This is a genomic window from Saccharopolyspora aridisoli (assembly GCF_004348445.1).
Lineage (GTDB): Bacteria > Actinomycetota > Actinomycetes > Mycobacteriales > Pseudonocardiaceae > Saccharopolyspora > Saccharopolyspora aridisoli.
This window is the reverse complement of record NZ_SMKV01000005.1, coordinates 56,492-235,955: the sequence shown is the minus strand read 5'-3', so window position 1 is coordinate 235,955 and position 179,464 is coordinate 56,492. Positions and strand designations below refer to the sequence as shown.

Annotated in this window: 174 protein-coding genes and 2 pseudogenes (1 of these 176 only partly in view); 92 read left to right on the top strand and 84 right to left on the bottom strand. The window is 69.8% G+C overall.

Going from position 1 to position 179,464, the window contains the following annotated elements:
- The coding region (locus tag E1161_RS06185; RefSeq protein ID WP_328591218.1) for a biotin/lipoyl-containing protein at positions 1-303 on the bottom strand (303 nt) is incomplete at its 3' end.
- A gap of 66 nt (positions 304-369) precedes the next feature.
- On the bottom strand, positions 370-1,740 hold the full coding sequence (gene lpdA / locus E1161_RS06180) for a dihydrolipoyl dehydrogenase (RefSeq protein WP_132620467.1): 1,371 nt from the start codon (positions 1,738-1,740) through the stop codon (positions 370-372).
- A 236-nt stretch (positions 1,741-1,976) separates the two neighbouring features.
- Here lpdA and E1161_RS06175 point away from each other — a divergent pair, with 236 nt between their 5' ends.
- Complete coding sequence (locus E1161_RS06175) at positions 1,977-2,327, top strand: oxidoreductase (RefSeq protein ID WP_132620465.1); 351 nt, start codon at positions 1,977-1,979, stop codon at positions 2,325-2,327.
- A gap of 73 nt (positions 2,328-2,400) precedes the next feature.
- Here E1161_RS06175 and E1161_RS06170 read toward each other — a convergent pair whose 3' ends face one another.
- Both E1161_RS06170 and E1161_RS06165 read right to left on the bottom strand, forming a co-directional pair.
- Positions 2,401-2,901 carry an OsmC family protein gene (locus E1161_RS06170; protein WP_132620463.1) on the bottom strand — a complete coding sequence of 167 codons (501 nt, stop codon included), beginning with the start codon at positions 2,899-2,901 and terminating at the stop codon, positions 2,401-2,403.
- A gap of 182 nt (positions 2,902-3,083) precedes the next feature.
- Positions 3,084-4,571 (bottom strand): leucyl aminopeptidase, encoded by a 1,488-nt coding sequence (locus E1161_RS06165; RefSeq protein WP_132620461.1) that lies wholly within the window; start codon positions 4,569-4,571, stop codon positions 3,084-3,086.
- A 191-nt stretch (positions 4,572-4,762) separates the two neighbouring features.
- Here E1161_RS06165 and E1161_RS06160 point away from each other — a divergent pair, with 191 nt between their 5' ends.
- On the top strand, positions 4,763-6,013 hold the full coding sequence (locus E1161_RS06160; protein ID WP_132620459.1) for an APC family permease: 1,251 nt from the start codon (positions 4,763-4,765) through the stop codon (positions 6,011-6,013).
- A gap of 7 nt (positions 6,014-6,020) precedes the next feature.
- Positions 6,021-6,686, top strand: coding sequence for a DUF402 domain-containing protein (locus E1161_RS06155; RefSeq protein ID WP_132620457.1), 666 nt, complete (start codon positions 6,021-6,023; stop codon positions 6,684-6,686).
- 144 nt (positions 6,687-6,830) lie between these two features.
- Here the strand turns inward: E1161_RS06155 and E1161_RS06150 are convergent, their stop codons facing one another.
- Entirely contained in the window at positions 6,831-7,127 is a 297-nt protein-coding gene (locus E1161_RS06150; protein ID WP_132620455.1) for a hypothetical protein, read from the bottom strand.
- Positions 7,128-7,262: 135 nt separating this feature from the next.
- Between E1161_RS06150 and E1161_RS06145 the strand changes: the two genes are divergently transcribed.
- On the top strand, positions 7,263-8,366 hold the full coding sequence (locus E1161_RS06145; protein WP_132620453.1) for a branched-chain amino acid aminotransferase: 1,104 nt from the start codon (positions 7,263-7,265) through the stop codon (positions 8,364-8,366).
- Positions 8,367-8,638: 272 nt separating this feature from the next.
- A pseudogene (locus tag E1161_RS06135) lies at positions 8,639-8,872 on the top strand (helix-turn-helix transcriptional regulator); the annotation flags it as partial.
- A gap of 81 nt (positions 8,873-8,953) precedes the next feature.
- Here E1161_RS06135 and cobS read toward each other — a convergent pair.
- From cobS to E1161_RS06110, 5 genes are all read right to left on the bottom strand, one after another.
- Positions 8,954-9,688 (bottom strand): adenosylcobinamide-GDP ribazoletransferase, encoded by a 735-nt coding sequence (gene cobS, locus E1161_RS06130; RefSeq protein WP_235874817.1) that lies wholly within the window; start codon positions 9,686-9,688, stop codon positions 8,954-8,956.
- Positions 9,685-10,758, bottom strand: a complete 1,074-nt coding sequence (gene cobT / locus E1161_RS06125; RefSeq protein ID WP_132620449.1) for a nicotinate-nucleotide--dimethylbenzimidazole phosphoribosyltransferase — start codon at positions 10,756-10,758, stop codon at positions 9,685-9,687. The genes cobS and cobT overlap by 4 nt, the downstream gene beginning before the upstream one ends.
- Positions 10,759-10,807: 49 nt before the next feature.
- A complete protein-coding gene (gene cobU, locus E1161_RS06120; protein WP_132620447.1) occupies positions 10,808-11,347 on the bottom strand; it encodes a bifunctional adenosylcobinamide kinase/adenosylcobinamide-phosphate guanylyltransferase in 540 nt (179 codons plus the stop codon).
- Between the two features lie 339 nt (positions 11,348-11,686).
- Positions 11,687-12,832, bottom strand: coding sequence for a glycerol dehydrogenase (locus E1161_RS06115; protein WP_132620445.1), 1,146 nt, complete (start codon positions 12,830-12,832; stop codon positions 11,687-11,689).
- A 116-nt stretch (positions 12,833-12,948) separates the two neighbouring features.
- On the bottom strand, positions 12,949-13,587 hold the full coding sequence (locus E1161_RS06110; RefSeq protein WP_132620443.1) for a DUF3043 domain-containing protein: 639 nt from the start codon (positions 13,585-13,587) through the stop codon (positions 12,949-12,951).
- 211 nt (positions 13,588-13,798) lie between these two features.
- Between E1161_RS06110 and E1161_RS06105 the strand changes: the two genes are divergently transcribed.
- A complete protein-coding gene (locus tag E1161_RS06105) occupies positions 13,799-14,164 on the top strand; it encodes a HesB/IscA family protein (RefSeq protein ID WP_132620441.1) in 366 nt (121 codons plus the stop codon).
- Between the two features lie 60 nt (positions 14,165-14,224).
- Here the strand turns inward: E1161_RS06105 and E1161_RS06100 are convergent, their stop codons facing one another.
- A complete protein-coding gene (locus E1161_RS06100) occupies positions 14,225-14,440 on the bottom strand; it encodes an RNA-binding S4 domain-containing protein (RefSeq protein WP_132620439.1) in 216 nt (71 codons plus the stop codon).
- 156 nt (positions 14,441-14,596) lie between these two features.
- Here E1161_RS06100 and E1161_RS06095 point away from each other — a divergent pair, with 156 nt between their 5' ends.
- The 3 genes from E1161_RS06095 (at position 14,597) to E1161_RS06085 (ending at position 18,432) form a co-directional block, all read left to right on the top strand.
- Entirely contained in the window at positions 14,597-15,532 is a 936-nt protein-coding gene (locus E1161_RS06095) for a carbohydrate kinase family protein (protein ID WP_132620523.1), read from the top strand.
- 153 nt (positions 15,533-15,685) lie between these two features.
- Entirely contained in the window at positions 15,686-17,134 is a 1,449-nt protein-coding gene (locus E1161_RS06090; protein ID WP_132620437.1) for an alpha-amylase, read from the top strand.
- Between the two features lie 122 nt (positions 17,135-17,256).
- Positions 17,257-18,432, top strand: a complete 1,176-nt coding sequence (locus E1161_RS06085; RefSeq protein WP_132620435.1) for a YncE family protein — start codon at positions 17,257-17,259, stop codon at positions 18,430-18,432.
- A 57-nt stretch (positions 18,433-18,489) separates the two neighbouring features.
- Here E1161_RS06085 and E1161_RS06080 read toward each other — a convergent pair whose 3' ends face one another.
- The 5 genes from E1161_RS06080 to E1161_RS06060 form a co-directional block, all read right to left on the bottom strand.
- Positions 18,490-19,251: a class I SAM-dependent methyltransferase gene (locus E1161_RS06080; RefSeq protein ID WP_132620433.1), complete on the bottom strand. Its 762-nt coding sequence runs from the start codon at positions 19,249-19,251 to the stop codon at positions 18,490-18,492.
- A 172-nt stretch (positions 19,252-19,423) separates the two neighbouring features.
- On the bottom strand, positions 19,424-20,317 hold the full coding sequence (mmuM, locus tag E1161_RS06075) for a homocysteine S-methyltransferase (RefSeq protein WP_132620431.1): 894 nt from the start codon (positions 20,315-20,317) through the stop codon (positions 19,424-19,426).
- Positions 20,318-20,428: 111 nt separating this feature from the next.
- Positions 20,429-21,325, bottom strand: a complete 897-nt coding sequence (locus E1161_RS06070; protein WP_132620429.1) for a sugar ABC transporter permease — start codon at positions 21,323-21,325, stop codon at positions 20,429-20,431.
- Complete coding sequence (locus tag E1161_RS06065) at positions 21,325-22,242, bottom strand: carbohydrate ABC transporter permease (RefSeq protein WP_132620427.1); 918 nt, start codon at positions 22,240-22,242, stop codon at positions 21,325-21,327. Before E1161_RS06065 ends, E1161_RS06070 begins: the two co-directional genes overlap by 1 nt.
- Positions 22,243-22,244: 2 nt before the next feature.
- Positions 22,245-23,480: an extracellular solute-binding protein gene (locus E1161_RS06060; RefSeq protein WP_132620425.1), complete on the bottom strand. Its 1,236-nt coding sequence runs from the start codon at positions 23,478-23,480 to the stop codon at positions 22,245-22,247.
- Between the two features lie 190 nt (positions 23,481-23,670).
- Here E1161_RS06060 and E1161_RS06055 point away from each other — a divergent pair, with 190 nt between their 5' ends.
- The 3 genes and pseudogenes from E1161_RS06055 to E1161_RS06045 form a co-directional block, all read left to right on the top strand.
- A complete protein-coding gene (locus E1161_RS06055) occupies positions 23,671-24,693 on the top strand; it encodes a LacI family DNA-binding transcriptional regulator (protein WP_132620423.1) in 1,023 nt (340 codons plus the stop codon).
- Positions 24,694-24,781: 88 nt separating this feature from the next.
- Positions 24,782-26,338, top strand: a complete 1,557-nt coding sequence (locus tag E1161_RS06050) for a glycoside hydrolase family 13 protein (RefSeq protein ID WP_132620421.1) — start codon at positions 24,782-24,784, stop codon at positions 26,336-26,338.
- Between the two features lie 82 nt (positions 26,339-26,420).
- Positions 26,421-26,933 (top strand): annotated as a pseudogene (locus tag E1161_RS06045) (M23 family metallopeptidase); the annotation flags it as partial.
- Between the two features lie 276 nt (positions 26,934-27,209).
- Here E1161_RS06045 and asnB read toward each other — a convergent pair.
- Positions 27,210-29,138, bottom strand: a complete 1,929-nt coding sequence (gene asnB / locus E1161_RS06040; RefSeq protein WP_132620417.1) for an asparagine synthase (glutamine-hydrolyzing) — start codon at positions 29,136-29,138, stop codon at positions 27,210-27,212.
- A 441-nt stretch (positions 29,139-29,579) separates the two neighbouring features.
- Here asnB and ctaC point away from each other — a divergent pair, with 441 nt between their 5' ends.
- From ctaC to E1161_RS06025, 3 genes are all read left to right on the top strand, one after another.
- A complete protein-coding gene (ctaC, locus tag E1161_RS06035; RefSeq protein WP_132620415.1) occupies positions 29,580-30,518 on the top strand; it encodes an aa3-type cytochrome oxidase subunit II in 939 nt (312 codons plus the stop codon).
- Between the two features lie 42 nt (positions 30,519-30,560).
- Positions 30,561-30,959 (top strand): cytochrome c oxidase subunit 4, encoded by a 399-nt coding sequence (locus tag E1161_RS06030; RefSeq protein WP_132620413.1) that lies wholly within the window; start codon positions 30,561-30,563, stop codon positions 30,957-30,959.
- 96 nt (positions 30,960-31,055) lie between these two features.
- Positions 31,056-31,340, top strand: a complete 285-nt coding sequence (locus E1161_RS06025) for an Lrp/AsnC family transcriptional regulator (RefSeq protein WP_132620411.1) — start codon at positions 31,056-31,058, stop codon at positions 31,338-31,340.
- Positions 31,341-31,579: 239 nt separating this feature from the next.
- Here the strand turns inward: E1161_RS06025 and trpD are convergent, their stop codons facing one another.
- The 3 genes from trpD to E1161_RS06010 form a co-directional block, all read right to left on the bottom strand.
- Positions 31,580-32,614, bottom strand: coding sequence for an anthranilate phosphoribosyltransferase (trpD, locus tag E1161_RS06020; protein WP_207920123.1), 1,035 nt, complete (start codon positions 32,612-32,614; stop codon positions 31,580-31,582).
- Positions 32,615-32,745: 131 nt separating this feature from the next.
- Positions 32,746-33,153 (bottom strand): hypothetical protein, encoded by a 408-nt coding sequence (locus tag E1161_RS06015; RefSeq protein ID WP_132620407.1) that lies wholly within the window; start codon positions 33,151-33,153, stop codon positions 32,746-32,748.
- A gap of 120 nt (positions 33,154-33,273) precedes the next feature.
- Positions 33,274-33,711, bottom strand: a complete 438-nt coding sequence (locus tag E1161_RS06010; protein ID WP_408011949.1) for a hypothetical protein — start codon at positions 33,709-33,711, stop codon at positions 33,274-33,276.
- Between the two features lie 86 nt (positions 33,712-33,797).
- Between E1161_RS06010 and ctaE the strand changes: the two genes are divergently transcribed.
- The 5 genes from ctaE to E1161_RS05985 all read left to right on the top strand — a co-directional run bounded on the left by ctaE (position 33,798) and on the right by E1161_RS05985 (position 38,601).
- The gene (gene ctaE, locus E1161_RS06005; RefSeq protein WP_132620405.1) at positions 33,798-34,409 is read left to right on the top strand and encodes an aa3-type cytochrome oxidase subunit III; all 612 of its coding nucleotides are present in this window, start codon (positions 33,798-33,800) and stop codon (positions 34,407-34,409) included.
- Between the two features lie 88 nt (positions 34,410-34,497).
- A complete protein-coding gene (gene qcrC, locus E1161_RS06000; RefSeq protein ID WP_132620403.1) occupies positions 34,498-35,304 on the top strand; it encodes a cytochrome bc1 complex diheme cytochrome c subunit in 807 nt (268 codons plus the stop codon).
- On the top strand, positions 35,301-36,431 hold the full coding sequence (gene qcrA / locus E1161_RS05995; RefSeq protein ID WP_132620401.1) for a cytochrome bc1 complex Rieske iron-sulfur subunit: 1,131 nt from the start codon (positions 35,301-35,303) through the stop codon (positions 36,429-36,431). Before qcrC ends, qcrA begins: the two co-directional genes overlap by 4 nt.
- Positions 36,428-38,083: a cytochrome bc1 complex cytochrome b subunit gene (gene qcrB, locus E1161_RS05990; protein ID WP_132620399.1), complete on the top strand. Its 1,656-nt coding sequence runs from the start codon at positions 36,428-36,430 to the stop codon at positions 38,081-38,083. Before qcrA ends, qcrB begins: the two co-directional genes overlap by 4 nt.
- Positions 38,084-38,175: 92 nt before the next feature.
- Positions 38,176-38,601 (top strand): PPOX class F420-dependent oxidoreductase, encoded by a 426-nt coding sequence (locus E1161_RS05985; protein ID WP_132620397.1) that lies wholly within the window; start codon positions 38,176-38,178, stop codon positions 38,599-38,601.
- Positions 38,602-38,726: 125 nt separating this feature from the next.
- On the opposite strand, the gene E1161_RS05980 is transcribed toward E1161_RS05985, so the two are convergent.
- A complete protein-coding gene (locus tag E1161_RS05980) occupies positions 38,727-40,442 on the bottom strand; it encodes a DEDD exonuclease domain-containing protein (protein ID WP_132620395.1) in 1,716 nt (571 codons plus the stop codon).
- Between the two features lie 76 nt (positions 40,443-40,518).
- Between E1161_RS05980 and E1161_RS05975 the strand changes: the two genes are divergently transcribed.
- From E1161_RS05975 to E1161_RS05965, 3 genes are all read left to right on the top strand, one after another.
- The gene (locus E1161_RS05975; RefSeq protein WP_132620393.1) at positions 40,519-41,880 is read left to right on the top strand and encodes an NYN domain-containing protein; all 1,362 of its coding nucleotides are present in this window, start codon (positions 40,519-40,521) and stop codon (positions 41,878-41,880) included.
- Between the two features lie 382 nt (positions 41,881-42,262).
- Entirely contained in the window at positions 42,263-43,309 is a 1,047-nt protein-coding gene (locus E1161_RS05970) for a C40 family peptidase (protein WP_235874816.1), read from the top strand.
- Positions 43,310-43,416: 107 nt separating this feature from the next.
- Complete coding sequence (locus tag E1161_RS05965) at positions 43,417-44,712, top strand: hypothetical protein (RefSeq protein ID WP_235874815.1); 1,296 nt, start codon at positions 43,417-43,419, stop codon at positions 44,710-44,712.
- Positions 44,713-44,830: 118 nt separating this feature from the next.
- On the opposite strand, the gene E1161_RS05960 is transcribed toward E1161_RS05965, so the two are convergent.
- The gene (locus E1161_RS05960) at positions 44,831-46,639 is read right to left on the bottom strand and encodes an AMP-dependent synthetase/ligase (RefSeq protein WP_132620389.1); all 1,809 of its coding nucleotides are present in this window, start codon (positions 46,637-46,639) and stop codon (positions 44,831-44,833) included.
- A 256-nt stretch (positions 46,640-46,895) separates the two neighbouring features.
- Here E1161_RS05960 and E1161_RS05955 point away from each other — a divergent pair, with 256 nt between their 5' ends.
- From E1161_RS05955 to E1161_RS05935, 5 genes are all read left to right on the top strand, one after another.
- On the top strand, positions 46,896-47,684 hold the full coding sequence (locus tag E1161_RS05955) for a metallophosphoesterase family protein (protein ID WP_132620387.1): 789 nt from the start codon (positions 46,896-46,898) through the stop codon (positions 47,682-47,684).
- 89 nt (positions 47,685-47,773) lie between these two features.
- Positions 47,774-48,214, top strand: a complete 441-nt coding sequence (locus E1161_RS05950; RefSeq protein WP_132620385.1) for an SRPBCC family protein — start codon at positions 47,774-47,776, stop codon at positions 48,212-48,214.
- 8 nt (positions 48,215-48,222) lie between these two features.
- Complete coding sequence (locus E1161_RS05945; protein WP_132620382.1) at positions 48,223-49,440, top strand: ArsA family ATPase; 1,218 nt, start codon at positions 48,223-48,225, stop codon at positions 49,438-49,440.
- 5 nt (positions 49,441-49,445) lie between these two features.
- On the top strand, positions 49,446-49,799 hold the full coding sequence (locus E1161_RS05940) for a hypothetical protein (RefSeq protein WP_132620380.1): 354 nt from the start codon (positions 49,446-49,448) through the stop codon (positions 49,797-49,799).
- Positions 49,793-50,725: an ROK family protein gene (locus E1161_RS05935; protein ID WP_132620378.1), complete on the top strand. Its 933-nt coding sequence runs from the start codon at positions 49,793-49,795 to the stop codon at positions 50,723-50,725. The genes E1161_RS05940 and E1161_RS05935 overlap by 7 nt, the downstream gene beginning before the upstream one ends.
- Here the strand turns inward: E1161_RS05935 and E1161_RS05930 are convergent, their stop codons facing one another.
- Together E1161_RS05930 and E1161_RS05925 are read right to left on the bottom strand one after the other, a co-directional pair.
- Positions 50,726-51,202: a DUF308 domain-containing protein gene (locus E1161_RS05930; protein WP_132620376.1), complete on the bottom strand. Its 477-nt coding sequence runs from the start codon at positions 51,200-51,202 to the stop codon at positions 50,726-50,728.
- Positions 51,199-51,960: an alpha/beta hydrolase gene (locus E1161_RS05925; RefSeq protein WP_132620374.1), complete on the bottom strand. Its 762-nt coding sequence runs from the start codon at positions 51,958-51,960 to the stop codon at positions 51,199-51,201. Before E1161_RS05925 ends, E1161_RS05930 begins: the two co-directional genes overlap by 4 nt.
- A 276-nt stretch (positions 51,961-52,236) precedes the next feature.
- On the opposite strand from E1161_RS05925, the gene E1161_RS05920 reads away from it, so the two are divergent.
- From E1161_RS05920 to E1161_RS05905, 4 genes are all read left to right on the top strand, one after another.
- A complete protein-coding gene (locus E1161_RS05920) occupies positions 52,237-52,983 on the top strand; it encodes a lysophospholipid acyltransferase family protein (protein WP_132620372.1) in 747 nt (248 codons plus the stop codon).
- A gap of 45 nt (positions 52,984-53,028) precedes the next feature.
- Positions 53,029-53,529: a polyadenylate-specific 3'-exoribonuclease AS gene (locus E1161_RS05915; protein WP_132620370.1), complete on the top strand. Its 501-nt coding sequence runs from the start codon at positions 53,029-53,031 to the stop codon at positions 53,527-53,529.
- 144 nt (positions 53,530-53,673) lie between these two features.
- Complete coding sequence (locus tag E1161_RS05910) at positions 53,674-54,699, top strand: 6-phosphofructokinase (protein ID WP_132620517.1); 1,026 nt, start codon at positions 53,674-53,676, stop codon at positions 54,697-54,699.
- 311 nt (positions 54,700-55,010) lie between these two features.
- Positions 55,011-56,396 (top strand): class II 3-deoxy-7-phosphoheptulonate synthase, encoded by a 1,386-nt coding sequence (locus E1161_RS05905; protein WP_132620368.1) that lies wholly within the window; start codon positions 55,011-55,013, stop codon positions 56,394-56,396.
- A 66-nt stretch (positions 56,397-56,462) separates the two neighbouring features.
- On the opposite strand, the gene mptB is transcribed toward E1161_RS05905, so the two are convergent.
- Together mptB and pknB are read right to left on the bottom strand one after the other, a co-directional pair.
- Positions 56,463-58,034 (bottom strand): polyprenol phosphomannose-dependent alpha 1,6 mannosyltransferase MptB, encoded by a 1,572-nt coding sequence (mptB, locus tag E1161_RS05900; RefSeq protein ID WP_132620366.1) that lies wholly within the window; start codon positions 58,032-58,034, stop codon positions 56,463-56,465.
- Positions 58,035-58,249: 215 nt separating this feature from the next.
- Positions 58,250-60,247: a Stk1 family PASTA domain-containing Ser/Thr kinase gene (pknB, locus tag E1161_RS05895; protein ID WP_132620364.1), complete on the bottom strand. Its 1,998-nt coding sequence runs from the start codon at positions 60,245-60,247 to the stop codon at positions 58,250-58,252.
- Between the two features lie 147 nt (positions 60,248-60,394).
- On the opposite strand from pknB, the gene E1161_RS05890 reads away from it, so the two are divergent.
- Complete coding sequence (locus E1161_RS05890; RefSeq protein WP_207920121.1) at positions 60,395-60,760, top strand: Rv2175c family DNA-binding protein; 366 nt, start codon at positions 60,395-60,397, stop codon at positions 60,758-60,760.
- A gap of 42 nt (positions 60,761-60,802) precedes the next feature.
- Here the strand turns inward: E1161_RS05890 and E1161_RS05885 are convergent, their stop codons facing one another.
- The 4 genes from E1161_RS05885 to E1161_RS05870 form a co-directional block, all read right to left on the bottom strand.
- A complete protein-coding gene (locus E1161_RS05885; RefSeq protein WP_132620362.1) occupies positions 60,803-61,225 on the bottom strand; it encodes a PPOX class F420-dependent oxidoreductase in 423 nt (140 codons plus the stop codon).
- Between the two features lie 136 nt (positions 61,226-61,361).
- Positions 61,362-62,837: a phytoene desaturase family protein gene (crtI, locus tag E1161_RS05880; protein WP_132620360.1), complete on the bottom strand. Its 1,476-nt coding sequence runs from the start codon at positions 62,835-62,837 to the stop codon at positions 61,362-61,364.
- 4 nt (positions 62,838-62,841) lie between these two features.
- Positions 62,842-63,960 (bottom strand): polyprenyl synthetase family protein, encoded by a 1,119-nt coding sequence (locus tag E1161_RS05875; protein WP_235874814.1) that lies wholly within the window; start codon positions 63,958-63,960, stop codon positions 62,842-62,844.
- A 122-nt stretch (positions 63,961-64,082) separates the two neighbouring features.
- The gene (locus E1161_RS05870) at positions 64,083-64,745 is read right to left on the bottom strand and encodes a DUF3153 domain-containing protein (protein WP_235874813.1); all 663 of its coding nucleotides are present in this window, start codon (positions 64,743-64,745) and stop codon (positions 64,083-64,085) included.
- A gap of 110 nt (positions 64,746-64,855) precedes the next feature.
- Between E1161_RS05870 and E1161_RS05865 the strand changes: the two genes are divergently transcribed.
- A complete protein-coding gene (locus tag E1161_RS05865; protein WP_132620358.1) occupies positions 64,856-66,538 on the top strand; it encodes a DUF885 domain-containing protein in 1,683 nt (560 codons plus the stop codon).
- Between the two features lie 66 nt (positions 66,539-66,604).
- On the opposite strand, the gene E1161_RS05860 is transcribed toward E1161_RS05865, so the two are convergent.
- Positions 66,605-67,171: a GNAT family N-acetyltransferase gene (locus E1161_RS05860; protein WP_132620356.1), complete on the bottom strand. Its 567-nt coding sequence runs from the start codon at positions 67,169-67,171 to the stop codon at positions 66,605-66,607.
- 245 nt (positions 67,172-67,416) lie between these two features.
- On the opposite strand from E1161_RS05860, the gene E1161_RS05855 reads away from it, so the two are divergent.
- From E1161_RS05855 to E1161_RS05845, 3 genes are all read left to right on the top strand, one after another.
- Positions 67,417-67,872, top strand: coding sequence for an SAV_6107 family HEPN domain-containing protein (locus E1161_RS05855; RefSeq protein ID WP_132620354.1), 456 nt, complete (start codon positions 67,417-67,419; stop codon positions 67,870-67,872).
- 22 nt (positions 67,873-67,894) lie between these two features.
- Positions 67,895-68,629, top strand: coding sequence for a maleylpyruvate isomerase N-terminal domain-containing protein (locus tag E1161_RS05850; RefSeq protein WP_165939700.1), 735 nt, complete (start codon positions 67,895-67,897; stop codon positions 68,627-68,629).
- 72 nt (positions 68,630-68,701) lie between these two features.
- Positions 68,702-69,220 (top strand): GNAT family N-acetyltransferase, encoded by a 519-nt coding sequence (locus tag E1161_RS05845; protein ID WP_132620350.1) that lies wholly within the window; start codon positions 68,702-68,704, stop codon positions 69,218-69,220.
- Between the two features lie 7 nt (positions 69,221-69,227).
- Here E1161_RS05845 and E1161_RS05840 read toward each other — a convergent pair whose 3' ends face one another.
- Positions 69,228-73,793 (bottom strand): ATP-dependent helicase, encoded by a 4,566-nt coding sequence (locus E1161_RS05840; protein WP_132620348.1) that lies wholly within the window; start codon positions 73,791-73,793, stop codon positions 69,228-69,230.
- 467 nt (positions 73,794-74,260) lie between these two features.
- The gene (locus E1161_RS28305) at positions 74,261-74,383 is read right to left on the bottom strand and encodes a hypothetical protein (protein ID WP_268951371.1); all 123 of its coding nucleotides are present in this window, start codon (positions 74,381-74,383) and stop codon (positions 74,261-74,263) included.
- A 37-nt stretch (positions 74,384-74,420) separates the two neighbouring features.
- Here E1161_RS28305 and E1161_RS05835 point away from each other — a divergent pair, with 37 nt between their 5' ends.
- Entirely contained in the window at positions 74,421-74,615 is a 195-nt protein-coding gene (locus tag E1161_RS05835) for a DUF3046 domain-containing protein (RefSeq protein ID WP_132620346.1), read from the top strand.
- 181 nt (positions 74,616-74,796) lie between these two features.
- Here the strand turns inward: E1161_RS05835 and E1161_RS05830 are convergent, their stop codons facing one another.
- A complete protein-coding gene (locus E1161_RS05830; protein ID WP_235874812.1) occupies positions 74,797-75,528 on the bottom strand; it encodes a DUF4383 domain-containing protein in 732 nt (243 codons plus the stop codon).
- 270 nt (positions 75,529-75,798) lie between these two features.
- On the opposite strand from E1161_RS05830, the gene recA reads away from it, so the two are divergent.
- From recA to E1161_RS05815, 4 genes are read left to right on the top strand one after another with little or no spacing between them, the layout of a single operon-like run.
- The gene (recA, locus tag E1161_RS05825) at positions 75,799-76,854 is read left to right on the top strand and encodes a recombinase RecA (RefSeq protein WP_132620344.1); all 1,056 of its coding nucleotides are present in this window, start codon (positions 75,799-75,801) and stop codon (positions 76,852-76,854) included.
- Positions 76,855-76,871: 17 nt separating this feature from the next.
- Complete coding sequence (locus E1161_RS05820; RefSeq protein WP_132620342.1) at positions 76,872-77,462, top strand: regulatory protein RecX; 591 nt, start codon at positions 76,872-76,874, stop codon at positions 77,460-77,462.
- 44 nt (positions 77,463-77,506) lie between these two features.
- Positions 77,507-77,647 carry a hypothetical protein gene (locus E1161_RS27040; protein WP_165939699.1) on the top strand — a complete coding sequence of 47 codons (141 nt, stop codon included), beginning with the start codon at positions 77,507-77,509 and terminating at the stop codon, positions 77,645-77,647.
- A 51-nt stretch (positions 77,648-77,698) separates the two neighbouring features.
- Complete coding sequence (locus E1161_RS05815) at positions 77,699-78,358, top strand: HAD family hydrolase (RefSeq protein WP_132620340.1); 660 nt, start codon at positions 77,699-77,701, stop codon at positions 78,356-78,358.
- Between the two features lie 36 nt (positions 78,359-78,394).
- Here E1161_RS05815 and eda read toward each other — a convergent pair whose 3' ends face one another.
- Both eda and edd read right to left on the bottom strand, forming a co-directional pair.
- Positions 78,395-79,018 carry a bifunctional 4-hydroxy-2-oxoglutarate aldolase/2-dehydro-3-deoxy-phosphogluconate aldolase gene (gene eda / locus E1161_RS05810; RefSeq protein ID WP_132620507.1) on the bottom strand — a complete coding sequence of 208 codons (624 nt, stop codon included), beginning with the start codon at positions 79,016-79,018 and terminating at the stop codon, positions 78,395-78,397.
- A 41-nt stretch (positions 79,019-79,059) separates the two neighbouring features.
- Positions 79,060-80,895, bottom strand: a complete 1,836-nt coding sequence (gene edd, locus E1161_RS05805; protein WP_132620338.1) for a phosphogluconate dehydratase — start codon at positions 80,893-80,895, stop codon at positions 79,060-79,062.
- Between the two features lie 178 nt (positions 80,896-81,073).
- Here edd and E1161_RS05800 point away from each other — a divergent pair, with 178 nt between their 5' ends.
- Positions 81,074-81,670, top strand: a complete 597-nt coding sequence (locus E1161_RS05800) for a substrate-binding periplasmic protein (RefSeq protein ID WP_132620336.1) — start codon at positions 81,074-81,076, stop codon at positions 81,668-81,670.
- 51 nt (positions 81,671-81,721) lie between these two features.
- Here the strand turns inward: E1161_RS05800 and E1161_RS05795 are convergent, their stop codons facing one another.
- Genes E1161_RS05795 through E1161_RS05780 form a run of 4 tightly spaced genes read right to left on the bottom strand, consistent with a single transcriptional unit; the run spans position 81,722 to position 84,960 of the window.
- Positions 81,722-82,582, bottom strand: coding sequence for an amino acid ABC transporter permease (locus E1161_RS05795; RefSeq protein WP_132620334.1), 861 nt, complete (start codon positions 82,580-82,582; stop codon positions 81,722-81,724).
- Positions 82,579-83,238, bottom strand: coding sequence for an amino acid ABC transporter permease (locus E1161_RS05790; protein WP_235874811.1), 660 nt, complete (start codon positions 83,236-83,238; stop codon positions 82,579-82,581). Before E1161_RS05790 ends, E1161_RS05795 begins: the two co-directional genes overlap by 4 nt.
- 59 nt (positions 83,239-83,297) lie before the next feature.
- A complete protein-coding gene (locus tag E1161_RS05785; RefSeq protein WP_132620332.1) occupies positions 83,298-84,197 on the bottom strand; it encodes a glutamate ABC transporter substrate-binding protein in 900 nt (299 codons plus the stop codon).
- Positions 84,198-84,231: 34 nt separating this feature from the next.
- Entirely contained in the window at positions 84,232-84,960 is a 729-nt protein-coding gene (locus E1161_RS05780; RefSeq protein WP_165939702.1) for an amino acid ABC transporter ATP-binding protein, read from the bottom strand.
- A 287-nt stretch (positions 84,961-85,247) separates the two neighbouring features.
- Between E1161_RS05780 and miaB the strand changes: the two genes are divergently transcribed.
- Together miaB and E1161_RS05770 are read left to right on the top strand one after the other, a co-directional pair.
- Positions 85,248-86,732 carry a tRNA (N6-isopentenyl adenosine(37)-C2)-methylthiotransferase MiaB gene (miaB, locus tag E1161_RS05775; RefSeq protein ID WP_132620328.1) on the top strand — a complete coding sequence of 495 codons (1,485 nt, stop codon included), beginning with the start codon at positions 85,248-85,250 and terminating at the stop codon, positions 86,730-86,732.
- On the top strand, positions 86,720-87,172 hold the full coding sequence (locus E1161_RS05770) for an Rv2732c family membrane protein (RefSeq protein ID WP_132620326.1): 453 nt from the start codon (positions 86,720-86,722) through the stop codon (positions 87,170-87,172). The genes miaB and E1161_RS05770 overlap by 13 nt, the downstream gene beginning before the upstream one ends.
- Positions 87,173-87,320: 148 nt before the next feature.
- Here the strand turns inward: E1161_RS05770 and E1161_RS05765 are convergent, their stop codons facing one another.
- On the bottom strand, positions 87,321-88,646 hold the full coding sequence (locus E1161_RS05765; RefSeq protein ID WP_132620324.1) for a DUF349 domain-containing protein: 1,326 nt from the start codon (positions 88,644-88,646) through the stop codon (positions 87,321-87,323).
- Positions 88,647-89,234: 588 nt separating this feature from the next.
- On the opposite strand from E1161_RS05765, the gene miaA reads away from it, so the two are divergent.
- The 4 genes from miaA to E1161_RS05745 all read left to right on the top strand — a co-directional run bounded on the left by miaA (position 89,235) and on the right by E1161_RS05745 (position 93,606).
- Entirely contained in the window at positions 89,235-90,146 is a 912-nt protein-coding gene (gene miaA / locus E1161_RS05760) for a tRNA (adenosine(37)-N6)-dimethylallyltransferase MiaA (protein WP_132620322.1), read from the top strand.
- Positions 90,147-90,155: 9 nt separating this feature from the next.
- Entirely contained in the window at positions 90,156-90,998 is an 843-nt protein-coding gene (gene dapF / locus E1161_RS05755; protein ID WP_132620320.1) for a diaminopimelate epimerase, read from the top strand.
- A gap of 153 nt (positions 90,999-91,151) precedes the next feature.
- Entirely contained in the window at positions 91,152-92,585 is a 1,434-nt protein-coding gene (gene hflX / locus E1161_RS05750) for a GTPase HflX (protein WP_207920129.1), read from the top strand.
- The gene (locus E1161_RS05745; protein ID WP_235874809.1) at positions 92,575-93,606 is read left to right on the top strand and encodes an esterase-like activity of phytase family protein; all 1,032 of its coding nucleotides are present in this window, start codon (positions 92,575-92,577) and stop codon (positions 93,604-93,606) included. Before hflX ends, E1161_RS05745 begins: the two co-directional genes overlap by 11 nt.
- A gap of 15 nt (positions 93,607-93,621) precedes the next feature.
- Here E1161_RS05745 and lexA read toward each other — a convergent pair whose 3' ends face one another.
- A complete protein-coding gene (gene lexA, locus E1161_RS05740) occupies positions 93,622-94,332 on the bottom strand; it encodes a transcriptional repressor LexA (protein WP_165939698.1) in 711 nt (236 codons plus the stop codon).
- Positions 94,333-94,581: 249 nt separating this feature from the next.
- Here lexA and E1161_RS05735 point away from each other — a divergent pair, with 249 nt between their 5' ends.
- From E1161_RS05735 to E1161_RS05725, 3 genes are all read left to right on the top strand, one after another.
- Entirely contained in the window at positions 94,582-95,052 is a 471-nt protein-coding gene (locus E1161_RS05735) for a LysM peptidoglycan-binding domain-containing protein (RefSeq protein WP_132620316.1), read from the top strand.
- Between the two features lie 259 nt (positions 95,053-95,311).
- Complete coding sequence (gene nrdR, locus E1161_RS05730; protein WP_132620499.1) at positions 95,312-95,803, top strand: transcriptional regulator NrdR; 492 nt, start codon at positions 95,312-95,314, stop codon at positions 95,801-95,803.
- A 179-nt stretch (positions 95,804-95,982) separates the two neighbouring features.
- The gene (locus E1161_RS05725; RefSeq protein WP_132620314.1) at positions 95,983-98,808 is read left to right on the top strand and encodes a vitamin B12-dependent ribonucleotide reductase; all 2,826 of its coding nucleotides are present in this window, start codon (positions 95,983-95,985) and stop codon (positions 98,806-98,808) included.
- Between the two features lie 98 nt (positions 98,809-98,906).
- On the opposite strand, the gene E1161_RS27540 is transcribed toward E1161_RS05725, so the two are convergent.
- The 3 genes from E1161_RS27540 to E1161_RS05715 form a co-directional block, all read right to left on the bottom strand.
- The gene (locus E1161_RS27540; protein ID WP_207920120.1) at positions 98,907-99,077 is read right to left on the bottom strand and encodes a hypothetical protein; all 171 of its coding nucleotides are present in this window, start codon (positions 99,075-99,077) and stop codon (positions 98,907-98,909) included.
- A gap of 214 nt (positions 99,078-99,291) precedes the next feature.
- The gene (locus tag E1161_RS05720) at positions 99,292-100,569 is read right to left on the bottom strand and encodes an aminotransferase class I/II-fold pyridoxal phosphate-dependent enzyme (protein WP_132620312.1); all 1,278 of its coding nucleotides are present in this window, start codon (positions 100,567-100,569) and stop codon (positions 99,292-99,294) included.
- A gap of 594 nt (positions 100,570-101,163) precedes the next feature.
- On the bottom strand, positions 101,164-101,457 hold the full coding sequence (locus tag E1161_RS05715; protein ID WP_132620310.1) for a hypothetical protein: 294 nt from the start codon (positions 101,455-101,457) through the stop codon (positions 101,164-101,166).
- A gap of 147 nt (positions 101,458-101,604) precedes the next feature.
- Here E1161_RS05715 and E1161_RS05710 point away from each other — a divergent pair, with 147 nt between their 5' ends.
- Both E1161_RS05710 and E1161_RS05705 read left to right on the top strand, forming a co-directional pair.
- Positions 101,605-103,386, top strand: coding sequence for a Xaa-Pro dipeptidyl-peptidase (locus tag E1161_RS05710; protein WP_132620308.1), 1,782 nt, complete (start codon positions 101,605-101,607; stop codon positions 103,384-103,386).
- Positions 103,387-103,576: 190 nt separating this feature from the next.
- Positions 103,577-104,677, top strand: a complete 1,101-nt coding sequence (locus E1161_RS05705) for a DUF4192 domain-containing protein (RefSeq protein WP_132620306.1) — start codon at positions 103,577-103,579, stop codon at positions 104,675-104,677.
- A gap of 26 nt (positions 104,678-104,703) precedes the next feature.
- Here the strand turns inward: E1161_RS05705 and galE are convergent, their stop codons facing one another.
- The 3 genes from galE to E1161_RS05690 form a co-directional block, all read right to left on the bottom strand.
- On the bottom strand, positions 104,704-105,666 hold the full coding sequence (gene galE / locus E1161_RS05700; protein ID WP_132620304.1) for a UDP-glucose 4-epimerase GalE: 963 nt from the start codon (positions 105,664-105,666) through the stop codon (positions 104,704-104,706).
- 63 nt (positions 105,667-105,729) lie between these two features.
- The gene (gene galK / locus E1161_RS05695; RefSeq protein WP_132620302.1) at positions 105,730-106,908 is read right to left on the bottom strand and encodes a galactokinase; all 1,179 of its coding nucleotides are present in this window, start codon (positions 106,906-106,908) and stop codon (positions 105,730-105,732) included.
- Positions 106,905-107,600: a metal-dependent transcriptional regulator gene (locus E1161_RS05690; RefSeq protein ID WP_132620300.1), complete on the bottom strand. Its 696-nt coding sequence runs from the start codon at positions 107,598-107,600 to the stop codon at positions 106,905-106,907. The genes galK and E1161_RS05690 overlap by 4 nt, the downstream gene beginning before the upstream one ends.
- A 122-nt stretch (positions 107,601-107,722) precedes the next feature.
- Between E1161_RS05690 and E1161_RS05685 the strand changes: the two genes are divergently transcribed.
- The 5 genes from E1161_RS05685 to E1161_RS05665 all read left to right on the top strand — a co-directional run bounded on the left by E1161_RS05685 (position 107,723) and on the right by E1161_RS05665 (position 114,001).
- On the top strand, positions 107,723-108,574 hold the full coding sequence (locus E1161_RS05685; protein ID WP_132620498.1) for a sulfurtransferase: 852 nt from the start codon (positions 107,723-107,725) through the stop codon (positions 108,572-108,574).
- Positions 108,575-108,657: 83 nt separating this feature from the next.
- Positions 108,658-109,833, top strand: a complete 1,176-nt coding sequence (locus E1161_RS05680; protein WP_132620298.1) for an acetoin utilization protein AcuC — start codon at positions 108,658-108,660, stop codon at positions 109,831-109,833.
- A gap of 12 nt (positions 109,834-109,845) precedes the next feature.
- Complete coding sequence (locus E1161_RS05675) at positions 109,846-112,521, top strand: bifunctional acetate--CoA ligase family protein/GNAT family N-acetyltransferase (RefSeq protein WP_235874808.1); 2,676 nt, start codon at positions 109,846-109,848, stop codon at positions 112,519-112,521.
- A 41-nt stretch (positions 112,522-112,562) separates the two neighbouring features.
- Entirely contained in the window at positions 112,563-113,444 is an 882-nt protein-coding gene (locus E1161_RS05670) for an alpha/beta hydrolase family protein (protein ID WP_235874807.1), read from the top strand.
- Positions 113,445-113,698: 254 nt separating this feature from the next.
- Positions 113,699-114,001, top strand: a complete 303-nt coding sequence (locus E1161_RS05665; protein ID WP_235874806.1) for a hypothetical protein — start codon at positions 113,699-113,701, stop codon at positions 113,999-114,001.
- Positions 114,002-114,208: 207 nt separating this feature from the next.
- Here E1161_RS05665 and E1161_RS05660 read toward each other — a convergent pair whose 3' ends face one another.
- Positions 114,209-115,864, bottom strand: coding sequence for a fumarate hydratase (locus tag E1161_RS05660; protein ID WP_132620287.1), 1,656 nt, complete (start codon positions 115,862-115,864; stop codon positions 114,209-114,211).
- 186 nt (positions 115,865-116,050) lie between these two features.
- Between E1161_RS05660 and E1161_RS05655 the strand changes: the two genes are divergently transcribed.
- On the top strand, positions 116,051-116,764 hold the full coding sequence (locus tag E1161_RS05655; protein ID WP_132620285.1) for a tyrosine-protein phosphatase: 714 nt from the start codon (positions 116,051-116,053) through the stop codon (positions 116,762-116,764).
- 248 nt (positions 116,765-117,012) lie between these two features.
- Here E1161_RS05655 and E1161_RS05650 read toward each other — a convergent pair whose 3' ends face one another.
- The 3 genes from E1161_RS05650 to E1161_RS05640 form a co-directional block, all read right to left on the bottom strand.
- Positions 117,013-117,984: a sigma-70 family RNA polymerase sigma factor gene (locus tag E1161_RS05650; protein ID WP_132620283.1), complete on the bottom strand. Its 972-nt coding sequence runs from the start codon at positions 117,982-117,984 to the stop codon at positions 117,013-117,015.
- Between the two features lie 338 nt (positions 117,985-118,322).
- Positions 118,323-118,748 carry a D-aminoacyl-tRNA deacylase gene (gene dtd, locus E1161_RS05645; protein WP_132620281.1) on the bottom strand — a complete coding sequence of 142 codons (426 nt, stop codon included), beginning with the start codon at positions 118,746-118,748 and terminating at the stop codon, positions 118,323-118,325.
- On the bottom strand, positions 118,745-120,259 hold the full coding sequence (locus E1161_RS05640; protein ID WP_132620279.1) for a N5-glutamine methyltransferase family protein: 1,515 nt from the start codon (positions 120,257-120,259) through the stop codon (positions 118,745-118,747). Before E1161_RS05640 ends, dtd begins: the two co-directional genes overlap by 4 nt.
- Positions 120,260-120,382: 123 nt before the next feature.
- Between E1161_RS05640 and E1161_RS05635 the strand changes: the two genes are divergently transcribed.
- From E1161_RS05635 to E1161_RS05625, 3 genes are read left to right on the top strand one after another with little or no spacing between them, the layout of a single operon-like run.
- Positions 120,383-120,940: an isochorismatase family protein gene (locus tag E1161_RS05635; protein ID WP_132620277.1), complete on the top strand. Its 558-nt coding sequence runs from the start codon at positions 120,383-120,385 to the stop codon at positions 120,938-120,940.
- A gap of 47 nt (positions 120,941-120,987) precedes the next feature.
- Positions 120,988-121,704, top strand: coding sequence for a class I SAM-dependent methyltransferase (locus tag E1161_RS05630; protein WP_132620275.1), 717 nt, complete (start codon positions 120,988-120,990; stop codon positions 121,702-121,704).
- A 43-nt stretch (positions 121,705-121,747) separates the two neighbouring features.
- On the top strand, positions 121,748-122,326 hold the full coding sequence (locus E1161_RS05625) for an HhH-GPD-type base excision DNA repair protein (RefSeq protein ID WP_132620273.1): 579 nt from the start codon (positions 121,748-121,750) through the stop codon (positions 122,324-122,326).
- Between the two features lie 96 nt (positions 122,327-122,422).
- Here the strand turns inward: E1161_RS05625 and E1161_RS05620 are convergent, their stop codons facing one another.
- Positions 122,423-123,097, bottom strand: a complete 675-nt coding sequence (locus E1161_RS05620; RefSeq protein ID WP_132620271.1) for a lysophospholipid acyltransferase family protein — start codon at positions 123,095-123,097, stop codon at positions 122,423-122,425.
- A 143-nt stretch (positions 123,098-123,240) separates the two neighbouring features.
- Here E1161_RS05620 and E1161_RS05615 point away from each other — a divergent pair, with 143 nt between their 5' ends.
- Together E1161_RS05615 and E1161_RS05610 are read left to right on the top strand one after the other, a co-directional pair.
- Positions 123,241-123,588 carry a DUF3099 domain-containing protein gene (locus E1161_RS05615; RefSeq protein ID WP_132620269.1) on the top strand — a complete coding sequence of 116 codons (348 nt, stop codon included), beginning with the start codon at positions 123,241-123,243 and terminating at the stop codon, positions 123,586-123,588.
- Positions 123,589-123,660: 72 nt separating this feature from the next.
- Positions 123,661-123,909: a DUF3039 domain-containing protein gene (locus tag E1161_RS05610; RefSeq protein ID WP_132620267.1), complete on the top strand. Its 249-nt coding sequence runs from the start codon at positions 123,661-123,663 to the stop codon at positions 123,907-123,909.
- A 26-nt stretch (positions 123,910-123,935) separates the two neighbouring features.
- Here the strand turns inward: E1161_RS05610 and E1161_RS05605 are convergent, their stop codons facing one another.
- On the bottom strand, positions 123,936-125,069 hold the full coding sequence (locus E1161_RS05605; RefSeq protein WP_132620265.1) for a YihY/virulence factor BrkB family protein: 1,134 nt from the start codon (positions 125,067-125,069) through the stop codon (positions 123,936-123,938).
- A 265-nt stretch (positions 125,070-125,334) separates the two neighbouring features.
- Between E1161_RS05605 and E1161_RS05600 the strand changes: the two genes are divergently transcribed.
- The 3 genes from E1161_RS05600 (at position 125,335) to E1161_RS05590 (ending at position 128,940) form a co-directional block, all read left to right on the top strand.
- Positions 125,335-127,104, top strand: a complete 1,770-nt coding sequence (locus tag E1161_RS05600) for a DEAD/DEAH box helicase (protein ID WP_132620263.1) — start codon at positions 125,335-125,337, stop codon at positions 127,102-127,104.
- Between the two features lie 165 nt (positions 127,105-127,269).
- Positions 127,270-127,686, top strand: coding sequence for a hypothetical protein (locus tag E1161_RS05595; RefSeq protein WP_132620261.1), 417 nt, complete (start codon positions 127,270-127,272; stop codon positions 127,684-127,686).
- 42 nt (positions 127,687-127,728) lie between these two features.
- Complete coding sequence (locus E1161_RS05590) at positions 127,729-128,940, top strand: cysteine desulfurase-like protein (protein ID WP_132620259.1); 1,212 nt, start codon at positions 127,729-127,731, stop codon at positions 128,938-128,940.
- 62 nt (positions 128,941-129,002) lie between these two features.
- Here the strand turns inward: E1161_RS05590 and E1161_RS05585 are convergent, their stop codons facing one another.
- The 3 genes from E1161_RS05585 to ppgK all read right to left on the bottom strand — a co-directional run bounded on the left by E1161_RS05585 (position 129,003) and on the right by ppgK (position 132,240).
- Positions 129,003-129,188, bottom strand: coding sequence for a DUF7455 domain-containing protein (locus E1161_RS05585; RefSeq protein WP_132620257.1), 186 nt, complete (start codon positions 129,186-129,188; stop codon positions 129,003-129,005).
- 481 nt (positions 129,189-129,669) lie between these two features.
- Positions 129,670-131,052: an RNA polymerase sigma factor gene (locus tag E1161_RS05580; protein ID WP_132620255.1), complete on the bottom strand. Its 1,383-nt coding sequence runs from the start codon at positions 131,050-131,052 to the stop codon at positions 129,670-129,672.
- Between the two features lie 426 nt (positions 131,053-131,478).
- Positions 131,479-132,240, bottom strand: a complete 762-nt coding sequence (gene ppgK / locus E1161_RS05575) for a polyphosphate--glucose phosphotransferase (RefSeq protein ID WP_132620253.1) — start codon at positions 132,238-132,240, stop codon at positions 131,479-131,481.
- 102 nt (positions 132,241-132,342) lie between these two features.
- On the opposite strand from ppgK, the gene E1161_RS05570 reads away from it, so the two are divergent.
- A complete protein-coding gene (locus E1161_RS05570) occupies positions 132,343-133,131 on the top strand; it encodes an inositol monophosphatase family protein (protein WP_207920119.1) in 789 nt (262 codons plus the stop codon).
- 104 nt (positions 133,132-133,235) lie between these two features.
- Here E1161_RS05570 and cei read toward each other — a convergent pair whose 3' ends face one another.
- Positions 133,236-133,904, bottom strand: coding sequence for an envelope integrity protein Cei (gene cei / locus E1161_RS05565; RefSeq protein WP_207920118.1), 669 nt, complete (start codon positions 133,902-133,904; stop codon positions 133,236-133,238).
- Positions 133,905-134,419: 515 nt separating this feature from the next.
- Between cei and E1161_RS05560 the strand changes: the two genes are divergently transcribed.
- Positions 134,420-134,719 carry a DUF4193 domain-containing protein gene (locus E1161_RS05560; protein ID WP_093416518.1) on the top strand — a complete coding sequence of 100 codons (300 nt, stop codon included), beginning with the start codon at positions 134,420-134,422 and terminating at the stop codon, positions 134,717-134,719.
- 231 nt (positions 134,720-134,950) lie between these two features.
- Here the strand turns inward: E1161_RS05560 and E1161_RS05555 are convergent, their stop codons facing one another.
- Positions 134,951-135,460 carry a DUF3093 domain-containing protein gene (locus E1161_RS05555; RefSeq protein ID WP_132620251.1) on the bottom strand — a complete coding sequence of 170 codons (510 nt, stop codon included), beginning with the start codon at positions 135,458-135,460 and terminating at the stop codon, positions 134,951-134,953.
- A 24-nt stretch (positions 135,461-135,484) separates the two neighbouring features.
- Between E1161_RS05555 and dut the strand changes: the two genes are divergently transcribed.
- The 4 genes from dut (at position 135,485) to E1161_RS05535 (ending at position 137,870) form a co-directional block, all read left to right on the top strand.
- Positions 135,485-135,979 (top strand): dUTP diphosphatase, encoded by a 495-nt coding sequence (gene dut, locus E1161_RS05550; protein WP_132620249.1) that lies wholly within the window; start codon positions 135,485-135,487, stop codon positions 135,977-135,979.
- A 4-nt stretch (positions 135,980-135,983) separates the two neighbouring features.
- A complete protein-coding gene (locus E1161_RS05545) occupies positions 135,984-136,622 on the top strand; it encodes a DUF3710 domain-containing protein (protein ID WP_132620247.1) in 639 nt (212 codons plus the stop codon).
- A 178-nt stretch (positions 136,623-136,800) separates the two neighbouring features.
- Positions 136,801-137,178: an OB-fold nucleic acid binding domain-containing protein gene (locus tag E1161_RS05540; RefSeq protein WP_132620245.1), complete on the top strand. Its 378-nt coding sequence runs from the start codon at positions 136,801-136,803 to the stop codon at positions 137,176-137,178.
- Positions 137,175-137,870, top strand: coding sequence for a DUF3159 domain-containing protein (locus E1161_RS05535; RefSeq protein ID WP_132620243.1), 696 nt, complete (start codon positions 137,175-137,177; stop codon positions 137,868-137,870). The genes E1161_RS05540 and E1161_RS05535 overlap by 4 nt, the downstream gene beginning before the upstream one ends.
- A gap of 48 nt (positions 137,871-137,918) precedes the next feature.
- Here the strand turns inward: E1161_RS05535 and E1161_RS05530 are convergent, their stop codons facing one another.
- Together E1161_RS05530 and E1161_RS05525 are read right to left on the bottom strand one after the other, a co-directional pair.
- Positions 137,919-138,584, bottom strand: coding sequence for a potassium channel family protein (locus E1161_RS05530; RefSeq protein WP_132620241.1), 666 nt, complete (start codon positions 138,582-138,584; stop codon positions 137,919-137,921).
- Entirely contained in the window at positions 138,584-139,249 is a 666-nt protein-coding gene (locus E1161_RS05525) for a potassium channel family protein (protein ID WP_132620239.1), read from the bottom strand. The genes E1161_RS05530 and E1161_RS05525 overlap by 1 nt, the downstream gene beginning before the upstream one ends.
- A 245-nt stretch (positions 139,250-139,494) precedes the next feature.
- Between E1161_RS05525 and E1161_RS05520 the strand changes: the two genes are divergently transcribed.
- The 7 genes from E1161_RS05520 to E1161_RS05490 all read left to right on the top strand — a co-directional run bounded on the left by E1161_RS05520 (position 139,495) and on the right by E1161_RS05490 (position 148,400).
- Positions 139,495-141,522 carry an APC family permease gene (locus E1161_RS05520; RefSeq protein ID WP_132620237.1) on the top strand — a complete coding sequence of 676 codons (2,028 nt, stop codon included), beginning with the start codon at positions 139,495-139,497 and terminating at the stop codon, positions 141,520-141,522.
- Positions 141,494-142,732, top strand: coding sequence for a class I SAM-dependent RNA methyltransferase (locus E1161_RS05515; protein ID WP_132620235.1), 1,239 nt, complete (start codon positions 141,494-141,496; stop codon positions 142,730-142,732). Before E1161_RS05520 ends, E1161_RS05515 begins: the two co-directional genes overlap by 29 nt.
- A gap of 12 nt (positions 142,733-142,744) precedes the next feature.
- A complete protein-coding gene (locus tag E1161_RS05510) occupies positions 142,745-142,975 on the top strand; it encodes a hypothetical protein (protein WP_132620233.1) in 231 nt (76 codons plus the stop codon).
- Between the two features lie 94 nt (positions 142,976-143,069).
- Entirely contained in the window at positions 143,070-144,203 is a 1,134-nt protein-coding gene (locus E1161_RS05505) for a hypothetical protein (RefSeq protein WP_165939696.1), read from the top strand.
- Positions 144,204-144,529: 326 nt separating this feature from the next.
- Positions 144,530-146,446, top strand: a complete 1,917-nt coding sequence (dxs, locus tag E1161_RS05500) for a 1-deoxy-D-xylulose-5-phosphate synthase (protein WP_132620229.1) — start codon at positions 144,530-144,532, stop codon at positions 146,444-146,446.
- Between the two features lie 131 nt (positions 146,447-146,577).
- The gene (locus E1161_RS05495) at positions 146,578-147,264 is read left to right on the top strand and encodes a response regulator transcription factor (protein WP_132620227.1); all 687 of its coding nucleotides are present in this window, start codon (positions 146,578-146,580) and stop codon (positions 147,262-147,264) included.
- A 2-nt stretch (positions 147,265-147,266) separates the two neighbouring features.
- The gene (locus tag E1161_RS05490; protein ID WP_132620225.1) at positions 147,267-148,400 is read left to right on the top strand and encodes a sensor histidine kinase; all 1,134 of its coding nucleotides are present in this window, start codon (positions 147,267-147,269) and stop codon (positions 148,398-148,400) included.
- A gap of 121 nt (positions 148,401-148,521) precedes the next feature.
- On the opposite strand, the gene E1161_RS05485 is transcribed toward E1161_RS05490, so the two are convergent.
- The 7 genes from E1161_RS05485 to E1161_RS05460 all read right to left on the bottom strand — a co-directional run bounded on the left by E1161_RS05485 (position 148,522) and on the right by E1161_RS05460 (position 155,960).
- Positions 148,522-149,112 (bottom strand): Uma2 family endonuclease, encoded by a 591-nt coding sequence (locus E1161_RS05485; RefSeq protein WP_132620223.1) that lies wholly within the window; start codon positions 149,110-149,112, stop codon positions 148,522-148,524.
- 129 nt (positions 149,113-149,241) lie between these two features.
- Positions 149,242-151,338, bottom strand: a complete 2,097-nt coding sequence (locus tag E1161_RS05480) for a 3-hydroxyacyl-CoA dehydrogenase NAD-binding domain-containing protein (protein WP_132620221.1) — start codon at positions 151,336-151,338, stop codon at positions 149,242-149,244.
- A complete protein-coding gene (locus E1161_RS05475) occupies positions 151,335-152,576 on the bottom strand; it encodes a thiolase family protein (protein ID WP_207920117.1) in 1,242 nt (413 codons plus the stop codon). The genes E1161_RS05480 and E1161_RS05475 overlap by 4 nt, the downstream gene beginning before the upstream one ends.
- Positions 152,577-152,855: 279 nt before the next feature.
- Entirely contained in the window at positions 152,856-154,109 is a 1,254-nt protein-coding gene (locus E1161_RS05470; RefSeq protein ID WP_207920116.1) for a ribonuclease D, read from the bottom strand.
- Positions 154,110-154,209: 100 nt separating this feature from the next.
- Entirely contained in the window at positions 154,210-154,713 is a 504-nt protein-coding gene (locus E1161_RS05465; RefSeq protein WP_235874820.1) for a LuxR C-terminal-related transcriptional regulator, read from the bottom strand.
- 15 nt (positions 154,714-154,728) lie between these two features.
- Positions 154,729-154,926: a response regulator gene (locus E1161_RS27935; RefSeq protein ID WP_235874805.1), complete on the bottom strand. Its 198-nt coding sequence runs from the start codon at positions 154,924-154,926 to the stop codon at positions 154,729-154,731.
- A 434-nt stretch (positions 154,927-155,360) separates the two neighbouring features.
- Positions 155,361-155,960: a DUF3000 domain-containing protein gene (locus tag E1161_RS05460; protein WP_132620217.1), complete on the bottom strand. Its 600-nt coding sequence runs from the start codon at positions 155,958-155,960 to the stop codon at positions 155,361-155,363.
- A gap of 192 nt (positions 155,961-156,152) precedes the next feature.
- Between E1161_RS05460 and hemE the strand changes: the two genes are divergently transcribed.
- Genes hemE through hemQ form a run of 3 tightly spaced genes read left to right on the top strand, consistent with a single transcriptional unit; the run spans position 156,153 to position 159,380 of the window.
- The gene (gene hemE, locus E1161_RS05455) at positions 156,153-157,238 is read left to right on the top strand and encodes a uroporphyrinogen decarboxylase (RefSeq protein WP_132620215.1); all 1,086 of its coding nucleotides are present in this window, start codon (positions 156,153-156,155) and stop codon (positions 157,236-157,238) included.
- Positions 157,238-158,665 carry a protoporphyrinogen oxidase gene (gene hemG / locus E1161_RS05450; protein WP_132620213.1) on the top strand — a complete coding sequence of 476 codons (1,428 nt, stop codon included), beginning with the start codon at positions 157,238-157,240 and terminating at the stop codon, positions 158,663-158,665. Before hemE ends, hemG begins: the two co-directional genes overlap by 1 nt.
- 19 nt (positions 158,666-158,684) lie before the next feature.
- A complete protein-coding gene (hemQ, locus tag E1161_RS05445; RefSeq protein WP_132620211.1) occupies positions 158,685-159,380 on the top strand; it encodes a hydrogen peroxide-dependent heme synthase in 696 nt (231 codons plus the stop codon).
- Positions 159,381-159,437: 57 nt separating this feature from the next.
- Here hemQ and msrB read toward each other — a convergent pair whose 3' ends face one another.
- A complete protein-coding gene (msrB, locus tag E1161_RS05440; RefSeq protein WP_132620210.1) occupies positions 159,438-159,854 on the bottom strand; it encodes a peptide-methionine (R)-S-oxide reductase MsrB in 417 nt (138 codons plus the stop codon).
- Positions 159,855-159,922: 68 nt separating this feature from the next.
- A complete protein-coding gene (locus E1161_RS05435) occupies positions 159,923-160,216 on the bottom strand; it encodes a hypothetical protein (RefSeq protein WP_132620209.1) in 294 nt (97 codons plus the stop codon).
- Between the two features lie 145 nt (positions 160,217-160,361).
- Here E1161_RS05435 and E1161_RS05430 point away from each other — a divergent pair, with 145 nt between their 5' ends.
- Positions 160,362-161,132, top strand: coding sequence for a DUF4389 domain-containing protein (locus tag E1161_RS05430; protein WP_235874804.1), 771 nt, complete (start codon positions 160,362-160,364; stop codon positions 161,130-161,132).
- A gap of 276 nt (positions 161,133-161,408) precedes the next feature.
- Here E1161_RS05430 and E1161_RS05425 read toward each other — a convergent pair whose 3' ends face one another.
- Positions 161,409-162,968, bottom strand: coding sequence for an alpha/beta hydrolase (locus E1161_RS05425; RefSeq protein WP_132620207.1), 1,560 nt, complete (start codon positions 162,966-162,968; stop codon positions 161,409-161,411).
- Positions 162,969-163,237: 269 nt separating this feature from the next.
- On the opposite strand from E1161_RS05425, the gene E1161_RS05420 reads away from it, so the two are divergent.
- Positions 163,238-164,161: an EamA family transporter gene (locus E1161_RS05420; RefSeq protein WP_235874803.1), complete on the top strand. Its 924-nt coding sequence runs from the start codon at positions 163,238-163,240 to the stop codon at positions 164,159-164,161.
- 9 nt (positions 164,162-164,170) lie between these two features.
- On the opposite strand, the gene E1161_RS05415 is transcribed toward E1161_RS05420, so the two are convergent.
- From E1161_RS05415 to E1161_RS05370, 10 genes are all read right to left on the bottom strand, one after another.
- A complete protein-coding gene (locus E1161_RS05415; RefSeq protein WP_235874802.1) occupies positions 164,171-165,067 on the bottom strand; it encodes a 2-dehydropantoate 2-reductase in 897 nt (298 codons plus the stop codon).
- An 11-nt stretch (positions 165,068-165,078) separates the two neighbouring features.
- Positions 165,079-166,182 (bottom strand): ATP-dependent DNA ligase, encoded by a 1,104-nt coding sequence (locus E1161_RS05410; protein WP_268951370.1) that lies wholly within the window; start codon positions 166,180-166,182, stop codon positions 165,079-165,081.
- 10 nt (positions 166,183-166,192) lie between these two features.
- Positions 166,193-166,795: an alkaline shock response membrane anchor protein AmaP gene (gene amaP / locus E1161_RS05405; RefSeq protein ID WP_132620205.1), complete on the bottom strand. Its 603-nt coding sequence runs from the start codon at positions 166,793-166,795 to the stop codon at positions 166,193-166,195.
- On the bottom strand, positions 166,792-167,328 hold the full coding sequence (locus E1161_RS05400; protein WP_132620204.1) for a DUF6286 domain-containing protein: 537 nt from the start codon (positions 167,326-167,328) through the stop codon (positions 166,792-166,794). Before E1161_RS05400 ends, amaP begins: the two co-directional genes overlap by 4 nt.
- A 3-nt stretch (positions 167,329-167,331) precedes the next feature.
- On the bottom strand, positions 167,332-167,697 hold the full coding sequence (locus E1161_RS05395) for an Asp23/Gls24 family envelope stress response protein (RefSeq protein WP_132620203.1): 366 nt from the start codon (positions 167,695-167,697) through the stop codon (positions 167,332-167,334).
- Positions 167,694-167,876: a hypothetical protein gene (locus tag E1161_RS05390; protein ID WP_132620202.1), complete on the bottom strand. Its 183-nt coding sequence runs from the start codon at positions 167,874-167,876 to the stop codon at positions 167,694-167,696. The genes E1161_RS05395 and E1161_RS05390 overlap by 4 nt, the downstream gene beginning before the upstream one ends.
- A 43-nt stretch (positions 167,877-167,919) precedes the next feature.
- Entirely contained in the window at positions 167,920-168,168 is a 249-nt protein-coding gene (locus tag E1161_RS05385) for a hypothetical protein (RefSeq protein WP_132620201.1), read from the bottom strand.
- Between the two features lie 27 nt (positions 168,169-168,195).
- A complete protein-coding gene (locus E1161_RS05380) occupies positions 168,196-168,498 on the bottom strand; it encodes a hypothetical protein (RefSeq protein WP_132620200.1) in 303 nt (100 codons plus the stop codon).
- A gap of 33 nt (positions 168,499-168,531) precedes the next feature.
- Positions 168,532-169,050 carry an Asp23/Gls24 family envelope stress response protein gene (locus E1161_RS05375; RefSeq protein WP_132620198.1) on the bottom strand — a complete coding sequence of 173 codons (519 nt, stop codon included), beginning with the start codon at positions 169,048-169,050 and terminating at the stop codon, positions 168,532-168,534.
- A 149-nt stretch (positions 169,051-169,199) separates the two neighbouring features.
- A complete protein-coding gene (locus tag E1161_RS05370; RefSeq protein ID WP_132620196.1) occupies positions 169,200-169,952 on the bottom strand; it encodes a pyrimidine reductase family protein in 753 nt (250 codons plus the stop codon).
- 80 nt (positions 169,953-170,032) lie between these two features.
- Here E1161_RS05370 and zapE point away from each other — a divergent pair, with 80 nt between their 5' ends.
- Entirely contained in the window at positions 170,033-171,064 is a 1,032-nt protein-coding gene (gene zapE / locus E1161_RS05365) for a cell division protein ZapE (RefSeq protein ID WP_132620194.1), read from the top strand.
- A 67-nt stretch (positions 171,065-171,131) separates the two neighbouring features.
- On the opposite strand, the gene rocD is transcribed toward zapE, so the two are convergent.
- Both rocD and E1161_RS05355 read right to left on the bottom strand, forming a co-directional pair.
- Entirely contained in the window at positions 171,132-172,361 is a 1,230-nt protein-coding gene (rocD, locus tag E1161_RS05360) for an ornithine--oxo-acid transaminase (RefSeq protein WP_132620192.1), read from the bottom strand.
- Between the two features lie 114 nt (positions 172,362-172,475).
- Positions 172,476-174,113: a serine/threonine protein kinase gene (locus tag E1161_RS05355; RefSeq protein ID WP_132620190.1), complete on the bottom strand. Its 1,638-nt coding sequence runs from the start codon at positions 174,111-174,113 to the stop codon at positions 172,476-172,478.
- A gap of 229 nt (positions 174,114-174,342) precedes the next feature.
- Between E1161_RS05355 and E1161_RS05350 the strand changes: the two genes are divergently transcribed.
- The 3 genes from E1161_RS05350 to E1161_RS05340 are packed head-to-tail and all read left to right on the top strand — an operon-like array spanning position 174,343 to position 177,890.
- Positions 174,343-175,851 carry a sugar ABC transporter ATP-binding protein gene (locus E1161_RS05350; RefSeq protein ID WP_235874801.1) on the top strand — a complete coding sequence of 503 codons (1,509 nt, stop codon included), beginning with the start codon at positions 174,343-174,345 and terminating at the stop codon, positions 175,849-175,851.
- A complete protein-coding gene (locus E1161_RS05345) occupies positions 175,844-176,854 on the top strand; it encodes an ABC transporter permease (RefSeq protein WP_132620186.1) in 1,011 nt (336 codons plus the stop codon). The genes E1161_RS05350 and E1161_RS05345 overlap by 8 nt, the downstream gene beginning before the upstream one ends.
- A gap of 31 nt (positions 176,855-176,885) precedes the next feature.
- Positions 176,886-177,890, top strand: coding sequence for a sugar ABC transporter substrate-binding protein (locus E1161_RS05340; RefSeq protein WP_132620184.1), 1,005 nt, complete (start codon positions 176,886-176,888; stop codon positions 177,888-177,890).
- Between the two features lie 93 nt (positions 177,891-177,983).
- On the opposite strand, the gene E1161_RS05335 is transcribed toward E1161_RS05340, so the two are convergent.
- Positions 177,984-178,379 (bottom strand): ArsI/CadI family heavy metal resistance metalloenzyme, encoded by a 396-nt coding sequence (locus E1161_RS05335; protein ID WP_132620182.1) that lies wholly within the window; start codon positions 178,377-178,379, stop codon positions 177,984-177,986.
- A gap of 79 nt (positions 178,380-178,458) precedes the next feature.
- On the opposite strand from E1161_RS05335, the gene E1161_RS05330 reads away from it, so the two are divergent.
- On the top strand, positions 178,459-178,800 hold the full coding sequence (locus E1161_RS05330) for an ArsR/SmtB family transcription factor (RefSeq protein ID WP_408011947.1): 342 nt from the start codon (positions 178,459-178,461) through the stop codon (positions 178,798-178,800).
- A protein-coding gene (arsB, locus tag E1161_RS05325; RefSeq protein ID WP_132620180.1) for an ACR3 family arsenite efflux transporter crosses the window boundary here: on the top strand, positions 178,797-179,464 show its 5' portion. It continues 394 nt past the right edge of the window; 668 of the gene's 1,062 nt are visible here — the first part of the coding sequence; it begins with the start codon at positions 178,797-178,799; its stop codon lies off the right edge, out of view. The genes E1161_RS05330 and arsB overlap by 4 nt, the downstream gene beginning before the upstream one ends.

The following is a 179,464-nucleotide window of genomic DNA, read 5'->3' as shown; positions in this document are numbered from 1 at the left end:
GGCGGGAGCGGGCTCGGGCTCGGGCTCGGTGGCCGGAGCCGCGGCCGGGGCGGCGGACGCCTCGCCGCCGTCGCCGATGACGGCGAGCTCGCCGCCGACCTCAACGGTGTCGTCCTCCTGGGCGACGATGCGCTGCAGCACACCGGCGGCCGGGGACGGAATTTCGGTGTCGACCTTGTCGGTGGAGACCTCGAGCAGGGGTTCGTCGACTTCGACGGTCTCGCCCTCCTGCTTGAGCCACCGGGTGATCGTGCCCTCGGCGACGCTCTCGCCGAGCGCCGGCATCTGGACGGAGAAGGCCATCGGTTGCTGACTCCTCGTGGGTGTGGCGGGGTGCGGCTGTCTCTTCGCTGCTGCTGCGTGCGGCTGTCAGCCGTGCACGTGCAGCGGCTTGCCGGCCAGGGCGAGGTGCGCCTCGCCCAGAGCTTCGGTCTGGGTGGGGTGGGCGTGGACCAGCGGAGCGACGTCCTCCGGCAGCGCCTCCCAGTTGTAGATCAGCTGCGCCTCGCCGATGAGCTCACCGACGCGGTCGCCGACCATGTGCAGGCCGACGACGGGGCCGTCGGTCGCGCGGATCAGCTTGACCGCGCCCTGGGTCTTGAGGATCTGGCTCTTGCCGTTGCCGGCCAGGTCGTAGGTGAAGGTCTCCACGGAGCCGTACTGCTCCTTGGCGGCGGCTTCGGTCAGGCCCACCGAGGCGACCTCGGGGTGGCAGTAGGTCACGCGCGGGATGCCGGCCTCGTCGATCGGCTGCGGGTTCAGGCCTGCGATCTCCTCGGCGATGAAGATGCCCTGCTGGAAGCCGCGGTGCGCCAGCTGCAGGCCCGGCACGATGTCGCCGACGGCGAACACGCCCGGGACGTTGGTGCGCAGCCGCTCGTCGGTGCGCACGAAGCCGCGCTCCATGGTGACGCCGACCTGCTCGAAGCCGTGCCCGGCGGTGTTCGGACCGCGGCCGACGGCGACCAGCAGCAAGTCGGCGTCGTAGGTCTCGCCGTTCTCCAGGCTGACCGACACGCCGTCGTCGCTCTGGGTGGCGCCGGTGAACTTCACGCCGGTCTTGGACTTGATGCCGCGCTTGCGGAAGGCGCGCTCCAGGCGCTTCGAGGCGAACTCGTCCTCGTTGGGCACCAGGTGCGGCAGCGCTTCCACGACGGTGACCTCGGCACCGAACGATGCCCAGACGCTGGCGAACTCGACGCCGATCACGCCGCCGCCGAGCACGACGACCTTGTTCGGGATGAAGTCCAGGTTCAGCGCCTGCTCGCTGGTGATGACGCGCCCGCCGAGCTCCAGGCCGGGCAGCGTCTTGGAGTAGGAACCGGTGGCCAGGACCACGTTCTTGCCGGTGTAGCGGGTGCCGTCGACCTCGACGGTGTTGGCGTCGACGAGGGTGCCCGCACCCTCGACCATCGTCACCTTGTGGGCCTTGGCCAGGCCCTGCAGGCCCTTGTGCAGGCCCGAGATGATGTTGTCCTTGTACTTGTTGACACCGTCGATGTCGATGCCTTCGAGGGCGGCGCGCACCCCGAACTGGTCGGCGTCTCGGGTGGAATCGGCGACCTCGGCCGCGTGCAGCAAGGCCTTGGTCGGGATGCAACCTCGGTGAAGGCAGGTCCCACCGAGCTTGTCCTTTTCAATGAGGACGACGGACAGGCCGAGCTCCGCCGCGCGGAAAGCGCAGGCGTAGCCGCCCGAACCGCCGCCGAGAATGACCAGATCGGCGGACGTGTCGGTCACTTCGCACTCCTCGACAGGGCGTCATTGACTTGCGGTTGGTCGCGTGACCTGGTGGTCATGCACACCACCAGCCATCTTGTCACCACCCGAGCGGCCGATGCGCGGTGGGCCGGGTGATCTGTGCTGCATTCATCACCTGGGCACCGCGCATTCTCAGCTCGTTTTCACACTCCGCACATGTTCGCGGTGGCAAAATCGAATGTGGTCGGCCTGAATCGGATTGGGAGGCGAGTTCGGTGGGCTTATTCGACCGGTTCCGCAACCGCCGTCCCGGTACCGCGCGACGCGCCTCGTCCGCGGACGCGGAGCACCTCCGGAACTGGGCGGCGCAGCGCCGCGGTGTCGAGGGGTACCTCGAACCGCGCACGTTGGTCACCGAGACGACGCTGCTGCTCATCGCGCACGACGGGGAATGGACGCGTCGACGGGTCGAGTCGCCCTCGGCGGCCGGGCGCTTCACCAGTCGGCTCGGCATTCCGCTCTACGAAGTCGCCAAGGTCGGATATCCGCAGCGAATGCGTGATTACCAGGCGCGGCAGCGCATTCTCCGCAAGCGCGCGCAGCGCGCCGCCGACGAACGGCCGTGAACGCGCGAGTCGCGATTTCGCGGATTCGCGGCGTGCACGGCCGCGCTGATGGCTGAATCGATTCGTCGGTGGATCAGTTCGCGACGCGCGTCGTCGGCGTGCACCGCACCGGGAACGTCACGGACTTGGCGATGTAGCAGAGCTCGTGGGCGCGCTCGTGCAGCGCCTCGGCGACGTCGACGGTCGCCAGGTCGCAGACGGTGACCTCCGGTGCCAGCTCGACGGCCTCGAACTGGCCCGTGCCGTCGGAGTTCTCGGCCAGGATGCCGCGCGCGTGGTCGTGGTAGCCGGTGACCACGACGCCGGAGTCGGCCGCCAGGTGCAGGAACCAGAGCATGTGGCACTGCGACAGCGATGCGACGAGTAGTTCTTCGGGGTTGTAGCGGTCCGCGTCACCCAGGAACACCGGGTCGGCGGACGCGTCGATGGAGTCCTTGCCGACGGCTCGCACCTCGTGGGTGCGCTCGTAGCTGTGGTAGGAGGTGGTGCCCTGGCCGGTGTTGCCGGTCCACACCACATCGACCTGATAGCCGTGCCTGGTCGCGGTCAGCGTGGCCGGTTGCGATTCGGTCATGAACCCATCGTGACATCGGCGCGCCCCGCGGTGGTGACCTTTTCGTGACTCGTATCACAAAAGCGGGGTCGAGGTGGCCCCGTGTTGAAACTTCCGTTCCGCATCGTGGCCGGTTCGCCGGTTCCGCCCGGGGCCGACCGTGGTAGGTCGGTCGGCCCCGGGTGGACCCGCTATGCGCGCACTCAGCCGTTCTCGGCGATGTCGGCGAGAACCGCCGCGAGGGTGCGGACCGGAACGCCGGTGCCGCCCTTGGGCGTGTAGCCCCACGGCGAGTTGGTGTTGTAGGCCGGGCCCGCGATGTCGATGTGCGCCCACTGCACGCCCTCGGCCACGAACTCCCGGAGGAAGATGCCCGCGGCGAGCATGCCGCCCCAGCGGTGGTTGGTGACGTTGGCCAGGTCGGCGAGCTTGGAGTCCAGGTCCGCGCGCAGCTCGTCCGGCAGCGGCATCGGCCAGCCGCCCTCGCCCACGGCCTGCGACAGCCTGGCGACCCGGTCGCGGAAGCCGTCCTCGCCCATCACGCCCGGGGTGCGGTTGCCCAGCGCGACGACCTGCGCACCGGTCAGCGTCGAGGTCTCGATCAGGTAGTCGGGCTCGTCCTCGCAGGCGCGGGCCATCGCGTCGACCAGGACCAGCCGGCCCTCGGCATCGGTGTTGAGCACCTCGACGGTCTTGCCGCCGTACATCTTCAGCACGTCACCGGGGCGGTAGGCGGTGCCCGAGGGCATGTTCTCGGCCATCGGCACGGTCGCTGTGATCTCCAGCGGGTAGTTCAGCTTCGCCGCGAGCACCATCGTCGCGATCACCGAAGCGGCACCGGACATGTCCGAGGTCATGTTCTCCATGCCCCCGCCCGGCTTCAGCGAGATGCCACCGGTGTCGAAGGTGATGCCCTTGCCGACCAGCGCGACCTTCTTCGCGGCCTTCGGGCCCTTGTGCCGCAGCCGCACCATGCGCGGCGGGCGCGACGAGCCCGCGCCGACACCGAGGATGCCGCCGAAGCCCTGCTTGCGCAGCGCCGCCTCGTCGAGGACCTCGACCTCCAGGCCGGCGGCCTTGGCCAGTTCGGTGGCGCGCTCGGCGAAGGAGGCGGGGAACAGGTCGTTCGGCGGGGTGTTGATCAGGTCGCGAGCGGTGTTGACCGCCTCGCCGATCGCGGCGCCGCCCTTGAGCGCGTGGGTGGCGGTGTCGGCCTTGGCGTCGCGGACCACGAAGTCCACCGCGGCCACCGGACCGTCACCGCTGCTCGACTTGTACTCGGTGAAGCCGTAGGCGCCCATGACCGTGCCCTGCACCGCGGCGGAGAGGTCGACGGCGGGCAGCGTGGTCGCGGCGTGCTCCACACCGGGCATCGCGCGGGCGGCGGCACCGGAGGCGCGGCGGACGGCCTCGGCGCTCGGGTCGTCCTCGCCGGTCTTGCCCAGACCGACGGCCAGCAGCACGGTCGCTGCCAACCCGTGGGCGGGCAGCTTGACGACCTCATCCGCCTTCCCGCTCGCGCCCAGCGACGTCAGCACCTTGACCAGGTCGCCGTCGAAGGCGGTGGCGACCGGCTCGGCACCGGGTGCGAGCTGCAGGCCGTCGGCGCCGGAGGCGGTGCCGATGACGAGCGCGTCCACGCTCAGCTTGGCCACCGCGGTGTCGGTGAGGGTGAGTTTCGGGGTCGTCACGTGGTCATCCTCCGGATCGGTGCCTTTCCCGCACTCTAGAACGCCGGGTCCGCCGGTGATCGGCGTGTTCACCGTGAGCGTGGCGGGAGGGCAGTGGTCAACACGTCCGTCATACGCTCACCGGCCCTCTTCCGCCATGAGTCGGCCGACAGGAGGCTGAAGTGCCCGCGCTCGTCTGCAAGGGTGGTCCGGTGACCCTGGAAACGGACAGCCGGTTGACGACCGGCCGCGACGCGTTGCCGCTCGCGCTCAGCGGCATGGTCGGCATCGGTGTGCTGCTCGGGCCCGCGCCCGCAGCCGCGGCGGCCGGGCCGTGGGCGCCGCTGGGTCTGCCGTTCGCGCTGCTGGCAGCCGTCTGCGCGTCCTCCGCTGTCGCCCACCAGTCCCGAGCCCACCACGGGCCCGGTGCGACCTACGCGTGCGTGCGCGAGCGGATGGGGCTGCTGCCCGCCCGCATCGGCGCCTCGGCCCACCTGGCCGCGCAGGTCGCCGCGATCGCCGCGATCGCCCGCGTGATCGGCCAGTTCTTCCTGCCTTCGGCCAGCGCCCTGGTGGCGGGGGCGGCGATCCTGCTGGTGGTGCTCTCGGCGACCACCGGGCTGCGGATCCGCGGTGCCGCCGCCTGGTCGTGGGTCGCGCTCAGCTTGGCGGTGATCGTGCTGGTGGTGGTGATCTGCTTCACCATCGACCCGGTTCGAGGCAGTCCCGCGCACATCGATCCCGGCGCCTCCAACGACAGCGCCGTCGGCATCATCGGCGCAGGTGGGGTGCTGTTCCTCGCCTTCACCGGTTTCGAACGACTCGCCGCGCCCGCCGAGGACGGCGACCGCGCGCCCTGGGCGGCCACCTGCCGCGCGGTAACGATCTCGCTGGTGGCGGTGACGGTGCTGCTGGGGTTGGTGATCGCGGCCCTGACCTACCAGCTCGGTTGGGAGCGGCTGGCGCTGTCGCCGATGCCGATCCGGGACGTGCTCACCGCCGCCGCTGCCGCCGACCTGGTGCCGCTGGTGTGCGTCGGGGCGGCTGTCGCGCTGCTGCCGGTGCTGCTGGGCGCGCTGGAATCGCTGCGCTCGACGGGGCTGGCGATGGTGCGCGACGGTGAGCTCCCGCGCGTCCTGGGACGCGCCGGTCCATACGGGACGCCGTACCTGCTGGACCTGATCGCCGGGGTCGCGGCGGTGATCGTCTCCCAGCTCATCGACCCGATCGCGTTGATGTCCTTCGCGGCCTGCGCGCTGCTCCTGCACTACGCTCTTGCCAACGCAGGAGCCCGTTCGCTGCTCTCCGATGGACCCACTTGGCCCATCCGGGGTGCATGCCTTGGGATGGGTTTGTCGGTTGTGCTGGCGATGAGCATGCCGGTTTCTGCGATGCTGACAACGCTCGGAGTGGTTGTTGTCGGTCCTTTGCTGGCGGGAGTCGTTTCGCGCCGGTGGAAATGAGGCGGTCATGCCCAATTCGATTGTGGACGAGATCACTTGGAATTCTCAGCGCTACCAGTGGTCCTCGGGTGACGAGGTGCTCTACAGCTTCTGGCGCCTGGACGGCTCGCTCGGGAACGTGCACCCGGCTCGCGTCGTCTCCGACGACGGCGAGGAGCTGCTGTGCTGGGTGCTGCCGGACACCCCGGTCCGGACCACGACTTCGCCGGACGGGCGGCACCCGCGTGAATTGCCGCTCGCGGAGCGGTTCTCGGGGCCGCGCGTGCCGGCCCTGTCGACCTGGCGCGGCACCTCGACGTTGCGCTTGGTCTTCGAGAACCGGTGGTCGTCGGTGTGGTGGTTCTTCGAGCCGAGCGGGCAATTCCGGAACTGGTACGTCAATCTCGAAATCCCGCGCGGCCGGGATGAACACGGCGTGCGGCGGGTCGACGGCGTCTTGGACGTCGAGGTCAAGGCGGACGGCAGTTGGTCCTGGAAGGACGAGGACGAGCTCGACGACGCGCTGGCCGCAGGCCGTTTCAGCCACTTCGAACTGGCCAAGCTGCGCGCTGAAGGAGAGGAGATGATCTCGCTGGCCAAGGACGGCGCGTTCCCCTTCGACGGCACCTACTGCGACGCCCGTCCGGACCCGTCGTGGTCCGTGCCGAAGCTCCCCGTGCACCTGCTGCAGTAGTCAACCGGCGAAGCCGGTTCCTCTTCGTGGCGAGCACGCCGCGAAGCCACGTATCGACATGCTCGATGAGCGGCGCACGGAGTTCACGGAGCCGCTCAGGTCCCCACCCGCAACCCTCATCGAGATGAGTGGGACCGAGGGAAGTCAGCTGATCGAGACGAACAGCAGAAGGGTGATCACCGCGACCAGGACGGTCGTGCCGACCACCGAACCGGTGGTCACCTGCTGCGGGAACCACTGCTGGTACTTGTTGCGCCACCAGAAGGCCCAGCCCGCGGCCCCGATCGCTGCGAGGACGACCCCGAACACGCCGATCCAGGCGTAGCCGAGGGTGAGCAGCATGCCCGCGCCGAACGGCATCAGGCCGGCCAGCACACCTGCGCGGACGTCCTGCGGGACCGAGGTGGGCTGCGGCGCGGGGGTGTTCTGGGCCTGCGTCATGACCCCATCATATGTCGCGCGCAGCGGAGGAATCAGCAGAATCTCCGCGTCCGCTTAGCAGCGGTCGGATACTTGGATGACCAACTGACGTCAAGCCGGTTTTCACTGCTCCAGCGCACGCGATACCGTACGCGCATGAACGGAGAACTGTCTTTCACCCGGACCCCCAACCCGCAACCGGCCTCAGCCGAGCGCCGCGCGGAGGTACTGGAGAATCCCGGGTTCGGAAAGTTCTTCACCGACCACATGGTGACGATCAAGTGGTCTGAGGACCAGGGCTGGCACGACGCCCGCCTGGAGCCGTACCACACGCTGGAGTTCGACCCGGCGACGTCGGTCCTGCACTACGCGCAGGCGATCTTCGAGGGGCTCAAGGCCTACCGCCAGCCCGATGGCTCGATCGCGGCGTTCCGCCCGGACGCCAACGCCCGCCGTTTCCGCAGCTCCGCGAACCGGATCGCGATGGCGGAGTTGCCCGAGGAGCTGTTCCTCGAATCGCTGCGCGAGCTGGTCGCGGTGGATCGCGACTGGGTGCCCAGCGCTGGTGAGAGCTCGCTGTACCTGCGGCCCTTCATGGTCTCCACCGAGATCGGCCTGGGCGTGAACCACCCGTCGAAGACCTACCTGTACTCGCTGATCGCCTCGCCGGCCGGCTCCTACTTCGCCGGTGGCGTGAAGCCGGTGACGGTGTGGCTGAGCCACGAGTACGTGCGCGCCGCTCCCGGCGGCACCGGCGCGGCCAAGTTCGCGGGCAACTACGCGGCGTCGTTCCTGGCGCAGGCGCAGGCCGTGGAGCAGGGCTGCGACCAGGTGGTCTGGCTGGACGCCTGCGACCGGCACACGGTCGAGGAGATGGGCGGCATGAACCTGTTCTTCGTGTTCGGCTCCGGTGCCGACGCGAAGCTGGTGACTCCGGCGCTGAGCGGCAGCCTGCTGCCCGGCGTGACCCGATCCTCGCTGCTGGAGCTGGGCAAGGAGCTCGGCATGCAGGTCGAGGAGCGCAAGATCACCGTCGAGGAGTGGGAGAAGGCGGCCACCACCGGCGAGCTCACCGAGGTCTTCGCCTGCGGCACCGCTGCGGTGATCACCCCGGTCGGCCACGTCAAGCACCGCGACGGCGAGTTCGGCGTCGCCGACGGCCGACCCGGCGAGGTCACGATGAAGCTCCGGGAACGCCTGACCGCGATCCAGTACGGCACGGCCGAGGACACCCACGGCTGGATGATCGAGCTCGGCTGAGCACCTGGCCCACCGACGCCCGTCGCCGTTGATCGCAGGGGGCGTCGTCGTGCCCAGAAGTCGAGGCGGGTGACCTCGTCCGGGTGCAGGACGATCCGGACCCAGGTCCCGGAGCGGAGTCCGGCGAGGTCGTGCGCGCGCGGGTCGGGTCGTCGAGGTCCCAGTAGCGGGCGGCGAGGCGTTCGACCAGCTCCGCCGGTTCGCACCGCCGCGCGGTCGGGGACCGAGACCCACCGTTCCGCGGTCGGGGTGCGGCGACGACGAGCGAGGAATCGGGGATGTCGCGCTCGACGCTGGCCAAGCGGTTCACCGATCTCGTCGGTGAACCGCCGCCGACCTACCTCACCCGCTGGCGCATGACCCTCGCGGCCGACCTCCTGGCCGAACGCGACTCGGCGACCAGCGGAGGGATCGCTCGAACCGTCGGTTGCGCCGATCCCTTCACCTTCAGCGCGGCCTTCAAGAGCATCCGCGGCACACCGAGCGCCCACCGCCGCGCGACCTGAGGAGGTCCAGGTCCGAACCGTCCATGATCGATGTTCGTTCTGGCCGGACAGTTCGGACTGGACCTGACCGGACAGTTCGGACTAGAACTGACCGAGCGTCGCGCCCACCAGGACGATGGTCGTCGCGAGCTCCGAGGCCGCACCGAGGACGTCACCGGTGATCCCGCCGAAGCGGTGGCGGACGTGCCGGGTGAACAACAGCAGCACCCCCGCGGCGACGAGGACGGACACCGCCGCCGCCGGGCTGATCAGCGCGGCGGCCAGCGTCGCCGCGAGCCACCAGGCGATCACCAGCCACAGCGGCTGGCTCCCCGCGACCAGGGCGCCCATGCCCTCCGGGCGTGCCGACGGCAGGCCGCTCCGGCAGCAGAGCACGAACGCCGCGCGCCCGGTGACGCAGGCCAGCACCAGCACCCACGGGGTCTGCGCGACCGCACCGATGCTGGCGGCCTGCACTCCGATCACCAGGATCAGCGCGACCACCGCGAACGGCCCGGCGCCGCCGTCGCGCATCACCTGCAGCGCGCGTTCCGGAGGCCCGTAGCAGCCGAGCCCGTCGACCGTGTCGGCCAGGCCGTCCACGTGCATGCCCCGGGTGACCAGCACCAGCAGCGCCACCACGAGCAAGCCCGCGAGCATCGGCGGGGCGCCCAGCGAGCTCAACCCCCACAGCACCAGCGCCCCGGCGCCGCCGACCAGCACCCCGACCAGCGGTGCGAAGGAGATCGCCTGCCGGCACGAGCGGTCGTCGACCTGCCTCGCGGGCACCGGAAGCACCGTCAGCCAGGACACCGCCAGCCGCAGACCGCCGGTCAAGCCCCGGCCTCTCCGGCGACGCCGGCTTCGTCGAACGTCGCCATCTCGCCGAGCACCTTCACCGCGGCGGTCAGCACCGGCAGCGCCGTGAGCGCGCCGGAACCTTCGCCGAGCCGCAGCCGCATGTCCAGCACCGGCTCCAAGTCGAGGTGCTGGAGCACCAGCGGGCCGCCCGGTTCGGCGGACCGGTGCCCGGCCAGCCACCACTGCCGGGCCCCGGGCGCGAGCTCTTCGGCGACCAGTGCCGCGGCTCCGACGACGACTCCGTCCAGCATCACCGGGGTCTTGCGCACGGCGGCCTGCGCGAGGAAGCCCGCGAGGGCGGCGATGTCGGCGCCGGTGGAGGTGCGCAGCAGCGCGATCGGGTCGTTGTGCACCTTGCGGGCCCGGCGCAACGCGTCGCGGATCGCCGCGGTCTTGCGCATCCACGCGTTGTCGTCGATGCCGGTGCCGCGCCCGACGACGGCGATCGGTTCGGTGCCGGTGAGCAGCGAGATCAGCACGGCGGCGGGAGTGGTGTTGCCGATGCCCATGTCCCCGGCGATGAGCAGGTCGGCCCCTGAGTCGACCTCCTCGTCGGCGATCGTCCGCCCGGCTTGGACGGCGGCTCGGACCTCCTCGTCGGTCAGCGCGTCCTCGCGGTCAATAGCCCCGGAACCGCGCCGCACCTTGTGCGCGCTGACCACCGGCGGGGTGTCGACGGTGACCGACATGTCCACGACGCGCACGGTCGCTCCGGCGTGCGAGGCCAGCACGTTGACCGCCGCGCCACCGGAGAGGAAGTTGCTGACCATCTGGCCGGTCACCTCGGGCGGGTAGGCCGACACGCCGTGCTGGGCGATGCCGTGGTCACCTGCGAAGACGACCACGCGGGCGCGTGCGGGCGGGTGCGGAGGGCACACGCCCTGCCGCGCGGCGAACCACACGCCGAGCTCTTCCAGCCGTCCCAGCGAACCCGCCGGCTTGGTCAACTGCGCCTGCCGCGCCACGGCCTCCCGGGATGCCTGCTCGTCGGGTGCCGGAACGGGCGGGAACTCGATCGTGCCGGGGTCGTTCTGTTCGGTGGGCAAGCGAAACCTCCGTGTTCAAAAAACTGCAGCTCAGCGGGGTACTGGCGGCTCACCGGATCCGCAGAGGACATCCGGCGACCAGCAGCAGCACCTCGTCGCACACCGCCGCCAACCGGGCGTTGAGCGAGCCGAGCTCGTCCCGGAACAGCCTTCCAGACCGGGTCCCGGGCACGACGCCGAGGCCGACCTCCGCCGACACCAGCACGACACGCGCGGCGCTCGCCGACACGGCCTCGACCAGCGCGTCGCAGTGCGATGCGACGACGTCCAGCGCGGCCGGGTCGCGCTCCCAGGCCCCGGCGTCGTCGAGCACCCCGGTCAGCCAGGTGGCCAGATCATCCACCAGCACGGGGTCACCTCCGGCGGCCTCGGCGAGGACCCGCCGCAGCGACTCCGAATCCGGCGCTTCCACGGTCCGCCAGCTGTCCGGCCGCCGCGCCACGTGCTTGGCGATCCGCTCGTTCCACTCGGCGTCCGAAGGATTCCGCCGCGAAGTGGCCACGTAGGTCACCGCAGCGTCCTCGGGCACCAACCCCTCGGCATGCGCCGACTTCCCGGACCGAGCCCCACCCAACACCAACGACCGCACGAAAGACCTCCCGCTCAACAACCGCCGAGACCGTACCCGGGGGCGGACCGGCCTCAACCGGCCCAGTGGTGCCCGCGCTCAGCGGAGGCGGTTCGGAGGTCCGAACTGACCGGGCACATCGGACATCGATCATGGACGGTTCGGACCACGACCGCCCCGGGGCGAACGACGTCGGCAAGAACCCCGGCGCATGGTCGCGAACGAGGCGGTTCCCGAATGTGGCCGTCCCGGAGTCGTCGGACCCGACCACCATCCGATGGGTGAGGCTGCGCAAGGCAGTACCGCACTGCTGGGTAGCGAGTGCCTTCCCGGAGGACGTGCCTGACTGGGGCCTACCCGTTAGTGCTTGGCGGTGTACGGCTTGGGGGCGGGGAGCTTGGCGTTCTCGCGGATCTTGGTGGCGTGGCGGTCGATGGAGGTGAGGGCTGCTGCGACGTCGTCCGCGGTCACCTCGAAGGGCATCGAGTGGATCGTTTCGCCTTCGGCGGTTGCTGCGGTGGCGACCGCTCGCACCGACTCGGTGTCGTCTGGCTTGATGCCGACCTCGGTGAGCGTGGTGGGCAGCCCGACCGTCGTGGTGAACTCGATGAATGCGCGCAGGTCACCGGGTGTGGCGCCCTCCAGGACGAGTTGCGCGACCGAGCCCAGGTTGACCTTCTGGCCGTGAGCGAGGCCGTGCGTGGCGGCCACTGCGGTCAGGCCGTTGTGGATCGCGTGCGCTGCGGCGAGCCCGCCCGATTCGAACCCCAGGCCGGACAGCAGCGTGTTCGCCTCGATCACCTTCTCGACCGCTGGGGTGACCTGGTGGTCGCGCACGGCGTCGATGGCCGGCAGCGCGTTCTCCCAGAGCACGTCCCAGCTGAGCTTCGCCAGCGCGGTGCCGGTGAGCGTGGGCAGGCCCCCGGCCATCGTCTTCGAGCCCGACTGGGCTGTGGCGCGGGCCTCCAGCCAGGTGGCCAGCGCGTCGCCGACACCGGCGATCAGGAACTCCGCGGGGGCGTTGGCGACGACCTGCGAATCGACCAGGACCAGGTCGGGGTTGCGCGGGAAGAACCGGTAAGCCTCGAACTCGCCGTCCTCGGTGTAGATGACCGACAGCGCGCTGCACGGTGCATCGGTCGAGGCCACCGTGGGCGCGTTCGCCCAGCGGACCCCGGCGAGGTGACCGGCGGCCTTGACGGCGTCGATGGTGCTACCGCCGCCAATCGCGACCGCGACGTCGGCACCGGACGAGGTGATCTCGGCGACGAGCCGGTCCACCTCCCTCGCGCTCGGGATCCCGCCGAAGTCCCGGCGGTCGACGGGAAGCCCGGCCTCGGTCAGCGACGCCTCCACGTCGTGACCGACGAATCCCCACACCGCCCCGTCGGCGACCAGGAGCGGTGTCGAGCCGAGGTGGGCGAGGTGCTGACCGAGCTGGTGGATGGCGCCCCTGCCTTGGACGTAGCGACCGGGACTGATCATCGTGCGAATCGGCTGGACCATGGTCCGCTCCCTCGGGGCTCATTGCGGTGGCTGGTCGGCCGAGCGTAAGAACCCCGGTACCACAGGTGCCACGTGAGCGTGTCTCATCTTGAGACGGGCACGACGCGAAGCGAGGATCAGCCGATCTTGGCGATGTCCTTGGGGGTGTAGCGGGGGCGCGGGACGCGGAGCTTGCGGATCTGCATGGCTCGGGTGAAGGCGTACCAGCCCAGCGAGAACGGCCGGTCCTTGTGGTCCGGGAACTTGGCGCGGACCCGCTTGTTGACGTAGCGGCCCAGCAGCGAACCCTCGACGACCATCATGATCAGCAGGGCCAGGCAGAACAGCGTCGCGTACTGCTGGATGACCATGTTCTGCGCCAGCGTGGTCGCGAAGACGATCAGCACCAGCGGCATGAACAGGCCCATCAGGTGCCTGCGGGTGTCGACCAGGTCGCGGACGTGGGCGCGGACTGGGCCCTTGTCGCGCGGCATCAGGTAGCGGTCGTCGCCCTGCATCATGCGCTCGCGGCGCTCGGTGGCGGCCTTGCGGCGCTCGTCCTTGTTGCCCCGTGCTCGCTTGACGGCTTCGCGCTGCGTCATCGGCGGCGGCGGGACCGGGCCGCGCCGCCTGCCCTCCGCATCGCGTCGCGAGGGCGTCGGCTTCCCCTTCTTGGGGGTGTGATTCTGCGCGCGCTCCTCCGCGGACTGCTCTGCGTCGTTCTCGGAGTCCGTGCTTGCGGTCTGCTCAGCGCTGCTGCGGCGAAGGAACCTCACACCTCCAGGTTATTCGACGCGTCGAACGGGCTTGCAGGAGACCGCCCGGTTCGCCCTGCACCATCCACGTCACACCTGATCCGGCCGTGCTTGTGCCACCATGTAGGGAGGAGACAACAACGTCCCCGGGTTCGCCCGCGGGAATACCCCGGGTCCGGTCGTGGTTGAACGTCACGCCGGAATCGGAGAGCGAGACCACGAGGGAGTGTCCATGACCGCCCCGAACACTGTTACCGAGACCGAGGCGCCTGCCCACGGTGTCACGCTGACCGACTCTGCTGCCCAGAAGGCCAAGGCGCTGCTGGACCAGGAGGGTCGCGACGACATGCACCTGCGCATCGCCGTCCAGCCGGGTGGCTGCGCCGGTCTGCGCTACCAGCTCTTCTTCGACGAGCGCAGCCTCGACGGCGACGCGCGCCGCGACTTCGAGGGCCTCGGCGTGGTCGTCGACCGGATGAGCGCCCCGTACGTGGAGGGCGCGGTCATCGACTTCGTCGACTCCATCGAGAAGCAGGGCTTCACGATCGACAACCCCAACGCCGGCGGATCGTGCGCCTGCGGCGACTCGTTCCACTGACGACGAGCAACCCGTTCTGGCAGGAGGCCGGCACCCCTCGGGTGCCGGCCTCGTTGCTGTTCAGGCCGTGCTGACGACGCGGACGACCTCGTCCTCCAGCACGATCTCGTCGCCGTCGACGAGCTGGCGGCCGCGGCGGTTCTCCACCGCGCCGTTGACCATGACCAGGCCCTCCTCCAGCACGTCTTTGGCTTCGGCGCCGTGCTCTACCAGCCCGGACAGCTTGAGCAGCTGACCCAGCCGGATCATGTCGTCGGAGATCTCCACTTCGCGCATGCCCTCCATTGTCTGCCGTCGCCGTCGATCGCGGCGTGGGGGCACGACCGGTGGTCGTCGAGAGCGCTACTCTCCAATTTTCCGTCACCTTCCGTAGTGAATTGGAGGCGCTCTGTGTCAATCGCAGTGACCGGAAGCATCGCCAGCGACCACCTGATGCACTTCCCCGGCAAGTTCACCGACCAGCTCGTCGCCGGCAACCTGCAGCAGATCTCGCTGAGCTTCCTCGTCGACGACCTGGTGGTGCGGCGCGGTGGCGCGGCGGCCAACATCGCTTACGCGCTCGGGGTGCTCGGCAGGCGTCCGGTGCTGGTGGGTGCCGTGGGCGAGGACTTCGCCGACTACCGGTCGTGGCTCGAGCGCAACGGGGTCGACTGCACGGGCGTGCACGTCTCCGAGTACGCCCACACCGCACGTTTCGTGTGCACCACCGACCAGTCCTTCAACCAGATAGCCTCCTTCTACGCGGGGGCGATGGCCGAGGCGCGCAACATCGAACTGGCCCCGGTGCTCGCCGCGCGCGACGTGGGCCTGGTGCTGATCAGCCCGAACGACCCGAAGGCCATGCTGCGGCACGCCGACGAGTGCAGGCAGCGCGGCTACCGCTTCGCCAGCGACCCGTCCCAGCAGCTCGCGCGGCTGAGCGGCGACGAGGTCCGGCGGATGGTCGAGGGCGCCGACTACCTGTTCACCAACCACTACGAGTGGGGTCTGCTGCTGCAGAAGACCGGCTGGAGCGAAGACGACGTGCGGTCGGCGGTCGGCGTCCGCGTCACCACGCTCGGTGCCGACGGGGCCGAGATCATCGAACGCGACGGTCAGCGGCTGGAGGTGCCCGCTGTCCCTGAGGTCGCCAGGGCCGACCCGACGGGTGTCGGTGACGGTTTCCGCGCCGGTTTCCTCGCCGCCGTCGAGAGCGGGTTGTCGCTGGAGCGGGCCGCGCAGCTCGGCTCGCTGATCGCGGTGCACGTGCTCGAAGTGACCGGGACCCAGGAGTGGACCCTCGACCAGGCACGCGCCCGCAAGCGCTTCGCCGAGACCTACGGAGTGGACGCCGCGGCCGAGGTCGCTGCCGCGCTGCCGCTCGGATAGACCCCAAGCAACCGTTGCTCGCACTTCGTTGCAAGGATTTGCGAAGTGTTATTGCTGGCAAATTGCTGGTTCCGTTGGCTTATTGACTTTACCTGCGCAAGAACATGTGATCGAGGAGATGGCTCATCGCAGGCGATGCGAAGGAGAATGTCAATGCGATCAACGGTGCTAGCGCTGGCCGTGACCGTGGTCGGCACCGCCCTGGTGCCCGCCGCGTTCGGCCAGGAACGCGCTCCGGCGCCGGCCACCGCCCCCGTGGCCGGGCCGATCATCCAGATGTTCCAGTGGCCGTGGGATTCGGTCGCGAGTGAGTGCACCAACTTCCTGGGGCCGAAGGGATTCGGCGCGGTCCAGGTGTCTCCGCCGCAGGAGCACATCGTGCTCCCCGAGGCCGGGCACCCCTGGTACCAGGACTACCAACCGGTCAGCTACCAGCTCGAAACCCGCCGCGGGAACCGCGAGCAGTTCGCCAACATGGTCAAGACCTGCAACGACGCCGGCGTGCAGATCTACGCCGACGCCGTGGTCAACCACATGGCCGGTTCCGACGGCGACCACCCGGGCAGCGCGGGTTCGGAGTTCACCAAGTACGACTACCCCGGAACCTATTCGGACGCGGATTTCCACGAATGCCGCAGGGACATCTCCAACTACAACGACAAGTGGGAGGTCCGGAACTGCGAGCTCGTGGGGCTCGCCGACCTCAAGACCGAGAGCGACTGGGTCCGCCAGTCCGAGATCAAGTACCTCAACGACCTGATCAGCCTGGGCGTGTCCGGGTTCAGGGTCGACGGGGTCAAGCACATGCCGCCGGAGGACGTCGGCGCGATCTTCGGCGGTCTGAACACCGTTCCCGGTACGGACCAGAAGCCCTACGTGTTCCAGGAGGTCATCGCCGACTCCACCACCACGGCGGGCGAGTACGCCGGCAACGGTGACGTCACCGAGTTCGCCTACCAGGGCAAGGTCAGCGACGCGTTCAAGAACGGCTCGTTGGAGCAGCTCGACGGCTTCACCAACGAGATGCCGCTGCCTGCTGACCAGGCCGTGGTGTTCATCGACAACCACGACACCCAGCGGAGTTCGCCGACGCTGACCTACAAGGACGGCACGGCCTACGACCTGGCGGTGGCCTTCGAGCTCGCCTACCCCTACGGCACGCCGCAGCTGATCTCGAGCTTCGCCTTCGACAACTCCGAGCAGGGTCCGCCCGCGGAGGCCGACGGCACGACCAAGCCCGCGAGCTGCGACGACCCCGCGTGGGTGTGCGAGCACCGGCGGCCGATCATCGCCGGGATGGCCGGGTTCCACAACGCTGTCCAGGGGGCTCCGCTCACCGACTGGTGGGACAACGGCGGCGGTCAGATCGCGTTCGGCCGCCAGGACAAGGGCTTCGTGGCGATCAACCGCGAAGGCGGTGAGCTCTCGCAGGCCTTCCAGACCTCGTTGCCCGCGGGCAGCTACTGCGACGTGATGTCCGGTGAGCTCTCGAACGGTTCCTGCACCGGGCAGACCGTCGAAGTTGGTGACGACGGGAAGTTCACCGCGACGGTGGCCGCGAACTCCGGTGTCGCACTGCACGCCGGAGCAAAGCTCGGCTGATCGACGCCCGGCGCGTGGGCTGTTCGGATGCTTTTGCCGAACTCCTGCGCGCCGGGCATATCCGAATTGATCTCATGTTCGTTGGGGTGTTGATCCCACATGGGCAGGAAGGGGCGATTCGGATGCGACACAGGATTTGGGCGGTGGGCGCGGCCGCGCTCATCGCGCTCGCGGCGGTACCGGCCTCCGCGACCGCTGACGAGCGGCGCGACGTGATGTTCGTCGGCAACAACTGGGACGGCACCGTCGACCTGCTCGACGCCGCCGACTTCGACAAGTACCAGCGCGTCAACGTGGTCCCGGACCTCGACCAGCGGCTGCGCGAGATGACCCCGGACCAGCACGCGGCGATGCTGATCATCCGCGAAACCGCGGGCGAGGGCCACGACCAGCTGGTCGACGACATCGCGGTATCCCCGGACGGCAAGACGATGTACGTCTCGCGACCCAGCCTCGGCGACGTGGCTGCCTACGAGATCGCCACGGGTGAGCAGATCTGGCGCACCCCCGTCGAGGGCTACCGGTCCGACCACATGGCGCTGTCCCCGGACGGCACCGAACTGGCGGTCTCGGCGACCACCGCCAACATCGTGCAACTGCTCGACCCCGCCGACGGCTCGGTCACCGGCAGCTTCCCAACCGGCGACTTCCCGCACGAGAACCGCTACTCCGCCGATGGGAAGACGCTGTACAACGCCACCATCGGCCGCGTGGTCATGCCCGACGACCCGGCGCTGGACGGCCTCAAGGGCAAGCGGCAGCTGACCATCGTGGACGCCGAGACCCAGCAGGTCCGCGACACCATCGACTTCGGCGTCGGCATCCGGCCGTTCCTGGTGACCCCCGACGGCAAGACGATGTACGCGCAGCTGTCGTTCCACAACGGCTTCGTCGAGTACAGCCTCGAGGAGAAGCGGGTCACCCGAACCGTGCACCTGCCGCTGTCCGAGGACGCGCAGCAGATGAAGCGCGAGGACTACCCGCTGGACTCCGCGCACCACGGCCTCAGCGCCAACGCCGACGGCACCAAGCTCTGCGACGCGGGCACGATCTCGGACTACGCGGCCATCGTGTCGGTCCCGTCGCTGACCACCGACGCCATCGTGCCGGTCGGCAAGAAGCCGTACTGGGCCGCGACCAGCCCGAACGGCCAGTACTGCTTCCTGTCCAACAGCGACAGCGACGACATCTCGGTGGTCGACTTCAACGCCACCGAGGAGGCGGCTCGCATTCCCGTCGGAGACCACCCGCAACGGGTCCGCGGCTACGCGATCCCCACCTCGGTCCTGCACGGCTGAGCGCGGTGGGGGTCGAAGCGCCGGCTCGGACTTCCACCCCCACCGACCTGGCCGCCCTCATGCCCGGGTGGCGAGCGCGATCATGCGGCGGTGCGCGGTGCTGAGGGCTCCACCGTCCTCGCCGCGGAACGAGACGTCGGTGAAACCCGCCTGGTGCAGCCAGTCGCGCAGCTCCGGCGCGGTGAACATGCGGACCGCGTGGGGGACGCGGCGGACCTGGCCACCCCGGAGCACCACCCGCTCGACGATCGAGCGCATGGTCAGCGGGTCCAAGCGGTGGTGGTCGATCATCATGTCGTCGCCGACCTCGTGCACCACCTGAGCCCGGTAGCGGGGGAGCAGTTCGACGATGTTGTTCAGCTCCACCGCGAACCGCCCGCCTGGCCGCAGCGCGCGATGGACCTCCGAGAGCACCTGGCGGTTGCCCGCGTCGGAGAAGTAGCCGAAGGCGGTGAACCAGTTCAGCGCCGCGTCGAAGCGCTCCTGCCAGGGAAGTTCTCGCATGTCCCCGTCGACGTAGGTGACCTCCACGCCGAGTTCGGCGGCATCCGCGCGGGCGCGTCGCAGGAACGTGGCGGAGCTGTCCAGGCCGGTGACCCGACAGCCCATCGCGGCCAGCCGGTTGGCCAGCCTGCCGTGCCCGCAGGCCAGGTCCAGGACCTCATCGCCTGGTGAGACGCCGAGCAGCTGGGACACGAACTCCGACTCGGCCTGAGCGCGTTCGTCGATCAGCGGGCCGTAGAAGTGCAGGTAGTCGTCGTCGAAAAGGCCCTCGGCGTCGAACGTCGGTTCTTCGTTGGTGATTTCGCCATCACTCATGACGACCACGGTGGCGAACGCCGCGGTGGCGCACCACCGGTTTTCCGCCCGTTCGGCTGGGACTCGGTGGGTGGGGCGTTGTAGGTGACGTTCGAGTCACGGTGAGGAGCGCGATCTTGTGGCGTGGTGAGCCCCAGCAGCTGAGCTTCGGAGCACCACCGGTTTCCGCCGGTCAGCTCTCCGGGTCGAGGAGGGCCTCCGCCACTGCGGTGATGTCTTCGGGTCGGACTCGGCAGCAGCCGCCGACGAGCATGGCGCCGGCTGCGCGCCACTGGCGGGCCTGGCGCGGGGACAGGCGAGGATCGCCGGTCCAGGCGTGCTGCTCGGCGTCCCACCCCTCGCCGCTGTTGGGATAGGCGACGAGCGGCTTTTCCGTTGCGGCTCGGGCGGTTTCGAGCGCGGGTAGGACGTCCTCGGGATTCGAGCAGTTGATCCCGATCGCGTGGATCGCGTCGGATCCGGCCATGGCGAAGGCGTCGGCGAGCGGTTGGCCGGCGCGGGTCCGGTCGCCGTCGACGGTGAACGACAGCCACGCCGGCACTCCCAGGCCAGCGACGGCTTCGACCAGGACCTCGGCTTCCTCGACGTCCGGGATGGTCTCCAGCGCGAGGATGTCCGGGGCCGCGTCGGCCAGCGTCTCCAAGCGCGGCATGTGGAACTCCCGCAGCTCGTGCTTGGTGAGCCCGTAGTCGCCCCGGTATTCGGAGCCGTCGGCGAGGGTCGCGCCGTACGGACCGATGGAGGCGGCGACCCACCGGTTCTCGCCTGGCTCGACCTCACCCGCCAGCCGCGCCAGCTCGACGCTGCGGCGCAGCAGCCGCTCGGCACCGGCGCGGTCGAGACCGCGCTCGGCGAAGCCCTCGTACGACGCCTGGTAGCTGGCGGTGGTGGCGATGTCGGCGCCCGCCCGGTAGAACGCGGCGTGCGCGGCGACGATCTCCTCCGGGGCGTCGGCCAGCAGGCGTGCTGACCACAGCGCGTCGGCGAGCTCGTGCCCCATCGCCTCCAGCTCCGTGGCCAACCCGCCGTCGAGCACCAGCGGCCGATCGACCCTGAATTCCTGCATGCCGTCCAGCCTAGTGGTGTTCCGGAGGGCGGACCCCCTCGAAACCCGGCGTGGGCAGATCCGAATCTCGCGAGATCCGACGCCGGGGCACCGGAGTCGGAAGCCGGGTGGTCAGCCCTTCACGCTGCCCGCCGCCAACCCGGAGACAAGGAAGCGCTGCACGGCGTAGAACACGATCACCGCCGGGACCGCCACCAGCACCGACGCCGCCGCGAGGTGACCCCACTCCGCCCGGTTCTGCTGGACGAAGACCTGCAGGCCGACCGCGAGAGTCTTGGACTCGTCGGCCGCCGACAGGAACGCCGAGGCGAAGGCGACCTCGCTCCAGGCGACGATGAACGAGTAGAAGCCGGTCACCGCCAGACCCGGGCGGGCCAGCGGCAGCACCAGCCGCCAGAACACGCCGAGCGGCGAGAGCCCGTCGACCCGCCCGGCCTCGTCGATGTCGGCCGGGATCCCGTCGAAGTAGCTCTTGAGCATGAACGTGCAGAACGGGATGGCGGTGCTGCAGTAGACCAGCACCAGTCCGAGCGCGCTGCCCTGCAAACCCAGCTTGAGCAGGATGTTGTACAGCGGCACGATCAGCACCGCGAACGGGAACATCTGCACGACGAGGAACGACAGGAGCAACCAGGGCCTGCCGGGGAACCGGAACCGGCTCAGCGCGTAGGCGGTGGTCGCCGCCAGCAGCACGCCGAGCACGGTGGTCAGCGCCGCGATCAGCACCGAGTTGCCGAACCACGCCAGGAACGAGCCCTTCGCGCCGGTGAGCACGTCGGTGTAGTTGTCCAGGCTGGAGTCGTTGAACAGCGACGGCGTCGCCTCGATCGCCTTCGCGTCCGGCTTGAACGACACCACCACGACCCAGAACACCGGGAACACCGCGATCAGCGACGCCACGCTCAGCGCGCCGTGCAACCCGATGCTCGCCAGCGTCGAACGCCTGCCCCGGCCACGCGGTTGCGCGGCGGCCGAGGACGCCCGCAGGGACGCTGCGTCGATGCTCATCACAGCTCCTCTCCCTGCCGCGCCATCGCGCGGCGGTAGATCGCGGCGAAGACCAGCAGCACCGACAGGATCAGCACGCCGTAGGTGGAGGCGATCGCGTAATCCCTGGTGGCGCCGGAGAAGAACCGCTCGAAGGCGTAGGTCACCAAAATCCGGGTGTGCGGGTTGTTACCGGTGATCAGGTAGATGACCGGGAACATGTTGAACGTCCAGATCACCCCGAGCAGCACCACGCTGCTCGACACCGGGCGCAGCCCCGGCAGCGTCACGTTGATGAACCGCTGCCAGGGCGTGGCCCCGTCCACCTCGGCGGCCTCGTAGAGGTCCGACGGGATGGCCTGCAACCCACCGAGCAGGGCGACCATCATGAACGGCACGCCCAGCCACACGTTGACCACGATCACCGACACCAGCGCCAGGTCCGACTGGCCGAGCCACACCTGACCGGGCAGACCCAGTGCTCCCAGCACCCAGTTGAGCAGGCCGTAGTCGGCGTTGAGCAGGTACCGCCAGGCGAAGGCGCTGATGAAGACCGGCACCGCCCACGGCAGGATCAGCAGCACCCGGTACAGCCCGCGCCCGCGCATCCGCCGGTTGAGCAGCATCGCCAGACCCAGGCCGATGCCGTAGTGGCAGACCACGCACGCGAAGGTCCAGATCACGGTGCGCACCAGCGTCGCCCAGAACGAACCGAACGCCGCCGAGCCGGACAGCACGTTGAGGTAGTTGTCCCACCCGACGAAGGAGTAGCGCGCCTCGCGGTCCAAGACCGGGTTGGCGATGTTGGTGTCGTTGATGTCGGTGAACCCGAAGTACACGCCCTGCAGCAGCGGCAGCACTACCAGCAGCGCGAGGACCGCGACCACCGGCAGCACCATCGCGTAGCCGAACCAGTACCGGGCCAGGAAGTTCCGCATGATCAGCGCTTCGCGTAGTCGGTGAGGATCGTGGTCTGGTAGGTCTGCGCCAGCTCGTCCAGCGCGGCCTGGGTCTGCTTGCGGCCGGACAGGACGTCGCCGTAGGCGGTTTGCAGCGGCTCCAGCAGCTCGCTGTTCTGCGGGATCCACGCGCGGCTGTGCGTGGTCGCCGCCAGCGGGCGGAACGCGGTGACGATCGGGTTGGCGACGACCGCCGGGTGGTCGTAGGCGGACTTGCGGGTGGGCAGCAGGCCCAGCTCCGCGGCGATCTTCGCCTGGCCGGCTGTGCTGCTCATGCAGGCGACGAACTTCTGCGAGGCCTCGGTGGCGTCGCTGCCCTGCCTGATCACGTAGTCGTGGCCGCCCACCGGCGACGGGGTCGCCGAGCCGGGGACCGGCGCGATGCCCAGGTTGGCGGGGTCGGCGAACTCCTGGGAGGCGGTGAACTCCGAAACCGCCCACGGGCCGTCGATGATCATGGCCGTCTCGCCGGTGGTGAACGCGGTCTTCATGCTGGTGTAGGAGTTGGGCTGGTCGAGCGACGTGCGGGCGGCCTTGGCGTCGAGCAGGTCCTTGGCGACCTGCACGCCGCGCACGGTCTCCGGGGAGTTGACGGTGATCATCCGCGCGTCGGAGTTCACCAGGTCACCGCCGTGGGTGTAGATGAACGGCAGCGCGTAGTACTCGTCGTTGTTGAGGAACAGCGCGTTCTCGCCACCCAGCTTCGGGGCGATGGCCTTGAGCTCGTCCCAAGTTCGCGGCGGTTCCACGCCGGCGGCGTCGAGCTTGCGCTTGTTGTAGAACAGCGCGAGCGCGTCGGTGACCTGCGGGACGGCGTAGGTCTTGCCCTCGAACCTGGTCGATTCCAGCGTGTTCGGCAGGAAGTCGTCGGTGCCGGCGACCAGCGGCGTGCCGGAGAGGTCCTGGATGAGGCCTGCCTGCGCGAGCTGCGAGACCCAGCCGACGTCGGCGCGCAGCACGTCCGGTCCTTGTCCGCCTTGCGCCGCGGTCTTGTAGTTGTTGAGCGCCTGGTCGAAGGCCACCGTTTCCACGCGCACCTGGTAGCCACCGGTGCGGCCGCACTCCTGGGCGAGCTCGCTGAACACAGCGCTTTCCGCTGATCCGCTGGTGTCCCAGTACACGACCTCGTTCGCGTTGCCTGCCGAACCGCCGCACCCGGTGAGGGTGAGGGCTCCGACCAGGCCCAGGGCAGCGGTGACCGTGGCCTTGGGTCTCATTTCCAGACCTCCGTTGTGCAAGTTTTTGCAACCGACTGGCATTAGATTGCATACCGAAGATGTGATGCGCGTCAAGCTCTTTGGAAGAAAATGGACAGACTTTGGCGACCCATGAGGGAAGACCATTGCAAATTGTTGCTAGGGCGTGCAGTATCGGGTCGGGAACCATCGGAGTGGGAGGAGTCCGGCGTTGGCGGGTCTGGCCGAGATCGCGGAAGCGGCCGGGGTGAGCGTGTCCACGGTGAGCCGCGTGCTCAACCGCAAGTCCGGCATCGCCGAGGAGACCCGGCAACGCGTGCTCGACGTGCTCAACCAGCTGCCGCACACCGCCCGGGGCGTCGGAGCCCTGCGGCGCACGGGAGTGATCGGCCTGCTGGTGCCGGAGCTGTCCAACCCGGTGTTCCCCGCTTTCGCCGAAGCGCTGGAAAGTCGTGCCTCGCAAGCGGGTTACGCCTCGCTGCTGTGCAACACGCGCGCGGCGATGAGCGAGAGGGAGTACGTCCAAATGCTCCAGGCGCGCGGCGTCGAGGGCATGATCTTCGTGTCACCGGAGATCGCCAACCCGGACAACGACGAGCGTCGCACCCGCGGCTACTACGAGAAGCTGGCGCGCGAGGGTGTCCGGATGGTGTTCGTCAACGGCGGCGCACCGAGCCTGGACGTCCCGGACATCACCGTCGACGAGCACCTCGCCGGTCACCTCGCGGCGCGACACCTGTTGGAACAGGGGCATCGCCGCGTCGGCTTCGTCAGCGGCCCCTCGCGAGCGCTGCCGTCCCGGCTCAAGCGCGCGGGGTGGGCCGCGGCTTTGGAGGAAGCCGGCGTCGAACCTGCCGCCGAACTCGTCGCGCACGGCGCGTTCTCCGCCGAAGGCGGTGCCGAGGCGATGTCGCGGCTGCTCGACGGTCCGCAGCCCACGGCGGTGCTGTGCTCGTCGGACGTGATGGCGCTGGGCGCGATGGGGGAGGCCAAGAGGCGCGGGCTGAGCACGCCGGAGGAGATCTCGGTGGTCGGCTTCGATGACATCCCGCTGGCCGCCTACTGCCAACCGGCGCTGACGACCCTGGCCCAGCCCATTCGCGACATGGCCGCCGCGGCCGTCGACGAGCTCCTGCGCCAGCTCGACCCCGACGGCGACGAGCGCGGCTCGACCAGCTTCAGCCGCATGTTCCGGCCCAGCTTGATCGTCCGCGAGTCCACTCGGGAGCGTTGACGCAGACGGTGCTCCAGAGCTGCCCGCGATCGAAGTTCTGCCCGGTCGATCCAGACCGGAACTGCCCGCACTCCGGAAAGGGAGCAGCATGTCTTGGTGGCGTGATGCCGTGGTGTACCAGATCTACGTGCGCAGCTTCGCCGACGGCGACGGCGACGGGATCGGTGACCTCGCTGGGGTGCGGGAGCGGCTGCCGCACCTCGTGGAGCTGGGCGTCGACGCGATCTGGCTGACCCCGTTCTACCCCTCGCCGATGGCCGACGGCGGCTACGACGTCGCCGACTACTGCGGCGTCGACCCGCTCTTCGGCGACCTCGACGAGTTCGACGCGCTGCTGGCCCAGGCCCACGACGCCGGTCTGCGAGTGCTGGTCGACGTCGTCCCGAACCACACCTCCGACCAGCACGCGTGGTTCGCCGAGGCCCTGGCCGCCGAGCCGGGTTCGATCGAACGCGACCGCTACCTGTTCCGCGAGGGGCGCGGCGACGGGCCGCCGAACGACTGGGAATCGATCTTCGGCGGCCCGGCCTGGACCAGGCTGCCCGACGGGCAGTGGTACCTGCACCTGTTCGCGCCCGAACAGCCGGACCTGAACTGGCGGAACCCGCAGGTGCGCGCGGACTTCCGCAAGGTGCTCAAGTTCTGGCTGGACCGCGGCGTCGACGGGTTCCGCATCGACGTCGCGCACGGGATGATCAAGCACCCGGACCTGGCCGACACCGGTCGCAGCGAGCAGATCTCCCTGCTGGGGAAGGGCGAACTGCCTTACTTCGACCAGGACGAGGTGCACGAGATCTACCGCGACTGGCGCGCGCTGCTCGACTCCTACTCGGGCGGGCGGATCGGCGTCGCCGAAGCCTGGGCGTCCACCCAGGAGCGCCTGGCCCGCTACGTCCGGCCCGACGAGCTGCACCAGGCGTTCAACTTCGCGCTGCTGGAGGCGCCCTGGTCGGCGGAGGAGTTCGGGAAGGTCGTCACCGAATCCCTGGCCACCACCGCTCAGGTCGGTGCGACCACCACGTGGGTGCTGGGCAACCACGACGTCCGGCGCCCGGTGACCCGCTTCGGCGACGGCGAGCTCGGCCTGTCGCGCGCTCGCGCGGCGGCGCTGTTCAGCTTCGCCCTGCCTGGCTCGGTCTACGTCTACCAGGGCGAAGAACTGGGATTGAGCGAAGTGCTGGAGCTGCCCGACGAGGTTCGCCAGGACCCGATCTGGGCCCGGTCCGGCGGCACCGACGTCGGCCGCGACGGCTGCCGCGTGCCGCTGCCGTGGTCTGGTGACGAGCCGCCGTTCGGCTTCGGTCCCGGCGGGAGCTGGCTTCCCGCGCCGGGGGAGTGGGCGTCGTCCACGGTGGAGGCTCAGCGCGCCGCCCCTGGTTCGGTGCTGCGGCTCTACCGCTCGGCGCTGGCGCTGCGCCGCGAGCTGACCGTTCTGGGCGATGGGGAGCTGACCTGGCTGGGCGCTCAGGGGCAGGTGCTCGCGTTCGCTCGCGAGCCGGGCTTCGCGTGCGCCACCAACTTCGGCGAAGTGCCGGTCAGCCTCGACCTTCCTGGTGACCTGCTGCTCCGCAGCGACGGCGCCGAGGTCTGGACGGGGGAGCTGCCGCCGAACACCACCGTCTGGCTCGGAGACGGCAAGAAGTAACCAAGAATCGTCTCAGTGGGTCTATTTCTGCCGTACCGACCGTGGTCGCATGTGAGTCACCAATGACACGGAGGTGACTCGCATGGTGCGACGATCAGCAACGACCATGGCGGCGGCGGCGCTGTCCGCCGTCGCCGTGGTCGGTTCCCAGGCGCCGGCGTCCGCCGCGCCGAACTTCCAGGTGCCCTTCACGTGCGGTGTCGAGGTCACGGCTGCCACCTTCAGCGGGCACAGCCCGGCCAACTCGGTCGACTTCCAGCGCGAGGGCATCACCGGCATGGCCGTCCTCGCTTCCGCCGGAGGCGCCGTGACCAGGTCGGAGAACGAAGGCGACACCAGCTACGGCCGGTGGATCGAACTCGACCACGGCAATGGCTGGCGCACCCGCTACGCCCACCTGTCCAGCCAGGCCGTCTCGGTCGGCGAGAAGGTGTCGGCAGGCGACAAGATCGGCGAGGCCGGCGCCACCGGCGGAGTCACCGGCCCCCACCTGCACTTCGAGCAGATCCTCGACGGCGCCGACCGCAAGGTCGTCCTCAACGGCAAAGCCGTCCCGTACTACGGACACACCCCGTTCACCAGCAAGAACAACTGCTGAAATGACTCGGTTCGCACTCGCTCCGCGTGGCGGTGCGGGTAGCGGAACCTGACACGTCGTCTGGCTGCGGGATCCGTCGCTGATGCATGTCCGATGCACGGCGCAACGGCTGTCCTCGCCAGACGTCGTGTCAGGACCTGCGGCGGTGCGAGCTGAGTCCCGCACCTGGTGCAGTGCCAGGACCCCAAGTCGCTCTCCAAACCCCTGGGGCGGGAACGCCGAAGGCCTGCTCCCTCATCGTGGGAGCAGGCCTTCCGCGTGTGCGTTCGAGCGTCAGAGGCGCACGGGGTAGTGGGGTTCCGGGACCTCGGGGGAGAGGCGGCCTTCGATGAAGATGGCGTGCCAGAGCATGAAGACCAGCAGGGCCCAGAGGCGCCGGCTGTGGTCGAGGACGCCGGAGCGGTGCTCCTCCAGCAGCTGCAGGATCGCGCGGCGATCCAGCAGGTGATCGGTCTGGGACTGCTGGATGATGTTGCGAGCCCAGTCGTGCATCTCGTCCTTGAGCCAGAGCCGGATCGGCACCGGGAAGCCGAGCTTGCGACGGTTGAGCACGTGCGCCGGGACGACCTGGTACAGCGCTTGGCGCAGCGCGTACTTGGTGGTCTCGCTGGTGATCTTCTGCTCCAACGGCACCGTGCTGGCCACCCGGAAGACCTCGTTGTCGAGGAACGGGACTCGCAGCTCCAGCGAGTTGGCCATCGTCACCTTGTCGGCCTTGACCAAGATGTCACCGCGCAGCCACGTGAACAGGTCGACGTGCTGCATCCGGGTCACCGGGTCCCAGTCCTTCGACAGGCTGTACGGGGCGCCGGTCACGTCCTTGTGCGACACGCCCGGGTCGAAGGCGCGCATGATGTTGCGCAGCTGGTCGTCCCGGAAGATGCGCGCGTTGCCGTAGTAGCGCTCCTCCAGGTCCAGCGAACCGCGGCGCAGCAGGTCCTTGCCGCGCACGCCCTCCGGGATGCGGCTGGAGATGCTGCCCATCGCCTTGCGCAGAGCGCCCGGCACCTTCTCGAACGGCGCCAGGGACAGCGGCTCGCGGTAGATCGTGTAACCGCCGAACAGCTCGTCGGCGCCCTCGCCGGAGAGCACCACCTTCACGTGCTGGCGGGCTTCGCGGGCGATGAACCACAGCGGGACCAGCGCCGGGTCGGCCACCGGGTCGTCGAGGTACCAGATGATCAGCGGCAGCGCCTCCATCATCTCCTCGGCGGAGACGGTGCGGACCACGTGCTTGACGCCGATCGCCGCGGCCGACTCGGCGGCCACGTCCACCTCCGAGTAGCCCTGCCGCTCGAAACCGGTGGTGAAGGTGATCAGGTTCGGGTTGTGCTCCTTGGCCAGCGCCGCGATGGCGGTGGAGTCGATGCCGCCCGACAGGAACGAGCCGACCGTCACATCCGCGCGCATGTGCTTGGCGACCGAGTCGCGCATCACATCGACGATCTCGTTCTGCAGCCGCCGCACGTCGGCGTCGGTGTTGGCCGGGCGCGGACGGAAGTTCGGCTGGAAGTACCGCTCGGTCACCAGCTGCCCGCCCGGCGAGACGGTGAACGAGGTCCCGGACTCGATCCGGCGGATCTGCCGGTGCAGCGACTCGGGCTCCGGCACGTACTGGAGCACGAAGTAGTGCTGCAGCGCCTTGTGGTCGAGCTCCTCGCCGATCTTGAGCGTGTTGGCCAGGCTGAGCAGGCTCTTCTTCTCGCTGGCGAAGGCCGTGCCGCCGGGTCCGGTGGCGTAGAACAGCGGCTTGATGCCGAACGGGTCGCGCGCGCCGTAGACCACCTTGCGCTCGCTGTCCCAGATCATGAACGCGAACATGCCGCGCAGCCGGCCGACCGACCGCGGGCCCATGTAGTGGTAGGCGGCGACGATGACCTCGGTGTCGCCGTCGGTGCCGAACCGGGCGCCGTACTGCTCGATGAGCTCGGCGCGCAGCTCCAGGTAGTTGTAGATCTCACCGTTGAACGTGATGGTGTAGCGCCGCGGGTTCTCCGGCGGACCCCAGGTCAACGGCTGGTGGGAGTGCTCAAGGTCGATGATGGACAGCCGGTTGAAGCCGAGGACGACCTCACCGCCCTGCCACGTGTCGCTCTCGTCCGGTCCCCGGTGTCGTTGACAGGGCAGCGCGTTGGCCACGGCGTTCACGCTGTAACCGGCAAATTCTTGAGTGGGACAGATGAGTCCAAGCAGGCCGCACACGCGTCTCGTGCACCTCTCCGAGTCGGGGGGAAAAGGCTGGCTCCAGTATGCAGAACCTAGGCCCGCGCGCTGCACGCGCGTGGGGGCGAGCGCTTCGTGGTCGTTCTGCGCGATCGTGCGGGTGGAGGTACCGGACCGGCTCCGCGGACCCGCGCGCCACTCCTCGTGCACGCCGCCCACATCGTCGCGGCGCGCTCGCCACGTACCCGCTCAGGACCCCCGGCGGGCGCAGGCTGCTCAGGTGGTCGCCAGGAGGGGAGAGCCGCTCCGCCATTGCGAGATCGGCCCTGAGCGAGCGATCGGCGCCCCCGGAGCAGTATCGCGGCTACACCTGGGCTAGGCTCTGCCCAGGATTCCGGCGGCGGATCTGCGGTTGCCTGCGGGCGGACCGGGGATCGACCAAGCCGCTTCGGTGAGTTTTGCACGAGGAGGCGTCGCGCAGTGGGCCTGAAGGAGGGGACCCGAGTGCCACGGCTGGTCAAGGTCGCTGGTCTGATCGGCCTGGTTGGTGTCGCGGCCACTGGCTGCACGACCGACGAGGTCCTGCGGTTCGGATGGCCAGAGGGTGTCACCCCGCAGGCCGAGGCGATGCGGAACCTGTGGACCTGGTCGGTGATCGCAGCACTCGCGGTCGGTGTGTTGGTGTGGGGGCTGATCTTCTGGTCGGTCGCTTTCCACCGCAAGAAGAAGAACGACGAGGAACTGCCGCGTCAGTTCCAGTACAACCTGCCGCTCGAGCTCATCTACACGGCGATTCCGTTCGTGCTGGTGGTCGTGCTGTTCTACTTCACGGCGGTCACGCAGAACACGGTTCTGGCCAAGCCGGCGAAGCCGGACCAGACCGTGAACGTGGTCTCGTTCCAGTGGAACTGGGAGTTCAACTACCCCGGTTACAAGACGCCGGACGGGCAGCCGGTGCGCACCATCGGCAGCAGCAGCGAGATCCCGCTGCTGGTCGTGCCGGTCGGGCAGCGCGTCGAGTACCGCATCCGGTCCACCGATGTGATCCACTCGTTCTTCGTCCCGGAGTGGCACTTCAAGCGGGACACCTTCCCGTACCCGGAGAAGAACAACCAGGACAACGTCTTCCAGAACACCGTTGAGCGGGAAGGCTCGTTCGTGGGCCGGTGCGCCGAGCTGTGCGGCACCTACCACGCGATGATGAACTTCGAGGTCCGGGCGCTTTCGCCGGACAAGTTCGACCGGTACATGCAGCTGCGCACCCAGGTGAACCCGCAGACGGGGCAGACCTACACCGCTGCCGAGGCCCTCGGTGCGATGAACTGCGGTGAGCTGTGCACGCCGCACGCGGTGACCGGTGTTCCGTTCAACACCGACCGCACCGGCGGCGTGCCCTCCGGCATCGGGACGAACAGCTAGGGGTGCCCTCGACAGGGCGTACGGCGTGAGAGCGAGGACTCCATGAAGGTCGAATCGAGGATCTTCAACATCATCACCGTTTTCTTCTTCCTGTCCGCAGTCGTCTACGGCGTCTGGGCCAAGGAGCCGGTGGGCACCGTGGCGCTGGTCCTGGTCGGCGGTCTGTCCCTGATCATCGGCAGCTACTTCTCCTTCGTGGCTCGCCGGATCGAGGAGCGTCCCGAGGACAACCCGGACGCGGAGATCAGCGACGGTGCTGGTGAGCTGGGCTTCTTCAGCCCGGGTAGCTACTGGCCGGTCGGCCTGGCCGCCGGTGCGGCGTTCGCGGGCATCGCCCTGGCGTTCTTCCACGTCTGGATGATGGTGCTCGCGGTAGGCTTCCTGCTGATCATGGTCGCAGGACTGGTGTTCGAGTACCACACCGGTCAGAGCAGCCACTGAAGCACAACGTGGAAGGCCCCTCGGTCGCGACCGAGGGGCCTTCTCGCATCTAGGATCTCGTTCGACGAACAACCACGCAGCAGGAGGTCCTCCCTCGTGATCACCGCCATCGTGCTGATCCAGACCGCCGCGGACCGCCTCACCGAGGCGGCCCAGGAGATCGCTGACATCGACGGCGTCGACGAGGTCTACTCCTGCGCGGGTGATGTCGACCTGATCGCGATGCTCCGCGTCGCCAAGCACGAGCACCTCGCGGACATCGTCCCCGGCAAGATTAACAAAGTGGCGGGCGTCGAGGACACCGACACCCACATCGCCTTCCGCTCCTACTCCCGGAGGGACACGGAAGCCGCCTTCTCCATCGGCCTCGAAGAGGAATGACGGCCGAAGTTCGTGGTCGTTCCCCTCGCGTGGGGGACTTGAGCGGCGCCGTGGACTCCGCGCGCCACCCCTGGTGCCACGCACGGCGTCGCGGCGTGCTCGCCACAGCACCGCTCAGAGCCCGCGGCGGTGCCGGTTGTTGCTCAGGTGAGGTACCGAGGAAGCGACTTCGTCGTGCCTGGCGTGCTTCGGCCGAGGTCCCACGACCTGCACCGCCACGCAGGACGAGTGGTGTCCCTTCAGCGGAGTTCGGTGCAGAGGGTCGTCCAGCGGTCCAGGAGGGCTGCTGCGGCGCCTGAGTCGATGGCCTCGGCCACCCGGGTCAGGCCGGCTTCGAACTGCGTACGCAGGTCCGTTCCGGGGCCGTCGTAGGCGACGCAGGCTCCGGCCGCGTTGAGCAGGACCGCGTCGCGGACCGGTCCGGTGGCGCCCGCCAGGAGGTCTCGGACGGCCTTGGCGTTGTCCTTCGCGTCGCCGCCCTGCAGATCCTCCGGACGGCTGCGGGCGATGCCGAAGTCCCGCGGGTCCAGCGCGTCCTCGCGGACCATCCCGTCGTTGACCACCCAGAGCGTGCTGGCGGCCGTGGTGGTGATCTCGTCCATGCCGTCGTCGCCGCGCACCACCAGCGCCGCGTTGCCGCGCGAGGCGAACACCTCGGCGACCACCGGCGCCATCCGGCGGTCCGCGCAGCCGATCAGGCCTGCCGCGGGCCGTGCCGGGTTGGTCAGCGGGCCCAGCACGTTGAACGCGGTCGGGATGCCGATCTCGCGTCGCGGGGCACCGGCGTGCTTGAACGCGGGGTGGAACACCGGCGCGAAGCAGAAGCCGATGCCGACCTCCTCCACGCAGCGCGCCACGGCGGCCGGCGGCAGGTCGATCGCCACGCCGAGCTCTTCGAGCACGTCGGCCGTTCCGCACTTCGACGAGGCCGCGCGGTTGCCGTGCTTGACCACGGTCACCCCGGACGCGGCCAGCACGATCGAGGCCATGGTGGAGATGTTCACGCTGCCGCTGCGGTCGCCGCCGGTGCCGACGATGTCCACCGCTCGCTGGGTGATGTCCAGCGTGCGGGCGTGCTGGAGCATCGCGTCGGCCATGCCGAGGACCTCGGCGGACGTCTCGCCCTTGGCCCGCAGGGCCACCACGAAGCCCGCCACCTGGGCCGGTGTCGCCTCGCCCGACATGATCAGGTCCATGGCCCAGGCGGTGTCCTCCGCGGACAGGTCCGCACCCGCGACCAGGCTGCTCAGCAGCCCTGCCCAACTTCCCGCCATGGTTCCCACGATCTGCTCCGTCGGTTCGACTGTCCAAGGAAAACTACCGTGCCGCCGCGCACGCCTCCTGAACTGCCCGATATGGCATGGATCGCCGAGCCGCCTCGCCGCCCTCGCGGGCCCGGCGAGGGTCAGGCCGGGACTGGCTTGCCCTGGGTGCGCAGGACCTCTGCGACGGTCTCGGCGGAGGCCAACGGGTCCAGCGGGTGCACCAGGACCGCGTCGGCCTGCGACCAGGTGGCGAGCCATCGGTCGTCCTTGCGGCGGACCGCCACGACCACCGGCGGGCACTGGTCGATCTCGTTCTTGAGCTGCCTGGACACGCCCATGCCGCCCGTCGGCTGCGCTTCGCCGTCCAGGATCAGCAGGTCGACCTTGCCCGCGTCGACCTCGCTGAGGACGTCGGCGACGGTGCCCGCCTCGATGTAGCGCAGCCGGTCCAGATCGGGTGCCGGGCGCCGCCCGACGGCGTTGATGATCGCCTCCCGGACCTCGGCGCGGTGGCTGAACACGAGAACGTTCGTTGTTGCGGTGCTCATCACTGGCTCCTCGGCGAGCTTGCGGGACACCCGCACCGGACCTGCGCAGCACGGGGCACTAACAGGTCCGAATGCTAGCCGCCCGAGCGGGTGTGACAGTAGCCACCCGGACGGATCCGATCATTCCGCCGCGGGCTGCAGGGCGTCCCAGCCGAAGGTCTCGCCGCCGTGCCGTTGTGCCAGGCCGGCCATCCGGGAGGTCTCCTGTGAGCAATGCAACGCATCCAATCGCTGCACACGGAGCGCGACCAACGGGGTCGAACCGGGCACGCAGAGGTCATCTCCGCGACCTCCGGGGCGCAGGGTCCACTCGTCCGAGGTCAGCAAGGCCCTCGCGGTGTCGACCACGTCACTGGGAAGTGCCAGGTGGTGGCGCAGCACCGCCGGCTCGTCGGGCTTCCAGGCGGTGGCCCTGGCCAGTGCCGCCGACGCGGCCTCGGTGTCGTCGTAGGACCACACCACAACGTGCAATCCGGGGTCATCGATGCTGAGCACGGGCTTGTCGCGGTCGGTCCGGCGGAGGCCCAGCGCAGCCAGAACGGACCGAAGAGTTCTCACGTTGAGTTACCTCCACATCGCAATCCGATCACCTCGCGGTCGTAGGGGAGGACCCGAGGGCGCGAGGGGAAAAGCTGCAAGACATAATGCGTCGCGTGACAACGGCAGCGCCCTCAATCAGTCAACGCGTGCACTCGCTGAACCGGCCCAACATGGTCAGCGTCGGCACCATCGTTTGGTTGGCCAGCGAGCTGATGTTCTTCGCTGGACTCTTCGCCATGTTCTTCACGGTGAAGGCGCAGAACGAGGGCGCGTGGCCACCACCGCCCACTCACTTGAACCTCCCGTACGCCCTCCCGTTCACGATCATCCTGGTGGCGTCGTCGTTCACCTGCCAGTGGGGCGTGTTCGCGGCTGAGCGGGGTGACGTCTTCGGTCTCCGCCGGTGGTACGTGATCACGCTGATCATGGGCACGGTCTTCGTGCTCGGGCAGGCCGGTGAGTACTTCCAGTTGGTCACCGAGCACGCGACCACGATCGCGTCGTCGGCCTACGGGACGGTCTTCTACATGACGACCGGCTTCCACGGGCTGCACGTCATCGGTGGGCTGGTCGCGTTCGTCTTTCTGATCATCCGGACGAAGCTCAGCAAGTTCACGCCGGCTCAAGCCATCGCAGCGATCGTCGTGTCGTACTACTGGCACTTCGTGGACATCGTGTGGATCGGCCTCTTCGCCGTGATCTACCTCGTCCCGTGATCGCTCCACCAGCGAGGAACCTCGATCGCCTGGCTCGAACGAGGCCGAAACGAACACCCCGAACCGGACAGCAAGGGTTGCCGCACTCATGACCACCACTAAGAAACGGAACCGCGCGGGCTCGAAGCTCAAGCGGCGGATCTCCGGTGTACTGGCGCTGGGCATTGCGTTGGTGGGTGCCGGTGGGCTGTACACCGTCCTGACTCCCGAGCCGCAGACCGCGCACGCCGCAGCGAACCCGGCATTGGTGAGGCAGGGCGAGCAGCTCTACAACAACGCCTGCATCAGCTGCCACGGATCCAACCTGCAGGGCGTGCAGGACCGTGGACCCAGCCTGACGGGCGTCGGCGAAGCCGCAGTGCACTTCCAGGTCTCCACCGGCCGCATGCCGATGGTCCGCCAGGAAGCCCAGGCGTTGCGCAAGCCGCCGAAGTTCACCCCGGAGGAGATCGACGCGCTGGGCGCGTACGTGCAGACCTACGGCGGTGGGCCGGAGGCGCAGAAGCAGTCCGGTGAAGCGCTGCAGGGCGGCAACCCCGCGCGCGGTGGCGAGCTCTACCGCCTCAACTGCTCCTCCTGCCACAACTTCACCGGCCGAGGCATCGCGATGTCCTCCGGCAAGTTCGCGCCGAACCTGGACAAGGCGACCGAGCAGGACATCTACCACGCGATGGTCACCGGGCCGCAGAACATGCCCAAGTTCTCGGACCGGCAGCTCACGCCGGAAGAGAAGAAAGACATCATCGCCTACGTCAAGTCCGTGACCAACGGCAACAACAACCCGGGCGGCAACTCCCTCGGCGGCTACGGCCCCGGACCGGAAACGGTGGTCGCCTGGGTCGTCGGACTCGGAGCGCTGATCGGCCTCACCCTGTGGATCGGAGCCAGGGCATGAGTGAGCACGAGAACAAGGATTACACCGAGGCCGAGCTGGCCGAGATGAGCCGCGACGAGAAGATGCGGCTCGGTCTGGCCCTCGACGACGTCGAGCTGGCCGAGTACCGGGACAACTTCCCGGTCAGCGGAACCCGCGCGGAGCGACGTGCCGAGCGCAACGTCGCCGCCTGGTTCGTGCTGGCCGGCTTGTCCGCGCTGGCCTTCATCGCGGTGTTCATCTTCTGGCCGTGGGGCTACCAGCCCTCGACCGATCCGACCGCGCACTTCATCTACTCGCTGTACAACCCGCTGATCGGTTTCTTCCTCGGCCTGTCGATCCTGGCCGTGGGCATCGGCGTCGTGCAGTACCAGAAGAAGTTCATCCCGCACGAGGTCGCGGTGCAGCAGCGCCACGATGGCCACGGGTCCAGCGAGGTCGACCGGCAGACGACCGCCGCGATCCTGGCCGACGCGGGTAACCGCAGCGGCATCGCCCGCCGCAAGATGATCACGCGCACAGCGGGCTTCGGCCTGGGCGCCTTCGGTCTCGGCGCCGGCGTGTTCGCCCTCGGCGGCATGGTGCGCAACCCCTGGGCCGAAGAGGGCCAGGAGTCGCTGCTGCACACCGGCTGGATGCCGGAGCACCCCGGCGAGAAGATCTACCTGCGTCGCGACACGGGCAACCCGCACGACGTCTCGTTGGTGCGGCCCGAGGACATCGACGCCGGTGGTTTCGAGACGGTCTTCCCGTTCCGGGAAGCTTGGCGGCACGACGAGCACGAGCTGATCACCTCGATGCGCAAGGGCGACGCGCCGGTCATGCTGATCCGGCTCCGCCCCGGCAGCAAGCCGGTCAAGCGCAAGGGGCAGGAAGACTTCAACTACGGCGACTACTACGCCTACTCGAAGATCTGCACCCACCTGGGCTGCCCGACGTCGCTGTTCGAGCAGCAGACCGGCCGCCTGCTCTGCCCGTGCCACCAGTCGCAGTTCGACGTGGTCAACACCTATGCGAAGCCGGTGTTCGGCCCGGCCACGCGTGCCCTGCCCCAGCTGCCGATCACGGTGGACGAGGACGGCTACTTCGTGGCGAAAGGCGACTTCATCGAGCCCGTCGGTCCTGCGTACTGGGAGCGTAAGTCATGAGTTCGATCACCACGCCCACGAAGGGAGAGAGCAAGCTGTACGGCAAAGTCGCACACGCGGCCGACGAGCTGGACACGCGCTACCGCTTCGCTCCCGGCATGCGGCGGCAGCTGAACAAGGTCTTTCCGACGCACTGGTCGTTCCTGCTCGGCGAGATCGCGCTCTACACGTTCGTACTGCTGCTGATCACCGGTACCTACCTGGCGTTCTTCTTCGACCCCTCCATGCAGGAGGTCGAGTACCAGGGCCTGTACACCAACCTGCGCGGCGTGGAGATGTCGCGGGCGTTCGAGAGCACGCTGGACATCTCCTTCGAGGTCCGCGGCGGTCTGTTCGCCCGTCAGCTGCACCACTGGGCGGCGCTGCTGTTCATGGCGTCGATGGTGGCGCACATGCTGCGCATCTTCTTCACCGGTGCGTTCCGGCGCCCGCGTGAGACGAACTGGATGATCGGCGTCACGCTGTTCATCCTCGGCATGTTCGAGGGCTTCACCGGCTACTCGCTGCCGGACGACCTGCTGTCCGGTACCGGTGTCCGCATCGCCTCCGGCATCACGATGTCGATCCCGGTGCTCGGCACCTGGGTGCACTGGATCCTGTTCGGCGCCGAGTTCCCCGGCACCGATCTGATCCCGCGGTTCTACCTGTTCCACGTGTTCCTGCTGCCGGGCCTGATCCTGGGTCTGGTCGCGGCGCACCTGGCGCTGGTCTGGTACCAGAAGCACACCCAGTTCCCTGGCGTGAGGCGCACCGAGAGCAACGTGGTCGGCGTCCGGATCATGCCGGTGTTCGCGGTCAAGGCCGGTGCCTTCTTCGCGATGGTCGTCGGCGTTTGCGCGATCATGGCCGGTGTCTTCCAGATCAACCCGATCTGGAACCTCGGCCCGTACATCGCCTCGCAGATCTCCGCCGCGTCGCAGCCCGACTGGTACATGATCTGGACGGACGGTTCGTCGCGTCTGTGGCCGGCCTGGGAGGTCTACCTGGGACCGTTCACGATCCCGGCACCGTTCTTCCCGACCGTGCTGTTCATGGGCATGATCTTCACGGCGGCGATCATGTACCCGGCCATCGAGCGCAAGCTCAGCGGCGACAGCGCGCACCACAACCTGCTGCAGCGTCCGCGGGACAACCCGGTACGCACCTCGCTGGGCGCCATGGCGCTGACGTTCTTCATGGTGCTGATGATCTCCGGTACCAACGACATCATCGCCTTCGAGTTCAACATCTCGCTGAACGCGATGACCTGGGCCGGACGCATCGGCCTGCTGGTGGCGCCGCCGATCGCCTACTGGATCACCTACCGGATGTGCCTGGGCCTCCAGCACAGCGACCGGGAGGTGCTCGACCACGGCGTCGAGACCGGCATCATCAAGCGGCTCCCGCACGGTGAGTTCATCGAGGTCCACCAGCCGCTCGGCCCGGTGGACGACCACGGCCACCCGGAGGCACTGCCCTACCAGGGCGCTCCGGTGCCGAAGAAGATGAACGAGCTGGGCGCCGCCGGTCGCCCGGTCGAGGGCAGCCTGCTGCGGCCTGACCCGGTCGAGGAGACCGCCGCGCTGGAGCAGGCCCGTCACGACGACGCGGTCCGCGAAGCCGAGGAGCGCACGCAGCTGACCGCCGGCAAGCCTTCGCAGCCGACGGAATAAGCGCTGGAGCCGAACGGCCCGGTACCCCGAGCGGGGTGCCGGGCCGTTCCGCGTTCCCGGCGTCGGTCTGCGGTGGTCGATAGCGTCCGGGCATGGCTACGTTGCAGGACCCGAAGGTCCGCGAGTTCCTCTCCCAGGGCACCCGCACCGGGATGCTCGGCTTCACCGCCGCCGACGGCCGTCCGCTGGTCGCACCGGTGTGGTTCGTCGTCGACGGCGACGTGCTGGTGTTCAACACCGGCAAGAACTCCGCCAAGGGCAGGTCCGTCTTCCGCGACCCGCGGCTGGCGCTGTGCGTCGACCTGCCTCAGCCGCCGTACGCGTACGTGCAGGTCCAGGGCACCGCGGAGGTGTCGGAGGATCCCCAGGACCTCGTCGACACCGCCACGATGATCGCGGCCCGCTACGTCGGACCGGACAAGGCCGAGGAGTTCGGCCGCCGCAACGGCGTCCCCGGCGAACTCGCGGTCCGCCTCCACCCCACCAAGATCAACGCAGCCTTCAACATGACCAGCTGACCGGACCGAACCGATTCCTGGAACCGCGGTGTTCAAGCCGACCACGGCCGTTCTCCGCCCGGTGAACCGATCACGGCGTTCTCCCCAGGTTCTGGTGTCGGAGTGTTCCGAGGTCTGGGGTGGGGTCAGTTGATGGCTGCGTAGGGGGTTCGGCCTGTGGTGGCCTTGTCGAGCCAGGTTCGCCACGTGGCTGCCGCGCGCGCGGGCTCGGTCCAGGGCGTGGTGGTGCGGACCAGGCGGGTTCCGCCGGTGGTGAGCCAGCGGTAGATGACGCGGGCCTCGTCGGCGGTGGCGCCGTGGAGGGGGCCCGGTCCGTCGAGAACCGTTTCCGCCGACGCCTGGAGCATGTCGACGACCGGCATCGGCGGGACGCCTCGGCGGGCGACCCCTGCGGAGGCGAGTCGACCGTGGCGGATGACGGACAGGTGCCAGCCGCGCCTCCCGTCCGGCCGAGCCGCGACGAGTTCCGGGACCGAGGCGAGCGCGGACAGCCGCTGGCCGCGGTCCAGCGAGCGGACGAGGTCGGCGAGCCGGTCGCGGTGGTTGGCGGCGTCCTCGAAGCGCTCGGTGTCGGAGAGTCGTTGGAGCTCCTCGCGCAACCGCTCCAGCAGGTCTCCGCTGCGCCCGCGGATCACGTCCCGGATGGCGATGACCTCGGGCTGATACTCCTCGGCGCTCTGCAGCCCGGCGCACGGGGCGCCGCACCGGCCCAGCTCGTGCAGCGCGCAGGGGCGGATCGGCTTGCGCGGTGAGAGGCGCTCGGTGCAGCGCCGGACGAAGGTCGCCGACTGCAGGGCTTCGACAGCCGCGCTCGCGGCGTGCCGGGAACCGAAGGGGCCCAGCGCGTCCTCGCGCGGCGTGCGCACGATCGACAGCCTCGGGAACGCCTCATCGGTGAGCACCACCCACCACGCGCGCTGCGGGAACTTGGAGCGGCGGTTGTAGCGGGGCTGGTGCGCCGAGAGCAGCCGCAGCTCGCGCACTTCGGCTTCCAGCGGGTGGGCGCACTCGACGTGGTCCACCCGGTCGGCGATGCCGACCATCTCCTTGACGCGCGCCCTGCGCTCGCCTGCGGTGAAGTACTGCCGGACGCGTCGCCTCAGGTCGGAGGCGGTTCCGACGTAGAGCACCTCCTCGTTGGGACCGCGGAAGAGGTAGACGCCGGGGGAGTTGGGCAGCGAGTCGGCCAGGCCGCGCTTGCGCTTCTGCTGTGGGGTGACGTCCGGGAGGTGCCCGAGCAGGTCCTCCAGGGTGCGCACGCCCAGCGGTCCGAGTCGTTCCAGCAGGGCGTGCAGCACGTCGACGGTGGCGCGGGCGTCGTCCAGCGCGCGGTGCACGGGTTCGGTGCGGGCACCCAGGACGCGGGCCAGCGTGCCGAGCTTGTGGTTGGGCGTCTCGTCGCGGGTCAGGACCCGGCGGGCCAGCCGCACGGTGTCGACGACCTGCGGTTTCGGCCATTCCAGTCCGAGCTGCTCGCAGCCGGCCCGCAGGAACCCGAGGTCGAAGGGCGCGTTGTGCGCGACCAGCACCGCGCCCTGGCAGAACTCCAGGAACGCGGGAAGCACGCTGTCCCAGCGAGGTGCGTCGTGCACCATCGCCTCGGTGATGCCGGTGATCGACACGACAGCGGGCGGAATGCCGCGGTCGGGGTTGACCAGGGTGGCGAACTCACCGAGCACTTCTCCGCCGCGAACCTTCACCGCGCCGATCTCGGTGACGGCATCGCCCTGCCGATCGCCACCGGTGGTCTCCAGGTCGACCACCACGAACGTCGCCTCCTGCAGCGGGAGTTCCTCGCTGACGGCGATCTCGTCGAAGGTCAGTTGGCGGTGCGCGGACATCATCGGCACGTTACGTCCCACTACCGACACCGCCACGCGTGCGTGTGCGCCGAAGGGCGGCGATTAGCCTGTGGCAATGGCGACACCGAACTCGGGGCCCGACGGCCCCACTCCGGAGGAGTCCGCTGTGGACGGTTCCCAGCAGACTCCCGGTGCCGCGCCTGTCGATCCCGAGGACCTGCCGCCTCCGCTGCGCGCCCGGCTGGCCGACCTGGCCGCGGGCGCGCTCGACGAGATGCGTTCGACCGATGTTCCCGCTGCGCTGCGCCCGGTGGTGCGCTTCGCACCGGCCAAGCGCGCCAAGCTCGGTCAGCCCGCGTTGCTGAGCGCGCTGCGCGATTCCTCGGTGTTCCGCGCCTCGGTGCTGGACTGGTGCCGCAACCACCGCCCGGGAGCGCTGTCGTTGCAGGACCCGGATCCGGTGGTCGTAGGTGCCGCGGCGGTGCTGCAGGGCGCCGTGGTCGCCCCGCACTACGCGGAGTTGATCGGGTTCCGCAGCGAGCAGGGGCAGTTGCGGGCCGAGCGTGATTCGGCCCTGGCGAGGGTCGAGCGGCTGACCACCGAGGTCGATCGGCTCAAGGCGGAGCTCGCGCAGGCGCGCGAGTCGGCGGATCAGGCCGCGCGCAGCGCAGAGGCCGACCGGCTGCGGAAGCGCCTGCGGGAGCAGGGCGTGCGGCTGCGGGAGGCAAAGGACGCCGCCCAGGCCGCGCGGGACGAGCTCGCGCGGGCGCACGAGGAGCGGGAATCGGCCGTCGCCGAGGTCGCCGCCGACCGGGATCGTGAACGCCTCCGCGCGCAGGAGGAGCGGCAGCGCGCCGATCACGCTGCCGCGGAGGTGCGGGTCGCGCGGGAGAGCGCCCGGGAGGCGCGGCAGGGCGACGAGGTCCGGCTCGCGCTGCTGCTGGAGACCTTGGAGGGCGCGGTCGGCGGTTTGCGCCGCGAGCTCGGTGCCGTCGGTTCCGGGCCGCGCCCGGCCGACGTGGTCCGGCGGGTCCGGGAGCAGACCGCGACCTCCGGTGAGGTCGCTGACGTGGCCGCGCTGGACCGGCTCCTGGGTCTTCCCGCGGTACACCTGATCGTGGACGGCTACAACGTCACCAAGACCGGGTATCCGGAGCTGCCGCTGGCAGATCAGCGCGATCGGCTGAGCCATCAGCTCGCGGCGCTGGCCGCCCGCACCGGCGCCGAGGTCACGTTGGTCTTCGACGGCGCGGACGTGCTGGCAGTGCCGACGGCGGGACCTCGTGGTGTGCGGGTGCTGTTCAGCGAATCAGGGGTGCAGGCCGACGACGTGATCCGCGATCTGGTCGCCGCCGAGCCGGAGGGTCGTCAGGTCGTGGTCGCCACGTCGGACCGGGCGGTGGTGACCTCCGTGCAACGCCGCGGTGCCTACTCGTTGTCCTCTGCGATGTTGTTGGCCCGGCTGAACCGGGTCTAGCCGTTCGACGCTCCTCCGCTGCAACCCGGCGATCTCGGGGAGGTGTCGGAAGTCATAGTGGATCACTCGGGTACGCTCCGTATCCCGAAGGTGGGCGTGTTGTGGTGGCAAGCCAGGTGATGGTGGCGCAAGATCCGTTACTGTGAGCAAGTGACTATCCTCCGTTAGAGGAGTTCGGTCGCGCTCAGTAGAAAACGGGACCCGCTTCTAGACGTGTCGCCTCACCTTTCGTAACCTACCTGAGTCCTCGTGGCGATCAGTTGCTCATACCGGGCGACACGCGAGGCGCCGCTGATTCGGTTTTGTCGGGGAACCGGGCCGCGTTCCAGCGGGTTTTCCGCATGCGGTCAGGCGGTCGGACGCAGAAGGAGCTGTGCGCGACGTGGCGTCGCACGGAATCAAGCGCTCATTGCGAGGTGCCCTGGCCGCTACCGCGGTCGCTGCAGTCGTCGGCATGACCTCCGGCGGTGCTGCACTCGCAGACCCGCCTCTCCCGAACAACGCCTCGGACGCGGCCAAGCAGGTCCGCGAGCTCCAGCACCAGGCTGAGCAGCTCACCGAGGAGATGAAGAAGGCCGAGGACGACCACGAGGCCAAGAAGGCCGAACTGGCGCGTTCCGAAGCTCAGGCCGCGCAGGCCGAGCAGGTCGCCAACCAGGCCCGCGGCGAAGAAGAGAAGTTCCGCGGCCAGGTCGACAAGCTCACCCACGCCTCGTACCAGGGCGCGCGGTTGAACAAGCTCTCCGCACTGCTGGTGAGCGAGACCCCGGACGACTTCTTGAACCGCGCTTCCGCTCTGGACGCGCTGGCCAAGGACAACAACGACGCGGTCAAGGCGCTCGCGGCGGCCACGCACCAGGCCGAGAACGCGGAGCGGACCGCGAAGGACGCGCGCAACCGCGCGGCCCAGGCCGAGCAGGACGCCGCACGGTTGGCCGTGGACATGAAGAACAAGTCCAAGGCCATGAAGGACCAGATCGAGAAGGTCGAGGAGAAGTACGACGAGCTCAGCGGCGAGGAGCAGGACTCGCTGATCTCCGACGGTGAGACCGGTGTCGGCTCGATCGCCGGTGCCGGCGCGGCCATCCAGGCCGTCAACGCGGCGCTGGGCAAGCAGGGATCGCCGTACGTCTGGGGCGCCAAGGGCCCCAGCAGCTTCGACTGCTCCGGGCTCATGTACTGGGCCTACAAGCAAGCGGGCGTGACCATCGGCGGCTCCACCAAGACCCAGGTCAGCGAGGGCAAGTCGGTGTCGGCCAGCCAGCTCAAGCCGGGCGACCTGATCTTCTACTACAGCCCGGTCACGCACGTGTCGATGTACATCGGCAACGGCAAGGCCGTGCACGCCCCCACCTCGGGCGACGTGGTGAAGGTGACCGACTACAAGAAGATCGGTGACGTCACGGCCATGCGCCGCGTGGCGGGCTGATCCGCGAAGTCGTGCTTCGGGGCCGGCGCCTCCGGGTGCCGGCCCCGAAACGTTCTCGCGTGCGGTGTGCGTCGACCGGTGCGGTGACCGGACCTAAGATGCGAGCCGTGTCTTCGACCGGAAACGCGCGTGGCTGGCTCGTGCTCGCCGCGTCGGCCGCGGTGCTGGGTGGGCTCGCGCTGCTGGGCCTGCCGTCCCCGACCCCGGTCGAACCGCCGCCGGCCCCGGCCTCGGTTGACCACGCGGGGCTTGCTGCCCGATCGCCGGCCCCTGAGACGGCCGTGCGCGAGTTGTTGGCCCGCCGTGAGGAATCCATCCGGGACGGCGACGAAGCGGCGTTCGCGGCCACCGTGGACCCGGAAGCGCCCGCTGAGTTCCAGCAGCGCCAGTTGCAGCTGTTCCACAACTTGCAGTCAGTGCCGCTGAGCACCTTCGGCTACCGGCTCGACGGCGCTCCGCTGGCGCACGCCCCGGTTCCCGCCGCCGACGAGGTGCTGGCGTCCCGGGTGCTGCTGCGGTACGCGCTGTCCGGCGCAGATCCGGTGCCCACACAGCGCCCGCTGGGGTACTTGTTCGTCCGCCGTGGCGCTTCCTGGTACCTCGCCGAGGACACCGGCGTGGTCCCGGATGCGTGGCGCGGGCCGTGGGACTTCGGCCGCGTCGAGGTGCGGCGCACCGGGCGCGGGATGGTCGTCGGCCACGACGCCGCCGCTGTGGACCGGGTCGCGGAGCAGCTGGACGCGTCGGTGGCCGACGTGACCGAGGTGTGGGGGAGCGGCTGGGCGCAGCGCGTGGGCGTGCTGGTGCCCGGCTCACCGGAGGAGCTGCGGTCGCTGGTGGGCCCGGAGTTCGCCGTCGACGGCATCGCCGGTGTGGCGATCGCTGATCTGGTGGACACCCGGACCAGGCGGGTGGAGGGAGCTCGCGTGGTGCTCAGCCCGAGCACCACCGAACAGCTCTCCGGCGTGGCGCTGGGTGCCTTGCTGCGTCACGAGATCACCCACGTCGCGACTCGGGCGGTCACCGCCGACGGTGCTCCGATGTGGATGCTGGAGGGCTACCCGGACTACATCGGCTACCGCAAGAGCGGACTGGCTCCCCGCGACGTCGCCCCGGACCTCGCCCGTTCGGTCCGGGAAGTGGGCCCGCCGCTGCGGCTGCCCACCAACACCGAATTCCACCAGGCCGGTAACCGTCTCGACCTCGCCTACCAGCAGTCCTGGTCGGTGGTGCACTTCCTGGCACAGCGCCTGGGCGAGCCGGGCCTCACCGAGCTCTACCGCCGCATCGCGATGGCCACCAGCCCGGACGAGGCGGAAGCTGCCCTCCACGAGTCCACCGGCATGACCTCGCCGCAGCTGCTGGCGGCCTGGGGCGCCGACCTCCCGAGTTCCCTGGCCTGAGACGAGAACGGCGGTGCTCCAACCGGAATCCGGTCGTCGCACCGCCGTGTGCCACCCGGGGAACCGCCCCGCGTTCGAGATCCGGCACCGCCGGGGTCGACCGGACGGCGCCGGTCGATCAGGAGTAGATCGCCTCGATGTCGGCCGCGTGGTTCTCCGCGACCTTGTTGCGCTTGAGCTTCATGCTCGGGGTGAGCTCGCCGGTTGCCTCGGTGAAGTCCTCGGTGAGGATGCGGAACTGCTTGATCGCCTCCGCCCGGGACACCGCCTTGTTGGCCTCGTCGACCGCGCCCTGGACTTCGGCCCGCAGGTCCGGGTCGTTGATCAGCTCGGACATCGGCGTGTCGGCCGGCCGGTTGTTGTTGGCCAGCCAGGACGGCACGAACTCCGGGTCCAGCGTGACCAGCACGCCGATGAACGGCTTCTGGTCGCCGACCACCATGCACTGGCTGATCAGCGGGTGGGAGCGCAGTCCGTCCTCCAGCACGGCCGGGGCGACGTTCTTGCCGCCGGCGGTGACGATGATCTCCTTCTTGCGGCCGGTGATCCGCAGGTAGCCCTCGTCGTCCAGCGAGCCCAGGTCGCCGGTGTGGAACCAGCCGTCCTCGATGGACTCCTCGGTGGCGGTCGGGTTGTTCCAGTACTCCTTGAACACCACGTCGCCCTTGATCAGGACCTCGCCGTCCTCGGCGATGCGGACCGAGGTGCCTGCCAGCGGGCGGCCGACGGTGCCGACCTTGAAGCCCTCCTCGACGTTCACCGCAGCCGCGGCGGTCGTCTCGGTCAGGCCGTAGCCCTCCAGCACCGGGACGCCGACACCGCGGAAGAAGTGCGCCAGCCGCTCGCCCAGCGGAGCACCACCGGAGACCGCCGCGATGCAGCGGCCGCCCAGCGCGGCGCGCAGCTTGCCGTAGACGAGCTTGTCGAACACCGCGTGCTTGAGCTTGAGGCCGAGCCCCGCGCCGCCGTCGTCCATGGCCTTGGAGTACTGGACGGCGGTTTCCTCGGCGGCGTCGAAGATCTTGCCCTTGCCGTCGCCGTGGGCCTTCTGCTTCGCGGTGTTGTAGACCTTCTCGAACACGCGCGGCACGGCCAGCACGAAGGTCGGCCGGAACGAACCGAGGTCGTTGATCAATTCCTTGATGTCCGCGGTGTGGCCGAGGGTGACCTTGCCGTAGACGCACATGATGCTGATGGCGCGGGCGAGCACGTGCGCCATCGGCAGGAACATCAGCAACGAGTTTCCGGGCTTGGCCAGCTTCGGGAACGCGTCGATGTCGGCGCGCACCTCGGCGAGCATGTTGCGGTGGGTCAGCACGCAGCCCTTGGGGCGGCCGGTGGTGCCCGAGGTGTAGATGAGGGTCGCGACGTCCTCGGCGGTGACCGCCCTGCGCCGCTCGTGCACCTGCTGGTCGGGTACTTCTGCGCCCAGTGCGGTGAGCTCGTCGACCGCGCCGGCCGCGCCGCCGCTGGTCGGTCCCTCGATCTGCCAGACGTGGCGGACCTCGGAGAGCCGGTCGATGACCTTGTCGACCTCGGCGCGGTGGGCCTCGGTCTCCACGAAGGCCGCCTTAGCGCCGGAATCGGTGAGGATCCACTCGGCCTGGTCGGACGAGGAGGTCTCGTAGATCGGGACTGTGATGCAACCGACAGTCCAGATCGCGAAGTCCAGCAGCGTCCACTCGTAGCGGGTGCGGGACATCAGCCCCACCCGGTCACCGGGCTCCAGCCCGGCGGCGATCATGCCCTTGGCCACGGCCAACACCTGCGCGGCGAAGTCGGCGGCGGTGACGTCGACCCAGGTGCCGTCCACCCGGCGCCGGAAGCTCACGGCGCTCCCGAAACGCTCCGCGTTGGCCCACACCATGTCGGTGAGGTTCTCGTCCTCGGCCACTTTCGTAGTGGCGGGTGCGCTGAACTCTCGCACGTCGAAACCTCCGAAGAAATGCCAGTCTAGTGGGCTCAACCTAACGCTGATGGTTACTGGGCGGTAGCCCCCGTCATCTCAGGCCACACCAGCGGGCACAGCCTAGACCTCTCCCATTCGGACGATCGTCCACCGGTCGGCGGCGCGACCGGTGCGGCGAGGGCAGGTAAGAACAAGTGGACTACGGGCGGTGCGATCCGGCACCTCGGCGGATTAGGTTCGGGGGGACCGTCATCGCGGGAAGTGGGGTTGGAAGTTGCGCGTTCACGTCGTGTCCGACGTCCATGGCAACGTCGAGGCGCTCAAGCGCGCCGGCGACGGGGCCGACGCGCTGGTCGTGCTGGGTGACCTGATCGACTTCGTCGACTACCACGATCACAGCAACGGCATCCTCGGCCGCGTCTTCGGCGCGGAGAAGGTCGAGCGGTTCGCCGAGCTGCGGCGCAGCCGCCGCGGCCCGGAGTTCGGGGCCTACATCCGCTCGCTGTGGGCGAGCCTGACCGACCCGGCCCAGACGGTCGCCGACGCCGTGCGCGAGCAGTACGCGGAGCTGTTCGGCGCGATGACCGCGCCCACCTACGCGACCCCCGGAAACGTTGACGCGCCCTACCTGTGGCCGGAGTTCGCGCGCGAGGGCGTCCACGTGCTCGACGGCGAGACGACCGAGATCGGCGGGCTGACGTTCGGATTCGTCGGTGGCGTGCGGCTGCCCGAAGGCGCGACGCTGCGCGTCCACTCGGCCTGGGTGCCCTACCTGCGTGTCGCAGAGGAGTACGACGAGGCGGTCGCCTCGCTGCCCGCGGTGGACGTGCTGTGCACCCACCAGCCGCCCGCCGTCGCCGAGCTGACCTACGACGTGGTGGCGCGCAGCCAGGAGGCCGGTTCCGCCAGCGTGCTCGCGCGCATCAACGCTGATCAGCCCCGGTGGTCGCTGTTCGGGCACGTGCACCAGCCGCTGTCGCAGCGGATGCGCATCGGGCGCACCGAGTGCGTCAACGTCGGGCACTTCAAGCGGACGGAGCGGCCGTACGTCCTGCGGTGGTGAACGACGCCCGAGGAGGTGAGTTTCGCGGACTTCGCAGAAACCCGCTCCTCGTTGACGCCGCGCGGGCGGCTACCCGGTAGCCTGCGCGCATGGTCGATCAGTCCACCCAGTCCATCGAGATCGAAGCCCCCGCTGCGCGGATCATGGCGGTCATCGCGGATTTCCCGGCGTACCCGGAGTGGGCGGAAGCGGTCAAGGAGACCGAGGTGCTCACCCAGGACTCCGGCGGGAGCGCCGAGCGGGTTCGCTTCGTGCTGGACGCGGGCGTGGTCAAGGACACCTACACCAACGTCTACAGCTGGGCCGCCGACGGCCTTTCGGTGAGCTGGGAGCTGAGCGAGGGACAGGTGCAGAAGGCTCAGCGGGGCAGCTACGCGCTCAAGCCGCTCGGTGACGAGCGCACCGAAGTCACCTACAGCCTCGCGGTCGACCTGGCGATCCCGATGATCGGCCTGTTCCGGCGCAAGGCGGAGAAGATGATCATGGATACGGCGCTCAAGGAGCTCAAGCGCCGCGTGGAAGCGGAATAGACCGCCCATTGCGCATCCTGCTGTTCACCGGAAAGGGCGGGGTCGGCAAGACGACCCTGGCCGCGGCCACTGCCGCGCGCGTCGCGGGCGACGGCGGCAAGGTGCTGGCGGTGTCGACCGACCCGGCCCACTCGTTGGCCGACGCGCTCGCCGCCGACCTGGGCGCACAACCCGCGGAGATCCGCGTCGGTGACACCGGCGCGGTGCTGCACGCCGCCGAGGTGCAGACCCGCAGCCTCGTCGACGGCACGTGGCGCGAGCTGCGCGAACACCTGCGAACCCTGTTGCGGGGCGCGGGGGTCGGCGACGTCGACGCCGAGGAGCTCACCGTGCTGCCCGGCGTCGAGGACCTGCTCGCGCTGACCGAGGTGCACCGGCTCGCGAGCAGCGGGCTGTGGGACACCGTCATCGTCGACTGCGGCCCGACCGCCGAAACATTGCGCCTGCTGGCACTTCCGGAGTCCCTGGCCGGATACCTGGAGCGGCTGTTCCCCGCGCATCGCAGGGCCGTTCGCGGCCTGCTGGCCGGCATCGCGGGCAGCGACCAGGTGGAGCGCTGGGACGCCGTCGCCGACGGGCTCGGCAGGCTCGCCGAGCAGCTGGCCGCGCTCAAGGACATGCTCACCGACCCCGGCACCAGCGTTCGCCTGGTGCTCACGCCGGAATCGGTCGTCGCCGCCGAGACCCGCAGGACGCTGACAGCCCTGGCGCTGCAGCGGATCCGCGTCGACGGGATGGTCGCCAATCGCGTGGTCCCGCGCCCGGGTTCGGCCCGGGGCGATGCCGCCGGTTGGCTGCGGACCCGTCGCAAGGAGCAGGAGGCGGTCCTCGACGCGTTGCGCGCGGCCTCCGACCTGCCGCTGCGCACCGTCGAGCACCGGGCCGCCGAGCCCGTCGGCACCGCGCAGCTGCTGCAACTGGGCGCCGAGCTCTACGGTGACGGCGACCCGCTCACCAACGACGCGACCACGCCGGAGATGTGCGTCGGCGGTGGCGGCAAGTCGCTGGACGCCGAGTACACGCTGCGCATCGGGCTGCCGCTGCACCCGGCGGCCGAGCTGGACCTGGCCCGGATCGGACCCGAGCTGGCGATTACCGTCGATGGACGGCGACGGCTGGTCGCCTTGCCCGCTGTGCTGCAGCGGTGCGTGGTGACCTCGGCGGTGGCCGGCGACGACGGGCTGACGGTGCGGTTCCGTCCCGACCCCGATCTGTGGATGCGGTGAACCAGATGCGCGAGCACGATCGACTGCTCGAAGAGCTGCGGCTGCTGTTGGACGCCCTGGCGGGCAAGGCCGACGAGTACCTGCGCGGCTGCGCGCGCGAAGGGCAGCCCGACGAGCCCGGCGCGGGCTGCGGCTGGTGCCCGCTGTGCGCGGCGATGGGCCTGACGCGCGGGCAGCGTCCCGAGCTCAACGACCAGCTGCTGGGCATCGTCCAGCAGCTGCGGCAAGCGCTGGTCGACCACGCAGCGCCCTCCCCGGACGAGCCGGACGATGCTCAGCCGGAGGAGCCGAAGGTGCAGCGCATCCAGGTCCAGCGGGTCGCGGGACCGGTTCTGGCCGAGAGAGACCCGGTGTGCTGACCATCGGCGTGGACGTGGGCGGGACCAGTGTGCGCGCGGCCGTGGCGGACGAGCACGGCCAGATCCTGCGGATGCACCGGGTGCCGACCCCGAAGACGGGTCCGGAGCTCAACACGGCCATCGCCGAGACGGTCCGGGTGCTCACCGACCAGTACCCGATCGACGGAGTCGGTCTGGCGGTCGCGGGCTTCGTCAGCGAGAACCGACGTGTGGTGCGGTTCGCGCCGCACCTGCCGTGGCGGCACGTCGCCGTCGCCGACGAGCTCTCCCACCGGCTGGGGCTCCCGGTGGTGCTGGAGCACGACGCGAACGCGGCGGCCGTGGCCGAGCAGCGCTTCGGGGCTGCGGTCGGCGCCCGCGTCGCGGCGTTGGTGGCGATCGGGACCGGCATCGGTGGTGCGCTGGTGATCGATGGTGAGGTCTTCCGGGGCGCGTTCGGCGTGGCACCGGAGCTCGGCCACCTGCGGCTGGTGCCGGACGGACGGAAGTGCCCGTGCGGCAAGAGCGGTTGCTGGGAGCGCTACTGCAGCGGAACCGCGCTGGCCGCCACCGCCGCCGAACTCATCGGAACCGGGAGCACGTCGCTGCCCGCGGAACCGTCCGGCTTCGACGTCGCCCGCGCCGCGGACGCCGGCGACGAGGTCGCGGTCCGCGCGGTGGACGACCTGGCCCGCTGGCTGGGGGAGGGGCTGGCGCTGGTCGCCGACGTCTACGACCCGGAGGTCGTGGTCATCTCCGGCGGTGTCTCCGACTCCGCGCACCTGTTCCTGGACAAGGCCCGCGACCACTACGCCGCGGCGGTCACCGGTTCTGGTCACCGGCCTCTCGCCCGGATCCGCGTCGCTCACCACGGGGACCCTGCGGCCATGATCGGGGCGGCGGCCATCGCGCGCCAGCACGTCTTGACCGGCCCCAGGGTCCTCTGATCAGACCTGCGCGCCGTCGTCGGAATCGCTGGGCGGCGTGTGCCGGAGCCGGAAGAGCAGCAAGCCGATCCCGGTGCTGATCAGCACCAGCCCCAGCGGGAGCTTCACGGTCGCCGCGATGCCCGCCAAACCGGGAATCAGCAGCACCAGCACGCCGAGCACCACGATCCCGACTCCGAGGAAGGTCGCCGGGCGCGGGATCGGCAGCGGCGGAGGCTCGGGAGGAACGAAGTGCCCCTCCTCTTCCGCGGCCGGGGCCCAATCGCGCGGTCCCTGCTCGGCGGGCGGTTCCACCGGCTTGTTCTCGTCCGGTGCGCCGACCGATGGAGTGGTTCGCTCGTCCGCAGCCGGCTGCTCGGCGTCGTCCTCGCCGGGCCACTTGCCGAACTTGGTGTCGCGTTCGAGGTCGGCGACGATCTCGGCGAAGGCGGCGTCGATGTCCTCCGGTCCGTCAGAGGAGTCGTGGCGGGCGCTCATGCGGGTTCCCCGACCCGTGCGCTGTGGACTCGGTGCACGAATTCGACGCTGTCGTTGAAGATCCGCGGTGCGTCGTGGTCCAGGGTCGCGACGTGGTAGCTGTCGTCGAGCACGACCTCGGTGACGTCCTGGCTGCCCACCTCGCTCAGCACGATCGCGGAGTTCTCCGGCTCCACGACGTGGTCGACCGCCGAGTGCAGCAGGAGCAGCGGCTGCCGGACCGATCCGAGGTCGGCCCGCACCACGCCCCACATCTGCTGCAGGCTGGCCATGCCGCGCAGCGGCAGCCGCGAATAGGCCAGTTCCACGACCTCCGGTTTGGCGATGTCACCCGCGATGGCCGCCATCGACGGAACCACCCGGCTGAGCACCGGCAGCAGCTTCGCTTCCTTGCGCAGGGTCATCACCGACGGGTTGACGAGCACGATCCCGGCGATGTCGGGGTGCTGCTCGGCGAGGCGCAGCGTCAGCGTGCCGCCCATCGAAAGGCCGAACACGAACACCGACCGGCATCGGCCGCGCAGCTCGTCGAGCGCCCGCTCGACGGCGCCGTACCAGTCGCGCCAGGTCGTCCGGTTGAGTTCCTGCCACCGCGTTCCGTGGCCGGGGAGCAGCGGACAGCGCACGGAGTGACCGGCTTCGGCCAGGTGTTCGGCCCAGCCCCGCATGCTCTGCGGCGTGCTGGTGAAGCCGTGGCACAGCAGCACGCCGATGTCGTCGGAGCCCTCGTGCGCGAATGGTTCTGCGCCGACTAGCACTGACCCTGTTCCTCCCACCCGTGAACCTCCCACCCGGCTCGAACGCCACGGGGCCGCTGTGCCTGTTGCGCTTCATCGTCGCACGCTGAGCCGACGATTGGGACTGGCTCGTCGGGTCTGAGGATCCGCTGTTCGCACCTCGGTGGGGGACGAGTGCAACGGACGATCCCATACCAGGTGTGACGTGATCGGTTCCCGGACGGTGCTCATTGTGCGCAAAGTTCGCGCTCCGTACGCTGAACAGCAAAGTTTCGCGCGTGAGGAGGCGGCGGCGCCGTGATGTACTGGGTGATGAAACACCTACTGCTCGGTCCCCTCATGAAGTTGTTCTGCCGCCCGCGCGTCGAAGGCGTCGAGCGCGTGCCGCGCGAGGGTGGCGCGATCCTGGTCAGCAACCACATGGCCGTCGCCGACTCGTTCTTCATGCCGCTGATGATGCCGCGCCGGGTGACGTTCCTGGCCAAGCGCGAGTACTTCACCGGGAAGGGTGTGCGCGGCAAGTTCAAGAAGGCGTTCTTCTCCGGCGTCGGCCAGGTGCCGATCGATCGCTCCAGCGGTGCCGCCGCGCAGGCCGCCCTGGACACGGGTGTGCGGCTGCTGTCGGAGGGCAAGCTGCTGGGCGTCTACCCGGAGGGCACCCGCTCCCCGGACGGCCGTCTCTACAAGGGCAAGACCGGCGTGGCCCGGATGGCGCTGGAATCCGGGATGCAGGTGATCCCGATCGCGATGTTCGGCACCGACAAGGTCAATCCGATCGGCTCGAAGATGTGGTGGCCGCACAAGGTCGTGGTCAAGGTCGGCGAGCCGCTGGACTTCTCCCGCTACGAGGGGATGGCCGGCGACCGCTTCGTCGAGCGCTCGATCACCGACGAGATCATGTACGCCTTGATGGAGCTCTCCGGCCAGGAGTACGTCGACGTCTACGCCTCCAAGGTCAAGGACGAGCTGGCCGCGAAGGGCAACGACCTGGGCGGGTGGAGCAGCAGTTCGGCTTCGCGGCTGCCGCAGTCCAAGGCGGGCTGACAGGCCGGACCGAGGAGCTCGGACGTTGCCGCATACGCTTCGTGGGTGCGGTACTTCTACGACTGCGAGTTCATCGAGGACGGGCGGACCATCGATCTGGTGTCGATCGGTGTGGTCGACGAGACGGGTCGCGAGTTCTACGCGGTGTCCACCGAGTTCGACGCCGCCCGCGCGGGCGCCTGGGTGCGTCAGCACGTCCTGCCGCAGTTGCCCCCGCCGGCCGAGCAGTGCTGGAAGTCCCGTGCCCGCATCCGCGAGGACCTGTACAAGTTCCTCACCTCGCGCAACGGGAACATCGAGCTGTGGGCCTGGTACGCCGCCTACGACCACGTGGCGCTGGCGCAGCTGTGGGGCCCGATGCCGACGCTGCCGTCCCGGATGCCGAAGTTCACCCGCGACCTGCGGCAGCGCTGGGAGGACGTCGGCAAGCCCAAGCTGCCGTCGGCCCCGGACAACGCCCACGACGCGCTCGCCGACGCCAAGCACAACCTCGAACGCTGGAAGGTCATCGAGGAGGTCCAGCGCAAGCGCGGATACCCGCTGTAGGGCGGTCTTCTCGATCTCGATGGCGGGTAATCGCGCCAGGTCCTTGCTGCACCGATCCAGTCCGTGCCACGCTGCCCCTCGGGGGAGACGTGGATCACTCAACGGGTTGGACTCAAGGAGGCGGCAACAGCGATGCCGGCTGGAATGCGTGTCGGAGTGCTCACCGGTGGCGGAGACTGCCCAGGGCTGAACGCGGTGCTCCGAGCGGTGACCCGCAAGGGGATTTCGGTGTACGAGCACGGGATCCTCGGATTCCGCAGCGGGTGGCAGGGCCCGGTGGAGGACCTGACCACGCCGCTGACGTTGGACAGGGTGGAGGAGATCCTCAACCGGGGTGGCACGATCCTCGGATCCTCGCGCACGAACCCGTACAAGATCGATGACGGCATCGCCCGGCTCAAGGAGACCATCGCCCAGCACCGGGTGGACGCGCTGATCGCCATCGGCGGCGAGGACACCCTCGGCGTGGCCGAGCAGCTCACCCATGACGGCGTGCCGGTGGTGGGCGTGCCCAAGACCATCGACAACGACCTCGATGCCACCGACTACACGTTCGGTTTCGACACCGCGGTGCACATCGCGACCGAGGCCATCGACCGGCTGCGCACCACCGCCGAGTCGCACCACCGCGCACTGGTCGTCGAGGTGATGGGAAGGCACGCGGGCTGGATCGCGCTGCACTCCGGCCTGGCCGGTGGTGCCAACGTGATCCTGGTGCCCGAGCAGGAGTTCAGCGTCGAGAAGGTCGTCGAGTGGGTCGAGCAGCGCTTCGAGCGTCAGTACGCCCCGATCATCGTCGTCGCTGAGGGAGCCGTCCCCGAAGGCGGCATGGAGCGGCTGGTGACCGGCGAGAAGGACGCCTTCGGGCACGTCCGGCTCGGTGGTGTCGGCACGTGGCTGGCCGATGAGATCTCCAAGCGCACCGGCAAGGAGTCGCGCGCGGTGGTGCTCGGCCACACCCAGCGCGGCGGCACGCCGACGGCCTACGACCGGGTGCTGGCCACCCGCTTCGGCTTGCACGCCATCGACGCCGTCACCGACGGCGACTTCGGCAAGATGGTCGCCCTGCGCGGAACCGACATCATCCGCGTCCCGCTCAGCGAGGCGACGGCGTCGCTGAAGACGGTCCCGCTGGAGCGCTACGCCGAAGCCGAAGTCCTCTTCGGCTGATCCGGCGATGCGGACGCGGGGACGTCGTCGGCGCCCCCGCGTTCCACCATGTGGACGACCGCGACGGGCGCCCGGAGGTCGAGCGTCGCGCGTCTCGTGGCTCCCGCGTCAGGTCAGGGCTGCCCTGAAGTGGTGCGTGTGGTGCTTGCGGTGACCTTGGTGGGCTTTTTAGGACGTGAGGGGTTCGCGCGGTGGACGGGCCCGCTCCGGTTCTGAATCGACGCCGACCGGTGGTCGGGGATCACGGCGACGGGTGTGAGACTGCGCTCCCGGCGGAAAAGCAGTAGCGCGGAGAGCCTATTCTTGTTCGCGTGAACTGGACCGTCGACGTCCCCGTAGATGACCTGCCCGAGTTGCCTCCGCTGCCGTCGGAGATGCGCGCCCGTCTCGACGACGCCCTGGCTCGCCCCGCCGCTCAGCAGCCGACGTGGCCGGACCAAGAGGTCGGCAACGTTCGCAAGGTGCTGGAGAGCGTTCCGCCGGTGACCGTGCCCTCCGAGGTGGACCAGCTGCGCCACCACCTCGCCGCGGTCGCCCGTGGTGAGGCGTTCCTGCTGCAGGGAGGTGACTGCGCGGAGACGTTCGCGGACAACACCGAGCCGCACATCCGCGGCAACATCCGGACCCTGCTGCAGATGGCCGTCGTGCTGACCTACGGCGCGAGCATGCCGGTGGTCAAGCTCGGACGAATCGCCGGCCAGTACGCCAAGCCGCGTTCGAGCAACACCGACGCGCTCGGTCTGCCCTCCTACCGGGGCGACATGGTCAACTCGCTGGTCGCCACCGAGGAGGCCCGGCGGCACGACCCGTCGCGGCTGATTCGCGCCTACGCCAACGCCAGTGCCGCGATGAACCTCTCCCGCGCGCTGACCAGCGCCGGGATGGCCGCGCTGACCAAGGTGCACGACTGGAACAAGGACTTCGTCCTCAACTCGCCGGCCGGCGAGCGCTACGAGTCCGTGGCCGCCGAGATCGACCGTGGCCTGCGCTTCATGCACGCCTGCGGTGTCGACGACTCCAGCCTGCACTCGGTGGAGTTCTTCGCCAGCCACGAGGCGCTGGTGCTCGACTACGAGCGGGCCATGCTGCGGCTGGACCACAGCGGCGACACGCCCCGGCTCTACGACCTGTCCGGTCACTTCCTGTGGGTCGGCGACCGCACCCGTCAGCTCGACGGCGCGCACATCGCCTTCGCCGAGCTGATCTCGAACCCGATCGGCCTCAAGATCGGCCCGAGCACCACGCCCGAGCAGGCCGTCGAGTACGTCGAGCGGCTGGACCCGAACAACGAACCCGGCCGGCTCACGCTGATCAGCCGGATGGGCAACGGCAAGGTGCGCGACGTGCTGCCCGCCATCGTGGAGAAGGTCACCGCCTCCGGGCACCAGGTGATCTGGCAGTGCGACCCCATGCACGGCAACACCCACGAGGCCAGCACCGGCTACAAGACGCGCCACTTCGACCGCGTCGTCGACGAGGTGCAGGGCTTCTTCGAGGTGCACAACCGGCTGGGCACGCACCCGGGCGGCATCCACATCGAGCTGACCGGTGAGGACGTCACCGAGTGCCTGGGCGGTGCCCAGGAGATTTCCGACTCGGACCTGTCCGGTCGCTACGAGACCGCCTGCGACCCGCGCCTGAACACCCAGCAGTCGCTGGAACTGGCATTCCTGGTCGCCGAGATGCTGCGAGGTTGATCTTCGACCGGTCGCTCGTCCTGCTTGGCATCGCACAGGGCCCGGAATCTCCTCCGGGCCCTGTTGTCAACGGCGGAGCAGGTGTTCTTCGCGGAGGTCGCGAGTGAAGTCGCGGATCGGGCCGCTCAGCCCGAGCGGGTCGAAGCGCAGCAGCGAGGTCCCGCCCAGCACGGCCGCGCCGATGCCGACGGCGACGAACGGCCAGTTGTACATCGCCTGCTCGCCGTCGGGGTAGTAGGCGAGCACCAGTGCGATCGAGGCGCCCACCACGTAGGACAGGGCGCGGGGGGTCCAGGCGAACGCGGACCCGAGCGCGAGACCCCAGGTCAGGTACCAGGGCAGCACCACGGGCGAGAGCAGCGCCCCGCAGCACAGCACGATCGCCGCGCGCCGCACCGCTTCGGTCCCACCGTCGCGGGCCTGCCACCAGTTCCAGGCGAGCAGCGCCAGCAGCAGCATCGAGCCCAGCGTGCGGGTGGTGCCCACGATCGGCCAGATGTTGAGCTCGCCGAACAGCGACAGCACGGTGTGCACGGCCTGCCCGACGGCGGTCGGCGCCGACAGGTAATTCACGATCATGCCGGGCGCCGACAGCGCCGACAGCCAGCCGAAACCGACCTTCGCCAGCGCCATGCAGGCGCCGAAGACCACCGCGAACACGCCCAGGGCGGGCGCGACCGCGTGCACGAACCGGCGTGGCCTCGGACCCTCCAGCCGGGCCGCCCAGATCCACACCAGGAACGGCAGCGCCAGCCCGGCGGTCGCCTTCACCGCCATCGCCGCCGACACCAGGCCGATGCCGAGCACGTTGCGTCCCCGCAGCATGGCCAGCGTCCCGGTCGCGAGCAGGCCGATCATCAGCATGTCGTTGTGCGGGCCGCCGACCAGGTGCACCACGGTCATCGGGCTCGCTGCGACCAGCCACAGCGCGACCGGCAAACGCCCGCCCAGGTGCTCGACCAGTCCGGGCAGCGCGCAGATCAGCAGCACCAGGCCGCCGAGCAGCACCAGCCGCATGACGATGACGCTGGCGATCACGTCGTGCCCGGCCAGCAGGATCACGCCCTTGGCGACGCCCATGAACAGCGGGCCGTAGGGCGCGGGGGTGGTCTGCCAGGTGGGGTGGACGTTCTCCGGGATCGGGCCGGTCAGCATCGCCGGGCCCACGCCGTAGGGGTCGAGGCCGTTGAGCGCGAGCAGTCCTTGGCCGAGGTAGCTGTAGACGTCGCGGCTGAACAGCGGCGGGGCGACCAGGATCGGCGCCAGCCAGGCGGCCGTCGCCCACAGCACTCCGCCTGAGGACACCAGTCGTGCGATCACGCCGCGGCCGAGTCGCACCCACGCCCAGACCAGCAGCGCGAACCCCGCGTAGACGACGGTGACCGCGACGTCGCGACCGTGGCCGTAGCGCAGCACCGACATCGGGCCGTCGCCGAGGACCGGATCGTGGATCAGGGTTCCCGCGGCGCCGACCGAGCCGGCCAGCAGCAGCACGGAACCGATCGAGCCGAGCGCGATGGTGCGCAAGGGCAGCGGACGTCCGGGGAGACGTCCGCCGAAGCTGAACGGGTCGGCTGTCGTGTCCTGGGTCCGTCCGGACCTGCCTGGTGCCGACTCCACGGAGACAATCGGGGCCATGGTGCGCTCAATATTTCCACAAGCGCCCGGCCGTCCTGCCCTGACCAGGTCAGACCGCGTGTTGCGATGCGTTCACGGATGATCTTCACATCCCGAATCGCCCCAGGTAGATCCACACGTAGCAAAAACGTTACAACTCAGACACGAGATCAGGATCACGCCGATGGGTGGAGATCTTCCACCGAAGAAGCGACCGCCGAATCGGGGAGCGAGTTTCAGAACGCCGTGACGTGGACGGCTGAGCCTGGTTGCACCCGGCTGCCCGGCAGCGGGTACTGGCCCAAGATCACCATGTCCTCGCGCTGGAACAGCGCCTGCACGCTCAGCTGAAGTCCGAGCTGAGCAACTCGGACCTGCGCCTCGGTGACCTTCATGCCGTTGAGGCTGGGCACCGGAACCGCGTTGGACACCACCACGCCGATGCGCGGACGGCCGACCAGCTTGACCTCGGTGCCGATCGTCGGGTTGGTGCTGACCACCTTCCCCGCATCGATGTCACCGTCGAACTGCTGGCCCGCCTCGTACGGCTCGAATCCCGAGTTGCTCAGCGTGGTGAAGGCGTCCTCGCGGCTCATCCCGCGCACGTCCGGGACCTGCACCGGCGGCGGGCCCTTGCTGACGATCAGCGACACCTCGGAACTCAGGTTCACCCGGGTGCCCGGAGCCGGGTCCACGCTGATCACGTGCCCCTCGGGCACCGCGCGGTCGTACTGCGCCGAGGACGAGTCGTGCTTGGGCTGCAGCTTGGCGTTGCGGATCAGGTTCTCGGCCTCCGCGACCGTGATGCCCGCGGCGATCTGCGGCACGGCGGGCTTGCCCAGCGACACCACGACTTCCACCGAACCACCGCTGCGCACCTGCGAACCCTCGGACGGGTTCGAGCTGAGCACGATGCCTTCCGGCACGTCGTTGTCGTTCTCCTTGGTCACGTTCGCCGTCAGCCCGGCACCGCGCAGCGACTGGACGGCCTGCTGCTCGGACACCCCGACGATCCTGGGCACCGAGACGTAGCTGCCGAAGCCGAGCCAGAACGCGGCGCCGCCCACCAGCGCGGCCAGGACCAGCACGATCGCGGCCCACATCGCGCCGTTGCGGCGGCCCTTGCGCCGTTGCGGCTCCATGCCCGCGCCCGGCCGCAGGGTGTCGTAGTCCTCGGTGGCCGGACGAGCGAGCGCGCGGGTGTGCTGGCGCGGCTGCTGCTCGAAGTCCGCCGGTATCGGCTCGACCCGGGTCGGCTGGGCTCGCACGGTCGGGAACTGCTGGGTCGGCGGGTCAGCGACCGGCGGCATCAGCGCGGTCGTGGCCTCCGAGGCCGGCACCGGTACGGCCACCGGGGCGATGCCCAGGTCGCTGCGCACCTGCTCCAGCTCGGCCAGGAACGCCTCCGCGTCGGCGGGACGCTGCGCCGGGTCGCGCCGGGTGGCGCGCAGGACGAGCGCGTCGACCGCGTCGGGCACCTCCGGTGAGGTCGACGCGGGAGGCGGCACGTCGTCGTTGACGTGCTGGTAGGCCACCGACATCGCCGTGTCGCCGGTGAAGGGCGGGCGTCCGGTCAGCAGCTCGTAGAGCACGACCCCGGCGGCGTAGACGTCGGTGCGCGCGTCGGCGGCACCCGTGGTGACCTGCTCGGGGGAGAGGTAGGCGACGGTGCCGAGGATGACGCTCCCGCTGGTCGTGCCCGCCTCGGCGGCGGCGCGCACCAGCCCGAAGTCGGCGACCTTGACCGACCCGTCCTTGCCGATGAGCACGTTCTCGGGCTTGACGTCGCGGTGCACCATGCCCGCGCGATGGGCGGAGGCCAGCGCCGAGAGCACCGGCTGCATCACGCTGATCGCCATGGCCAGCGGCAACTTCCCGCCGCGGTCCAGGATCAGGTCGCGCAGCGTGCATCCCTCGACCAGCTCCATGACGAGGAACACGTGGTCGCCGTCGGGTCCGTGGTCCACACCCTGGTCGTAGACGGCCACGACGTCGTTGTGGTGCAGCTTCGCGGCGGAGCGGGCCTCGCGCTCGAACCGGTCGACGAAGGAGCGGTCGCCCGAGTAGCGGGCGTCCATCACCTTCAGCGCCACCGGGCGCTCCAAGCGGGTGTCCAGACCTCGGTAAACGGTCGACATGCCACCGCGCGCGATCATCGAGTCGACCCGGTAGCGACGTTCGAGAAAGGCTCCGACGAGGCTGCTGCCCTGTCCGTGCCGCATCTCAGGTGTCATCGCTCGCCATTCCCCGGGGTCCTTGCCACCACCGATTGTGGCAGGTACGCGCACGGTACCGGTGCTCGGTCGGGCAGGGGCGGTGATCAACAACTTTACCCGTGCGGTGCGCGGCACGCCGGGCGGTCATGTGGCAAGGTGTTCGATGTGGTTGCAATTCCTGCTGCCCCGGACGTGCTGGCTCCCGATGTGGAGGTCGTGCCGCTGACCGCCGTGGCTGAGAAGCTCGGTCGGTCCGTCACCCGGGTGCACCAACTCATTCGTGATGGTCATCTGCTCGCCCTGCGGCGGAACAAGGAGCTGGGCGTGCCCAGCGCCTTCTTCGTCGACGACGAGATCGTGAAGGGGCTGCCCGGCACGATCACCCTGCTCCGGGACGCCGGTTACCACGAGGACGAGATCCTCCGGTGGCTGTTCACCCCGGACGACACGCTCCCGGGCTCCCCGATCGACGCACTGCGCGGCGACCGAGGCCGAGAGGTCAAGCGCCGGGCTCAAGCTCTGGGCTTCTGACGGGCTCCCCGGGTGGTGTGGCGCCACCCGGGGAGAACGTGCTCAGCCGGGCTGGTCGTTGTCCTTCATCGAGCCCCAGCCGTGCCACTTGTCGACCTCGATCCAGGCGCTGACCCGCGGGTTCTCCCGGTTCGGGTACTGGTTGCCGAGGTAGAGGTTGGCGAGGCGGTCGATGTCGACGAGTCCTTCGTCGTCCTTGAGCTCGGTCACCCGGCCGATGACGGTGACGTGGGTGTACCAGTCGCCGGAGTCCAGAACGCTCAGCGACACGCGCGGGTCCCGCTGGATGTGCTTGAGGCGAACGCGGGCGGCGTCCATGTTGATCATGGCCCGGCCGTCGTCCTCCCACAGGTACCAGGTGGGCGTGGACACCGGCGTGCCGTCGGAGCGCAGCGTCGTGATCACGGACGGGTTGGCGCGGCGCAACAGCTCGACGGCGTCGGGCGGCAGCGGCGGCTTGGACATGTGGTCTCCTCGATCACTGGGGTGTCGTTGCGGCGGAGCCGTGAAGATCACTGGTCCCCGCGATGAGCATCATCGCCACATCGGCGGTGCCCCGCCATCCGGGGTCGCGGGCACGAACCGCGTCCTCCTCGTCTGGTCAGCTGGAGCTCGGACGACCCAGGACCCGCTGCGCGGCGAGCTTCCCCGAGATCAGCACCGGAGGAACCCCGACCCCCGGAGTCGTGCCGGAACCCGCGAGGACGACGTTGCCCAGACCGCGCACGAGGTTCTTCGGCCGGAACGGTCCCGTCTGGGAGAAGGTGTGCGCGGCCGAGAACGGAGTGCCCGCGGCGTGTCCCTCCGCCGCCCACTCCACGGGCGTCACCAGGTCCGACGTCTCAATCGCCGCGCCGAACCCTGAGAACCCCCGGTCGTCGAGGACGCGCACCAGCTCCTCCCGGTAGCGGGGCCCCACCCGCGCCCAGTCGATCGGGCCGGTCTGCAGGTTCGGGCACGGCGCGAGGACGTAGTGCAGTTCCCTGCCGTCCGGGGCCAGCGACGGATCGCTCGCCGTCGGCCGGGTGACGAGCAGGGACGGGTCGGTCATCGGTCGCCCGTCGCGGATGATCTCGGTGAAGGTGCTCTGCCACGCCTCGCCGAAGGAGATCGTGTGATGAGCCGACGACCAGCTCCGCTTGGTGCCCGCGTGCAGCACCACGGCCGACGGCGACCATCGCAACCGGCGCTTCGGTCGGCTGCTCAGCAGCCGGTGCACCACGGGCAGGTCGGGGGTGAGCACCACCGCGTCGGCGGCGATCCGCTCGTCGGCGGTGAGCACCGCGCTGACCCGGTCGCCGCTGCGCTCCAAGCCGGTCACCTCGGTCGCGTAGTGAAACTCCACCCCGGCCTGCGCTGCGGCCTCGGCCATCGCCGCGGGCACCGCGTGCATGCCGCCGCGCGGGAACCACACGCCGTTGATCGTGTCCATGTAGGAGATCACCGCGTACAGCGCCAACGCGCGGCGCGGATCCAGACCCGCGTAGAGCGCTTGGAAGGAGAACACCCGGCGCAGCCGCTCGTCGCGCAGGAACCGACCGATCGCCGGGCCGAGCCTGCCGAAACCCCCGAGCGCCACCAGCCGCGCCAGTTCCGGCGAGACCAGGTCCAGCGGCGAGTCGAAGTTGGCGTCGATGAACCGGTGCATCTCCGCCCGGTAGACCTCGCTCAACCAGTGCCGCAGCCGCCGGTACCCGTCGGCCTCGCGCGGTCCGGCCAGCCGCCGCACCTCGTGCTCCATCGCGTCGGCGTCGGTGTGCACGTCCAGCGCCGATCCGTCGGTGAACCTCGCCTGGTAGGCCGGGTGCAGCGGGATCAGGTCCAGGCGTTCGCGCACTGACGAGCCGACGGCGTGCAGCGCCTCGTCGAGCAGCTCCGGCATCGTCAGCACGGTCGGGCCGGTGTCGATCCGGTACCCGTCGAGCACCTTCAGGCCGGCCCGGCCACCGGGCACCCCGGCGCGTTCCACGACCGTCACCCGCCGCCCCGAACCAGCCAGGTGCAGCGCCGCGGACAGCCCGGCCAGCCCGGCGCCGACGATCACCACGTGGTCGGTGCGTCCGGTGACCGAGCGCATGGCTTCAGTGGTTCCGGTCGGTGACCGCGATGGCCAGCTCGGCGAGCCGCGACGCCGCGGGCTCATCGAGCCCGGCGGTGTGCAGCGCGAGCATCGCCGATCCGGTCAGCTCGGTGATCCGCTTCTCGACGGCCGCCACCGCTCCCAGCTCGGTGAGCACCTCGCGGGCCGACTCCACCCGCTGCTCGGTGAGCAGCGGATCGCCCAGCACCTCGTGCAACAGGTCCAGCTTCGCCTGGTCGTCGCGCTCGTGGGCGGCCGCGACCGCCTCGGCGATCAGCACAGTGCGCTTGCCCTCGCGCAGGTCGTCTCCGGCTGGCTTGCCGGTGACCGCGGGGTCGCCGAACACGCCGAGCAGGTCGTCGCGCAGCTGGAACGCCACGCCGATGTCAGAGCCGAACCGGCGCAGCGCGGTCAGCGCCTCGGGCCTGGCCCCGGCGATCTCCGCACCCAGCTCAAGAGGCCGCTGCACGGTGTAAGAGGCTGCCTTGAGGAGGCAGATCTTCAACGCGGCTTCGGGCGATTCATCGACGTTGACCTGTCCCAGCACGTCCAGGTACTGGCCGGAGAGCACCTCGGTGCGCATCGCGCGCCACGGGCGCAGCGCACGCATCATCGCCTCGGCCGGGATGCCCGAGCTGTGCAGCATGTCGTCGGCCCAGGCCAGCGCGAGGTCGCCGAGCAGCACGGCCGCGGCCATGCCGAACTGGGTGTCGTCGCCGGTGTGCTCGGAGTCCCGGTGCTGCTGCTGGAACCGGCGGTGGATCGTCGGTTTGCCGCGCCGCGTGTCGGACTCGTCGATGAGGTCGTCGTGCACCAGCGCGCACGTCTGGATCAGCTCCAGGGCGCTGGCTGCCTGGAGCATCGCCTCCGCCTCGGGCCCGTTGGCCGTGCCACCGCAGGCCCGCCAGCCCCACCAGGCGAAGGTCGGGCGGATGCGCTTGCCACCGCCGAGCACGAAGTCGTTGAGCTCGGCCACCGCCGACCCGACTGCGGGGTCGAGGTCGGCCGCCTCGTCGCGCCGGGCCTGCAAGCAGGTGGCCAGCACCCGCTGGACGTGACCGGGCAGATCAGCTTCGAAATCGGCGTTGCCGCCGACGGCCCGCATGGTGGCCGAGTACATGGGAGGCACACCTCCATCCTGCGCGATACCGTCACGCGGCTTCCTGCGGGGCCACGGCGTTGCTCCCCGTATCTGGTCGAACTCCGGAGGGTCACGATCTCGGGTCGTTGCGGAGCTCGTGCTCAGAGCTTGGCGCCGGGCCGGGTTCGCAAGTGGTTGCGCAGGGCGAGCGCGGCGATCAGGACCGCCGAGACGATCGCGACTCCGCCCACCAGCAACGCCCACCCGATCCAGTCCAGACCGGAGCCGGTGGTGAACTGGAAGGTCGCGTACGGCTGGGTGACCTCGCCCGGGTTCAGCAGCCAGGTGACCGTGCCCGCGCTCTCCTCGCCGTTGGTCGTGGTGATCTGGCCCGGTGCGCTGATCTTGAGCTCGATGCCGCTGTCGGTGTCCGCCAGCGGCGTCAGATCCGCCTGGCCTTGGAAGATCACCAGCGAACCGCTGCGGTGCATCTGGAGCGAGAAGCGCGAATCCGCCGGGCTCATCGCCGCTGCGAGCTGCTCGACCTCCTGGAAGGAGAGGTCGTTGAACGACAGGTTCGCCCCGACCCTGGTGCCCTCCTTGTAGGGGCGGACATGGACGCGATCGGCCAGGGCCGGGGGCGGTCGGAGGTCGAACGGGACCTTGCCGTCCGGCGTTTCGGTGGCAACCAGCACCTCTCCGGACACCTTGTCGTCGCCGGAGATGGTCATGGCGGACCTGACGTGCAGGCATCCGCTGAGCATCGTGCCGAGCAGGATGATCAGCAGTACCAACAGGGTTCGGCGCGGTGTGTTCCCCTCCACGCGAGGGATGCTGCCATCGAAGCGGGGAGTTCGCCGTTCGTGTGATCGTCGGCGGTGTCCGCTTTTCGTCGTATCGCGTCGGTTCTTTCGGCGCGCGCTAGCGTGGCGGCATGGGAGTTGACCACAACGGCGTACACGCGATCAGCGACCGGTTCGTCGACGAGCTGGCGGCGCTCGATCCGATCGCGAGCACCTACCTGGGCCTGCCCGGTGGGGAAGAGCAACTGACCGACTACTCGCCCGACGGCCACCGGGCGCGCGCCGAACTGGCAGCCCGCAGCCTCGCCGAGGTGCGCGAGGCCGAACCGGCCGACGACGCCGAGCGGATCGCGAAGGCGGTGTTCACCGAGCGCATCGGGCTCGACCTCGAACTGCACGAGATCGGCGCGGACATGTCCTCGCTGAACGTGATCGCCAGCCCGGCGCAAGAGCTGCGGCAGGTCTTCGACCTGATGCCCGGCGACACCGACTCCGACTGGCGGACCATCGGCCGCCGCCTCTCGGCGATGCCCGAAGCGGTTCTGGGGCTGCGCGCCGGGCTGACCGAAGCGGCCGCGGCGGGCAACGTCTCCGCGGCGCGGCAGGTCCGCAAGGTCGCCGAGCAGTGCGACATCTGGTCCGGGCGCAACGGTGAGGAGTCGTTCTTCGCCGCGATGGTCGGCCGCGCCCAGGGCATCGAGGACTCGCTGCGCCGGGAGCTGGAGACGGCCGCGGAATCGGCTGCGGAGGCCTACGCCGGTCTGGCCGACTTCCTGCGCGGCGACCTGCTGCCCAAGGCACCGGTGAAGGACGCGGTGGGGGAGGAGCGCTACCGGCTCTGGTCGCGCTACTTCACCGGCGCGAAGCTCGACCTGCGCGAGGCCTACGAGTGGGGTTGGCAGGAGTTCTCCGGCATCGAGGCGGAGATGAAGCAGGTCGCCAACCGGATCAAGACCGGCGCGACGCTGGCCGAGGCCGCGGCCGTGCTCGACGCCGACGAGCGCTACCGGGTGCGCGGCCAGCGCGAGTTCGAGCAGTGGATGCAGCGGTTGTCCGACCAGGCCTTGGCCGACCTGCGCGGAACGCACTTCGAGATCCCCGACCCGCTGATGCGGCTGGAGTGCAAGATCGCCCCGCCCGGCGGGGGTGTTGGCGCCTACTACACCGGCCCGACCGACGACTTCTCGCGGCCCGGCCGCATGTGGTGGTCGGTTCCGGCCGACCGGCAGGACTTCCCGACCTGGCGCGAAGTGTCCACTGTGTACCACGAGGGCGTTCCCGGACACCACCTGCAGGTGGCGACTTCGGTGCACGAGGCCCAGCGGCTCAACAAGTTCCAGCGGCTGGCCTGCTTCGTCTCCGGGCACGGCGAGGGTTGGGCGCTCTACGCGGAGCGGCTGATGCGCGAGCTCGGCTACCTCTCCGACGACGGCGACCTGCTCGGCATGCTCAACGACCAGCTCTTCCGCGCCGCGCGCGTGGTCGTGGACATCGGCATGCACCTGGAGTTGGAGATCCCGGCCGGAACGGGGTTCCACGAGGGCGAGGTGTGGACGCCGGAGCTGGGACTGGAGTTCATGCTCAGCCGCACCATCACGGACCAGGCGCAGGTGCGCGACGAGATCGACCGCTACCTCGGCTGGCCCGGTCAGGCCCCGTCCTACAAGCTCGGCGAACGCCTGTGGCGCGCCGCTCGCGACGAGGCCAGGCAGCGCCACGGCGCGAACTTCGACGTCAAGGCGTTCCACACCGAAGCCCTCAAGATGGGCTCGATGGGCCTGGACACCCTCCGCGAACAACTCGTGGAGCTGTAGTTCAGTAGTACCCGGAAGGCGAGAACTGCGGCGTTCGCCTCGACGAGCACCGCAGTTCCGCGTCGGTCAGGGCTGGAGGGGCAGGGGGCGGCCCAGGACTGCGAAGGGCCTGGGATCACCGGCGAAGCTGTAGTTGCGCAGGACGTCCTGGAAGCCGACGCGCTGGTAGAGCTTCCAGGCGCGGGTCGGGCCCTCCGGGGTGGACAGCAGGACCTTGCTGCCGGGTGCTCCGGCGAGCAGCTTGCGCAGGATCTCCTCGCCGAGGCCGGCGCCCTGCGCGCTCGGGTGCACGTGCAGCTCGGTGAGTTCGAAGTAGTCCTCCAGCCAGGACTCCCCGCCGCCGCCGGCGGTGGCCAGTCCTTGGCGGACCTGCTCGTGCCACCACTGGCCCGGGGCGCCGAGGTAGCCGTAGCCGATGCCGGTGAGCTCGTCGTCGTCGTTGAACGCGCCGATGCAGCGCCAGCCCGCGCGAAGCATGTGAGCGGACCACATGGGCGCGCGCTGCTGGGCGGTCACCGGTGGGTAGCCCATCGCGGTCACGTAGATCCGGAGGGCTTCCGGGAGTCTCGCTCGCATCTGTTCGGCGGTCAGTTCGAATACCCGGTCGCAGCTGGGGGATGGCGCAGCGGTCACGGCCGAACACTAACGCCTCTCGTGTCTGAGGTCTTTCCTGCTCCCGGGCAACGCTGTCGCTCGGCACCTCACGCTCACCTGCACTCGAACAGGTGAGCTACAGCGCATCGCTTGAGTCGATCTCGGCTCGGCGCTAATCTGGGCATGTTCGAACGGGCGTTCGATGCCTCGTTCGGGCCTCGGTCCGGTGGTGGGGTGGGGGAAGCACCTCACCACCGGACCTCACCGCTGAAGGGAGAGAGCCGATGTCTTATCCCACCGACCTGTCGATCCCGTCGCCGCGACACTCCGTCGAGAACCAGGGGCCCACGCCGGAGGCGGACACGCCCGCCGGTGCCCTCTCGCTCCTGCTGCACGCGCGAACCTGCCTGCACGAGGCCGAGACCGCGGACCGCCCGGGTGAGCGGTTCATCGCCGCGCACCTGGCGGCGCTGCGGGCCGCCACAGCGGTGGTCGTGGCGCGCGTCGCGCCTCGCGAGGACAAGCGGCCGGCGAGCGTGTGGCAACTGCTCACCGCCGCCGCACCAGAACTGCGCGAGTGGGCCGCCTACTTCGCCGCGCGCTCAGACCAGCGGGCCGCTGCCGAGGCCGGGGTCCCGACCACGACTGACGCGCACGCCGACGAACTGCTGGACAACAGCCGGAGATTCCTCGGCATCGTGGGGCGGAGCCTGCTGGGGGCGACGCGTGAACGGTGCTGACGTGGGACTCGAACACGGACGCATGCTCGATCAACTGGGCATCGAGGCGCAGTTGCTGACCGCTGCGACGCACGACGTGCACGTCGACGCACCTGTGTTCAGCGCGTCCGGCCGCACGGTCGGCCAGACGCTCCGACACCTCGGTGACCTGTGCGAGGACGTGCTGTGCTGGCTCGGGTCACCGGAGGCGCAACGCCACTGGGGCCTGCCCGCCGAACCGGACTTGCGGGAGCTGACCAACCGGTTCGCCGTCCGGATGGCCGACCTGCTCGCCGAGTTCATCTCCCGACCGCCGGACGACCCGTGCCCGACGTGGTGGCCCGAGCAGCACGCAGTGGCCTTCTGGGTGCGGCGGATGCTGCACGCCACCACCGTGCACCGCGCCGACGTGCAAACGGCGGCGGGCATCGAGCACACGCCGATCGATCCGGAGGTCGCCGCCGACGGCATCGACGAGGTGCTGCGAGCCTGGTTCGGCTACCGCCTTCACTCGCTGCAGATCACCGCGACCCGGTCCTGCTCGGTGGGCGTGCACGTGCCCGGACGCAACTGGCTTGTCACCGCGGATCCGAGTGGTGCGGCGGTGAATAGCTCCGAGGACGTGGTCACCACGACCCCGGACGCCGTGGTCGGCGGCGACCCGAGCGCCGTCTACCTGTGGATGTGGGGCCGGTTGCCCAACCGCGCCGTGGAGACCAGCGGCGACCCGGACGCCATCGCCCAGCTCTGGGGCCTGCTGCAACTGGCGACCCGGTGACCACGAGCCCGCCGTGGTCGGTTCGTCGAAACTCGATTGCCCGAACTCAGGAGGGGGCCACGTCGTGGGCGGATGCTGATCCGCCGAGAAGTCACCGCCGATCTCGCCGCCATCGGTCAGGTGCACGCCGCGGCCTTCGCTGACGCCGAGGACCCGCACCGCGTTCCGGCCGAGGTCGGGCTCGTCGACGCCCTGCGCCTGGGCGATGCGTGGCTTCCCGCGTTGTCGCTGGTCGCCGAGCGTTCCGGGGAGGTCGTCGGGCACGTGGTGTGCAGCCGAGCGCACGTCGGTGCGGTCCCGGTGCTGGCGCTCGGGCCGATCGGCGTGCCGCCGGAGTCGCAGCGCGCGGGCATCGGATCAGCGCTCAAGCACGCGGTGCTCGGCGCCGCCGACGCGCTCGGCGAACCGCTGGTCGCGCTGCTCGGCCACCGCGAGTTCTACCCCCGGTTCGGCTTCGAACCCGCCGCGAACATCGGCATCACACCGGCGGTGCCCGAGTGGGCCTCGCCCCTCCCGGTCCGCCCGCTGGCCGGGTACGACCCGGCAGTGCGCGGCGAATTCACCTGCACCGCACCGTTCATGGATTCGTAGCGAACGCTCACGACCGAAGCCGGAGACCTTTCGGCGTGGCTCGGAACCCCGCCTCCGCGAGGACTTCCGCCAGCCGCGAACCCCACGCGCCTTCGCCGTCGGCTCGCTCGACCGCGAGCTGGTCGAGCCAGCCCTCGCGCACCACGCGGGCAAGGCCCGCTGCCGCCGCCCGGAGCGCGGAATCGGCGTCGGTGAACGACAGCAGGGACTTGCCGCCGCGTTCGACGTAGAACACCGCCTCACCGGCCACCAGCACCACCAGCGCGCCGGCCTTCCGGCCCGGCCGGTGCCGGGTGTCACCCATCGGCGCGGGCCAGTCCAGCGCGCCGCCGTAAGGTTGCGCGGGATCTGCGGCGGCCAGAACCACCGCGTCGGGGCTCGCCTCGTCGTCGCCGGACAGTGCGCGCAGCCGGTCGATCGCACCCGGAACCGCGAACTGCGCGGCGCCGAGCCCTTCGATCACGTAACCGCGCCTGCAGCGACCGGACTCCTCCATCGCCCGAAGCACCTTGTACACCGCCGAGAACCCGCCGGTCACCCGCTCGACGTCCAGGGCGCCGCGGGTCAGCACCCCGTGCCGTTCCAGGAACGCTTCGGCGCGGGCGTGCGCGCGGCGCGTCGGCTCGGCGGCGGGTTGCGGGGCGAGTGACCAGCGTCCGGACACCGTCGGTGGCCCACCGCGCGGCGGCATCGAGGGACGGCCGGCCCGCAGCCGCGCGTACCGGCCGCGCGGCGCGCTGCGACGCGGTTTGTGCGCGGCACCGCGGCCGGAGACCAGGGCGCGCAGCGGGGCGAGGGTGTCGTTGGTGACCGCCCCGGCCCAGACCAGGTCCCACAGCGCGGTGGTGATCACGTCGTCGGCAGGTGCTGCTTCCTCTTGCTCCAGCAGCAGTCCGACGGCCCGATCGGCCAGCTGCCGGAAGAACAGCGCGCCACCCTCCAAAGAGGACAGCACCGCTCGGTGCAGCGGCGAATCCGCCGAATTCTCCGGGAGGTCCGGCAGCAGGAGGTCGGAAACGTCGGTCGGGGCGAGCGCGATCCACCCGTCACCACCGGCCAGCGAGCCCGACCCCACCCAGCTCACCTCACCCGTCGCGGTCAGCTCGTCGAGCAGCGCGGGGTAGTAGCCGGGCAGCCGCGCGGGCAGCACCAGCGACTCCAGGGCACTCGCCGGGACCGGTGCCCCGGCGAGTTGCTCGACCACCGAGTACACGTCGTCGACGGTCGGAACGGTGCGCAGCCGCGCACCGATGCCGTGCCACACCGGCAGGAACCGGCCCAGCGCGGCGGGTTCCACCGGTTCGACCTCGGCCCGCAGCCGTGCCAGCGACGCCCGCCGCAACCGGCGCAGCACCTCGGCGTCGCAGTAGTCCAGCGCACCTCCTCCACCGGCCTCCAGGGGGCGCAGTTCGCCGCGCACCAGACGTCCGGAACCGGTCAGCCGGTCCAGCACGCCGTGCACCACGGCCACGCCCAGCCCGAACCGCCGGGCAGCGGCATCGGCGGTGAACGGGCCGCGGCAACGCGCGTAGCGGATCAGCAGGTCGGCCAGCGGATCGGCGACGGGTTCGGTGAACGCCTCCGGCACGCCGACCGGCAGCGCGACGCCGAGCGCGTCGCGCACCTTGCCCGCGTCCTCGATGGGGATCCAGCGCTGCTCACCGGCCATCCGGACCTCGAGGGCGCGGCGCTGCTCGGCCAGCTCCTCGAGCCACTCCGGTCGCACACCGCGCTTCTCGGCCTCCGACGTGGACAGATCGCCGAGGAAGCGCAGCAGATCGGCCGCGCCTTCGGCGTCGCGCGCGTGGCGTTCGGGGGCGAGCCGCTGCAATTGCTGCTCGATCTCGTCCAGGGCCTCGGAATCCAGCAGTTCGCGAAGCGCCTCCGAGCCGAGCAGCTCGGCGAGCAGCGTGGAGTCCAGGCTCAGCGCCGCCGACCGGCGCTCGGCCAGGGGAGCGTCGGTCTCGTAGAGGAACATTCCGATGTAGCCGAACAACAGGCTGCGCGCGAACGGCGAGGGGGTCGGCGTCTCGACCTCGACGACCCGCACCTTGCGGGCCGCGACCTGCTGCATCAGCTCGGTCAGACCCGGCACGTCGTAGACGTCCTGCAGGCATTCCCGCATCGCCTCCAGCACGATCGGGAACTGCTCGTACTGCGCTGCCACGGTGAGCAGCTGCGCCGACCGCTGCCGCTGCTGCCACAGCGGGGTGCGGCGGCGGGGGTCCCGGCGCGGCAGCAGCAAGGCCCGCGCCGCGCACTCCCGGAACCGGGCGGCGAACAGCGCCGAACCGCCGACCTCGTCGGTGACCATCTGCTGCACCTCGGTCGGTGGGAGCAGCACGTCCTCGGCGGTCGGCAGCACCTCGGCGCCGGAATCGTCGAGCGCGTCGGCCAGCCGCAGCACGATGCCGTCGTCGGAGGAGGCGATCTGCGGTTCGACGCCGCGCCGTTCCCTGATCCGCGCGCCGACGGCCAGCGCCCACGGTCCGTTGACCTGGGCTCCGAAGGGGGAGTGGATCACCATCCGCCAGTCGCCGAGCTCGTCGCGGAACCGCTCGACCACGATCGTCCGGTCGTCCGGCACGTGCCGGGTGGCACGCCGCTGTTCGTCCAAGTAGGACATCAGGTTGTCGCGAGCCCACTGGTCCAACCCGGCGACCGTGAGGCGTTCCCGGGCGTCGTCGGCATCCGCGCTGGTCAGCTCGCGGACGAAGGCGCCCAGGGCGCGTCCGAGCTCCAGCGGTCGTCCGGGTTGATCGCCCTTCCAGAACGGCATCCGCCCGGGCTCGCCCGGCGCCGGGGTGACGATGACCCGGTCGTGGGTGATGTCCTCCACCCGCCACGCGCTGGTGCCCAGCAGGAACGTGTCGCCGACGCGGGATTCGTAGACCATCTCCTCGTCGAGCTCACCGACCCGCACGCCACCGCGACCGGCCTCCTCGTCGCCGGGCGTGGTCACGGTGAACAGGCCCCGGTCGGGAATGGTGCCGCCGGAGGTCACGGCGAGCCGCTGCGCGCCGGGACGGGCTCGCAGCTCGTCGTTGACCCGGTCCCACACGATCCTCGCCCGCAGCTCGCCGAACTCCTCGCTGGGGTAGCGCCCGGCGAGCATGTCCAGCACCGCGTGCAGCGCCGAGTCCGGCAGCCCCGCGTACGGGGCCGAGCGGCGCACCAGCGCGGCGAGTTCGGCCACCGGCCAGTCGTCCATCGCCGCCATCGACACGATTTGCTGCGCCAGCACGTCCAGCGGGTTGCGCGGGTAGGCGATCGACTCGATCAGCCCGCCCGCCATCCGTTCCGACACGACCGCGCAACCGATCAGATCGCCGCGGAACTTCGGGAACACCACGCCGCGGGAGACCGCGCCGACCTGGTGACCGCCGCGCCCGATGCGCTGCAGCCCGGAGGCCACCGTCGGCGGCGTTTCGATCTGCACCACCAGGTCGACCGCGCCCATGTCGATGCCCAGCTCCAGCGAGGAGGTGGCCACCACGCACGGCAGTTGCCCGGACTTGAGCTCCTCCTCGACGACGGCCCGCTGCTCCTTCGACATCGAGCCGTGGTGCGCCTTGGCCACCACCGGTGGAGCTCCCGAGCCGATGCCGGAGCCGCCGACGGCCTCCGCGGGGAACCGGGTCGCCGGCTCCGGCTGTTCGGCGGCGAGCTCGTTGATGCCGGCGGTGAGCCGTTCGGCCAGCCGCCGCGAGTTGCTGAACACGATGGTCGATCGGTGCTGCTGGATCAGCTCCAGGACGCGCTGTTGGACCGAAGGCCAGATGGAGGTGTGCTGTTCGGCCGCCTGCTCTCCGGTCTCGCCGGTGGACGCGCCGAGCTCGGCCAAGTCCGGAACCGGCACCTCAACCCGGACCTCGACCTCCTTGGGGTGGGCGGGCTGCACGGTGCGCAACGGCCGACCGCCTGCCAGGTAGGTCCGCACCTCCTCGACGGGTCGCACGGTCGCCGACAGCCCGACCCGCTGGGCGGGGCGGGCAAGCAGCTGGTCGAGCCGTTCCAGCGACAGCGCCAGGTGCGCGCCGCGCTTGGTGCCCGCGACCGCGTGCACCTCGTCGACGATCACCGTCTCCACCCCGGCCAGCGATTCGCGCGCCGCCGAGGTCAGCAGCAGGAACAGCGACTCCGGAGTGGTGACCAGCACGTCCGGCGGTTTGCGGGCGAAGGAACGTCGCTGGTCGGCGGGGGTGTCGCCGGTGCGGATGCCGACCTGGATGTCCGGCGGCTCGCTGCCCAGCCGCTGGGTGGCCTGCCGGATCCCCGCCAGCGGCGCGCGCAGGTTGCGCTCCACGTCCACGGCCAGGGCCTTCAGCGGTGACACGTAGAGCACCCGGCAGCGCTTCTTCGGCTCCGACGGCACGCCCTCGCAAGCGAGCCGGTCGAGCGCGGAGAGGAAGGCCGCGAGCGTCTTGCCGGATCCGGTCGGTGCCACCACCAGGGCGTGCTCGCCCGCCGCGATGGCCTGCCACGCGCCCCGCTGCGCCTCGGTGGGCGAGTCGAAGGCGCTGCGGAACCAGTCGCGGGTCGCGGCGGAGAAACCGTCCAGCACGTCGCTCATCGGATCCAATCGGCGTGACGCCCGCCTTCAGGCGGGCGGGGGAGCCGAACCCGAGTGTTGTTCGTGACCAGAGATCGGCGCTTACAGGTTGACGTCATATCTCGTGAGGCGCGAGTACGACGCAGGTGGAGCGGGCGTGCAATAGCGCTTCCACCCCATGCGGGGCAGGCTGCGGAGCTGCCGCGTGCCATCGGTTGCCTCCGGGAGGTCCACAACTTCGCCCCTGGGTGCCAGGGCACTCCGCGTTCAAGTACCGCTGGCGTGACGGCCTGTGGAACTGGTGCAAGACCTCAACGGGATTCCCCCCGAACGGGGAGCAGGAACTGTCGAGCGCGAGCTCGATGGAAATCCACCCCCTCAGGGAGGGGAGCGGTCGAGCTCCCCATGGTGGGCCCACCACCGGCGATCGGTGCTGGTGATGACGCTCGTCCGACCCGAGGTCAACGGGGCCGTGGGGGTGGCGCCGTTCACTTCCGGTTCTGCCAGAGGAAGCGGACGGCCAGCGCGATCACGGCCAAGAGGGTCGCGGCGATCACCACTTGGCCCAGCGGCGTGGACATACCGGTCGGATCGGTCTGCAGGAGCAGCACACCACCAGCGTACGGGCGCCACGTAGGCTGGTCGACGATGCGCCACACCGCTTTCCGCCAACGCATGGCCGAGGAGTTCGGCAGGGTCCGGGCCGAGATGCTCTCCCAGGATCACGTGTTCTCGGCCCTCGGAGGGCGCACCGTGGACCAGGCCCTGGAGGACGGCTACACGACCAAGGAGGTCTGGGCCGCGGTCTGCGAGACCTTCGAGGTCCCGCCCGAACGCCGCTAGGGGTTGTTGAGATCGCCTCGCTCAGCTGTGCCGGTGGCGGAACAAGACGCGGCTTGGCGGACTCCGCAGGCCACGGCTCATGCATGCCCAGTGCACGGCGTCGCGGTGCCCTCGCCCCGAGACCGCTGGAGACCCCGCGGACCGGGAACAGCGGCGGCTTCGCCGCATTGCTCCACAGCTCTCAGCTCCGGGCCTCGTCCTCCTGCTGGAAGTCGGCCCACGGGTTCTGGGCGCTGAGCTGCTGCTGCTCGGTGCGCCCAGATTCGCGGTAGTGGGCGTAGGCGCGGCGCCGCTCCTGGCGCATGTGCTCGAGCCGGTCCGCCGTGACCCGTCGTCGCTGCTCAGGCGTGGCGTGATTCTCCGCGACAGCGAGTTCGTCGGCGCACATCGGTTCCAGTTCGGAGATCCGCCGCTCGTCGGCGATCACCGACCGGGAGTCCTCCTGGACCGGCGGTTCGTCGTGGCGGTAGCGCACGTAGGGGTTGTCGTCGGGGAGTCCGCCGCTGACCCGGCCGTAGAAGCCGAAGAACATCAGCACCAGACCCGCGACGAGGCTGAACAGCACGTTGCGCATCTCGAATGCGAACACGTTCCACGGGGTGTTGAGCAGGCCGAGGTTGATCAGACCGGACAGGAAGAACAGCACCCCGATGGCGGCCGTCGTGGTGGAGGCGACGGGGCCGCCCCAGGCCGCGGCGGCGACCAGGATGGCGCCGACGACGATAGACACCACGGCGAGCAGGCCGTTGCTGGACAGTCCCAGCACGTCGACTCCGTCGGTGGTGAGCAGCGGGACCCGGTTGGCGAGCCCGAGCACACCGAAGGCCATCAGGCACGCCCCGAACACGGCCGCGGCGATCCGGTAGAAGCGGTTCAGCGGGTGTTCCGGTGGTAGGTAGCGATCCATGCGCATTTCGGCACCTCCTGCGAGCGAGGTAGTCCCGAGTGTCCACCTGTCGCGCGCTGATCGCACTGTCACTCGACCAGGTGACGCATCCGGCGTGTCGGCCTGACGCTCGAACATCCGTTCGCTTAGTATGGCGCCACGGGACCGGGAAGAGCCGCAAACCCCGCGAGTCGGATTGTCGGTCCCAGCCCGTAGCGTCTGAAACGACGTGAACGACTCGCTCCCAAGAGAGTCGCCCGAAGACCCGACTCGAAGACTTCACCGAGGTGGACCCCGATGGCAGCAGCGACACCGGACAAGGGCAAGGCGCTGGAGCTGGCGCTCGCTCAGATCGACAAGCAGTTCGGCAAGGGATCGGTCATGCGGCTCGGCGACGACTCGCGGCCGCCGGTCGAGGTCATTCCTACCGGCTCCATCTCGCTGGACGTCGCACTGGGCATCGGCGGCCTGCCGCGCGGTCGTGTCGTGGAGATCTACGGCCCGGAGAGCAGCGGTAAGACCTCGGTCGCCCTGCACGCCGTGGCCAACGCCCAGAAGCTCGGCGGCACGGCGGCCTTCGTCGACGCCGAGCACGCGCTGGACCCGGAGTACGCCAAGGCGATCGGCGTGGACACCGATGCGCTGCTGGTTTCCCAGCCGGACACCGGTGAGCAGGCGCTGGAGATCGCGGACATGCTGATCCGCTCCGGCGCGCTGGACGTCATCGTCATCGACTCGGTGGCCGCGCTGGTGCCGCGCGCCGAGATCGAGGGCGAGATGGGCGACAGCCACGTGGGTCTGCAGGCCCGTCTGATGAGCCAGGCGCTGCGGAAGCTGACCTCCGCGCTGTACAACGCCAAGACCACCGCGATCTTCATCAACCAGCTCCGCGAGAAGGTCGGCGTCATGTTCGGCTCCCCGGAGACCACCACCGGTGGTAAGGCGCTGAAGTTCTACTCCTCGGTGCGACTGGACGTGCGCCGGATCGAGACGCTCAAGGACGGCTCTGACGCGGTCGGCAACCGGACCCGCGTGAAGGTCGTCAAGAACAAGGTCGCACCGCCGTTCAAGCAGGCCGAGTTCGACATCATCTACGGCATCGGCATCAGCCGCGAGGGCTCGCTGATCGACATGGGTGTCGAGCAGGGCATCATCCGCAAGTCGGGCGCCTGGTACACCTACGAGGGCGACCAGCTTGGCCAGGGCAAGGAGAACGCCCGCAAGTTCATGCGGGAGAACCCCGACGTGGCCAACGAGATCGAGAAGCGGATCAAGGAGAAGCTCGGCATCGGCGCCACCCTCGACGCCGCGAGCGGTGACAGCGCCGCCGAGCCGGCGCCGGTCGAGTTCTGATCGACGCCTTGGCACGGATGAACGACGAAGGAACGCGCCGGGGGAGCGGTCGTCGCGCCCCCGGCGGCGAACCTCGCGACGGCGAGGCGTCGGAGAAGAAGCCACCCCGCAAGCCCGAGGACCCCGCTGCCCAGGCCCGCGACATCGTGTACCGGTTGCTGGCCAGTCGTGCTCGCAGTCGGCTCGAACTGCGGCAGGCGTTGCTGCGCAAGGACATCGACGAGGACATCGCCGACGGAGTGCTGCAGAAGTTCGTCGACGCGGGCCTCATCGACGACGCCTCGTTCGCCGAGGAATGGGTGAACCAGCGCCAGCGCTCCCAAGGCCTGGGCCGCAAGGCGCTGGGTTTCGAGCTGCGGCGCAAAGGTGTCGAGGAGCACCTCGTGGAATCGGCTCTTTCCAGCGTGGACAACGATGCCGAGGCCGAGCGCGCTCGCGAACTGGTGCAGCGCAAGCTGCGCAGCACGGGATCGCTCGACTACACCGCGAAGGTGCGCCGCCTGGTCGGCATGCTCGCCCGCAAGGGCTACTCCGAAGGCCTGGCCTACCGCATCGTCAAGGAGGAGATCGAGGACGTCGGCGACGCAGCGGGCTCCGACTCCTCCTGACACCCGCGGATTCTGGGCCGTTGGGGGGAAACCGGGTGAATCCCGTGAGCGGGGCTGGTCGCTCTCCCCAGGCTTCAGCGCGCCGCGTGGACCGGCGCAGCGGACGCCGGTCGCGCTCGACGAACCTCAGCGTGCAGCCGACGTTCGCAGCTGAGGAGATCGCCTACTTCTCCGGACCGATCTGACTGTGGGACGTGGGTACCAGAACCCGGTGGCGCATCGTAGGGTCCTTGGTCATGACGAAGTCGAGGAGCCCGCAGCACATCGTGTGGGACTGGAACGGAACACTTCTTGACGACAACCACGCGGTGGTGTCCGCGGTGAACAGTGTGTGCTCCCGGTTCGACCGGGAGCACATCGACATCGACGAGTGGCGCGCGATCTACAGCCGGCCGCTGCGCACCTGCTACGAAACACTCCTGCGGCAAGTGATCACCGAGGACGACTGGGCCCGCGTCGACGAGCTCTACCACGTCGCTTACCGGGATCTGCTGGATTCCTGCGGCATGACCGAGGGCGTGCCGCACGTGCTGGAGGACTGGGCGGCGACCGGCCGGTCCCAGTCGCTGCTGTCGATGTGGTTCCACGACGAGCTGGTCGAGCTCGTCACGGCCCGCGGCCTGCACGAGTTCTTCGATCGGATGGACGGCCTGCGCACCTCGGTGGGAGGCGGCTCCAAGGACGAGCACCTGCGCGCCCACCTCAAGGTGCAAGAGCTCGATCCGGCCGAGGTGGTGCTCATCGGCGATGTCCTCGACGACGCCCACGCGGCCGAACAGGCCGGTGCGCAGTGCGTTCTGGTGACGACCGGTGTGATGGACCGCCGCAAGCTGGAGAAGTCCGGATACCCGGTCGTGGACTCGATCCCGGAGGCTCTCGAGCTGCTCGCGGCGTGAAGCCGGGGGCGCCCGCCCGTGCGGGCGCCCCGAGCATCAGCGCAGTGCGGCGGCCTCGGCGGCCAGCTGCTCGATCTTCGCCCACTCGCCCGCGGCCAGCAGGTCCTTCGGAGCGAGCCAGGAGCCGCCGACGCAGCCGACGTTGGGCAGCGCCAGGTAGTCCGGCGCGGTCGCCGGGCTGATCCCACCTGTCGGGCAGAACCGCAGTTGCGGCAGGGGTCCGGCGATGCCCTTGAGGAACGGCACCCCACCGCTTGGCTCGGCGGGGAAGAACTTCATCGCGCTCGCCCCGCGCTCGGCCAGCCGCATCGCCTCGGACACCGTTCCGGCACCCGCCAGGTACGGCACTCCGGAGGCGTCCAGGTCGTCCAGCAACCGGTCGGTGGTGCCGGGGGTGACCAGGTAGCGGGCACCGGCGTCAGCGGCCTGCTTGGCCTGGCCCACCTCGGTGATCGTGCCCGCCCCGGCGACCATGTCGGGCACCTCGGCCGCGATGCGTTCGATGGCCGGGAGACCGGCCGGAGTGCGCAGGGTGACCTCGATGGTCCGGATTCCGCCGCGCAGCAGCGCTTCGGCCAGCGGGACGGCGTGCTCGGCGTCGTCGAGGGCCACGACCGGCACCACGGGCGCCAGGTCGAAGACGTCGGCTGCGGTGTTCATCTGCTCGTCCAATCGCGTCGGGGCGGTGGTTCCGCCGCTGGTCATACTCGCACCTGCGGTTGCGCCTGCCCGAACACGCTCGCGCCTTGGTCGGCGCGGCCGACGGCCTGGCGGAAGGCGGCGAACAGTTCGCGGCCGGTGCCGAACGGTGCCGGGTCCGCCCCGCGGGCGGGTTGCCGCGCGGTGAGCTCGTCGTCCGGCACGAGGGCTTCCAGCGTGCCCCGGTCGGCGTCGAGCCGGATCACGTCGCCGTCCTGGATGCGGGAGAGCGGTCCGCCCGCAGTGGCTTCCGGGGTGAGCTGGATGGCGGCCGGGATCTTGCCGGAGGCGCCCGACATCCGGCCGTCGGTGACCAGCGCGACCTGGTGCCCGCGATCCATCAGCACGCCCAGCGCAGGGGTGAGGCCGTGCAGCTCGGGCATGCCGTTGGCCTGCGGACCCTGGTTGCGGATCACGACCACGACGTCGTGGTCGATCTCGCCCGCGGAGAAGGCGGCGGTGAAGTCGTGCTGTTCGTCGAAGACCCGCGCGGGCGCGGTGACGGTGCGGTGCGTGGCGGCCACCGCCGACACCTTGATCACCGCACGCCCGAGGTTGCCCTCCAGCACCCGCAGTCCGCCGTCGGGCGCGAACGGGTCGTCAACGCCGCGCAGCACGTCGGTGTCCAGGCTCTTGGCAGGGCCATCGCGCCACACCAGCTCGCCGTCGTCCAGGAACGGCTGCTGCCGGTAGCGGTCCAGGCCGGGCCCGGCGACGGTCTTGACGTCGGCGTGCAGCAGGCCCGCGTCGAGCAGTTCGCCGATCAGCGTCTGCACGCCACCGGCCGCCGCGAAGTGGTTGATGTCGGCGGATCCGTTCGGGTAGACCTTCGCCAGCGACGGCACGACCGCGGACAGCTCGGAGAAGTCGTCCCAGGTCAGCTCGATGCCCGCGGCCGCGGCGATGGCCGGCAGGTGCAGCGTGTGGTTGGTCGAGCCGCCGGTGGCCAGCAGTGCGACCACTGCGTTGACGATCGCCTTCTCGTCGAGGAGCTCACCGATGGGTGTGCGCCCCTCGTTCTGGCCGAGCCGCACGACCTGGCGGCCGGCTTCCTCGGTGAGCGCCTTGCGCAGCGGGGTGCCCGGTGGCACGAAGCTGGAGCCGGGCAGGTGCAGGCCCATGACCTCGACGACCAGCTGGTTGGAGTTGGCGGTTCCGTAGAACGTGCAAGTGCCGGGGGAGTGGTAGGAGGCGGACTCGGCCTCCAGCAGGTCCTCGCGGGTGGCCTTGCCTTCGGCGAAGAGCTGCCGGATGCGGCTCTTCTCGCGGTTGGGCAGGCCCGAGGGCATGGGTCCGGCCGGCACCAGCAGGGTCGGGAGGTGACCGAACGCCAGCGCGCCGATCAGCAGGCCGGGCACGATCTTGTCGCACACCCCGAGCATCAGCGCCCCGTCGAACATCTCGTGGGACAGCGCAACGCCGGTGGCCATCGCGATCACGTCGCGGGAGAACAGGGACAGCTCCATGCCGGTGCGGCCCTGGGTGATCCCGTCGCACATCGCAGGTACACCGCCCGCGAACTGCGCGACACCGCCCGCTTCGCGCACCGAGTCCTTCAGCCACGCCGGGAACTCGTTGTAGGGCTGGTGCGCGGAGAGCATGTCGTTGTATGCCGACACGATCGCCACCCCGGGCTTGCTGACGCCGCGCACCGCGAGCCGGTCGGAGCCGCTGCATGCGGCGAAACCGTGCGCGAGGTTGCTGCAGGGCAGTTCGGCCCGGACCGGGCCTTGCGCAGCTGCGGCGGTGATGCGTTCGAGGTAGGCGGAGCGGGTCTGCTCGCTGCGTTCTGCGATGCGGCGGGTGACCTGCTCGACGACGGCGTGCAGTGGCGCCATGATCGCCTCCGATGGTGAGCTGGACAAACGGGCGACGACGTTGGCGCCACATGGCGCGGGTCACACTAGTGGGTGTGGCTTGGATTTCACAATCGATCCAGTGCATGAGAACTCGATCCCGTCGGACACCACCCGTGCGCGATCATGGTCGGGTGGACCCGATGGTGGAGGAGTGCTCGTGAGGATTCGCCTGCTCGCAGTGGCGGCACTGGCCGTCGTCCTGACCGGGTGTGGGCAAGCCGAACCCGCAGCGCCGCCGCCACCGGTTGCACCCGCTCCGGAGGCGCCGGCCGCACCGCCGAGCGCCTCGGCGGGAGGCGACGTGGAATTGGGCAGCTCGCCGACGCTGATCGCGATCAAGCAGCGGAAGCGGCTGCTGGTGGGTGTGCGCGCCGACCAGCCGAAGTTCGTCACTCGCGACCCCGCGGGCGAGTACCGGGGCTTCGACGTCGACATCGCCCGCGACATCGCCCGCCGCATCGGTCTCGACCCCAACACCCAGGTGCAGTTCCGCCGCCTGCCGCCGACGCTGCTGCGCGACGCGGTCGCCGCGGGCAACGTCGACGTCCTGCTCGGCGGGACCGCGGACGTCCCGCAGCTCGCTGAGATCCCGTACGCCGTCACCGACACCGAGCGGAACCTGGTCGTCAAGGCCGACGACCCCGAGCTCGCCGAGGAGCTCCGGGGAATGCTCCGAGCCGCGATCGCTGACGGCACCTGGCAACGAGCCCACGACCAGAACCTGGCACCCCAGGGGATCTCGGCTCGTCCGTGACGTGAAGAGCGCCTCCGGGAACGGGTCTCGAAGGCGCCTGCTTCGCTGTGATCAGTTGTCGCGGCCGGTGTCCGCGACCGTGCTCAGCTTGCCCTTGCGGCCTTGGCTGAGGCGGCGTTCGGTGTAGACCGCCAACCTGCTCAACGCGTAGTTGATGAGGATGAAGATCGCGCCGACCACGATGTAGGTCTGGATCGGGTTGTTGAGGTTCTGGATGATCACCTGCGCCTCACGCACCACGTCGACGTAGGCGACGATGAAGCCCAGCGAGGTGTCCTTGACGATGACCACGAGCTGGCTGATCAGCGCGGGCAGCATCGCCCGGAACGCCTGCGGCAGCAGAACCGAACTCAGCACCTGACCGCGGCGCAGGCCGATGGCGTAGGCGGCCTCGCTCTGGCCCTTGGGCAACGCCAGGATCCCGGCGCGCACGATCTCGGCGATGATCACCGAGTTGTACGCGGTCAGGCCGATCACCAGGAACCACATCGGCGAGAGGTCCAAGCCGACCGAGGGGAGTACCCGGAAGGCGAAGAAGACCATGATGACCACCGGGATGCCGCGCAGCAGCTCGACCACGCCGACCACCAGCCAGCGGTACCAGGGCGCGCTCACGACGCGGGTGATCGCCAGCAGGGTGCCGATGACCAGTGAGAACACCATCGCCAGAGCGGCTGCGGTGAGGGTGCCCAGCAGGCCGGTGCCCAGCAGGCTCCACAGCGCCGTGAAGGTGCCGTTGGTCGGGTCGAGCAGCGGGCCCCACTTCTCGGCGGTCAGCTGCCCTCGCGTGCCCAGCGTGTAGAGCACCCAGCCGACCACCGCGAGCAGCAGCAGGCCGACCACGGCGCTGGCGACCAGCGAGCGTCGTTTCGCCTGCGGTCCGGGGGCTTCGTAGAGAACCGCGTTGGTCATCGCGCGATCGCCACCTTCCGCTCCAGGTAACCCAGCAGGAGACCGGCCGGGATGGTGAGCGCCAGGTAGAACAGCACCACGCCGATCAGGACCGGGAGTGCGGCCAGGCCGCGCGCCGAGGTCAGCGTGTCACCGACCGAGAACAGGTCCCCACCGACGCCGAAGGCGCCCACCAGCGCCGAGTTCTTGATCATCGCGATGATCACGTTGCCCAGCGGCGGAACCACCGTGCGCACGGCTTGCGGCAGCACGACCAGCGACAGCGACTGGCCGAAGGTCAGCCCCACGGCGCGCGCGGCCTCGGCCTGACCTGCCGGAACGGCGTTGATGCCGCTTCGGATCGCCTCGCACACGAACGCCGAGGTGTACAGCGCCAGACCGATGGTGCCGAACCAGAAGTAGGAACCGTTGATGCCCAGCTCCGGCAGGCCGAAGGCCATGAAGAACAGCACCACGGTCAGCGGGCAGTTGCGCAGCACGTTGACCCAGCTGGTCCCTGCGGCGCGCAGCGGGGGTAGCGGGGAGACCCGGAAGCCCGCCGCGATGGTGCCGATGACCAGCGCGAGCAGACCCGCCAGCAGGCAGATCTCCAGCGTGCGCACGAGACCGCTCAGGTACAGCGGCAGGTTGTCGATGATGACTTGCACAGATTCCACTCCGGCCAAGAGTTGAGGGTGCCGACCGGATCGGACGGCACCCTCATTCCGCTACGAGGTCAGCTGCAGGGGTCAGCCTGCGGAAGGCTCGGCGTCTGCTTGGACACCTTGCCTGCGGTCGCCTGCCACGCCTTCGCGTAGGTGCCGTCCTGGCCGGCCTGCGCGAGGGTCTGGTTGATGAACTCGCAGAACTTGACGTCGCCCTTCTTGATGCCGATGCCGTAGGGCTCCTCGGTGAACGGCTTCTCCAGGAGCTTGAACTGCCCGCCGCTCTCCTCGACCAGGCCCATCAGGATCACGTTGTCCGTGGTCACCGCCTGCACCTGGCCGGTGCGCAGGGCGTCCGCGCACTTGGAGTAGACGTCGAAGAGCACCAGGTTCTGCTCGTCGACGTACTCCTTGATCTTCTCCGCTGGGGTCGAACCCGTCACCGAGCAGACCTTCGCGCCGGTCGGACGCAGCGTCTCCGGCCCGGTGATCTGAGCGTTGTCGGTCTTGACCATGATGTCCTGACCGGCCTGGTAGTACGGTCCGGCGAAGCTGATCCGCTGCTTGCGCGAGTCGTTGATCGTGTAGGTCGCCACTACCATGTCGACGCGACCCTGTTCGATGATCTCCTCGCGGGTCTTGCTGGGAGCCTCGACCCACTCGATCTTGTCGGGGGCGATGCCCATCTTCGCCGCGACGAGCTTGGCCATCTCGACGTCGAAGCCCTGCGGTTTGCCATCGAGCCCGTTGAGGCCGAACAGCGGCTGGTCGATCTTGGTCCCGACCCGGATGGTGCCCGCTTGCTTGAGGTTGGCCATCGTAGTGCCGGGTTCGAACTGCACGCCCTGATCGACCGGGATTTCCGGAGCTCCGCCGCCCAGCTGGTTCTCGCCGCCCCCGCCGCAGGCGGACAACGCCAGGGCCAGCGATGCCGTCAGCACCGTGACCAGGCGGGATCTCTTGCCTCGCATCTGCTTACGCCTCTCTGTGCAGTGGTGGTGACACTCAGTGGGTGAGGATCTTGCCGAGGAAGTCCTTGGCCCGGTCGCTCTTCGGCTCGCCGAAGAACTTCTGGGGTTCGGCGTCCTCGACGACCTCGCCATCGGCCATGAACAGCACGCGGTGCGCGGCGCGGCGTGCGAAACCCATCTCGTGCGTGACGACGACCATGGTCATGCCCTCTTCAGCGAGACCGGTCATCACGTCGAGCACCTCGTTGACCATCTCCGGGTCCAGCGCGGAGGTCGGTTCGTCGAAGAGCATGACCTTCGGCTTCATCGCCAGCGCGCGGGCGATCGCCGCCCGTTGCTGCTGGCCACCGGAGAGCTGTGCCGGGTACTTCTGAGCCTGGTCGGCGATGCCGACCCGCTCCAGCAGCTTCATCGCGTCGCGCTGCGCCTCGTCCCGGCTCTGCCCGCGGACCTTGATCGGCCCGAGCGTGACGTTCTCCAGGATCGTCTTGTGCGCGAAGAGGTTGAACTGCTGGAAGACCATGCCGACGTCGGCGCGCAGTTCGGCCAGAGCGCGTCCTTCGGCCGGGAGCGGCACGCCGTCGATCTCGACGGACCCGTCGTTGATCGGCTCCAGCCGGTTGATGGCCCGGCACAGCGTCGACTTCCCGGACCCGGAGGGGCCCAGGACCACGACGACCTGCCCCTTGGGCACTTCGAGGTCGATCGACCGCAGCACGTGCAGTGAGCCGAAGAACTTGTCGACCGCGGACATCCGGATCATCGGAACGTCCGTGGGGGCTGCGGTCATCCAGTGCTCCCGAAGCGTCGTATGTGGATTTCGTTGGCCGAAACTTAAGCCTGTCGTAGCCGCGGAGTCCAGAGGTTGGAATCGATGCGTTGTTTCAACTCCGTTACGCAACGGAGTTAGCGTCGTCCGCCTGACCACCTAACGCGTCTCTGGATCGGACCGTTCGTTGCGTTCAGTAATCACCGAGGGCGTGTTCTTCTCGCTCCATCATCGGTCCGGGCGGGTGAATCGGCTATCTGACCAGGCGCTACCGTGGAACGGTGAGCACGAAGACGTACGAGATCCGCACTTTCGGCTGCCAGATGAACGTGCACGATTCCGAGCGGCTCGCGGGCATGCTGGAGGACGCCGGGTACGTGCGGGCCGACAACGGTCGGGAGATGCCCGCCGACGTGGTCGTGTTCAACACCTGCGCCGTGCGCGAGAACGCCGACAACCGGCTCTACGGCACGCTCGGCCACATGCGTCCGCAGAAGGACGTCAACCCGAACATGCAGATCGCCGTCGGTGGTTGCCTCGCGCAGAAGGACCGCGACACGATCGTCAAGAAGGCGCCCTGGGTCGACGTCGTCTTCGGCACCCACAACCTCGGATCGCTGCCGACGCTGCTGGAACGCGCGCGGCACAACCAGGAGGCCGAGGTCGAGATCCTGGAGTCGCTGGACGTCTTCCCGTCCACGCTCCCGGCCCGCCGTGACTCCGCCTACTCCGGCTGGGTCTCGGTCTCGGTGGGCTGCAACAACACCTGCACCTTCTGCATCGTGCCCGCGCTGCGCGGCAAGGAGAAGGACCGCCGGCCCGGCGAGATCCTCTCCGAGGTCCAGGCGCTGGTGTCCGAAGGCGTGCTCGAGGTGACCTTGCTCGGTCAGAACGTCAACGCCTACGGCGTGGAGTTCGGCGACCGCTTCGCCTTCGGCAAGCTGCTGCGCTCCTGCGGCGAGATCGAGGGCCTGGAGCGCGTCCGCTTCACCTCACCGCACCCGCGCGACTTCACCGACGACGTCATCGAGGCGATGGCCGAGACGCCCAACGTCTGCCCGCAGCTGCACATGCCGTTGCAGTCCGGCTCGGACCGCGTCCTCAAGGCGATGCGCCGCTCCTACCGCAGCGAGCGCTTCCTCGACATCGTGGGCAAGGTCCGCGCGGCCATGCCGGAGGCGGCCATCACCACCGACATCATCGTGGGCTTCCCCGGGGAGACCGAGGAGGACTTCGAGGCCACGATGGAGGTCGTGCGCCGCGCCCGGTTCTCCAGCGCCTTCACCTTCCAGTACTCCAAGCGACCGGGCACGCCCGCTGCGGACATGCCCGACCAGCTGCCCAAGGAGGTCGTCCAGCAGCGCTACGACCGCCTGGTCGCGCTGCAGAACGAGATCTCCTGGGACGAGAACAAGGAGATCGTCGGTCGCGAAGTCGAGCTGCTGGTCGCCGAAGGGGAGGGCCGCAAGGACGCCGAGACCCATCGGCTCTCCGGCCGCGCCCGCGACGGCCGCCTGGTGCACTTCACGCCCACCGGCGCGCTCGACGGCGGGGTCCGGCCCGGTGACCTCGTGCGGACCACGATCACCCGCGCCGCCCCGCACCACTTGGTCGCCGACGCCGACGTCTCGGCTCACCGCCGGACCCGGGCGGGCGACCACTGGGAAGAGGGCGTGCGCCCCAAGACCTCCGGGGTCAGCCTCGGACTGCCCTCCATCGGTGCGCCGGCTCCGCAGCCGGCGGCGCAGCAGGGATGTGCGTGTTGAGCGAGGAACAGGACGTCCAGAGCCGCGGTGAGGTGCTGCGGCGGTTCGACCCGGGCACCAAGTCGCTGGTCATCGCCACGGTGATGCTGGTGCTCGTGGTGTGCTCGCTGCTCCCGTGGGTGGGCGGCAGTCCCGGGTGGGAGGTGCTGACCGGGCAGGCGGATCCGGCGCTGGAGGTGGGGCTGCTGCCGCGGCTGTTCGCGATCAACTCCGCGATCGTCGGCCTGGGCTTCGGCGCGCTGGCGCTGATCACCCGCCGCTGGGGCGCGGCCTTCCTGGCGGGTGTGGCCGGGCTCGTGGTCACCTTCGAAGGCGTGATCGCGATCTGGTCCCGCCAGACCAGCGGCCAGGCGGGGCCCGGCCTCGGCCTGGTGCTCGCGGTCGTCTGCATGGCCGTCCTGGCGGTCCAGTGGATGCGCATCGTCTGGTCGCGCGACTGAGTCCCGAGCGGTCCTGCTCCGCGTTCTGACCGGACAGTTCGCACCACCGTCCGCAGAGCGATGACGCCCGCACCGAGGCCGGTGCGGGCGTCGTCGTTGCGATGACGCCCGCACCGAGGCCGGTGCGGGCGTCGTCGTTGCGCGCACGTCAGCGGTGAGCGATGGCCTGTTCCGCGGCATGCAGCCATTCGCGCCACTGGGCGGCCTGCTCGTCGGCCTTCTTCGCACGGCGCTCGTCGCCTGCGGCGCGGGCCTTCTCCGCCTGCGCCTCGAACTGCTCCACGCGGTCGCGGAACTGGTCGACGCGGGCCTGGGCCTCCGGGTCGGTGCGGCGCCACTGAGCGTCGACGGCGTCGCGGACCTTGTCGGCCACGCCGCGAAGCCTGCCCTCCAGCTCGCGCATCCGCTCGCGCGGCACCTTGCCGATCTCGTCCCAGCGCTCCTGCACCCGCTGCAGCTGCGCCTGCGCGGCCTTCAGATCAGCCGACGGGTCGATCTGCTCCGCCTCGACCAGCAGTTCTTCCTTGAGCTTGGCGTTGGCCGCGAACTCGGCGTCGCGCTCGGAGAACGCCTCCGACCGGCGGCTGAAGAACCGGTCCTGCGCGGTCCGGAAGCGCTGCCAGAGCGCCTCATCGCTGTCCTTGGGCGCGCGTCCGGCGGCCTTCCAGTCGGCCATCAGCTGCTTGTAGCGGTTCGCCGTGTCGCCCCAGTCGTTGGACTCGGTGAGCGCCTCGGCCTCCTCGACCAGCTCCTGCTTGTGGGCCTTGGCCGCCGCGCGCTGGCGGTCCAGCTCGGCGAAGTGCGAGCCGCGACGGCGGCTGAAGGCGTCGCGGGCCTTGGAGAACCGCCGCCACAGCTGCTCGTCGGTCTTGCGGTCGACGCCGCGGACCTTCTTCCACTCGTCGAGGATCTGGCGCAGGCGGTCGCCGGCCGACTTCCAGTGCGTCGCCTCGTGGGCGATCTCCTCGGCCTCGGCGACCAGCGCCTCCTTGCGGGCGATCGCCTCGGCGCGAGCGCGCTCCTTCTCGTGCTTGGCGCCCTCGACCGCTTCCTCGGCGCGGGCCAGCAGGTGCTCGATGCGGGCACCCAGAGCGGCCAGATCGCCGATCACTGCAGCCTCGGCCAACGATTCCTGCAGGTGCTTGGCGCTGGTCAGCGTGTGCTTGGGCTCGCCGGCGTGGGTGCTCAGCCGGGTCTCCAGCAGCTCGACCTCGGTGACCATGTCGTCGAACTTGCGCGCGTAGAGGGCGAGGCCTTCCGCCGCATCACCGGCCTGCCAGGAACCGATCGCCCGCTCACCGTCGGCAGTGCTCACGTACACCGTTCCGTCGGCGTCCAACCGTCCCCACTTGGAGGGGTTCGCGGAAGCCTTCGGTACTGCGGGCGCGACCGCGGGTGACCCGGTGCTGCTGCTGGTCGAGTCCGCGACCGCCTTGCTGGCGACCGACTCGGGGGTCGTGTCCTGGTGCGTCATGGCCGGCTTCCTCCTTGCGTGCCCGCTTCGATGCCCGTGCCAGCCACGGGCGCCCCACGTCGGCGGGGCCCAGCCAGCGTCAGCCCGAACCGTCGGACGGTCCGGCCTCCGCTGGCGCATTCAAACAGGTCAACAGCTGATTCGGTACTCCATACCCGAATCGGTGCCCGGCTGAAACCCAGGGGCCGTATGACCTGCACGGTCACATTGTCATCGGTCACCCGTGTGGCGGCAGCGAGCAGGGTACCGATGCATCGCATCGGTCCGATCCGCCGCAGTGCGCGGCCACCTGCTCCAGCCAACTCGCCCGTGATCTCATGCCGTGCACGAGTGCGATGACCCGTGTCGTCGTGCCGCACCCGCCGCTGCTGGTCCTCGCGCTGGCTGCGCGCCGGCGTCGAAGCCGAGCGGTTGCGGGGCGCCTGTTCGCGCGCCGTGTCCAGTCTGACGGATTCGAACGCCGAATGGGTGGCCGTTGGTGCAGATACGTTCGCCCCGATGCGATTCAGACCGCACACCGTTCCGAGCGGCGCCACGACCGCTCCGCCACGCGGACGGAACGGGGCAGCGGGCACTTAGAGTTCTGGTGTGTCTTCGCTCCCGCACCCCGTCGCCGTTGTCGGTCCCACGGCCACCGGGAAGTCCGACCTCGCCGTGCAGCTCGCCGAGCGGTTCGACGGCGAGGTGATCAACGCCGACGCGATGCAGCTCTACCGCGGGATGGACATCGGCACCGCCAAGCTCACCCTCGACGAGCGGCGGGGCGTCCCGCACCACCAGCTCGACGTCCTCGACGTCACCGAGACCGCCTCGGTCGCCGCGTACCAGCGAGCGGCCCGCACCATCCTGGAGGACGTGCTCGCACGTGGTCGCACCCCGATCCTCGTGGGCGGGTCCGGGCTCTACGTGCAGGCGGTCGTCGACGACCTGTCGTTCCCCGGGACCGATCCGCAGGTGCGGCAGAAGTACGAGGACGAGCTGGCCAAGCTCGGGCCGGTCTCGCTGCACCGGAGGCTCGCCGAACTCGACCCCGCCGCCGCGGCGGCCATCCTGACCAGCAACGGACGCCGCATCGTCCGGGCGCTGGAGGTCATCGAGATCTCCGGCGCTCCGTTCTCCGCGAACCTGCCCACCCCGGGCCCGCCCCGCTACGGCACGGTCCTGGTCGGTCTGGACCGGCCCGCCGAGGACCTCGACGATCGCGTCGACGAGCGCGTGACCCGCATGTTCGACTCCGGCCTGGTCGACGAGGTGCGCCGCTTGGAGGAGGAGGGGTTGCGCCACGGCCGCACCGCCAGCCGTGCGCTGGGCTACCAGCAGGTGCTCGCCGAGCTCGACGGTGCGGACGACATGACCGCCGCCGCGGCCGAGACCGCTCGGCTGACGCGCCGCTTCGTCCGGCGGCAGCGATCGTGGTTCCGCCGCGACGAGCGCATCAACTGGTTCGACGCCGCAGATCCCGCGCTTGCCGACGATGTCCGTGCACTGGTGAATCCGTAGACTGGCCACGTGCACGCCTTCGGAGGACCCGAGTACATCAAGGGCCACGGGACCCAGAACGACTTCGTCATCCTGCCCGACCCGCACGGTGAGCTGGAGCTCACCGACGACCGGGTGCGCGCCCTGTGCGATCGGCAGCGCGGTCTGGGCGCCGACGGCGTGCTGCGCGTGATCCGCGCGGGCAACCTGACCGACGCCCCGGCCGACGTCCCGTCGGACGTGTGGTTCATGGACTACCGCAACGCCGACGGATCCATCGCCGAGATGTGCGGCAACGGCGTGCGCGTGTTCGCCCGCTACCTCGTCGTGTCCGGCCTCGCCCCGTCCGGGGACCTGCTGGTCGGCACCCGTGCGGGCATCCGCCCCGTGCACACCCACCAGGACGGCCGGGTGACCGTCGAGATGGGACAGGCCAAGATCTTCGGCGAATCCACCACGACGGTGAACGGGACCGCCTTCGCCGGTGTCGCCGTCGACGTCGGCAACCCGCACCTGGCCTGCGTCGGTGACCACGATCTCGACGCCCTCGGCCTCGGCACGGCTCCGCCGCACGACTTGAACCTGTTCCCGGATGGCGTGAACGTCGAGTTCGTGCGGCCGCTCAGCGGTGACGAGGTGCGGATGCGGGTGCACGAGCGCGGTGTCGGTGAGACCCGGTCCTGCGGTACGGGCACGGTCGCCGCGACCGCCGCCGCGCTGCACGCCGCAGGTCAGACCACCGGTCGCCGGGTGGTGCACATCCCCGGCGGCACCGTCGAGGTCGAGATCACCGCCAGCGGTTCGACCCTGACCGGTCCTGCTGTGCTGGTCGGCGGAGGACGACTGGACCCCCACTGGTGGCAGAACCCGTGACGAGCCCGAACCCGCAGTTCAGCGCTGTGCGCACGGCTCGGGCAAGCGCAGCGAGTGAAAACGGGTCGCGCAGCGTGGGACAATGAAGGTGAGATGAGAGATTCCTTGACCGCATCCCCAGAGCTCGACCACGACGCCGACTTGGACCAGGACATGGCCGACGGCGACGAATTCGAACCGATCCTGGCCGGTGGTGAGCCTTCCACCGGCGAGATGGAACTGGAAGACCGCGCTTCGCTGCGGCGGATCTCCGGGCTGTCCACCGAGCTCGAGGACATCACCGAGGTCGAGTACCGGCGGCTGCGGTTGGAGCGCGTCGTGCTCGTGGGCGTCTGGACCGAGGGCGACGCCGCGCACGCCGACGCGTCGCTCGCCGAGCTCGCCCGCCTCGCCGAGACCGCCGGTTCGGAGGTGCTCGAAGGCATCATCCAGCGGCGCGACCGTCCCGACCCGGGCACCTACATCGGATCCGGCAAGGTCCGCGAGCTGCGCGACCTGGTCGCCTCCAACGGCGCCGACACGGTCATCTGCGACGGTGAGCTCTCGCCCGGCCAGCTGCGTCAGCTGGAGGAGAAGCTCAAGGTCAAGGTCGTCGACCGCACCGCGCTGATCCTCGACATCTTCGCCCAGCACGCCCGTTCCAGGGAGGGCAAGGCGCAGGTCGAGCTCGCTCAGCTGCAGTACTACCTGCCGCGACTGCGCGGCTGGGGTGAAACGATGTCCCGTCAGGCCGGTGGCCGGGCGGGCGCCAACGGCGGTGTGGGCACCCGCGGTCCCGGTGAGACGAAGCTCGAGACCGACCGCCGGAGCATTCACAAGCGCATCAGCAAGCTGCGCAAGGAACTGGCCGCGATGAAGACGGTCCGGGGCACCAAGCGCAGCCGCCGCGAGTCCAACGAGGTCCCCGGCGTGGCCATCGCCGGTTACACCAACGCCGGCAAGTCCAGCTTGCTCAACGCGTTGACCGGCGCAGGTGTCCTGGTCGAGGACGCCCTGTTCGCGACCCTGGACCCGACCACCCGCAAGGCGGTCACCCCGGACGGCCAGCCGCACACGCTCACCGACACCGTCGGGTTCGTGCGCCACCTGCCGCACCAGCTGGTCGAGGCGTTCCGCTCCACCCTCGAGGAGGTCGCCAGCGCGGACCTGCTGGTCCACGTCGTCGACGGCTCCGAGGCCTCACCGCACGAGCAGGTCGCCGCCGTGCGCGAGGTGCTCAGCGAGATCTCCGAGGAGCTCAAGTCGGAGATGCCCCCGGAGCTCCTCGTGGTCAACAAGATCGACTCGGTGGACGCGACGCGCATGGCCGAACTCCGCCGGCTGCTGCCGGAGGCCGTGCTCGTCTCCGCGCACAGCGGCAAGGGCATCGAGCACCTGCGCGAGATCATCGCCGACCGGCTCCCGCGCCCGGAGGTGTTCGTCGACGCCCTGATCCCCTACACGCGGGGTGACCTGGTGGCGCGGCTGCACAGCGACGGCGAGGTCGTCGAGGAGGAGCACACCCCCGAGGGCACCCGGATCAAGGCCAAGGTCCGCCCGGACCTGGCCCCACTGATCGAGCCGTTCGCGGCAAACGGTGCGGCCTGACCTAGCCGGCGGCCTGACCGGGGTCGCGCTGCTGTCCGCGTGCGCGGTCCTCTCCGGCGCGCCCGCGCACGCGCAGTCGGCTCCGGTCGAGCTGTGCACCGTCGAGGAATCAGGGCTCTCGGAACTGTCCGGTCTGGCCTCCGACGGGGACAACTGGTACGCCGTCAACGACAGCGGATCGCGGGCGCGAGCCTTCGTGCTCGACCCGCGGACTTGCGAGGTCCGCTCGCAACGCACCGGCGACAGTGATCCCTACGACGTCGAGGACCTGGCGTTGGCTCCGGACGGAGCTCTCTGGCTGGCCGACACGGGTGACAACCGGCACAAGCGGAAGAACGTGGCGCTGCACGTGCTGGATCGCAACGGCGGTTCCGCGCTGTACCGGATGTCGTATCCGGACAGTCCGCACGACGCCGAGGCGCTGTTGCTGGACCGGGCCGGAGTGCCGTACGTCGTCACCAAGGAGCCGCTCGGGTGGGCCGGGGTGTACCGGCCCGCGGAACCGCTGGACCCGAGGCGGACCGTTCCGATGGAACGGGTCGGTTCGGTGTCCCTGCGGGCGACCAAGACCCCAGGCGGACCGCTCGACGGATCGACGGGCTCGGTTCTGGTCACCGGCGGGTCGGTGAGCGCGGACGGAACGCTGGTGGCGCTGCGCACGTACACCGAGGCCTACGTCTACCGCTCGCCGAACGGGGACGTGCTCGAAGCGCTCAGAGGCGAACCGGTGCGGATTCCGCTCCCGGACGAGGAGCAGGGCGAAGCCATCGCCTGGGAGCCTGACGGCGGTCTGCTGTCCGGTTCCGAAGGCGGAGAAGCGGTTCGCCGCGTCGCCGGGGCGGACGGCGACCCGTCTGCTGAGATGGCCACCGATCAGCTCGCGCCGTCTGGCGGCGACGGTGACCAGGCCCAGCCCGCGACCGAGGAGGGCGGCATGTCCACCGGCCGTGCGCTGCTGTTCGCCGGAGTCATCGCCGCCCTGCTGGTCTACCTCATCAGCTGGCGCCGCAAGCGCTCATGACCGTGACCGCCTCGTTCAGAGGCGGCGCAGGACCGCCACGACCTTGCCGAGGATCTGGGCGTCGTCACCCAGGATCGGCTCGTAGGCAGAGTTGTGCGGCATCAGCCAGACGTGCTCGTCGGTTCGCTTGAAGGTCTTCACCGTCGCCTCGCCGTCGATCATCGCCGCGACGACCTCGCCGTTGTCGGCGTCGGGCTGCTGGCGGACGGCGACCCAGTCGCCATCGGTGATGGCCAGGTCGATCATCGAGTCGCCGACGACCTTAAGCAGGAACAGGGTTCCGTCGCCGACGATCTCCTTGGGCAGCGGGAAGACGTCCTCGATGGACTCCTCAGCCAGGATCGGACCGCCTGCCGCGATGCGGCCGACGACCGGGACGTAGGCCGGCTTCGCCTGAGCCTCGTTCTCCGGCTCACCGGCTACCAGCACGCCCACGGTGCGCGGCCGGTGCGGGTCGCGGCGCAGGAAGCCCTTCCGCTCCAGCACGCGCAGTTGGTAGGCGACCGAGGAGGTCGACGTCAGACCCACCGCGTCACCGATCTCCCGGACGCTGGGGGGATAGCCGTGCTCGCTCATCCACTCCCGGATGGCCTCCAGCACCTTGAGCTGGCGGTCGCTGAGCTCCTCGGCCGCGGTGGCCTGCTCGGGCACGGTGTCCACCTCGGCAGGGGAGTCCTTGATGTCGTCTACGCGGCCCCCGATAGAGCCGGTCGCATTTCTCGCCACCGCTGCCTCCTGAATCCGTGTGAACTGCGGTGCTGGTCTTCATCGAGCGGTGTGCCGCCCCGGATCTGGTCACCGGCGTTCGCTGTCCGCTGCTCGCTTTCCACAGTAGACGGGAGATACACGGAGATCAAACACCTGTTCGAGTTAATTTTGGCCCAGGGGTCTCGTGCTGGAGGCCACTCTTGGTACACAATCGCACGGAGGTTCGATCGAACAACCTTTCGATCGTTGTTCCGCGCGGGAGGCGACATGACCACATTCATCGACACAGTACGGCGAGTTCGGCCTGTTGAGCGGGAGTCGCTCGCCGGTCGGCCGGAAGTCGAGCCGATCGTGTCGCCCCTGCATCCCGAGGCGCATCGCCCACATGGGCGAGTGATCGAAACCCGGCGTCGCGTGCGGGCCGCCGAGGGCAGACCGTGCGCCCGGCCGGTTCGGGCAGAGGGCAGACTCGGCGAGTGGCTCGTGCTCTCCGGTGTCGCTGCCGCGGCCTTCCTGGTCGTGGTGCTGGTGGGGCTGTTCGAGTCGGGCGATGCGCGGGTGGCGGGAGGTACCACCGTTGTGCAGGTGCGAACGGGGGACACTCTGTGGGGCATCGCGACGCGCGTGGCGCCCGATGCGGACACCCGCGCGGCGGTCGATCGCATCGTCGAGCTCAACGGTCTCGGTGCGCCTTCCGCAGAACCAGGCAGATTCCTGGTGGTGCCGGTCGGTGGCTGACCGAACCCCAAGATGTTGTGGTTGACAGGGTTTTCCCAGTTGGAGCACGGGGTATGTCATCCGGCCGGGCGACACAGGTGTGTCGGTTTGCAACGCGCTCCGGCGCAGGTTTAGAGTCGACCACAACATCTAGTAGTTACGTCCGTGTGGTTAGTCCATAGATTGGGCTTCCAGGGTTCTGGGTAACCCAAGGACGTACGTGGTCGCGGGCCGGTGGGACCGGCTGACGGCTGCCAAGGGGGAAGGGGGTGAATTGCCGGTGCGGTGCCCGTTCTGCCGCGGGGATGACTCCAGGGTCGTGGACTCGCGCGAAGTGGAGGACGGCCAGGCGATCCGCCGCCGACGCTCGTGCTCGGCGTGTGGTCGCCGGTTCACGACGATCGAAGAACTGGTGTTGTCGGTCGTGAAGCGATCGGGCGTCACCGAGCCCTTCAGCCGGGAGAAAGTGGTCACCGGTGTGCGCCGCGCTTGTCAGGGACGTCCTGTAGAAGAGGACGCACTGCAGCAGTTGGCGCACCAGGTGGAGGAGGCGATCCGGTCCTCCGGCGTCGCCGAGCTGCCCAGCCACGAAGTCGGGCTGGCCATCCTCGGTCCGCTGCGGGAACTGGACGAAGTCGCCTACCTGCGCTTCGCGAGCGTTTACCGCGCGTACTCCTCGGTGGAGGACTTCGAGAAGGAAATCACCGACCTGCGGGCTGCGAAGGAGTCACTGCGGGACGGCGAGCGACTAGACGGGGAGTGCGGCGGTTGAGCAAGCCGCGACGGCGCGCGTCCCGCAGAGGGGGCGGAAGCGAGAAAAGCCATTCGCAGTCCCGGGCGGGGACGGCGAAGAGAACAGGGTCACGACCGAACCGGACGGGGAGCCCGGACGGGGCCGACGAAACGCGACGAGTGACTGAGCGAGCGATGAAGAAGGAAAAGGGGCAGGTCATGACAGAGACCGTCGGTAGCCCGGCCGGCGCAGCGGGGGAGCCGGAAGCAGATGCCCGCAAGGGCATCCGGGTCGAGCGCGTCTACACCACCGAGGGGGTGCACCCCTACGACGACGTCAAGTGGGAGCGTCGCGATGTGGTGATGACCAACTGGCGGGACGGTTCGGTCAACTTCGAGCAGCGCGGGGTCGAGTTCCCCGACTTCTGGTCGTTGAACGCTGTCAACATCGTCACGAGCAAGTACTTCCGCGGTGCCGTCGGCACCGACGAGCGGGAGAGCAGCTTGCGGCAGCTGATCGATCGCGTGGTGAAGACCTACGTCGCCTCCGGTGTGGAGAACGACTACTTCGCGAGTGACGCGGACGCGGAGATCTTCGAGCACGAGCTGACCTACATGCTGCTGCACCAGGTCTTCAGCTTCAACTCGCCGGTCTGGTTCAACGTGGGCACCAGCTCGCGCCAGCAGGTCTCGGCCTGCTTCATCCTGTCGGTCGACGACACGATGGAGTCGATCCTCGACTGGTACAAGGAAGAGGGCCTGATCTTCAAGGGCGGCTCCGGCGCCGGGTTGAACCTGTCCCGCATCCGCTCCTCCAAGGAGCTGCTGTCGTCCGGTGGCACCGCTTCCGGCCCGGTCTCGTTCATGCGCGGTGCTGACGCCTCGGCGGGCACCATCAAGTCCGGTGGCGCGACCCGCCGCGCGGCCAAGATGGTCGTCCTCGACGTCGACCACCCGGACGTCGGTGAGTTCATCGAGACCAAGGCGCGCGAGGAGCACAAGATCCGCGCGCTGCGCGACGCCGGTTTCGACATGGACCTCGGTGGCGCCGACTCCAACTCGGTGCAGTACCAGAACGCCAACAACTCGGTGCGCGTCTCCGACGAGTTCATGCGCTCGGTCGAGAGCGACAACGACTTCGGTCTGCGCTCCCGCACCGACGGCGACGTGATCGACACCGTCAAGGGCCGCGACCTGTTCCGCAAGCTGGCCAAGGCCGCGTGGGAATGCGCCGACCCGGGCATCCAGTACGACGACACGATCAACGACTGGCACACCTCGCCGGAGACGGGCCGGATCACCGCGTCCAACCCGTGCTCGGAGTACATGCACCTGGACAACTCCAGCTGCAACCTGGCCTCGTTGAACCTGATGAAGTTCCTGCGCGACGACCTGACCTTCGACGCCGAGCTGTTCGAGAAGGCCGTCGAGTTCGTCATCACCGCCATGGACATCTCGATCTGCTTCGCGGACTTCCCGACGGAGTCGATCGGCGTCACGACTCGCAAGTTCCGCCAGCTCGGCATCGGTTACGCCAACCTCGGCGCGCTGCTGATGGCCACCGGTCACGCCTACGACTCCGACGGCGGTCGTGCGCTGGCGGCGGCGATCACCTCGCTGATGACCGGCACCGCTTACAAGCGTTCGGCCGAGCTCGCCGGTGTCGTCGGCCCCTACGAGGGCTACGCCCGCAACGCCGAGGGCCACCAGCGAGTCATGCGCAAGCACGCCGCTGCCAACGACCTGGTGCGCACCTACCACCACAACGACAAGACCGTGCACAAGCTGGCCACCGAGGTCTGGCAGCAGGGTCTGGAGATCGGCAACCGCAACGGCTGGCGCAACGCCCAGGCGTCGGTGCTGGCTCCCACCGGCACCATCGGCCTGATGATGGATTGCGACACCACCGGTGTCGAGCCCGACCTGGCGCTGGTGAAGTTCAAGAAGCTGGTCGGCGGCGGCTCGATGCAGATCGTCAACCAGACGGTCCCGCGTGCGCTGCAGGCCCTGGGCTACCAGGAAGAGCAGATCGAGGCGATCGTCGAGTACATCGCCGAGCACGGTCACGTCGTCGACGCGCCGGGCCTGCGCCAGGAGCACTACGAGGTCTTCGACTGCGCGATGGGTGAGCGCTCGATCGCGCCGATGGGCCACGTGCGGATGATGGCCGCGGTGCAGCCGTTCATCTCGGGAGCGATCTCCAAGACGGTGAACATGCCGGAGTCGGCCACCGTCGAAGAGGTCGAGGAGCTCTACTTCGAGGGCTGGAAGCTGGGCCTGAAGGCGCTGGCGATCTACCGCGACAACTGCAAGGTCGGCCAGCCGCTGTCCGCAGGCAAGGGCGACAAGGGCGAGTCGGAGAAGGTCGTCGAGAAGCAGATCGAGTACCGCCCGGTCCGCAAGCGCCTGCCGAAGAAGCGCCCGAGCCAGACGGTGTCGTTCACCGTCGGCGGTGCCGAGGGCTACCTGCACGCCGGTTCGTACCCCGACGACGGGCTGGGCGAGATCTTCGTCAAGCTCGGCAAGCAGGGTTCGACCCTGGCCGGTGTGATGGACGCCTTCTCCATGTCGATCTCGGTGGGTCTGCAGTACGGCATCCCGCTGGAGTTCTACGTCTCGAAGTTCCAGAACCTGCGCTTCGAGCCGGCCGGCATGACCGACGACCCGGACATCCGGATGGCCAGCAGCGTCCTGGACTACCTGTTCCGCCGCTTGGCGCTGGACTACCTGCCCTACGAGAAGCGCGCCCAGCTGGGCATCTTCACGGTGGACGAGCGGGAAGCCCAGGTCAACAACACGGAACCGGCTCAGCCTTCGGACAACGTCGACCTGGACACCATGCGGTCCACGGTGGACTACGCGAAGGCCGAGGAGAAGTCCGAGTCCAAGCAGGAGCTCCGCGCGGGCAGCTCGACCGAACTGCTCGAGCTCCAGCTGGGCAAGGCCGCCGACGCGCCGCTGTGCATGACCTGCGGCACGAAGATGCGCCCGTCCGGTTCCTGCTACCTCTGCGAGGGCTGCGGCTCCACCTCGGGCTGCAGCTGAGGCGCTGAATGAGAGGAGTCCGGGGTGGGCGTGACCAACACGCCGACCCCGGACTCCGGTCGTTGCAACACCTTCTTGAACGCCCTGGCGGCTTCGAATCACTGCCCGGTGGACGGGTCATTGACAACCCCGACGTCGAGCGCTTCCCTGACGAGCTGCTGGGCGAGGGGACGATGGTGTCGCTCGTCCACCACTCGCTCGCGGAAGGTCGCATTCACCGACTCCCAGTGCAGCGACGTTCTGATCGAGCACGCGTACGGCTGGTTCATCGAGGACGGAACGGTCGGCCGGTCCGCGCTGGCGAGGCGTTCGACATCGGGATGCCTCGACCCCGACACCGGGGCGTCCCGCCGGACCAGGTATCCACTACGAAGACGCCTGGCCGCTGGTCCTCCAAGACGAGGGTTCCAGCTGGATCCGTGCTTCCACGGCGAAGGCCGGTGCGGTTCTCGATGAACCGCACCGGCCTTCGCCGCGTTCAGATCAGGCCTGCTTCTCGGCCAGGATCTTCTCCGTGGCGATGAGGCGAACGCAGATGGCGAGGCCCGCGGTGGCGGCCTCCACGTCGGCGAGCTCCGGGAAGGTCGGCGCGATGCGGATCACCGAGTCCGCCGGGTCGTGCCCGTAGGGGTGGGTCGCACCGGCAGGGGTGAGGGCGATGCCCGCTTCCTTGGCCTTGGCCACGACGGCCTTGGCACAGCCCTCGGGGACCTCGAGGCTGATGAAGTAGCCACCGGCGGGGTTGCTCCACTTGGCCAGCCCGGTGCCGCCCAGCTCGGCGCTGAGGATCTTGTCCACGGCTTCGAACTTCGGGCGGATCAGCGCGGCGTGCTTGCGCATGTGCTCGCGCAGGCCGGCGGCGTCGCGCAGCAGCCGGGCGTGCGCCCGCTGGTTGACCTTGTTCGGGCCGATGCTGCGCTTGGACGTCGAGGCCAGCCACCACTCGACGTTCGCGGGCGATGAGCCGAAGAACGCCACGCCCGCACCCGCGAAGGTGATCTTCGAGGTGGAGCCGAACACGAGCGCGCGGTCGGGGTTGCCGTGCTCGCCGCACAGCGCCAGCACGTCGGCGATCTCGGCCTCGTCATCGGTGAGGTGGTGCACCGCGTAGGCGTTGTCCCAGAAGATCCGGAAGTCTGGAGCCGCGGTGCTCATCGCGGCGAGCCGTCGCACGGTCTCGTCGGAGTAGACGGCACCGTCCGGGTTGCTGTACTTCGGCACGCACCAGATGCCCTTGATCCGGGAGTCCTCGGCCACCAGCTGCTCGACGACGTCCATGTCGGGGCCGTGGGGCGTCATCGGGACGGTGATCATCTTGATGCCGAGCCGCTCCGACAGCGCGAAGTGGCGGTCGTAACCGGGCACCGGGCACAGGAACGCGATCTCCTGCTCGGCGACCCAGCGCTGGGTGCCACCGGGCACGCCGTTGAGCAGCGCGAAGACCAGCGCGTCGTGCATGAGTTCCAGGCTCGAGTTGCCCGCCGCCAGCAGCTGGTCGACCGGCACCTGCAGGTCGTCGCTGAAGATCGCCCGCAGCTCGGCCAAGCCATTGAGCCCGCCGTAATTGCGCAGGTCAGCGCCGTCGGCGTCGGTTCCGCTGGCGAGGTCGAGCAGCTCGTTGGACAGGTCCAGCTGCTTCGGCGATGGCTTTCCTCGGGTGATATCCAGTTTCAGGCCACGCGCCACGAGATCTGCGAACTCCTGGTGGGCGCGGTCGCGCTGGGCGGTCAGCTCTTCAATGGATGAAGCTGGATCAGGCACCGGTTGTTTCCTTCGCCGTGTCGAGTAACGCGTCGGCAAACAGCCTAGCTCTCACCTGCGAACCGGTTCGAAACGGCACGCGGGCCCCTCACGCGTTGCGAACCGGATGTGACCGGTGGGTGCTGGTGCAAGCCCTCGACAAGCGGCATGACGGGGGGTTCATGCCCAGGTCAGCGGACACCGTCGGGAGTCGCGTGTTCTTCTTCACCGTTCGGGCACGGTGACTGTTCTCGTTGCCGCGGACGGTCTCCGCGCCCCACGCAGTTCCACGCCTCAGCGCCGAGATCGCGTCGGTGCAGCGCCGCTCGCCCGTGGTCGCGGCGCTGTCGGACGTGCGGTCGTGGTCATCGCGGTGGACGAGGTCGCCCACCGGCTGACCGAACTGGTGGAGGGGGCACCTGCCGGTCGGGTGCCGGATGGGCGGACCGCAGGTGTGCGCAGCCACGCGGACCTGACCCGCACGTACGTCGAAGCTCACGGGCTTCGCAGGCGGGTCTTCCTGCTGCGGCCGCCGGGCGCGGTGGTCAGGGCGTTGCGCGCTGGCGAGAACCTGGTCCGGACGTGCTGTTGGACGAGCGACGTTCGAGGGCTTCCTCAGCGGCGGGTGAGCAGGTGGGCCGCGGTTGCGGTGGCGGCGGTCACAACGAGCACCGAAGGCCAGGCGCCGATCTTCTTCGCCAGCGGGTGCGAGCCTGCCAGCGCCGTTCCGTAGGTCGCCCCCAGAGCCAGCGCCGGGACCACACCGGCGCGGCGGCGGCAGATCTCCATCGCGCCCAGGCCGGCGCCTGCCGCGACAACTCCGCCCCAGTGCCGGTGCTGGGAGGCGCGAGCCACCGCGAAGCCACCGATCAAACCGGCCGAGGTCAGCAGGCTGGACGGAATCGACATGCGAGCTCCTCGGTGGTTCCGGTGGCGACACTTCGACCTTACTGCCGCTCGGGTGGTTCTGGCGGGAACCCGCCGCATCGGTGGTTGACTTCCCATTTCGCGCTAAGAAAAGTGCCGGTGTCGTCCCTCCAGCTTCGGGAGCCCTGCATGCGGCGCGTTGTGACCGGTTGCCTCGCGGCGATCTTCGCCCTGCCCCTGGTCGGATCCACGGCTGCGGCCCAACCACCCCAGGGGCCCGTGTTCTCCGATGGCGAGGCGCAGCCGGTGTTCGACCCGGCTCGAGCGGTGCGCCAGGACCTGTTCGTCACCGCGCCGGTCGACAGCGACCACGACGGTCAGCAGGACCGGGTGCACGTCCGAGTGGTGCGGCCGAGAGAGTCAGAGCAGGGCTTCCGGGTTCCGGTGGTCTACCAGGCCAGCCCGTACTACTCCGGCGGGAACGACGTGCCCAACCACGACGTTGACACCGAGTTGCACGTGCCGGAGCAGGCCGGGCCGCGCACGATGCGTCGCACGGCGGGCGACGAACGGGTCGCCGTCGCCGCCGAGATCGAATGGGCCTACGAGCAATACCTGCTGGCCAGGGGCTATGCCGTGGTCTACGCCGAGTCGCTGGGTACCGGGGAGTCCACGGGGTGCCCGACCACCGGTGCGGAGAACGAAACGATCGGCGCCAAGTCCGTCGTGGATTGGCTCAACCGCCGTGCACCCGGCCACGACGCTGGCGGTGCGCCCGTGGACGCCCACTGGTCGACCGGCAAGGTCGGCATGATGGGCGTCTCCTACAACGGCACCTTGCCCAACGCCGTGGCCTCCACCGGGGTCGAGGGGCTCGAAGCGATCGTCCCGATCGGGGCGATCTCGAATTGGTACGACTACTACCGGACCGATGGGGCCGTGGTCGCGCCCGGCGGTTACCAGGGCGAGGACGCCGATGTGCTGGCCGAGTACGTCCACACCCGCGCCGACAGGGAACCTTGCCGCCCGGTGATCGACGGTCTCACCGCTGAGCAGGACCGGATTACCGGCGACTACAGCCAGTTCTGGGACGAGCGCAACTACCTCGACGACGTCGACGAGGTGCACGCGGCCGTGCTGTCGGTGCACGGGCTCAACGATTGGAACGTCAAGACGCGCCAGGCCGCGCAGTGGTACCAGGCGCTGCGGGAGCACGACGTCCCGCACAAGATCTGGTGGCACCAGTCCGGCCACACCGACCCGATCGAGCTGCGGGAGGAGGAATGGCTTCGGACGCTGAACCGCTGGTTCACCCGCTACCTCTACGGCGTGCCCAACGGCGTCGAGGGCGAGCCGCGCGCGACGGTGCAGCGCGAGGACGGCAGTTGGACCGAGGAACCCGAATGGCCGGCCCCGGATGTGTCCGAGACGGTGTTGCGCCCGAGCGCAGGTGGACCGCAGCGAGGTGGTCTCAGCGCTGCGGGCCCCGCTGCTGAGGTGGTGGAAGGACTCACCGACGACGCCGGTCTGCTGGCCGAGGACCTCGCCGCGGCACAGAGTTCGCCGAACCGGCTGGCCTACTTCACCGAGCCGCTCGCCGAGCAGGCGCGGGTCAGCGGTGAGGTGCGCGCTGACCTGGCGCTCACCTTCGACCGGCCGGCGGCCAACGTGACCGCTCTGCTGGTCGACCAGGCGCCGGACGGCTCGGTCTCGGTCGTCACCCGCGGGTGGGCCGACCCGCAGAACCGGGAGGTGCTGGACCGCACCACGCCGATCGAGCCGGGGCAGAACTACGCGATCACCGTGACCATGCAGCCTGACGACTACGTGTTCGCTCCCGGACACCGGCTGGGCGTGGTGGTGCTCTCCAGCGACCACGACTTCACGCTGCGCCCCGAGCCGGGCGCGGGGCTGCGGTTGGACCTGGCGCGCACCAGCATCTCCATCCCCGCCATCGGCAAGATTTCATGACCGACTCACATGAAACCCGTGCGGTAGCGGAGAGCAACCTTCGATGGGGTGGCGAAGTTAGCCAGATCGATCGTCGCTGATCGGTGTGGTTTCGAATGTTCGGATACTAGTTTGTCCACAGCGGACGAAGTTGTCCCAAGATTCGCTAAACCGGTGTCGCGTAGCGGGTTTTCGGCTCCATCGTTGTGGCATGACGACGCGACTGAACACCCAGATATCGCTGAGCGATCCCGGTGACGTGCTCGCCGCGCTACCGCACATGATCGGGTTCAACCCGGTCAACTCCTTCGTGCTGCTGACGCTGCACGACCTGACCAGCACCCCGAAGTTCGGCATGACCCTGCGCGTGGACCTGCCGTGCCCCGCCAACGCCTGCGCGTTCGGGGAGTTCCTGCTGACAGGACCGTTGAGCAGGAAGAACGTCGAGGGCGTGATCATGGTCGTGGTCGGGGACAGGCCCAACCACTCGGGCTGCCCGGAGAGCTGCGGCGGCAGGTGCCACGAGTCCGATGAGTCCGGTCCCGACTCCGAGCCCCCGATGCTCGGGCTGATCGAGGTGGTCCGGAAAACGCTGCTCCAGGCCGGGATCGTGACCGCTCACGCGCTGCACGTGCCGGAGATCGCGGCTGGCGAGAAGTGGCGGTGCTACTTCGACGAGGGCTGCCGCGGAGTCGTCGCGGATCCGAAGGAGTCCGCGATGGGAGCGGTGATGGCCGCCGAGGGGTCGGTGACCTTCGGTAGCAGGGAAGAACTGCGCGAACTCGTCGCGCCCGAATCGCGGGAGTTGATCAACCGCTGGTCGGCGAAGCTCGACGCTCTGACCGAGGAGGCCATCGACTCCTACGACCCGTCACGCGTCACCGAAGACCTGCGCAAGGTCTTCGGCGCCATCCAGCGCATCGCAGCAGGCTCCGCACTCACCGAGGACGACCTGCTGGGCGTGCTGCAGGCCGTCGCGGACGTCCGGGTGCGGGACATCGTGATGGGCACCGCGCTGAGCGATCTGGCGCGCCCGGCCGAAGAGCTCTGGCTGACGCTCGTGCGCAAGGCGCCGGACCCCGAGCTCGTCGAGGTCGCAGCACTGCTGGCGTTCTCGGCCTACGTGCGCGGCGAAGGCGCGCTGGCGGGTGTGGCCTTGGAGCGCATCGAGGGGGTCAGGCCCGAGCACACCCTCGGCACCCTGCTCCGGCAGGCCATGGACGCCGGAATTCCGCCCGCGGAGCTGGCCGTCATCGCCCGGCACTCGGTCGACGACGCCCAGCTCCTGCTCGACGAGGACGGAGGCTGCTGATGTGCGCGAGGAAGCGGAAGGAGCGATCAGGACGCGTGACGCGCGCGCGAGAACTCCCACGCGTCGCGCACGATGACGCCGAGGTCGGCGCGCTGGGGCTGCCACCCCAGGTCCTCGCGCGCCCGCTGGCTGGAAGCCACCAGGGTCGCGGGGTCGCCTGCCCGGCGGGGTGCGACCTTCGCCGGGATGGGGTGCCCGGTGACCTCGCGGCAGGTGTCGATGACCTGCTTGACCGAGAAGCCCGTGCCGTTGCCCAGGTTGTAGATGCGGTGCTGGCCGGCCTCGGCGTTCTGCAACGCCAGCAAGTGGGCGTCGGCGAGATCGGTGACGTGGATGTAGTCGCGGACGCAGGTGCCGTCAGCGGTGGGCCAGTCCTCGCCGAAGATCTGCACCTGCTCGCGCTGACCCAGCGCGACCTGCAGCACGATCGGGATCAGGTGGGTCTCCACGGTGTGCCGCTCTCCGATCGCGCCGTGCGCCCCGGCGACGTTGAAGTACCGCAGGCTCACGGCACCGATGCGGTGCGCGGTCGCGTAGGAGGTGATCGCGCTGTCGATCGCGAGCTTGGTGGCGCCGTAGGTGTTCGTCGGCCGCGTCGCGAGGTCTTCGGTGATCGGGGAGACCTCAGGCTCGCCGTAGGTCGCCGCCGTCGAGGAGAACACCAGTCGCGGCGTGCCGTGCTCGCGCATCGCATCCAGCAGGCGCAGCGACGTGACGACGTTGCCCTGCCAGTACTTCTGCGGGTCCTCCATGGACTCGCCGACCAGCGACTTGGCCGCGAAGTGCAGCACACCGTCGAACTGCTCCGCGAGCAGCTCGCTCGCCGCGGAGGCGATGTCGGCCTCGACGAACTTGCAGCCGTCCGGGATCGCGTCGGCATGCCCGGTGGACAGGTCGTCGACCACGACGACCTCGTGGCCAGCCTCCACCAGGCGTGCTGCGCACACGCTTCCGACGTAACCGGCACCGCCTGTGACCAGGAGCTTCAACTGCGCACTGCCTTCCGTGGGAGAACTAGTCGATTCAGCGGGGAGCGGGGGTCGACGAGCTCGTCACAGATCCCGTCCCGCACCGGCGGAGGGTATCGCGATGAACACGCGCGGCTCGGTGAGGCTCCGCTCGGCGAACGCGGACCGGACGGCGGACTCGATCCGCTCCCGGTCGGCGCTGGAGATCAGCGCGATCGCCGAACCGCCGAAGCCACCGCCGATCATCCGCGCACCCAGTGCACCGGCTTGCACCGCTGCGTCCGCTGCGACGTCGAGTTCCAGGCAGGAGACGCGGTAGTCGTCGCGGAGACTGGCGTGGGAGGCGTTGAGCAGCGGGCCGATCCCGGCGTAATCGCCGGAGCGCAGCAGCTCCACGGTGGACAGCACGCGCTCGTTCTCGGTGACCACGTGCTTGACCAGCGATTGGAGCTCGTCCGGAAGCTGCTCCAACGCCGCAGGCAGTTGTGCCGTCGAAACGTCCCGAAGTGCCTTGACCTCCAGCAGCTCCGCCGCCCGCTCGCAGCCCTTCCGGCGTTCTCCGTAACCGGATTCGCTGTGCGAGTGCTTCGCGCGGGTGTCGATGACCAGCAGTTCGAGGTCCTCGCTGCGCGGATCGAACGGGACTTGGTCGGCCTCGCCGGAGCGGACGTCGAAGAACAGCGCGTTGGACTCGACGCAGCGCAGCGATGCGGTCTGGTCGAGCAGTCCGGTGGGAGCGCCGACGTAGTCGTTCTCCGAGCGCTGCACGAGCCGGGCGATCTCCGCCAGGCTCGGCGCGTCCGGCTCGCCCGGCGCCAGGCCCAGGTGGTCAAGCAACGCCAGCGCAACAGCGCACTGCAGCGCGTGGGAGGACGACAGACCCGCGCCGGTGGGGACATCACCGACGATCACCAGGTTCAGTCCCGGTACGGGGTGACCGGCTTGGCGCAGCGCCCACGCGACGCCGGCCGGGAAGGCGGACCAGCCGGTGTGGGAGCCGGGCCGGAGTTCGTCGACGACGACCTCATCGCCCTGGTGGAGCTCGCCGTCGTCTCCCAGCGTCGTGGTCACGAGCTTGCGGTCCTCGCGCGGCCCGACGCCCACCGCCACCCGGTGCGGAATCGCCATCGGGAGCACGAAACCGTCGTTGTAGTCGGTGTGCTCACCGATCAGGTTGACCCGGCCTGGGGCCGACCACACCGCGCTGGCGGCACGGCCGTGCTCAGCGGCGAACAGCTCCGCCGCTCGTTCGGAGACGGTCACTTGGCGGTCACCATGACCGCGTGCGCGATGCTCGGAGTCAGCTCGGCGGTACCGCTCTGGCCGCGAACCTCGATCGGCTTGTTCGCCCCGACCACGGACAGGATCTCGACCTCGTTGCCCGGCACGATGCCGACTTCCTTGAGGTCCGTCATCAGGTCGGGGTCCAGCTGCACGTGCTCGGCGATGCGGCGGATGACCGCGCGGCCGCCGCCGTTGCGTGCGATCTCGTCGACTCGTTGGAGCTCGCCGTCGACCGCGCTCTCGACGTGATCGACACCGAGGTCGTCGAGTCCGGGGATGGGGTTGCCGTAGGGGGACGTGGTGGGGCCACCGAGGAGCTTGACGAGCTTGCGCTCAACGGCCTCGCTCATCACGTGCTCCCAGCGGCACGCCTCGTTGTGCACGTGCTCCCACTCGAGGCCGATCACGTCGACGAGGAGCCGTTCGGCGAGGCGGTGCTTGCGCATGACGCTGATCGCTCGGGCGCGACCGGCCTTGGTCAGCTCGAGGTGGCGGTCCTCGGCGACCATCAGCAGGCCATCGCGCTCCATGCGGGCCACCGTCTGGCTCACGGTGGGGCCGCTCTGCTCCAGGCGCTCGGCGATCCGGGCCCGGAGTGGCACCACGCCCTCTTCCTCGAGGTCGTAAATGGTGCGAAGGTACATCTCAGTGGTATCGATGAGATCGTTCACGTCGGCTCCCCATTCAAGTCCCAACCACGATGCTAGTCGCTGCCAGCGACAACGGTCAGTGGCCGGGGAGTTGACAGCCAAGATTGATGACCGACCTCGTCGGCGGGCTTCGAAAGGCCGTCATGCAACCCTTGATCAGTACCGATGATCTCATGTCCGCGCTGAGCGCGGACCCGCACCCGACGCTGCTCGACGTGCGCTGGTCACTGCTCGGCCCACCGGGACGGGGGGACTACGCCGAGGGGCATTTGCCCGGAGCGGTTTTCGTGGATCTGGACGCCGAGTTGGCGGCCGAGCCGGGCCCTGCCGGCCGGCATCCGCTGCCCGATCCGACGGCCCTGCAGGAGGTCCTCCGCCGCGCCGGAGTGGACGCCGACCGACCGGTGGTGGTCTACGACGCGGACAACGGTTCGGCGGCGGCCCGGGCGTGGTGGCTGCTGCGCTGGGCCGGGCACCGCTCGGTCGCCGTCCTCGACGGCGGCTACGCGGCGTGGTCCGCTGAGGGCAAGCCGACCACCACCGAGGCTCCGGAACCAGGCGATGGAGGTTTCCGGGTCCGGCCCGGTGTGATGCCGGTGATCGACGCGGACCAGGCGGCCGGTCTGGCTCGCGACGGCGTGCTGCTCGACGCACGAGCCCCGGAACGATACCGGGGTGAGGTCGAGCCGATGGACCCGCGCGCCGGGCACGTCCCCGGAGCGCGCAACGCGCCGTTCAGCGAGCACACCGATGAGTCGGGGCGCTGGCGTTCGCCGGAGGAACTGGCCGAGCGCTTCGCCGCGCTGGGCGTCACCGGCGGCAGCGCGGTCGGCGCCTACTGCGGCTCGGGCGTGACCGCCTGCTCGGTGCTGCTGGCGTTGGAGCACGCCGGCATCACCGACGCTCGCAACCCGGCGGTGCTGTACGCGGGTTCATGGTCGAACTGGGCAGCGAACCCCGCGCGGCCGGCGGCCACTGGTGCGGACGCGGGCTGACCCCTCGCAAGATCGATCCGGTTCGGCGGGTCACGCGGCCGAGACCCTGTGGCGGGTGGCTTCCTGCGGGTAGCGTCCCGCCCATGGGTTCTCAGTTGGCCGTGGTCTGGGAAGAGTCGCTGCTCGAGTACGACCTCGGCGGGCACCATCCGCTGCATCCGGTCCGCCTGGACCTGACCATGCGGCTGGCCGACTCGCTCGGCCTGCTCGACGGTGTGGAGATGCTCAAACCCGAGCCCGCCACTGAACGGGACCTGCTGCGGGTGCACACCGCCGAGTACCTGGCTGCCGTTCGCTCGGCGCCGCTGAGCGGCTGGGAGGTCGGGCACGGGCTGGGCACCGACGACAACCCGATCTTCGACCGGATGCACGAGGCGTCGGCCCTGATCGCGGGCGCGTCCATCAAGGCAGCCGAGCAGATCGTGTCCGGGCAGGCCGACCGCGCTGTCAACATCGCCGGGGGGCTGCACCACGCGATGGCCGATCACGCGGCCGGGTTCTGCGTCTACAACGACTGCTCATTGGCCATCTCCTGGATGCTGGAGCAGGGTGTCGAACGCATCGCCTACCTCGACGTGGACGTGCACCACGGTGACGGTGTGCAAGCGGCCTTCTACGACGACCCGCGCGTGATGACGATCTCGCTGCACCAGCACCCGGTGACGCTGTGGCCGGGCACCGGCTTCGCCACCGAGGTCGGAAAGGGCAACGCCGACGGCACGGCGGTCAACATCCCGCTGCCACCGGGCACCGGCGATGCGGGCTGGCGGCGCGCCTTCCACGCGGTGGTGCCCTCGGTGCTGGGCCAGTTCCGCCCGCAGGTGCTGGTCACCCAGTGCGGAGCCGACGCGCACCGCGACGACCCGCTCGCCGATCTGTCGATGTCGGTCGACGGGCAGCGTGCGACCTACCAGAACCTGCGCGAACTCGCCGAGAGCTACGCCGGCGGCAAGTGGCTGGCGCTCGGCGGTGGGGGATATTCGCTCTTCCGCGTGGTGCCCAGGGCGTGGACCCACCTGCTGGCGACGCTGCTGAACCGGGACGTAGCGCCGGAGACGACCATCCCTGAGGATTGGATCGCGTACGCCGTCCGGCGTGCGCGGAACGTACCGATGCCGACGTCGATGTCGGACGGGGCCGACCCGTCCTTCGAACCCTGGACCGGGGTGACCGCTTCGGCGGTCGACACCGCGATCCGCGACGCTCGGCACGCGGTCTTCCCGCTGCTCGGGCTCGACCCGGCAGACAGCCGCGACTGAGGAGCATCCGAAGTGGACGAAGTGCTGGGAGAGGAGGCCGGGCCGAGGCAGGACTACCCCCGGCAGTGGGAAGCCGACGTGGTGCTGTCCGACGGTGGCACCGTGCACCTGCGGCCGATCGTCCCGGCCGACAAGGACAAGCTGCTTGCCTTCCACGGCCGGCTCAGCGACAGGACCAGGTACTACCGGTACTTCGGTCCGTACCCGCGGATGTCGGAGCGCGACGTGCGGCGGTTCACGCAGGTCGACTACCTCAACCGGACCGCGCTGGTCGCGCTGCTCGGTGACGACATCGTCGCGGTCGGCCGCTTCGACCGGCTCGGTGAGCAGAAGTCCGCCGAGGTCGCGTTCGTCGTCGAGGACGGTCACCAGGGGCGCGGGCTGGGCTCGATCCTGCTGGAGCACCTCGCGGCCGCGGCGCAAGAGCGCGGTCTGCGGCGCTTCGTGGCCGAAGTCCTGGCCGAGAACTCGACGATGGTTCGGGTCTTCCGCGATGCCGGTTACCAGGTCAGCCGGGCCATGGAGGAAGGCGTCGTGCACCTGGAGTTCGACATCGACCCGACCGAGGAATCGGTAGCGGTGGCCCGAGCCCGCGAACAGGCGGCCGAGGCGCGCAGCGTGCACAACCTGCTGCGCCCCCGGTCGGTGGCGGTGATCGGGGCCTCCACGGATCACCGCAAGATCGGTCACGCGGTGCTGACCAACCTGCTCACTGCGGACTTCACCGGCCCGGTCTACCCGGTCAACCCCGAGCACCGCTCGGTGCGCGGGGTGCGGGCCTACGCCTCGGTGCTCGACATCCCCGACGAGGTCGACCTGGCGGTCGTGGCGATTCCGGCTGCCAGCGTCAACGAGGTCCTCGACGACTGCCTGGCCAAGGGCGTGAAAACGCTGGTCATCGTCTCCTCCGGGTTCAGCGAGTCCGGTCCGGCGGGGCGCGAGGTCGAGCGCGAGATGGTGCGCGCCGCTCGCGTGCACGGGATGCGAGTGGTGGGCCCCAACGCGCTCGGCGTGGTCAACCCCGATCCGGAGTTCCGGCTCAACGCGAGCCTCGCGCCGCAGCTGCCTGGACGTGGCCGCACCGGGTTCTTCAGCCAGTCCGGCGCGCTGGGCGTGGCGATCCTGGAGACAGCGACCGAGCGCGGGCTCGGGCTGTCGACGTTCGTCTCCGCGGGCAACCGCGCCGACCTGTCCGGCAACGACCTGCTGCAGTACTGGCAGACGGACCCCGCAACGGATGTCGTGCTGCTGTACCTGGAGTCGTTCGGCAACCCGCGCAAGTTCGGGCGGCTCGCCAGGCGGTTGGCCCGGAGCAAGCCCGTCGTGGTGGTCAAGTCGGGTCGCAACTCGGTCCGGGCGGGCCTGGCGGCGACCACGGTGGAGATCGACGAGACGAGCGTGCAAGCGCTGTTCGAGCAGTCCGGCGTGATCCGGGTCGAGTCGGTGGCGCAGATGTTCGACACCGCGCTGCTGCTCGCGCACCAGCCGCTGCCGCAGGGCGATCGGGTCTCGATCGTGGGCAATTCGTCGGCGCTGGGCATGATCGCCGCCGACGTGGCCCAAGCGCAGGGCCTGCAGCTGGCGCACGAGCCGGTCGACGTCGGAGCTGTGGCAGGGCCGGAGGAGTTCGCCGCCGCCGTGCGCGATGCGGCCCTGCGCGAGGACGTCCACGCGCTGATCACTGTGTTCGCGCCGCCGGTGGCGGTGCCCGGAACGGCCTACGCGCGGGCGTTGCGGAACGCGCTGCAGGAGGCCGACGCGGCGCGTTCGAAGCCGGTGGTGACCACGTTCCTGGCGGCCGAAGGCGTGCCGGACGAACTGGTGGTGCCGGGACCGGACGGGACCACGGGCAAGGGTTCGGTGCCCTCGTACCCGAGCCCGGAACGCTCGGTGCTCGCGCTGGCTCGCGTCACCCGCTACGCGAAGTGGCGCGCGGCGCCGAAGGGACACTTCGTGCGTCCGGAGGTGGAGGCCGAGCAGGCGCGTTCGCTGGTCGAGCAGTGGCTGGCCGAGGGCGTGGTGGAGCTCGGCGACGAGCGCACCGTGCGCCTGCTGGGTTGCTACGGCATCGAGGTGGCGCCCTTTCGCAAGGTCACCGACGTCGCGGGCGCGATCGCGGCTGCCGAGGAGCTGGGCTACCCGGTGGTGCTGAAGTCCACCAGCGCCAAGCTGCGGCACCGCAACGACCTGGTCGGGGTCCGCCTGGACCTGGGCGGTCCGGAGGCCGTGCGCACGGCCTACGCGGACGTGCGCCGGGTGTCGGGGATCGACGAGGTCTACGTGCAGCGGATGGCCGGGCGCGGGACCTCGTGCGTGATCGACCTCATCGACGACCCCTCGTTCGGCACGCTGGTCTCGTTCGGGCTCTCCGGCGTGGCCAGCGAGCTGCTGGGGGACAAGGCCTACCGCGCGCTGCCGTTGACCGACGTCGACGTCGCCACGTTGGTGCGCGCGCCTCGGGCGGCGCCGCTGCTGGTCGGCTATCGGGGTGTGGAGCCGGCCGACCTGTCCGCGCTGGAGGACCTGGTGCTGCGGGTGGCGACCTTGGCCGAGGACCTGCCCGAGGTGCGGCAGCTGGTGTTGCAGCCGGTCCTGGCCTCGCCGACCGGTGCTGCGGTCACCGGGGCCAAGGTGTCGCTGGGGGAGTCCGCGGCCGTTCCGGACACCGGGCCGCGAAGGTTGCGATAGGGGACACAGACGGAACGGTCTAGTTCCGTTAATCTGTGCACGTGGATCAAATCACGACCCGGAAGATCGACGCGTCCGCCCCCGTGCTCGGCGTGGTTCCCGCGGGCCAGTACCGGATCAAGCTGCGCGCGTTGCAGCAGGACGACCCGAGCGCGCCGGTCGCCGTGCTGGCACCGGCCATGGGCGTGCCCGCCGGCTACTACCGGCGGTTCGTCGCCGAGCTGCACCAGCTCGGCATGACCGTGGTGTCGTATGACGTGCGCGGCCAGGGCGAGAACAAGCCGCGGCCCCAGCGCGGAGTCCACTTCGGCTACCAGGACTTCGTCAACGACCTCGACGCCGTGCTCGACCTGGTCGAATCGGTCTTCCCCAGGGCGCCCCGGTTCGTCCTCGGCCACAGCCTCGGCGGTCAGATCGCGTTGCTGCACACCGCCGCCAACCCCGGCCGGATCCAGGGCGCGGCGCTCATCGCCACCGGGTCGGTCTGGTACCGGGGCTATCCCGGCCTGGCCAAGTACTACTACTCGCTGCTGGGCACCCAGACGATCGCACTGGCCTCGACGCTGCTCGGGTACTGGCCCGGATACGTCTTCGGCGGCAGGCAGGCGACCGGCCTGATGCGCGACTGGGCGCGCCAGGCGCGCACCGGGCGCTGGCGGCTGACCGGATCGGACCTCGATTACGACGCCGCTCTGACCGAGGTGGCGACTCCGCTGCTCACCGTGACCGTGGACAACGACGAGCTGGCGCCGATCTCGGCCATGGACGATCTGGTCAAGCACTCCACTCGTGCTGACCGCACCGCCCGGCACTACACGGCCGCCGACGCGGGCGGGCCGGTGGACCACTTCAAGTGGACGCGGAACTCCGCCGAGATGGCGGCCTGGATCGGAGACTGGATGAACGGCGTCCTCGGGCGCTGACCGCGGTTCGCGCACCGGCCGGGTGAATTGTGTGAAAGGTGTTGACTGATCCACCTCGGCCGGGACGCAACCGCTGACTCCCGAGCGTCCGTCTTAGAGGTATGAGACGCCTACGAACTGCAGTGGGCGCGGGGAGTCTGCTTATCGTTCTGGCAGCCTGCGCTCAACAGCCGACCAACGACGTGGGGTTCGGTGGTCAACCGCCGGTGCCTCCCGGACCTGTTCAGCCGAAACCTGAACCGGAACGGACGCCGGTGGCCGCTGAGGCCATCGACCTCTCGCTGCTGCCCAGAGGATATCCGAAGAAGGTCTGGACTCAGGACAACGGTACCGCAGTAGTCGCCTCCGGTCAGGAGGGCGGCTGCAGCAAGGTGCACGCCGAACTGGCGGAGCAGACCGCGGACCACGTGAAGATCATCCTGGTGGAGGAGACTCCGGAGCCACCGGGCATCTGCACGATGGACCTGAGGTACCCGCCGGTGGCGGTGAGCCTCGACGCCCCGCTGGAAGGGCGAAAAGTGGTCCTGGAGCAAAGAGATGTGAAGGTTCCGCGCTGATCAGGCTGTAGCGCGGCGGAAACCTGCCGCCGTCGCGCGTGCAGAACCCGGCTCGCCGCCGGAGGTGGGGCTCCACGGTGGACCTGGTTCGGCAGCCTTGTTCTCGATGCGGGCCGTCGCAGCGGGATGACCGCGGCCGCTTGGGCTCACTCGCGCACCACGCGCGGGTGAGCCCAAGACCGGTCATCTAGCGCGGTCGCAAAAACCTCAGCGGCCGAAGGAGATCTGCAGGGTGGGCTGCGTCGAGTTGGCGAAGAAGTCATTGCCCTTGTCGTCGACGACGATGAAGGCGGGGAAGTCCTCGACCTCGATGCGCCAAACCGCTTCCATGCCCAGCTCGGGGTACTCCAGCACCTCGACCTTGCGGATGCAGTCCTGCGCCAAGCGCGCGGCCGGTCCACCGATCGAACCGAGGTAGAAGCCGCCGTGGTCCTGGCAGGACTCGGCGACCTTCTTCGACCGGTTCCCCTTGGCCAGCATGACCATCGAGCCACCTGAGGCCTGGAACTGCTCGACGTAGGAGTCCATCCGGCCTGCGGTGGTCGGGCCGAAGGAGCCCGATGCGTAGCCGTCGGGGGTCTTGGCCGGACCGGCGTAGTAGACCGGGTGGTCTCGCATGTAGTCGGGCATCGGCTCGCCTGCGTCGAGCCGCTCGGCGATCTTGGCGTGCGCGATGTCGCGCGCCACGACCAGCGGACCCGTCAGCGAGACGCGGGTCTTGACCGGCAGCTTGGACAGCTCGGAGCGGATCTCGGCCATCGGCCGGTTCAGGTCGATCTTGACGACCTCGTCGGAGAGCTGCTCGTCGGAGACCTCCGGCAGGTACTTGGCCGGGTCGCGCTCCAACTGCTCCAGGAACACGCCCTCAGGGGTGATCTTGGCCTTGGCCTGCCGGTCAGCCGAGCAGGACACCGCCACACCCACCGGCAGCGACGCGCCGTGCCGGGGCAGCCGGATCACCCGCACGTCGTGGCAGAAGTACTTGCCGCCGAACTGCGCGCCGATGCCGAACTGGCGGGTCATCTCCAGGACCTGCTGCTCCATCTCGACGTCGCGCAGCGCGTGCCCGGAGCCCGAGCCCTCGCGCGGCAGCTCGTCTAGGTAGCGCGCGGAGGCGAGCTTGGCGACCTTGAGGTTGTACTCGGCGGACATGCCGCCGACGACGATTGCCAGGTGGTACGGCGGGCACGCGGCGGTGCCCAGCGAGCGCAGCTTCTCCTCCAGGAAGCGGCCCAGGCGCGTCGGGTTCAGCAGCGCCTTGGTCTCCTGGTAGAGGAAGGTCTTGTTCGCGCTGCCGCCGCCCTTGGCCATGAACAGCAGCTCGTAGAACGGGTCGGTGCCCGGCTTGTTGAGCAGCTCGATCTGGGCGGGCAGGTTGCTGCCGGTGTTGCGCTCTTCCCAGAAGTTCAGCGGCGCCATCTGCGAGTAGCGCAGGTTGAGGTCCTGGTAGGCGTTGAAGATGCCGCGAGCCAGCGACTCCTCGTCCTGGCCGCCGGTGAGCACCGACTCGGTCCGCTTGCCGATGACGATCGCAGTGCCGGTGTCCTGGCACATCGGCAGCACCCCGCCGGCCGACACGCAGGCGTTGCGCAGCAGGTCCGTGGCCACGAAGCGGTCGTTCGCGCTGGCCTCCGGGTCTTCCACGATCGACTTCAGCTGGGCGAGGTGCGACGGACGCAGCAGGTGCTGGATGTCCTTGATCGCCTCGGCGGCCAACGAGGTCAGCGTGGCGGGTTCGATCTCCAGGAAGCGGCGCCCCGCGGCTTCGACGACCTTGATGCCTTCATCGGTCACCAAGCGGTACTCGGTGTCGTCGGGGCCGAGGGGGAGCACCTCGGTGAAGTCGAAATTCGTGGTGGTCACGTCGCGGCTCCTTTGCGCGCGTTCGGGTTACGCGTGCACTCATGTAACCGCGCAGCGGATCACGCCGTCCACACGGGTGGGCTATGTGTGACGGAGACCTGGTGGCGCGCGCCGGGCGGCCCTGGTCGGAACCTGCTCGGATTGACATTCTCGGGGGTGGACGGCTCCCCTCACATCGGAGGCTTCATGGCGACGTCGGATGCGCTCGATGAACTGGTCAACCTCCGCGACCTCGGCGGTCAGCCCACCGGCAACGGTGTTCTGACCAGGTCCGGCGTGGTCTACCGCAGCGACGCCCCGCACCCCGGGGATCGGGACCCGGCGGGGGCGTCCGCATGGCCGCCGCGCGTGGTGGTGGACCTGCGCGAAGCTGTCGAGACGCAGGATGAGCACCCGTTGGCCCCCGTCGCCCAGGTCCACCGGGTTCGGGTGCTCGAAGGGCTGGACAAACCGGAGGCCGACGGTTCCGCGCACGAGCTGACCCTGCTCTACGAGGGAATGCTGCAGGGCGCCCCGAAGAAGCTCGTCGAGGTCTTCCGGCATGTCTTGGAGGCCGACGGTCCGGCGCTGGTGCACTGCGCGGCGGGCAAGGACCGGACCGGGGTGGTCTCGGCGATGCTGCTGGGCGCGGCAGGCGTGCGGCAGGACGCGATCATCGCCGACTACGTGCGCACCGACAAGAACATGTTCCGCGTGCTGCAGCGGCTCAACGAGGCACCAGAACTGCCGCCAGGCGTGGATGAGGAGATGGTCGCCGAGCTCTTGGCCACGCCGACTCAGGCCATCGAGCGCGTGCTCGAGGTCTTCGAGGACCACCAGGGCGCCGCGGGCTGGCTGGGCGCCCACGGAGTCACCGACGACGAGCTGGAGCGCTGGCGGGAGAAGTTCCTGCAGGAGTAGGTGAGGAGGCCGGACCCGCCTGTTCGACGAGCCCGCCCTCCTCCAGCAAGCGGTGGGAGACCCACCGCTCAAGCAGCGGGAAGAAGATCTTCGCGTTTTCTCCGCGTCCGGTCAACGAGCCGATCGGGTGCAAAATTGATCCCTGTTGGCCCGAACCGGGCACGACCCGGGGCCGATGCCTCAACCGGCGCAGAGGTCGCAGGGCGCGGCGGAGCGCCCCCTGGGTGGGGAGGGGCGCTCCGCCCGGTTCAGCTGGCGTAGGCGCGGAGCCGGTCGGCGCGGTCGCCCTGGCGGAGCTTGGACATGACCTCGCGCTCGATCTGGCGGACCCGCTCGCGGGACAGCCCGAAGGCCTTCCCGATCTGGTCCAGGGTGCGCGGCTGGCCGTCTTCGAGGCCGTAGCGCATCCGGATGACCGCCTGCTCCCGCTCCTCCAGCGTGGACAAGACCCGGCGCAGGTCGTCCTGCAGGAAGCCCGAGATCACCGCGTTCTCGGCGTCGGCGGACTCGGAGTCCTCGATGAAGTCGCCGAGCGGGGCGTCCTCCTCGGCACCCACCGGCATGTCCAGGCTCACCGGGTCACGCGAGTGGTCCATCAGGTCGAGGATCTTCTCGACCGGGATGCCGGCCTCTTCCGAGAGCTCGTCGTCGGTGGCCTCGCGTCCGAGCTTCTGGTGCAGGTCGCGCTTGATCCGGGCCAGCTTGTTGACCTGCTCGACCAGGTGGACGGGCAGCCTGATGGTCCGGCTCTGGTCGGCCATGCCCCGTGTGATGGCCTGACGGATCCACCAGGTCGCGTAGGTCGAGAACTTGAAGCCCTTGGTGTAGTCGAACTTCTCCACCGCGCGGATCAAGCCGAGGTTGCCCTCCTGGATGAGGTCCAGCAGGGGCATGCCGCGCCCGGTGTAGCGCTTGGCGAGGCTGACGACCAGGCGGAGGTTGGCCTCCATCAGGTGGTTCTTCGCACGCCGACCATCCCGCACGACGGCATTGAGGTCAGAACGCCGCTCGGGGGAGAGGTCCTCGCCGGTCTCCAGCAAGTGCTTGGCGAAAACTCCGGCCTCGATCCGCTTGGCGAGGTCGACCTCTTCTTGTGCGGTGAGCAGCGCGGTGCGCCCGATGCCGTTGAGGTAGACGCGCACCAGGTCGGCCGATGGTCCCTGGGTATCCAGTTCTTCGGTGACGGCGACGTCTGGCTTGGTGGTCTGCGGGACGGTCATGAGCTCCCTCCCTGACGGGCTGGCTAGCGGGACGCAATTCACACCGGCGCATCGGTGCCCGGTGCGGAAGACGCGTACGCTCGGTATTAACCGGGGCTTGCGCGTCGACGTTCTTCTTCGGATGTCGGGTCGGTGCCGGTGCTGTCGGTTCGGCCGGATGTCCGGTCGAGAACTCCCAGGGTTCGGTCACCGCTGTCGGCATGGCCGTCGAAGCTTCGTTACCTGGAAAACGACGGGCGCGACGAATTCGTTCCCGATGTTCTCGATTCGAAGACGTCGCGGCCGTCACATCCGTTGCGCCCGCAAGTCTGAGGATTCCCTGAGAGCTCTCGTTACATTTAGACCTCAACCAAAAGTGTGAATGGCCCGTCGTTCACGCTTTCGACAGCCATCATCGCCCCGAACACCCCGGTGGACACCCGAGCACCCCGCTCGCGAAGCTCCGCGACGACCTCTCCCACCAGCGGCTCGGCCTGCTCGGGGCGGGCCGCTCCTGTCCACGACGGGCGACGTCCCTTCTCGGTCGATCCGTACAGGGTGAACTGGCTGACGACGAGCAGCGGGGCCCCGGTCGTGGCGCACGACTCCTCGTCCCGCAGGGCTCGGATCTCGTGCAGTTTCCGGGCCATTCTCACGACTTCCTCACGGCCGTCGGAATGCGTCACACCCAATAGGACCAACAGTCCGGGTTCATCGATCTTGCCGACCACTTCACCGTCGACCGTTACCGAGGCGCGAGTGACGCGCGTGGCGATTGCCCTCATTGATCAACACCTCGCCATTCGGCCGGGACGACCATTCCGTGCCGCACGAGTTCGCGCACCACAGGAATCGCCGCGGAGGTCAACTCCTCCACTTCTTCGCCGTAACCCATCGCCAGCAACTCCAGCAGTTCGTCCAACGGCAGCGCACCGCGGAACCCCGCCAGCAACCGGACGCCGAGCTCGTCGATCTCGTGCTGCCAACCCGGTCCGTCGGTGCGGTGCAGGCGGTGCACGATCGGCTCCCACCCCTCGTCACCCGGCTGCGAGACCTGCTCCAGCACCGTGCTGTCGGCGGTGACCAGTCGGGCGGCCAGCAGGTCGTCGTCCGAGTCGTGCTCCCGCAGCCAGTCGACCCTGCGCAGCCAGGCGTCGGACTCCGGGCCCAGCGGATCGTCGAAGGCGTGCCGCAGGTCCTCGCAGACGACCTGACCGGGACCGTCGGCGCGGCGCAGGGTGACGAAGCCGAAGCCGATGCCGATCACGTCGTTGCTCTCGAACCAGTCCAGCCACTCGGCGGCCTTGCGCATGCCCTGCTCGGAGCGCAGGTCGTAGCCGGCGTCGCGCAACCATGTGCCGACGTACAGGTCGGGGTCGGCCACGTCGCGCTGCACGAACCAGGCGTCCACCCCCGCGCCCGGTGGGAGCCAGGACGCGACGCGGTCCTCCCAGTCCTCGCCCTCGCGGTGCACCCAGGACGCCAACAGCTGCCCGGTGCCGCCCTCGTTGAGGAACGACGGCAGCTGGCGCACGACCAGCGCGCTCGCGTCGTCACCGGCCAGGCCGGAATCGCGGTAGGTGAAGTCGGTGCGCGGCGGTCCGACCACGAACGGCGGGTTGCACACGATCAGGTCGAACCGGCGGCCCCGAACCGGGGCGAACCACTCGCCCTCGTCGAGCTCCACCTCGACGTCGTTGAGCCGGAAGGTCGCCGCGGCCAGGGCCAGCGCCCGCTGGGAGACGTCGGTGACGGTGATGCTGCTCGCGTGCGTGCTCGCGTGCAGCGCCTGCACCCCGCAGCCGGTGCCCAGGTCGAGCACCGAGCCGACCGGCCGCCGGGTGGTGGCGCGCACCAGGCTCAGCGAGGCGTGCCCGACGCCCAGCACGTGGTCGGGGTCGACGGGACGGCCGCCGCGCAGGTCGGAGTCCAGGTCCGACACGACCCACCAGGAGTGCTCGCCCTCGCCGTGGGGGCGGATGTCCAGCCCGGCGCGCAGCAGCTCGCCATCGGCGGCGAGGATGCCGGCCGCCAGCGCGTCATCGATGGTCAGCGAGCCCAGCGCGGCCTGCACGTCGGCGTGGGTCTCGGGGTGCCCCAGCAGGAACAGGCGCACGAGGGTGCCCAGCGGACCGGCGCCCCCGGTGGCGCGCAGCGCGGGCATCGGTTCGCCGCGTCCGAGCGCGGCGTGCGCGGAGTGGCCGAGCAGGTCGAGGACGCCGTCGGCGTCGTAGGAGGCGGCGCGGAACGCCTCGCGAAGTCGGTCGATGCGGTCAGCGGACAGATCTGGAATCACGTCCTGAATCCTCACACGCCTGCCGGCGGACGCCTCGGCTCACTCGATCGGGCGGTTCGTGGCGAACGGGAACCGTCGGTGGTGCGACCTAGCATCGAGGCTTCGCTGATGAGGGGAGTCACCATGACCGTTCTGGACAACAGGCCGAACACCGCGCTGCTGGTCATCGACGTGCAGAAGGGCGTGGTCGCCGACGCGCACGATCGGGACCGGATCGTGGCCAACATCGGTGCTCTGGTCGGCCGGGCTCGTTCGGCCGGTGTCGACGTGGTGTGGATCCAGCACCACGACGACGGGCTGGCCCGCGACAGCGAGGGCTGGGAGCTTGTGCCCGAGCTGGAGCGCGGCGATGCCGAGCCGCTGGTGCACAAGGCATACGGAGACGCCTTCGAGGACACCGAACTCGAGGAGGTGCTCGCCGACCGCGGCATCGGCCGGCTGGTCGTCGCCGGGGCGCAGTCCGATCAGTGCGTCCGGTGCACGCTGCACGGCGCGTTCGTCCGCGGCTACGACGCGACGCTGGTGGCCGACGCCCACACCACCAGCGACCTCAGCCGCTACGGGGCGCCATCGCCGGACGAGGTCATCGCGCACACCAACCTGTACTGGCAGTACCAGGTCGCACCCGGCCGCACGGCGGGCACGGTCAGCACGGCGGAGGTCGACTTCGCTCGCGCATGAGCGGAACGGCGGTAGTCACCGCGCCGACGCCTCGCTAGATTCGGTCGGTGCCTGACGCGATGTTCGCCCATCCCCGGCTCGCGCCGCTCTACGACGCGTTCGAATCCGATCGCACCGACCTGCCCGCCTACGTCGAGATCGCCGACGAGCTGGGCTCGGCCCGGGTTCTCGACGTCGGGTGCGGGACCGGTTCGCTGGCGATCCTGCTCGAGGAAACCGGGCGGACGGTCGTGGGAACCGACCCGGCCGAGGCATCGCTGGCGGTCGCCAGGTCCAAGGACGGCTCCGCGCGCATCGTTTGGGTGCGCTGCGACGCCACCGTCCTGCCGAACATCGCGGCCGATCTCGTGGTGATGACCGGCAACGTCGCGCAGGTCTTCCGCACCGACGAGGAGTGGTCGCGAGTCCTGCTGAGCGTCCGCGCCGCGCTCCGGCCGGGGACGCACTTCGCGTTCGAGACGAGGAAGCCGGAACGCCGCGATTGGGAGAGGTGGCCGGGAACGACCAGCGTCGACCTGCCGGAAGTCGGCCGCGTCGAACGACGCGACGAGCTCACGGACGTGAGTCCGCCGCTGATCTCGTTCCGCAGCACCTACCGGTTCGCCGACGGCGACGAGCTCACCTCCGAGTCCACCCTGCGCTTCCGCACCCGGGACGAGATCGACATGAGCCTGGCCGAAGCGGGCTTCGAGCTGCGCGAGGTGCGCGAAGCCCCGGACCGCCCCGGTCTGGTGGACGTCTACATCGCCCGCAGGGCGGACTGAGCGCGAACGCATTCCCGGCGCGGTGTCGTGAGATGATGCGGCCATGTCCGACGCACTGCACCTGACCGGCGACGCCGAGGCGGACCGGCTGCTCTCCGAGGACTCGTTCGCCCTGCTCACCGGGATGCTCCTCGATCAGCAGGTGGCGATGGAGCTGGCGTTCGCCGGCCCGAAGAAGATCGCGGACAGGATGGGCGGGTTCGACGTCACCAAGATCGCCGAGGCCGATCCGGAGGAGTTCGTCGAGCTCTGCGTGCGCAAGCCCGCGATCCACCGCTACGGCGGTTCGATGGCCAAGCGCGTCCAGGCCCTCGCCCAGCACGTCGTCGAGCACTACGACGGTCGGACCGAGGCGCTGTGGACCGATGGTGACCCCGATGGCGCGGAAGTGCTCAAGCGGCTCAAGGCCCTTCCCGGCTACGGCGAGCAGAAGGCCCGGATCTTCCTCGCCCTGCTCGGCAAGCAGCGCGGAGTCGAGCCGCGGGGCTGGCGAGAAGCGGCGGGGGCCTACGGCGAGGAGGGCTCGCGGCGCTCCATCGCCGATGTCATCGACGAGCAGACCCTCCAGGAGGTCCGCTCCTTCAAGAAGGCTCAGAAGGCCGCCGCGAAGGCTTCGAAGTAGCCGCCGAGGGCAGTTCTGGCCTGAGCTGAACGGGCACAGCGGACGGTGTACGCGCGTCCGCCCTCGTGACGAGGACGGACGGGCAAGGAGCGGCGCTCAGGCGGCGGCTGCTGCTCCGGGCTTCTGGTACTTGTCGACGTACTCCTGGTCGGAGAGCTCGGAGATGGCGTACATGATCTCGTCGGTGATCGAGCGCAAGACCGGGAGCGACGCTTCCATCCCCGAGTAGCGGGTGAAGTCCAGGGGGTCGCCGAAGCGGACCGTGACCTTGGCCAGGCGCGGGACCTTGGTGCCGCGGGGCTGGAGCTTGTCCGTGCCGGTCAGTGCCACCGGGACGACCGGGGCGCCGGTGTTCAGGGTGAGTCGGGCGACGCCGGTGCGGCCTCGGTAGAGACGGCCGTCGGGGGAGCGGGTGCCCTCCGGGTGGATGCCGAAGGCGCCGCCGCTGCGCAGGACCTCCTCGGCCGCGCCGATGGCCTCCATCGCGGCCCGGCCACGTCCCCGCTCAACCGGGATCGCGCCCAGCGAGCTGAACAGCCACTTGCTCAAGCCACCCTTGAACCCCTTGCCTTGGAAGTACTCGGCCTTGGCGAGGAACGCCACCGGGCGCGGCAGCACCAGCGGGACGATGAAGCTGTCGAGCACGGCGAGGTGGTTCGGAGCCAGGATCACCGGGCCCGTCGTGGGCACCTTCTCCGCGCCGATGATCTTGGGTCGGTAGACGGACCGGGCTACCGCACCCACGACCCGTTTGCTCACCGCGTACATCATGTGTGGTCACTCCCGCGCCGAAGAAGTTCTCGCTCCCACGTCGAATTTAACGCGGCGAAGTTTCGCGCGTGCGTCCTGCCGGTCAACCAGTGGGGGTAATCGCCGGTTCCCACGGGTATCGGCGGGCACCCGCGGGTGGGAGCATGGGACTCGGAGGTAGCGTCGTGAACACTTCACATCGTGACGACACCCCGGTGCTGATCACCGAGGCTCAGCCGTCAATGGACGATGAGCAGGCGACTCGCCGCCGCAGGTACGCGATCATGATGGCAAGCCGGATTCCGTGCCTGATCGGCGCGGTGGTCTTGTTCCAGGTGTGGCAGCTGTGGTGGTTGGCCCTGATCATCCTGGCCATTTCGATTCCCCTGCCGTGGATGGCGGTCCTGATCGCCAACGATCGGCCCGTTCGCAAGTCCGAGCACGTGAACCGGTTCCGCCGCTCGCACCGCAGCATCGAGTCCTCGGACCATCGCGTCATCGAGAGCACCTGACATCGCCTCCTGCGGTGGTCAGACCGGAGGCGCTGCGGACAGACGCATGCGGTGTGCGGCATCATTGGTGCCATGAGCACGATGACGCTGCCGGAGACCGACACCCGGGACGAGACGGCTGATCAGACCAGCGATGATCGTCCTGAGGTGTTCCACTACGTGCAGAAGGACAAGATCGCCGAGAGCGCGGTCATGGGCACCCACGTCGTGGCGCTGTGCGGCGAGGTCTTCCCGGTCACCAAGTCCGCGAAGCCCGGTTCGCCCGTCTGCCCGGACTGCAAGGAGATCTTCGAGTCGTTGCCCCCTGGGGCCGACAAGTAAGTCGGGTGCTTCCCGAACCGCGCGGGTCAGCCGCCGTGCGGTTCGGGTTGGCCTGCGCGCTTGAAGCCCACCGGCTTGCCGTTGGCGTGCGGCGGCTCGGGGTCGGATGCCGGTGGTTCCACGTCGTGCTCCGGTGCGGGCGTGTTGTCCTCGCGCCAGGCGCGGTAGCCGTCCTCGGTGTGCATCCGCTGAGCCAGTCGCCGCATCTCCAACCGACGCCAGCGCCGCCGTTCGCGCCGGGTCATCTTCGCCGGCCACATCTCCTGGATCGCGTTGTTGAACTCCGCGCCCATGATGATCGCGAAACCGATGAAGAACGCGAAGAGCAGGAATGCGATCGGGGTGGCCAGCGCGCCGTAGGTGTAGCCGGTGCTGGTGATCCAGGTGATGTAGACCCGCAGCCCGTAGCTGGCCACGAGGAACAGCACCATCGCCAGCAGCGCGCCCGGCACGCCGCGGTGCCAGGGCAACTTGCGCGGAAGCGCCACGCTGTAGAGCGTGGCCAACGCGATCACCAGCCCGACGGCCGTCGCCGGGTAGTAGATGGCGTGGATGAGCCAGGTGACGTCGTCCTGCAGCGCGTGCGGGAACACCGTCGGCAGCCACTCCGGTCCCAGCGCCACCACCGGCATCCCGACGATCGCCAGCACCAGGCCCACCAGGTAGAGCAGCAGCGCCACGATCCGCTGCCAGACGCTGTTGCGGACCAGGTACTGGTCGTAGGCCTGGGTGATCGAGTCCACCAGCGACGCCAGCGCCGAGGAACCCGCCCACAGCGACAGCAGGAAACCCATCGAGGCGATCTCGCTGCGGCCCTTGGTCAGGATGTCGCCGACCGTCGGCCCGATGATCTGGTCCACGACGCTGCTGGTGAACACGGTCCGGCAGAACGCCAGGATCTTGTCGTGCACCGCGTCGACGATCGCGGGACCGAACCAGTCGCCGAGGTAGCCCAAACTCCCCAGCAGACCCAGCAACAGCGGCGGCAGCGACATCGTCTGCCAGAACGCCGCAGCCGCGGATTCCGAGAAGATGTTGTCCCACCACGCCTTGTCCAAGGTGCGTGCGACCAAGCGCAGGGGACCGCGGCGGACCGGGAACTCGTCCCGCGCTGCGGTCGCGCTGCGCCCCCGACTGTCTGGCGAACTCGGCGAACCCATGTCGCCTACAAGGATGCTTCATAGCTCCGAAGCTCAGGCGTCGAGGTGTTGAAACCGGAGTGTCGGGACCATCTCGATCGGCCGAACCCGTGTCGACCGGAGCGCGGAGGTAAGCTGCACGGCGGCCCGCCACGAGTTGATCGGTGCTGGTTGATCCAGTTCTCCGGTCAGGCCTGATGTCTGGGGGAACGTGGCGGTCGCAGGGCTCAACGGATGTGCCCGCACCATCCGGTTGGGGAAACGAGGAAGGGAGCGGCGAGCCGGCGTGTCCGAAGCGCAACTCGACTATTCCGTCCGATCTGTTCTCAGCGCCCCCTCGCAGGCGCCGTCCCGGCCACTTCGAGCCTGGCAGCGGCGAGCCCTCACCAAGTACCTGGCCAACCGGCCTACGGACTTCCTGGCCGTCGCGACGCCCGGCGCGGGCAAGACGACGTTCGGTCTGCGGGTGGCAGCCGAACTGCTCGCCGACCGCACGGTCGAGCAGGTCACGGTGGTCGCGCCGACCGAACACCTCAAGCACCAGTGGGCGTTGGCGGCCGGAGGCACCGGAATTCCGCTGGACTCCAACTTCCGCAACGCGGACGGCATCACCTCCAGCGACTACCGCGGCGTGGTCGTCACCTACGCGCAGGTCGCGGCACATCCCCACCTTCACCGGGTGCGGACCGAGCGGCGCAAGACGCTGGTGATCCTCGACGAGGTGCACCACGCGGGCGACGCCAAGTCCTGGGGCGACGCGATCCGGGAGGCGTTCACCCCCGCCGTTCGCCGGTTGTCGCTGACCGGTACGCCGTTCCGGAGCGACGACTCGCCCATCCCGTTCATCGGGTACGAACCGGACGCTGACGGGTCGATGCGCAGCCGCGCCGACCACTCCTACGGTTACTCCGACGCGCTGGCCGACGGTGTCGTGCGGCCGGTGCTCTTCCTCGCCTACTCGGGCGAGGCGCGCTGGCGCACCAACGCCGGCGACGAGTTCAGCGCGCGCCTCGGTGAGCCGCTGACCGCCGAGCAGACCGCCCGCGCGTGGCGGACCGCGCTGGACCCGTCCGGCGAGTGGATCCCCACGGTGCTCAAGGCCGCAGACACGCGGCTGGAGCAGCTCCGCCGGGGCGGCATCCCGGACGCCGGTGGCCTGGTGATCGCCTCCGACCACCCCACGGCCAAGGCCTACGCCAAGGCGCTGCACCAGATCACCGGCTCGGATCCGGTGGTCGTGCTCTCCGACGATCCCCAGGCGTCGTCGCGGATCGGCGCCTTCGCCGAGTCCGACGACAAGTGGATGGTCGCGGTCAGGATGGTTTCCGAGGGCGTCGACGTGCCTCGCCTGGCCGTCGGCGTCTACGCCACCAGCGCCTCGACGCCGTTGTTCTTCGCCCAGGCCATCGGACGTTTCGTGCGGTCGCGGCGACCGGGGGAGACGGCCAGCATCTTCCTGCCCAGCGTTCCGGTGCTGCTGGAGCTGGCCAGCCAGCTGGAGGCGCAGCGCGACCACGTGCTGGGCAAGCCGCACCGGGAGAAGGACGGTTGGGACGACGAGCTGGTCGCCGCCGCCAACGCCCAGCGCGACGAGCCCGGTGAGGAGGAGAAGGCGTTCACCTCGCTGGGCGCCGAGGCCGAGCTGGACCAGGTGATCTACGACGGTTCGTCGTTCGGCACGGCCGCGTTCAGCACCACCGAGGAGGAGCAGGACTACCTCGGGCTGCCGGGTCTGCTGGAACCGGACCAGGTCAGGGCGCTGCTGCGGCAGCGACAGTCGCAGCAGCTGGACGACGTCGGCAAGCGCGAGGCCGATGCGAAGGCGGCCAAGGCCGCCGAGCAGGCCGAGCAGCAGTCGCGTCCGCAGAGCGTGCAGGAGCGGCTGCAGAAGCTGCGCAAGGAGCTCAACACGCTCGTGTCGCTGCACCACCACCGCACCCGCAAACCGCACGGCAAGATCTACAACGAGCTGCAGAAGGTGTGCGGCGGACCGCCGACGGCCATGGCCACCGTCGAGCAGCTCGAAGAGCGAATCGCCACCCTCCGCTCCTGGTGAACCCCTGATGCGCGTGCGGGCGTCCGGCTAACCTGTCACCCGCCAGAGCGACGATCTCGGGCTCAACACCATCGCGAGCGTGATCACCGGGTCGGCGGATGTTCCACGCGTCCGCAGTCACAGCACGCGCCCCGAGACAAGCCCGAGTTCTGCATCGGCGGGCCGGTGGCCAACCAGCGCACCGAAGCGCACGTGCGGTCGGTGCTTCCGGGCGTGCGCATCGCGGGGCCGGAGGCGCGGACGGCGATCGACGTGGGCGGGGAGACCTACCCGTCGAACACCCACCGGGTCGAGTACGTGCTGCTGGCCAAGATCGTCCGGAGCAAGCGGGACAAGCCGGCGTTCGTGATCTGCGGCCAGACCTCGATCGCCAACCGCGCGGCCGCCCGCTACCTCGGTTCGGAGTACCAGCGCCTCCGGACCCGGTGCGGAGTGCGGCGGCGCTTCTGCGTGCTGCTGCGCGTCATCGAATCCGAGGGCTACGGTCCCAGCGTCGTCGAGCTCGTCCGCGACATCACCACCGAGGCGTTCACGCCGCGCCCCGACTCATCCTCCGAGCAGAACTCCGCGCAGCCCGGGTGAGGGCAATGATCTTGGGGGTGCTCAATCTTCTAGGGTCGCGGCATGGGATTCGACGTTGAGAAGGTCCGGCTGCAGTACCCGGCGCTGGCCGACGGCCGGGCGTGGCTGGACGGGGCAGCGGGCACGCAAGTGCCGGAAGTGGTGATCGAGGCGATCAGCGATGCCTACCGAGCCGGGTTGTCGAACGTGGGAGGGCCGTACGAGTCGAGCCGCCGCTCGTCCGGAATTGTCGCCGAGGCTCGCGCGGCCGTGGCCGACCTGGTGGGCGCGCCCGATCCGGTGTGCGTGGTGTTCGGGCCGAGCATGACGTCACTGACCTACCGGTTCGCCGGAGTGCTGGCGCTCGGTTGGAACCCGGGCGACGAGATCGTGGTGACCGACCTCGACCACGACGCCAACGTGCGGCCGTGGGTGCAACTCGCGCAGCGGGCCGGTGCGACCGTGCGCACCGCCGAGATCGACCCGGCCACGGGTGAACTCCCCGTCGACGACGTCGTCGGTCTGATCGGCGCTCGCACCAAGCTGGTCGCCGTCACCGCCGCGTCCAACCTGCTGGGGGTCATGCCCGATCTCAAGCCGATCACCGACCGGGCCCGCGAGGTCGGTGCGCTCTCCTACGTCGACGGCGTGCAGCACTGCCCGCACGCGCACGTGCGGATCGCCGACCTGGGCGCGGACCTCTACGCCACCAGTGCTTACAAGTGGGCCGGACCGCACTTGGCGGCCGTCGTCGCCGCCGATCCGTGGGTCCTGGAGAACCTTCACCCGGACAAGCTCGCGCCATCGCCCGAGAGCTCCCCGGAGCGCTTCGAGCTGGGCACCAACCCCTTCGCCCCCATGGCCGGTGTCGTCGCGGCGGTGGAGCACCTGGCGGGCCTGGACGGCGATGCGACGGGCAGCCGCGCCGAACGCCTCGCGACCTCGCGCGCGGCCGTCGTCGCGCACGAGGAGCAGCTCGCCGGTCGGCTGTTCGCGGGACTGGCGGAACTGGGCGGCGTCCAGCGCCACGGCACTCCGCAGGGGCCCACGACGCCCACCGCCTTCTTCACCGTCCAGGACAAGGCTCCGGCGGAGGTGTCCGCGGCCCTGTCGGAGCGGGGGCTGAACGTCTCCGCCGGCCACTCCTACGCCTGGGAGCTCGTTCGCGCCCTCGGCGTCGGCCCCGAGGGCGGTGTGCGTGCGAGTCTGTCGCACTACTCGACGGCCGACGAGGTCGACCGCCTGCTGGCGGCCCTGCGCGAGATCAGTTCCTGAGAACGCACCGGGCCCCCGCAGCGCTCGGCTGCGGGGGCCCGGTGACCTGGCTGATCAGGTTGTCACTGCTCGTCCTGTTGGAGGTCGGCCCGCACGTCGCGCAGCCCGGCTTCGTAGGCGCGGGCGTGGTGCCCGCAGAACAGAAGCTCGCCACCGGACGGTAGTACGGCGCGAAGCTTGGCAGCGGCCCCGCAGCGGTCGCAGCGGTCGGCGGCGGTCAGCTCGGGGCGGGTGAGCGTTCCCGGCATCGATATCTCCCTCCGTCCCGGCGTCGGATTCCACCCGACGCCCTCGATCCTGCTACGACCACCGGTGTCCTACTGGCTGCAGGGTCGGTGCTCGTTGGCCCTACTCTTCCAGACGTTTTGGCCGGAGTCAGTGTTCCCGCGCGGGCTAGCGACGGTCATCACCATGAAGTACCCGGTTGCAGCAGTGATCCTTGCGGAGCGTGATCAACATCGGGGGCACCTCGTTGACCTGCGGCGATGCGACGATGGACGAATCTAGCTGGGAAAATGCTCCGACTCGTCAAGCCTGATCCGGGTGGGTTGGAACACAAATATGACGATCCGTGATCGGTCGTGTTCCTCTGGAAGCGAACAGCAAATCTCAGCACTCGGACGGAATGGGCTCCCGCCTGGAACTCCAAAAACACCCTTCGGGGGCGAAGTGGACGCATGAAAAAGGCCGCCGCCCGAGTGGGTCGACGGCCAATTCCGGACAATTCGGTCAGTCGAGGTAGTCCCGGAGGACCTGCGACCGCGACGGGTGGCGCAGCTTCGACATCGTCTTGGACTCGATCTGCCGGATTCGCTCCCGGGTCACCCCGTAGACCTGGCCGATCTCGTCCAGCGTGCGCGGCTGGCCGTCGGTGAGGCCGAAGCGCAGCCGGACCACGCCCGCCTCGCGCTCGGACAGCGTCGCCAGCACCGACTGCAGCTGGTCCTGCAGCAGCGTGAACGAGACCGCGTCGACCGCGACGACAGCTTCGGAGTCCTCGATGAAGTCACCGAGCTGGCTGTCGCCCTCGTCACCGATGGTCTGGTCGAGCGAAATGGGCTCCCGGGCGTACTGCTGGATCTCCAGCACCTTCTCCGGGGTGATGTCCATTTCCTTGGCGAGCTCTTCCGGCGTGGGCTCGCGACCGAGGTCCTGCAGCAGCTCGCGCTGGATGCGGCCGAGCTTGTTGATGACCTCGACCATGTGCACCGGGATGCGGATGGTGCGCGCCTGGTCGGCCATCGCACGCGTGATGGCCTGACGGATCCACCAGGTCGCGTACGTGGAGAACTTGTAGCCCTTGGTGTAGTCGAACTTCTCGACCGCGCGGATCAGACCGAGGTTGCCCTCCTGGATCAGGTCCAGGAACGCCATGCCGCGGCCGGTGTAGCGCTTGGCGAGGCTGACCACCAGGCGGAGGTTGGCCTCCAGCAGGTGGTTCTTGGCGCGCTCGCCGTCGCGCACGATCCAGCGCAGGTCCCGCCGCATCTGCGTGGTCAGCTGCTCGCCGGACTCCTCGATCTGGCGCAACCGCTCGGCACCGTAGAGGCCGGCCTCGATGCGCTTGGCCAGCTCGACCTCTTCCTCGGCGTTGAGCAGCGCGACCTTGCCGATCTGCTTGAGGTAGGCGCGCACCGAGTCCGCGGAAGCGGTCAGCTCGGCGTCCTTGCGCGCCTGCCGGAGCGCCTCGGACTCCTCTTCGTCCCAGACGAAGTCACCGGACTCCTTGGAGTCCTCGTCCGGAACCGGCTCCTCTGGGATCTCCACCTCGACTTCCGCGAGATCGCCGACCTCGGGAGAGGTCAGGTCGGTCTCGATCGGTTCGTCGATCTCCATGCCCTCGCCGTTGCCCTTGGCGGAAGCCGACTTGGTCGTCTTCTTCGCAGGAGCCTTGGCGGCGCCCTTCTTGGCCGCGGGCTTGCGGGTGGTCGACTTCGCACCCGTCGAGCTCTTGGCGGTGCTCTTGCGCGCGGCAGGCTTCGTCTGCTCGACGTCAGACGAAGCAGCCGCCTCCGAAGCTGGGGTGGCCTGGGACTGGCCCGACTCGGCTTGAGCGCCGCCAGCGTCTGCGGCGGTGCTGGAGCGTCGGGTTGCGGTTTCTGCGGCTGCCACGTACGCCCTTTCGCGACGGTCGATCAGGGCGGGCCGGAGGGCGCGAAACCTCGGCCGCCAAAGGTCGGGGAACAACCCACCAGACTCGGCGTCCTGGCTGACGAACAATCACCCGTGAAGCGCCGGGGTGATCGGCTCGCCGCCGCACCGGCTCCCGCCGTCGGTGGGAGTGTTGCACCAGCGGGCGGGCTCACCAGCGTTCACCAGCCAAAAGGACTTCGAACCAAGTGGGTCGTGTTCCATTGTAACTGCGATTGCGGGGTGCGGTTCCGCTGCAAGGCGGAGTCCGCGCGTCCCCCCGTGTGCTAGGCACGGCTCCGGAAGGCCGTTGCGATCCGTGCCGAACACTCCGACGGGTGTCCCTCGGAGCGCCCTTTCGGGGCCGGGCTCAGCACGCGGTCGCAGCTGTGCCCGGCAACGGCCGAATCAGCTCTTCGCGCTGCTCGCGGACGCCATCGCGGCACCCACGATGCCCGCGTCGTTGCGCAACGCAGCTGCCACCACGGGGGTGCGGGTCTCCAGCAGCGGAATCCACTTGTGACCCTTCCGGCTGACACCGCCGCCAGCGATGATCAAATCGGGCCAGATGAACTTCTCCAAGGACTGGATGTAGCGGGTGACCCGCGGCGCCCACTCCTCGTAGGAGAGCTCCAGATCGTCCTTCACCGACGCGGCGGCCTGCGACTCGCCGTCGTGGCCGTCGACCTCGATGTGGCCGAACTCGGTGCTCGGCACCAGCTTGCCGTCGATGAACATCGCGCTGCCGATGCCGGTGCCGAAGGTCAGCACGACGACCTGGCCCTCGTGCCCGACGCCCGCACCCGCCTTCATCTCGGCGACCCCGGCGGCGTCGGCGTCGTTGAGCACGACGACCTCGTCCCGGCTGCGCCCGAGGCGCTCGGCGAACAGGGCCTGGGCATCGGTACCGATCCAGCCCTTGTCGATGTTGGCGGCGGTCAGCGCCGTGCCCTCCTTGATGACGCAGGGCAGCGTGATGCCGACCGGTCCGGTCCAGGCGAACTTCTCGACGATCTCGGCCACGGCATCGGCCACCGCGTCCGGCGTCGAGGGTTGCGGCGTCGGGAGGCGCAAGCGCTCCTCGGCCAGCACTCCGGCATCGATGTCCACCGGCGAACCCTTGACGCCGGACCCACCGATGTCCACGCCGAACCCGCGGGCTGTCGCCATGGCTGATCCTTCCTATTCGATTCAGACCAAGGTGTGCAGACCTTAACGGGACTGTGTTGCGATGTCTGCGTGGGATTGCCAAAAGATGTGGATGCGAACGCCTTGTCCGAGGTCGCGGTGCGAATTGCCCGCGAAGCCGCCGAATTGGCGCGAACCGTGCGTGATCATGCGGTTACCGACGGTGTTGACACGAAGAGCACCGAGACCGATGTGGTCACCATGGGCGATCGAGCCGTGGAGCGCTTGGTGCGCGAGCGGCTCGCCGAGCTCCGCCCGGGGGAGTCCGTGCTGGGAGAGGAGGAAGGCGGCGACGGTGCGCTGGACGGACTGCGCTGGGTCGTCGATCCGATCGACGGCACTGTGAATTATCTCTACGGGTTCCCCTTCTACGCGGTCTCGCTGGCCGCTCAGGTCGACGGCCGCTCGGTCGCCGGAGCCGTCGTCGAACCCGTCTCAGGGCGGGTCTGGAGCGCCGCGGCCGGCCACGGGGCCTTCCTCGACGGGCAGCCGCTGCACGTCTCCGGTTCCGACCGGCTGGACCTGGCGCTGGTGGGCACCGGGTTCGCCTACGCGGTCGAGCGCCGCACCGCCCAGGCGCGCGTGGTGAACGAACTGCTCGGCCGGGTGCGCGACATCCGCCGCGCGGGAGCCGCCTCGCTGGACCTGTGCTCGGTCGCGGCCGGCTGGCTCGACGCGACCTACGAGGTCGGGCTCAACCGCTGGGACTGGGCAGCGGGCGCGCTGATCGCGGAGGAGGCTGGAGCAGCGCTGCGGCTCCCGGAGAAGGGGACGTCGGACGGGTTGGGCGACGAGATGCTGGTCTGCGCCACGCCCGGAATCGCCGAGGAGCTCACCGGGGCCCTGCGCGCGGCCAACGCCGGCGAGGTCTGAGCAGATCGTGGCGGGAACCCGCCAATGTTGGCCGGGTTCCCGCCACGACCTTCCCGCCACGACATCGATAGCGGTCCGTTGCGAGTTCTTGCCGGGAATCGTTATCAGCAGTGCACGTCACGGGCCTTGGTGAGCAGCTCCTCGCTGATCTGCGGTGGCGTCACCTCTTGCTGCGCGCCGTCCTGCTGATCGCGTTGCGGCACCCAGTTCTGCAGTTGCTGCAGGATCTGCTTGGCCTCTTGCGTGGTCTTGATGTCGTCGAAGCGCGATCCCAGTGCCAGGTCCAGGCCGGCGTCCTCGCGCTCGTCGCGCACCAGCTGCGCGCACGGCGCGATCAGGCTCAACGTGCGGGCCGCGCTCATCCCCGCCGCGCCGAAGCGGATCTGACCGTGGCACTGCAGGTCGTAGTTGACGTAGACCGAGTCGTTGTCGGCGCCGGTCTTGACGAAGCCCAGGCTGGCCAGCTCGTCGCCGACCATGCTCGCCTGCCTGCTCTCGCCGTTGCCGTTGAGCACCCGCACGTGCACGTCCTGCGGCGGGACCGGGGTCGTGGAGTTCAGCGCGTCGCGTTCGAGCATGGTGCCCACCGGCACCTGCGGCGGCATGCCGCTGGCCTCGGGCGGAGCCGTCGGCGCTCCGGGCGGGTTGCACCTGGTGGCCGTGTCGATGTCCTCCACCGACCCGAAGACGCGAGTCCACAGCAACCCGGACAACATCACCAGCGCCACCAGCACGACCAGCGCGGGCAGCGGTCGGCGTCGGCGATACCCCACTCGCCGTCCCGGCCTTGCACCTACGGCTCCCACGTCCGCCCCTCCCTGGATGCCTCGGATCCGCGCGCTCCCGCCCGCACTGGATCAGCCTAGGGGTTGAACCTGTGGTGCGGGGTGTTGGTCGCCGCCGCCGTGTCTTGATCTCCCGTGATCGTCTCGACGCCGATGCCGACCGGGAAACCGCGAGCGCATCGCATCACGCGGAGATCGGCAGGGCAACCGGGACGGGCCGCCCCGGAGGACGCGGCCGACCGGTCGAATTTTGATCTACGATGCCGTCCGAATGCGCGCAATGCCACACCTATGGGTGACCTGCTGCGTGTTCGCATAAGTTATGAGCTACCCTCTCGGCGCCTCACGGAGTGCCGAGTTGAGGCAAGTCGCTCTTTACGGGGGAACTAGACGCGTTGCAGGGCGAGACCGCGATCACTGTCCCATCGGGCACAAATCCGGGTCCTGGAACGTTTACCAGCGGCACACCATTGCAGTCTCCACAAACGCAGGGGTGAATCACGATGGCGACCGACTACGACGCTCCTCGCCGCGAGTCCGAGGACTTGGCGGAGGACTCGTTGGAGGAGCTGAAGGCGCGACGCAACGATGCGCAATCCGGCGTCGTCGACGAAGACGAAGGGGCGATCGCGGAGAATTTCGAACTGCCGGGCGCTGACCTGTCCGGCGAGGAGATGACCGTCAAGGTGCTCCCGAAGCAGGCTGACGAGTTCACCTGCTCGAGCTGCTTCCTCGTCCATCACCGCAGCCGACTGGCCGAGACCAAGAACGGTCAGTTCATCTGTCGTGATTGCGCCGCCTGAGGCGCACGTCGACGACGCACAACGGGAAGTGGCTGGGCACACGCGGGCGGCGTGTGCCCAGTGTTTTTCCCGGGGAGGAATTGAGAGTGGACCTTCTGCTCGGCGGTCCAGGTGGCGGGACCGCGGACGCCCCACGGGTCCGGGATCCGCAACTCGTGCACGTCGAAGCGGCGGTGCCGGTCGTCCAGGTGGGGAAGGCGGCTTCGCCGCTCACCTGAAGGCCGGGTTCTGTCACTGCTCTCGGAGCAGGACGGCCCTGAGCCGCTCCGGTTCGCGGGTGCTGACCACCCAGTACGGAGTGGGATCGGCCGGGTCGTCGAGCCAGATGCGCACGGAGGTGCGCACCCAGGAGCGGTGCACCAGGAACGCCGCCGGGTCCAGGTCCGGGCCCAGGGAGCGCCGCTGCTCGGCGGGGGAGATGATCTCGACCTCGTCGATGAACCGGAGCGGCAGGTGGGCGTCGCCGACCCACAGCTCGTCGTCGACGACCTCGACCTTGAGCCTGCCCAGCCACAGCGGCACGGCGATCGCCAGCGGGACCAGCACGACGTAGGGCAGCCACGCCCGCACGCCCGGGTAGCCCATGTGCACCTGAGCGGCCATCAAGACCGCTGCGACCAGCGGCAACGGCCAGGTCCACCACGACGCGTACAGCCGCTCGCGGAACACCGCCTGCCCCTCCGGATTCGCCTGACCGGGGGTGTCCCCGCTCGTGGTGGCTGCTTCTACGCTTTCCGACACGCATCCAGGGTAGTCTCGCCGCCCGTGTCGAACGTGAAGGTCCTGCTTACCCGAACCGACCCCGGTGTACCGCTTCCCGAATACGCCAAACCCGGGGATGCCGGTGCCGATCTGGTAACCACCAGGGATGTGGTCCTCGAACCAGGCGAACGCGCGCTTGTGGGCACCGGAGTCGCCGTGGCGCTTCCGGAGGGCTACGCGGGCTTCGTCCACCCGCGCTCGGGGCTCGCCGCCAAGACCGGGCTCAGCGTGGTCAACACGCCCGGCACGATCGATTCGGGGTACCGCGGTGAGATCAAGGTCTGCCTGATCAATCATGATCGTGTGCAGCCGGTGTCGCTGCGACGAGGAGACCGGATCGCCCAGCTCGTCGTGCAGAGGGTCGAGCGAGCCGTGTTCAGCGAGGTCGACGAGCTGCCCGAGTCGTTGCGCGGTACCGGTGGGCATGGCTCCACAGGTGGTCATGAGGTGCTGACGGCGTCGGGAACCACCGAAGCCGGTCACAGGACGGAGGTCTGAGGGGATGTTCAGAAGGGGCCGGGGGAAGTCCAAGCGCGACGCGGCCATCGAGGAGCAGGCCGAGGCGGTCGAGCAGGTTCCCTCGCAGGGACCGTACGACGAGAGCGAAGCACCCGATTCCGGGGTGGAGCGGCTCGACCTCGGTTCGGTGCGGGTACCGGTGCCCGAGGGAGGCCAGCTGCAGGTCGAGGTCGATCCCTCCGGGCCGGTGCGCGCGGTGCACCTGGTGACCCCGGTCGGCAGGCTGACGGTGAGCGCCTTCGCGGCGCCGCGCAGCGGCGGGCTGTGGGAGGAGGTCGGCGACGAACTGGCCGACCAGCTCCGCAAGGACGGCGCGCGGGTGCACACCGAGCAAGGCGACTGGGGCGTTGAGCTGGTTGCCGACTCGCCGAAGGCGGCGTTGCGGTTCGTCGGCGTCGACGGTCCGCGCTGGCTCCTGCGCGGCGTGGCGGCGGGGCCGGCCGAGTCCGCCAAGGAGTGCGCTCGACTGCTCTACGGCGTGCTGGACGACACGGTCGTGGTCCGCGGCTCCGAGCCGATGCCGGTGCGCACACCGCTGCCCATCGAGCTCCCCGAGGCGATCCTCCGCCACATCCAGCAGGCGCAGACGCAGCAGACCGAGACGCCCAACGGGCAGGTCTGAAGCCGGCGCGGGGTGGGGAGCTCGACGGCCTCACCCCTGCGCCGAACGGGTGAGACGAACGGCGCGCTCCGGTGTGGGTTCTCAATGCCGCCGGGCGTGGGATTCGGCCCGCGCAGACGGTTACGCTGGGAGGTGCACGGGCTGCGGAGTCGAGCCCCGAAGCGCACAGGAGCGCTAGATGAGCAAGACCGAAGGCGGCTACTGGAAGCGCCTCGTGCGGAGCCTGACCAGCGATGTCGCCGAACTTGACGCCGACGACCTGTCAGACCGGTCGCAGGCGGGCGGTGCGCAGCGGGCCAGCGACTGCCGGTGCGGGCAGGAAGCCGTGGTGCTGGGCCGGGTTCGCAGCGTCGAGCTCTGCCCCAAGACTTCGGCGCCCACCCTGGAGGCCGAGCTCTACGACGGCACCGAAGGGGTGACTCTCGTGTGGCTCGGCCGCAGGCGCATCGTGGGAATCGAGCCGGGCCGTATCGTCAAGGCCCGTGGCCGGATCGCAGTCCGTGACGGTCGCAAGGTGCTGTACAACCCCTACTACGAGTTGCAGAACACCGCATGAGCGAACATGAACCATCGGCTGCGGGGCTCAACGCCCGGCAGACCGACGATGACCGGCAGCCCGAGGGCAGGGCCGGTGTTTCCGAGCAGACCCTGCTGGAGCAGATGGGCGGTGTCAGCGGGCTCGCGTACTCCGCTGTGCCGATCGTCGTGTTCGTGGTGGTCAGCTCGTTCACCTCGATGATGCCCGCGATCTGGGCGTCGATCGGTGTCGCCGTGGGCATCGCGATCTTCCGACTGGTGCGCAAGGAGCCGCTGCAACCGGCGATCTCCGGCGTGCTGGGCGTGGCGGTGTGCTCGTTCATCGCCTACCGCTCCGGCGAGACCAAGGGCTTCTTCCTGCTCGGCATCTGGACCAGCCTGATCTACGGCGGGGTGTTCCTGGTGTCGGTCGTGGCGCGCTGGCCGCTGGTCGGCGTGGTCTGGTCCGCACTCAACGGCCTGGGCATGGAGTGGCGCAAGCAGCGCCGCGCGATGCGCGCCTACGACATCGCCACGCTGTCCTGGGCGGCGGTGTTCGGCGCGAAGTACGTGGTGCAGCAGTGGCTCTACGACAACGACCAGACCGGCTGGCTGGCCTTCGCCCGCATCGCCATGGGATACCCGCTGACCGGCATCGCGCTGGTCGTCACGGTCTGGGCGATCCGCAGGGCCAAGAAGGTGGCCGAAGAGGCGGCGGTCGCCGGCGCCTGAGCGCGCTCGACGTGGTGCGGGGCGGTTCCGCCGGGACTGCCCCGTTCGTCATCCCGCGTGGTCGTGGATGACCGCGCGGATCTCGTTCTCGACGTTGCTGGTGGCCACGAACAGCATCTCGTCGCCCGCTTCGAGCGGGTCGTCGGCTTGGGGCACGATGACCCGGCCGCCGCGCAGGATGCTCACCAGCGCCGCGTCGACGGGCAGCTTGAGGTCGCGGACCCGGCGCCCGGCCAGCGGAGTCGATTCCGGCAGCGTCACCTCGACGAGGTTGGCCTGGCCCTGGCGCAGCGTCATCAGGCGCACCAGGTCGCCCACGTTGACGGCTTCCTCGACCATCGCGGCCAGCATCCGCGGCGTGGAGACCGCGACGTCCACGCCCCAGGCGTCGGTGAACAACCACTCGTTGCGCGGGTCGTTGACCCGGGCCACGACGCGGCGCACCGCGAACTCGGTCTTGGACAGCAGCGAGACCACGAGGTTGACCTTGTCGTCGCCGGTGGCCGCGATGACCACGTCGCAGGACTGGAGTCCCGCCTCCTCCAGCGACGCCAGCTCGCACGCGTCGGCGAGCATCCACTCCGCGCCCATGATGCGCCTGGGGTGGTAGTTGCCGGTGCTGCGCTCGATGAGCAGCACCTCGTGCTCGCCTTCGAGCAGCTCCCGCGCGATGGACTGGCCGACCGCGCCGGCTCCCGCGATCGCGATTCGCATTACTCGCTCTCCTCGAGTGTGCGGCGAGCGGCCGCGGTGACGTCGGTGACGGTTCCGGACAGCGCTGCCACGTAGACGATGTCGTCGGCCTGGATCACGGTCTTGCGGTCGGGCAGCACTCCGCTGCCGAACCTCATGATGAACGCGACCCGCGCGCCGGTCGCCGACTCCACCTCGGGAACCTTGCGCCCGATCCAGCTCTCGTGCAGCGGGAGCTGCAGCACCGCGACGGCACCGGACGGCTCCCGCCACGCGGTGGCCACGCCCTCCGGCAGCAGCATCCGCAGGAAGCGGTCCGTCGTCCAAGGGACGGTGGCCACGGTCGGGATGCCGAGCCGCTGGTAGACCTCGGCTCGCTTGGGGTCGTAGATGCGGGCCACGACGTGCGCCACGCCGAAGGTCTCCCGCGCCACCCTGGCCGAGACGATGTTGGAGTTGTCCCCGTTGGACACCGCGGCGAAGGCACTGGCCTGCTCGATCCCCGCTTCTTCCAGGATGTCCCGGTCGAAGCCGTTGCCTGTGACCTGCTGACCGCGGAAGTCCCGGCCGAGGCGGTGGAACGCCTGCGGGTCCTTGTCCACCACGGCCACGGTGTGATCGAGCCGTTGCAGGGCCGCGGCCAGGGAGGCCCCGACCCGGCCGCAGCCCATGATCACGACGTGCACGACCTTGTCTCCTCGCTGCGTGTTGAGCGCACTGGAACGGCTGCTGCGGACGACGCCGCTCGTCGCCGCTGACCGTACCCGGACGGGGGCGGTTCGGTGACCGCTGCGGCCCTCCGGAAACGGGCTGGTGCACCGTACCGGGTGAGGTTCTCCAGAGGGCACCACGCCACCCCGGATGTGACCTGAGAGCAATTCGAAAGCCCGCATTCACCGGTACCCACGCCCCACCGCTTACGCTCTGCACCGTGTCCAAGCTCGCAACCGCGGCGAAGCGGCTGATCGTCGGTCGGCCGTTCCGCAGCGATCGCCTTTCGCACACGCTGCTGCCCAAGCGAATCGCGCTTCCGGTCTTCGCCTCCGACCCGATGTCCAGCGTCGCCTACGCGCCGGAGGAGATCCTGCTGGTGCTGTCGGTGGCGGGCGTGTCCGCCTTCGCCATCAGCCCGTGGATCGGTGTCTTGGTCGCGCTGGTGATGATCGCGGTGGTGGCGTCCTACCGGCAGAACGTGCACGCCTACCCCTCCGGCGGCGGTGACTACGAGGTCGCCACGGTCAACCACGGCCGGCGCTGGGGGCTGATGGTGGCCAGCGCGCTGCTCGTCGACTACATCCTCACCGTCGCGGTGTCGATCTCCTCGGCCGCGGCGAACATCGGTTCGGTCATCCCGTTCGTCGCCGAGCACAAGGTGCTGTTCGCCGTCGGGGCGATCGTGCTGCTGACCGCGTTGAACCTGCGAGGGATCCGCGAGTCGGGCACCTTGTTCGCGATCCCCACCTACGCGTTCGTGATCGGCGTGCTGGGCATGATCTGCTGGGGCTTCTTCCAGGCCGTCGTGCTGGGCTCCGAGCTGCGCGCTGAGAGCGCCGGGTACCAGCTGGCGCAGGAGGAGAGCCAGTACGCCGGTGTTGCGTTCGCGTTCTTGATCTTGCGGGCCTTCTCCTCCGGCAGCGCCGCGCTGACCGGTGTCGAGGCGATCAGCAACGGCGTCCCGGCCTTCCGCAAGCCCAAGTCCCGCAACGCCGCGACCACGCTGGCGATGATGGGCGGGCTGGCGATCCTGATGTTCCTGGGCCTGATCTTGCTGGCCCGCGTCACCGGCGTGGTCGTCGCCGAGGACCCCGCGCACCAGCTCATCGGCGCTCCCGAGGGCTACGAGCAGAAGACGCTGATCGCGCAGCTGGCCGGCGCGGTGTTCGCCGGGTTCCCGCCCGGGGTCTGGTACCTGGTGTTCTTCACCGGTCTGATCCTGGTGCTGGCGGCCAACACCGCCTTCAACGGTTTCCCGGTGCTGGGCTCGATCCTTGCTCAGGACCGCTTCCTCCCGCGCCAGCTGCACACCCGCGGCGACCGGCTTGCCTTCTCCAACGGCATCCTGTTCTTGGCCTTCAGCGCGATCGTCCTCGTGTTCGCCTTCGAAGCCGAGGTGACGCGGCTGATCCAGCTCTACATCGTGGGCGTGTTCGTCGCGTTCGTGCTCAGCCAGAGCGGCATGATCCGGCACTGGAACCGGCTGCTCCTCCACGAGACCGATCCGATGGCGCGGCGCAGGATGCGCCGGGCGCAGGCGACCAACGCCTTCGGCCTGTTCATGACCGCCAGCGTGCTGGTGATCGTGCTGATCACCAAGTTCACCCACGGCGCCTGGATCGCGATCGCGGCGATGGCGGCCATCTACGTGCTGATGACGGCGATCCGCAAGCACTACGACCGGGTCGCCGACGAGTTGCAGGAAGCCGAGACCGACACGGTCCTGCCGTCCCGCAACCACGCGCTGGTGCTGGTCTCCAAGCTGCACCTGCCGACGATGCGGGCCGTCGCCTACGCCCGCGCCACCCGGCCGGACGAGCTGGAAGGCGTCACCGTCAACGTCGACGAGGAGGACACCCGGACGCTGACCGCCGAGTGGGAGCAGCTGAACCTGCCGCTGCCCCTGAAGGTCCTCGAGTCGCCGTACCGGGAGATCACCCGGCCGGTGCTGGAGTACGTCAAGCGGATCCGGAGGGACAGCCCGCGCGACGTGGTCACGGTGTTCATCCCCGAGTACGTCGTCGGACACTGGTGGGAGCAGCTGCTGCACAACCAGAGCGCGCTGCGCCTCAAGAGCAGGCTGTTGTTCCAGCCGGGAGTGATGGTCACCAGCGTGCCGTGGCAGCTGGCGTCGTCCACGAAGGTGCGAGCACAGCGGATCACCTCGATGCCCGGCGCGACGCGTCGGGGTCTGGGGAGCAATGGAAAGGTGAACGGTGACCGAAAAGCCGGATTGGACCGGTAGGCGGCTGGAGGTCGAGGTCGGCCCGGTGGCCCACGGAGGCCACTGCGTGGCCAGGTACGAGGGCCGCGTGGTGTTCGTCCGCCACGCGCTGCCGGGGGAGACCGTGACCGTCGAGGTCACCGAGGACAACGGGGGCGGCTTCTGCCGCGCGGACGCCGTCGAGGTGCGCGAGGCCGCGCCGGGGCGGGTCATCCCGCCGTGCCCGCTGGCCGACGCGGCGCTGGGCAAGGACCGCTGCGGTGGCTGCGACTTCCAGCACGCCGACGGCGAGACGCAGCGCGAGCTCAAGGCCGCTGTGATCACCGAACAACTGCAACGGATCGCGGGTCTGGACTGGCCGGTGCGCGTCCAAGAGCTGCCCGGCGGGCTGCTGCGCTGGCGCACCCGCGCGCGGCTGGCGGTCGACCGCAAGGGCAACGCCGGTTTCCGGCCGAGCCGCAGCCACCGTGTCATCCCGGTGGCCGACTGCCCGATCACCGTCGAAGGCGCCGTGAAGGAGCTCGCCGACCGCCGCTGGCGGCCGGGTGCGGAGCTGGCGGTGGCCGCCGACGGCGAGGGCGAACTGCACGTCACCGCCGTGGACCGCAAGCCGCAGCGGCGCGGCCGCCAGCAGGCCGTCGCCCGTCAGGTGGCGGGCAGCGGCGTGGCGCACGAGACGGTGCGGGGACGCCGGTTCGACGTCGGCTCGCAGGGCTTCTGGCAGGTGCACAAGGCCGCGCCGGAGACGTTCACCGAGGTCGTGGCCCGCTTCGCCGCCACTCCCCCCGGCGGCGTGGCTTGGGACCTCTACGGCGGTGTGGGCCTGTTCGCCGCGGACCTCGCCGAGCAGGTCGGCCCGACCGGTTCGGTGCTGCTGGTGGAGTCCTCGCGCAGCGCGGTGGAGGACGCCGTGTCCAACCTCCGCGACCAGCCGCAGGTCGCCTTCCGCGCGGGAACGGTGGAACGCGTCCTCGAGGACGACGACCTGCAGGCACCGGACGTGGTCGTCCTCGACCCGCCCCGCAAGGGCGCGGGCCGGCAGGTGGTGGAGGCGATCGCGGCCCGCGAACCGGCTCGCGTCGTGCACGTCGCCTGCGACCCGGCGGCCCTGGCCCGCGACGTCTCGCTGTACGCCGAGAACGGCTACCGCATGGTCGACCTGGAAGCGTTCGACGCGTTCCCGATGACCCACCACGTGGAGTGCGTCGCCGTCCTCGAACCCGCCGCGTGAGGAGGTGGCCGGGTGTTCGATGAGGTTGCGGTGCGGGCCGACCCGCGGGCGGGCGGGAGCCGGCGGACGACACTGGTCGCGGGCGAAGGTGCTGCTGTCGGTGACCTGGTCGTGGTGCGCGGCCGAGCTCGTGGTGCCGCTGCTGGCGAGATCGGTGTGCGGCCCAGCACTCCGATGGCGGTGCCTGGGCGCGGCCGGCCGACCGACGCGGAGCGTCGCTGCCGGAAGGCGACGTCGTCGTGATCCGCACCCGCACCGACACCCGGCTGCTGCCCGCGGACCCGGAACTCGCCGAGCTCCTGCGCGCCCGGACCGCTCCGCACGGCGGAGAACCGGCGTGCATCGAGGGCTGGAGATGACGGCGGGGGAACACCTCCCGGAGGTCCTCCCGGCGCCTCCTGCGACGGGAAGCGAGGTCACGCCGGTCGCCGGACGGGCGAGTGCTGCTCCGGAGTCCGTGGCGGGTCGCCGCGCGCAAGCGTTCGGGCTCGGTGCCGCAGCGGTCGTGCTGATCCCGCTCGGCTTCGTGGTCTGGGGCCTGCGCGAACTGGAACCCGGCGTCGGCATCGCTGGCCTGGTCGGCGTCGCCGTGGCGACCGCCGCGTGGCTGACCGACGCGCGCACGCCCAGGCGCTGGGGCGGGTGGGCGCTGCTCGCCGCGGTCTCGGCCGCCTACGTGAACCTCGGCCTGGCACCGGTCGGACTGCTCGCGCTCGTCGCGGTGGTCGTCTGCCCGTTGCTGGCTCGGGTCGCGCAGGAGCGTTTCACCGCACCGGGGTTCGACCTGGCGGAGCTGGACGTCGAGGTGGGTTTCCGGGTCTACCACCACCAGTCCGCGTGGCTGCGGATCGGTCGCGATCGTGCCGTCCTGGCGCTCGGGCGAATGGCGGGCGGCGGGAACGTGGACCAGGCGATCCCGCTCGCCGAGGTGTCGCTGGCGCAGCCCGGCGAGATCATCGGCAATGACTCGTGGCCGCTGCCGGGCGCGATGGCGGTCCGGCTGGTCGAGGGCCCTGCCGTGCGACTCGTCGCGGGCAAGCAGCAGTGGGTACTCAACGTCGAGGACCCGCGGCTGGTCGCCGCGATCCTGCGCAGGCGGCAGTCCGCCGCCTGGTCGCAGCGGACCGGGCCGCAGGACCTCGGCTCCTGGCACGCGCTGCGCGAGTGGGCCACGGCCCAGGCGACGACCTTCCGCAAGTCCTACCGCGTGTTCCGCCCGATCGTCGGCTTCGTTCTCGGTGTGCTCGGCCTGATGCTGCTCACGATGCGGATCGCCGGTAGCGGTACGGCCCCGAGCGCGTGGCTCGCAGCTGCGGCGATGCTGCTCGGTGGGTCCTTCGTGGTCGGCTGGCTGCGGCAGCGCACCCGGCTCGGCTACGCCGAACTGCAGTCGCTGCCGCCGAACAGCCCGCCGTGGGGCGACCTGCGGCCGGAGGTCGCCCCGACACCCGGTTGGCGGCCCTGGAGCTGACGACGCCAGCCGGGAGCACATCGCCGCGTTGGCGCTTCGAGCCCACTCCTGCGCCACCCCAATCAGCCATCTGTCTCCTTGGGGATCAGGCGAAAGGCAGTGAGGCCGTGGTCCGGGTGGTACTGGCCACAGGGGTCTCACATCCGCAGGGCGGCGAACGCGACGGAGCAGGCGGGAAAGAGCATCACCGCTGGTGCGCGACCGCGCCCGGTGGCAGCATGGCCCCTCCGTAGACTGGGGCGCACTACGCAGACGGAGCCAGGTTGCCGGCCAGGCCCCGGCATTGCGATTGTGACCGACCGGCACGACAAGCGAGGTGGAACACGGTGACGCTGCTGGGGTCCGTGCGCAGTCCGGCCGACGTCAAGCGCCTGACGCACGCCGAATTGGCGGAGCTGGCCGAGGAGATCAGGCACTTCCTGATCCAGAAGGTGTCGCGGACCGGTGGACACCTGGGGCCCAACCTGGGTGCGCTCGAGCTGACCCTCGCGCTGCACCGGGTCTTCGACTCGCCGAACGACGCGCTCGTGTTCGACACCGGGCACCAGGCGTACGTGCACAAGATCGTCACCGGTCGGCAGGACGGCTTCGACCAGCTGCGCAAGCGGAACGGTCTTTCCGGCTACCCGTCGCGCGCTGAGAGCGAGCACGACTTCGTCGAGAACAGCCACGCCTCGACCGCGCTGTCCTACGCCGACGGGCTGGCCCGTTCGTTCCAGGTCACCGGAGCCGAGCGGCACGCGGTGGCGGTCGTCGGCGACGGCGCGCTCACCGGCGGGATGTGCTGGGAGGCGCTGAACAACATCGCGGCCGACCAGGACCGCCCGGTCGTCATCGTTGTCAACGACAACGGCCGCTCCTACGCGCCCACCATCGGTGGTCTCGCCGAGCACCTGGCGGCGCTGCGGCTCAACCCGAGCTACGAGAAGGCTCTGGAGTCCGGCAAGCGCACGCTGCGCAAGATGCCGGTTGTGGGCCGCTCCCTCTACACCGGTCTGCACGCCGCCAAGAGCGGCATCAAGGACGCGATCAGCCCGCAGGTCATGTTCTCCGACCTCGGCCTGAAGTACCTGGGTCCGGTGGACGGCCACGACATGCGCGCGATGGAGTACGCGCTGCAGATGGCCAAGTCCTTCGGCGGACCGGTGATCGTGCACGCCGTGACCCGCAAGGGCAACGGTTTCGCCCCGGCCGAGAACGACGAGGCCGAACAGATGCACCAGGTCAAGGTCATCGACCCGGAAACCGGCCTGCCGAAGAAGCCCGCGCCGAAGAGCTGGACCGACGTCTACGCCGACGAACTGGTCGGCATCGGAGCCGAGCGCTCCGACGTCGTGGCGATCACCGCCGCGATGCTGGGGCCGACCGGGCTGAAGAAGTTCGCCGAGGCCTACCCGGAGCGCTGCTTCGACGTGGGCATCGCCGAGCAGCACGGCATGACCTCCGCCGCCGGTCTGGCCATGGGCGGCCTGCACCCGGTGTTCGCGGTCTACTCGACGTTCCTGAACCGGGCGTTCGACCAGCTGCTGATGGACGTCGCCCTGCACAAGCAACCGGTCACCGTGACGCTCGACCGCTCAGGCATCACCGGCGACGACGGTGCCAGCCACAACGGCATGTGGGACCTGTCGATCCTCGGGCTGATCCCCGGCATCCAGGTGGCCGCGCCGCGCGACGCGGTGACGCTGCGCGAGGAGTTGCGCGAGGCCGTCGCCGTCGACGACGGGCCGACCGTGCTGCGCTTCTCCAAGGGCTCGGTGATCGAAGAAGTCCCGTCCGTGGAGCGGGTCGGTGGGGTCGACGTGCTGCGCGCCGATCACCGCAAGGACGTGCTGCTGGTGGCAGTCGGCGCGTTCGGCAAGCTCGCCGTGGCCGCCGCCGAGCGGCTCGCCGCCACGGGCGTCGGCGTGACCGTGGTCGACCCGCGCTGGGTCGTCCCGGTGCCGTCGAAGGTCGTGGAGATGGCCGCCGAGCACCGGTTGGTGGTCTCGCTGGAGGACTGCGGACGGCACGGCGGGTTCGGCTCGTCGCTGGCCGCCGCACTGCGCGACGCCGAGCTGGACGTGCCGCTGCGCGACCTGGCGGTGCCGAACGACTTCCTCCAGCACTCCTCCCGCGAGGAGGTGCTGGCCGATCTCGGCCTGACCGAGGCCGACATCGCCTCGCGCATCGACGGCTGGTTCTCCGGCCGGCGCGGCGCGCAGCTGCACGTCGCCACCGAGGCTGACGCCGCTCACGGCTGACGCCGCTCACCGTTCCAGCGGGGTTCCGGGCTCGGACCTCGCTGGAACCGGGTTCGGGTTCCCGCCGAAATCCGGTCATCCCGGCCCTGACCTCGGTGGGTGGCGGCGCGTGCTGTGGCAGGGTGGGTTCCGTGCGAATCCTGGTCGTGGAGGACGAGAAGCCGCTGGCCGATGCGGTGGCGCGAGGGCTGCGGCGCGACGGCATGGCCGTCGACGTCGCATACGACGGCGAGAGCGGCCAGGAGAAGGCCGCGATCACCCGTTACGACGTCGTCGTGCTGGACCGAGACCTGCCAGGCATGTCCGGTGACGACCTGTGCCGCGACCTGGTCGGTTCCGGCGAACTGACCAGGGTGATCATGCTGACCGCCTCGGGCACGGTCGCCGATCGCGTGGCGGGGCTGTCGCTGGGCGCCGACGACTACCTCGCCAAGCCCTTCGCGTTCCCCGAGCTCATCGCCCGGGTGCGCGCGTTGGGCCGCCGTGCCACGCCCGCGCAGCCGCCGCTGCTGACGGCCCAGGACCTGGAGATGGACCCGGCCCGCCGCACCGTCACCCGGTCCGGAGCCGAGATCGAGCTGACCCGCAAGGAGCTCGGCGTGCTGGAGGTGCTGCTGTCGGCCGGAGGCGCGGTGGTCAGCTCCGAGGAGCTGCTGGAGCGGGTCTGGGACGAGAACGCCGATCCGTTCACCACCACGGTGCGGGTCACGATGATGACGTTGCGCAAGAAGCTGGGGGAGCCGGGCGTCATCGAGACCGTGGTCGGCTCCGGTTACCGGGTGCCCTCCGCGGCTCGCGCCGAACACGCCAGGGACTGATCGTGGGCGCGCTCACCCGGCGCGGGCCGGGACTGCGGCTCCGGCTGACGTTGCTGGCGACATCGTTGGTCGCGCTGGTCAGCGCGGTCCTGCTCTGGCTGGGCTGGGTGCTGGTCGGCAACGTCGTCGCCGCCGTGCCCCGGCTGCCCGCCGGTACGCCGGTGCGGGTCGGAGGAATCGACGTGCCCGCCGAGCTGCTCGGTGCCGCGCTGCGCGATTCGGCCCGCGTCCAGGTCCTGCTGATCGGCGGGCCGGCGTTCGTCGCGGTGGTGGTCGCCGCCGCGCTGCTGGCCTGGCTGGTCACCGGCCGGATGCTGCGTCCGCTGCAGGAGGTCACCGAGACCGCGCAGCGGCTGTCGGCGGAGTCGCTGGACGAGCGGATCGCGCTCAGCGGTCCCCGGGACGAGGTGGCCAGGCTCGCCGACACCTTCGACGCCATGCTGGATCGCCTGCAGGCCGCCTTCGACGCCCAGCGCCGCTTCGTCGCCAACGCCAGTCACGAGCTGCGCACCCCGCTGTCGGTGGTGCGCACCGAGCTCGACGTGACCCTGTCTGACCCCCACGCCGACGAGGCCGAGCTGCGCCGGATGGCCGATGTCGTCCGCGAAGCCACCGCCCGCGCCGAACGCCTGGTGGAGGCGCTCCTGCTGCTGGCCCGCACGGAGGGAGTGGAGCTGGCGGTCCGCGAGCCGGTCGACCTGACCGACGTCGTCGGCCGGGCCTTCCGCGCGGTCGAACCCGAGGCCCGCAGGCGCGGGTTGCGCGTGAAGCGGTGCACCGAGCCCGCCTTCGCGGTCGGAGATCCGGCGCTGCTGGAGCGGGTGGCGGGAAACCTGCTGGAGAACGCGGTCCGGCACAACGTCGAGAGCGGCTGGCTGGAGGTCAGCACCGGTGCCGACTCGCGGTGGACGACGCTGCGCGTGGCGTCCTCAGGTCCGGCGATCCCGCCGGAATCGGTCAACGCCCTCTTCGAACCGTTCCGCCGTGCCGGTGTTCAGCGCACCGCCCGCAACGGCACCGGTCTGGGCCTGTCGATCGTCCAGGCGGCCACCACGGCCCACCACGGCAAGATCCACGCCACCGCCCTGCCCGCAGGCGGCCTCGCGATCACGATCCAACTCCCCGCGGCGCCCTGAGGTGATCACTCGATCCGAGTGGGAAGGCGTCGCACGCGTGGAATGCGGCGGTGCTCGGGTCAGCACTGCTGCATGCGCGTGATCAGGGCACGAGAACGCCACTGATCAGTTCGAACACGCGTCACAGCCGCAGGGCGTCGATGTCGATGTCGAGGGAGAGGGGAGTGGGCGCGGCTTCGAGGCGCACCGCGCCTTGGCCTCGGGCTGCGGTCGCGACCAGCGCGTAGCGGCCGTTGTCCAGGCTGTAGGCCGCGAGCTCGCACGGTCCGCCGACATCCTGGGCGACGCTCCAGAAGTGCGGCACCCCGGCGCGTTCGCACGCGTGGAACTTCTCCTGCTGCTCGGTGTGGGTGTTGCCCGGGGACCAGATCTCGCCGATGAGCAGCACGTTGGCGGCCTGGAAGGTGTTCCCGGCGGGTGGTCGATCGAGGACGACGAAGTCGGGGATGAGCGCGGAGCGATAGGTGGTGCTGATCTCCACGCCCACACCGGAGACGGCGAAGAGCTCGTCGGCACGGCCCGCTCGCTCGATCGCGCGGTCGAACGCCGCGATGATCCGCTTCTCGGCCCACTGGTGGTAGCCGCTGGGCGGTGGCGTCACGAGCCAGTTCCCCTCGATGAGCTCCAGCCGTGATCCGTCTTCGCGAGCGGGCAGGGCGTGCCAGTCGGCGATCGTGAACGGCCCCAGTTCGTGCTGAACAAGCGCGGTCACCGGACATCACCTCATCTCCGTCACGACCATGATGGCAGAAATCTCCCGCATCCCCGTGCCACCCGGATGCTGAGCAGACGAAACCGGGGGCCGGAGCGTTGGTCCGGCCCCCGGTCGGGGTTGCTCGGGTCAGGCGGGCAGGGACGCCACGCCCGGGGCGAGGAACCGCTCGCCGTTGACCTTCTCGGACACGCCGGAGCGGTCCAGGAACGGGGTGATGCCACCCAGCCAGAACGGCCAGCCCGCGCCGAGGAGCATGCACAGGTCGATGTCCTGCGCCTCGGCGACGACGCCCTCGTCCAGCATGATCCGGATCTCCTCGGCCAGCGCGTTGAGCGCGCGGTCGCGGACCTCCTCGCTGGTGGAGGGCTTGTCACCCGACTTCCACAGCTCGGCGACCTCGGGGTCGACGACGGTGTTGCCGGACTCGTCGAACGTCCACACCGCGGTCTTGCCCTCGTCGACGAACCGCTGCAGGTTCTCGCTGATGCCGAACCGGTCCGGGAACGCCGCGTTCATGGTGCCGTTGACGTGCTGGGCGACGGCCGGGCCGACCAGCTGAAGCAGCACCATCGGGCTCATCGGCAGACCGAGCTCTTCGAGGGCGTTGTCGGCCACCTCGAAGGGCGTGCCCTCGTCGACGGCGGCGATGATCTCGCCCATGAACCGGGTCAGCAGCCGGTTGACCACGAACGCCGGAGCGTCCTTGACCAGTACCGACGACTTCTTCAGCTTCTTGCCGACCGCGAAGGCGGTGGCCAGCGAAGCGTCGTCGGTCTTCTCGCCGCGCACGATCTCCAGCAGAGGCAGCACCGCGACCGGGTTGAAGAAGTGGAAGCCGACGACCCGCTCCGGGTTCTTCAGCTTCGACGCCATCTCGCTGATCGACAGCGACGAGGTGTTGGTCGCCAGGATCGCCTCGGGGGAGACGTGCTCCTCCAGCTCGGCGAAGACCTCCTGCTTGACCGTCATCTCCTCGAAGACGGCTTCGATGACGAAGTCGGCGTCGGCGAAGGCCTTCTTGTCCAGCTCGCCGGTCACCAGCGCCTTGAGCCGGTTGGTGGCGTCCGGCGACAGGCGGCCCTTGCCGGCGAGCTTGTCGATCTCGCCGTGGATGTAGGCCACGCCCTTGTCGATGCGCTCCTGGTCGATGTCGGTGATGACCACCGGCACCTGCAGGCGGCGCACGAACAGCAGCGCCAGCTGACCGGCCATCAGACCGGCACCCACGACACCGACCTTGTTCACCGGTCGGGCCAGGCCCTTGTCCGGCGCACCGGCCGGGCGCTTGGCGCGCTTCTGGGCCAGGTCGAACGAGTACAGCCCGGCGCGCAGCTCGTCGGACATCAGCGCGTCGGTCAGCGCCTCGGTCTCGGCGGCGTAGCCGGCGTCGATGTCGTTGTTGCGGGCCAGCTCGATGAGCTCGACCGTCTTGGTCACCGCGGGAGAAGCGCCCTTGGTGCGGGCCTCGACGATGCCCTTGGCGCGAGCCACGGCGTCGTCCCAGCCCTTGCCGCGGTCGATCTCCGGGCGCTCGACGGTCTTGTCACCGTTGACCACGCGGACCAGCCAGCGCAACGACTCCTCGAGGAAGTCCGCTCCTTCCAGCAGCTCGTCGAAGATGCCCAGCTGCAGGCCCTTCTTCGGGTTGAGCATCTTGTTCTGGCTCAGCGCGTTCTCGATGATCACCGTCACGGCCGCGTCCGGGCCGATGAGGTTCGGCAGCAGCTGCGTGCCGCCCCAGCCCGGGAACAGGCCCAGGTAGCACTCCGGGAACGCGATCGAGCCCGCGTTGGAGGCGACGGTCCGGTAGTGGCAGGACAGCGCCAGCTCCAGGCCACCGCCGAGGGCGGCGCCGTTGACGAAGGCGAACGTCGGGATCTTCGACTCGGTGAGTCGGCGGAACACGTCGTGGCCGGTCTGCGCGATGGCGTGCGCGTGCTCGCGCTGCGACACCTGGCCGACGCCCGTGAGGTCCGCGCCGACGGCGAACACGAACGGCTTGCCGGTGACCGCGATCGCCGCCGGCTCGGCCGCGAAAGCCTCGTCCAGCGCGGCGTTCAGGCTGCTCAGACCGCCGGGGCCGAATGTGGACGGCTTGGTGTGGTCGTGGCCGTTGTCGATCGTGATGAGCGCGAGCTCGCCGGTCAGACCGGGAACGTCGACGAGGCGGGTGAACGCCTTGGTCACGACCTCGTCGGGGAACAGCGCCGCGAAGTCAGTCACTGCTCGCCTCCTGCGTTGTAGTTCGGGTTCTCCCAGATGACCGTTCCGCCCATGCCGATGCCGATGCACATGGTGGTGATGCCGTAGCGGACCTCGGGGTGCTCTTCGAAGTGGCGGGACAGCTGAGTCATCAGCCGCACGCCGGAGGAGGCCAGCGGGTGGCCGCAGGCGATCGCGCCGCCCCACGGGTTGACCCGCGGGTCGTCGTCGGCGATGCCGAAGTGCTCCAGGAAGGCCAGCACCTGCACGGCGAAGGCCTCGTTGATCTCGAACAGACCGATGTCGTCGATGGTCAGCCCGGCGCGCTTGAGCGCCTTCTCGGTGGCCGGGACCGGACCGACGCCCATGACCTCGGGCTCGACACCGGCGAAGGAGTAGCCCACCAGTCGCATGCCGACCGGCAGCCCGAGCTCTTCGGCGGTCTCGGCGTCGGCCAGCAGGGCACCGGTGGCGCCGTCGTTGAGGCCGGCCGCGTTGCCCGGGGTGACCCGGCCGTGCGGGCGGAACGGAGTCTTGAGGCCGGCGAGGGTTTCGACCGTGGTGCCCGGGCGCGGCGGCTCGTCGGTGGTCGCCAGGCCCCAGCCCTCGTCGGAGCGGGTGGAGACCGGGACCAGGTCCGGGCTGATCTTGCCCGCTTCCTGCGCCTCTTCGTAGCGCTGCTGGCTCAGGGCGGCGTAGGCGTCCGTGCGCTCCTTGGTCAGCGACGGGTAGCGGTCGTGCAGGTTCTCGGCGGTGGAACCCATGACCAGCGCGGACGGGTCGACGATCTTGTCGGACACGAAGCGCGGGTTGGGGTCGGCCCCCTCACCCATCGGGTGGTTGCCCATGTGCTCGACGCCGCCAGCGATCACGACGTCGTAGGCGCCGAAGGCGATGCCGCTGGACACGGTGGTCACGGCGGTCATGGCGCCGGCGCACATGCGGTCGATGGCGAAGCCCGGCACGGACTTGGGCAGCCCGGCCAACAGCGCCGCCGTGCGGCCGATGGTCAGGCCCTGGTCGCCGATCTGGGTGGTCGCGGCGATGGCGACCTCGTCGATGCGCTCCGCCGGGAGTTCGGGGTGGCGGCGCAGCAGTTCCCGGATGACCTTGACGACCATGTCGTCCGCGCGCGTCTGGGCGTACTGCCCCTTCGAACCGGCCTTGCCGAACGGCGTGCGTACGCCGTCGACGAAGACCACGTCCCGAACCGCTGGGCGGCTGCGGCTGTCGGCGGGTGCCGACGCAGGTGCGGCCACGGCGTGCTCCTCACTGGCTTGGTGGATGGTGCTCGGCCGGAGTCCGCGAGTGGTGGTGCCTTACCGGCCGGTAACCGCACTCTAGCGCTCATTACCCGCCGGTAACCACGTGCCTGCCCCTGTCGGTTGTCTCACATGATGACCAGCCCGGACCCGGCAGCCGAATCCTTCCCGAGGAGTCGGGACCGCGCCCGGTGGTGCGCGGGGCGGTTCTCATCCGAACTGACCGGGCGGGCAAAGTTGATCGTGGACCGGTTCGGTTCAGAACCGCCCGCCAGCTCAGGAGTCCTCGGGTGGAGTCGCGTGCAGCGCCTTGGAGAGTGCTTCGGCGGTGAGGGTGATCTGCCACTCGCGGGCGCCCTTGGCGCGCAGCAGCTCGGCGACCGCCGGGACGTCGCGGTCCTCCGGCGGAGTCCAGCAGGTGCGCCGGACGAGGTCGGGCAGCAGCAGGTTCTCCACGGGGAGCGAGTGCTCCTCGGCGATCCCGTTCAGCGCCGCGCGGGCCGCGGTCAGCCGTGCGGCAGCGGCGGGGTCGCGGTCCGACCAGCGGTTGGTCGGTGGCGGGCCTTCGTTCGGCGTGGAGGCGGCGGGCAGCTCCTCGTTGCTGAGGCGGCGCGCGGCGCGCAGCGCCTGCAGCCACATCGAGGCGCGCCTGCGCTGCTGGCGTCCGCCGAAGACCGGCATGGTCACCAGATCGCCCTCGGACTTCGGGTTGGACTGCGCGGCCAGAACGATCGAGGAGTCAGGCAGCACGCGGCCCGGCGCGATGTCGCGCTCGCGGGCGAACTCGTCTCTGGCCTGCCACAGCGCTCGCACCGCGGCCAGCTGGCGGGGACTGCGCACCTTGTGGATGCCTGAGGTCCGGCGCCACGGCTCGGCGCGCGGGGGAGCGGGTTCGGCGCTGCGGACCGCCTCGAACTCCTCGAAGGCCCAGTCCAGCTTGTCCTGGCGCTGGAGTTCCGCGTGCATCTCATCGCGCAGCGCGACCAGCAGCTCCACGTCCAGTGCGGCGTAGACCAGCCAGTCCTCGGGCAGCGGCCGTCTCGACCAGTCAGCGGCGCTGTGGCCCTTCTCCAGCCGGTAGCCGAGCATGCGCTCCACCAGTGCGCCCAACGACACCCGGTCGAACCCGGCGAGCCGGCCGGCCAGTTCGGTGTCGAAGAGCCGGGAGGGGTGCAGATCGAGTTCGGCCAGGCACGGGAGGTCCTGGGAGGCGGCGTGCAACACCCATTCGGTGTCGGCCAGAGCCGGGATCAAGGGGTCGAGCACGCCGTTGAGAGCGATCGGGTCCACCAGCACGGTGCCTGATCCCTCACGACGCAGCTGCACCAGGTAGGCGCGCTGCGAGTAGCGGTAACCCGAGGCGCGCTCGGTGTCCACCGCGACCGGCCCGGTGCCTGCGGCCAGCGCTTCTGCGGCCGCGTCCAGCGCGGCCGGGGTGTCCACCACCGGCGGCACGCCGTCCACGGGTTCGGTCAACAACACCGGCTCCGGGCGGCCGGATCCGACGGTCTCGGGGCTTGCAGCTTCCACGGCTAACAGACCTTACGTGCTTTGGCCCGTCTCGTGTGGCTGGTCCACCCGACGTCGTCGGTCCGGCCGACCCGGCGCTGGTGTTTCTCTCAGCGATCCGTCACCGAATCACGCCGGCGCGCATGGCCAGTGCGACCATCTGCGCTCGGTCGCCCGTGCCCAACTTGCGCCCGATCCGCGACAGGTGAGACTTCACCGTGAGCGCGGAAAGGTTCAGGGCCTCGCCGATCTCCTTGTTGGAGCGGCCATCGGCCACCAACTGGAGAACTTCGACCTCACGCCCGGACAGCTCGCGAGGCGTGTTGTCCGTTCCCGGCACGCGGGTTCCGGCGGCGAGCACCGGAGCCACGCTGGGATCGGCGTACACGCCGCCGTCAAGCACGCGGCGCACGCCGTCGGTGACCACCATGGGCGAGGCCGACTTCAACAGGTACGCCTGCGCACCTGCTTGGAAGGCGGCCCGGACCGCATAGGGGTCATCGGACGAAGCGAGCACCACGATCCGCGGCCAGCCCTGGCTCCGGAGTTCGGTAACCAGTTCGATGCCGGTCCCGTCTGGGAGTCCGAGATCGAGGATTGCGAGGTCGCACGGACCGGTCGCCAGAGCGCGAGCCCTGGCTTAGGCCATGGATGCGGCCTCGTGCACCGTGCCGGCGCCCATCTGCAGCAACCGAGCGGCGATCGCCTCTCGGAGCAGCGGATGGTCATCCACCACGAGCACCGTGAACAGCTCTTCCCGCGGGTGCGGGACCATGTTGGCCGGCAAAGCGCCGGCAGGCGTGGTTCGAGCGGCCTGACCTAAGCCGACGGCAGCCACGTCACTACCTCCCTGGAGTCGGTCGTGCCCCCCGACCGGCACCGGGACTCTCGACCAATCAGCCGCGCCACTGATCGACCGAAAGTGGTGTCGTCGGGGTGAGCGTAACCGCCCAAGCGGGTCAGCGGGACGATCAATCGGGTATCTATCCCGATCGAGTTGTGACGAGCGCGTACTTCCGACGCTCTTTGGGGTGACTCAGAGCGACGACCGTAACGTCGGAGCGTGGCCAAGCGACATATTTCGAATGCGTATGGTGAAGATCTTGCTTAGACAAGCAACTCGACGAAGCTGAACGAACTTCGCGAATGAAAATCAGACATCGGCGTGTCGGACTTCGGCGTGTCGCATTCGTGGGGTTTGCGGGGGTGAAGTCCCGCCCCAACGCTACGCGCTGGGCCGACCCGTCGCAGCCGATGATCGGGGGACCCCGATCAGTCCTGCCGCATTGCGCCGTTCGGTCGCCTGCCGAGTAGCGCAACGCCTTCCGGCGGAAGTCCGGCCGCACTTGCCATGAGTTCGTGGAATGCATCCGCATGCGGTGCGAGATCGACTTCCTCGGAGCCGAACACCGAGTGTTTCGGCGTCCACGAGCCGCGCAACTCCAGATCGTGACTGCGCGAGGGCCCGGCGATGTCGCCGAACCGCGCTGACGACGTCAACGTCACCGTCCCGCCCAGCGCGGTGAACGACGCGCTCGCGTTCTCCAAGGCGTCGGTCAGCCACGACCAGCCGACCGCGGGCAGCAGCGGATCATCGGCCACTTCGGGATCGAGCTCGGCCCGCAGGTAGACCACCAGCCGCAGCGCGCCGTCCCAAGCCTCCTGGCCCTCCGGGTCGTAGAGGAGCACGAAACGCGCGGTCGCCAGCTCACCGGCCGGTCCGTTCGCCTCCGCGGCCAGCGCGTGGGCCCAGGGGGCCAAGCGCTTGGGGGGACCGACTTCGCTGAGCTCGATCTCCGCACGCGGCTGAGGCGACGTCAACGCGGCAACCGCCTGCCGGAAAACTTCGGGCGCCGCCGACATCTCCGTCACGCAGACGACTCTAAGGGCCGACCCCGGCGCGTGGGTGGAGGCACGCCGTGGAGGCGCGGGCGCTTGGAGTGGGAGCGCGGGCGTCGTGCGAAGATTGCCGGAGCCAGCCCGGCAGTCCGTCGTGGTAGATCCGTTCCAGGTCGCCCGCAGACCGCACCGGGATCCGACGATTCGACGTACGGACACCCCTCGATGACGAACTTCGCTCCGGTCTCCACTCGCCGGGACCTCGCCGACGCACCTCTGCTCGTGGCCGCACGTGGTGGAACGCCCCGGCACACGCCGGTCTGGTTCATGCGGCAGGCGGGGCGTTCGTTGCCCGAGTACCGCCAGGTGCGCGAAGGCACCCCGATGCTGCAGGCGTGCTTGACCCCGGAGCTGGTCAGCGAGATCACCATGCAACCGGTCCGGCGGCACGGGGTGGACGCCGCGATCCTGTTCAGCGACATCGTGCTCCCGCTCTACGCCGCGGGCGTCGGGCTCGACATCGTGGCCGGAACCGGCCCGGTGGTGAGCAACCCGATCAGCGGGCCGGCCGACGTCGCGGCCCTGCCGTCGTTGGAAACCGCTCAGGTCGCGCCGGTCGCCGAGGCCGTGGGCCTGCTGGTGAAGGAGCTCGGGAGCACCCCGCTGATCGGTTTCGCCGGTGCGCCGTTCACGCTCGCCTCCTACCTCGTCGAGGGCGGCCCGAGCCGCAACCACGAGCGCACCAAGGCGCTCATGCACTCCGACCCCACGACCTGGCACGCGCTGCTGGAGAAGCTCGCCGACATCACTCTGGAGTTCCTGCGGGTGCAGCTGAACGCGGGCGTCGACGCCATCCAGCTGTTCGACTCGTGGGCGGGTGCGCTCTCGTTGCGCGACTACAGAGAGTTCGTGCTGCCGCACAGCCGCCGCATCTTCGAGGGCGTCGCCGAGATCTCCGACGTGCCGCGGATCCACTTCGGGGTCGGCACCGGTGAGCTGCTCGGCGCGATGCGCAACGCCGGACCCGACGTGGTCGGCGTGGACTGGCGCGTTCCGCTGGACACCGCCGTCGCCCGCCTGGGCGCCGCTGAGCCGGGCGCGGCCAAGCCGGTCGTGCAGGGCAACCTCGACCCGGCCGTGCTGTTCGCCGGCTGGGACGCCGTCGAGCGCGAGGTGCACCGCATCCTCGAGGAGGGCCGCGAAGCGGGCGCGCACATCTTCAACCTCGGCCACGGCGTGCTGCCGACCACCGATCCGGAGATCCTGACCCGGGTCGTCGAGCTGGTGCACACCGCGACCGCCCAGCGCTGATGGCCCGCCGCGTCGCGGTCGTCGGGGGTGGTGTGGCCGGACTGGCCGCCGCCCACCGGCTCCGCCGCGAGCTGGGCGCCGAAGCCGAGGTCGTGCTGGTGGAGCAGGCCTGCCGGCTCGGCGGCAAGCTGCGCACCGTCGAACTCGCCGGGCGCCCGTTCGACCTGGGTGCCGAGGCGTTCCTGGCCCGGCGGCCCGAGGTGCTGGACCTGGCCGAGGAGCTGGGCGTTCGCTCCGAGGTCGTGCACCCGGCGGGTGCGGCTGCGACCGTTCGGGCAGGTGGGCGGACCCAGCGGTTGCCCGGCGGCACGGTGATGGGAGTTCCCGCCGAAGCCGGGTCGGTCGCCGGAGTGCTCTCCGACGCCGGGATCGCCGCAGTGCGAGCCGAAGCCGAGATGCCGCCGATCGAGCTCGGCGCGGACATCTCGGTGGGCGACCTGCTGCGCGCCCGCGTCGGCGACGAGGTCGTCGACCGGCTGGTGGAGCCGCTGCTCGGCGGCGTCTACGCCGGGGACGCCAACCGGCTGGGCCTGCGCGCGACGGTCCCTGCCCTGGCCAAGGCGCTCGACGACGGCGCGGGCTGGATCACCACTGCTGCCCGCGCTGCGCTGCCGACGCCGAAACCCGGTGCGCCGCAACCCGTTTTCGGTGCCTTCCGGAACGGCTACCGGGAGCTGCTCGACCGGCTGCTGGTGGCCGCCGACGTGGAGGTGCGGCTCGGTCTTCCGGTCCGCGCGCTGGTCCGCACCGGCGAGGGCTGGCGGCTGGAGATCGGCTCGGCACCCGCTCCGGAGCACCTCGACGTCGACGCGGTGGTGCTCGCGGTCCCGGCGCCCGCTGCTCGGAAACTCCTGCAGGGCCCCGTTCCCGCTGCTGCCGCGAAGCTCGCCGAGGTCGAACTGGCGTCGATGGTCGTGGTCGGTCTCGCGCTGCCGCCCGGCACTCAGCTGCCCGAGCACGACGGCACCCCGGCCTCCGGTGCGCTGATCGCGCGCGGTGAGCGGCACTCCGGCGGAACCCCGTTCACCGCCAAGGCATTCACCTTCTCCAGCAACAAGTGGCCGCACCTGCGCGGTTCCGGGGGAGAGGTGCTGCTGCGAGGTTCGGTCGGCCGCTTCGGCGAGACCGAGGACCTCCGCCTGGACGACGAGGAGCTGCTGCGCCGCGTCCGCGCGGACCTGGCCGAGCTGACCGGGATCACCGCTGAACCGGTGGAATCGGCGGTGCTGCGCTGGGGCGGGGGACTACCGCAGTACGGCGTCGGGCACCTGGACCTGGTCGCCGACGTGGAACGCGAGGTGGCCGGGGTTCCGGGTCTGGCGATCGCCGGAGCCGCGCTGCACGGCGTCGGTGTGCCCGCGTGCGTGGCTACCGGTGAGGCGGCAGCGACCAGCATCACGCGGGACCTGGTGCAGCCCGAGCGCTGAGCAGTGGGACCATGAAGGCATGGCGCGGCTGAATTACGACGAGCTCAACGACACCATCCGCTACACCATGTGGTCGGTCTTCCGGATCGAGCAGGGAACCCTGCCCGAAGACCGGGCCAAGGCCGCGCAGGTGACCCAGGAGTACCTGGACTCGCTGGCGGAATCCGGTGTCGTGGTGCGCGGTGTCTACGACGTGTCCGGCCTGCGCGCCGACGCGGACTTCATGATCTGGTGGCACGCGGAGGAGATCGAGGCCGTGCAGGCCGCCTACACCGGGTTCCGCCGCGAAACCCCGCTCGGCCAGTCCTCCGAGCCGGTGTGGAGCAACGTGGCGTTGCACCGTCCCGCGGAGTTCAACAAGAGCCACATCCCGGCGTTCATGGCCGGTGAGGACCCGAAGAAGTACATCTGCGTGTACCCCTTCGTGCGGTCCTACGAGTGGTACCTGCTGCCCGATGACGAGCGCCGCAAGATGCTCGCCGACCACGGCAAGGAAGCCCGCGACTACCCGGACGTGCGCGCCAACACCGTCGCGTCCTTCGCGCTGGGCGACTACGAGTGGATGCTCGCCTTCGAGGCCGACGAGCTGCACCGCATCGTCGACCTGATGCGCCACCTGCGCGGCACGGAGGCCCGCCTGCACGTCCGCGAGGAGATCCCGTTCTACACCGGGCACCGCGTCGAGGTCACCGACCTCGTCACCCGGCTTCCCTGAGGCACCCAGGAAGGAGGCCCAGCGCTCAAGGAGTGCTGGGCCTCCTTCCGTCGCGGGTCAGCTCTCGACCAGGCGGACGGCGATCGAGTTGATGCAGTAGCGCTGGTCGGTGGGCGTCGCGTAGCCCTCGCCGGTGAAGACGTGACCGAGGTGACCGTGGCAGGAGGCGCAGAGGACCTCCGTGCGGACCATGCCCATGCTGCGGTCCTCGCGGACGATCACCGCGTCGGAGTCGCTCGGGTCGTAGAACGACGGCCAGCCGCAGTGCGACTCGAACTTGGTCTCGCTGCGGAACAGCTCCGCTCCGCAGCCCCGGCACTCGTAGACGCCGGTGGTCTTGGTGTCGACGTACTCGCCCACCCACGCGGGTTCGGTGGCGGACTGGCGCAGCACCGCGAACTCGTTCGGGGTGAGCTGCTCCCGCCACTCCTGCTCGCTCTTGGTGACCTTGGGAGTGCCTGCAACCGGATCCATGCTCCCACGCTAATGCGATCGAAGATCGATTGCTAAGTCACCCGGTCGCATCGAGGTCCAGGCCACGATCAGCCGAAGAACACCCCGAGCATGTAGGCCACCGCGTTCCAGACCGTGAACAGCACGCCGAACAGGATCAGCACGACGACGGCCACCGCCACCAGCCTGCGGTGTCCTCCGGTGCGGTTGGCGCTCTGGGCGAACTCGTCCACCCCGCGCAACATCCCCTCGACCGTGGCCTCGGAGTTCGGCCGGTCCATCCGCGCGCGGTGCTCGGCGAACGCGCGGACCTCGGGATCGTCTTGATCGAGGTCGTCCAGGTCGCCGAAGCGGGCAGGCTCCTCGGATTCACGGCGCTGCATCGGCACACCGTATCGCCTCGTCAGCGGGGAGCGGAATTGCCGCGTTCACCGAATGGAGTGGGGCCGACCAGGGGTAATCGCACTCGCCGCCGCCGCAGGTCGCCTAGGCTGGGACGAATCAACGTGGAGCGCCGGGAGGGTGGCTTTGAGCGAGTCAGCCGCAGTCGAAGACGGCCGGTTCCTGCCCGAGCTGCTGATCACGCCACCGCAGCGGCACCGCCGCTGGACCGTGCTGCTGCGGATGCTGCTGCTCATCCCGCACTTCATCGTGCTGTGGGCGCTGGGCGTCGCGGCGGCGGTGGTGGCGTTCATCGGCTGGTTCGCCGCGCTGGTCCTGGGCAGGCTCCCCGAGTGGATCTCCGGTTTCCTCACCCTCTACATCTCCTACAGCACGCGGGTCGGAGCCTCCGCGTGGCTGCTGGTCGACCGCTACCCGCCGTTCGTCGTGGGCGATCCGGAGTTCCCGGTCGACGTCGAGATCCGGCCGGGCACGCTCAACCGCTGGGCGGTGCTGTTCCGGTTCGTCCTGCTGATCCCGGCGGCTGTCGTGGCCGCGGTGACCTCGTGGGGCTTCGGCGTCCTGGCATTCTTCCTGTGGCTGATCATCCTGGTCATGGGTCGCAATCCGCGCCCGGTCTTCGACGCCTCGGTGGCCGCCTTGCGCTACTCGATGCGCACCAACGCCTACATCTGCCTGCTCACCGGCGCCTACCCGAAGCGGCTGTTCGGCGACGCCCGCGAGGAGGGCGAGGCCGCCAAGGTCGCGGCCGGCACGCGGCCGCTGGTGATGTCCCGGGGCGGGCGGGTCCTGCTGATCGTGTTCATCGTTCTCGGCGTGCTCGCGATGGTGGGCAACGGCGCGATGTCGTCCACGCAGCCGTCCCCGCACGAGTACCAGTACGCCCACCTCGGATGACCGACCCGACGACCCTGCTCGGTCACTGATCGCAGCCGCCGGGTTCCGCTCCTCGGGCGACGTCGGTTCGCTCGTGCAGCGGTGTTCCGGCGGTTGGATCGGCGAGGAACATCGGACGGTGCTGGTATCCAACACCGATCGGAGGTCGGAGATGGTCGGCACCGACGCACCGCACCAGGGCGGTTGCAGCTGCTGCGGCAGCTGCAGCGGTCCTTCCTGTGGCTGCTGCTCCAGCTGCGGCTGAAGCGGTGGTGGCCCGCCCGGGGTGTTGCGGGATCACTCCGGGCAGGCCATGCCTTCGGTGGGCACGACTCCCTGCACCAGGAATCGGCTGATCGCATCGGTGACGCACGTCGAGCGGGCGATCGCTCCGTGCCCTGCGCCCTGCCAGCGCATCGACACCCCGGTGGGCAGCTCGTCGGCCAGGTGGTCGGTGCCCAGCGCCAGCGTCCGCGGATCGTGGGCCGTGGTGATCACCGGGATCGGCGGTAGATCCGCGCGGCGGGGAGTCGGCAGCGGCTGCTGCGGAACCGGCCACGAACCGCACCACACCACGCGCTGCGCAGCGACCCCACCGAACAGCGGGAAGCGGCTCACCCAGTCCTGCGCGATCTCGCTGCTGCGTTGCGGCGGAACGCGCAACGTCGTGTCGTTGCAGCTGGTGATCAGTTCGCCGTCGAACCACGGCGGGTTCACCCCCTGCGCGGCGACCAGCGGGGCGGTGAGCTCGGCGAGCCGCGTTCCGTCACCGCGGTCGCCCGCCGCCAGCGCCTCCGTCAGCGCGGGCCAGCCGTTGCGGTCGGAGAGCCCCTGCAGCACCGCCTGCGTGATCCGGCCCGCCGGTACCGACGTGCCCTGCGCGGGCAGCGGAGCGTTCCGGGTGCGCTCGACCAGATCGCTGACCGTCTGCCGGGGATTCGGCCCGAGCGGGCAGTTGCGGCTGACGCAGTCGGCGGCGAAGACGTCGAAGGTCTGCTCGGCGGTCTGCGCCTGGTACTCGGCCTGCCCCATCGAGTCGCGCGTCGGGTCCGGGGCGCCGTCGATCACGAACCGCCCGACCCCGCCCGGGTACCGCTCGGCGTAGGTCGTCAGCAGCCGCCCGGCCTCGCCGCGGCCGATCGCGTGCAGTCTCGGCACACCCAGTTCCAAGCGGAGTTCTTCCAGGTCGGAGGCGGTGCGCCAGGTGTCGTAGGCCTGCAGGCGCTCGTCGAGCTTGAGCAGGCACTCCTGGCTGGCAGACAGCACCGACTCCAGCAGCCGGTCCAGGTCCGGGCGCTGGGTCGCGCGCGGATCGAAGCCCAGGACCTCCTCGCGCTGCTGCGGCGGAACGCAGTCGGCGGGTTCCGACTCGCCGGTGCCTCGCCGGTCCATGCCGATGATGTCGAAGGTGTTGCGGATCTCCGGTGGCAGCTGGGTGGCCATCCGCGCGGCGAAGGTCGTGCCCGGCTCGCCGCCGACATCGCCCACGACCACCAGCGGGACCCGGCCGGAGCCCGTGCGGATCAAGGAGTTGCGCGCGGTGCCTCGCTCCGGGGCCTCCGGCGCGTCGAGCGTGGAGAGCAGGCGGGAGCAGGAGAAGGACAGACCGGGCGGCAGGGTTCCCAGCTCAGCGCGGGTCTGGTCGGTGCAGTCCTGCCAGCTCAGCGCGTCGTTCGGAGCGGCGCCCAGCGGCGGCACCGGCCGCGGCTTCGGCGGCTGCGGCGCGGGCGCCACCTGCTGCTCGCTGTCGTGGTAGGCGACCGCGGGGCGCTGGGACGGCCCGACCGAACAACCGGTGACCACCAGCAGCAGCAACGGCAGCAGCGCGGCCCCGGCCCGGTTGGTGGTGCGCGGCACAAGAACTCCTAGTCGACCGGCGAACGTGCTACGCAGCATCCCATGATCGACGTGTGACCTCGGTTAGGGGACGCTCGTCGCGGTGGTCCGCCGCGACTCCTCGCTCGGCGGTGCCGGAAGCCGAACCCGGCTCCGGATGCGAGAGCCCAGTGCACGGCGTCCTCCGGCGGGCGGTGCGAGGTGCGCAGGAGCGCCCTCACTGCTCGTCCTGGTCGTGTGTTCACTGGGATAGCGTGCTGTTCGTCGCCGTTCGATCGTGAAGGAGCGTTGTGCAGGTCGCCTGGGGGCCCGGAGAAGAACGTCGGTGGAGCGCGAGCCGGGTGTCGGCCGCCGCGCTGGGAGCCGTGCCGCCGCCGATGATGGTGCTGGTCGGCGTGGTCAGCGTGCAGGTGGGCGCCGCGTTCGCCAAGCAGCTGTTCAGCGTCGCCGGTGCCTCGGGCGTGGTGCTGCTGCGACTGGTGTTCGCCGCGCTGGTCCTGCTGGCGGTGTTCCGCCCGTCACTGCGTCTGGACTGGCCGACGCTGCGCGTCGTCGCCGGGTACGGGCTGGTGCTCGCCGGCATGAACATGTGCATCTACCAGGCCTTCGAGCGGATTCCGCTGGGTGCGGCGGTGACCATCGAGTTCCTCGGGCCGCTGACCGTGGCGCTGTTCGGGTCGCACCGCAAGCTCGACGTGGTGTGGGCGCTGCTGGCCGGAACCGGCGTGTTCCTGCTCTCCCGCGTCGAGGGCGGCCTCGACTGGGTCGGCGTCGCGTTCGCGCTGGCCGCGGGCGCCTGCTGGGCCGGGTACATCCTGCTCGGCGCCAAGCTCGGCAGCCGCACCACCGGGACCTCCGGACTGGCGTTGGCGATGGCCTTCGGCGCCCTGGTCGCGCTGCCCGTGGGCGCCTTCGATTCCGGGCCCGCGCTGCTGAGCCCGATGGTGCTGATCATCGGGCTGGTGGTCGCGCTGATGTCCTCCGTGGTGCCCTACACGCTCGAACTAGAAGCGCTGCGCCGGATGCCGCCCCGCGTGTTCGGAATCCTGATGAGCACCGAACCAGCCGTCGCCGCCCTCGCCGGCCTGGTGGTCCTCGGCGAACTGCTGACGGGCTGGCAGTGGCTGGCCATCTGCTGCGTCGTCATCGCCTCCGTCGGCTCGGTCGCCACCACCCGCAAGACCCCCGAGTCGAGCGACCCACCGGCGAACTAGAGCACGGGTTCAGGCATGGGGGAGCGGATGCGGCTTGATCGCGCGGAGGAGCGTCAGGAGCGTCCGGTTGAGGGGGACCGGGATGCCGTGGCGGTCGGCCGCTCGGACGAGGGCTCCGGTGATGTTCTCGTGCTCCAGGGGGAGTCCGGCGATGCGGTCGTAGAGCATCGAGGTGCCGTTGGTCGGAGGCATCCGGGCCGTGTAGTCGGCGAGGACCTGGTCCGCGTCCTGCTGAGCCAGCGATGCGCCCTCGGCTCGGGCGACCGCGATCGCCTCGGTGAGGATGCCCGCGCAGAGCTCCTGGACCTCGGCGTCGGCGAGCACGTCCAGGCGGCGCAGCGTCAGCGCGGTGATCGGGTTCGGTGCCACGTTGGTGAGCATCTTGCGCCAGGCCGCGGTGTGGAAGTCGTGGGTCTCGCGCAGCTTGAGCGCCGAGCCAGCCAGCATCGACACGAACCGGGAACCGAGATCTCCCGCGGGGACTTGCACGGTGGCCGGCGACCGACGCACCACGCGGCCGGGACTGGTCCGCTCGGCTCCGACGTAGATCAGCGCGGGCAGCACGGGTGCCTGCAGCCGCAGCTCGGCGACCGACTCGCGGTGCGCGACACCGTTCTGCACGACCACCAGGGGCGTGCGCCCGTCGTCGAGCTCGCGCAGCCAGGGAGCCGTGCTCGGAACGTCGTGAACCTTGGTCGTCAGCACGATCCAGTCGACCCCGCCGAGGGCACCGGGATCGGTGGCCACCGACACCGGGACCTCAGCGGGCCCCTCGGGCGCGTCCACCACCAGCCGCTCGAACGGGGTGCGCACGCACATCGTCACCTCGTGACCCGCGGCGTGCGCCGCTTCGGCGATCACCCCGCCGATGCCACCCGAACCGATCACCGCAATCCGCTCTGCCACGGGAGCGGACGTTACCCGCTCGAACGTTCCGTGCGGTGCACGGCGCCGAACAGCACCGAGTCCAGGTCGTAGCGCATCGGCTCGTCCAGCTGGGCGTAGTCGCAGGACTTCGGATCCCGGTCGGGACGCCAGCGCACGAACTGCGTGGTGTGCCGGAACCGGGCCGGGTGCCCGCCTTCGGTGTGGTCGTAGGAGACCTCCACGACCCGTGCCGGACGCAGCGGCACCCACGGCTGCTCGTTGCTGTTCCAGCGGTTCACCGACCCGGGCAGCCGCCGCCCGGTCGCGTTCTCGCCGACCCACGGGTGCTCGCCGTCGGTGATCAGCTCGGTGAGCTCCCCGGCCAGCTCCCGCCTGCGCGTGGCGGAGAACGAACCGACGACGCCGACGTGGTGCAGCACGCCGTGCTCGTCGTGCAACCCCAGCTGCAGCGAACCCACTGCGGTGCCGGGTTCGGTGTTGGCGTGCCAGCGGAGTCCGGCGACCACGCAGTCGACGGTGCGCGAGTGCTTGATCTTGAGCATCGTCCGCTTGCCCGGCACGTACGGGCCGTCGAGGGGCTTGGCAATGATGCCGTCCAGCCCGGCGCCCTCGAACAGCCGGAACCACTCCTCGGCCAGCTCCGGGTCCTCGGTGGCCGGGGTGGTGCGCAGACCCGGGCGGTCCAGACCCAGGTCGGCGAGCAGCGAGCGGCGTTCGGACTGGGCCGATCCGGTGAGGTCATGGTCGTCCAGCGCCAGCAGGTCGAAGGCGATGAAGGTGGCCGGGGTGCGCTCGGCGAGCGCTTTGACCCGGCTGGCTGCGGGGTGGATCCGCTCGCTGAGCACGTTCCAGTCGAGCCTGTCTCCGTCGGAGTCGTGGCGGATCACCACCAGCTCGCCGTCGAGGACCGCCGGCCGCTCCAGCTGCTGGGAGAACGTCGCCTGAACCTCGGGGAAGTAGCGTTCCAGGCCGCGCCCGGTGCGCGACTGCAGCAGCACGGGACTGCCGGGATCGACGAACGCCAGGCAGCGGAAGCCGTCCCACTTCGGTTCGAACAGCAGACCCTCGCGGCGCGGCACGCCGTCGACCGGACTGGCCAGCATCGGTTTCACCGGAGGGTGCAGCGGCAGCACGACGGCCCTCCTACTGAACGCGTTGCTTGGGGGAGCGGTCCAAGCGCAGCCGGATGGCCGTGGGCAGCGTTTCCCGCCCCAAGGCCTGGCGGGCGCGAGCGAGGACCTTCTCGTCCAGCTCATCCCACACGTGCCGGACGTCGGTGCCCTCCTGCAGCGACAGCGTCAGGCGCAGCGATGGCGAGCGGTCGGTGCCGGCCATCCGCACCCGGGCCCGCTTGACGCCCTGGACCTGCTCGGCATCGGCGCGCACGGCATCGGACAGCGCCCCGGCCGTCACGTCGAGGTTGCCGGAGTCGGAGTGCTCCAGGCGGAAGTCCGGCCGCTGCTCGGGCCGCATCGCGCGCACCAGCCACCACAGGCCCAGCACGAACAGCACGAGCCCGGCGACGATGCCGATCGCCGCCACCAGCCGGGAGTTGTCCTGCACCCACTGAACCACCAGCGGATCGGCCACCGGCCGCTGCGCGCGGAACACGCCCAGCACCCCGGAACCCACGGTGACCGCGGCGACGCCCACCAGCAGCGACAGCAGGCCCAGCAGGACCACGGCGCCGCGTTCGAACCCCGTGCCGCGACCGATCGGGGTGCTGCTCGGCTTGATCTCGCTCATCGGCGCTCCTTGGGCGTGGCCAGCGACACCTGCACCTTCGGCGTGCTGGGCAGTGGCAGGTCACCGACGGCGTGCTCGGCGGTCTCGGCCACCCGTCCCCGCAGGTCGCCGGTTTCCCGGAAGCGGGAGGTGGCCTTGACGCGGACCCGTTTCGCGCCAGCGGTGACGGTCGCGCCCGCGACCCCGTCCTGGTCGCGGACCTGGTGTCCGACCAGCCGCGCGAGCGAACGGCGGTCGGTGGTGACGGTGACCTCCGGTGCCGGGTCGTGCAGCCGGATGTCCCGGTGCCCCGCGCTCATCGCGGCGATCAGCAGCCCCAAGCCGAGCGCGATCAGCGCGCAGGCCACGAGCCGGACCGGGAGGTCCTCCCACGAGAACCCGCCCAGCGCATCGCGCACCGCGGCCGGTCCGAGGATCAGGCCGCGGCCGCCCGGTCGGATCAGCGACCACACCGACTCGATGGTCAGGAGCGCTCCGAAAGCGGCGAGGAGGATCCCGGCCACGGCGGTGATCAGTCGTACGAACAGGCGCATCGCTCACTCCACCCGAGGTGCGGCGGTCGGTGGGACCAGCCCGGACACGGTCACGTCGACGCTGCGCACCTCGCAGCCCGCGATGCGGGAGAGCTCGTCGCCGACCCGTTCGCGGATGGAGGCGACGGTCTCGCGCACCGGGTTCGGGTAGCGCAGCGCCACGGTCAGCCGGACCCGCAACGCGTCGTCCGGTCCGCTGATCTCAGCATCGGCGCCGTTCTTGCGCCCGCTGCGCGCGCTGCCCGGATCGGCGTCGGCGGTGTGCTCGGCGATCTTGCGCAGCACCGAGCGGTTGATGTGCAGGTTGCCGCGCTGCTCCAGCGCTTTGTCGGAGGTCGTCTCCTCAGGCTTGGTCGCGGCTGCGGTCATCGGCGGTCCTTGGAACGGCCGAGAAGGTCGCCGACCTCCAGCTCGCCATCGAGGATCCGGCCGACGACCAGCCCCACCACGCCGATCAGCAGCGCGATCAAGAACCCGCTGAACCCGCCGATCGCCGCGGCGGTGCCGAGGATCAGTCCGGCGATCAGTCCGGTCTGCGTCGCATTCATCTCCGATGCCTCCTGTGAAGAAACGGGCTGTTGCACGAACGGGTCATCGAACGCGGGGAGGCGCGTGGCGGCGCCGCCACCGGCATCGGGCGCGGTGCAGCAGGCCTCGGACTCCGCTCGGCCTGGTCTCCACCACGATCGGTGCTTCGAACCGGGGATCGGCGGTCCTGCCGCGCAGCCGAGCGAGCCCGGCGGCGAACGCCTCCGGGTCCCCTCCCACGTCCGGGTGATTCGCCCGGACGAACGCGCGGATCTCGGCGCGCGTCGCCGAACCGTGCTGCACGTCCACCATTCTGCGCCTCCAGGCGGGACCGGCCAATCATGCCGATTCCGGCGGGTCCTCGGCGGTTTCCACGTCGGACACGTAGATGTCCACTCGGGTTTCACCCAGCGGCCTTGCCAGCGATTCGCGCAGTTCGGCGATGGTCTTCACGACCGGCTGGTCGAGGCGCACCACCACGCCGATCTCCACGCCCCCGTCTTCGGGCATCCGCACGCCGGTGATGCGGTGGCCGGGGAAGTAGGACGTGATCTCCCCGAACGCGCCGCCGGCCAGCCGTGCCACCGACGGGTGCGCCAGCACTTTTTCAGCGAGCTCACTGGCGGATGGCTGCTCGGGCAACTCGGCCTCCTAGGCGGTTTCGGACGGACGACATCACTCGACGCGCGACTGCGCGGATTGCGGCGCCTCCTCCTCGTCGTCGCTGGGGAGGTGGATGTCGTTGACGACGATGTTGACCTCGATGACGTCGAGACCGGTCATCCGCTCCACGGCGGTGATCACGTTGCGCCGCACCGCGCGCGAGAGATCCACAATGGACGCGCCGTACTCGACGACGAGGTCGAGGTCCACCGCGGTCTGCTTCTCGCCGACCTCCACCTGCACGCCCGACGTGGAGGAAGTGCCGCTACCGCCGGGGATCCGGTCGCGCAGCGCGCCGAAGGCGCGGGACACGCCGCCGCCCATCGCGTGGACGCCGGAGACCTCGCGGGCCGCCATGCCCGCGATCTTCTGCACCACCGATGCGGCGATGGTCGTCTTGCCCTGCGAGCCCTCGTCGGCGGTGCGCGCGGGCGATCCGCCGCTGCGCGTCTCCGGGATGCGCCGCTCGCTGCTCTGAGCCCCCGTCTGCTGGGTGGCTTGGCCGGACGAAGTGTCGCTGTTCTGGGCCATGGAAATCCAGCTCCTTCCCGGTGCGCCGAGGAATCTCGGCGAGGTGGTGGCGCGAGTAATGCCCGCACCTGGTTCGAAGGGTGTCCCAGATGCGATTGCGGCACCATTCGGGTGCCTCGGGTGACGGCGCCGGCGGTTCGCCACGTCCGTCACTCCCGCATTCTCCCGTAACGCAGGAACAGCAGCGAATCCGAGTGCAGCACCGATTCCAGCCGCATGCGCTGCGGCGGCTCCACGCCGCGGCCGTCCGAGATCCGACCGGCGTCTCCGCTGGCCAGCATGGGGGAGAGGGTGAGGCAGAGCTCGTCGACCAAGTCGGCGTCGACGAGGCCGCCGAACAGCTGCGGCCCGCCTTCGCAGCCGATCCGGCGAAGCCCCCGCTGATCGAGCGCGTGGAGCGCGGTGGTGAGGTCCACCCGGTCGGTGCCCGCGACCACCACGTCGGCACCGGCCTCGGCGAGCGCGGCCCGCCGCTGCGCGGGCGCCGACTCGCAGGTGAGGATGATCGGCGGCACCAGCGTGTCGGTCAGGAGCGGCGAGTCCAGCGGCAACGCGGCGCGCGCGGTCACCAGTGCGATCGGTGGTACCTCGGAGAGCCCCAGGCGAGAGCGGCGCTCGGTGCGGACCGCGTTGCGCTTCACACCGCGGTACCGCTCGGCGACGGCGGTGCCCGCGCCGACCAGGATCACGTCCGAGAGATCGCGGATCAAGCTCAGCACCGCGCGGTCCACCGGATCCGACAGCGCCCGCGAGCTGCCCCCGGAGGTGACCGCGCCGTCCAGGCTCGACACGAAGTTCACCCGCACCCACGGGCGGTGCGGGGTCTCGGGGTAGGCGTAGCGCGCCTCCAGGCGCGCGTCCGCTTCTGGTGCGCCGTCCACCGGCCAGAGCTCATCGACCACAGATCCATCCCACCACGGGTGACGAGTGGCACGCGGCGTCAGGACCTGGCTCGGCGGTGTCCGGTTATAGAGTCGGGCGCATGAATTTCGCCCGTCTGGTCGACCGCCGTCCAGAGATCACCCCGGACGAGCTGGTCCAGGCGATGACGCCGCCGCCCCGCTTCGAAGCGGCGCGCTTCGAGACCTACATCCCCAATCCGGAGGAACCCAGCCAGGCGCAGGCCGTGCGGGACTGCGCGGCGTTCGCCGAGCGGATCAACGCCTCCGCCGGTGGTGGCGGCGGCTGGTTGCGCGGGATGTTCGGGGGCAGGAAGAAGACCGACGGCGACAAGCGCGGGCTCTACCTCGACGGCGGGTTCGGCGTCGGCAAGACCCACCTGCTGGCCTCGTTGTGGCACGCCACCGAGGGCACCAAGTCCTACGGCACCTTCGTCGAGATCACCAACCTCGTCGGCGCTCTCGGGTTCGCCGCGACCGTCGAGCGGCTCTCCCAGCACCGCCTGCTGGCCATCGACGAGTTCGAGCTGGACGACCCGGGTGACACGATGCTGGTCACGCAGCTGATCGCGAAGCTCACCGACGCCGGTGTGCACGTGGCGGCCACGTCCAACACGCTGCCGGACAAGCTGGGCGAGGGCCGGTTCGCCGCGGCGGACTTCCTGCGCGAGATCCACGCGATGTCGGCCCGGTTCGGCGTGGTGCGGGTCGACGGGCCGGACTACCGGCACCGCGGTCTCCCGGATGCGCCGCCGCCGATGGCCGATGACGAGCTGTCCCGGCTCGCCGAGGCCACCGATGGGTCGACGCTCGATGACTTCGACGGGCTCTGCGGTTTCCTCGCCCGCCTGCACGCCTCGAAGTACGGCAGGCTCGTCGACGACATCACCGCCGTGCACATCTCGGGCGTGCACGCGGCCCCGGACCAGGACGTGGCGCTGCGCCTGGTGGCGCTGGCAGATCGCCTCTACGACCGGGCCATCCCGGTGCGGGTCTCGGGCGCGCCGCTGTCGGGGCTGTTCACCGAGGAGATGCTGCAGGGCGGTTATCGCAAGAAGTACCTGCGGGCGATCAGCCGCCTCACCGCCCTCTCCCGGGACCTCACCAGGTCCTGAACCGCTGCACGCGGGCAGCAGTTCCGGTCCGAACTGCTGGACGGCTCGGACCGGAACTGACCGGCGGCTACTTCGCGAGGACCTCGGCGATGGCGTCGATGCCGGTGTCGAGCTCATCGCGCGTGATCGTCAGCGGCGGGGCGATGCGCAACGTCGTGTCCTGCGTTTCCTTGCACAGCACGCCCTTGGCCATCAGCGCCTCGCTGGCCCCACGACCTGCGGGGCCGCCGGGCGCGATCTCCACGCCCGCCCACAGGCCCCGGCCGCGCACCTGCGCCACGCCGTTGCCGATCAGGTCGCCGAGGCGCGCGTGCAGATGGGCGCCCAGGTCGCGGGAGCGCTCCTGGAACTCGCCGGTGCTCAGCAGCCGGATGACCGCGCGGCCCACGGCCGCCGCCAGCGGGTTCCCGCCGAAGGTGGAGCCGTGCTGACCGGGCTGCAGCACGCCGATGACGTCGTCGCGGCCGACCACCGCCGAGACCGGCAGGATGCCGCCGCCCAGCGCCTTGCCCAGCGCGTAGAGATCGGCGCGGACGCCGTCGTGGGCGCTGGCCAGCAGCTCGCCGGTGCGGGCGAGGCCGGACTGGATCTCGTCGCAGATGAGGAGCGCGCCGTGCTCGTCGCACAGCCGCCGGAGCCGGGGCAGGTAGTCGGCGGGCGGCACGACCACGCCTGCCTCGCCCTGGATGGGCTCGACCAGCACCGCCGCGGTCCGCTCGCTGATCGCGGCCTCGACGGAGGCGGCGTCGCCGTAGTCGGTGACGGTGAAGCCCGGGGTGTGCGGGCCGAACCCGGCGCGAGCCTCCGGGTCGGTGGAGAAGGAGACGATGGTCGTGGTGCGGCCGTGGAAGTTGGAGCCGGCCACGATGATCTCGGCTTGGTTCTCCGGCACGCCCTTGACCTGGTAGGCCCACTTGCGGGCGATCTTGATCGCCGACTCGACCGCTTCGGCGCCGGAGTTCATCGGCAGCACCCGCTCGGTGCCGGTGAGCTCGGCGAGCTCGCGGCAGAACGGTCCCAGCTGGTCGTGGTGGAACGCGCGGCTGGTCAGCGTGAGCTTGCCGAGCTGCTCGGTCGCGGCGGCGACCAGCTCGGGGTGCCGGTGCCCGAAGTTCAGGGCCGAGTAGCCGGCGAGGAAGTCCAGGTAGCGCCGTCCGTCCACATCGGTCATCCAGGCGCCGTCGGCCTCGGCGATCACGACCGGGAGCGGGTGGTAGTTGTGCGCGCTGTAGCGCTCGTCGAGCGCCAGGAACTCTCCGGCGCGGGACTCGGTGTCGAGGTGGTGGGCGGTAGCCATGAGCACAAGGCTATGTCGACGGTCCAGTGGATTTCAGTCGTCAAGCCTTGCTTGTCGCGTCGCTTCGTTGCGTAGATTCAAGCAATCGTGAAGGTTCGTTGTGCCCTCTCGGCCTCACAGCATGCGTGATTCGTAGCGCCCGCGGGCGTACTGCTCCAGGGCTCCTCGCAGCCGCCGGGCTTCCTGCCGCCGGGAGATGAAGCCCCCTGTCGCGCCGACCGGGTAGATCCTCGCGCCGCCGTGGTAGCGCCGCACCCGGTGCCACACCGACGAGCGCGGGGCCGAACCGTCGGCCAGCCAGACCGCCAGGGACGTCGACTTTCCCTTGCCGACCACGCCGACGCGGGACACCTGCTGCCACGGGATCTCACGGGTGAGGCCCATCCGGTGGACCACGACGCCGTCGGAGTTGACCTTCAACCGCAGGCTCGGCGCCAGCATCCGGCCGCACGACCAGATCGCGCCGAACAGCAGCAGCAGCGAGCCGATCCGGAAGACCGCCAGCTGGTCCGGGTTGATGGACACGGTCCCGTTGTAGAACGGGATGTCCATGCGGTCGGAGAGGTAGAACACCCCGACCAGCAGCAGCGTGAAGACCGCGGTCCACATCGCCGCGGCCACCCGGCCCCGGGTGCGGAACTCCGGGCCCGGCCCGTCCCGTCGCACGCGTGGTGCGCGCTGCTGCTGCGCCTGCGTGGGGCGCTTCTGCGGCGGGGAGGGCACGATCTCGTCCCGCATCTGCGGTGCGGGCGCGACGGCCGGTTGCTCAGCAGCGGCGACCGGAGGTGGCTGGGTGTAGACCTGGGTGAACGGCCTGGGCGTTGGGTGCGGCGCCGCGGGCACCGGCTGCGGCGGTGGAGTGTCGGGGACCTGCACCGTGCGCTGCAGCTCGGTCGAGTGCTGGGCGATGACCGCGGTGATCGTCGGCGGCAGCCAGCTGCTGCCCTGCGGGCTGGTCTCGCCGATCCGGTCCAGCATCTGCGCCGGGGTCGGGCGGGCCGCCGGGTCCTTGTGCAGGCATTCGGCGAGCAGCGGCCGCAGTCCTTCCGGCACCTCCTCCAGCTCGGGCTCGGCGTGCGCGACCTTGTACAGCAAGGAGGCGGTGCTCTCCTCGCCGAACGGTCCGCAGCCTGTGGCGGCGAACGCCAGCACGGCGCCGAGCGAGAACACGTCGCTGGGCGGACCGACCTCGCTGCCGAGTGTCTGCTCGGGCGAGAAGAACCCGGGGGTGCCCAGGAAGATGCCGGTCGCGGTCAGCGAGCGGCCGGTCATCGCCCGGGAGATCCCGAAGTCGATGACGCGCGGGCCGTCCGGGCCCAGCAGGACGTTGGCCGGTTTGAGGTCGCGGTGCACCAGTTCGGCCTTGTGGATGGCCACCAGCGCCTCGGCCAGCCCGGCGCCCAGGCTGCGCACGGTGGCCTCGGGCAGCGCGCCGTGGTCGGCGACGGCCTGGTGCAGCGTCGGCCCGGGCACGTACTCGGTGGCCAACCAGGGCTGTTCGGCGTCCGGGTCGGCGTTGACCACGGCAGCGGTCCAGAACCCGCCGACCGCGTGGGCCGCGTCGGCCTCGCGCCGGAAGCGCTCGCGGAACTCCGGGTCGTCGGCGAGGTCGGCGCGGATGACCTTGACGGCGACCACGCGACCACCGCGCGAGCGGCCGAGGTATACCCCGCCCATCGCGCCTCGGCCCAGACGGGCCAGCAGCCGGTAGTCGCCGACCCTGGTCGGATCGCTGGCCAGCAACGGCTGCACGGCGTCCTCGCCCCCTAGATCTTCGGTGGTCGCGTGTGCGCTGTCCCGACCGAGAGCTTACGTAACCTCTTCTCCCACGTCCGGCGGTCGCCCGATTTCGCGTCGGCGTGCCGTTCGGTAATCGGTTACTTGGCTTCGTTCCTGCTCTTTCACGATGAGCCGAGCTGTGGGTATGATCCGGCGCACCGTGACCTGGAGCACGCTCGCAGCGGATCGAGGGAGGCACGCCGTGACAGCCAGCGGACAACGCCCGGCAGTGGCGCTGCGCGGCGTCGGCAAGCGGTTCCCCGGGGTGGTGGCCGTCGACGGCGTCACCCTGGAGATCGCACCGGGCGAAGTGCACGTCTTCGCAGGTGAGAACGGTGCGGGCAAGTCGACGCTGATGAAGTTGATCGCTCAGATCGAGCAGCCCAGCAGCGGTCACATCGAACTGGACGGTGCGCGCGTCACCTACCAGGGCCCCGGTTCGGCGCGGCGGCTCGGCGTGTCCATGGTGCACCAGGAGTTCGCCCTCGCCCCGGACCTGTCGGTCGCTGAGAACCTCTTCATCGGACATGAGCCCGGCCGGGGCGGCTGGATCTCCCGCACCGCTGAGCGCCGGGCCGCGCGCGAACTGCTGGCCCGCGTCGGCCTGGACGTCGACCCCGGTCGACGCGTGTCGTTGCTGTCCACAGCGGAGCAGCAGCGGGTCGAGCTCGCCAAAGCCCTGGCGGTGCAGGCGAAAGTGCTCATCCTCGACGAGCCGACCGCGAGCCTGACCGAGCGCGAGGCCGAGGAGCTGTTCGGCATCGTCCGCGAACTCACCGTCCAGGGCATCGCGGTGCTCTACATCTCGCACCGGCTGGACGAGATCTTCGAGATCGGCGACCGGGTCACCGTGATGCGTGACGGGACCGTTGTGGACACCAGTCCGGTCGACGGCCTCGACGAGGCGCGGCTGGTGCAGCTGATGGTCGGCCGCGACGTCTCCAACCTCTACCCGCGCACCCACCAGCCACCCGGCGAGGTGCGGTTGAAGGTCGACGGGCTCACCCGGGGCGAGCAGGTCCGCGACGTGTCCTTCGAAGTCCGGGCGGGGGAGATCGTCGGGCTGGCCGGCCTGGTCGGCGCCGGGCGAACGGAGTTGGCCCGCGCGGTCTTCGGCGCCGAGCCGCCGGAGCGCGGAACGATCACAATGGACGGTCGTGAGCTGCGCATCCGCGGCCCGGCCGACGCCATCGCCGCCGGGATCGGCTACCTCACCGAGAGCCGCAAGACCGACGGCCTGGCGATGCAGCTGGGCGTGGACAAGAACATCACGATGGCCAGGCTGCCGATGCTGCGCTACGGGCTCATCGACCTTCAGGGTGAACGGCGCATCGCCGAGCGCCAGCGCGAGTCGCTGCGCATCCGCGTCCCGCGCGTGGGGAGGCGCGCGCAGACGCTCTCCGGCGGCAACCAGCAGAAGGTGGTGTTGGCGCGATGGCTGGAAACCGGGGCCGACGTGCTGTTCTTCGACGAGCCGGGCCGGGGCATGGACGTCGGGGCCAAGTCGGAGATGTTCCAGCAGCTGGATTCCCTCGCCGAGCGGGGAAAAGCGGTCGTGCTGATCTCCAGTTACCTGCCGGAGCTGCTGAACATGTGCGACCGGATCCTGGTGATGCGCGGTGGTCGGATCACCGGCGAGGTCGAGCGAACCGAGTTCTCCGAAGAACGCGTGGTCGCACTCGCGACCGGAGCGAAGGGCAACCATGACTGAGCAGACCAAGGCACCGTCCAATGGGGACCGCGGCCTGCTGGGCGGGCTGAGCGACCGGCTTTCCGGCGCGATCTCCCAGGTCGCGGCGGCCGGCGCGCTGATCGTCGTGTTCATCCTGCTGTCGATCGTCGCGCCGTCGTTCCTCACCGCCGACAACCTGTTCAACCTCGGGTCGCAGACCTCCGTGAACGCGGTGATGGCGGTGGGCGTGACGCTGGTGATCATCACCGGCGGGATCGACCTGTCGGTGGGCTCGGTGGCCGCCCTCTCCGGTGTGATCGGCGTGCTGCTGATGGCCGAGTACGGGTTCAACCCGTTGCTGGGCATCGTCGGCGGACTCGTCGTGGGTGCGCTGGCGGGGCTGGTCAACGGCCTGCTGGTGTCGGTGGTGGGACTGCCGCCGTTCATCGCCACGCTGGGCATGCTCAGCGTGGGACGTGGTTTGGTGCTGATCGCCACCGGGGCGGTCGCGGTGTTCGGCGCGCCGGACTCGTTCCGGCTGCTCGGGCAGGGCATCCTCGGAATCCTGCCGATCCCGGTGCTGCTCATCATCGTGGTGGCCTTGCTCGGGTACGTGGTGCTCACCCGCACCCGGCTCGGCCGCTACGCGTACGTGATGGGTTCCAACATGGAGGCCGCGCGGCTGTCCGGCGTCCCGGTCAAGCGCTACATCACCTCGGTGTACGTGCTCTCCGGTGCGTTGGCGGGGCTCGGCGGAATGATCGCGGCGTCGCGGATCAACTCCGGCCAGCCGAACTTCGGCGAGGGCCTCGAGCTGGACGTGATCGCGGCGGTCGTCATCGGCGGCGCCAGCCTCTTCGGCGGGCGCGGCACCGTGCTCGGTTCGCTGATCGGGGCCTTCCTCGTCGCGGTCATCCGCAACGGCGCGGTGCAGCTCAACATCGGCACCTTCTACCAGAACGTGCTGATCGGCGTGATCATCTGGCTGGCCGTCTGGTGGGACTACTACCAGCGCCGCAAGCTCGGCGGCGACGCCGGATAGCCACTTTCGCGAGGAGCAAGGGAGCTCTGCGATGAAGAAGGTTCTGACCGCAACGTGCGTGATGCTGACGCTGGCGGCCACCGGCTGCAGCGTCGGCGTGCGCGAGCAGACCGGCGGCGGGCAGGAGTCCGGCGGCCCGATCAAGATCGCGGTGGTGCCCAAGGCGATCGGTTTCGACTTCTGGGAGAAGGTCCGCGTCGGCGCCGAGTGCGCCGGGTCCAAGCAGCAGGACGTGGAGCTGCAGTGGGACGGCGTGAGCGCGGAGAGCGACGTCAGCGGCCAGCAGAGCCTGCTGCAGGACATGCTCGCCCAGGGCAACGTCAAGGGCCTGGTCTACGCGGCCACCGATGCCAAGGCGCTGTCGGACGTCACCAAGACCGCGCAGGGCCAGGGCACCACGGTGGTCAACATGGACTCCGGCACCACCCCGCAGCCGCCGGACGTGCCGGTGTTCGCCACCAACAACGTCGCCGCGGCCGAGCAGGGCACCGATGAGCTGGCGCGTCAGCTGGGCGGGAAGGGCAAGGTCGCCTTCATCGAGTTCCAGGCCGGTACCAGCACCAACGAGACCCGAGGGCAGGGCTTCAAGAACGGATTGGCCAAGAACCCCGGGTTGCAGCTGGTGGCGCAGCAGTCCAGCGACAGCGACTACAACAAGGCGTTGCAGGTCACCCAGGACATCCTGACGGCCAACCCGGACCTCAACGGCATCTACGCGGCCAACGAGCCGAGCGTGCTGGGTGCGGCCGAGGCGGTCCGCCAGTCCGGCAAGACCGGGCAGGTCAAGATCATCGGGTGGGACACCTCGGAGGGGCAGATCCAGTCGCTGCGGGACGGCGTGATCACCGGCCTGATCGCTCAGAACCCGTTCAAGATGGGCTACGCGGCGGTCAACACCGCGATCGCCAAGATCCGGGGCGCGGGTGAGCAGGCCCCGAACACCGACACCGGCGCCACCCTCATCACCAAGGAGAACCTGGACTCGCCCGAGATCCAGAAGCTCCTCAACCCCTCCTGCGAGAACCCGCCCCAGTGACGTGGACGAGGCGGTGATCCACTCCTGGGAACCCCGGTGCTCGCGGTGGCGATCGCCGGGGTCCTCGCATCTCAGGGCGCGGGTGACCAGGTATTACGAGCAGCAGGTGACATCCGCGGCCGGGGAGTCGGACTTGACGGTGTAGACCTCCCAGGGCTCTCGGCCCGGTCCGTGGACCCAGACCTTGTCCTGCACGGCGTAGCAGCAGTCGGTGTCGTTCTCGACCTCGGTGAGCAGACCGAGCTCCGCCAGGCGGGCGGTGGCCTGCTCGACGGTGGCGGTGTCACCGACCTCGACGCCGAGGTGGTCCATGACGGTGCCCTGCCCGGCCTCGCCCTCGATCAGGACCAGCTTCAGCGGCGGTTCTGCGATGGCGAAGTTGGCGTAGCCGGGGCGCCGCTTGGCCGGCTCGGCGCCGAAGAGCTTGGAGTAGAAGGAGATCGACCGTTCCAGGTCACCGACGCGGAGGGCGAGTTGAAGGCGTGACATCACGAGCTCCTTGTTTTGATGTACATCGAAACAGCAACCCGAGATTGCTCCGTGTTTTGAGGTATGTCAAATTAGAGGGGTGTCTAAGCAAGAGGAGTTGTGCTGCTCGCCGGTCCTCCGGGAGCCGATGAGCGCCGAGCGGTCGATCGAGCTGGCGCGCGTGTTCAAGGCGATCGGGGAGCCGGTGCGGTTGCGCTTGCTCTCGTTGATCGCCTCGCACGCCGGTGGTGAAGCGTGCGTGTGCGATCTGACCGGCGCCTTCGAGCTGTCCGGGCCGACGATCTCGCACCACCTCAAGGTGCTGCGCGAGGCCGGGATCATCGAGGGGGAGCGGCGTGGCACCTGGATCTACTACCGGGTGCGTCCGGAGACGCTGAGCGCGGTGTCGTCCGTTCTGACGCCGGCGGAGGTGCTCGCGTGACGCGCACGGTTGAACCCGAGAGCGCGGTCGTCGCGCGGCTCTCGACCCTCGACAGGTTGTTGCCGGTGTGGATCGGTGCGGCGATGATCGTCGGTCTGCTGGCGGGTCGCTGGATTCCCGGGCTGGGATCTGCGCTGGACGCGGTGCAGGTCGATGGCGTTTCGCTGCCGATCGCGCTCGGCCTGCTGGTGATGATGTACCCGGTGCTGGCCAAGGTCCGCTACGACCGGCTGGACACCGTCACCGGCGACAAGCGGCTGATGGTCTCGTCGTTGGTGCTGAACTGGGTGCTGGGCCCGGCGCTGATGTTCGCCCTGGCCTGGGTGTTCCTGCCCGACCTGCCGGAGTACCGGACCGGTCTGATCATCGTGGGCTTGGCGCGTTGCATCGCGATGGTCATCATCTGGAACGACCTGGCCTGCGGGGATCGCGAGGCCGCCGCCGTGCTGGTCGCGTTGAACTCGGTGTTCCAGGTGATCGCGTTCGCCGGGCTGGGCTGGTTCTACCTGTCGGTGCTGCCCGGGTGGCTGGGCCTGGACCAGGTGGGGCTCGAGGTCTCGGCGTGGGAGATCGCCAAGAACGTGCTGATCTTCCTCGGCATCCCGCTCGTGGCCGGTTACCTCACGCGGAAGTTCGGGGAGCGGGCCAAGGGCCGTGAGTGGTA

Excerpts from the sequence above, each read along its gene's own strand:
- E1161_RS05390 (WP_132620202.1), bottom strand. The coding sequence starts at position 167,876 with ATGAATGCGACGCAGACCGGACTGATCGCCGGACTGATCCTCGGCACC.
- msrB (WP_132620210.1), bottom strand. The coding sequence starts at position 159,854 with ATGGATCCGGTTGCAGGCACTCCCAAGGTCACCAAGAGCGAGCAGGAG.
- ppgK (WP_132620253.1), bottom strand. The coding sequence starts at position 132,240 with ATGGCGACAGCCCGCGGGTTCGGCGTGGACATCGGTGGGTCCGGCGTC.
- E1161_RS05590 (WP_132620259.1), top strand. The coding sequence starts at position 127,729 with ATGGGATTCGACGTTGAGAAGGTCCGGCTGCAGTACCCGGCGCTGGCC.
- E1161_RS05980 (WP_132620395.1), bottom strand. The coding sequence starts at position 40,442 with ATGTCCGCGCACCGCCAACTGACCTTCGACGAGATCGCCGTCAGCGAG.
- E1161_RS05625 (WP_132620273.1), top strand. The coding sequence starts at position 121,748 with ATGTCCGACGCACTGCACCTGACCGGCGACGCCGAGGCGGACCGGCTG.
- E1161_RS05950 (WP_132620385.1), top strand. The coding sequence starts at position 47,774 with ATGGTCGATCAGTCCACCCAGTCCATCGAGATCGAAGCCCCCGCTGCG.
- trpD (WP_207920123.1), bottom strand. The coding sequence starts at position 32,614 with ATGGCGGGAAGTTGGGCAGGGCTGCTGAGCAGCCTGGTCGCGGGTGCG.
- E1161_RS05710 (WP_132620308.1), top strand. The coding sequence starts at position 101,605 with ATGCGGCGCGTTGTGACCGGTTGCCTCGCGGCGATCTTCGCCCTGCCC.
- E1161_RS06105 (WP_132620441.1), top strand. The coding sequence starts at position 13,799 with ATGACCGCCCCGAACACTGTTACCGAGACCGAGGCGCCTGCCCACGGT.
- E1161_RS05875 (WP_235874814.1), bottom strand. The coding sequence starts at position 63,960 with ATGTACTCGGCCACCATGCGGGCCGTCGGCGGCAACGCCGATTTCGAA.
- E1161_RS06155 (WP_132620457.1), top strand. The coding sequence starts at position 6,021 with ATGCCCAATTCGATTGTGGACGAGATCACTTGGAATTCTCAGCGCTAC.
- E1161_RS06060 (WP_132620425.1), bottom strand. The coding sequence starts at position 23,480 with ATGAGACCCAAGGCCACGGTCACCGCTGCCCTGGGCCTGGTCGGAGCC.
- E1161_RS05395 (WP_132620203.1), bottom strand. The coding sequence starts at position 167,697 with ATGACCGCAGCCGCGACCAAGCCTGAGGAGACGACCTCCGACAAAGCG.
- E1161_RS05620 (WP_132620271.1), bottom strand. The coding sequence starts at position 123,097 with ATGATGTACGCGGTGAGCAAACGGGTCGTGGGTGCGGTAGCCCGGTCC.
- E1161_RS05375 (WP_132620198.1), bottom strand. The coding sequence starts at position 169,050 with ATGGCCCAGAACAGCGACACTTCGTCCGGCCAAGCCACCCAGCAGACG.
- E1161_RS06170 (WP_132620463.1), bottom strand. The coding sequence starts at position 2,901 with ATGACCGAATCGCAACCGGCCACGCTGACCGCGACCAGGCACGGCTAT.
- E1161_RS05830 (WP_235874812.1), bottom strand. The coding sequence starts at position 75,528 with ATGCGCATGGATCGCTACCTACCACCGGAACACCCGCTGAACCGCTTC.
- E1161_RS05540 (WP_132620245.1), top strand. The coding sequence starts at position 136,801 with ATGAGCAAGACCGAAGGCGGCTACTGGAAGCGCCTCGTGCGGAGCCTG.
- E1161_RS05635 (WP_132620277.1), top strand. The coding sequence starts at position 120,383 with ATGACCGTTCTGGACAACAGGCCGAACACCGCGCTGCTGGTCATCGAC.
- E1161_RS05715 (WP_132620310.1), bottom strand. The coding sequence starts at position 101,457 with ATGTCGATTCCGTCCAGCCTGCTGACCTCGGCCGGTTTGATCGGTGGC.
- E1161_RS06095 (WP_132620523.1), top strand. The coding sequence starts at position 14,597 with ATGCACTTCCCCGGCAAGTTCACCGACCAGCTCGTCGCCGGCAACCTG.
- E1161_RS05820 (WP_132620342.1), top strand. The coding sequence starts at position 76,872 with ATGAACGACGAAGGAACGCGCCGGGGGAGCGGTCGTCGCGCCCCCGGC.
- E1161_RS05680 (WP_132620298.1), top strand. The coding sequence starts at position 108,658 with ATGGGTTCTCAGTTGGCCGTGGTCTGGGAAGAGTCGCTGCTCGAGTAC.
- mmuM (WP_132620431.1), bottom strand. The coding sequence starts at position 20,317 with ATGCAGGAATTCAGGGTCGATCGGCCGCTGGTGCTCGACGGCGGGTTG.
- qcrB (WP_132620399.1), top strand. The coding sequence starts at position 36,428 with ATGAGTTCGATCACCACGCCCACGAAGGGAGAGAGCAAGCTGTACGGC.
- E1161_RS05735 (WP_132620316.1), top strand. The coding sequence starts at position 94,582 with ATGACCACATTCATCGACACAGTACGGCGAGTTCGGCCTGTTGAGCGG.
- ctaE (WP_132620405.1), top strand. The coding sequence starts at position 33,798 with ATGCGTCGCGTGACAACGGCAGCGCCCTCAATCAGTCAACGCGTGCAC.
- E1161_RS05335 (WP_132620182.1), bottom strand. The coding sequence starts at position 178,379 with ATGTCACGCCTTCAACTCGCCCTCCGCGTCGGTGACCTGGAACGGTCG.
- E1161_RS05865 (WP_132620358.1), top strand. The coding sequence starts at position 64,856 with ATGGGAGTTGACCACAACGGCGTACACGCGATCAGCGACCGGTTCGTC.
- E1161_RS05345 (WP_132620186.1), top strand. The coding sequence starts at position 175,844 with ATGACTGAGCAGACCAAGGCACCGTCCAATGGGGACCGCGGCCTGCTG.
- qcrC (WP_132620403.1), top strand. The coding sequence starts at position 34,498 with ATGACCACCACTAAGAAACGGAACCGCGCGGGCTCGAAGCTCAAGCGG.
- qcrA (WP_132620401.1), top strand. The coding sequence starts at position 35,301 with ATGAGTGAGCACGAGAACAAGGATTACACCGAGGCCGAGCTGGCCGAG.
- mptB (WP_132620366.1), bottom strand. The coding sequence starts at position 58,034 with ATGGCCCCGATTGTCTCCGTGGAGTCGGCACCAGGCAGGTCCGGACGG.
- E1161_RS05855 (WP_132620354.1), top strand. The coding sequence starts at position 67,417 with ATGTCTTATCCCACCGACCTGTCGATCCCGTCGCCGCGACACTCCGTC.
- E1161_RS05815 (WP_132620340.1), top strand. The coding sequence starts at position 77,699 with ATGACGAAGTCGAGGAGCCCGCAGCACATCGTGTGGGACTGGAACGGA.
- hemG (WP_132620213.1), top strand. The coding sequence starts at position 157,238 with ATGGCCCGCCGCGTCGCGGTCGTCGGGGGTGGTGTGGCCGGACTGGCC.
- E1161_RS05850 (WP_165939700.1), top strand. The coding sequence starts at position 67,895 with ATGCTCGATCAACTGGGCATCGAGGCGCAGTTGCTGACCGCTGCGACG.
- hflX (WP_207920129.1), top strand. The coding sequence starts at position 91,152 with ATGGCCGACGGCGACGAATTCGAACCGATCCTGGCCGGTGGTGAGCCT.
- E1161_RS05705 (WP_132620306.1), top strand. The coding sequence starts at position 103,577 with ATGACGACGCGACTGAACACCCAGATATCGCTGAGCGATCCCGGTGAC.
- E1161_RS06050 (WP_132620421.1), top strand. The coding sequence starts at position 24,782 with ATGTCTTGGTGGCGTGATGCCGTGGTGTACCAGATCTACGTGCGCAGC.
- E1161_RS05615 (WP_132620269.1), top strand. The coding sequence starts at position 123,241 with ATGGGACTCGGAGGTAGCGTCGTGAACACTTCACATCGTGACGACACC.
- E1161_RS06085 (WP_132620435.1), top strand. The coding sequence starts at position 17,257 with ATGCGACACAGGATTTGGGCGGTGGGCGCGGCCGCGCTCATCGCGCTC.
- edd (WP_132620338.1), bottom strand. The coding sequence starts at position 80,895 with ATGGCGCCACTGCACGCCGTCGTCGAGCAGGTCACCCGCCGCATCGCA.
- E1161_RS27540 (WP_207920120.1), bottom strand. The coding sequence starts at position 99,077 with ATGAACCAGCCGTACGCGTGCTCGATCAGAACGTCGCTGCACTGGGAG.
- E1161_RS05975 (WP_132620393.1), top strand. The coding sequence starts at position 40,519 with ATGGCGACACCGAACTCGGGGCCCGACGGCCCCACTCCGGAGGAGTCC.
- eda (WP_132620507.1), bottom strand. The coding sequence starts at position 79,018 with ATGAACACCGCAGCCGACGTCTTCGACCTGGCGCCCGTGGTGCCGGTC.
- E1161_RS06150 (WP_132620455.1), bottom strand. The coding sequence starts at position 7,127 with ATGACGCAGGCCCAGAACACCCCCGCGCCGCAGCCCACCTCGGTCCCG.
- E1161_RS05770 (WP_132620326.1), top strand. The coding sequence starts at position 86,720 with ATGTGCGTGTTGAGCGAGGAACAGGACGTCCAGAGCCGCGGTGAGGTG.
- E1161_RS05650 (WP_132620283.1), bottom strand. The coding sequence starts at position 117,984 with ATGACCGTCCCGCAGACCACCAAGCCAGACGTCGCCGTCACCGAAGAA.
- E1161_RS05795 (WP_132620334.1), bottom strand. The coding sequence starts at position 82,582 with ATGACCAACGCGGTTCTCTACGAAGCCCCCGGACCGCAGGCGAAACGA.
- E1161_RS06065 (WP_132620427.1), bottom strand. The coding sequence starts at position 22,242 with ATGCGGAACTTCCTGGCCCGGTACTGGTTCGGCTACGCGATGGTGCTG.
- amaP (WP_132620205.1), bottom strand. The coding sequence starts at position 166,795 with ATGAGCGAGATCAAGCCGAGCAGCACCCCGATCGGTCGCGGCACGGGG.
- E1161_RS06100 (WP_132620439.1), bottom strand. The coding sequence starts at position 14,440 with ATGCGCGAAGTGGAGATCTCCGACGACATGATCCGGCTGGGTCAGCTG.
- E1161_RS05885 (WP_132620362.1), bottom strand. The coding sequence starts at position 61,225 with ATGTCCAAGCCGCCGCTGCCGCCCGACGCCGTCGAGCTGTTGCGCCGC.
- E1161_RS06145 (WP_132620453.1), top strand. The coding sequence starts at position 7,263 with ATGAACGGAGAACTGTCTTTCACCCGGACCCCCAACCCGCAACCGGCC.
- E1161_RS06015 (WP_132620407.1), bottom strand. The coding sequence starts at position 33,153 with ATGAGCACCGCAACAACGAACGTTCTCGTGTTCAGCCACCGCGCCGAG.
- E1161_RS05655 (WP_132620285.1), top strand. The coding sequence starts at position 116,051 with ATGGCGACGTCGGATGCGCTCGATGAACTGGTCAACCTCCGCGACCTC.
- E1161_RS05535 (WP_132620243.1), top strand. The coding sequence starts at position 137,175 with ATGAGCGAACATGAACCATCGGCTGCGGGGCTCAACGCCCGGCAGACC.
- E1161_RS06070 (WP_132620429.1), bottom strand. The coding sequence starts at position 21,325 with ATGAGCATCGACGCAGCGTCCCTGCGGGCGTCCTCGGCCGCCGCGCAA.
- E1161_RS05435 (WP_132620209.1), bottom strand. The coding sequence starts at position 160,216 with ATGCAGCGCCGTGAATCCGAGGAGCCTGCCCGCTTCGGCGACCTGGAC.
- E1161_RS05845 (WP_132620350.1), top strand. The coding sequence starts at position 68,702 with ATGCTGATCCGCCGAGAAGTCACCGCCGATCTCGCCGCCATCGGTCAG.
- E1161_RS06030 (WP_132620413.1), top strand. The coding sequence starts at position 30,561 with ATGAAGGTCGAATCGAGGATCTTCAACATCATCACCGTTTTCTTCTTC.
- E1161_RS05545 (WP_132620247.1), top strand. The coding sequence starts at position 135,984 with ATGTTCAGAAGGGGCCGGGGGAAGTCCAAGCGCGACGCGGCCATCGAG.
- hemQ (WP_132620211.1), top strand. The coding sequence starts at position 158,685 with ATGGCGCGGCTGAATTACGACGAGCTCAACGACACCATCCGCTACACC.
- E1161_RS05910 (WP_132620517.1), top strand. The coding sequence starts at position 53,674 with ATGCGTGTCGGAGTGCTCACCGGTGGCGGAGACTGCCCAGGGCTGAAC.
- zapE (WP_132620194.1), top strand. The coding sequence starts at position 170,033 with ATGAATTTCGCCCGTCTGGTCGACCGCCGTCCAGAGATCACCCCGGAC.
- E1161_RS05340 (WP_132620184.1), top strand. The coding sequence starts at position 176,886 with ATGAAGAAGGTTCTGACCGCAACGTGCGTGATGCTGACGCTGGCGGCC.
- E1161_RS05400 (WP_132620204.1), bottom strand. The coding sequence starts at position 167,328 with ATGCGCCTGTTCGTACGACTGATCACCGCCGTGGCCGGGATCCTCCTC.
- E1161_RS05530 (WP_132620241.1), bottom strand. The coding sequence starts at position 138,584 with ATGCGAATCGCGATCGCGGGAGCCGGCGCGGTCGGCCAGTCCATCGCG.
- hemE (WP_132620215.1), top strand. The coding sequence starts at position 156,153 with ATGACGAACTTCGCTCCGGTCTCCACTCGCCGGGACCTCGCCGACGCA.
- E1161_RS05780 (WP_165939702.1), bottom strand. The coding sequence starts at position 84,960 with ATGATCCGGATGTCCGCGGTCGACAAGTTCTTCGGCTCACTGCACGTG.
- E1161_RS06090 (WP_132620437.1), top strand. The coding sequence starts at position 15,686 with ATGCGATCAACGGTGCTAGCGCTGGCCGTGACCGTGGTCGGCACCGCC.
- E1161_RS06115 (WP_132620445.1), bottom strand. The coding sequence starts at position 12,832 with ATGGTCCAGCCGATTCGCACGATGATCAGTCCCGGTCGCTACGTCCAA.
- E1161_RS05385 (WP_132620201.1), bottom strand. The coding sequence starts at position 168,168 with ATGGTGGACGTGCAGCACGGTTCGGCGACGCGCGCCGAGATCCGCGCG.
- rocD (WP_132620192.1), bottom strand. The coding sequence starts at position 172,361 with ATGGCTACCGCCCACCACCTCGACACCGAGTCCCGCGCCGGAGAGTTC.
- pknB (WP_132620364.1), bottom strand. The coding sequence starts at position 60,247 with ATGACACCTGAGATGCGGCACGGACAGGGCAGCAGCCTCGTCGGAGCC.
- E1161_RS05685 (WP_132620498.1), top strand. The coding sequence starts at position 107,723 with ATGCAACCCTTGATCAGTACCGATGATCTCATGTCCGCGCTGAGCGCG.
- E1161_RS05560 (WP_093416518.1), top strand. The coding sequence starts at position 134,420 with ATGGCGACCGACTACGACGCTCCTCGCCGCGAGTCCGAGGACTTGGCG.
- E1161_RS05585 (WP_132620257.1), bottom strand. The coding sequence starts at position 129,188 with ATGCCGGGAACGCTCACCCGCCCCGAGCTGACCGCCGCCGACCGCTGC.
- E1161_RS05605 (WP_132620265.1), bottom strand. The coding sequence starts at position 125,069 with ATGGGTTCGCCGAGTTCGCCAGACAGTCGGGGGCGCAGCGCGACCGCA.
- recA (WP_132620344.1), top strand. The coding sequence starts at position 75,799 with ATGGCAGCAGCGACACCGGACAAGGGCAAGGCGCTGGAGCTGGCGCTC.
- E1161_RS05835 (WP_132620346.1), top strand. The coding sequence starts at position 74,421 with ATGCGCCACACCGCTTTCCGCCAACGCATGGCCGAGGAGTTCGGCAGG.
- dtd (WP_132620281.1), bottom strand. The coding sequence starts at position 118,748 with ATGAGGGCAATCGCCACGCGCGTCACTCGCGCCTCGGTAACGGTCGAC.
- E1161_RS05725 (WP_132620314.1), top strand. The coding sequence starts at position 95,983 with ATGACAGAGACCGTCGGTAGCCCGGCCGGCGCAGCGGGGGAGCCGGAA.
- E1161_RS05840 (WP_132620348.1), bottom strand. The coding sequence starts at position 73,793 with ATGAGCGACGTGCTGGACGGTTTCTCCGCCGCGACCCGCGACTGGTTC.
- E1161_RS05940 (WP_132620380.1), top strand. The coding sequence starts at position 49,446 with ATGCGCGAGCACGATCGACTGCTCGAAGAGCTGCGGCTGCTGTTGGAC.
- E1161_RS05610 (WP_132620267.1), top strand. The coding sequence starts at position 123,661 with ATGAGCACGATGACGCTGCCGGAGACCGACACCCGGGACGAGACGGCT.
- E1161_RS05985 (WP_132620397.1), top strand. The coding sequence starts at position 38,176 with ATGGCTACGTTGCAGGACCCGAAGGTCCGCGAGTTCCTCTCCCAGGGC.
- E1161_RS05930 (WP_132620376.1), bottom strand. The coding sequence starts at position 51,202 with ATGAGCGCCCGCCACGACTCCTCTGACGGACCGGAGGACATCGACGCC.
- E1161_RS06080 (WP_132620433.1), bottom strand. The coding sequence starts at position 19,251 with ATGAGTGATGGCGAAATCACCAACGAAGAACCGACGTTCGACGCCGAG.
- crtI (WP_132620360.1), bottom strand. The coding sequence starts at position 62,837 with ATGCGCTCGGTCACCGGACGCACCGACCACGTGGTGATCGTCGGCGCC.
- E1161_RS05765 (WP_132620324.1), bottom strand. The coding sequence starts at position 88,646 with ATGACGCACCAGGACACGACCCCCGAGTCGGTCGCCAGCAAGGCGGTC.
- E1161_RS05785 (WP_132620332.1), bottom strand. The coding sequence starts at position 84,197 with ATGCGAGGCAAGAGATCCCGCCTGGTCACGGTGCTGACGGCATCGCTG.